Origin of the sequence: Pseudomonas brassicacearum, from assembly GCF_003732225.1 — a bacterium.
In the GTDB taxonomy this organism is placed as follows: domain Bacteria; phylum Pseudomonadota; class Gammaproteobacteria; order Pseudomonadales; family Pseudomonadaceae; genus Aquipseudomonas; species Aquipseudomonas brassicacearum_E.
This window is the reverse complement of sequence record NZ_MOBJ01000005.1, coordinates 1-230,686: the sequence shown is the minus strand read 5'-3', so window position 1 is coordinate 230,686 and position 230,686 is coordinate 1. Positions and strand designations below refer to the sequence as shown.

Annotated in this window: 191 protein-coding genes, 3 tRNA genes, 1 other RNA gene and 4 pseudogenes (1 of these 199 cut by a window edge); 88 read left to right on the top strand and 111 right to left on the bottom strand. The window is 58.3% G+C overall.

The annotated features are described in order from the left end of the window. From cysN to BK659_RS06620, 3 genes are all read right to left on the bottom strand, one after another. On the bottom strand, positions 1-149 hold the beginning of the coding sequence (cysN, locus tag BK659_RS06630) for a sulfate adenylyltransferase subunit CysN (RefSeq protein ID WP_123424292.1). It extends 1,750 nt beyond the left edge of the window; the window shows 149 of its 1,899 coding nt (coding positions 1-149); the start codon lies at positions 147-149; its stop codon lies off the left edge, out of view. 9 nt (positions 150-158) lie between these two features. Next, a complete protein-coding gene (gene cysD / locus BK659_RS06625; protein WP_123424291.1) occupies positions 159-1,076 on the bottom strand; it encodes a sulfate adenylyltransferase subunit CysD in 918 nt (305 codons plus the stop codon). Between the two features lie 249 nt (positions 1,077-1,325). Further along, positions 1,326-2,084: a Nif3-like dinuclear metal center hexameric protein gene (locus BK659_RS06620; protein ID WP_123424290.1), complete on the bottom strand. Its 759-nt coding sequence runs from the start codon at positions 2,082-2,084 to the stop codon at positions 1,326-1,328. 102 nt (positions 2,085-2,186) lie between these two features. Here BK659_RS06620 and algW point away from each other — a divergent pair, with 102 nt between their 5' ends. Continuing rightward, entirely contained in the window at positions 2,187-3,341 is a 1,155-nt protein-coding gene (algW, locus tag BK659_RS06615; protein ID WP_123424289.1) for a Do family serine endopeptidase AlgW, read from the top strand. A 122-nt stretch (positions 3,342-3,463) separates the two neighbouring features. Here the strand turns inward: algW and hisC are convergent, their stop codons facing one another. The 10 genes from hisC to BK659_RS06565 form a co-directional block, all read right to left on the bottom strand. Next, positions 3,464-4,516, bottom strand: coding sequence for a histidinol-phosphate transaminase (gene hisC / locus BK659_RS06610; RefSeq protein ID WP_123424349.1), 1,053 nt, complete (start codon positions 4,514-4,516; stop codon positions 3,464-3,466). Between the two features lie 2 nt (positions 4,517-4,518). Further along, entirely contained in the window at positions 4,519-5,856 is a 1,338-nt protein-coding gene (hisD, locus tag BK659_RS06605) for a histidinol dehydrogenase (protein WP_123424288.1), read from the bottom strand. A 124-nt stretch (positions 5,857-5,980) separates the two neighbouring features. Continuing rightward, a complete protein-coding gene (gene hisG, locus BK659_RS06600) occupies positions 5,981-6,616 on the bottom strand; it encodes an ATP phosphoribosyltransferase (protein ID WP_071551796.1) in 636 nt (211 codons plus the stop codon). Between the two features lie 128 nt (positions 6,617-6,744). Then, positions 6,745-8,010, bottom strand: coding sequence for a UDP-N-acetylglucosamine 1-carboxyvinyltransferase (murA, locus tag BK659_RS06595; protein WP_123424287.1), 1,266 nt, complete (start codon positions 8,008-8,010; stop codon positions 6,745-6,747). A 22-nt stretch (positions 8,011-8,032) separates the two neighbouring features. Beyond that, positions 8,033-8,284, bottom strand: coding sequence for a BolA family protein (locus tag BK659_RS06590; RefSeq protein ID WP_019691904.1), 252 nt, complete (start codon positions 8,282-8,284; stop codon positions 8,033-8,035). A 114-nt stretch (positions 8,285-8,398) separates the two neighbouring features. Further along, positions 8,399-8,704, bottom strand: coding sequence for an STAS domain-containing protein (locus BK659_RS06585; protein ID WP_123424286.1), 306 nt, complete (start codon positions 8,702-8,704; stop codon positions 8,399-8,401). Next, entirely contained in the window at positions 8,701-9,360 is a 660-nt protein-coding gene (locus tag BK659_RS06580; RefSeq protein ID WP_123424285.1) for an MlaC/ttg2D family ABC transporter substrate-binding protein, read from the bottom strand. The genes BK659_RS06585 and BK659_RS06580 overlap by 4 nt, the downstream gene beginning before the upstream one ends. A gap of 11 nt (positions 9,361-9,371) precedes the next feature. Then, on the bottom strand, positions 9,372-9,839 hold the full coding sequence (gene mlaD / locus BK659_RS06575; RefSeq protein WP_123424284.1) for an outer membrane lipid asymmetry maintenance protein MlaD: 468 nt from the start codon (positions 9,837-9,839) through the stop codon (positions 9,372-9,374). Continuing rightward, positions 9,839-10,636 carry a lipid asymmetry maintenance ABC transporter permease subunit MlaE gene (gene mlaE / locus BK659_RS06570; protein ID WP_123424283.1) on the bottom strand — a complete coding sequence of 266 codons (798 nt, stop codon included), beginning with the start codon at positions 10,634-10,636 and terminating at the stop codon, positions 9,839-9,841. Before mlaE ends, mlaD begins: the two co-directional genes overlap by 1 nt. Continuing rightward, a complete protein-coding gene (locus BK659_RS06565; RefSeq protein ID WP_071551801.1) occupies positions 10,636-11,445 on the bottom strand; it encodes an ATP-binding cassette domain-containing protein in 810 nt (269 codons plus the stop codon). Before BK659_RS06565 ends, mlaE begins: the two co-directional genes overlap by 1 nt. A gap of 276 nt (positions 11,446-11,721) precedes the next feature. On the opposite strand from BK659_RS06565, the gene BK659_RS06560 reads away from it, so the two are divergent. The 10 genes from BK659_RS06560 (at position 11,722) to BK659_RS06515 (ending at position 18,783) form a co-directional block, all read left to right on the top strand. After that, the gene (locus BK659_RS06560) at positions 11,722-12,696 is read left to right on the top strand and encodes a KpsF/GutQ family sugar-phosphate isomerase (RefSeq protein WP_123424282.1); all 975 of its coding nucleotides are present in this window, start codon (positions 11,722-11,724) and stop codon (positions 12,694-12,696) included. Next, the gene (locus tag BK659_RS06555) at positions 12,696-13,220 is read left to right on the top strand and encodes a KdsC family phosphatase (RefSeq protein ID WP_123424281.1); all 525 of its coding nucleotides are present in this window, start codon (positions 12,696-12,698) and stop codon (positions 13,218-13,220) included. The genes BK659_RS06560 and BK659_RS06555 overlap by 1 nt, the downstream gene beginning before the upstream one ends. A gap of 7 nt (positions 13,221-13,227) precedes the next feature. Beyond that, positions 13,228-13,800: an LPS export ABC transporter periplasmic protein LptC gene (gene lptC / locus BK659_RS06550; protein ID WP_123424280.1), complete on the top strand. Its 573-nt coding sequence runs from the start codon at positions 13,228-13,230 to the stop codon at positions 13,798-13,800. After that, the gene (gene lptA / locus BK659_RS06545) at positions 13,787-14,332 is read left to right on the top strand and encodes a lipopolysaccharide transport periplasmic protein LptA (protein ID WP_123424279.1); all 546 of its coding nucleotides are present in this window, start codon (positions 13,787-13,789) and stop codon (positions 14,330-14,332) included. The genes lptC and lptA overlap by 14 nt, the downstream gene beginning before the upstream one ends. Continuing rightward, a complete protein-coding gene (lptB, locus tag BK659_RS06540) occupies positions 14,332-15,057 on the top strand; it encodes an LPS export ABC transporter ATP-binding protein (protein ID WP_123424278.1) in 726 nt (241 codons plus the stop codon). The genes lptA and lptB overlap by 1 nt, the downstream gene beginning before the upstream one ends. A 183-nt stretch (positions 15,058-15,240) precedes the next feature. Then, on the top strand, positions 15,241-16,734 hold the full coding sequence (locus tag BK659_RS06535) for an RNA polymerase factor sigma-54 (RefSeq protein WP_123424277.1): 1,494 nt from the start codon (positions 15,241-15,243) through the stop codon (positions 16,732-16,734). Between the two features lie 109 nt (positions 16,735-16,843). After that, a complete protein-coding gene (hpf, locus tag BK659_RS06530) occupies positions 16,844-17,152 on the top strand; it encodes a ribosome hibernation-promoting factor, HPF/YfiA family (RefSeq protein ID WP_123424276.1) in 309 nt (102 codons plus the stop codon). 12 nt (positions 17,153-17,164) lie between these two features. Beyond that, a complete protein-coding gene (gene ptsN, locus BK659_RS06525; RefSeq protein ID WP_123424275.1) occupies positions 17,165-17,629 on the top strand; it encodes a PTS IIA-like nitrogen regulatory protein PtsN in 465 nt (154 codons plus the stop codon). Positions 17,630-17,631: 2 nt separating this feature from the next. After that, on the top strand, positions 17,632-18,489 hold the full coding sequence (gene rapZ, locus BK659_RS06520; protein ID WP_123424274.1) for an RNase adapter RapZ: 858 nt from the start codon (positions 17,632-17,634) through the stop codon (positions 18,487-18,489). A gap of 15 nt (positions 18,490-18,504) precedes the next feature. Then, entirely contained in the window at positions 18,505-18,783 is a 279-nt protein-coding gene (locus tag BK659_RS06515; protein ID WP_123424273.1) for an HPr family phosphocarrier protein, read from the top strand. A 307-nt stretch (positions 18,784-19,090) separates the two neighbouring features. Here BK659_RS06515 and pmbA read toward each other — a convergent pair whose 3' ends face one another. Beyond that, on the bottom strand, positions 19,091-20,437 hold the full coding sequence (pmbA, locus tag BK659_RS06510; protein WP_123424272.1) for a metalloprotease PmbA: 1,347 nt from the start codon (positions 20,435-20,437) through the stop codon (positions 19,091-19,093). Positions 20,438-20,545: 108 nt separating this feature from the next. Between pmbA and yjgA the strand changes: the two genes are divergently transcribed. After that, on the top strand, positions 20,546-21,070 hold the full coding sequence (gene yjgA, locus BK659_RS06505) for a ribosome biogenesis factor YjgA (RefSeq protein WP_123424271.1): 525 nt from the start codon (positions 20,546-20,548) through the stop codon (positions 21,068-21,070). Positions 21,071-21,163: 93 nt separating this feature from the next. On the opposite strand, the gene tldD is transcribed toward yjgA, so the two are convergent. The 8 genes from tldD to mreB form a co-directional block, all read right to left on the bottom strand. Beyond that, positions 21,164-22,606, bottom strand: a complete 1,443-nt coding sequence (gene tldD, locus BK659_RS06500) for a metalloprotease TldD (protein WP_123424270.1) — start codon at positions 22,604-22,606, stop codon at positions 21,164-21,166. A 4-nt stretch (positions 22,607-22,610) separates the two neighbouring features. Further along, a complete protein-coding gene (locus BK659_RS06495; RefSeq protein ID WP_123424269.1) occupies positions 22,611-23,471 on the bottom strand; it encodes a carbon-nitrogen hydrolase family protein in 861 nt (286 codons plus the stop codon). 263 nt (positions 23,472-23,734) lie between these two features. Continuing rightward, the gene (locus tag BK659_RS06490; RefSeq protein WP_123424268.1) at positions 23,735-27,538 is read right to left on the bottom strand and encodes a YhdP family protein; all 3,804 of its coding nucleotides are present in this window, start codon (positions 27,536-27,538) and stop codon (positions 23,735-23,737) included. Between the two features lie 69 nt (positions 27,539-27,607). After that, positions 27,608-29,065, bottom strand: a complete 1,458-nt coding sequence (gene rng / locus BK659_RS06485; protein ID WP_123424267.1) for a ribonuclease G — start codon at positions 29,063-29,065, stop codon at positions 27,608-27,610. 45 nt (positions 29,066-29,110) lie between these two features. Then, positions 29,111-29,728 carry a Maf family protein gene (locus BK659_RS06480; protein WP_123424266.1) on the bottom strand — a complete coding sequence of 206 codons (618 nt, stop codon included), beginning with the start codon at positions 29,726-29,728 and terminating at the stop codon, positions 29,111-29,113. A 47-nt stretch (positions 29,729-29,775) separates the two neighbouring features. After that, positions 29,776-30,258: a rod shape-determining protein MreD gene (mreD, locus tag BK659_RS06475; RefSeq protein ID WP_123424265.1), complete on the bottom strand. Its 483-nt coding sequence runs from the start codon at positions 30,256-30,258 to the stop codon at positions 29,776-29,778. Continuing rightward, the gene (mreC, locus tag BK659_RS06470) at positions 30,258-31,364 is read right to left on the bottom strand and encodes a rod shape-determining protein MreC (protein WP_259740216.1); all 1,107 of its coding nucleotides are present in this window, start codon (positions 31,362-31,364) and stop codon (positions 30,258-30,260) included. The genes mreD and mreC overlap by 1 nt, the downstream gene beginning before the upstream one ends. Positions 31,365-31,507: 143 nt before the next feature. Then, positions 31,508-32,545, bottom strand: coding sequence for a rod shape-determining protein MreB (gene mreB / locus BK659_RS06465; RefSeq protein ID WP_002555108.1), 1,038 nt, complete (start codon positions 32,543-32,545; stop codon positions 31,508-31,510). Positions 32,546-32,755: 210 nt separating this feature from the next. Here mreB and gatC point away from each other — a divergent pair, with 210 nt between their 5' ends. The 6 genes from gatC (at position 32,756) to BK659_RS06435 (ending at position 37,996) form a co-directional block, all read left to right on the top strand. Beyond that, positions 32,756-33,043, top strand: coding sequence for an Asp-tRNA(Asn)/Glu-tRNA(Gln) amidotransferase subunit GatC (gene gatC / locus BK659_RS06460; protein WP_019691880.1), 288 nt, complete (start codon positions 32,756-32,758; stop codon positions 33,041-33,043). A 16-nt stretch (positions 33,044-33,059) separates the two neighbouring features. Then, entirely contained in the window at positions 33,060-34,511 is a 1,452-nt protein-coding gene (gene gatA, locus BK659_RS06455) for an Asp-tRNA(Asn)/Glu-tRNA(Gln) amidotransferase subunit GatA (RefSeq protein WP_123424263.1), read from the top strand. 10 nt (positions 34,512-34,521) lie between these two features. Continuing rightward, positions 34,522-35,967 (top strand): Asp-tRNA(Asn)/Glu-tRNA(Gln) amidotransferase subunit GatB, encoded by a 1,446-nt coding sequence (gene gatB, locus BK659_RS06450; RefSeq protein ID WP_123424262.1) that lies wholly within the window; start codon positions 34,522-34,524, stop codon positions 35,965-35,967. Positions 35,968-36,115: 148 nt separating this feature from the next. After that, positions 36,116-36,490 carry a septal ring lytic transglycosylase RlpA family protein gene (locus BK659_RS06445; protein WP_123424261.1) on the top strand — a complete coding sequence of 125 codons (375 nt, stop codon included), beginning with the start codon at positions 36,116-36,118 and terminating at the stop codon, positions 36,488-36,490. Between the two features lie 40 nt (positions 36,491-36,530). Continuing rightward, entirely contained in the window at positions 36,531-37,607 is a 1,077-nt protein-coding gene (locus BK659_RS06440; protein ID WP_123424348.1) for a calcium/sodium antiporter, read from the top strand. Further along, complete coding sequence (locus BK659_RS06435; RefSeq protein WP_123424260.1) at positions 37,604-37,996, top strand: carboxymuconolactone decarboxylase family protein; 393 nt, start codon at positions 37,604-37,606, stop codon at positions 37,994-37,996. The genes BK659_RS06440 and BK659_RS06435 overlap by 4 nt, the downstream gene beginning before the upstream one ends. A 142-nt stretch (positions 37,997-38,138) precedes the next feature. Here BK659_RS06435 and BK659_RS06430 read toward each other — a convergent pair whose 3' ends face one another. From BK659_RS06430 to kdgD, 5 genes are all read right to left on the bottom strand, one after another. Continuing rightward, complete coding sequence (locus BK659_RS06430; RefSeq protein ID WP_123424259.1) at positions 38,139-39,080, bottom strand: AEC family transporter; 942 nt, start codon at positions 39,078-39,080, stop codon at positions 38,139-38,141. A 198-nt stretch (positions 39,081-39,278) separates the two neighbouring features. Next, positions 39,279-40,832, bottom strand: coding sequence for a galactarate dehydratase (gene garD, locus BK659_RS06425; RefSeq protein ID WP_123424258.1), 1,554 nt, complete (start codon positions 40,830-40,832; stop codon positions 39,279-39,281). Between the two features lie 11 nt (positions 40,833-40,843). Beyond that, a complete protein-coding gene (locus BK659_RS06420; protein ID WP_123424257.1) occupies positions 40,844-42,202 on the bottom strand; it encodes an MFS transporter in 1,359 nt (452 codons plus the stop codon). 94 nt (positions 42,203-42,296) lie between these two features. Next, positions 42,297-43,742 (bottom strand): aldehyde dehydrogenase family protein, encoded by a 1,446-nt coding sequence (locus tag BK659_RS06415; protein WP_123424256.1) that lies wholly within the window; start codon positions 43,740-43,742, stop codon positions 42,297-42,299. A gap of 60 nt (positions 43,743-43,802) precedes the next feature. Beyond that, positions 43,803-44,714, bottom strand: coding sequence for a 5-dehydro-4-deoxyglucarate dehydratase (gene kdgD, locus BK659_RS06410; RefSeq protein ID WP_123424255.1), 912 nt, complete (start codon positions 44,712-44,714; stop codon positions 43,803-43,805). 236 nt (positions 44,715-44,950) lie between these two features. Here kdgD and BK659_RS06405 point away from each other — a divergent pair, with 236 nt between their 5' ends. Next, complete coding sequence (locus BK659_RS06405; protein WP_123424254.1) at positions 44,951-46,570, top strand: phospholipase; 1,620 nt, start codon at positions 44,951-44,953, stop codon at positions 46,568-46,570. 14 nt (positions 46,571-46,584) lie between these two features. Next, positions 46,585-46,776 carry a hypothetical protein gene (locus BK659_RS06400; protein WP_123424253.1) on the top strand — a complete coding sequence of 64 codons (192 nt, stop codon included), beginning with the start codon at positions 46,585-46,587 and terminating at the stop codon, positions 46,774-46,776. 166 nt (positions 46,777-46,942) lie between these two features. Here BK659_RS06400 and BK659_RS06395 read toward each other — a convergent pair whose 3' ends face one another. The 4 genes from BK659_RS06395 to BK659_RS06380 all read right to left on the bottom strand — a co-directional run bounded on the left by BK659_RS06395 (position 46,943) and on the right by BK659_RS06380 (position 51,520). Next, a complete protein-coding gene (locus tag BK659_RS06395; RefSeq protein WP_123424252.1) occupies positions 46,943-47,692 on the bottom strand; it encodes a FadR/GntR family transcriptional regulator in 750 nt (249 codons plus the stop codon). A gap of 188 nt (positions 47,693-47,880) precedes the next feature. Further along, positions 47,881-49,608, bottom strand: coding sequence for an ABC transporter ATP-binding protein/permease (locus tag BK659_RS06390; RefSeq protein WP_123424251.1), 1,728 nt, complete (start codon positions 49,606-49,608; stop codon positions 47,881-47,883). A 96-nt stretch (positions 49,609-49,704) separates the two neighbouring features. Continuing rightward, on the bottom strand, positions 49,705-50,265 hold the full coding sequence (locus BK659_RS06385; protein WP_103315781.1) for a response regulator transcription factor: 561 nt from the start codon (positions 50,263-50,265) through the stop codon (positions 49,705-49,707). Beyond that, positions 50,258-51,520 carry an ATP-binding protein gene (locus tag BK659_RS06380; protein ID WP_123424250.1) on the bottom strand — a complete coding sequence of 421 codons (1,263 nt, stop codon included), beginning with the start codon at positions 51,518-51,520 and terminating at the stop codon, positions 50,258-50,260. Before BK659_RS06380 ends, BK659_RS06385 begins: the two co-directional genes overlap by 8 nt. A 377-nt stretch (positions 51,521-51,897) precedes the next feature. On the opposite strand from BK659_RS06380, the gene BK659_RS06375 reads away from it, so the two are divergent. From BK659_RS06375 to BK659_RS06330, 10 genes are all read left to right on the top strand, one after another. Then, positions 51,898-52,614, top strand: coding sequence for an SIMPL domain-containing protein (locus BK659_RS06375; RefSeq protein WP_123424249.1), 717 nt, complete (start codon positions 51,898-51,900; stop codon positions 52,612-52,614). A 294-nt stretch (positions 52,615-52,908) separates the two neighbouring features. Continuing rightward, complete coding sequence (locus tag BK659_RS06370; protein WP_123424248.1) at positions 52,909-54,510, top strand: ABC transporter substrate-binding protein; 1,602 nt, start codon at positions 52,909-52,911, stop codon at positions 54,508-54,510. A gap of 258 nt (positions 54,511-54,768) precedes the next feature. After that, the gene (locus BK659_RS06365; protein ID WP_123424247.1) at positions 54,769-56,394 is read left to right on the top strand and encodes an ABC transporter substrate-binding protein; all 1,626 of its coding nucleotides are present in this window, start codon (positions 54,769-54,771) and stop codon (positions 56,392-56,394) included. A 302-nt stretch (positions 56,395-56,696) separates the two neighbouring features. Next, positions 56,697-58,298: an ABC transporter substrate-binding protein gene (locus tag BK659_RS06360; protein WP_123424246.1), complete on the top strand. Its 1,602-nt coding sequence runs from the start codon at positions 56,697-56,699 to the stop codon at positions 58,296-58,298. Positions 58,299-58,468: 170 nt separating this feature from the next. Continuing rightward, positions 58,469-59,881, top strand: a complete 1,413-nt coding sequence (locus tag BK659_RS06355) for an OprD family porin (RefSeq protein ID WP_123424245.1) — start codon at positions 58,469-58,471, stop codon at positions 59,879-59,881. 78 nt (positions 59,882-59,959) lie between these two features. Next, complete coding sequence (locus tag BK659_RS06350; RefSeq protein WP_123424244.1) at positions 59,960-61,555, top strand: ABC transporter substrate-binding protein; 1,596 nt, start codon at positions 59,960-59,962, stop codon at positions 61,553-61,555. A gap of 74 nt (positions 61,556-61,629) precedes the next feature. Next, positions 61,630-62,640: an ABC transporter permease subunit gene (locus BK659_RS06345; protein WP_054594031.1), complete on the top strand. Its 1,011-nt coding sequence runs from the start codon at positions 61,630-61,632 to the stop codon at positions 62,638-62,640. A gap of 10 nt (positions 62,641-62,650) precedes the next feature. Next, positions 62,651-63,562 carry an ABC transporter permease subunit gene (locus BK659_RS06340; protein ID WP_123424243.1) on the top strand — a complete coding sequence of 304 codons (912 nt, stop codon included), beginning with the start codon at positions 62,651-62,653 and terminating at the stop codon, positions 63,560-63,562. A 10-nt stretch (positions 63,563-63,572) separates the two neighbouring features. Next, positions 63,573-64,541, top strand: a complete 969-nt coding sequence (locus tag BK659_RS06335) for an ABC transporter ATP-binding protein (protein WP_071551842.1) — start codon at positions 63,573-63,575, stop codon at positions 64,539-64,541. After that, a complete protein-coding gene (locus BK659_RS06330; RefSeq protein WP_123424242.1) occupies positions 64,541-65,512 on the top strand; it encodes a peptide ABC transporter ATP-binding protein in 972 nt (323 codons plus the stop codon). The genes BK659_RS06335 and BK659_RS06330 overlap by 1 nt, the downstream gene beginning before the upstream one ends. A 110-nt stretch (positions 65,513-65,622) precedes the next feature. Here the strand turns inward: BK659_RS06330 and BK659_RS06325 are convergent, their stop codons facing one another. Continuing rightward, on the bottom strand, positions 65,623-65,847 hold the full coding sequence (locus tag BK659_RS06325) for a hypothetical protein (protein WP_123424241.1): 225 nt from the start codon (positions 65,845-65,847) through the stop codon (positions 65,623-65,625). A 451-nt stretch (positions 65,848-66,298) separates the two neighbouring features. On the opposite strand from BK659_RS06325, the gene BK659_RS27715 reads away from it, so the two are divergent. Continuing rightward, positions 66,299-66,454 (top strand): hypothetical protein, encoded by a 156-nt coding sequence (locus tag BK659_RS27715; RefSeq protein ID WP_185015287.1) that lies wholly within the window; start codon positions 66,299-66,301, stop codon positions 66,452-66,454. Between the two features lie 50 nt (positions 66,455-66,504). Next, positions 66,505-66,870, top strand: a complete 366-nt coding sequence (locus BK659_RS06315; RefSeq protein WP_123424239.1) for a nuclear transport factor 2 family protein — start codon at positions 66,505-66,507, stop codon at positions 66,868-66,870. A 102-nt stretch (positions 66,871-66,972) separates the two neighbouring features. On the opposite strand, the gene BK659_RS06310 is transcribed toward BK659_RS06315, so the two are convergent. Continuing rightward, entirely contained in the window at positions 66,973-68,556 is a 1,584-nt protein-coding gene (locus BK659_RS06310) for a peptide chain release factor 3 (RefSeq protein ID WP_123424238.1), read from the bottom strand. Between the two features lie 490 nt (positions 68,557-69,046). On the opposite strand from BK659_RS06310, the gene BK659_RS06305 reads away from it, so the two are divergent. From BK659_RS06305 to BK659_RS06285, 5 genes are all read left to right on the top strand, one after another. Beyond that, a complete protein-coding gene (locus tag BK659_RS06305; protein ID WP_123424237.1) occupies positions 69,047-69,763 on the top strand; it encodes an ABC transporter permease in 717 nt (238 codons plus the stop codon). A 23-nt stretch (positions 69,764-69,786) separates the two neighbouring features. Beyond that, positions 69,787-70,680, top strand: a complete 894-nt coding sequence (locus BK659_RS06300; RefSeq protein WP_123424236.1) for a glycine betaine ABC transporter substrate-binding protein — start codon at positions 69,787-69,789, stop codon at positions 70,678-70,680. Positions 70,681-70,689: 9 nt separating this feature from the next. After that, positions 70,690-71,343, top strand: a complete 654-nt coding sequence (locus tag BK659_RS06295) for an ABC transporter permease (protein ID WP_123424235.1) — start codon at positions 70,690-70,692, stop codon at positions 71,341-71,343. Then, a complete protein-coding gene (locus tag BK659_RS06290) occupies positions 71,340-72,497 on the top strand; it encodes an osmoprotectant ABC transporter ATP-binding protein OsmV (RefSeq protein WP_123424234.1) in 1,158 nt (385 codons plus the stop codon). The genes BK659_RS06295 and BK659_RS06290 overlap by 4 nt, the downstream gene beginning before the upstream one ends. A 470-nt stretch (positions 72,498-72,967) precedes the next feature. Next, on the top strand, positions 72,968-74,131 hold the full coding sequence (locus BK659_RS06285) for a type III PLP-dependent enzyme (RefSeq protein WP_123424233.1): 1,164 nt from the start codon (positions 72,968-72,970) through the stop codon (positions 74,129-74,131). A 42-nt stretch (positions 74,132-74,173) separates the two neighbouring features. Here BK659_RS06285 and BK659_RS06280 read toward each other — a convergent pair whose 3' ends face one another. The 4 genes from BK659_RS06280 to BK659_RS06265 all read right to left on the bottom strand — a co-directional run bounded on the left by BK659_RS06280 (position 74,174) and on the right by BK659_RS06265 (position 79,143). Then, positions 74,174-75,052: a hypothetical protein gene (locus tag BK659_RS06280; RefSeq protein WP_123424232.1), complete on the bottom strand. Its 879-nt coding sequence runs from the start codon at positions 75,050-75,052 to the stop codon at positions 74,174-74,176. 47 nt (positions 75,053-75,099) lie between these two features. Beyond that, positions 75,100-77,316: an alpha-xenorhabdolysin family binary toxin subunit A gene (locus BK659_RS06275; RefSeq protein ID WP_123424231.1), complete on the bottom strand. Its 2,217-nt coding sequence runs from the start codon at positions 77,314-77,316 to the stop codon at positions 75,100-75,102. Positions 77,317-77,703: 387 nt separating this feature from the next. Next, positions 77,704-78,462: a tetratricopeptide repeat protein gene (locus tag BK659_RS06270; RefSeq protein WP_259740215.1), complete on the bottom strand. Its 759-nt coding sequence runs from the start codon at positions 78,460-78,462 to the stop codon at positions 77,704-77,706. After that, positions 78,463-79,143, bottom strand: a complete 681-nt coding sequence (locus BK659_RS06265; RefSeq protein ID WP_123424230.1) for a Fe2+-dependent dioxygenase — start codon at positions 79,141-79,143, stop codon at positions 78,463-78,465. A 207-nt stretch (positions 79,144-79,350) separates the two neighbouring features. Here BK659_RS06265 and BK659_RS06260 point away from each other — a divergent pair, with 207 nt between their 5' ends. Continuing rightward, the gene (locus BK659_RS06260) at positions 79,351-81,675 is read left to right on the top strand and encodes a TonB-dependent receptor (RefSeq protein ID WP_123424229.1); all 2,325 of its coding nucleotides are present in this window, start codon (positions 79,351-79,353) and stop codon (positions 81,673-81,675) included. Positions 81,676-81,819: 144 nt separating this feature from the next. After that, entirely contained in the window at positions 81,820-84,351 is a 2,532-nt protein-coding gene (locus BK659_RS06255) for a PepSY domain-containing protein (protein WP_123424346.1), read from the top strand. Positions 84,352-84,466: 115 nt separating this feature from the next. Here the strand turns inward: BK659_RS06255 and BK659_RS06250 are convergent, their stop codons facing one another. The 4 genes from BK659_RS06250 to ptsP all read right to left on the bottom strand — a co-directional run bounded on the left by BK659_RS06250 (position 84,467) and on the right by ptsP (position 91,746). After that, on the bottom strand, positions 84,467-86,008 hold the full coding sequence (locus tag BK659_RS06250) for an alkaline phosphatase D family protein (RefSeq protein WP_123424228.1): 1,542 nt from the start codon (positions 86,006-86,008) through the stop codon (positions 84,467-84,469). Positions 86,009-86,192: 184 nt separating this feature from the next. Then, positions 86,193-87,932 carry a PTS fructose-like transporter subunit IIB gene (locus BK659_RS06240; protein ID WP_123424227.1) on the bottom strand — a complete coding sequence of 580 codons (1,740 nt, stop codon included), beginning with the start codon at positions 87,930-87,932 and terminating at the stop codon, positions 86,193-86,195. 11 nt (positions 87,933-87,943) lie between these two features. Beyond that, entirely contained in the window at positions 87,944-88,885 is a 942-nt protein-coding gene (gene pfkB, locus BK659_RS06235) for a 1-phosphofructokinase (protein ID WP_123424226.1), read from the bottom strand. Next, the gene (gene ptsP, locus BK659_RS06230; protein WP_123424225.1) at positions 88,885-91,746 is read right to left on the bottom strand and encodes a phosphoenolpyruvate--protein phosphotransferase; all 2,862 of its coding nucleotides are present in this window, start codon (positions 91,744-91,746) and stop codon (positions 88,885-88,887) included. The genes pfkB and ptsP overlap by 1 nt, the downstream gene beginning before the upstream one ends. Before the next feature lie 307 nt (positions 91,747-92,053). Here ptsP and cra point away from each other — a divergent pair, with 307 nt between their 5' ends. Both cra and BK659_RS06220 read left to right on the top strand, forming a co-directional pair. Then, entirely contained in the window at positions 92,054-93,049 is a 996-nt protein-coding gene (cra, locus tag BK659_RS06225) for a catabolite repressor/activator (RefSeq protein WP_123424224.1), read from the top strand. Between the two features lie 3 nt (positions 93,050-93,052). Continuing rightward, positions 93,053-93,829, top strand: a complete 777-nt coding sequence (locus tag BK659_RS06220) for a TatD family hydrolase (protein WP_123424223.1) — start codon at positions 93,053-93,055, stop codon at positions 93,827-93,829. A 15-nt stretch (positions 93,830-93,844) separates the two neighbouring features. Here BK659_RS06220 and BK659_RS06215 read toward each other — a convergent pair. From BK659_RS06215 to BK659_RS06200, 4 genes and pseudogenes are all read right to left on the bottom strand, one after another. Then, positions 93,845-95,875 (bottom strand): annotated as a pseudogene (locus tag BK659_RS06215) (methyl-accepting chemotaxis protein). A gap of 305 nt (positions 95,876-96,180) precedes the next feature. Beyond that, entirely contained in the window at positions 96,181-97,017 is an 837-nt protein-coding gene (gene ampE / locus BK659_RS06210) for a regulatory signaling modulator protein AmpE (RefSeq protein WP_123424222.1), read from the bottom strand. After that, positions 97,014-97,574 carry a 1,6-anhydro-N-acetylmuramyl-L-alanine amidase AmpD gene (gene ampD, locus BK659_RS06205; protein WP_123424221.1) on the bottom strand — a complete coding sequence of 187 codons (561 nt, stop codon included), beginning with the start codon at positions 97,572-97,574 and terminating at the stop codon, positions 97,014-97,016. Before ampD ends, ampE begins: the two co-directional genes overlap by 4 nt. Positions 97,575-97,638: 64 nt before the next feature. Then, positions 97,639-99,396 carry a DUF1631 domain-containing protein gene (locus tag BK659_RS06200; RefSeq protein ID WP_123424220.1) on the bottom strand — a complete coding sequence of 586 codons (1,758 nt, stop codon included), beginning with the start codon at positions 99,394-99,396 and terminating at the stop codon, positions 97,639-97,641. 356 nt (positions 99,397-99,752) lie between these two features. On the opposite strand from BK659_RS06200, the gene nadC reads away from it, so the two are divergent. Then, positions 99,753-100,601, top strand: coding sequence for a carboxylating nicotinate-nucleotide diphosphorylase (nadC, locus tag BK659_RS06195; protein WP_123424219.1), 849 nt, complete (start codon positions 99,753-99,755; stop codon positions 100,599-100,601). Positions 100,602-100,639: 38 nt separating this feature from the next. On the opposite strand, the gene BK659_RS06190 is transcribed toward nadC, so the two are convergent. Then, positions 100,640-100,945, bottom strand: a complete 306-nt coding sequence (locus BK659_RS06190; RefSeq protein WP_123424218.1) for a DUF6388 family protein — start codon at positions 100,943-100,945, stop codon at positions 100,640-100,642. 293 nt (positions 100,946-101,238) lie between these two features. Here BK659_RS06190 and BK659_RS06185 point away from each other — a divergent pair, with 293 nt between their 5' ends. Beyond that, positions 101,239-101,745, top strand: coding sequence for a hypothetical protein (locus BK659_RS06185; protein WP_123424217.1), 507 nt, complete (start codon positions 101,239-101,241; stop codon positions 101,743-101,745). A 7-nt stretch (positions 101,746-101,752) separates the two neighbouring features. On the opposite strand, the gene BK659_RS06180 is transcribed toward BK659_RS06185, so the two are convergent. The 16 genes from BK659_RS06180 to rlmE form a co-directional block, all read right to left on the bottom strand. Further along, a tRNA-Thr gene (locus BK659_RS06180) sits at positions 101,753-101,828 on the bottom strand. A gap of 227 nt (positions 101,829-102,055) precedes the next feature. Continuing rightward, positions 102,056-104,161: a polyribonucleotide nucleotidyltransferase gene (gene pnp / locus BK659_RS06175; RefSeq protein WP_123424216.1), complete on the bottom strand. Its 2,106-nt coding sequence runs from the start codon at positions 104,159-104,161 to the stop codon at positions 102,056-102,058. Positions 104,162-104,356: 195 nt separating this feature from the next. Further along, positions 104,357-104,626 carry a 30S ribosomal protein S15 gene (gene rpsO, locus BK659_RS06170; protein ID WP_003176135.1) on the bottom strand — a complete coding sequence of 90 codons (270 nt, stop codon included), beginning with the start codon at positions 104,624-104,626 and terminating at the stop codon, positions 104,357-104,359. A gap of 142 nt (positions 104,627-104,768) precedes the next feature. Continuing rightward, positions 104,769-105,686 carry a tRNA pseudouridine(55) synthase TruB gene (gene truB / locus BK659_RS06165; RefSeq protein ID WP_123424215.1) on the bottom strand — a complete coding sequence of 306 codons (918 nt, stop codon included), beginning with the start codon at positions 105,684-105,686 and terminating at the stop codon, positions 104,769-104,771. 3 nt (positions 105,687-105,689) lie between these two features. After that, complete coding sequence (gene rbfA, locus BK659_RS06160) at positions 105,690-106,091, bottom strand: 30S ribosome-binding factor RbfA (RefSeq protein WP_123424214.1); 402 nt, start codon at positions 106,089-106,091, stop codon at positions 105,690-105,692. 159 nt (positions 106,092-106,250) lie between these two features. Further along, positions 106,251-108,767: a translation initiation factor IF-2 gene (infB, locus tag BK659_RS06155; RefSeq protein WP_123424213.1), complete on the bottom strand. Its 2,517-nt coding sequence runs from the start codon at positions 108,765-108,767 to the stop codon at positions 106,251-106,253. 26 nt (positions 108,768-108,793) lie between these two features. Then, on the bottom strand, positions 108,794-110,275 hold the full coding sequence (nusA, locus tag BK659_RS06150; RefSeq protein ID WP_019691793.1) for a transcription termination factor NusA: 1,482 nt from the start codon (positions 110,273-110,275) through the stop codon (positions 108,794-108,796). A 47-nt stretch (positions 110,276-110,322) separates the two neighbouring features. Beyond that, the gene (gene rimP / locus BK659_RS06145; protein WP_038843818.1) at positions 110,323-110,781 is read right to left on the bottom strand and encodes a ribosome maturation factor RimP; all 459 of its coding nucleotides are present in this window, start codon (positions 110,779-110,781) and stop codon (positions 110,323-110,325) included. A 138-nt stretch (positions 110,782-110,919) separates the two neighbouring features. After that, positions 110,920-110,996, bottom strand: a tRNA-Met gene (locus BK659_RS06140). A 96-nt stretch (positions 110,997-111,092) separates the two neighbouring features. After that, positions 111,093-111,178 (bottom strand) — tRNA-Leu (locus tag BK659_RS06135). A gap of 22 nt (positions 111,179-111,200) precedes the next feature. Further along, the gene (gene secG, locus BK659_RS06130; RefSeq protein WP_054594060.1) at positions 111,201-111,584 is read right to left on the bottom strand and encodes a preprotein translocase subunit SecG; all 384 of its coding nucleotides are present in this window, start codon (positions 111,582-111,584) and stop codon (positions 111,201-111,203) included. Positions 111,585-111,588: 4 nt separating this feature from the next. Beyond that, positions 111,589-112,344, bottom strand: coding sequence for a triose-phosphate isomerase (gene tpiA / locus BK659_RS06125; RefSeq protein WP_123424212.1), 756 nt, complete (start codon positions 112,342-112,344; stop codon positions 111,589-111,591). A gap of 66 nt (positions 112,345-112,410) precedes the next feature. Beyond that, a complete protein-coding gene (glmM, locus tag BK659_RS06120; RefSeq protein WP_123424211.1) occupies positions 112,411-113,748 on the bottom strand; it encodes a phosphoglucosamine mutase in 1,338 nt (445 codons plus the stop codon). Between the two features lie 16 nt (positions 113,749-113,764). Continuing rightward, positions 113,765-114,616, bottom strand: a complete 852-nt coding sequence (gene folP, locus BK659_RS06115) for a dihydropteroate synthase (protein WP_123424210.1) — start codon at positions 114,614-114,616, stop codon at positions 113,765-113,767. Positions 114,617-114,624: 8 nt separating this feature from the next. Continuing rightward, positions 114,625-116,526, bottom strand: coding sequence for an ATP-dependent zinc metalloprotease FtsH (gene ftsH / locus BK659_RS06110; protein ID WP_123424209.1), 1,902 nt, complete (start codon positions 116,524-116,526; stop codon positions 114,625-114,627). Between the two features lie 190 nt (positions 116,527-116,716). Then, positions 116,717-117,367, bottom strand: coding sequence for a 23S rRNA (uridine(2552)-2'-O)-methyltransferase RlmE (rlmE, locus tag BK659_RS06105; protein ID WP_123424208.1), 651 nt, complete (start codon positions 117,365-117,367; stop codon positions 116,717-116,719). A gap of 106 nt (positions 117,368-117,473) precedes the next feature. On the opposite strand from rlmE, the gene BK659_RS06100 reads away from it, so the two are divergent. Next, positions 117,474-117,782, top strand: coding sequence for a YhbY family RNA-binding protein (locus BK659_RS06100; RefSeq protein WP_019691785.1), 309 nt, complete (start codon positions 117,474-117,476; stop codon positions 117,780-117,782). A 9-nt stretch (positions 117,783-117,791) separates the two neighbouring features. Here the strand turns inward: BK659_RS06100 and BK659_RS06095 are convergent, their stop codons facing one another. The 8 genes from BK659_RS06095 to grpE all read right to left on the bottom strand — a co-directional run bounded on the left by BK659_RS06095 (position 117,792) and on the right by grpE (position 128,284). Next, the gene (locus tag BK659_RS06095) at positions 117,792-118,196 is read right to left on the bottom strand and encodes an MFS transporter (protein ID WP_123424207.1); all 405 of its coding nucleotides are present in this window, start codon (positions 118,194-118,196) and stop codon (positions 117,792-117,794) included. A gap of 28 nt (positions 118,197-118,224) precedes the next feature. Then, entirely contained in the window at positions 118,225-118,701 is a 477-nt protein-coding gene (greA, locus tag BK659_RS06090; RefSeq protein WP_071555727.1) for a transcription elongation factor GreA, read from the bottom strand. A 2-nt stretch (positions 118,702-118,703) separates the two neighbouring features. Beyond that, on the bottom strand, positions 118,704-121,925 hold the full coding sequence (carB, locus tag BK659_RS06085) for a carbamoyl-phosphate synthase large subunit (protein ID WP_123424206.1): 3,222 nt from the start codon (positions 121,923-121,925) through the stop codon (positions 118,704-118,706). Between the two features lie 139 nt (positions 121,926-122,064). Next, positions 122,065-123,201, bottom strand: coding sequence for a glutamine-hydrolyzing carbamoyl-phosphate synthase small subunit (gene carA / locus BK659_RS06080; RefSeq protein ID WP_123424205.1), 1,137 nt, complete (start codon positions 123,199-123,201; stop codon positions 122,065-122,067). A 258-nt stretch (positions 123,202-123,459) separates the two neighbouring features. Next, a complete protein-coding gene (gene dapB / locus BK659_RS06075; protein ID WP_123424204.1) occupies positions 123,460-124,266 on the bottom strand; it encodes a 4-hydroxy-tetrahydrodipicolinate reductase in 807 nt (268 codons plus the stop codon). Between the two features lie 10 nt (positions 124,267-124,276). Next, positions 124,277-125,401, bottom strand: a complete 1,125-nt coding sequence (gene dnaJ / locus BK659_RS06070) for a molecular chaperone DnaJ (RefSeq protein WP_123424203.1) — start codon at positions 125,399-125,401, stop codon at positions 124,277-124,279. 297 nt (positions 125,402-125,698) lie between these two features. Further along, positions 125,699-127,615: a molecular chaperone DnaK gene (dnaK, locus tag BK659_RS06065; protein ID WP_123424202.1), complete on the bottom strand. Its 1,917-nt coding sequence runs from the start codon at positions 127,613-127,615 to the stop codon at positions 125,699-125,701. A gap of 102 nt (positions 127,616-127,717) precedes the next feature. Next, positions 127,718-128,284: a nucleotide exchange factor GrpE gene (gene grpE, locus BK659_RS06060; protein WP_071551878.1), complete on the bottom strand. Its 567-nt coding sequence runs from the start codon at positions 128,282-128,284 to the stop codon at positions 127,718-127,720. 250 nt (positions 128,285-128,534) lie between these two features. Between grpE and recN the strand changes: the two genes are divergently transcribed. Continuing rightward, positions 128,535-130,208 (top strand): DNA repair protein RecN, encoded by a 1,674-nt coding sequence (gene recN, locus BK659_RS06055; protein WP_123424201.1) that lies wholly within the window; start codon positions 128,535-128,537, stop codon positions 130,206-130,208. A 75-nt stretch (positions 130,209-130,283) separates the two neighbouring features. On the opposite strand, the gene fur is transcribed toward recN, so the two are convergent. Then, positions 130,284-130,688, bottom strand: coding sequence for a ferric iron uptake transcriptional regulator (gene fur, locus BK659_RS06050; protein WP_003197684.1), 405 nt, complete (start codon positions 130,686-130,688; stop codon positions 130,284-130,286). A gap of 97 nt (positions 130,689-130,785) precedes the next feature. Here fur and BK659_RS06045 point away from each other — a divergent pair, with 97 nt between their 5' ends. Next, complete coding sequence (locus BK659_RS06045) at positions 130,786-131,313, top strand: outer membrane protein assembly factor BamE (protein WP_123424200.1); 528 nt, start codon at positions 130,786-130,788, stop codon at positions 131,311-131,313. 60 nt (positions 131,314-131,373) lie between these two features. On the opposite strand, the gene BK659_RS06040 is transcribed toward BK659_RS06045, so the two are convergent. From BK659_RS06040 to BK659_RS06030, 3 genes are read right to left on the bottom strand one after another with little or no spacing between them, the layout of a single operon-like run. Beyond that, positions 131,374-131,691 carry an RnfH family protein gene (locus tag BK659_RS06040; RefSeq protein ID WP_123424199.1) on the bottom strand — a complete coding sequence of 106 codons (318 nt, stop codon included), beginning with the start codon at positions 131,689-131,691 and terminating at the stop codon, positions 131,374-131,376. After that, positions 131,684-132,118, bottom strand: a complete 435-nt coding sequence (locus BK659_RS06035) for a type II toxin-antitoxin system RatA family toxin (protein ID WP_123424198.1) — start codon at positions 132,116-132,118, stop codon at positions 131,684-131,686. Before BK659_RS06035 ends, BK659_RS06040 begins: the two co-directional genes overlap by 8 nt. A gap of 7 nt (positions 132,119-132,125) precedes the next feature. After that, the gene (locus BK659_RS06030; RefSeq protein ID WP_123424197.1) at positions 132,126-133,529 is read right to left on the bottom strand and encodes a sodium-dependent transporter; all 1,404 of its coding nucleotides are present in this window, start codon (positions 133,527-133,529) and stop codon (positions 132,126-132,128) included. Positions 133,530-133,647: 118 nt separating this feature from the next. Here BK659_RS06030 and smpB point away from each other — a divergent pair, with 118 nt between their 5' ends. Continuing rightward, positions 133,648-134,130, top strand: coding sequence for an SsrA-binding protein SmpB (smpB, locus tag BK659_RS06025; protein ID WP_019691770.1), 483 nt, complete (start codon positions 133,648-133,650; stop codon positions 134,128-134,130). 157 nt (positions 134,131-134,287) lie between these two features. Here the strand turns inward: smpB and BK659_RS06020 are convergent, their stop codons facing one another. Next, on the bottom strand, positions 134,288-135,055 hold the full coding sequence (locus BK659_RS06020) for an FCD domain-containing protein (RefSeq protein WP_123424196.1): 768 nt from the start codon (positions 135,053-135,055) through the stop codon (positions 134,288-134,290). A 261-nt stretch (positions 135,056-135,316) separates the two neighbouring features. Here BK659_RS06020 and BK659_RS06015 point away from each other — a divergent pair, with 261 nt between their 5' ends. The 7 genes from BK659_RS06015 to ssrA all read left to right on the top strand — a co-directional run bounded on the left by BK659_RS06015 (position 135,317) and on the right by ssrA (position 143,853). Continuing rightward, entirely contained in the window at positions 135,317-137,005 is a 1,689-nt protein-coding gene (locus BK659_RS06015) for a lactate permease LctP family transporter (RefSeq protein WP_123424195.1), read from the top strand. 156 nt (positions 137,006-137,161) lie between these two features. Beyond that, complete coding sequence (locus BK659_RS06010; RefSeq protein ID WP_123424194.1) at positions 137,162-137,986, top strand: (Fe-S)-binding protein; 825 nt, start codon at positions 137,162-137,164, stop codon at positions 137,984-137,986. Next, positions 137,983-139,437 (top strand): LutB/LldF family L-lactate oxidation iron-sulfur protein, encoded by a 1,455-nt coding sequence (locus BK659_RS06005; RefSeq protein ID WP_123424193.1) that lies wholly within the window; start codon positions 137,983-137,985, stop codon positions 139,435-139,437. Before BK659_RS06010 ends, BK659_RS06005 begins: the two co-directional genes overlap by 4 nt. Continuing rightward, positions 139,437-140,108, top strand: coding sequence for a LutC/YkgG family protein (locus BK659_RS06000; protein ID WP_123424192.1), 672 nt, complete (start codon positions 139,437-139,439; stop codon positions 140,106-140,108). Before BK659_RS06005 ends, BK659_RS06000 begins: the two co-directional genes overlap by 1 nt. After that, positions 140,105-142,915: an FAD-binding and (Fe-S)-binding domain-containing protein gene (locus tag BK659_RS05995; protein WP_123424191.1), complete on the top strand. Its 2,811-nt coding sequence runs from the start codon at positions 140,105-140,107 to the stop codon at positions 142,913-142,915. The genes BK659_RS06000 and BK659_RS05995 overlap by 4 nt, the downstream gene beginning before the upstream one ends. A gap of 165 nt (positions 142,916-143,080) precedes the next feature. Further along, complete coding sequence (locus BK659_RS05990; protein ID WP_123424190.1) at positions 143,081-143,356, top strand: hypothetical protein; 276 nt, start codon at positions 143,081-143,083, stop codon at positions 143,354-143,356. Positions 143,357-143,459: 103 nt separating this feature from the next. Continuing rightward, positions 143,460-143,853, top strand: a transfer-messenger RNA (tmRNA) gene (gene ssrA, locus BK659_RS05985). A 124-nt stretch (positions 143,854-143,977) separates the two neighbouring features. On the opposite strand, the gene BK659_RS05980 is transcribed toward ssrA, so the two are convergent. Next, positions 143,978-144,850, bottom strand: a complete 873-nt coding sequence (locus tag BK659_RS05980) for an EamA family transporter (protein ID WP_123424189.1) — start codon at positions 144,848-144,850, stop codon at positions 143,978-143,980. A 119-nt stretch (positions 144,851-144,969) separates the two neighbouring features. Here BK659_RS05980 and BK659_RS05975 point away from each other — a divergent pair, with 119 nt between their 5' ends. Continuing rightward, positions 144,970-145,752: an AraC family transcriptional regulator gene (locus tag BK659_RS05975; RefSeq protein ID WP_123424188.1), complete on the top strand. Its 783-nt coding sequence runs from the start codon at positions 144,970-144,972 to the stop codon at positions 145,750-145,752. An 87-nt stretch (positions 145,753-145,839) separates the two neighbouring features. Beyond that, positions 145,840-146,694, top strand: coding sequence for a DUF1460 domain-containing protein (locus BK659_RS05970; protein ID WP_123424187.1), 855 nt, complete (start codon positions 145,840-145,842; stop codon positions 146,692-146,694). A 106-nt stretch (positions 146,695-146,800) separates the two neighbouring features. Here the strand turns inward: BK659_RS05970 and BK659_RS05965 are convergent, their stop codons facing one another. The 3 genes from BK659_RS05965 to BK659_RS05955 are packed head-to-tail and all read right to left on the bottom strand — an operon-like array spanning position 146,801 to position 150,906. Further along, positions 146,801-148,171 carry an MFS transporter gene (locus tag BK659_RS05965; protein WP_185015286.1) on the bottom strand — a complete coding sequence of 457 codons (1,371 nt, stop codon included), beginning with the start codon at positions 148,169-148,171 and terminating at the stop codon, positions 146,801-146,803. Positions 148,172-148,183: 12 nt separating this feature from the next. Continuing rightward, positions 148,184-149,725, bottom strand: a complete 1,542-nt coding sequence (locus tag BK659_RS05960) for a class I adenylate-forming enzyme family protein (protein WP_123424185.1) — start codon at positions 149,723-149,725, stop codon at positions 148,184-148,186. 2 nt (positions 149,726-149,727) lie between these two features. After that, entirely contained in the window at positions 149,728-150,906 is a 1,179-nt protein-coding gene (locus BK659_RS05955; protein ID WP_123424184.1) for an acetyl-CoA acetyltransferase, read from the bottom strand. A gap of 151 nt (positions 150,907-151,057) precedes the next feature. On the opposite strand from BK659_RS05955, the gene BK659_RS05950 reads away from it, so the two are divergent. Both BK659_RS05950 and BK659_RS05945 read left to right on the top strand, forming a co-directional pair. Continuing rightward, complete coding sequence (locus tag BK659_RS05950) at positions 151,058-151,630, top strand: LuxR C-terminal-related transcriptional regulator (RefSeq protein WP_123424183.1); 573 nt, start codon at positions 151,058-151,060, stop codon at positions 151,628-151,630. Beyond that, on the top strand, positions 151,627-153,084 hold the full coding sequence (locus BK659_RS05945; protein ID WP_259740214.1) for an NRAMP family divalent metal transporter: 1,458 nt from the start codon (positions 151,627-151,629) through the stop codon (positions 153,082-153,084). Before BK659_RS05950 ends, BK659_RS05945 begins: the two co-directional genes overlap by 4 nt. An 81-nt stretch (positions 153,085-153,165) precedes the next feature. Here the strand turns inward: BK659_RS05945 and BK659_RS05940 are convergent, their stop codons facing one another. Further along, positions 153,166-153,603, bottom strand: a complete 438-nt coding sequence (locus BK659_RS05940) for a YciI family protein (RefSeq protein WP_123424181.1) — start codon at positions 153,601-153,603, stop codon at positions 153,166-153,168. A gap of 247 nt (positions 153,604-153,850) precedes the next feature. On the opposite strand from BK659_RS05940, the gene BK659_RS05935 reads away from it, so the two are divergent. The 4 genes from BK659_RS05935 (at position 153,851) to BK659_RS05920 (ending at position 156,032) form a co-directional block, all read left to right on the top strand. Continuing rightward, positions 153,851-154,144, top strand: coding sequence for a DUF6124 family protein (locus BK659_RS05935; RefSeq protein WP_123424180.1), 294 nt, complete (start codon positions 153,851-153,853; stop codon positions 154,142-154,144). Between the two features lie 35 nt (positions 154,145-154,179). Continuing rightward, positions 154,180-154,437, top strand: coding sequence for a hypothetical protein (locus tag BK659_RS05930; RefSeq protein WP_123424179.1), 258 nt, complete (start codon positions 154,180-154,182; stop codon positions 154,435-154,437). A 498-nt stretch (positions 154,438-154,935) separates the two neighbouring features. Beyond that, positions 154,936-155,628: a DUF433 domain-containing protein gene (locus tag BK659_RS05925; RefSeq protein WP_123424178.1), complete on the top strand. Its 693-nt coding sequence runs from the start codon at positions 154,936-154,938 to the stop codon at positions 155,626-155,628. Then, positions 155,625-156,032 (top strand): PIN-like domain-containing protein, encoded by a 408-nt coding sequence (locus BK659_RS05920; protein ID WP_123424177.1) that lies wholly within the window; start codon positions 155,625-155,627, stop codon positions 156,030-156,032. Before BK659_RS05925 ends, BK659_RS05920 begins: the two co-directional genes overlap by 4 nt. A 116-nt stretch (positions 156,033-156,148) precedes the next feature. Here the strand turns inward: BK659_RS05920 and BK659_RS05915 are convergent, their stop codons facing one another. The 3 genes from BK659_RS05915 to BK659_RS05905 form a co-directional block, all read right to left on the bottom strand. Continuing rightward, positions 156,149-157,045 carry a nucleotidyl transferase AbiEii/AbiGii toxin family protein gene (locus BK659_RS05915; RefSeq protein ID WP_123424176.1) on the bottom strand — a complete coding sequence of 299 codons (897 nt, stop codon included), beginning with the start codon at positions 157,043-157,045 and terminating at the stop codon, positions 156,149-156,151. Beyond that, a complete protein-coding gene (gene abiEi / locus BK659_RS05910; protein ID WP_259740213.1) occupies positions 157,032-157,628 on the bottom strand; it encodes a type IV toxin-antitoxin system AbiEi family antitoxin in 597 nt (198 codons plus the stop codon). Before abiEi ends, BK659_RS05915 begins: the two co-directional genes overlap by 14 nt. A gap of 116 nt (positions 157,629-157,744) precedes the next feature. Continuing rightward, on the bottom strand, positions 157,745-158,656 hold the full coding sequence (locus tag BK659_RS05905; protein WP_123424174.1) for a YeeE/YedE thiosulfate transporter family protein: 912 nt from the start codon (positions 158,654-158,656) through the stop codon (positions 157,745-157,747). Between the two features lie 244 nt (positions 158,657-158,900). Between BK659_RS05905 and BK659_RS05900 the strand changes: the two genes are divergently transcribed. Together BK659_RS05900 and BK659_RS05895 are read left to right on the top strand one after the other, a co-directional pair. Next, positions 158,901-160,310, top strand: a complete 1,410-nt coding sequence (locus BK659_RS05900; protein ID WP_123424173.1) for a DUF2252 domain-containing protein — start codon at positions 158,901-158,903, stop codon at positions 160,308-160,310. A 167-nt stretch (positions 160,311-160,477) separates the two neighbouring features. Further along, positions 160,478-161,932, top strand: coding sequence for an ArnT family glycosyltransferase (locus tag BK659_RS05895; protein WP_123424172.1), 1,455 nt, complete (start codon positions 160,478-160,480; stop codon positions 161,930-161,932). Between the two features lie 114 nt (positions 161,933-162,046). On the opposite strand, the gene pmrG is transcribed toward BK659_RS05895, so the two are convergent. Continuing rightward, on the bottom strand, positions 162,047-162,724 hold the full coding sequence (gene pmrG / locus BK659_RS05890) for a lipopolysaccharide core heptose(II)-phosphate phosphatase PmrG (protein WP_404942514.1): 678 nt from the start codon (positions 162,722-162,724) through the stop codon (positions 162,047-162,049). A gap of 256 nt (positions 162,725-162,980) precedes the next feature. On the opposite strand from pmrG, the pseudogene BK659_RS28435 reads away from it, so the two are divergent. From BK659_RS28435 to BK659_RS05865, 6 genes and pseudogenes are all read left to right on the top strand, one after another. Continuing rightward, positions 162,981-164,042, top strand: a pseudogene (locus BK659_RS28435) (methyl-accepting chemotaxis protein); the annotation flags it as partial. Continuing rightward, on the top strand, positions 164,037-164,900 hold the full coding sequence (locus BK659_RS28430) for a methyl-accepting chemotaxis protein (RefSeq protein ID WP_475847341.1): 864 nt from the start codon (positions 164,037-164,039) through the stop codon (positions 164,898-164,900). The pseudogene BK659_RS28435 and the gene BK659_RS28430, both read left to right, overlap by 6 nt. Positions 164,901-165,092: 192 nt before the next feature. After that, the gene (locus tag BK659_RS05880) at positions 165,093-168,365 is read left to right on the top strand and encodes a Tc toxin subunit A (protein ID WP_185015285.1); all 3,273 of its coding nucleotides are present in this window, start codon (positions 165,093-165,095) and stop codon (positions 168,363-168,365) included. A gap of 26 nt (positions 168,366-168,391) precedes the next feature. After that, positions 168,392-172,246 carry a Tc toxin subunit A-related protein gene (locus tag BK659_RS05875; RefSeq protein ID WP_123424168.1) on the top strand — a complete coding sequence of 1,285 codons (3,855 nt, stop codon included), beginning with the start codon at positions 168,392-168,394 and terminating at the stop codon, positions 172,244-172,246. Next, a complete protein-coding gene (locus BK659_RS05870) occupies positions 172,243-176,730 on the top strand; it encodes a SpvB/TcaC N-terminal domain-containing protein (protein WP_123424167.1) in 4,488 nt (1,495 codons plus the stop codon). Before BK659_RS05875 ends, BK659_RS05870 begins: the two co-directional genes overlap by 4 nt. Beyond that, entirely contained in the window at positions 176,727-179,549 is a 2,823-nt protein-coding gene (locus BK659_RS05865; protein ID WP_123424166.1) for an RHS repeat-associated core domain-containing protein, read from the top strand. The genes BK659_RS05870 and BK659_RS05865 overlap by 4 nt, the downstream gene beginning before the upstream one ends. Before the next feature lie 54 nt (positions 179,550-179,603). Here the strand turns inward: BK659_RS05865 and BK659_RS05860 are convergent, their stop codons facing one another. From BK659_RS05860 to mdaB, 8 genes are all read right to left on the bottom strand, one after another. Continuing rightward, positions 179,604-180,023, bottom strand: a complete 420-nt coding sequence (locus BK659_RS05860) for a type II toxin-antitoxin system VapC family toxin (RefSeq protein WP_123424165.1) — start codon at positions 180,021-180,023, stop codon at positions 179,604-179,606. Further along, the gene (locus BK659_RS05855) at positions 180,020-180,265 is read right to left on the bottom strand and encodes a FitA-like ribbon-helix-helix domain-containing protein (RefSeq protein ID WP_123424164.1); all 246 of its coding nucleotides are present in this window, start codon (positions 180,263-180,265) and stop codon (positions 180,020-180,022) included. The genes BK659_RS05860 and BK659_RS05855 overlap by 4 nt, the downstream gene beginning before the upstream one ends. A gap of 81 nt (positions 180,266-180,346) precedes the next feature. Beyond that, on the bottom strand, positions 180,347-180,715 hold the full coding sequence (locus tag BK659_RS05850) for a glyoxalase superfamily protein (RefSeq protein WP_123424163.1): 369 nt from the start codon (positions 180,713-180,715) through the stop codon (positions 180,347-180,349). A gap of 195 nt (positions 180,716-180,910) precedes the next feature. After that, entirely contained in the window at positions 180,911-182,368 is a 1,458-nt protein-coding gene (locus BK659_RS05845; protein WP_123424162.1) for an N-acyl-D-amino-acid deacylase family protein, read from the bottom strand. A 1-nt stretch (position 182,369) separates the two neighbouring features. Beyond that, positions 182,370-183,230: a MurR/RpiR family transcriptional regulator gene (locus tag BK659_RS05840; protein WP_123424161.1), complete on the bottom strand. Its 861-nt coding sequence runs from the start codon at positions 183,228-183,230 to the stop codon at positions 182,370-182,372. Positions 183,231-183,246: 16 nt separating this feature from the next. Beyond that, positions 183,247-184,596, bottom strand: a complete 1,350-nt coding sequence (locus BK659_RS05835; RefSeq protein WP_123424160.1) for a GntT/GntP/DsdX family permease — start codon at positions 184,594-184,596, stop codon at positions 183,247-183,249. A 210-nt stretch (positions 184,597-184,806) separates the two neighbouring features. Continuing rightward, positions 184,807-185,718, bottom strand: coding sequence for a LysR family transcriptional regulator (locus BK659_RS05830; RefSeq protein WP_123424159.1), 912 nt, complete (start codon positions 185,716-185,718; stop codon positions 184,807-184,809). Between the two features lie 303 nt (positions 185,719-186,021). Then, positions 186,022-186,612 (bottom strand): NADPH:quinone oxidoreductase MdaB, encoded by a 591-nt coding sequence (mdaB, locus tag BK659_RS05825; RefSeq protein ID WP_123424158.1) that lies wholly within the window; start codon positions 186,610-186,612, stop codon positions 186,022-186,024. 202 nt (positions 186,613-186,814) lie between these two features. Between mdaB and BK659_RS05820 the strand changes: the two genes are divergently transcribed. Then, positions 186,815-187,129 carry a putative quinol monooxygenase gene (locus BK659_RS05820; RefSeq protein WP_123424157.1) on the top strand — a complete coding sequence of 105 codons (315 nt, stop codon included), beginning with the start codon at positions 186,815-186,817 and terminating at the stop codon, positions 187,127-187,129. Here BK659_RS05820 and BK659_RS05815 read toward each other — a convergent pair. Further along, entirely contained in the window at positions 187,119-187,883 is a 765-nt protein-coding gene (locus BK659_RS05815) for a sulfite exporter TauE/SafE family protein (RefSeq protein ID WP_123424156.1), read from the bottom strand. The genes BK659_RS05820 and BK659_RS05815 overlap by 11 nt on opposite strands. An 87-nt stretch (positions 187,884-187,970) precedes the next feature. On the opposite strand from BK659_RS05815, the gene BK659_RS05810 reads away from it, so the two are divergent. After that, positions 187,971-188,870: a LysR substrate-binding domain-containing protein gene (locus BK659_RS05810; protein ID WP_123424155.1), complete on the top strand. Its 900-nt coding sequence runs from the start codon at positions 187,971-187,973 to the stop codon at positions 188,868-188,870. Between the two features lie 84 nt (positions 188,871-188,954). Here the strand turns inward: BK659_RS05810 and BK659_RS05805 are convergent, their stop codons facing one another. Together BK659_RS05805 and kynU are read right to left on the bottom strand one after the other, a co-directional pair. Then, positions 188,955-190,367: an amino acid permease gene (locus BK659_RS05805; RefSeq protein WP_123424154.1), complete on the bottom strand. Its 1,413-nt coding sequence runs from the start codon at positions 190,365-190,367 to the stop codon at positions 188,955-188,957. A gap of 252 nt (positions 190,368-190,619) precedes the next feature. Continuing rightward, complete coding sequence (gene kynU / locus BK659_RS05800) at positions 190,620-191,870, bottom strand: kynureninase (RefSeq protein ID WP_123424153.1); 1,251 nt, start codon at positions 191,868-191,870, stop codon at positions 190,620-190,622. A 176-nt stretch (positions 191,871-192,046) separates the two neighbouring features. Between kynU and BK659_RS05795 the strand changes: the two genes are divergently transcribed. Further along, positions 192,047-192,520 (top strand): Lrp/AsnC family transcriptional regulator, encoded by a 474-nt coding sequence (locus BK659_RS05795; RefSeq protein ID WP_123424152.1) that lies wholly within the window; start codon positions 192,047-192,049, stop codon positions 192,518-192,520. Positions 192,521-192,542: 22 nt separating this feature from the next. Here BK659_RS05795 and BK659_RS05790 read toward each other — a convergent pair whose 3' ends face one another. After that, positions 192,543-193,556 (bottom strand): AraC family transcriptional regulator, encoded by a 1,014-nt coding sequence (locus BK659_RS05790; protein ID WP_123424151.1) that lies wholly within the window; start codon positions 193,554-193,556, stop codon positions 192,543-192,545. 588 nt (positions 193,557-194,144) lie between these two features. Between BK659_RS05790 and antA the strand changes: the two genes are divergently transcribed. From antA to BK659_RS05770, 4 genes are all read left to right on the top strand, one after another. Continuing rightward, entirely contained in the window at positions 194,145-195,533 is a 1,389-nt protein-coding gene (antA, locus tag BK659_RS05785; RefSeq protein WP_123424150.1) for an anthranilate 1,2-dioxygenase large subunit, read from the top strand. Positions 195,534-195,535: 2 nt separating this feature from the next. Beyond that, a complete protein-coding gene (antB, locus tag BK659_RS05780) occupies positions 195,536-196,027 on the top strand; it encodes an anthranilate 1,2-dioxygenase small subunit (protein WP_123424149.1) in 492 nt (163 codons plus the stop codon). An 18-nt stretch (positions 196,028-196,045) separates the two neighbouring features. Then, complete coding sequence (antC, locus tag BK659_RS05775) at positions 196,046-197,068, top strand: anthranilate 1,2-dioxygenase electron transfer component AntC (protein ID WP_123424148.1); 1,023 nt, start codon at positions 196,046-196,048, stop codon at positions 197,066-197,068. Between the two features lie 77 nt (positions 197,069-197,145). Beyond that, on the top strand, positions 197,146-198,549 hold the full coding sequence (locus BK659_RS05770) for an amino acid permease (protein ID WP_123424147.1): 1,404 nt from the start codon (positions 197,146-197,148) through the stop codon (positions 198,547-198,549). A 198-nt stretch (positions 198,550-198,747) separates the two neighbouring features. Here BK659_RS05770 and BK659_RS05765 read toward each other — a convergent pair whose 3' ends face one another. Beyond that, positions 198,748-201,546 (bottom strand): RHS repeat-associated core domain-containing protein, encoded by a 2,799-nt coding sequence (locus tag BK659_RS05765; protein ID WP_123424146.1) that lies wholly within the window; start codon positions 201,544-201,546, stop codon positions 198,748-198,750. Between the two features lie 107 nt (positions 201,547-201,653). Between BK659_RS05765 and BK659_RS27890 the strand changes: the two are divergent. After that, positions 201,654-201,848: pseudogene (locus BK659_RS27890) on the top strand (hypothetical protein); the annotation flags it as partial. Continuing rightward, a pseudogene (locus tag BK659_RS27605) lies at positions 201,784-201,969 on the top strand (Tn3 family transposase); the annotation flags it as partial. The pseudogenes BK659_RS27890 and BK659_RS27605, both read left to right, overlap by 65 nt. A gap of 65 nt (positions 201,970-202,034) precedes the next feature. On the opposite strand, the gene BK659_RS05755 reads toward BK659_RS27605, so the two are convergent. Then, complete coding sequence (locus BK659_RS05755) at positions 202,035-203,030, bottom strand: MBL fold metallo-hydrolase (RefSeq protein WP_123424145.1); 996 nt, start codon at positions 203,028-203,030, stop codon at positions 202,035-202,037. After that, positions 203,027-204,145, bottom strand: a complete 1,119-nt coding sequence (locus BK659_RS05750; protein WP_123424144.1) for an oxidoreductase — start codon at positions 204,143-204,145, stop codon at positions 203,027-203,029. Before BK659_RS05750 ends, BK659_RS05755 begins: the two co-directional genes overlap by 4 nt. Before the next feature lie 128 nt (positions 204,146-204,273). Between BK659_RS05750 and BK659_RS05745 the strand changes: the two genes are divergently transcribed. Continuing rightward, positions 204,274-205,158, top strand: a complete 885-nt coding sequence (locus BK659_RS05745) for a LysR family transcriptional regulator (protein WP_123424345.1) — start codon at positions 204,274-204,276, stop codon at positions 205,156-205,158. A gap of 342 nt (positions 205,159-205,500) precedes the next feature. Here the strand turns inward: BK659_RS05745 and kynA are convergent, their stop codons facing one another. Further along, positions 205,501-206,385, bottom strand: a complete 885-nt coding sequence (kynA, locus tag BK659_RS05740) for a tryptophan 2,3-dioxygenase (RefSeq protein WP_123424143.1) — start codon at positions 206,383-206,385, stop codon at positions 205,501-205,503. Next, a complete protein-coding gene (kynB, locus tag BK659_RS05735; protein WP_123424142.1) occupies positions 206,382-207,047 on the bottom strand; it encodes an arylformamidase in 666 nt (221 codons plus the stop codon). The genes kynA and kynB overlap by 4 nt, the downstream gene beginning before the upstream one ends. Before the next feature lie 223 nt (positions 207,048-207,270). Here kynB and BK659_RS05730 point away from each other — a divergent pair, with 223 nt between their 5' ends. From BK659_RS05730 to BK659_RS05720, 3 genes are all read left to right on the top strand, one after another. Further along, positions 207,271-207,846, top strand: a complete 576-nt coding sequence (locus BK659_RS05730) for an NAD(P)H-dependent oxidoreductase (protein WP_123424141.1) — start codon at positions 207,271-207,273, stop codon at positions 207,844-207,846. Positions 207,847-207,899: 53 nt separating this feature from the next. Beyond that, the gene (locus BK659_RS05725) at positions 207,900-208,271 is read left to right on the top strand and encodes a MerR family transcriptional regulator (RefSeq protein WP_123424140.1); all 372 of its coding nucleotides are present in this window, start codon (positions 207,900-207,902) and stop codon (positions 208,269-208,271) included. Positions 208,272-208,375: 104 nt separating this feature from the next. After that, positions 208,376-208,720: a cupin domain-containing protein gene (locus BK659_RS05720; RefSeq protein WP_123424139.1), complete on the top strand. Its 345-nt coding sequence runs from the start codon at positions 208,376-208,378 to the stop codon at positions 208,718-208,720. Positions 208,721-208,810: 90 nt separating this feature from the next. Here BK659_RS05720 and BK659_RS05715 read toward each other — a convergent pair whose 3' ends face one another. From BK659_RS05715 to BK659_RS05700, 4 genes are all read right to left on the bottom strand, one after another. Further along, on the bottom strand, positions 208,811-209,533 hold the full coding sequence (locus tag BK659_RS05715; RefSeq protein WP_123424138.1) for a L,D-transpeptidase family protein: 723 nt from the start codon (positions 209,531-209,533) through the stop codon (positions 208,811-208,813). Further along, positions 209,526-210,446: a M15 family metallopeptidase gene (locus BK659_RS05710; protein WP_259740212.1), complete on the bottom strand. Its 921-nt coding sequence runs from the start codon at positions 210,444-210,446 to the stop codon at positions 209,526-209,528. The genes BK659_RS05715 and BK659_RS05710 overlap by 8 nt, the downstream gene beginning before the upstream one ends. 133 nt (positions 210,447-210,579) lie before the next feature. After that, complete coding sequence (mmsB, locus tag BK659_RS05705; protein WP_123424137.1) at positions 210,580-211,467, bottom strand: 3-hydroxyisobutyrate dehydrogenase; 888 nt, start codon at positions 211,465-211,467, stop codon at positions 210,580-210,582. Between the two features lie 10 nt (positions 211,468-211,477). Next, positions 211,478-213,001, bottom strand: coding sequence for a CoA-acylating methylmalonate-semialdehyde dehydrogenase (locus BK659_RS05700; RefSeq protein ID WP_123424136.1), 1,524 nt, complete (start codon positions 212,999-213,001; stop codon positions 211,478-211,480). Between the two features lie 165 nt (positions 213,002-213,166). Here BK659_RS05700 and BK659_RS05695 point away from each other — a divergent pair, with 165 nt between their 5' ends. Further along, positions 213,167-214,114 carry a LysR family transcriptional regulator gene (locus BK659_RS05695; protein ID WP_054594129.1) on the top strand — a complete coding sequence of 316 codons (948 nt, stop codon included), beginning with the start codon at positions 213,167-213,169 and terminating at the stop codon, positions 214,112-214,114. Here the strand turns inward: BK659_RS05695 and yfiB are convergent. Genes yfiB through yfiR form a run of 3 tightly spaced genes read right to left on the bottom strand, consistent with a single transcriptional unit; the run spans position 214,111 to position 216,460 of the window. Then, positions 214,111-214,614 (bottom strand): outer membrane lipoprotein YfiB, encoded by a 504-nt coding sequence (gene yfiB, locus BK659_RS05690; RefSeq protein ID WP_259740211.1) that lies wholly within the window; start codon positions 214,612-214,614, stop codon positions 214,111-214,113. The genes BK659_RS05695 and yfiB overlap by 4 nt on opposite strands. A 5-nt stretch (positions 214,615-214,619) precedes the next feature. Next, on the bottom strand, positions 214,620-215,888 hold the full coding sequence (gene dgcN / locus BK659_RS05685; RefSeq protein WP_123424135.1) for a diguanylate cyclase DgcN/YfiN: 1,269 nt from the start codon (positions 215,886-215,888) through the stop codon (positions 214,620-214,622). Then, complete coding sequence (yfiR, locus tag BK659_RS05680) at positions 215,885-216,460, bottom strand: regulatory sequestration protein YfiR (protein ID WP_123424134.1); 576 nt, start codon at positions 216,458-216,460, stop codon at positions 215,885-215,887. Before yfiR ends, dgcN begins: the two co-directional genes overlap by 4 nt. A 350-nt stretch (positions 216,461-216,810) precedes the next feature. Here yfiR and BK659_RS05675 point away from each other — a divergent pair, with 350 nt between their 5' ends. From BK659_RS05675 to BK659_RS05660, 4 genes are all read left to right on the top strand, one after another. After that, on the top strand, positions 216,811-217,662 hold the full coding sequence (locus tag BK659_RS05675; protein WP_123424133.1) for a sugar phosphate isomerase/epimerase family protein: 852 nt from the start codon (positions 216,811-216,813) through the stop codon (positions 217,660-217,662). Positions 217,663-217,674: 12 nt separating this feature from the next. Further along, positions 217,675-218,733 carry an isopenicillin N synthase family dioxygenase gene (locus BK659_RS05670; protein ID WP_123424132.1) on the top strand — a complete coding sequence of 353 codons (1,059 nt, stop codon included), beginning with the start codon at positions 217,675-217,677 and terminating at the stop codon, positions 218,731-218,733. 42 nt (positions 218,734-218,775) lie between these two features. Next, positions 218,776-219,576, top strand: a complete 801-nt coding sequence (locus tag BK659_RS05665) for an ABC transporter substrate-binding protein (RefSeq protein ID WP_123424131.1) — start codon at positions 218,776-218,778, stop codon at positions 219,574-219,576. A gap of 99 nt (positions 219,577-219,675) precedes the next feature. After that, positions 219,676-221,211 carry an amino acid ABC transporter permease/ATP-binding protein gene (locus BK659_RS05660; RefSeq protein ID WP_123424130.1) on the top strand — a complete coding sequence of 512 codons (1,536 nt, stop codon included), beginning with the start codon at positions 219,676-219,678 and terminating at the stop codon, positions 221,209-221,211. Between the two features lie 69 nt (positions 221,212-221,280). On the opposite strand, the gene recD is transcribed toward BK659_RS05660, so the two are convergent. From recD to recC, 3 genes are read right to left on the bottom strand one after another with little or no spacing between them, the layout of a single operon-like run. Further along, the gene (recD, locus tag BK659_RS05655; RefSeq protein ID WP_123424129.1) at positions 221,281-223,368 is read right to left on the bottom strand and encodes an exodeoxyribonuclease V subunit alpha; all 2,088 of its coding nucleotides are present in this window, start codon (positions 223,366-223,368) and stop codon (positions 221,281-221,283) included. Further along, positions 223,365-227,054 (bottom strand): exodeoxyribonuclease V subunit beta, encoded by a 3,690-nt coding sequence (recB, locus tag BK659_RS05650; protein WP_123424128.1) that lies wholly within the window; start codon positions 227,052-227,054, stop codon positions 223,365-223,367. The genes recD and recB overlap by 4 nt, the downstream gene beginning before the upstream one ends. Beyond that, on the bottom strand, positions 227,051-230,503 hold the full coding sequence (gene recC / locus BK659_RS05645; protein ID WP_123424127.1) for an exodeoxyribonuclease V subunit gamma: 3,453 nt from the start codon (positions 230,501-230,503) through the stop codon (positions 227,051-227,053). The genes recB and recC overlap by 4 nt, the downstream gene beginning before the upstream one ends. Positions 230,504-230,686: the final 183 nt, after the last annotated feature.

The window sequence follows — 230,686 nt, the reverse complement described above, 5'->3', positions numbered from 1 at the left end:
ATCTTGGAGTCGTGCAGCAGGCGCCCGATCAGGGTGCTCTTGCCGTCGTCGACGTTACCGCAGGTCAGAAAGCGCAGCAGCTCTTTACGTTCGTGCTGGCCCAGGTAGGCGAGGATGTCCTCGCTGATCAAATCAGATTGGTGCGACATGACAGCCCCTTAGAAATAACCTTGACGTTTTTTGTCTTCCATCGAGCCGGCGCCATCGTGATCGATGACTCGGCCCTGGCGCTCGGAAGTTCGCGTCAGGAGCATTTCCTGAATGATGTCCGTGAGGCTTTCGGCCTCGGACTCCACCGCGCCCGTCAACGGGTAGCAGCCAAGGGTACGGAAACGCACTTTCTTTTTGACGATGCGGGCTTTGTCTTCGTCGCTCAGGTGCTCGAGGATGCGCTCGTCGTCGATCATGATCAGCGTGCCGTTCTTCTCGATGACATCGCGCTCGGCGGCGAAGTACAACGGAACGATCGGGATGCCTTCAAGGTAGATGTACTGCCAGATGTCCAGCTCGGTCCAGTTCGACAGCGGGAATACGCGGATCGATTCGCCTTTGTTGACCTTGCCGTTGTAGACGTTCCACAGCTCGGGACGCTGGTTCTTCGGATCCCAGCGGTGCTTGCTGTCGCGGAACGAGTACACGCGCTCTTTGGCGCGGGATTTCTCTTCATCGCGGCGCGCACCACCGAAGGCAGCGTCGAAGCCGTACTTGTCCAAAGCCTGTTTCAGGCCTTCGGTCTTCATGATGTCGGTGTGCTTGGCACTGCCGTGGGTGAAGGGGTTGATCCCTTGCGCCACGCCTTCCGGGTTGACGTGGGTAATCAGGTCAAGGCCCAGCTCTGCGACCATCTTGTCGCGGAAGCTGTACATCTCCTTGAATTTCCACTGGGTGTCGACGTGCATCACCGGAAACGGCAGCTTGCCCGGGAAGAACGCCTTGCGTGCCAGATGCAGCATCACGGCGGAGTCTTTACCGATGGAGTACAGCATCACCGGGTTGTCGAACTCGGCGGCCACCTCGCGGATGATGTGGATGCTTTCCGCCTCCAGCTGTTTCAGATGCGTCAGTTTGTCGACCATGGCTACTCACGAAAGCTTTCTTATGAACGGCCAGCGGGCCGTGTTCGAGCGGCGAATGCTAGCACAGCGACCTCTTCTAATCAGGACGCCGACTAGATCGAAAGAGCATATGAATATGCCCCCGCGTTAGGGTGATGTACGCGGTCCTGTGGGAGCGAGCTTGCTCGCGAAAGCGGTGGTTCAGTCGACATTAATGTTGAATTCAAGTCAGTCATCGCGAGCAAGCTCGCTCCCACATTGATATCTGCGTCAAATCGGATTCGGGCAGTCGATGAAGATGTGTTCAAGGGCAAACCGCCGCGCCAGATAGTCCCCCAGCGCCTGCACGCCGTAGCGTTCGGTGGCGTGGTGACCGGCGGCGATGAAGCTGATGTCGTTTTCCCGAGCGCTGTGGAAGGTTTGCTCGGACGCTTCGCCGCTCAGGTACAAGTCAACGCCGGCCAGTACCGCCTGATCGATATAACCCTGGCCGCCGCCCGTGCACCAGCCGACGCGCCGGACCATCTCGCTGCCTTCGATCAGCAGCGGTTCACGGCCCATGACCTCTTGCACATGACGGGCAAAGTCGCGCGCGGTCATGGGTTCGGCGAGGGAGCCGACCAGCCCGACCACTTTTAGGTTTTCCGGGTCCAGCGGACCTTCGACGGTAATGTCCAGTTGACGGGCCAGTTGCACGTTATTGCCCACTTCCGGATGCAAATCCAGCGGCAAGTGGTAGGCCAGGAGGCTGATGTCGTGCTTGAGCAGGGTTTTGAGCCTACGCTGCTTCATACCGGTAATGCAGGGGTTCTCGCCCTTCCAGAAGTAGCCGTGGTGTACCAGTACCAGATCGGCCTTGGCTTCGACCGCTGCATCGAGCAATGCCTGGCTGGCCGTAACGCCGCTGACGATGCGCATGACCTGCGGCCGGCCTTCGACTTGCAGGCCGTTGGGGCAATAGTCGGCGATCCGCGAACTGGCAAGGTAACGGTCCGCTTCTTCTACCAGGGTGCTCAGGGCAACGGCCATAAAAGACTCCTAAATATCCCGTTCAGAGGCGCGCGCGGCCTCGTATAATGCGCGACATTATGGGCCGTAGACGGCTCTCCGTAACCTCCCAGGATTTGCTTAATGCTCAAGGGTCTGCGTTTCTTTGGCTGGCCGCTGCTGGCCGGCGTGCTTATCGCGTTGCTGATCATCCAGCGTTACCCTCAATGGGTCGGGCTGCCAAGCCTGGATGTAAACCTGCAACAAGCCCCACAAACCACTCAGACCCAACAGGGGCCGGTGTCTTACGCCGACGCCGTGCTCATCGCCGCACCGGCGGTGGTCAACCTCTACACCACCAAAGTGGTCAACAAAACCAGCCATCCGCTATTTGAAGACCCGCAATTCCGGCGATTCTTCGGCGACAACTCGCCCAAGCAGAAGCGCATGGAATCGAGCCTCGGTTCCGGGGTGATCATGAGTCCGGAAGGTTATTTGCTGACCAACAACCACGTGACCACTGGCGCCGACCAGATTGTTGTCGCGCTCAAGGATGGTCGTGAAACCCTGGCCCGCGTGATCGGCAGCGACCCGGAAACCGACCTCGCAGTGCTGAAAATCGATTTGAAGAACCTGCCGTCGATCACCGTCGGCCGCTCGGAAAGCATTCGCGTCGGCGATGTCGCGCTGGCCATCGGCAACCCGTTTGGTGTCGGTCAGACCGTGACCATGGGCATCATCAGCGCCACCGGGCGTAATCAACTGGGTCTGAACAACTACGAAGACTTCATCCAGACCGACGCCGCAATCAACCCGGGCAACTCCGGCGGTGCGCTGGTGGATGCCAACGGCAACCTCACCGGGATCAACACCGCGATTTTCTCCAAGTCCGGCGGTTCCCAAGGCATTGGTTTCGCGATCCCGATCAAGCTGGCGATGGAGGTGATGAAGTCGATCATCGAGCATGGTCAGGTGATTCGCGGCTGGCTCGGGATTGAAGTGCAGCCGTTAAGCCAGGAACTGGCGGAATCGTACGGCCTGTCAGGGCGTCCGGGGATTGTCGTGGCGGGGGTTTTCCGCGACGGCCCGGCACAAAAAGCCGGCCTGCAATTGGGCGATGTGATCCTCAGCATTGACGGCGAGCCGGCCGGCGATGGTCGCCGCTCGATGAACCAGGTGGCGCGGATCAAGCCGACCGACAAAGTCACTGTTCAGGTCATGCGCAATGGCAAGGAACTCAAGCTGACCGCAGAAATCGGTCTGCGCCCGCCACCAGCACCGGTCAAAGAAGAAGAGTAAGCGGGCAATACAAATCAATGTGGGAGCGAGCCTGCTCGCGATAGCGGTTTAACAGTCAACGAGGATGTTGAATGTTATGGCCTCATCGCGAGCAAGCTCGCGCCCACAGAATCAACAGCGGTTTAGAGATCACCGAGCCCGTCGATCAACGCCTGATTCTGCTCTGGCGTACCGATGGTGATGCGCAGGAACTGGGCAATCCGTTCCTGCTTGAAGTGCCGGACGATCACGCCTTGCTCGCGCAACTTCGCTGCCAGGCCTGCCGCTTCATGCTGCGGGTGACGAGCGAAGATAAAGTTCGCCGCCGATGGCAGCACTTCAAAACCCTTCTCCTGCAATTGCTCGACCACGCGCTCACGGCTGTCGATTACCAACTGACAGGTCTTGTCGAAGTACTCGCGATCTTCAAACGCTGCCGCTGCACCGACGATTGCCAGGCGATCCAGTGGATAGGAGTTGAAGCTGTTCTTGATCCGCTCCAGCGCCTCGATCAGGTCCGGATGTCCCACCGCCAGGCCCACGCGCAAACCGGCCAGCGAGCGCGACTTGGAGAGGGTCTGAGTTACCAGCAGGTTCGGGTAACGGTCGACCAGGCTGATCGCCGTTTCACCGCCGAAGTCGATATAGGCTTCGTCGACCACCACCACCGAATCAGGGCTGGCCTTGAGGATTTGTTCCACGGCATCGAGCGCCAACAGGCAACCGGTGGGTGCGTTCGGGTTGGGGAAAATGATCCCGCCATTCGGCTTGGCGTAGTCCGAGACGCGAATCTGGAACTGCTCGTCCAGCGGCACCGCGTCGAATGGAATGCCGTACAAGCCGCAATACACTGGATAAAAGCTGTAGCTGATGTCCGGGAACAGCAGCGGTTGACCGTGCTGGAACAGACCGTGAAAAACATGCGCCAGCACTTCATCGGAACCGTTGCCGAGGAACACCTGATTGCCCTGCACCCCGTAATACCTGGCCACCGCCTGCTTGAGCAAGTCGCTGTTAGGGTCCGGGTACAGACGCAGGTTGTCGTTCAGTTCGGTTTGCATCGCCGCCAGTGCTTTGGGCGATGGACCGTAAGGGTTTTCGTTGGTGTTGAGCTTGACCAGCTTCGCCAGTTTCGGCTGCTCACCCGGCACGTACGGCACCAGATCCTTGACGAATGGACTCCAGAATTTACTCATGTTCATTTCCCCTGCCCTTCAATAGAGAGCTCGTCAACGATGCGGTATTCGGCACTGCGGGCGTGAGCGGTCAACGACTCGCCACGGGCCAGCACGGAAGCGGTCTTGCCCAGTTCGGAGGCACCCTGCTCGGAGCAGAAGATGATCGACGAACGTTTCTGGAAGTCATATACCCCCAGCGGCGAGGAGAAGCGTGCGGTGCCGGAAGTCGGCAGCACGTGGTTGGGACCGGCGCAGTAATCGCCCAAAGCTTCAGAGGTGTGGCGGCCCATGAAGATCGCACCGGCGTGGCGGATCTGCGGCAGCCAGGCTTGCGGATCGGCCACCGACAGTTCCAGGTGTTCCGGCGCAATGCGGTTGGCCACGTCGATGGCCTGCTGCATGTCGCGCACCTGGATCAACGCACCGCGGCCATTGATCGAGGTTTCGATGATTTCGGCGCGTTCCATGGTCGGCAGCAGTTTGGCAATGCTCGCCGCCACTTTGTCGAGGAACTCGGCGTCGGGGCTGACCAGAATCGCCTGGGCGTCTTCGTCGTGCTCGGCTTGAGAGAACAGGTCCATGGCGATCCAGTCCGGATCGGTCTGGCCGTCGCACACCACGAGGATTTCCGATGGGCCGGCGATCATGTCGATACCGACCTGGCCGAACACGTGACGCTTGGCAGTCGCCACATAGATGTTGCCCGGGCCGACGACTTTGTCGACCTTCGGCACGCTTTCGGTGCCATAGGCCAGTGCGGCAACCGCTTGCGCGCCACCAATGGTGAACACCCGGTCGACGCCAGCGATGCACGCTGCCGCGAGCACAAGCTCGTTGACTTCACCGCGTGGCGTCGGCACCACCATGACCACTTCGGTCACACCGGCAACCTTGGCCGGAATCGCGTTCATCAACACCGAAGAAGGATAAGAAGCCTTGCCGCCCGGTACGTACAGACCGGCGCGATCCAGCGGCGTGACCTTCTGGCCGAGCACCGTGCCGTCGGCTTCGGTGTAGCTCCAGGAGTCCTGCTTTTGTTTTTCGTGGTAGCTGCGCACCCGGGTCGCGGCTTTTTCCAGGGCTTCGCGCTGAGGCACGGTGATCCGGGTGAGTGCCAGTTCCAGACGCTCGCGCGGCAGAATCAGCTCGGCCATCGACGCCACTTGCAGGCCGTCAAACTTCTGGGTGAATTCAACCAGCGCAGCGTCGCCGCGTTCGCGCACAGCCTTGATGATGTCCAGCACTCGCTGATTGACCGAGTCGTCAGACACACTTTCCCAGCTCAGCAGATGATCCAGATGATGCGCGAAATCCGGGTCAGCAGCGTTGAGTCGGCGAATTGCAGTCGGTGCGGTCATAGCGAGAGCCTCATAGAATTGGCGAAAACTCAGGTACCCGAAGCTACCATCGATCCGCTTGGGCACCTGAGAATTCTGGCTATGAGGCGGATAGACGGGCGCGACTTAACGTCGCGCAGGTGAATCAGCCGCGGTGTCGAGACTCCACTGCCTTGCGCAGGGTGTCGATCAACGCCTGGATACGGGCGTGCTGCATTTTCATCGAAGCTTTGTTGACGATCAGCCGGGAGCTGATGGCCGCAATGAAATCCTGTGGCTCCAGGCCGTTGGCCCGCAGCGTGTTACCGGTATCGACCACGTCGATGATCTTGTCCGCCAGACCGATCAGCGGTGCCAGCTCCATCGAGCCATAAAGCTTGATGATGTCGACCTGACGGCCCTGCTCGGCGTAGTAACGCTTGGCAACGTTGACGAACTTGGTGGCGATGCGCAGACGGCCCTTGGGCTCGACCGCACCGATTTTACCGGCGGTCATCAGCTTGCACTGGGCAATCTGCAAATCCAGTGGCTCGTACAGGCCCTGGCCGCCGTATTCCATCAGCACATCTTTACCGGCGACGCCCAGGTCCGCGGCACCGTGCTCGACGTAGGTCGGCACATCGGTGGCGCGCACGATCAGCAAGCGCACATCGGCCTGGGTCGTGGGGATGATCAGCTTGCGGCTCTTGTCCGGATTCTCGGTCGGCACGATGCCCGCTTCAGCCAGAAGCGGCAGGGTGTCGTCAAGGATGCGGCCCTTGGACAGTGCGATGGTCAACATGGGAAACGTCAGTCCTTATCAAGGTACTCATGCCCGGTCGCAAACGGCGCCGGACACACATCGAGCCTGAAACAGGCTCGACTTGGAACAAAACCAACGGGCGCGTCCCTGCGCCCATGCAGCAGAAACTAGCCCGGTACGCGGCGGATTTTCGCGCCGAGCATCTGCAGTTTCTCTTCGATGCACTCGTAACCACGGTCGATATGGTAGATGCGATCGATCAGCGTGTCGCCTTCGGCGATCAGCGCCGAAATCACCAGGCTGGCCGAAGCCCGCAGGTCGGTGGCCATGACTGGCGCGCCCTTGAGCTTTTCGATGCCGGTGACGATCGCGGTGTTGCCTTCGACCTGGATATGAGCGCCCATGCGGTGCAGCTCGTAGACATGCATGAAGCGGTTTTCGAAGATCGTCTCGATCACCGCGCCAGTGCCTTCGGCAATCGCGTTGAGGGAGATGAACTGCGCTTGCATGTCGGTCGGAAACGCCGGGTACGGAGCGGTACGCACGTTGACGGCTTTCGGCCGCTTGCCGTGCATGTTCAGCTCGATCCAGTCTTCGCCGGTAGTGATTTCGGCGCCAGCTTCCTTGAGTTTTTCCAGAACGGCTTCAAGGATGGTCGGATCGGTGTCCTTGACCTTCACGCGGCCGCCAGTCACGGCAGCAGCCACCAGGTAAGTACCGGTTTCGATACGGTCCGGCATGACTTTGTAAGTGGTCGTGTGCAGACGCTCGACGCCATCGATGGTGATGGTGTCGGTGCCGGCACCGGAAACCTTCGCGCCCATGGCGTTCAGGAAGTTCGCCAGGTCGACGACTTCAGGCTCGCGAGCGGCGTTTGCCAGAACGCTGCGGCCCTTGGCCAGAGCGGCCGCCATCATGATGTTCTCGGTACCGGTCACGCTGACGGTATCGAAGAAGAAGTGTGCACCGCGCAAGCCGCCTTCTGGCGCCTTGGCCTTGATGTAACCGCCTTCCACGTCAATGGTCGCACCCATGGCTTCAAGGCCACGGATGTGCAGGTCGACCGGACGCGAACCGATGGCGCAACCGCCAGGCAGTGCGACTTCAGCTTCACCGAAACGCGCGACCATCGGGCCCAGCACCAGAATCGACGCACGCATGGTTTTAACCAGTTCGTACGGCGCGATCAGGGTCTTGATGGTGCGCGGGTCGATTTCGACGCTGAGCTTCTCGTCGATCACCGGCTCGATGCCCATGCGACCGAACAGCTCGATCATGGTGGTGATGTCGTGCAGGTGCGGCAAGTTGGCGACCGTTACTGGGCCATCGCACAGCAGCGTTGCAGCCAAAATCGGCAGGGCAGAGTTCTTTGCCCCGGAAATGCGGATTTCGCCATCAAGACGAACGCCACCGGTAATAATCAATTTATCCATAAGAATCTCGACGCCCTTGGGCTCAGGTGCGCTCGGCCCAGGCCGCGCTGCTGAAAAATTTCATAGTGACCGCATGGATGCTGCCATCGGTGATCCATGGGTTCAAATGGGCATAGATCTGCTGCTGACGCTTGACCGGGCTCAATGCCGCCAGTTCATCGCTAATCACGTTCAGCTGAAAGTTGCAGCCTTCGCCCTCAACTTCTACCTGTACTGATAAAAGAGTCTCGGACAGCTTTCCCTCAAGAAAGCTCTTCACTTCGTTGGCCTGCATGCTCAACCTCAATCGGCGCCCTGTGCGCGCGGGTCGGACATCATACAAAAAAGCCCCGCGCCTGCGAACCCCGCATAGCAGGACTCTGACGGGGGGCTTCTTTATAGATGGTAGTTATGGGTGCGCCAACAGCTCGGTCAACTCGCTGACCTGAGCGATTTCACGCATGTCCTCAGGCAATGCACGGATGCTCAGCGCCTTGCCCGCCGCTTGCGCGTCACGCATGAAACACAGCAACAACGACAAACCGACGCTGCTGGACTTTTGCACACCCGAGCAATCAAGCACCAATGCTGGCGCGGTGCTCGACTTGATCAACGCCTGGCCCTGCTTGCGCAGATCCGGCCCGGTGCGGTAATCGAGTACGCCACTGAGCATCAGCTCACCGGCCTCGCCCATGCTGACAGCCGACTCACTCATTGGGCGGGCTTCTTCTGAGTCGTTTCAGCTTCGGTCTTTTCCTTGGCTTTGGCGACTTCACCGGCCCAACCATTGATGGTCGCGTCCAGGTTATTGCCATTGCGCTGCATTGCATCGCTGAACTGATCACGGAACAGCTTGCCGATGTTGATGCCGTTGATGATCACGTTACGCAGCTTCCACTCGCCATTGATCTTTTCCAGCGTATAAGACACAGGATAGATCGCGCCATTGCTGCCTTTGACCGTCATGCCAACGCTTGTACGGTCTCCCGACTCATCCTTGGCTGGATCGACGGTGATGCCTTGATTGTTGTACTCGAGCAAGGCATTGCCATAGAACTGGAACAGGCCCCTTTTGAAGTTATTTTCAAAGGTTTTCATTTGCTCAGGCGTGGCTTTGCGCGAGTACTTGACCGTCATGATGCTCTTGGAAATACCCTCGGCATCCACCACAGGCCCAACGATGTTGTTCAAGGAGTCGTAAAAGCCATTCGGATCCTGCTTGTACTTCGCTTTATTGGCCGAAAGATCGGCGAGCAACCGATTGGTGGTGTCCTGCACGATATCGTGCGCGGACTGCGCAGCCACGGCGTTACCCATGAATGGCAAGACCGCAAGTAGTACCAAAAGGCCACGTCGCAAGGTAGAGATCATGAACAAACTCCTTATTTAGCGTCTTTGCTAACGGTATTGAGCAGGAATTTACCGATCAGGTCTTCGAGCACCAGCGATGACTGCGTGTCATGGATAGTTCCACCATCCTTGAGCAGGGTCTCTTCCCCGCCCACGCTGATACCGATGTACTTCTCGCCCAACAAGCCTGCCGTGAGGATAGATGCAGTGGAGTCAGTCGGCAGATTATCTACCCGTTTTTCCAGCTGCAGCGTCACCCGACCGGTGAAACTGTCGCGATCCAGATCGATAGCCGTGACCTTGCCGATAGTCACACCGGCCATGGTCACTTTTGATCTGACCGTCAAACCGGCGATGTTGTCGAAATACGCATAAAGTTTATAGCTGTCGGTGCTCGAAACAGGGGACAGACCACTGACCCGCAGGGCAAGCAACACTAAAGCCAGGATGCCAGCCAGCAAGAAAAGGCCGACACCGATTTCCAGGGTGCGGTTTTGCATCAGAAATCTCCAAACATCAAGGCAGTCAAAATAAAGTCCAGGCCGAGAATGGCCAATGAGGCATACACCACGGTCTTGGTGGTGGCACGACTGATCCCTTCTGAAGTGGGCTCGCAGTCATAGCCTTGGAATACGGCGATCCAGGTCACGACAAAGGCAAAGACGATGCTTTTAATGATGCCATTGAACACGTCTCCATCGAACGTCACGCTGTTTTGCATGTTCGACCAGTAGGAACCTTCATACACACCCAGCCAGTCGACGGCCACCCAGGAACCGCCCCAGATCCCGACCACGCTGAAAATCATCGCCAGCAGCGGCAGGGAAATGAAGCCGGCCCACAGACGGGGGGCAATGATGTACTTGAGCGGGTCGACGCCAATCATTTCCAGACTGGACAACTGCTCGGTGGATTTCATGTTGCCAATTTCAGCGGTCAACGCAGAACCGGCACGCCCGGCAAACAGCAACGCGGTCACCACCGGCCCCAGTTCACGCAACAGCGTCAGCGCAACCATCTGCCCGACCGCCTGCTCCGAACCATAACTGGACAAAATGTTGAAGCCTTGCAGCGCCAGCACCATCCCGATGAATATCCCGGAGACCACGATGATCACCAGGGACATTACGCCGACCGAATGCAGTTGCTTGACCAGCAAGCCAAATGCGCCAGTGATGCCACCACGTCCCAGCAAGGCGTGAAACAGGAACAGCGATGAACGACCGAGCACCGCGACGCTGTCGATGGCGGCCTGGCCGAATCGACGAACTCTCTCTATTAGTGAAATCTTGCGCATCAGCGCTTCCCCAGAAGATCTGCGCGGTAATCCGTCGCTGGAAAGTGGAACGGTACCGGCCCGTCTGGATCACCCTTCATGAATTGGTGAATCCGCGGATTATCGGAGTTCATCAGCTCATCGGGAGTCCCCTGCCCCAACACCTGCCCATCGCCTACGACATACAGGTAATCGGCAATGCTCGCGGTTTCGGCCAGATCATGGGACACCACGATGCTGGTGATGCCCAAGGCGTCGTTGAGCAGACGGATCAAGCGCACCAGAACGCCCATGGCGATCGGGTCCTGACCGACAAAAGGCTCGTCGTACATCAGAATCTGCGGATCGAGGGCAATCGCCCTTGCCAGCGCGACACGACGCTTCATGCCGCCGGACAACTCATCGGGCATCAGGTCGATGGCACCGCGCAACCCTACCGCCTGCAACTTGAGCAAGACGATGTCACGGATCATTTCATCCGGAAGCTGAGTGTGAACACGCAGCGGAAAAGCGATGTTTTCGAAAACATCGAGGTCCGTGAACAGTGCACCGCTCTGAAACAGCACGCCCATATGCTTGCGCGCATCAAACAGATCGCTGCGCGACAGCGTGGGCAAATTTTGCCCGTTGACCCACACTTCGCCACTTGAAGGGCGCAACTGCGCGCCCATCAGGCGCAACAGTGTGGTTTTTCCGCAACCGGAAGGTCCCATGATACCGGTGACCTTACCGCGCGGAATGCGAATATCGACGTTATTGAAAATGCTGCGCGCGCCGCGCTTGAAGGACACTCCCTTCAGCTCGACCGCGTAGGCGTTATCGGCACTCATCTAAACTCCTTGCGATGCAAGCCTCTCACTCGGACGCCGCGCTCCCTGCCGAGAGCACATACATCCTGGGCAGGCCGAACTGGCGACGAACTATATCACTGCTAGTACAAAGCGCCCAAGGCCGAAGCCTGCGGTGTTCAGCATCAAGACAGGCAAAAAGCCGCAAGTTTCATCGTTTAGGGGAGCAGCCTGAACAAAGCACGACGAACTAACGTGAGGGATTTGCTCATTACCGCTATAATCGCCGCCTTTTCATCAGGCTATACGATTTCTGACATGAGCCAATCCAGCGACCTGATTCAATCTGCACAACGCACCATCCGCCTCGAGCTTGAAGCCGTAGAAGGCTTGCTGGCCCATATCGACGCGGATTTCGTACGCGCTTGCGAGATGATTCTGGCCAGCAAAGGCCGCGTGGTTGTGGTCGGCATGGGCAAGTCCGGGCACATCGGCAACAAGATTGCAGCGACCCTTGCCAGCACCGGCACCACGGCTTTCTTCGTGCACCCGGCCGAAGCCAGTCACGGCGATATGGGCATGATCACCCGCGACGACATCATCCTCGCGCTGTCGAACTCCGGCTCCACCAACGAAATCGTCACGCTGCTGCCACTGATCAAGCGTCTGGGCATCAAACTGATCAGCCTGACCGGCAACCCTGATTCGCCATTGGCCAAGGCTGCCGAGGTGAACCTCAATGTTCATGTCGAACACGAGGCGTGCCCGTTGAATCTGGCGCCGACCTCCTCCACCACGGCGGCGCTGGTGATGGGTGACGCACTGGCCGTTGCCTTGCTGGAAGCCCGCGGCTTTACCGCCGAAGATTTCGCGTTTTCACACCCTGGCGGTGCCCTGGGTCGCCGCTTGTTGCTGAAGGTCGAAAACGTCATGCACGCGGGCCAGGAGCTGCCGCAAGTCGTGCGCGGCACGCTGCTCAAAGACGCGTTGATGGAAATGACCCGCAAAGGTCTGGGCATGACCGTAGTACTGGAAGCAGACGGTAAACTCGCCGGCATTTTCACGGACGGCGACCTGCGCCGCACGCTGGACCGGACCATCGACATCCATCAAGCCACCATCGATGACGTCATGACCCCTCATGGCAAGACCGCGCGTGCCGAGATGCTCGCCGCCGAGGCCCTGAAAATCATGGAAGACCACAAGATCAACGCACTGGTCGTGGTCGATAGCGAGGACCGTCCGGTGGGCGCCTTGAACATGCACGATTTGCTGCGTGCGGGAGTAATGTAATGAGCACGGACCTGCTGCAACGCGGCAAAAACATCAAACTCGCGGTTTTCGACGTCGACGGCGTGCTGACTGACGGTCGCCTGTACTTCCTCGAGGACGGCAGCGAATTCAAGACGTTCAACACCCTCGACGGCCAGGGCATCAAGATGCTGATGGCCTCCGGCGTGACAACTGCCATTATCAGCGGACGCAAGACCCCAGTGGTCGAGCGACGGGCCAAAAACCTCGGTATTCCTCACCTGTATCAGGGTCGCGAGGACAAACTGGTGGTACTCGACGAGCTTCTGGCGCAACTGGGCCTAAGCTATGAGCAGGTTGCCTACCTGGGCGATGACCTGCCGGACTTGCCGGTCATTCGCCGCGTGGGCCTGGGCATGGCAGTGGCCAACGCCGCCAGCTTCGTCCGCGAACACGCTCACGGCGTCACTCAGGCCCGTGGCGGCGAAGGAGCTGCTCGCGAGTTCTGTGAACTGATCCTGCGTGCCCAGGGCAACCTTGAAGCGGCTAACGCCGCGTACCTGTGAGCCACCTATGCTGAGCAAAAAGATTCGCAACATACTGTTTTTCGGGGTCATAGCCGCACTACTTGCGGCCGTTGGCTACTGGAACATCAGCCCGGAACGCTTCCTCGAGAAGCCGGTAGCGCACGTCGACGAGAGCCAGATCGACTATTACGCGATCAACGCCCACAGCGTGCAGTACCTGCCCGATGGCAAATTGCAGTACGACATGACGTCCGACAAGGTCGAACACATCAAAGCCACCGATATAACCCTGCTGACCAACCCCGACCTGAACATGTATCGGGGCACCGCCTTCCCCTGGCACGTCCAGAGCGAGCGTGGCGAAGTCAATTCGGGCGGCACTGAAGTCGAGTTGATCGATTCGGTTCGTATCGCACGCACCGATGAGCAGAATCGTCCGATGCTTATTACCAGTAGTCGTATGACTGTATTCCCGCAACAGCAATATGCGCAGACCGAGCAAGCCGTTAGAATCGACGGCGCTGGTGGTGTATCGACTGGTAACGGAATGAAAGCGTATTTGAAAGACAGCAGGATACACCTGCTATCGAACGTAAGAGGACAGTATGAGGCTCGTTAAAACTCTCCCTATTTTGCTCAGTCTGGGCGCAGCACTGGGAAGCGTGAGCGCCTGGGCTCTGCCGAACGATAGCCAGCAACCCATTCGCATTCAGGCTGACGACGCTCAGCTGGACGACAAGAATGGCGTGGCCACCTACAAGGGTGACGTGATCATTACCCAGGGCTCGATGATCATCAAAGGCAACACCGTGACCATCACCCGCACCAAAGCCGGCGATATCGATGTCGTGACCTCGGTGGGCAACCTGGCGTATTTCGAGCAGTTGCAGAAGGTTGGCGATCCACAGCCGGTCAAGGGCTATGGGGTGACCATCCAGTACCATGCCGCGCAAAACCGCATCGTACTGATTGACCGCGCCAAAGTGATCAACGAAGGCAATACCACCGAAGGCGAGAAAATCGTCTATGACACCGTCAAGCAGGTTGCTAACGCAGGCCGTGCCACCGGTGCCTCGGTTACCGCGCCGCGCCCACGGGTCGATATGGTTATCCAGCCGAAAAAGAAAACCGACGAGCAGAAGGCCCAGTAATGGCAACTCTGAAAGCTCAGCATCTGGCCAAGAGCTACAAGAGCCGCCAGGTCGTGCGTGACGTCAGCCTGTCGATCGACAGCGGCCAGATCGTCGGCCTGCTTGGCCCGAACGGCGCCGGCAAGACCACCTGCTTCTACATGATCGTAGGCCTGGTCCAGGCCGATCAGGGGCGCGTACTGATCGACGACCTGGACGTCAGCCACCAGCCAATGCACGGTCGTGCACAAGCGGGTATCGGCTATCTGCCGCAAGAAGCGTCGATCTTCCGCAAACTCTCGGTCGCCGACAACATCATGGCCATCCTCGAGACCCGCAAGGAACTCGACAAGGCCGGTCGTCGCAAGGAGCTGGAAAGCCTGCTGCAGGAATTCCACATCAACCATATCCGCGACAACCTCGGCATGAGCCTTTCCGGTGGCGAACGTCGCCGCGTGGAAATCGCTCGCGCCCTGGCCACGGCACCGAAATTCATCCTGCTCGACGAACCCTTCGCCGGCGTGGACCCGATTTCGGTGGGTGACATCAAGCAGATCATTCATCACCTCAAGGCCAAGGGCATTGGCGTGCTGATCACGGACCACAACGTCCGCGAAACCCTGGACATCTGCGAAACCGCTTACATCGTCAACGACGGCCAACTGATCGCCGAAGGCGACGCCGAAACCATCCTGGCCAACGACCTGGTCAAGGAAGTGTACCTGGGCCATGAGTTCCGCCTGTAAGCACTGAGGTGTCTGGTCAGTCGCCGGAGCGCTTGTCCCAATAAAAATCTATACGTATTTATTGTTACAGCGCTCTAGGCAAACACTTCAGTTTCAGGCATATAATTTGCTTATGTTTGGCGCTCCGGCGCCCTGTAGTGGATGGCGCATGTGCGCCGGCGAATAAGGTGTTAAGCCCCTGCCATGAAACCATCGCTAGTCTTGAGAATGGGCCAGCAGCTGACGATGACACCGCAGCTGCAACAGGCCATCCGCCTGCTCCAATTGTCGACCCTGGACCTGCAACAGGAAATCCAGGAGGCATTGGAGTCCAATCCAATGCTCGAACGCCAGGAAGAAGGCGACGACTTCGATAACGCCGACCCGATGGCGGACAACATCGAGCAGAAACCCAACACCGACATTCAGGAACCCTCCTACCAGGAAACCGCCCCCACGGTGGATAACCTCGAGGAAGGCGACTGGAACGAGCGTATCCCTAACGAACTGCCAGTCGACACCGCCTGGGAAGACGTTTACCAGACCAGCGCCAGCAGCCTGCCGAGCAACGATGACGACGAATGGGACTTCACCACTCGCACCTCCGCCGGCGAGAGCCTGCAGAGCCATCTGCTCTGGCAATTGAACCTGGCGCCGATGTCCGACACCGATCGACTGATCGCGGTGACCCTGATCGACTGCATCAACAATCAGGGCTACCTGGACGAAACTCTCGAGGAAATCCTCGAAGCCTTCGATCCGGAACTGGACATCGAGCTGGACGAGATCGAAGCCGTCCTGCATCGCATCCAGCAATTCGAGCCGGCCGGCATCGGCGCACGCAACCTCGGCGAATGCCTGTTGCTGCAACTGCGCCAACTGCCCGCCAAGACCCCTTGGCTGGCCGAGGCCAAGCGCCTCGTCATCGACTACATCGACCTGCTGGGCAGCCGCGACTACAGCCAGCTGATGCGCCGCATGAAGCTCAAGGAAGATGAACTGCGCCAGGTCATCGAGCTGGTACAAAGCCTCAACCCGCGTCCGGGCTCGCAAATCGAGTCCAGCGAAGCCGAATACGTGGTTCCCGACGTCATCGTGCGCAAAGATAACGAGCGCTGGCTGGTGGAACTGAACCAGGAGTCGGTTCCGCGTCTGCGCGTCAACCCGCAATACGCCGGTTTCGTCCGTCGCGCCGACACCAGCGCCGACAACACCTTCATGCGCAATCAGTTGCAGGAAGCACGCTGGTTCATCAAGAGCCTGCAAAGCCGCAACGAAACCCTGATGAAAGTCGCTACTCAGATCGTCGAGCACCAGCGCGGCTTCCTTGAGTACGGCGATGAGGCAATGAAGCCGTTGGTCCTGCATGACATCGCCGAAGCAGTCGGCATGCACGAGTCGACGATTTCACGGGTGACCACGCAAAAATTCATGCATACCCCACGCGGTATTTATGAACTTAAATACTTTTTCTCCAGCCACGTCAGCACCTCTGAAGGCGGTGAATGCTCGTCCACAGCGATCCGCGCGATCATCAAAAAACTGGTTGCCGCGGAAAATCAGAAAAAGCCGTTGAGTGACAGCAAGATCGCTGGTTTACTGGAGGCACAAGGCATTCAGGTGGCCCGCCGCACCGTCGCCAAGTACCGCGAATCCCTGGGGATCGCGCCTTCGAGCGAACGCAAGCGGTTGATGTGACGGGCTACGCCATAGCGTTCCAGGGTGTGTTCGAAAGCTTTTCGGACACGCTCTAGTGGCAGGCAAACCAGCCTGCCGCCTTATGCACTGGCAACGAAGGAGAAGCTGTATGCAAGTCAACATCAGTGGACACCAACTGGAAGTGACCGAACCCCTGCGCATCTACATCGGCGAAAAACTCGAACGATTAGAACGGCATTTCGACAAGATCACCAATGTGCAGGTCACGTTGACCGTCGAGAAGCTGCTGCAGAAAATCGAAGCCACACTGCATATCCCCGGTGGAGAAGTGGTCGCCAACGCTGAGCATAACGACATGTATGCCGCGATCGACGCCCTGACCGACAAACTGGATCGCCAACTCAAAAAGCATAAGGAAAAGACCCAGGGCCAGCTCCAAGGCGCAACCGGTCGTTAATACTCCCAACCCATGATCCGACTTGAAAACATCCTGACCCCCGGCCGTTCTTTGGTGAACGTGCCGGGCGGCAGTAAAAAACGCGCCCTTGAACAAATTGCCAACCTGATCGCCCGCGAAGTGCCGGATCTGGAGATGCAAGATGTCTTCGAGAGTCTGATTGCCCGTGAAAAACTCGGTTCGACCGGTTTTGGCAACGGCATCGCCATCCCCCACTGCCGCCTCAAAGGTTGCGAGTCGCCCATCAGTGCCTTGATGCACTTGGACGCCCCTATAGATTTCGACGCCATCGACGGTGCTCCGGTCGACCTGCTGTTCGTTTTGCTGGTCCCGCAAGCCGCTACCGATGCGCACCTGGAACTGCTCCGCCAGATCGCCAGCATGCTTGATCGTAAAGAAGTCCGCGATCGTCTACGCAGCGCCACCAGCAATGAAGCCTTGTATCAGGTTGTCCTCGACGAGCAGAACGGTCACTAACCATGCGCTTGATCATCGTCAGCGGCCGCTCTGGCTCAGGTAAAAGCACCGCCCTCGATGTACTGGAGGACAACGGCTACTACTGCATCGACAATCTGCCGGCCGGCCTGTTGCCGGAGTTGGCCGAGCGCGCATTGATTCACACCGAACTGGCGCAGCCCCTGGTCGCTGTTTCCATCGATGCGCGCAATCTGCCGAGCCATCTGTCACGCTTCCCGGAGCTGTTGGAAGAAGTCCGCAGCCGGCACATCCAATGCGACGTGCTGTATCTGGATGCCGACGAAGAAACCCTGCTCAAGCGATTCTCGGAAACCCGTCGCCGCCACCCGCTGAGTAACGCCAACCGCTCGCTGGCCGAAGCCATCGAAGACGAGACCAATCTGCTCGGGCCGATTGCCGACCTGGCCGACCTCAAGGTCAACACCACCAATCTGAACCTGTATCAGTTGCGCGATACCATCAAGTTGCGCCTCCTGAACCAGCCAGAGCCGGGCACTGCGTTTCTGGTGGAGTCCTTCGGCTTCAAGCGGGGGATGCCGGTCGATGCCGACCTGGTGTTCGACGTACGTTGCCTGCCGAACCCGTACTGGAAACCAGAGCTACGTACGCAGTCCGGGCTGGACCAGCCAGTGGCGGAGTATCTGGCCGCTCAGCCGGATGTCGAAGAGATGTTCCAGGACATCTCCACTTATCTGCTCAAATGGCTGCCGCGCTTTGCCGCCAGCAACCGCGCTTACGTCACAATCGCCATTGGCTGCACCGGCGGGCATCACCGCTCCGTCTACCTGACCGAACGTCTGGGTCAGGTCCTGCAACAATCCCTGAAGAACGTCCAGGTTCGCCACCGCGACCTTAGCTAAAGGATTCACACCGCGATGCCCGCTCTGGAAATTGAAATCATCAACAAACTGGGCCTGCATGCCCGCGCTTCCGCCAAATTCGTGGGCAAAGCTGCGGAGTTTCCCTGTGAGATCAGAGTGGGCCGCTCCCCCGACCAGAACAAGATGGTCGATGGCAAGAGCATCATGTCCATGATGATGCTGGCCGCCGGCAAGGGAACGACGATCCACCTCCACGCAGAAGGTGATCAAGCTCAGGATGCGCTGGATGCGTTGAAGGCGCTGATCAACGACTATTTCGGCGAAGGCGAGTAAACACAGAACCTTCTGGCGAAGTGGCTTTTGTGGCGAGGGGCTTACACGACCTGTAGCAGCTGCCGAGCCCGCGAGGCTGCGTTCGAGGACGAAGTCCTCGTAAATCCGGCATACACGGTATGCCTGAAAGAACGCGCCGCCTGATTTTACGACTGCTTCGCAGCCGAACGCAGGCTTCGCCAGCTGCTACAGGGAATGTGCCAAGCCTGAAATCCCTTAACTTACCGGCATTAGGGTTTGCGTCAGGCAATAAAAAAAAGCGCGCCACCCATTGGGTGGCGCGCTTTTTTTGCTTAACCGCAAGGGTTTAGCTGCCGGCCACCGTCATCCGCTCGATCAACACTGAACCTGTACGAATGTTGCTGCGCAATTCCAGGTCATTACCCACCGCAATGATCTGCTTGAACATGTCACGCATGTTGCCGGCGATAGTCACTTCCTGGACCGCGAACTGGATTTCACCATTCTCGACCCAGAAACCCGCCGCACCGCGAGAGTAGTCACCAGTGACCATGTTCAAGCCCTGGCCCATCAATTCGGTCACCAGCAAGCCGCGTCCCATGCGCCGCAACAGCGCCGCCTGGTCTTCATCGCCATGGGTGACGAACAGGTTGTGCACACCACCGGAGTTGGCGGTGCTCGGCATGCCGAGTTTGCGGCCGGAATAAGTACCCAGCACGTAAGACACTAACTCACCCTTCTCGACGAACGGTTTGGCATAGGTCGCCAGACCATCACCATCGAACGCCGAACTGCCCATCGCGCGCATCAGGTGCGGACGCTCATCGATAGTCAACCATTCAGGGAACAGCTTCTGGCCCAGCGCGCCTTCGAGGAACGACGACTTGCGGTACAGATTGCCGCCCGAAATCGCGCCGAGGAAACTGCCGAACAGACCGCCGGCCAATTCGGCGGAAAACAGCACCGGCACTTCGCAGGTCGGTACCGGACGCGCGCCCAAGCGGCTGGCCGCCCGTTGCGCGGCACGCTGGCCGATACTCACCGGATCGGCCAGCAGATTGCCCTGGCGATTGACGTCGTACCAATAGTCGCGCTGCATCTGGCCATCAGCTTCGGCGATCATCACGCAGCTCAGGCTGTGACGCGTCGACGCATAACCGCCGATAAAGCCATGGCTATTGCCATATACGCGGCAGCCCTGATGAGTACTCAAGGTGGTGCCATCGGCGTTCTTGATCCGGCTGTCGGTAGCAAACGCCGCCGCTTCACAGGCCAGCGCCCGCTCGATCGCTTGCTCCGGAGTAATGTCCCATTCGTGGAACAGGTCGAAGTCCGGCAAGTCCTTGGCCATCAGCGCGGCGTCGGCCAGGCCCGAGTGTTCGTCTTCGGAGGTGTGCTTGGCGATGGCCAATGCAGCGGCGACAGTTTCGCGAATCGCCTCGGGGCCACTGGCCGAGGTGCTGGCCGAGCCTTTGCGCTGGCCAACATACAAGGTAATGCCGAAGCCCTGATCACGGTTGAACTCAACGGTTTCAACTTCCCGCTGACGCACCGAGGTCGACAGGCCCTGTTCCAGAGACACGGCGACTTCGCAGGCGCTGGCACCCTGGCGCCTGGCTTCGGCGATGATCTGCTCGACTTGCTCTTGCAGTGCCGGCAACGCTTGTGGGCCGACGCTTTCAACTGCACTCATGCTGTTCTCCACTCAAATTCTGCTTTCGGTTAAGGTCATCGAGCGACCGGGCCGGACAAGCGGCCCCCGACTGGTTATCATGGCGGCGTTTCTTTGCGGACTGCCACCATGGTTGATTCTTACGACGACTCCCTCGACGGGGGAGAAAAAAGCAAAACCCAGGTCAAACGCGAGCTGCATGCTCTGGTTGATCTTGGCGAGCGCCTTACAACACTCAAGCCTGACTTGCTGGCAAAACTGCCGTTGACCGACGCTTTGCGCCGGGCTCTGGCCGATGCCCCCAAGCACACCGCGAACATCGCGCGTAAACGGCACCTGCAGTTCATCGGCAAGCTGATGCGCGATCAGGACATCAGCGCCGTTCTGTCGCTGCTGGACCAACTCGATGCCTCCACTCGCCAGTACAACGAACGTTTCCACGGTCTGGAACGCTGGCGCGATCGCTTGATCGCCGGTGACGATGCCGTACTGGAAAAGTTCGTCGTCGACTACCCGGAAGCGGATCGCCAGCAACTGCGCTCCATGATCCGTCAGGCCCAGCACGAGCTCGCCCAAAGCAAGCCTCCTGCCTCCAGCCGAAAAATCTTCAAGTACATCCGTGAGCTGGACGAGACTCAACGCGGTTTGCGCTGAATAACCTCGCCCCCGTAGGAGCTGCCGAAGGCTGCGATCTTTTGATCTTTTAAAAGCAAAGATCGCAGCCTTCGGCAGCTCCTACGCATCTTTTTATGCGCCCGTGCCACCCACGGTAATCGCGTCGATTTTCAAGGTTGGCTGGCCGACACCCACCGGCACCGACTGACCATCCTTGCCGCACGTCCCTACCCCGCTGTCCAGCGCCAGATCGTTACCGACCATCGACACCCGGCTCATGGCTTCCGGACCGTTACCGATCAACGTTGCCCCTTTGACCGGCGCGGTAATCTTGCCGTCCTCGATCAGGTACGCTTCGCTGGTGGAGAACACGAACTTGCCGCTGGTGATGTCGACCTGTCCGCCGCCCAGATTGGCGCAGTAGATACCCTTCTTCACCGAAGCAATGATTTCTGCCGGATCGCTTTCGCCACCGAGCATGTAAGTATTGGTCATGCGCGGCATCGGCAGGTGCGCGTAAGACTCACGGCGACCATTGCCAGTGCGCGCCAGGCCCATCAGGCGAGCATTGAGCTTGTCCTGCATGTAGCCCTTGAGCACGCCGTTTTCGATCAGCGTGGTGCACTCGGTCGGAGTGCCTTCATCGTCGATGCTCAGCGAACCACGACGACCGGCCAGTGTGCCGTCATCGACGATGGTGCAGAGTTTGGACGCAACCATTTCACCCATGCGACCGCTGTAGGCCGAACTGCCTTTACGGTTGAAGTCGCCTTCCAGGCCGTGGCCAACCGCTTCGTGCAGCAACACGCCGGACCAACCCGACCCCAGAACCACCGGCAAGGTGCCGGCCGGTGCCGGAATGGCTTCCAGATTGACCAGCGCCTGACGCAACGCTTCACGGGCGTAGCCCATGGCACGGTCGTCAGCGAGGAAATAGCGGTAATCGGTACGCCCGCCGCCGCCATGACCACCACGTTCGCGGCGACCGTTCTGCTCGACGATCACGCTGACGTTGAAGCGCACCAGCGGTCGCACGTCGGCAGCCAGACCACCGTCAGTGGAGGCCACCAAAATGCGCTCCCAGACCCCGGCCATGCTCACGGTGACTTGCTGGATACGCGGATCGAGCGCACGAGTCGCCACATCAATACGCTTGAGCAACTCGACTTTCTCGGCGCGTGTCATCACTTCCAGCGGATTATCCGGCCCGTACAGGCGGGCGACATCCTGAGTGCTGAATGCTTGTACGGTACCGTTTTGCCCGGCGCGGGAAATCGAACGGGCGGCGCGGGCCGCCAGGCCCAGGGCTTCAAGGGTGATTGCATTGCTGTAGGCAAAACCGGTTTTTTCACCCGATTGCGCACGCACGCCAACCCCTTGATCGAGGTTGAAGCTGCCTTCCTTGACGATGCCGTCTTCCAGAGCCCAGGACTCGGAAATCTGGCCCTGAAAATACAGGTCGGCTGCATCAATGCCCGGACCGGCCAGATCACCCAACACGTTTTGCAGGTTCTCGATGGTCACGCCGCCCGGCGCTAGCAGATGTTCACTGACTGAGGACAACAACTCGCTCATGGTTTTACGCCTTAATTCCACGTTCTGAGGCAGGTCGCTGCGCGCCCTGCGAGAAAAAGCGCCGGTGACTGGACACCGGCATCCGCGCCCGGATGGACGCCTGTTCGCTGCTATCGCGTTCAGCCAGCAGCACGGCCTCGCCTTGATCCTGCTCCGCCAGCACGCGGCCCCACGGGTCGACAATTGCCGCATGGCCGAAAGTCTCACGCGGCCCCGGATGTGTTCCGCCCTGGGCGGCCGCCAGCACGTAACACTGGGTCTCGATGGCCCGCGCGCGGATCAACACTTCCCAATGGGCCGCACCCGTTACAGCGGTAAACGCCGATGGTGCGGTAATCAGCTCTGCCCCGGCTGCGCGCAGTTCGCTGTACAGCTCCGGAAAACGCAAGTCGTAGCAAACCGTCAGACCAACCCGGCCGACCGGTGTATCGGCAACCACCACCTTACTGCCGTGAGCATAGTCATCGGATTCGCGGTAGCGGCCGCGATTGTCTGCCACATCGACATCGAACAAATGCAACTTGTCGTAGCGGGCCACTGTCTCGCCGTGCTCATCGATCAACAACGAACAGGCATTGGATTTCGCCTGGGGCTGGTCAACCGGCGGTAACGGCAACGTGCCGGCCACTATCCATAACTTGAGGTCGCGAGCGGTCTGTTTCAACCAGGGCAGGATCGGACCTTCGCCCAACGCCTCGGCGCGACCGATGTCAGCGATGTCGCGACGGCCCATGGCGGCGAAGTTCTCCGGCAACACCGCCAGTCGCGCACCACCCGCCGCCGCTTGCTCGAGCAAGTGCCGAGCCTGGATCAGGTTGGCCGGCACGTCGCTCTGGCTGACCATTTGAATCACCGCAAAAGACATGGCCCTTTCCTTATTTGATATCTGCACGCTTTGCGTCTGCCTTGCAAATACCCGTAGCAGCTGGCGAAGCCTGCGTTCGGCTGCACAGCAGTCGTAAAATCAAACACCGCGATTTTTCAGATAAACCGTGTATTCCGGATTTACGACTGCTTCGCAGCCGAACGCAGGCTTCGCCAGCTGCTACGGGGAGCGTACGCGGCGACACAAAAAGCCTACAGCCATGCTACTCCATAGGCCTGGAGAGTGTGTTCTGAAAAAGAGTGTCAAAAAGGTTTGTCGTAGGTGATTTTCGGCTCCTTCCACGGGCCTTTGATGGTGTATTTGACGCTGGCAAAGCGCGCCACGCGATCACCGATCAGTTTGTCGATCAGAAACAATGCACCGCCTACCGCTGGCGCGCCGACGATCAGTGCCGCAATCGGCAAATTGTTGGTCAACGGCAAGGTCACCAGCAGATTCGCATCGACCCGGTCACCCACCAGGTCCAGCGTACCGTTGAGCTCCAGGTTGCTCGATGGGCCGGTCATGAGGATCGGCTCACGAGTGACGTAAACACCATTGCTGGCCACCAGCAGCCCCTTGACCCGGTCGTAACTCAGGCCTTTGCCGAACAGGTCGGAGAAATCCAGGCGCAAGCGACGGCCGATCGAGTTGAAGTTGAGCAGGCCAAACACCCGCAACGCCTGTGCGCCCCCTTCGACTTCAACGAACTGCCCTTTGCGCAGCGTGGCATCCAGGCTGCCGGAGTAACGCTTCGGACCGACCCAGGCGGGTGAGCCTGGCCAGCGGCCGTCGATGTCCATATGGAACTCTTCGCTGGTCACCGTCGGCGCAAATCCCCAGCCCTTGAGCACATCCCCAAGGTTCTTGCCCTCAAGACGCCCCTTGTACCAACTGCTGCTGGCACCCGCCACACCTTCCCAGCCACCCGCGCCCTGCAACTGCATGCCTTTGAGGCCCAGATTCATGCTATTGAAGGCAATACCCTTGACGATTGGGCGGACCTTCAACGACCAGGCGCCCACCAGATCAGTGCCCTGATACAGCTCGTCAATCTTGATGTCCAATGCAGGAATTTTCGTTGGGTCGACCGACGCCAGCGGGTCCGGTGCATTCTCGTCGGCCTGCACTTTCGGATCAGGCGCCGGTAACCGCACGTATTGCAGGTTGATCGCAACCGGCGCGGACTTGGCGTCGGGAATCCCTACAGTGCCTTTGGCCTGCTGGCTATCGAGTTGCAACGCCCAGGCTGTCGGCTTGCGATCAAGTTGCAGCCGGGCCTGATCCAGCGTGGTGCCAAACCCCGTGAGCTTGTCGACCTTGAAGTCTGCGCCACTGAGCAATTGCTTGGCGCTGCCGCCCGGATCCTGCCCGGCGTACCGATCAATCAGCGCTTTCCATGGTTCGACATCCAGCTCCGACAGCACGCCCCGTATGCGCAGACCTTTATCGCCCGGCAACAGTGCGTTGCCGGTACCCAGGAACAACTCGCCACGGCCATCGGCAAAATTGCCGCTGGGCGCGGCGAAGGTGAAGTCCGCCAGATCACCGTAGTCGAGCCAGTAACGCCGCTCCGGCCCTTGCAGGGTCATGCGAAATACGGTGTTGCGACCTTGCGCGGCGGACATGCCGAACGGTGCCGGCAAGTCGACTGCCACGCCCTTGAGGCTGGAGCTGACCATCAACTGACTGTCGGGGCCGTCGAGGTTGAGCTGCAACTGATAGGGGATAGTCCCGGAGACTGGTAACGGCTGAGTGACGTTCAACCAATCGGTGAGTTTTTTCACCGCTACCTGGCCGTTTGCGGTTACCCGGGTGTTGAACTTCCCTGGGCTGCCATTGGCATAAATCTGTGCACTGATCGGCCGGTCAAAGGCCTGCGCGGTAATGTTCTGGCCACTGAGCCCCTTGGCACTGTCAAAGCGGAAATCACCTTTGAGCTGCGTCAGCTCAAGCACGGGATCGCTCAGCTTCAGACGCGACTTGGCGGTTTTGAAGTCGACCACAATCTTCGGCTCTTCGCCCTTGGCCAAGGGGATATCCAGTTTCAGGCTACCCTGCAATTCACCCTCGCCCTGCCAACCGGCAAAGGTCGGACCGGTACCGATCGGTGCGTCCTGAAGAATCTTCAGGCCATCGCCCAGACCGCCGGCGAAAGTGCCATCGAGGAACAGGTGAGGGTTTTGCCCGGCAGGCGCATGGGGGATGTTGACGTAGATATCGCGAACCTGGGTGTCGAGCAACTGGCCCTTGCTGGCCAGAATGCGCACACCACTGTCCTCGATGAACACATCGCCGCTGACCTTGCCGACATGCGGCCAACCCGGCTGGAAGGCCAGTTCGGCGTCATGCACTTTGAAGAACAGGCTGATGCTGCGCGCCGCGTCGACAGCATCGTGGTTCAGCGACCCCTGATACTGGAAGAAACCTTCATCCACCGCGCCTTTGAGAATCGCCGTACGCAGCCATTCATCCAGCGCCGGGCTCAAGACCTTCGGCAGGTACTTGGCGGTATAGCGTCCGTCCCCTTCCAGCAGACCGACCCGCAGGTCCATGTAGTCTTCCTGGGTGTGATCGAAATGCAGGCGAATCAGGAAGTCGCCGGCAATCTTGCCCTCTTCGCCCAGTACCTTCAGGTAGGGCGCAATCAGGGTGAAACCTTGTTGATCGAGTTTCCAGGTCAGCCGGGCATTCGCCTGAATGTACTGCCATGGCTTGGCAAAGATCGGGTCCAGGTGCAGGGAAAAATCCTTGCTGTCCATGCGCAGCTCACCCTGGCCGAGGTCGCCGCTGATACTCCCGGAAACGTTACGCGCTGCCGGTGCACCGTGATAAGCATCAAACCCGACACGCTCGAGATTGGCGGCGAAGCTGAATTTGCTGTCGTCGGTAGCCTCGGGCCGGACGTCGATCAGCACGTTGCGCAAGGCGCCGGTAACCTTGAGCCGCTCGACCACCGTAGCGAAGTCTTTGGGCAGTGGCCCCAGCGCATTCAGCAACGGTGTGATCGGGGTGAGGTCGAAGCGGTCGGCCTGGAGGTGCCAGAGTTCAGGGGTCTTTTCAGTGGTCGCCGTCTGCTGAAGTTGCAGATGGGTTTCCCAACGGGTTTCCCCCAAGGTCATGGCCAGAGAATCGAAGGACACCTGGAAACCTTCGGTGTTGCGCTGGAAATACCCATTGAGCGCCAGATTATCGATCTTGATCGGCGCACGTTCGGCGTAGGCACCGTTGAGTTGCGGCGCGTTAAGACGAATGGCTGCGCGTTGCAGGGCACCCTTGCTCCAGTTCACCCAAAGCTCGCCACCGGCCTTGATCTCGGAAAAATTCCATTGCCCGGTCAGACTCTCGGGTAACCATTTCGACCAGTCACTTTGCGGCAGGCTCAGATAGGCATCGATTTCAGCGTCTTTCCACTGGCTGGCACGAATCCGGCTACGCAGGCTCATGGCCAACGGCTGGCCGTCGGGCAAGGTCAGACGAGCGTCGAGGCGCTGCTGGCCGACACCGGCTTTAAGATTCAGGCCGACATAGGTCAGGGTCAGCGGCGCGTGGTCGATCGGCTGCAAGGTGATCTGGCTGTCGAGCACCGACAACTGCGCCACCCTCTGCATGCGGTTGAGCAGTTGTTCGGGATCCAGCGGCTGATTCTGCTGCACTGGCAAGCCTTCGAGCGCCCATTGCCCCTTCGGGCCTTCCTTGAGGCTGATCTTCAGGCCGCTGAGTTCCAGGTGTTCGATCTGCACCGAACGCGCCAGCAAGCTGGCCCAGACATCCGGCACCGCCCGTACCTGATCCAGGTGCAAGGCATTGGCGCCTTCACCGACCACCACATCATGGGCCAGCAAAATCGGCGCCATGCCACTCCAGCGCCCTTCCAGGCGACCGATCTGCAACGGCATGCCCAATGCTTCACGGGCCTTGGCTTCGACGTCCGCGCGATATTCGGCCACCAACGGAATAAACTCGCGACCGAGGCTGACGTACAGCGCCGCCAGCACCAGCAATAACGCACAAAGCCCCAGCCCCCAGCGGGTCAATGTGGTCAAAATGCGGATCAGACGGTCCATGTCAGATGGCTCCCATGGCGAAATCGTGCAGCAAGCTGAGGCCAGCCGTTAGTAATGAAACACAGCGGATCAGAGCAGCACCACGTCGTATTGTTCCTGGGAGTACATGGTTTCTACCTGAAAACGAATAGTTCGTCCGATAAAACCTTCAAGTTCCGCGACATTGCCTGACTCTTCGTCGAGCAACCGGTCGACCACTTTCTGATTGGCCAGTACACGATAGCCTTCAGCCTGATAGGCGCGGGCCTCACGCAAGATCTCCCGGAAGATTTCATAGCACACGGTTTCCGGAGTCTTGAGCTTGCCACGGCCCTGACAGCTGCTGCACGGCTCGCAGAGCACCTGTTCGAGACTTTCGCGCGTGCGCTTGCGCGTCATCTGCACCAGGCCCAACTCGGTGATGCCGATGATGTTGGTCTTGGCGTGATCGCGTTCCAGCTGTTTCTCCAGCGTGCGCAGCACCTGGCGCTGATGCTCTTCGTCTTCCATGTCGATGAAGTCGATGATGATGATCCCGCCCAGGTTGCGCAGGCGCAGTTGCCGGGCAATCGCGGTGGCCGCTTCCAGATTGGTTTTGAAGATGGTTTCTTCAAGATTGCGGTGCCCGACGAAAGCGCCCGTATTCACGTCAATGGTGCTCATGGCTTCTGCCGGATCGACCACCAGATAGCCGCCGGACTTGAGCGGTACTTTGCGCTCCAGTGCCTTTTGAATTTCATCCTCGACGCCATACAGATCGAAAATCGGCCGCTCGCCCGGATAGTGTTCCAGACGGTCAGCGATTTCCGGCATCAGCTCGGCAACGAACTGTGTGGTTTTCTGGAAGGTTTCCCGCGAATCGATGCGGATCTTCTCGATCTTCGGGCTGACCAGGTCGCGCAGGGTGCGCAGCGCCAGGCCGAGGTCTTCGTAAATCACGTTCGGTGCGCTGACGGTCTTGATCTGCGCACCAATCTGATCCCAGAGGCGGCGCAGATAACGGATGTCCATCAGGATCTCATCGGCGCCGGCACCTTCAGCCGCAGTGCGCAGAATAAAGCCGCCAGCCTCCTTGATGCCTTCCTTCGCGACGCAATCAGTGACCACTTGCTTGAGGCGTTCGCGCTCGGTTTCGTCCTCTATTTTCAGCGAAATACCGACGTGAGCCGTGCGCGGCATGTACACCAGATAGCGCGAGGGAATCGACAGCTGGGTCGTCAGACGCGCGCCCTTGGAGCCAATCGGATCCTTGGTAACTTGCACCACCAGGCTCTGGCCTTCATGCACCAGTGCGCTGATGCTTTCCACCGCAGGGCCTTCACGCAGGGAGATTTCCGAGGCGTGGATAAAGGCTGCCCGGTCCAGACCGATATCGACGAATGCCGCCTGCATACCAGGCAGAACGCGAACGACCTTGCCTTTATAGATGTTGCCGACAATCCCGCGACGCTGGGTGCGCTCGACATGAACCTCTTGCAGAACACCGTTTTCGACCACCGCCACGCGCGATTCCATCGGCGTGATGTTGATCAGAATCTCTTCACTCATGGCAAGGTCTCGTTCAGGCATATTCACGATTATGGCCGCATCAAGTCAGTACGGCGCTTGGCGCGCGATATGGTTTTGCCAACAGGGTATGCCGAAATGGCCGAGCAGTTCCGCGGTTTCGCACAGCGGCAGGCCGACCACGGCGGAGTAACTGCCATTGAGTGCCGCGACAAACACCGCGCCAAGGCCCTGAATTCCGTAGCCGCCAGCCTTGTCCCGTGGCTCGCCGCTGGCCCAGTAGGCCACTGCCTCTTTATGACTGATGAAGCGAAAACGCACCAGGCTGCGCACCACGCGTGATTCGCAGTATTGGCCATCAAGCACGGCGATAGCGGTCAGCACTTCATGTTCACGCCCCGACAGGCTCATCAACATGCTCAGCGCTTCGGCTTCGTCGAGCGGTTTACCAAGAATCTTCCCATCAAGCACCACGGCGGTGTCGGCACCCAACACACAGATGGGTGCACCCGGCTCGTTGAGCGCCAGCAATGCACGACCGGCCTCGGCCTTGTCGCGCGCCAGACGCTCGACATAGGCCGCAGGGGACTCGTTAGTCAGAGGGGTTTCATCGATGTCCGCGCTGATGGCGGTGAACGGCACACCGATCTGCGTGAGCAGTTCACGTCGACGCGGCGAGCCTGAGGCGAGGTAAAGCGGATTCATCAAGACATCTCCCTGTCGAGGTGCGGGCTAATGCCTGACCGAATAAATTAATTGATTTTGTAGCGGCGGCTCAACCCACGCAATCCGAAGCTGACCCAGGGCCAGAGCAAGGCGCTGATCAGCGCCGGTAAAAGCACCGCCAACGTCTGACGGTTACCGGTCAAGGCGCTGAGCCACAGTTGCAGCAATTGTGCGAGCCCCAGGATCACCAGAATCACCAGGCTTTGCTGCCACATCGGAAACATCCGCAAGCGCGGTCGCAGCGTCATGATCAAAAAGGTGATCAGGGTCAGAATCAGCGCGTTGTGTCCCAGCAAGGTGCCGAACAGCACGTCTTGCGCCATCCCCAGACACCAGGCCGTGAGCATCCCGACTTTCTGCGGCACCTCCAATGCCCAATACGCCAGCGGTAGCGCGAGGAACATTGGACGCAAAATCTCGACATGCGGAAACGGTACGATACTGAGCAACAAGGCGATGACAAACGTCAGCCAGATCATCCAGCCATTACGAGGTCGGGTACTGGCCATTATTCTCTACCCTGAGTGGTGGCTTCAGGCGCCGTGGCACGCGGTTTGGCCGCAGCCGGCTTGACGACGGCAGCAGGCTTGGCCGGGGTCGAAGGTTTGCTCGCAGGCTTGGCCGCCGCAGGTGTAGCCGGACTCGCCGTTGCTGGCGCAGGAGTCGCGGTGGCTGGCACCGGGGCAACAGCGGCGGCAGGTTTAGGCACGGTGGCTGGCACGATGGCCGCGCCGCCAGGATGCTGATCGGCATCCTGGGCCTGAGCGGCTTCGTTTGCGCGCTCTTCCGGGGTGCGGCTATCGCTGAACACCAGCAACATGTAACGACTGCGATTGAGTGCAGCGGTCGGTACCGCGCGCACGATGGCGAACGGCTGGCCAGAGTCGTGGATCACTTCCTTGACGGTCGCCACCGGGTAACCGGCCGGGAAGCGCTGACCGAGGCCGGAGCTGACCAGCAGATCGCCTTCTTTAATATCAGCCGTGTCCGCAACGTGACGCAACTCCAGACGTTCCGGGTTGCCGGTGCCACTGGCAATCGCCCGCAAGCCGTTACGGTTCACTTGCACGGGAATGCTGTGAGTGGTGTCGGTCAGCAACAACACCCGCGAGGTGTAAGGCATCAGCTCGACCACCTGGCCCATCAGACCCCGGGCATCGAGCACCGGTTGGCCGAGCACCACGCCGTCGCGCTCACCCTTGTTGATGATGATGCGATGGGTGAAGGGGTTGGGATCGACGCCGATCAACTCGGCCACTTCGACCTTCTCGTTGACCAGGGCCGACGAGTTCAGCAGCTCGCGCAGCCGAACGTTCTGCTCGGTCAAGGCCGCAAGCTTTTGCATGCGCCCCTGCAGCAGCAGGTTTTCAGTCTTGAGTTTTTCGTTTTCGGCGACCAGTTCGGTACGGCTGCCAAATTGACTGCTCACCCCCTGCCACAACCGCTCCGGCAGGTCGGTGATCCAATAGGCGTCCATCAAGACCAGCGACATCTGACTGCGCGCAGGCTTGAGCACTTCAAAGCGGGCATCGACCACCATCAGCGCGACCGATAGCACGGCCAGCACCAAAAAGCGCACGCCCATTGAGGGGCCTTTGGCGAAAAGCGGTTTAATAAGCCGCTCCTCCCAGGCAAATGTTCTCTTTATTCATACGGCATCAAACCGGCCTGGATGCAGACTGACAGAAGATAAACGCCAACAGGCAGCACTGCAAAGTGCTACCTGTGAGCGGAACAGCATAGAAGCATCCGGCGAAATCACTCGCTGGAGAGCAGGTCCATGGTGTGTTTATCCATCATTTCCAAAGCACGGCCACCACCGCGAGCAACGCAGGTCAGCGGATCTTCGGCGACGATCACCGGCAGACCGGTTTCCTGGGCCAGCAACTTGTCGAGGTCACGCAGCAAGGCGCCACCACCGGTCAGTACCAGACCGCGCTCGGCGATATCCGACGCCAGTTCCGGCGGCGATTGCTCCAGCGCGCTTTTCACGGCCTGAACGATGGTTGCCAGGGACTCTTGCAGAGCTTCCAGCACTTCATTGGAGTTCAGGGTGAATGCACGTGGAACGCCTTCAGCCAGGTTACGGCCGCGAACATCGACTTCGCGAACTTCACCGCCCGGGTAGGCCGTACCGATTTCCTGCTTGATGCGCTCGGCGGTGGATTCGCCGATCAGGCTGCCGTAGTTGCGACGCACGTAAGTGATGATCGCTTCGTCGAAGCGGTCGCCGCCAACCCGTACGGATTCGGCGTAAACCACACCGTTCAGGGAGATCAGTGCGATTTCAGTGGTACCACCACCGATATCGACAACCATCGAACCGCGAGCTTCTTCTACCGGCAGGCCGGCACCGATCGCAGCAGCCATTGGCTCTTCGATCAGGAACACTTCACGGGCACCGGCACCCAGGGCCGATTCACGGATGGCACGACGCTCAACCTGAGTGGATTTGCATGGAACGCAGATCAGCACACGAGGGCTAGGCTGCAAAAAGCTGTTTTCGTGAACCTTGTTGATAAAGTACTGCAGCATCTTTTCGCAGACGCTGAAGTCGGCGATCACGCCGTCCTTCATCGGACGAATGGCAGCAATGTTGCCCGGTGTACGGCCGAGCATGCGCTTGGCCTCGGTGCCGACAGCAACGACACTTTTCTGATTACCGTGGGTCCGAATGGCCACAACCGATGGTTCATTCAGGACGATACCGCGCTCGCGCACGTAAATAAGGGTGTTGGCAGTGCCCAGGTCAATGGAAAGATCGCTGGAAAACATGCCACGCAGTTTCTTGAACATGGGAAAGGGACCCTAGGCAACGCGTGGGTAAAAAAGTGCGGCAAACTCTAACAACGACAGGGATTTTGGGCAAGGCGCCAATATGTTAAATTGGACGCTTTTCTGTGCACCAACCCCCACAATCGCGGCCTTATGACCGTAGAAATGCGGTAGTGTTCCGACAATCTAACACACGGACAGCGTCCGTTCTGTTTTCCACTGGAGAATCCCATGGCGCTTGAACGCTCCGACGTGGAAAAAATCGCTCATCTGGCCAGCCTTGGCCTCAATGATGCCGATCTTCCACACATCACTTCGGCCCTGAACAGCATTCTCGGGCTGGTCGACGAAATGCAGGCTGTCAATACCGACGGTATCGAGCCGCTGGCCCACCCACTGGAAGCCAGTCAGCGCCTGCGTGCAGACGTCGTGACCGAGTCCAATCACCGCGAGGCCTATCAGTCCATCGCACCAGCGGTCGAAAACGGCCTGTATCTGGTTCCGAAAGTCATCGACTAAAGGGAAAGAGCCTGCAATGCATCAATTGACTCTGGCCGAGATCGCCCGCGGACTCGCCGATAAAAAGTTTTCTTCCGAAGAGCTGACCAAAGTCCTGCTGGCGCGTATCGCCCAGCTCGACCCTCAGCTCAACAGTTTCATCAGCCTCACCGAAGACCTGGCGCTCCAGCAGGCGAAAGCCGCTGACGTACGCCGGGCCAACGGTGAGAGCGGCGCCCTGCTCGGTGCGCCGATCGCTCATAAAGACCTGTTCTGCACCCAGGGCATTCGCACCAGCTGCGGCTCGAAGATGCTCGACAACTTCAAGGCGCCGTATGACGCCACCGTGGTCGCCAAGCTGGCCGCGGCCGGGGCCGTGACCCTGGGCAAGACCAACATGGACGAATTCGCCATGGGTTCGGCCAACGAGTCGAGCTACTACGGCGCGGTGAAAAACCCGTGGAACCTGGAACACGTACCCGGCGGTTCGTCCGGCGGTTCGGCGGCGGCGGTTGCCGCTCGTCTGTTACCTGCGGCGACCGGCACCGACACCGGTGGCTCGATCCGACAGCCGGCAGCACTGACCAACCTCACCGGCCTGAAACCGACGTACGGTCGTGTTTCACGTTGGGGCATGATCGCTTACGCCTCCAGCCTCGATCAGGGCGGCCCGTTGGCGCGTACCGCTGAAGACTGCGCGATCCTGCTGCAAGGCATGGCCGGTTTCGACCCGCAAGACTCCACCAGCATCGACGAACCCGTGCCGGATTACAGCGCCAGCCTCAACGGTTCGCTGCAAGGCCTGCGCATCGGCGTGCCGAAAGAATACTTCAGCGCCGGGCTCGACCCACGCATTGCTGAACTGATCCACAACAGCGTCAAGGAGCTGGAAAAGCTCGGCGCGGTGGTCAAGGAAATCAGCCTGCCAAACATGCAGCACGCGATTCCTGCGTACTACGTGATCGCCCCGGCTGAAGCTTCTTCCAACCTGTCGCGTTTCGACGGCGTGCGTTTCGGCTATCGCTGCGAAGACCCGAAAGACCTGACCGACCTGTACAAGCGTTCGCGCGGCGAAGGTTTCGGCCCGGAAGTGCAGCGCCGGATCATGGTCGGCGCCTACGCGCTGTCGGCCGGTTACTACGACGCCTACTACCTGAAGGCGCAAAAAATCCGTCGCCTGATCAAGAACGACTTCATGGCAGCCTTTAATGAGGTCGACATCATCCTCGGCCCAACCACGCCGAACCCGGCCTGGAAACTCGGCGCCAAGAACAGCGACCCGGTCGCTGCGTACCTGGAAGACGTCTACACCATCACCGCCAACCTCGCGGGCCTGCCGGGCTTGTCGATGCCAGCCGGTTTCGTCGATGGTCTACCGGTCGGCGTGCAGTTGCTCGCCCCGTATTTCCAGGAAGGCCGTCTGTTGAACGTCGCCCACCAGTATCAGCTCAACACTGACTGGCACACCCGCACCCCGACAGGCTTCTGAGGAGAAACACATGCAATGGGAAGTCGTGATCGGGCTGGAGATTCATACCCAGCTCGCCACCCAATCGAAGATTTTCTCCGGTAGCGCCACCACGTTTGGCGCAGAACCGAACACCCAGGCCAGCCTGGTAGACCTGGGCATGCCCGGCGTACTGCCAGTGCTGAACCAGGAAGCGGTGCGCATGGCGGTGATGTTCGGCCTGGCGATTGACGCTGAAATCGGCCAGCACAACGTGTTCGCCCGCAAAAACTACTTCTACCCGGACCTGCCGAAGGGCTACCAGATCAGCCAGATGGAATTGCCGATCGTCGGCAAGGGCCACCTGGACATCCCGCTGGAAGACGGCACGGTCAAACGCGTCGGCATCACCCGCGCGCACCTGGAAGAAGACGCCGGTAAAAGCCTGCACGAAGAATTCAACGGCGCCACTGGCATCGACCTGAACCGTGCCGGCACGCCGCTGCTGGAAATCGTTTCCGAGCCGGACATGCGCAGCGCCAAGGAAGCCGTGGCCTACGTCAAGGCGATCCACGCGTTGGTGCGCTACCTCGGCATCTGCGACGGCAACATGGCCGAAGGCTCGCTGCGTTGCGACTGCAACGTATCGATTCGTCCAAAAGGCCAGGTTGAGTTCGGCACGCGTTGCGAGATCAAGAACGTCAACTCGTTCCGCTTCATCGAGAAGGCGATCAACACCGAAGTGCGTCGTCAGATCGAACTGATCGAAGACGGCGGCAAGGTGATCCAGCAGACGCGCCTGTACGACCCGAACAAAGACGAAACCCGCGCCATGCGCAGCAAAGAGGAAGCCAACGACTACCGTTACTTCCCCGATCCGGACCTGTTGCCAGTGGTCATCGAAGACTCGTTCCTCGATGACATCCGCGCCACCCTGCCGGAACTGCCACCGCAAAAACGCGAACGCTTCCAGGAGCAGTTCGGCCTGTCGGTCTACGATGCCAGCGTATTGGCGTCGAGCCGCGAGCAAGCGGATTACTTCGAAAAAGTCGTGAGCATCGCCGGTGATGCCAAACTGGCGGCCAACTGGGTCATGGTCGAACTGGGCAGCCTGCTGAACAAGCAAGGCCTGGAAATCGACGAAGCTCCAGTCTCGGCCGAGCAGTTGGGCGGCATGCTGCTGCGCATCAAGGACAACACCATCTCCGGCAAAATCGCCAAGACCGTGTTCGAAGCCATGGCCAGCGGCGAAGGCAGCGCGGACGAGATCATCGACAAGCGCGGCTTGAAGCAAGTCACCGACAGCGGCGCGATCTCTGCCGTACTCGATGAAATGCTCGCAGCCAACGCCGAACAGGTTGAACAATACCGCGCGGCAGACGAAGCCAAACGCGGCAAGATGTTCGGCTTCTTCGTCGGTCAGGCGATGAAAGCCTCCAAAGGCAAAGCGAACCCGCAACAAGTCAACGAACTGCTGAAAAGCAAGCTCGAAGGCTGATTGCAATGGAGCCAGCAGTCAAAACTGGCTCAAATCCCTGTGGGAGCGAGCTTGCTCGCGAAGGCGGTTCGGCACTCAATACAAAGTTGACTGTCAGAATGCATTCGCGAGCAAGCTCGCTCCCACATTTGTTTTGGGAACACCGCTTATGAAACGTCTACTTGGCGCGTGCGCCCTGCTTTCTCTGCTGGCCGGTTGCGCCAGCACGGATATCATCGATCCACACGGCTACGACAAGACCGGCGTGGCCTCGTACTACGGTGCCAAACACCAAGGTAAACGCACCGCCAGTGGCGAGCGTTTCAACGCCAATTCGCTGACCGCCGCCCACCGCCAGTTGCCGTTCGGCACGCGGGTGAAGGTCACCAATCTGAACAACGATAAATCCTGCGTGGTCCGTATCAACGATCGCGGACCGCACACCCGCGGGCGTTTGATCGATCTGTCTCGCGAAGCGGCCCAGCGGTTGGGCATGCTGGGCAGTGGCACCGCACGGGTTCGCGTGCAATCTCTCGACAACTGACAGACGGAACCCAGCCATTTTCGGACTTGCCGATTTACCCCTGCTCAGCGGGCTTCAACTGTTCGGTGGCCTGGTACTGCTGATCGCCGGCGCCGAGTTGCTGGTCCGCGCCGCCGTGCGCCTGGCCGCACACTTGAAAGTGCGCCCGCTGATCATCGGCCTGACCGTCGTGGCGCTGGGCAGCAGCGCGCCGCAGATGGCGGTGAGCCTGCAAGCGACCCTCATGCAAAACACCGACATCGCTGTCGGTAGCGTGATTGGCAGCAACATCTTCAACATCCTGGTCACCCTCGGCCTCTCGGCGCTGATCATCCCGTTGCGGGTCTCCCGGCAACTGGTGCGGCTGGACATCCCGGTGATGATCGGCGCCAGCCTGTTGGTGTTCGCCCTGGCCTGGAATGAACGACTGACACCGCTCGACGGTACGATTCTGTTAGCCGCGCTGGTGCTTTACCTCGGGTTGCTGCTGCGCCAGTCGCGGCACTCGGTGCGCCCACACAGCACTCAGACAGATGAAGGCAAATCCCGCGTACCGTGGCTGAGCAGCGTGCTGCTGATGCTCGCCGGTCTGGTACTGCTGGTGTTTGCCGGACACTTGCTGCTCAGCGCGGCGGTCGAGGTGGCGACTGAACTCGGCTTGTCGGAGCGAATCATCGGCCTGACCATCATTGCCGTCAGCACGTCACTGCCGGAACTGGCGACTTCGCTGATCGCCGCCCTGCGTGGCCAGCGCGACATCGCCGTAGGTAATGTGGTCGGCAGCAGCCTGTTCAACTTGCTCGGTGTGCTGGGCATCACCGCGCTGATTGCGCCGACGCCGCTGTCGGTATCGCCCAACGCACTGGATTTCGACTTGCCGGTGCTGCTGGCGGTCAGCGTGCTGTGCTTGCCGATGTTCTATTCAGGCTACCGAATTACCCGCGCCGAAGGCCTGCTGTTTCTGGCTTTGTACCTGGCTTACGGGCTGCACGTCGTGTCGTTTACCACGGGCATGCCACTGGCCGGCAAGCTTGAACACCTGATGCTGTTTTTCGTCCTGCCGGCGCTGATGGCGTTTTTGCTGTTCACGTCACTGCGCGCCTGGCGCCGCCAACACCACAAGAGGGAATCGCCATGACCGACACACCCGTCTCCAGCAAACCGACCGGCATTGAAGTGCGTCGACAGGTCATGGGCGACACCTTCGTCGACCGCTCCATGGGCAATGCCACCGAGCTGACCCGACCGTTTCAGGAGTTCGTCAACGAACACGCGTGGGGCGCGGTGTGGAACCGTGATGGCCTGGAACTGAAAACCCGCAGCCTGATCACCCTCGCGGCCCTGACCTCGCTCAAGTGCCCGCAAGAACTCAAGGGCCACGTACGTGGCGCGCTGAACAATGGCTGCACGGTCGACGAGATCCGCGAAACGCTGATGCACTGCGCGGTCTACGCCGGCGTGCCAGCGGCGATGGAAGCGTTTCGGGCGGCGCAGGAAGTGATCGATAGTTACCAGAAGCCGGAATGAGTGGTGACAGTTAGATAGCTATCGCGAGCAAGCTCGCTCCCACAGTGGATTTTGGTGTACGCAGATTTTGTGTTCCACACAGATCAAATGTGGGAGCGAGCTTGCTCGCGATTGGCCCTGAAGAACACCGCAAATCCCAAGCCTAGATCCACCCGCCCCACTGCAACACAAAGATCCCGAGGTTGGTGGTCACCGCCGCCATCAACGTGGTAATGACGATAATCGCCGCCGCCAGTTCATGATTGCCATTGGCCGCACGGGCCATGACAAAACTGGCCGCCGCGGTCGGGCTGCCGAAGTACAGGAACAAAATCCCCAACTCCGCCCCGCGAAAACCCCAGAGCCAGGCGCCCAGCGTGGCCAGAATCGGCAAGCCGATCATCTTCACCAGGCTTGAACTCAACGCCAGATCACCGCTCTTGCGCAACGCCGCCAGCGACAGCGTGCCGCCAATGCAGATCAACGCCAGCGGCAAGGTCATCTGCGCCAGATAGTTGCCGGAAGTCTCCAGCCAGCCAGGCAAGCCGATCTGAAAATAGGCGAAGGGGGCTGCGCTGAGCACACTGATGATCAACGGATTGCTGACCACGCTTTTGCAGATGCTCCATGGATCGGACTTGATGACCGGGCTGTACACCGCCAGCACGATGGTCGACAGCGTGTTGTAAAACAGGATCACCAGCGCCGCGAGAATCGCCCCGAGGGAAATCCCGTAAGCGCCGTACATGCTCGCCGCCAGCGCCAGGCCGATCACCCCGTTATTGCCGCGAAACGCGCCCTGGGTGTAGATCCCTCGATCCTCTCGCGGACAACGCCAGATCGCCCAGCCCCAGGCAATAGCGAACGACGCCAGGGTCGCCAGTGCGAAGTAGATCAGCAGCGCGGGTTTCAAGGCCGCGTGCAGGTCGGCGTGCAAGATGCCGAGAAACAGCAGCGCCGGCATCGTGACGTTGAACACCAGCGACGAGGCGGTGTGAATGAAGTCGTCGTTGATCCAGTGGATGCGCTTGAGCAGCACGCCCAAAAACAGCATGGCAAAGACCGGCGCAGTGATGTTCAGCGTTTCGAAAAAGATTGCCAGCATGCCGGGTGAACCTTGAGGGGCGTCGTTAGGGGGCTAATGATAAGCCACTGAAGACGCTGGCGTCTGTTAGACCGCCATCGCGAGCAAGCTCGCTCCCACATTGGTTATTTGTCGATCACAAACAGTGTGACCAACACCAACCTACTGTGGGAGCGAGCTTGCTCCGGGCGGCGATCCGACGATGCAGGCGACGCGGTCTCAGGTGATGGGCGCCGGGTTGAACAAGGTAATGTCGTTATGCAGCTTGTGCTGCTCCGCCCACGTCTGCTTCCTGCCGCTGGCCACGTCCAGATAGAAGTGGAACAACTCCCAGCCCAATTCCTCGATGGATGCGCGTCCCGTGGCAATCCGCCCCGCATCGATGTCGATCAGATCCGGCCAGCGTTGCGCCAGCTCGGTTCGGGTCGAGACCTTGACCACTGGCGCCATCGCCAGACCGTAAGGTGTACCACGCCCGGTGGTGAATACGTGCAGGTTCATCCCGGCCGCCAGTTGCAAGGTGCCGCAGACAAAATCACTGGCCGGCGTTGCGCAGAAAATCAGCCCTTTGCGCTTGAACCGTTCGCCGGGGCCAAGCACGCCGTTGATCGCGCTGTTGCCGGATTTGACGATCGAACCCAGGGATTTCTCGACAATGTTCGACAACCCGCCCTTCTTGTTACCCGGCGTGGTGTTGGCACTGCGGTCTGCTTCGCCCTTGGCCAGGTAACGGTCGTACCAGTCCATTTCGCGCACCAGTTCCTGGGCGACTTCTTTGGTTTCCGCCCGCGAGGTCAGCAGATAGATCGCGTCGCGCACCTCCGTCACTTCGGAAAACATCACCGTCGCCCCAGCCCTTAGCAACAAATCCGAGGCATAACCCAGTGCCGGGTTGGCGGTGATTCCGGAAAACGCATCACTGCCACCGCACTGCATGCCGAGGATCAACTCGGACGCCGGCACGGTTTCGCGGCGGCGCTGATCGAGTTTCTTCAAACGGATTTCAGCCAACGCCATGATCTGCTCGATCATCTCGCTGAAACCGTGACTGGCATCCTGCAAGCGATACAACCACGGCTCGCTGAGGTCCACCGAGCTGTCGTTCTCGTGCATCACCTGCCCGGCCTGCAATTTCTCGCAGCCCAGACTGATCACCAATGCTTCGCCGCCCAGGTTCGGGTTGCGCGCCAGATTGCGCACGGTGCGGATCGGGATGTAGGCGTCGGTGGCAGTGATCGCCACACCGCAGCCGTAGCTGTGGGTCAGCGCGATTACGTCATCGACATGCGGATACTTGGGCAACAACTCGTCCTTGATGCGCTTGACCGCATGATCGAGCACGCCCGTCACGCATTGCACCGTGGTGGTGATCCCGAGAATATTGCGCGTGCCGACAGTGCCATCGGCGTTGCGATAACCCTCGAACGTAAAGCCTGCCAAAGGTGCTTGTGCGGCCGGTACTTCGGTGGACAGCGGCAGGCTGTCCAGCGGTGGCGCGGTGGGCATACGCAGTTGATCTTCCTTGACCCAGCTGCCACGGGGGATCGGCTGCAAGGCGTAACCGATGGTCTGGCCGTAACGAATCACCTGGCCGCCTTCGGGGATATCTTCCAGCGTCACCTTGTGGCTTTGCGGCACGAACTCAACGGTCACCAAGCCGTCCGGGAACTCGGTGCCGGCCGGTACGCCCTGGTCATTGACCACGATCACCACGTTATCGCGCTCGTGCAGCCGGATGTAGCGCGGTGAGTCGGAATGTTCAATCAACTGCATGACGCCGCTCCTCAGGAATGCGCTTGAGACATTTTGTTCAGTTCAGGGCTTTTGCTCGGTGGCTCTTTGAGCACCACGCGTTTGATCGGCCCGACGATCACCAGGTAGCTGAACACAGCGACCAGCGCGTTGCAGCCGACAAAAACCAACGCCCATTTGAACGAACCGGTGGAACTGATGATGTAGCCAATCACGATCGGTGTGGTAATCGAGGCGATGTTGCCGAACATGTTGAACAGCCCGCCACTCAAGCCGGCGATCTGTTTTGGCGAGGTGTCGGAAACCACCGCCCAACCCAGCGCGCCCACGCCTTTGCCGAAGAATGCGAGGGCCATGAAGCCCACGACGATCCATTCGATGTCCACGTAGTTGCAGGCCACGATGCTGGTCGACAGCAACAGCCCGCCGATGATCGGCGCCTTGCGGGCGAAGGTCAGCGAGTGGCCCTTGCGCAGCAGGTAGTCGGAAATGATCCCGCCCAGCACACCACCGATGAAGCCGCAGATCGCCGGCAACGAGGCGATGAAACCGGCCTTGAGAATGGTCATGCCGCGTTCCTGCACCAGGTACACCGGGAACCAGGTCAGGAAGAAATAGGTGATGCCGTTGATGCAGTACTGGCCCAGGTACACGCCGAGCATCATGCGGTTGCTCAGCAGTTGGCGCACGTAATCCCACTTCGGCCCATCGGTGCGTTTGCCCTGGTCCTGATCCATATCGACCAGGCCGCCGTTGTCGGCGATATGCTTGAACTCGGCGTCATTGATCATCGGGTGCTGGCGCGGGCTGTGGATAATTTTCAGCCAGACCAGCGAGAACACCATGCCGATCCCGCCCATCACCACAAACACGTGCTGCCAGCCGAAGGTGTAGACAATCCAGCCCATCAGGGGGGCAAAAATCACGGTGGCGAAGTACTGCGCCGAGTTGAAAATCGCCGAGGCGGTGCCGCGCTCAGCCGTCGGAAACCAGGCCGCGACAATGCGTGCGTTACCAGGAAAGGACGGCGCTTCGGCCAGCCCCACCAGAAAGCGCAGCATGAACAGCGCGACGATGGCGGTGGAGACGCCGAACTCACCGACATAGCCTTGCAGCACGGTGAACAGCGACCAGGTGAAGATGCTCAGGGCATAGACTTTTTTCGAACCAAAGCGGTCGAGCAGCCAGCCACCAGGGATCTGACCGGCGACGTAGGCCCAACCGAATGCGGAGAAAATGTAGCCGAGGGTGACGGCGTCGATGCCCAGGTCTTTTTGCAGGCTGGAGCCCGCAATGGCGATGGTGGCACGGTCGGCGTAGTTGATCGTGGTCACCAGAAACAGCATGAGCAGGATTAAATAGCGGACGTGGGTCGGCTTGGTCGCTTGCATGTAGATGTACTCCCACTGATTATTTTTATGCGCGGGTGAATCATTTATATCGGTTGGCGGCATCCGGTAAATCCGGATGCCGCGGTGTTGCGTGTTACGAACCTACATAGGAAGTCTTCACCACGGTGTAGAACTCCTGCGCGTAGCGACCTTGCTCCCGCGATCCATAGGATGAACCTTTTCGCCCGCCAAAGGGCACGTGATAATCCACACCGGCAGTCGGCAGATTGACCATTACCATCCCGGCCTGAGAGTGGCGCTTGAAATGGTTGGCGTACTTCAGCGAGGTGGTGGCAATACCCGCCGACAAACCGAATTCGGTGTCATTGGCCATCGCCAGCGCCGCGTCGTAATCGGCCACCCGCACAATATTCGCCACCGGGCCGAAGATCTCTTCGCGGCTGATACGCATCGCCGCCTCACTGTCTGCAAACAGCGTTGGCGCGAGGTAATAGCCTTCGGTGTCACAGGTCACCAGGCCGCCACCGCTGACCAGTCGTGCACCTTCGGACTGGCCGATGTCGATGTACTTCAAGTCCTGTTCCAGTTGCGCTTGCGAGACCACCGGGCCGATGTCAGTGCCGCTCCTCAAGGCATGCCCGACCTTGATCGACTTCATCCGCTCAGCCATGGCCTCGACGAATTTGTCGTGAATCCCGGCGGTGACAATCAAGCGGCTCGAGGCCGTGCAACGCTGACCGGTGGAATAAAACGCGCTCTGCACCGACAGCTCGACGGCTTGTTTGAGATCGGCATCGTCGAGAATGATCTGCGGGTTCTTGCCGCCCATTTCCAACTGCACCTTGGCCTGACGCGACACGCAGTTGACCGCAATCTGCCGACCCACGCCGACCGAGCCGGTGAAGCTGATGCCGTCGACTTTCGGACTGTTGACCATGGCATCGCCGATCACTCGACCGCTGCCCATCACCAGGTTGAACACCCCGGCCGGGAAACCGGCGCGGGAGATGATCTCGGCCAATGCCCAAGCGCAACCGGGCACCAGTTCCGCCGGTTTGAGCACCACGCAGTTGCCATAGGCCAGCGCCGGGGCGATCTTCCATGCGGGAATCGCAATCGGGAAGTTCCACGGAGTAATCAGACCCACCACGCCAAGGGCTTCGCGGGTGACTTCAACGTTGACGCCCGGACGCACCGACGGCAGGTAATCGCCGGACAGACGCAGGCATTCGCCAGCGAAAAACTTGAAGATGTTGCCGGCGCGGGACACTTCGCCGATGGCTTCGGGCAGAGTCTTGCCCTCCTCCCGTGCCAGCAAGGTGCCGAGTTCTTCGCGACGCGCGAGGATTTCGCTGCCGACTTTATCCAGAGCATCGCTGCGCGCCTGAATGCCCGACGTCGACCAGGCCGGGAACGCGGCACGAGCAGCGTCGATGGCGGCGTTCACCTGAGCCAGGTCAGCCTTGGCGTATTCGCCAATGACATCGGACAACTCGGACGGGTTGATATTGGTCGAGTACTCGGCACCCGCGACCCATTGGCCGCCGATGAAGTTGTCGAATCGTTTTACGTCTGCCACAAAGCCTCTCCTTACGCAGGAGGCCGCTGACTGCTCAGCGGCCCTGGTTGATTCAGCGGGTTATTGCGCGCCTTGCTTGTCGATCAGCGCCGCGAGCATTTCGAACTCTTCTGGCGTCAGGTCAGTCAGCGGGGTACGTACGGGACCGGCATCGTAGCCGGCGATTTTCGCGCCCGCCTTGACGATGCTCACCGCGTAACCCGACTTGCGGTTACGGATGTCCAGGTACGGCAGGAAGAAGTCATCGATCAGTTTGCCAACGGTAGCGTGATCGTCGCGAGCGATGGCGTGGTAGAAATCCATCGCCATTTTCGGCAGGAAGTTGAACACCGCCGAGGAGTAGACCGGTACGCCCAGCGCCTTATAAGCAGCGGCGTAGACTTCGGCAGTCGGCAGGCCGCCGAGGTAGCTGAAGCGATCACCGAGGCGGCGACGGATCGACACCATCAACTCGATATCGCCCAGGCCATCCTTGTAGCCGATCAGGTTCGGGCAGCGCTCGGCCAGGCGTTCCAGCAACGGCGCGGTCAGGCGGCAGACGTTGCGGTTGTAAACCACCACGCCGATTTTCACCGATTTGCACACCGCTTCAACGTGGGCGGCAACGCCGTCCTGACTGGCTTCGGTCAGGTAATGCGGCAACAGCAACAGGCCTTTGGCGCCCAGACGCTCGGCTTCCTGAGCGTATTCGATGGCCTGGCGTGTAGAGCCGCCGACACCGGCAAGGATCGGCACGCTGCTGGCGCAGGTGTCGACCGCGGTCTTGATGATTTCCGAATATTCACTGGCCGCCAGGGAGAAGAACTCACCGGTGCCGCCCGCGGCGAACAAGGCCGAGGCGCCGTACGGGGCCAGCCATTCGAGACGTTTGATATAGCCCGCGCGATGGAAATCGCCCTGAGCATTGAAGTCGGTGACCGGGAAGGACAGCAAGCCGGAAGAGAGGATGGACTTCAGTTCTTGTGGATTCATTATTCGAACACCCTGGACGCACGTTGTGATGAGAAAGCTCGTTCAGCCTTGGCCGAAGTTGTAAGTCATCGTACAACTTAAAATACAACCGTCAACTGCATTTCATCGCCAGATGGAAAATCAAAATAAGAAAAATCACTTCCTTGACGTAGGAAAGCTTACAGCTACACTCGGCAATAACTGTATATACATACAGTTATTCGAGATTCAACCTACGACATATCAAGGAGCTAGAAATGTCAGGTCTACACACCCAATCGCAGGAAAACCTCAAGCACGACGGCCGGATCATTGCCGATCTGGATGACCTTTTTACCGAACACGGGATTGCCGTTTCCGGTGACGGCGATCACCTGACGCTGATGACTCACAGTCATCACAGCCTCAAACATCACGTACTTGGAGCGCCTGGAAAATCGCTGAAAACCGAGCCTGCACCTCGTTTCGAAGGCGGCGAACATACCGCCATCGGCGATGTCACCCTGCTGCGCTTCGTCAAGGACGCACCGGCAATTGCGGCCTGGCAAGTGCCATTGCACCTACCCAACGGCCTGGCGCTGACCTACGGCCAGATCGTTTCGTTAGGCGGTGATTTCTACGGCATTCCCGACCAGCCAATTTGCGATGGCGCGACTCCGGTTGATCGCATTCAGCGTTTTACTGCTGCATTCAACTCGCTGGCCGTGCTGCCGGCGTCGCGAGCAGAAGCCGGGTTGATTCTCGGCGTGATGCAGAAGGAAATCAGCGCAGCCAATCAGGCAATCAGAGACGGCAAACAACCTCATGAGGTCTACGACGCCCTCGGTGATACGTTGTCCGAAGAGTGGAACAAGATCACCGGCGGTGGCAGTTTCGTCTCGGCGCTGTTTCCGTTGGGGCGCTATCTGAAGCTGGCGGCAAACAATGCCGACCACTTTGGCGAATGGGCCTTGCTGGCGTACATCGCCGGGCACACCGCCGCCCTGCAACAGGCCGTTCTGGCACGCAACAGTGGCGATGAAAAACAGTTGGAACTGGCCTATGCGATGAACGCTTTTGCCGACCACTACCTGACCGACCTGTTCTCTGCCGGACATCTACGAATCCCGCGCAAACAACTGGCGGCGGTGGTGACGCCGAGTGACCTGGGTTCGCTGATTACCCGTTTCATGCACGATGAGGACAGCAAATATGGCCTCAACGTGAACAACGCCAACGGTGATCAGTGGCATGCCTACGGCGACAAACGCTATTTCGATTCGGTCGACAGCGCCAACCGCAAACAGGTCAAACTTGCGGTACAACGCTCGGCCGACGAAGTCTTCGAAACCTTCCTCAGCGGCGTGATGCCTGCCCCTTCCAACTACATTGCGCTGAAATACCTGCCAGACCTCAACGCCGTGAAAAAACCGGCGGGTAACTTCTCCGGGTTATTTGTTCTGGACGGCAACAAGGTGTTGCGCCGCAGCGACGTCAACAACCTCAACGACAGCAACCAGATCGACAACTGGTGGGGCTGGAGTACCTACTTGCTGCTCAAGGACTACACACCGAACAAGCCGGCCGGCTATCTGGAACCCCCCGCCGCAGCACCGACGATCCAGACCGACGGCTGGCAAAGCCGCACGCCCGGCGAACCCAACTGGTTGCCAGGCAACGCTGTGCGTTACGCCTTCAGCTACATCAACGGTTTGAACGAGTCCTACATCGGCCCCTGGTCGGTTTACCTTGAGCTGAGCGAACGCTTCCAGCCGACGCTGAACGTGCCAGGTAACGGCGCCTCACGAAACATCTTCCGCCAGTTCCGTGGCGGCTCGCCGGAGCTGATCGGCTCGATCGACGCCCAAGCCACCACCTTCATTGACCGTAACGCCTGATAAGGAAATCACTGATGACCATCAACCTGACACTCGAACTGGCCTCGGGCCAATCCCTTAGCGGTGCGCCACTGGAATTGCTGGCCAACGGCGTACCGGTTGCTCGGGCGACTGTGGATGACAAGGGGAACGTGGCGTTTAACGCCAAACCTGGAGCCGGGACACTGGCGGTGAGGGTGGATCGTTCGATCCTCAAGACTGGCTGAAGTTATAGCGAACGGGCTGCCGACCCCATCGCGAGCAAGCTCGCTCCCACATTTGATCTCCGGTGTTCACAAATAATGTGTTCACAGAAAATTTCATGTGGGAGCGAGCTTGCTCGCGATAGCAGTCTGTCGGGCGACAAATTCCTTCCGCCTGGACCTCCCAAACCTACCCCCGCTGTGCCTCTGCCTCTTCATGGGCATGGCGCAGCCGTTCGCGGCTGTTGGTCAGGTGCAAACGCATGGCCGCACGGGCCGCATCCGAATCCTGGCGGGCGATGGCGTCGTAGATTTCTTCGTGCTCGCGGGCCAGACGATTCATGTAGTGCTGCTGGTCGTCATGGGCCAGACGCGCGGAATTGAGCCGGGTGCGCGGAATGATGCTGGTGCCCAGGTGGGTCATGATGTCGGTGAAGTAGCGGTTGCCGGTAGCCAGGGCAATCTGCAAATGGAACTGGAAGTCCGACGCTACCGCATCGCCTGCGTGGGCTGCGCTTTCGTTCAAGGCATCCAGCGCTGCGCGCATCAAGGCCAACTGCTCGGGGCTGCGACGTTGTGCGGCAAGGCCCGCGGACTCGACTTCGAGGCTGATGCGCAATTCCAGAATCGCCAGCACATCACGCAGGGTCACCACGGTGGCCGGATCGATGCGGAAGCCGCTTGGACTCGGTGTGTCGAGCACAAACGTGCCGATGCCGTGACGGGTTTCGACCTGCCCTGCCGCCTGCAAACGCGATATCGCTTCGCGCACCACGGTGCGGCTGACGCCATGAGCTTCCATGATCGCCGACTCGGTGGGCAACTTGTCGCCACGCTTGAGCATGCCGTCGCGAATCTGCTCGGAAAGCACCGTCACCAGTTCCTGCGCGAGGCTGCGGCGCTTGCGGGGTAAGCGAGGGGCGTCGATCGGGTTTTCCATGGTGAACGTCTATCTCAAGCAAACGGTTGAGCACGCATCATAGCGCAGCGCGGTTGTACGATCACTGCCTGAGAACATCATCTCCTGTGGGAGCGAGCTTGCTCGCGATAGCGGAGTGTCAGACACCTTGATGCTGGATGTCAGACCGTCATCGCGAGCAAGCTCGCTCCCACAGGGGTTTATGGTGTTTAGGCGGTGACGGTCTGCTCCAGCAGGTGACCGTTGTCGATGCGCACATGCCGTGGATGGAAGCGTTTCAGGCTGCTGCGATGGCCGACGCTGACGATGCTCAGGCCTGGCAAGTGATCGATCAACGCCTGATACAGCGACGCTTCATCTTCTTCATCCATCGCCGAGGTCGCTTCGTCCATGTACAGCCATTGCGGCGCATAAAGCAGCGCACGGGCGAAGGCCAGACGTTGCTGCTCGCCCGGCGACAGCAGGCGTTGCCAGTGATTGGCTTCGTCGAGACGTGACACCAGGTGCGGCAAACGGCAGGCTTCCAGCACCTGCACATAGCGCTCGTGCGGGTAGGTGTCGCCAGACAGTGGATAACTCAGGGCTTCACGCAGGCTGCCAATCGGCAGATACGGCTTTTGCGGCAGGAACAGATAGCGCGCGGCCGGCAGGCGAATATTACCGTGACCCATAGGCCAGAGCCCGCCCATCGCCCGCAGCAAGGTACTTTTGCCACTGCCGGAACGACCACTGAGCATCAGCCGGTCGCCTTGTTCCACGGTCATGTCGGCGCTGGTCAACAAATGACGACCGTCGGCCAGGTCGAGGCCCACATGCTGCACCTTCAGCTCATCGCCCTGATGCTGCACATCAATGGCCGGCTGGCGCTCTTCGTTTTCACTCATGGCCTGACGGAAACTCAGCAAACGGTCGCAGGTGGCGCGCCACGAGGCGAGCTCCGAGTACGCGCTGATAAACCAGCTGAAGCTCTCCTGGACGTTGCCGAAGGCCGAACTGATTTGCATCAGTTCACCGAGTTCGATCTTGCCGGCGAAGTAGCGCGGCGCCGCGACCATGAACGGGAAGATAATCGCGATCTGGCTGTAGCCGGAAGTAAAGAAGGTCAGGCGCTTGGACACTTTCATGATGTCCCAGAAGTTATGCCAGACCTTGCCGAACCGTGTGCTCAAGCGCTGCTGTTCGTTCTGTTCGCCGTTGTACAAGGCGATACTCTCGGCGTTTTCACGAACCCGCACCATGGAGAAACGCAGGTCGGCTTCGAAGCGTTGTTGCTGGTTGTTCAGACCGATCAAACGGCGACCGATCAAATGCGTCAGCCAGCTACCGACTGCCGCATAGACCACCACGCACCAGAACATGTAGCCGGGAATGGTCAAACCGAACACTTCAATGCTGCCCGACACGCCCCACAGGATGATCGAGAACGACACCAGGCTGACGACATTGCGGATCAGGCCCAGCCCCAGCCCCAGGGTGTTGGAGGTGAAGTTGTTGAGGTCTTCGGAAATCCGCTGGTCCGGGTTATCGGTGTAACCGCCCTGCTCCAGCTGGTAGTAATTCTTGTCGCCGAGCCAGCGGGCGAAGTGCTTCTCGGTGAGCCAGGCCCGCCAGCGAATCGTCAGCATCTGAGTCAGGTAGAGCCGGTACACCGCGCCGACAATCGCCACCGCCGCAATCGCGCAGAAATACAGGATCAGTTGCCAGAAGGCCGCTTCGTCCTTCTTTTGCAGGGCGTTGTAGAAATCCTTGTACCAGGTGTTGAACCACACCGAGATCCCCACGCTGATCAGCGATAGCGCAATCACCGCGATCAGCAGCGTCCAGGCCTTGCCCTTCTCCTCACTGTGCCAGTACGGCGTGATCATCTGCCAGACACGGCGAAAAAACTGCCCGCGCACAGCGTCGTTGACCGCGGAATATTCAGCGTTCTGATTCATGGTTCAGACTCGATAAAGAAAAGAACAGGCACGAACCGATCATAGATGATCGGCTCGGGTTATCGCGAGGTCTGCTGATAACCGTTCAGCGCCGGTTCAGCGGCGAACGGGGCGTTTCTGCAGTTTGCGCTGCAGAGTGCGCCGGTGCATGCCCAGGGCGCGGGCAGTGGCGGAGATGTTGCCTTCGTGTTCGGTCAGCACGCGCTGGATGTGTTCCCATTGCAGGCGGTCCACCGACATCGGGTTTTCCGGCACCAGGGTGTCGAGGTCGGCGTGCTCGGACAGCAACGCCGCCAACACGTCGTCGGCGTCGGCCGGTTTGCACAGGTAATTGCAGGCGCCGCGCTTGATCGCCTCGACGGCGGTGGCGATGCTCGAGTAACCGGTGAGGATCACCACGCGCATTTCCGGGTCGAGTTCGAGCAGCTTGGGCAGCAGCACCAGGCCCGAATCGCCGTCCATTTTCAGGTCCAGCGCGGCAAAGTCTGGCAGATCGGCCTGAGCGATGGTCAGGCCTTCTTCGGCAGAGCCTGCGGTGCTGACCCGAAAGCCACGGCGGCTCATGGCGCGAGCCATGACGCGGGTGAATGTTGCGTCGTCGTCTACCAGCAACAAATGCGGCAGGTCTTCGCCTTCGACTTGAATCTCGTCACTCATGTTCGTCTCCTCGGGCGACACGGGGCAGGCGCAGCTCGGTGAGCGTACCGCCTTCCTCATGACTGTAGAGTTTCACTGAGCCGCCAGCGCGTGTCACGCTGGCCTTGCTCAAAAACAGGCCCAGGCCGAAACCTTTGCCCTTGGTGGTAAAAAACGGCTTGCCGATCTGTTCGGCAATCGCCAGCGGCACACCGGCGCCATGGTCGCGAATGCTGATGGTCAACTCGAAGGCATCCCAGTTCAGCGTCACTTCCAGCCCTTCGGGGCAGGCATCGGCGGCGTTGTTCAGTAAATTCAGCAAGGCCTGGGTCAGGTCCGGCGGCGGCGCCAGACGCGGTTCATCGCCAAGCCCCAGGCGCCGCAAGCGATAGGTCGCTTCGGGACGCATCAGGTGCCAGCGGTTGAGGGCTTCATCGAGCCAGACGCTGACGCCCTGCATCTCCACCGCGAGCCGACGATTGGCTTCGGCAGCGCGAACCAGCTGCTGCAAAGTCTCTTTGCACAGCTTCACCTGATCCTGCAGCACCCTCAAGTCATCTTGCAGCAGCGGGTCGTGATGGTCTTGCTGCATTTCCTTGAGCAGCACGCTCATGGTCGCCAGCGGCGTGCCCAATTCGTGGGCGGCACCGGCAGCCTGAGTCGCAACGGCCAGCAGTTGCTGGTCGCGCAGGCCTTCTTCACGGCGAATCGCTCGCAGCTCCTCTTGACGACGCAGCTCTTCGGCCATCCGCGCGGCGAAAAAGGTGATCACCGCCGCAGCCAGGGCAAAACTCAGCCACATGCCGTAGATCTGCATCTTTTCCCGGTACATCGGGAACGTTTCCAGCGGGTAAAACTGCGCCAGCAACAAGGTGTACATCGCCAGCGCGATGCCGGAGAGAACCACCGAATAGCGCCACGGCAGCGTGACGGCGGCGATGGTCAGCGGCACCAGATAATAGGAAACGAACGGGTTGGTCGAACCGCCGGAGAAATACAGCAGCGCACTGTGGATAAACAGGTCACAGGCCAGTTGCACGGCGTATTCGAGCTCGGTCACCGGCCACGAGGTGCGTAAGCGGATCGCGGTAAAGGCACACAGCAGCATCGAACAACCGAGGGTCGCCGCCAATTGAAACCACGGTAGCGGCAGCAGGTTGAACCAGTAGGCGAGCCCCACCGAACCGGCCTGAGCGGCCAGCACCAGGGTGCGGATGAATGTCAGTCGCCAGAGGTTCTGGCGAGTCGCGGAAAGCAGTTGTACGGGGGCGAGCATGAGCTCTCCTGATGAGCGCTCCAGGCGGATCGCGTCGAGTATAACCAAGCGAGGGGCCCGACAGGCAAAAGTGCGGCAAAGCGCCACACGGCAAAGACAGTTCACATCACACCGCAACCCCTGTAGCAGCTGGCGAAGCCTGCGTTCGGCCGCGAAGCGGTCGTAAAATCAGCTACCGCGTTTTGTCAGGTTGAATGCGTTCTCTGGATTGCGACCGCTTCGCGCTCGAACGCAGGCTTCGCCAGCTGCTACAGATAGTGGTGCGAGCTCGATCTGTATAGAAGTTGTAACCGGGTGAACCCGACAATAAAAGCTACAGTCTGATGGTTTCACGCAGGCTTGGACCCTTACCCCTGCGCACCACCCAAGGAGACTTCATGAACACATTGCGCCGCAGCGCCGCCCTTCTCGCCCTCAGTGCCGGTACCCTCGCCAGCGTGCCGGCATTGGCCGCCGACGAACTTCACTACAACCAGATTTCCCTGCGCGCCGAAGTCAGCCAGGAAGTGGCCCGCGACCTGATGATCGTGACCCTCTACACCGAAGAACAAAACACCGACCCGGCGAAACTCGCCGCCGACGTCAGCACCACCATGAACAAAGCGCTCGGCCAGGCCAAACAGGTCAAGGACATCACCCTGCGTCAGGGCAGCCGTCACAGCTACCCGATCTACGACACCAAGGGCCAGAAAATCACTGGCTGGCGTGAACGCGCCGAACTGCGCCTGGAAAGCTCGAACTTCGCTGCGCTGTCCAAGCTCACCGGCGAACTGCTGACCGACCTGAAAATGGGCGGCATGGACTTCGCCATCGCCACCCCGACCCGCAAGGCCAGCGAAGATGCGTTGCTCAAAGAAGCCGTCACTGCCTTCAAGGCCCGCGCCCAACTGGCCACCGATGCACTGGGCGGCAAGGGTTACAAAATCGTCAACCTGAACCTCAACAGCAACGGATATCCACAGCCTTACTTGCGCGCGCCAATGATGATGAAAGCCGCGGGCATGGACTCGGCACCGGTGACCCCGGAAGTCGAAGCCGGCACCAGCCAGGTCAGCATGACCGCCGATGGCTCGATTGAAGTGTTGATGCCGTAATCCGCTCAGATCACCTGTAGGAGCTGCCGCAGGCTGCGATCTTTTGATCTTTTGATCTTTTGGCGTTTGCAAGGATGCCGAAGATCAAGAGATCGCAGCCTGCGGCAGCTCCTTGGGAGATTTGGCGCTCATCAGAGGTGCGTAGATACCGATAGCGCCACAGTCGACTACAAGACCAGTGCCTCGCTGTGTATGCCACAACAGAGGGGTCCCCCTAACAAACGGATATTTCCGCGTCCCCCATCAACAACGCTACTCTCCAGAAAAAGCCGCCGCCAAACCCTCGGGGACTCCATGGATAGAATCACCGTCAAACCGCTTCTGCTTGCCTTCACCCTCGCCACCATCGCCCCATTCGCCCAGGCTACAACCACCCTGGTCTACTGCTCCGAAGCCAGCCCTGCCGGCTTCGACCCCAGCCAGTACACCAGCGGCACGGATTTCGATGCGTCGGCGGAAACGGTGTTCAACCGTCTCACCCAGTTCAAACGTGGTGGCACCGAAGTCGAGCCAGGGCTGGCGACGAGTTGGGAGGTTTCCAGCGATGGCCTGAGCTACACCTTCCACCTGCGCGAAGGGGTGAAGTTTCATACCACCGACTACTTCACGCCGAGCCGCGATTTCGACGCGGACGATGTGCTGTTCACCTTCCAGCGCTTGCTCGACCCCGAGAATGCCTTTCGCAAGGCCTACCCCGCCGAGTCGCCATACTTCACCGACATGGGCCTGAACACCACGATCAAAAGTGTCGACAAGGTCGACGAGCACACGGTGCGCTTTCGCCTGAACAACATTGATGCCGCGTTTGTGCAGAACCTGGCGATGAGCTTCGCGTCGATCCAGTCCGCCGAGTACGCCGCGCAGTTGCTCAAAGAGGGCAAGGCCGCTGACCTCAACCAGAAGCCGGTCGGCACCGGGCCGTTTGTGTTCAAGCGTTATCAGAAAGACTCGCAGATTCGTTACAGCGCCAACCGCGCCTACTGGAAACCCGAGGACGTGAAACTCGACAACCTGATTTTCTCGATCACCCCGGACGCCGCCGTGCGCCTGCAAAAACTCAAGACCGGCGAATGTCAGGTCAGCGGTTACCCGCGCCCGGCCGACATCGAAGTGATGGAGCAGGACCCGAATCTGCGAGTGCTCAAACAAGCCGGCTTCAACCTCGGTTTCCTCGCCTACAACGTGACCCACCCGCCGCTGGATCAGCTCAAGGTTCGCCAGGCGCTGGACATGGCGATTGATAAGCCTGCGATCATCAAGGCCGTCTATCAAAGCGCCGGGCAACTGGCGCAGAACGCCCTGCCGCCGGCGCAATGGTCGTATGACCCGAACATCAAGGACGCCCCCTACGACCCGACCAAAGCCCGTGCGCTACTAAAAGAAGCAGGGGTTGCACCCGGTACCACCATCAATTTGTGGGCGATGACCGTGCAACGCGCCTCCAACCCGAATGCGCGGATGTCGGCGCAGATGATCCAGCAGGACTGGGCCAAGGTCGGCATCACGGCGAACATCGTCAGCTATGAATGGGGCGAGTACATCAAGCGCGCCAAGAACGGCGAGCACGACGCGATGATCTACGGCTGGACCGGCGACAACGGTGACCCGGATAACTGGCTTGGCGTGCTCTACAGCTGCGCCGCGGTGAAAGGTAGCAACTACGCCAAGTGGTGCGACCCGGCTTACGACAAATTGATCCAGAACGCCAAGGTGTCCACTGACAAACAGCAACGGGTCAATCTGTACCAACAGGCACAGCAAATCCTTAAGCAACAGGTGCCCATCACCCCGATTGCGAACTCGACGGTGTTCCAGCCACTGCGCAAGGAAGTCGTGGACTTCAAGATCAGCCCGTTTGGCCTCACACCCTTTTATGGCGTAGGTATAAATAAGTAACACCACGCTCCGGCCGGGTGCGCCAAGCGCCCCGGACGCACCTCTATGGTGCGTCGTTTGCACCGAGAAAAACGACTGCAAACGGTGAAATGCGTCAACATTTATACATATGCGACATTAAGGTACGTTCGTGCCACTGTTTAAGGCTTGTAGCCATTCGGCATCTTGCATTGGGTATGGGCCCTGCATAAGTATCCGCAGGTCGACTCACGAGGTCGTCCTCTAATTCCAAAAATGACAACAAATCATGAGGCCACCATGCTTAAACACGCGGTCATTCCGTTTTTAGTCGGCGCAAGCTTGTTAGCTAGCGCACCTTTCGCCTCCGCTGCGACTAACCTGGTGTTTTGCTCCGAAGGGAGCCCGGCCGGTTTCGACCCTGGTCAGTACACCACCGGAACCGACTTCGACGCCTCTGCAGAAACCATGTTCAACCGTTTGAGCCAGTTCGAACGTGGCGGCACCGCCGTTGTTCCTGGCCTGGCCACCAGCTGGGACATTTCCCCGGATGGCCTGACCTACACCTTCCATCTGCGTGAAGGCGTCAAGTTCCACACCACACCGTATTTCAAGCCGACGCGTAACTTCAACGCCGACGACGTGCTGTTCACCTTCAATCGCATGATTAACAAGGATGACCCGTTCCGTAAGGCCTACCCGACCGAATTCCCGTACTTCACCGACATGGGGATGGACACCAACATCACCAAGATCGATAAAGTCGACGATCACACCGTCAAGTTCACGCTCAAAGAAGTTGATGCCGCGTTCATCCAGAACATGGCCATGAGCTTCGCTTCGGTCCAGTCCGCCGAGTACGCTGCCCAGCTGCTCAAGGAAGGCAAAGCCGCCGATATCAACCAGAAGCCGGTCGGCACTGGTCCGTTCGTGTTCAAGAGCTACCAGAAAGACTCCAACATCCGCTACACCGGGAACAAGGACTACTGGAAGCCTGACGACGTCAAGATCGACAACCTGATCTTCGCCATCACCACCGACCCGTCGGTGCGTATTCAGAAGCTGAAAAAGAACGAGTGCCAGATCACTCTGTTCCCACGCCCGGCCGACCTGAAGGCGCTGAAAGAAGACAAGACTCTGAAGGTGCCTGACCAGGCTGGTTTCAACCTGGGTTACATCGCTTACAACGTGATGGACAAGATCAAGGGCAGCGATCAGCCGAACCCGATGGCTCAACTGAAAGTGCGTCAGGCACTGGACATGGCCGTCAACAAACAGCAGATCATCGACTCGGTTTACCAGGGTGCGGGTCAACTGGCGGTCAACGCCATGCCGCCAACCCAGTGGTCTTACGACACCACCATCAAGGATGCGCCGTACAACCCTGAGAAAGCCCGCGAGCTGCTCAAGGAAGCCGGCATCAAGGAAGGCACCGAGATCAACCTGTGGGCGATGCCGGTGCAGCGTCCTTACAACCCGAACGCCAAACTGATGGCTGAAATGCTGCAGTCCGACTGGGCCAAGATCGGTATCAAGGCCAAGATCGTGACCTATGAGTGGGGCGAGTACATCAAGCGCTCCAAAGGCGGCGAAAACGGCGCGATGCTGATTGGCTGGAGCGGCGACAACGGTGACCCGGACAACTGGCTGAACGTGCTGTTCGGCTGCGATTCGCTGCAGGGCAACAACTTCTCCAAGTGGTGTGACAAGAAGTTTGACGGCATCGTGAAAGAAGCCAAGCGCACTACCGATCAGGCCAAGCGCACCGAACTGTACAAACAGGCGCAACACGTCCTCAAAGACGCCGTTCCAATGACACCTATCGCTCACTCGACGGTGTTCCAACCCATGCGCGACAACGTGCAGGACTTCAAGATCAGCCCATTTGGCTTGAACTCCTTCTACGGCGTCAGCGTCAGCAAATAGGGTTTTGCAACGGCGACGTCCTTGACGTCGCCGTTGCCTTATCTGCCAAGACAGCTGGAATTCGCCTACTTCCCAAACCACTGCGGACTACTGCAGCGGGTTTAGGACGTGTCGCCTTTTCCTACCTGTTTTTCAGGCCTTACGCATTTACCGCCTGACCTTCGACTCATACCGTCGGGGTACGGCCGTTTTTTCGCTGCGGCTGGCAACTGCTGAACCCATGGCTTTGGATCAGTGATGTCTGCACGTCCCAGGACGGGACGATGACGCACTGTTTAACACCTAAAAAGAGAGGGAGCGTCATGCGCCATACCTTGGTTTTATCCGCATTACTGGGCACCGGCCTGTTGGCCGCCACGTCAATCAGCCAGGCCGCCAACAACAGCCTGGTGTTTTGCTCCGAAGGCAGCCCGGCAGGTTTCGACACCGCGCAGTACACCACTGCAACCGACAACGATGCCGCCGAACCGTTGTACAACCGGCTGGCCGAGTTCGAAAAAGGCGCTACCAGTGTCGTACCGGGCCTGGCCACCCGTTGGGATATTTCCGAGGATGGTCTCAAGTACACGTTCCACCTGCGCGAAGGGGTGAAATTTCACAGCACCCAGTACTTCACGCCGAGCCGCGATTTCAACGCCGACGACGTGTTGTTCACCTTCAATCGCATGCTCGATGCCGAGCATCCATTCCGTAAGGCTTACCCGACCGAGTTTCCATACTTCAACGGGATGAGCCTGAACAAGAACATCGCCAAGGTCGAGAAGACCGGGCCGCTGACCGTGGTCATGACCCTGAACTCGGTAGACGCCGCGTTCATTCAGAACATCGCCATGAGTTTCGCCTCGATTCTCTCTGCCGAATACGCCGACCAGTTGCTCGCGTCCGGCAAGCCGAGCGAGATCAACCAGAAGCCGATCGGCACCGGGCCGTTCGTGTTCAAGAGCTACCAGAAAGATTCCAACATCCGCTACACCGGCAACAAACACTACTGGGACCCGAGCCGGGTCAAGCTCGACCAACTGATTTTCGCCATCAACACCGATGCGTCGGTGCGCGTGCAGAAGCTCAAGAAAAACGAATGCCAGATCACCCTGCACCCACGCCCGGCCGATGTCGACGCGCTGAAAAACGACCCCAAGCTGCAGCTCATCGAGAAGCCCGGTTTCAACCTTGGCTACATCGCCTACAACGTGCGACATAAACCCTTCGACCAGCTCGAAGTCCGCCAGGCGCTGGACATGGCGGTGAACAAGCAAGGGATTCTCAAGGCGGTGTACCAGGGCGCCGGCCAACTGGCGGTCAACGCCATGCCACCGACCCAGTGGTCCTACGACGAAACCATCAAAGACGCCGCCTACAACCCGGAAAAAGCCAAGGAATTGCTCAAGGCTGCCGGGGTCAAGGAAGGCACCGAGATCACCCTGTGGGCGATGCCCGTGCAGCGTCCATACAACCCGAACGCCAAGTTGATGGCTGAGATGCTTCAGTCGGACTGGGCGAAAATCGGCCTGAAAGTGAAGATCGTCAGCTACGAATGGGGCGAGTACATCAAGCGCACCAAGAATGGCGAGCACGACATCAGCCTGATCGGCTGGACCGGCGACAACGGGGACCCGGACAACTGGCTGGGCACCCTGTACAGCTGCGACGCGATTGGCGGCAACAACTACTCCATGTGGTGTGACCCGCAATACGACAAGCTGATCAAGCAGGCCAAGATTGTCACCGACCGCGAGCAACGCACGGTGCTCTACAAACAGGCTCAGCAATTGCTCAAGCAGCAAGTGCCGATCACCCCTGTCGCCCACTCGACGGTCAACCAGCCGTTGAGCGCCAAAGTCGAAGGATTCAAGGTCAGCCCCTTCGGCCGTAACGTTTTCTCGGGTGTCAGCATCGACCAATAACTGATTAGCCAGAACCCTGAGGGCGATTTTCGCCCTCAAGCAAAGGTGTTGCCTGAATTCGGCGAACAAGCCAAATGCAAACGTTTGCGATGCGTGAATGAGTTCGAAACCAAATAGCCGGATCACCAAAAAAGACCGGCATTAATAAAAGAAAGAAAGGAGCTTCACCCATGAAACTGAGCAGCACCGCGTTATTGGCCTTGGCCATCAGCAGCGTAACCGCTACGGCTTACGCAGAAACCCAGAGCCAGGAATTCACCCCGGTTACGGTCAACACCAGCAGCGCGCAAGCCGACGCAACAGGCTTTGTCGAAGGTCAGAAGATCGACGGCAGCACGCGTAACTGGTACGCCAACGAACAACTGAAACGTGGCGGCAAGTTCACCTACCTCAAAGACGGTGTGGCGACTCCAACCGATCGCCGTATCAACTGGGTTCAGGGCACCATCGTCAAGTACAACTCCGGCTTCACTCAGGGCACCGTCGGTGTCAGCACTGAAGTAGCCGCCTACAACGCCGTGGCACTGGACCGTGATCAAAAGGATCTGGCGTCCAACAACGGTGGCGCACCGGGCTCTCGTCCAGGCGCAGGCAACAACCGTACCCTGACCAAGGAAGGTGGCGATGCCGTTGGCCAGTGGAGCAAACTGGGCCTGGCCAACGTCAAGTTCCGCGTATCGAACACGACGCTGACCGCCGGTCGCCAGAATTTCAGCACCCCGATTGTCGACACCATCGGTAACCGTGCATTGCCTTCGAGCTTTGAGGGTGTGAGCCTGCACAGCGAAGAGCTGAACAACCTGTCGTTCGACGCAGGATCCTTTGACCGCGTATCCCCGCGGACCGAAGAGAGCCTGTCGAAATTCCGTACCGAGTACACCAACAACAAGGCCGAAACCGATCGCGTGAACACCGCTGGTCTCAACTATCAGCCGTTCAAAAGCCTGAAGACCAGCCTGTACGTCGCGAACGTCGAGGACTTCTGGAATCAGTACTACTTCGGCGCCACCCACGAACTGGGCGATAGCTCGGTGCTGGGCCTGACCACCGGCCTGAACTACTACAAGACCCTCGACACCGGCAAAAAGGAAATGGGCAACATCAACAACGATGCCTACTCCGTGTCGTTCGGTCTGACCCACCAGGCTCACAGCCTGACGTTCTCCTGGCAGCAAATTGCCGGTGACGAGTACTTCGACTACCTGCACGAAACCAACGGCATCTACCTGGCCAACTCCCTGCTCTCGGACTTCAACGGCCCGAACGAGAAGTCCTTCCAGATCGCCTATGGTCTGAACATGGCTGAATACGGCGTGCCAGGCCTGAAGTTCAACATCTACCAGGCTCGCGGCTGGGGCATCGACGGTACGCACTACACCGGCACCGCCTATGACGTGAAAAACATGGATGGCGAGCACCACTATGAATACGGCATCGGTGCTTCGTACGCCGTACAGAGCGGTCCACTCAAGGCCACCACAGTTCGCGCGACCTACACCGCGCACCGTGCGAGCGAAAACCAGGCTGACGGCAGTCTCAACGAGTTCCGTCTCGTGACCACCATCCCGTTCAACATTTTGTAAAAACGCTGCCAAACGGCTGACTCATGACGAGTTGGCCGTCTGGTTTTTTCCTGTTCAACCGATTGCAGAGGGCTCTTGATGAAAATGCTTCCCCTACGTGCGGCCATCGCCGCCGCGCTGCTGAGTGTCGCTATCGGCGCCTCGGCCAAACCCTTGGTGGTCTGTACCGAAGCCAGCCCGGAAGGCTTCGATATGGTCCAGTACACGACTGCAGTCACAGGCGATGCGGTGTCCGAAACCATCTTCAATCGTCTGGCGGACTTCAAGCCCGGTACCACTGAGGTGGTTCCGGCACTGGCCGATTCCTGGGACATCAGCGAGGACGGTCTGACCTACACGTTCCACCTGCGCAAAGGCGTCAAGTTTCACACCACCGATTACTTCAAGCCGACCCGCGACCTGAATGCCGACGACGTGGTCTGGAGTTTCCAGCGTCAGCTGGACCCGAAACACCCGTGGCACACCAAGTCGAGCGTGGGCTTCCCGTACTTTGAAAGCATGGGCTTCAAGGAACTGCTCAAAAGCGTTGATAAAGTCGACGACAACACCGTCACGTTCACCTTGACCCGCCGCGAAGCGCCGTTCCTGGCCGACATCGCCATGGCGTTCGCCTCGATCTACTCCGCCGAGTACGCTGACCAACTGCTCAAGGCCGACAAGACCGGCGACCTGAACAGCAAACCGGTCGGCACCGGCCCGTTCATCTTCCAGCGTTACGCCAAGGACGCTCAGGTCCGCTTCAAGGCCAACCCGGAGTACTTCCGCGGCAAACCACCGGCTGACGCGCTGATCCTGGCCATCGCCACCGACAACAACGTGCGCCTGCAAAAGCTCAAGGCCAACGAGTGTCAGGTCGCGCTGTATCCGAAACCGGATGACATCCCGAGCATCAAGAAAGACACCAACCTGAACGTCGATGAAATGGACGCGATGACCGTCTCCTACATCGCCATGAACACCCAGCATAAATACATGAGCGACGTGCGGGTCCGTAAGGCGATCAACATCGCTTTCGACAAGGCAGCCTACGTCAACGCGCTGTTCGGTAAAAATAACGCCACGGTGGCGGTCAACCCGTACCCGCCGACGCTGCTGGGCTACAACCACGACCTGAAAAACCCACCCCGTGACCTCGACAAGGCCCGTGCCCTGCTCAAGGAAGCGGGCGTGCCGGACGGTACTGTGCTGACCCTGTTCACCCGTAACGGTGGCGGCCCGACCAACCCGAACCCGATGCTCGGCGCACAGATGATGCAAGCGGACCTGGCCAAGGTCGGGATCAAGCTCGACATTCGCGTCATGGAATGGGGCGAAATGCTCAAGCGCGCCAAAAACGGCGAGCACGACATGGTTTCTGCCGGATGGGCGGGCGACAACGGCGACCCGGATAACTTCCTGACGCCTAACCTCAGTTGCGAAGCAGCGAAGAACGGCGAAAACTACGCCCGCTGGTGCAATGAGAAGTTTCAGACGCTAATCGATGAAGCCCGAGCTAAAGTAAACCCTGCCGAACGCACAGCGCTCTATGAACAGGCCCAACTGATTTTCAATCAGGACCAGCCATGGATCAGCATGGCCCACACCCGCATGTTCACCGCAATGCGCAACAACGTAGAGGGCTACCACATTAGCCCCCTTACCACTAATAACTTCGCCACCACCCAGGTGAAGTAGATAAGAAAACGCCCGGCAACGTTGACCCCAACGCTGCCGGGAACGCCTAACCGGCTGATGAGGTACACCAGAAGATGTTTAGTTTTATTGCCCGCCGATTGGGATTATTGATCCCCACGTTCTTCGGCATCACCCTGCTGACTTTCGCATTGATTCGCATGATTCCCGGCGACCCCGTGGAAGTAATGATGGGCGAACGTCGGGTGGATCCCGAAATGCATGCTCAGGCAATGGAACGCCTTGGTCTGAACAAACCGCTGTACGCCCAGTATCTGGACTACATCGGCAAACTGGCCCACGGTGACCTGGGTGAATCCCTGCGTACCCGTGAAAGCGTATGGACCGAGTTCACCTCGCTGTTCCCGGCAACTCTGGAACTGTCCATGGCGGCCTTGCTGTTCGCTGGCGTTCTCGGGCTATTGGCCGGGGTGATCGCGGCGCTGAAGCGAGGGTCCCTATTCGACCATGGGGTAATGGGCATCTCCCTTGCCGGGTATTCGATGCCGATCTTCTGGTGGGGTCTGATCCTCATCATGTTCTTCTCGGTCTCCCTGGGCTTGACCCCGGTGTCCGGGCGGATCGACCTGCTTTACGACATCGAGCCAAGAACCGGCTTCATGCTCATCGACACCCTGCTGGCCAATGACACTGGCGCGTTCTTCGACGCCCTGCATCACCTGATTCTTCCGGCCATCGTGCTCGGTACCATCCCGTTGGCGGTGATCGCCCGGATGACCCGCTCCTCGATGCTCGAAGTCCTGCGTGAAGACTACATCCGCACCGCCCGGGCCAAAGGCCTGTCGCCGTCGCGCGTGGTGTTCGTTCACGGCCTGCGCAACGCCTTGATCCCGGTACTGACCGTGGTCGGTTTGCAAGTCGGCACATTGCTGGCCGGTGCGGTTCTGACCGAAACCATCTTCTCCTGGCCCGGTATCGGCAAATGGCTGATCGAAGCCATTGGCGCCCGGGACTACCCAGTGGTGCAAAACGGAATCCTGTTAATCGCCTGCCTGGTGATTCTGGTCAACTTTGTAGTGGATATTCTTTATGGCTTCGCAAACCCACGCATCCGTCACCAGCGCTGAGACCCTACGAATGAGTACTCCAACGTCTACCGTAGCAGTCGATCAAAGCCTGCTTTACCCGTCCCCGTACAAAGAGTTCTGGCAAGCCTTCTCCAAGAACAAGGGTGCCGTTGCCGGCCTGTTCTTCATGCTGCTGGTTATTTTTTGCGCGATTTTCGCCCCATGGGTAGCTCCGCATAACCCGAGCGAGCAGTTCCGCGACTTCCTGCTGACCCCGCCAGCCTGGCTGGCAAATGGGCAGATGCAGTTCCTGCTCGGCACCGATGAACTGGGTCGCGACCTGCTGTCGCGTCTGATCCACGGTTCGCGCCTGTCCTTGTTGATCGGCCTGTCGTCGGTGGTCATGTCGCTGATTCCGGGGATCCTGCTGGGTCTGTTCGCCGGGTTCTTCCCGCGCCTGCTGGGCCCGACCATCATGCGTCTGATGGACATCATGCTGGCCCTGCCATCCCTGCTGCTGGCTGTGGCGATCGTCGCCATCCTCGGCCCTGGCCTGATCAACACCATTATCGCCATCGCCGTGGTTTCGTTGCCGTCCTATGTTCGTCTGACCCGCGCCGCGGTGATGGGCGAACTGAACCGCGACTACGTGACCGCCGCACGCCTGGCCGGTGCCGGTCTGCCACGTCTGATGTTCGTCACTGTGCTGCCCAACTGCATGGCGCCACTGATCGTTCAGGCGACCCTGAGCTTCTCCTCGGCGATTCTCGATGCCGCGGCACTGGGCTTCCTCGGCCTTGGCGTACAACCGCCAACCCCGGAGTGGGGCACCATGCTGGCTTCGGCTCGCGACTACATCGAACGCGCCTGGTGGGTCGTCAGCCTGCCTGGCTTGACCATTTTGCTCAGCGTGCTGGCAATCAACTTGATGGGCGACGGCCTGCGCGATGCGCTGGACCCGAAACTCAAGAACGCCGCCTGAGGAGATTCAAATGTCACTGTTAGAAATCAAGAATCTCAACGTTCGCTTCGGCGACAAGAACGCCGTTCCGGTGGTCGATGGCCTCGACATTTCCGTGGACAAAGGCGAAGTCCTGGCCATCGTTGGCGAGTCAGGGTCCGGCAAGTCCGTGACCATGATGGCGCTGATGGGCCTGATCGAACATCCAGGGATCGTCACCGCTGACGCCCTGAATTTCGACGGCAAGAACATGCTCAAGCTCAGCAACCGTCAGCGTCGGCAAATCGTCGGCAAAGACCTGGCCATGGTCTTCCAGGACCCTATGACCGCACTGAACCCGAGCTATACCGTCGGTTTCCAGATCGAAGAAGTGCTACGTCTGCACCTGAAAATGTCCAGCAAGGCCGCCCGTAAGCGCGCTATCGAGCTGCTGGAAAAAGTCGAAATCCCGGGCGCCGCAAGCCGTATGGATGCCTACCCGCATCAACTGTCCGGCGGTATGAGCCAACGCGTGGCGATTGCCATGGCGATTGCCGGCGAACCGAAACTGCTGATCGCCGACGAACCGACCACCGCGTTGGACGTGACGATTCAGGCGCAGATCATGGACCTGCTGCTGGCGCTGCAAAAAGAGCAGAACATGGGTCTGGTGCTGATCACTCACGACCTCGCCGTGGTGGCCGAAACCGCTCAGCGCGTGTGCGTGATGTACGCCGGCCAAGCAGTAGAAGTCGGTCAGGTGCCGCAGTTATTCGACATCCCGGCGCACCCGTACAGCGAAGCGCTGCTCAAGGCAATTCCCGAGCACAGCCTGGGTTCCTCGCGCCTGGCCACGCTGCCGGGCATCGTTCCCGGCCGTTATGACCGTCCGCAAGGCTGCCTGCTGTCGCCGCGCTGCCCGTACGTGCAGGACAGCTGCCGTCAACAACGTCCAGGCCTGGACCCGAAAAGCAACAGCCTCGCCCGCTGCTTCTATCCTTTGAATCAGGAGGTGGCGTAATGGCCGTCGTTCTCACCGCCCGTGACCTCACCCGTCACTATGAAGTCTCCCGCGGCCTGTTCAAAGGCACCGCGCTGGTACGCGCACTCAATGGCGTGTCGTTCGAACTCGAAGCCGGCAAGACCCTCGCTGTTGTAGGCGAGTCCGGTTGCGGCAAGTCGACCCTGGCCCGTGCCCTGACGTTGATCGAAGAGCCGTCTTCGGGCTCGTTGAAAATCGCCGGGCAAGAAGTGACCGGTGCCAACAAGGCCGAACGCAAACAACTGCGCAAAGATGTGCAGATGGTCTTTCAGAGCCCTTACGCCTCGCTGAACCCACGGCAGAAAATCGGCGATCAGCTTGCAGAGCCATTATTGATCAACACCAAGCTTTCCGCGGCCGAACGCCGTGAAAAAGTCCAGGCGATGATGAAGCAGGTCGGCTTGCGTCCTGAGCACTATCAGCGTTATCCGCACATGTTCTCGGGCGGTCAGCGCCAGCGGATCGCCCTGGCACGCGCCATGATGCTACAACCCAAAGTGCTGGTCGCGGACGAACCGACCTCGGCGCTGGACGTGTCGATCCAGGCTCAGGTTCTGAACCTGTTCATGGATCTTCAACAAGAGTTCAACACCGCCTACGTGTTCATCTCCCACAACCTGGCGGTGGTGCGTCACGTCGCCGACCAAGTGTTGGTGATGTACCTCGGCCGTCCGGTGGAAATGGGCCCGAAAGAAGACATCTACACCCGTCCTCTGCACCCGTACACCCAGGCCCTGCTGTCGGCCACACCGACGATCCACCCGGATCCGACCAAGCCGAAAATCAAGATCGTCGGCGAACTGCCAAACCCGCTGAACCCGCCGTCCGGTTGCGCTTTCCACAAGCGCTGCCCGTACGCCACTGAACGGTGCAGCAAAGAAGAGCCGGCCCTGCGCCAACTCGACAGCCGCCAGGTGGCCTGCCATTACGCCGAGCAATTCGTCGTCTAAGCCGGGCATGAAAAAGCGCCCTCTCGGGGCGCTTTCAATGTGTTAACCAAACCCCTCCTTCTCCGATTGCGCATCAGTCCGGAAAGAGGGGTTTTCTTTTGTCTGAATCCTTAACCCTGGGTATCGTCTTCGGAATCGTCGGAGGACGGGTCCTCATCGCCTTTACTGTCACCCTGATCACCAGTGGCAACCATCAAACTACTGCCCTGCACACTTTTTGCGGCCCAAAAACCCTGGTCCTGCACCGCGCCGCTGCTCGCCCACGCTGCCGAAGTGCCCACCGACAGCAACACCAGCACTTTGATCAGTAAAACCATGCGTTGAAAAATGCTCATAGCTGATTCCATCCTTTCGTAGGTGAATCACGGATAGCTGCGGATCGTAGTTCCAACGACCGCAGCGCTGTCTGAAATCTAGTCTGGATAGACGGGATTGACCAGATAGGACACTAACGATGGTCGCCAATTGCCTTTTGCCAAAAGACAGGTTTGGAATAATGGTTAGGCCAAAAAGCTATTTCTGCTGGAATGAAAATCAAAAGATCGCAGCGTGCCGCAGCTCCTACGGGTGTACGCGCGCTTCGTAGGAGCTGCGGAACGCTGCGATCTTTTGATCTTGTTTTTTGGCGAAAAGGCTCGCTCTGGCACGATGGCGAAGCGGTTCCAGGATCAACGCGCGAAGTGTCAGAAATTTTGGTTCTTGCGAGCCTTTTTAATCCCCCCGCAGGAGCGGGGGGATCGAACTATGCCTTCCACAGTAAGCCCCATTTTTTTAAACGAACTTACGATGACCACTATTACTTCCGCGCCGCTACAACAACTCGCTGCTTCGCTCCCTCGCGTCGCAGATGTTGACGGATATGGCCTGGCCCAGCACAAAAATCGCCATGAGCGTTTGAAAGGTTTTTGGGAACAGTTCAAAGAAGAAATCGGCATTGGCTGATCCACCGTACGCTAAGGTGAGACCGTACGACTCAGACGAAGGCCATTGCCATGGAACTATCGCAGACACTGCTGAAACTCGAACAACGCCTCCAGTCGCAGGCAACCCGACGCGATGCAGAAGAAATCTCACGCCTGCTCGCCGACGACTTCATCGAGTTCGGCGCCAGTGGCAGCATCTGGAACAAGGCCGAAGTGGTCGAGCAGTTGCCTCATGAGGCGTTCACCCGGCGCACTATCAGCGAATTCGCAGCCAAACAATTATCTGAATACACCGTATTGGTGACCTATCACTGTCACACTCCCTCCATTGGCCAGCACTGCCCCACCAACAGCTTGCGCAGTTCGATCTGGCGCAGGCAGGGCGAGCATTGGCAGATGGTTTTCCATCAGGGAACACCTCTCCCTCAGCGATGACTGCCAACTGGTTTTCTGTAACAAGCCCGCGCTGTTAATTACGTCAGGCACAAAAAACCCCGCAACTTTCGCAACAGGGTTTTCAGTATTTCAACTCAGCGCTTAGTGATGCTCACGCGTCGCACGGAATTTCACGTCCGGCCAGCGTTCTTCCATCAGCGCCAGATTGACTCGGGTCGGGGCCAGGTAGGTCAGGTGACCACCGCCGTCAATCGCAAGGTTTTCCACAGCCTTGACGCTGAACTCTTCGAGCTTCTTCTTATCGCTGCAATCGATCCAGCGCGCGGAATAGACCGTGATCGGCTCGTAGGCGCATTCAACCTTGTATTCCTCTTTCAGGCGGCTGGCGACCACATCGAACTGCAGCACACCGACGGCGCCGAGGATGATGTCGTTGCTGCGTTCCGGGAAGAACACCTGGGTCGCGCCCTCTTCGGCCAGCTGCTGCAAGCCCTGGCGAAGTTGCTTGGATTTCAGCGGATCCTTCAGGCGTACGCGGCGGAACAGTTCCGGGGCGAAGTGCGGGATACCGGTGAAGCCCAGGGTTTCGCCTTCGGTGAAGGTGTCGCCGATCTGGATGGTGCCGTGGTTGTGCAGACCGATGATGTCGCCGGCAAACGCTTCTTCCAGTTGCTCACGCTCAGAGGAGAAGAAGGTCAGCGCATCGCCGATCCGTACGTCCTTGCCGGTGCGCACGTGGCGCATCTTCATGCCTTTCTCATACTTGCCGGAGCAGATACGCATGAAGGCAATGCGGTCGCGGTGTTTAGGGTCCATGTTCGCCTGGATCTTGAACACGAAACCGGCGAACTTCTCTTCCACCGGCTCCACGGTACGCTCGTTGGCGACACGGGCCAGCGGCTTCGGCGCCCAGTTGACCACAGCGTCGAGCACGTGATCGACCCCGAAGTTGCCCAATGCGGTACCGAAGAACACCGGGGTCAGTTGGCCGTCCATGAACTCTTGCTGATTGAATTCGTGGCAGGCGCCCTGCACCAGTTCCAGCTGTTCGACGAAGCGGTGGTACTCGTCACCCAAGTGGGCGCGGGCTTCATCGGAATCGAGCTTCTCGATGATTTTCACCTCGGTACGCTCGTGGCCGTGGCCTGCGGTGTACACAATGATGTAGTCGTCGGCGAGGTGATAGACGCCTTTGAAATCGCGGTAGCAACCGATCGGCCAGGTGATCGGCGCAGCCTTGATCTTCAGGACGGCTTCGATTTCGTCGAGCAGTTCGATCGGGTCGCGAATGTCGCGGTCGAGTTTGTTGATGAAGCTGACGATCGGCGTGTCACGCAGACGGCAAACGTCCATCAGGGCGATGGTCCGTGGCTCTACGCCCTTACCGCCGTCGAGAACCATCAATGCCGAGTCGACCGCCGTCAGGGTGCGGTAGGTGTCTTCGGAGAAGTCTTCGTGGCCCGGGGTGTCGAGCAGGTTGATCATGTGATCGCGATACGGGAACTGCATGACCGACGTGGTAATGGAAATACCACGCTGCTTTTCCATTTCCATCCAGTCGGAGGTGGCATGGCGGTCGGATTTGCGAGACTTCACCGTACCGGCAATCGCAATCGCCTTGCCCATCAGCAAGAGCTTCTCGGTGATGGTGGTCTTACCCGCATCGGGGTGGGAAATAATGGCGAAAGTGCGGCGTTTCGCGACTTCGGCGGCCTGTTTGGTCATGGGAAATCGCCTGGCAGGTGATTCAAAAAAGGGCGGCGAGTATAGCTCAAAACGACATCTACAGACCACCGTTCGCCCTGTAGCAGCTGCCGAGCCTGCGAGGCTGCGTTCGGCGGCGAAGCCGTCGTAGAATCGCCAACCGCAGTCAACCTGACACACCGCAGAGCCCGGTTTTACGACGGCTACGCCGCCGAACGCAGCCTCGCAGGCTCGACAGCTGCTACGACGAGAGGTGAGGCGGCCGGGGTGGCTAAATAGTGTCTAACGTGGGAACCTTTTAAACCGTGGAGGCGTCCACTCCCCTGTTACGACCTGTCGTCAGGGGCTGAAATATCAGCAAGTCAGCCTGACGAGGCTGCGCTTATGGCTCGATCTCATGCCGCTTTGCCGGCATTGAACGAGCTGCTATTCGCGAACAGTTTCTTCGGCAGCCAAGTATGGCGTTGCCACACGAAGTTCTGTTCGCCGACTGAAATAAAGGAGTCCGCCTGTGGCTATTCGCTATGGCAAAGGGCTGACAGGAGGAGCGGTTGTCGTCGCCCTTCTGGCCCTGCTGATCCACTGGATCGGCATCAACACGATCGAACTGTACCGCGACGATTTGTTGTTTTACCTGCAAGCTCATCTGATTCTAGTCCTCGCTTCCATGCTGGCCGCCCTCGTTGTGGGCATCCCCGCCGGTATCTTCCTCAGCCGCCCGACCATGGTCGGACGCGCCGAACGCTTCATGCAGCTCTTCAACATCGGCAACACTGTCCCGCCACTCGCCGTACTGGCCATTGCCCTGGGAATTCTCGGGATCGGCAGCGGCCCTGCGATCTTCGCGCTATTCCTCGCGTCCCTGTTGCCCATCGTGCGCAACACCTACGAAGGCCTGAAAAACGTTCAGGGTTCACTCAAGGAAGCGGCCGTCGGCATCGGCATGACCCCGAGTCAGGTGCTCTGGCGGGTCGAACTGCCGAACGCCGTGCCGATCATCATCGGCGGCGTACGCGTGGCGTTGGCGATCAATGTCGGCACCGCACCGCTGGCATTCCTGATCGGCGCCAATAGCCTGGGCAGCCTGATTTTCCCCGGCATTGCCTTGAACAATCAGCCGCAACTGATACTCGGCGCAGCCTGCACCGCCCTGCTGGCATTGCTGCTCGACGGTCTGGTGACACTGGCCAGCCGCCTCTGGCTGGAACGCGGTTTACCTCAGTCCTGATCCGGCTGAGCGAAGGAATAATCATGAAGACATTTAGCTTGTTACTAGGTTGCGTCCTGCTGTGCGCAGGATTTGCCCACGCCGCCGAAAAACCGCTGATTCGCATCGGTGCCCGGGTGTTCACCGAACAAACCCTGCTCGCGGAAATCACCTCCCAATACCTGCGCACCCAGGGTTACGACGTCCAGGTGACAGGAGGTCTGGGCAGCAGTCTGGCCCGCAGTGCCCATGAAAACGGCCAACTGGACCTGATGTGGGAATACACCGGCGTGTCGCTGGTGGCCTACAACCATGTCACGGAGAAGCTCGACAGCGAACAGTCCTACGCGCGGGTCAAGGAACTCGACGCAAAAAAGGGCCTGGTCTGGCTCGCTCCGTCGAAATTCAGCAACACGTATGCACTCGCGCTGCCGAAGAACGTTGCCGATGAGTATCCGCAAATCAACAGCATCAGCGACTTGAACAGCGTGCTCAGCGCTGAGGCGCAGACCAACCACCTGGTGGCGCTGGACACCGAGTTCGCCAACCGTTCCGACGGCCTCAAAGGCATGGTCAAGCTCTACGGCATGAACCTGACCCGCAACAACATCCGCCAGATGGACGCCGGACTGGTCTACACCGCGCTGCGCAATGGCCAGGTATTTGCCGGTCTGGTCTACACCACCGACGGGCGCTTGAACGCCTTCAAGCTGAAACTGCTGGAAGACGACAAGCATTACTTCCCGGACTACACCGCCGCGCCAGTCGTGCGTCAAACCTACCTCGACGCCCACCCGCAACTGGCCGAACAACTCAAACCGCTGGCCCAACTGTTCGATGACCAAACCATGCGTCAGCTCAATGCGCGGGTCGACGTCGACCACGAAAGCCCTTCCGCCGTGGCCGCAGATTTCTTGCGCCAGCACCCCATCAACTGAGGAAAAGCCATGGAATTTCTCAACGCCTTTTCCCACCTGGACTGGCCGCTCGTCCTGCACCTGACCTGGCAACACATCACCCTGGTCGGCATTGCCGTGACCCTGGCAATTGTGGTCGGTGTGCCGCTGGGCATTCTGATGACACGCTTCCCAGCGCTGGCCGGTCCTCTGCAAGCCAGCGCCACGGTACTGCTGACCATTCCGTCGATTGCGCTGTTCGGTCTGCTGCTGCCGTTCTACTCGAAATTCGGCCAGGGCCTGGGACCGATGCCGGCCATCACCGCGGTGTTTCTGTATTCCCTGCTGCCGATCATGCGTAACACCTACCTGGCGCTGACTGGCGTCGAACCCGGTATTCGCGAAGCCGCGCGCGGTATCGGCATGACCTTCGGCCAGCGCCTGCGCATGGTCGAGTTGCCGATTGCGGTGCCGGTGATCCTCGCTGGCGTGCGCACCGCCGTGGTGATGAACATCGGGGTGATGACCATCGCCGCCACCATCGGCGCCGGTGGACTGGGCGTACTTATCCTCGCTGCCATCAGCCGCAGCGACATGTCGATGCTGATCGTCGGTGCAGTGCTGGTCAGTCTTCTGGCGATCTTCGCCGACCTGCTTCTGCAATGGCTGCAACGCACGCTGACTCCAAAAGGACTCCTGAAATGATCGAACTTCAAAACCTCAGCAAAACCTTTCACAGCAACGGCAAAGACATCAAAGCCGTGGACTCGGTGAACCTGACCGTCAATGAAGGCGAAATTTGCGTATTCCTCGGGCCATCGGGGTGCGGCAAAAGCACCACGCTGAAAATGATCAACCGGTTGATCAAGCCGACCTCGGGCAAGATCCTGATCAACGGCGAAGACACCACCGACCTCGACGCCGTAACGCTGCGTCGCAACATCGGTTATGTGATCCAGCAGATCGGTCTGTTCCCGAACATGACCATCGAGGAAAACATCACCATCGTTCCGCGCCTGCTCGGCTGGGACAAACAGCAATGCCACGACCGCGCCCGCGAGTTGATGAGCATGATCAAGCTGGAACCCAAGCAGTATCTGAGTCGCTACCCGCGTGAGTTGTCCGGTGGCCAGCAACAGCGGATCGGTGTGATCCGCGCTCTGGCCGCAGACGCCCCGCTGCTGTTGATGGATGAGCCGTTCGGCGCGGTCGACCCGATCAACCGTGAGATGATCCAGAACGAGTTCTTCGAGATGCAACGGGCATTGGGCAAGACTGTGATCATGGTCAGTCATGACATCGACGAAGCGATCAAGCTCGGCGACAAGATCGCGATCTTCCGTGGCGGCAAGCTAATCCAGATCGACCACCCGGACACCCTTCTCGCGCACCCGGCGGATGACTTTGTCAGCAACTTCGTCGGCCAGGACAGCACGCTCAAGCGCCTGCTGCTAGTCAAGGCCGAAGACGCGGCGGACAACGCGCCGTCGGTCAGCCCGGAAACACCGGTGGCCGAAGCGCTGGAATTGATGGACGAACTCGACCGCCGCTACGTGGTGGTCACCTGCGCCGACAACAAGGCCCTGGGCTACGTGCGCCGCCGCGATCTGCATCGTCAGACCGGCACCTGCGCGCAATACCTGCGCGAGTTCAACGCCACGGCGGCCTATGACGAGCACCTGCGGATCCTGCTGTCGCGCATGTACGAGTTCAACCGCTCGTGGCTGCCGGTGATGGACGCCGAGCGGGTATTCCTCGGTGAAGTGACGCAGGAGTCGATTGCCGAGTACTTGAGCTCCGGGCGTTCGCGTGGCGGCAAGACCCGTATTGTTTCGCCTGCCGAAGTAGCGCTGGCCTGACGGACGCCATCGCGAGCAGGCTCGCTCTCACAGGGGATGTGTGTTGATGCACAGATTGCATGCACACCACAGATCCAGTGTGGGAGCGAGCTTGCTCGCGATTAGGGGCACCACAACTCTCACCGAAACACCCAAAATATCCCTCCAACGGGAACATCACACTGTCATCCAGGTCGGTTACATAAAGGACTGAGCGGGACCGCACGACGGATGCGTGCAAAAACGCGACATTTTTTGTTGATCTCAAGCCGCTCAAGTCCTAAAGTTCGCGCCGAACGTCCATGCTGGAAACGATCCATCCGGCTCAAGTACTGACGACGAGACAGCAAGGTCACCCGCGGCGCAGCGCCAGGTTGACCTTTTTGCTTTCGGCGACATGCCTTGGGAAGTAGGCGAACCAAAGTGGGGATACGGAGGACGTTCATTTGCACCCATTGTTTTTACCCGTTTGCCATTAGGAGCTCCCAAGTATGTCGATCAATGTCGAAGACTATTTCGCGCGTGAAACCTTTCAGAAAATGAAGGCCTTCGCCGACAAGCAAGAAACCCCGTTCGTGGTTATCGACACCGCGATGATCGCCCAGGCCTATGACGACCTGCGCGCCGGTTTCGAATTTGCCAAGGTTTACTACGCGGTCAAGGCCAACCCGGCCGTCGAGATCATCGACCTGCTGAAAGAGAAAGGTTCGAGCTTCGACATCGCCTCGATTTACGAGCTGGACAAGGTGCTGGGTCGCGGCGTCAGCCCGGACCGCATCAGCTACGGCAACACCATCAAGAAATCCAAGGACATTCGCTACTTCTATGAGAAGGGTGTGCGTCTGTATGCCACCGACTCCGAAGCCGACCTGCGCAACATCGCCAAGGCTGCACCGGGTTCGAAAGTCTATGTGCGTATCCTCACCGAGGGTTCGACCACCGCTGACTGGCCTTTGTCGCGTAAATTCGGCTGCCAGACTGACATGGCCATGGACCTGCTGATCCTCGCTCGCGACCTGGGCCTGGTGCCTTACGGCATCTCCTTCCACGTTGGCTCGCAGCAGCGCGACATCAGCGTCTGGGACGCGGCAATCGCCAAGGTCAAAGTGATCTTCGAGCGTCTGAAAGAAGAAGACGGCATCCACCTCAAGCTGATCAACATGGGCGGCGGCTTCCCGGCCAACTACATCACCCGCACCAACAGCCTGGAAACCTACGCCGAAGAAATCATCCGTTTCCTCAAGGAAGACTTCGGTGACGACCTGCCGGAAATCATCCTTGAGCCAGGCCGTTCGCTGATCGCCAACGCCGGCATCCTGGTCAGCGAAGTGGTGTTGGTCGCGCGTAAATCCCGCACCGCTGTCGAGCGTTGGGTGTACACGGATGTGGGCAAGTTCTCCGGCCTGATCGAAACCATGGACGAAGCCATCAAGTTCCCGATCTGGACCGAAAAGAAAGGCGAGATGGAAGAAGTGGTGATCGCCGGCCCAACCTGCGACAGCGCCGACATCATGTACGAGAACTACAAGTACGGCCTGCCGCTGAACCTGGCCATCGGTGACCGACTGTACTGGCTGTCCACCGGTGCGTACACCACCAGCTACAGCGCTGTTGAGTTCAATGGCTTCCCGCCGTTGAAGTCGTTCTACGTATAAGCGATACCGTAAAAAAAGGCCTATGAAAACATGGGCCTTTTTTTATTTACGTAGCCATGCCTCCAAGTGACTCATCATCGCCATACCTTCATTAGCGCCCTCCATAGTGGCGCCCAGCTTGAAATTTAATTCGCCGAGTCTGGATACATTCTTTGCTCGCAAGAGCTCATAGAATGCACCATCGATACGTAGATAGAGCTCTTCAATGAACAGCCCCATCTGCGAGTTCACAGAAACGAATCCATTGAATAACGCCGCGATATCGGCCTTATATTCTGCCGCCCTGACCGAAGCATCCCTGGAAGAGTAATTGATGTCCCAGACAGGTGTAGTGTCAGACTCACGAAACAACTCCTGCACAACAGTCGGCGTTGAATGGCAATGACAGGATCGATGGTCCATTGCACTCGTGAATACCGACTTGAGTCCAAATGATTCGTTATACGTTTCGACCATTGTATACTTCAGTTGTCGTACTACAGTTCTCAGCTCATAAAATCGAAGCGCCAACTCGTGAATCAAGTCCGGTACATTTTTTGGCGGAAACAACTTCCAGATCGTGGATCTGGACAAACTGTACAACCGGAAATCCACTTGGCCAACCGGTTCATTCCTGGAGGTCTTCCCGGTTATTTCCAAAGACTCTCGAGTGAACGTTTCGAGGTCTTCAACATAATCTTTGTATAGACGCCAGGCTTCTTCAGTACGTTCCCAAAACTCTTGCAGATATCGCTCATTAAACTGAGCATTGCTCAAACGCGAATCCTTGGCCAGAACCGCAAGTTGATGACCGCTTCTTCTACGGCGCTCAAACACAACCGGTATACCGTTGAATGTCGGGTGCAGGGAGCCAAGAAAATGGGTGTAACGGTCTAACACACGCCGCTGCGCCGCAGTAAATTCATATGCACTTGTATTCATACTCCCTCTTGGAGGGGTGGGCGTACACCCACCCCCCCGACTCCTTATTATTGGTAAATGGACTTCAGGTATTTAATAGTGTCTACGATCCGGGTGATCGCCGTCTCCGTCCGCTCTTCGACGGGCAGCGACGTGTCTTGCTTGAATTCGCGGGTGAGCTTTTCAAAGTCGCCAATCAGATTCGAGAATTCATTCACGTATCCCCAGCGCCCATCGTCCAACTCGTCAAGCGTCTTTACCAATTCAATCTTCCCATCCATCCGGGCGATATCTTTGGCATGTTTTTGCGTTTGCACCCTCAGTTCACCCGCTCTCTCCGCGAGACGGCTGTACGCTGCAAGCATGTTGAGATAAGAAATGGCCTCCCCAATACCAGAGATCAATTTTTTAAGCGTATCAATGGCCAACAAGGCGATTTGAATCTGCGGCGGCGCCAAACCCAGGGCGTTCAAATTTTCCAGCGATAACTTCGCCTCCTCACCGATTTTTTCGACTCCGGCCTTTCCGATCAAATCAATCGCCTCGGACACGGACTTCATCTGCTCGCTCAGTTCAACTAGCTTTTCATCGGTTTTAATCTTGAGTTCTTCAGTGAATGCCCGATCCTGCTGCAGTGTAACGACCCATCCTTGCGAGGCGTCCCTGTCATAGGGGACGCTAACACTCTTATGAAGACTTTTTAAATCTTCCGCTTGCGCGGATATTTTATTGAATACATTTTTGAGCTCCGCCTCCATGTCCTCATGAACCTCCTCCACATCGTCCGGATAATCCAGCTCTGCCTGATAGGCTTTGAGTTTTTTCTCGGCACGCTCCAAATGGATGTGGGTTGTCTGAGCCTGATTACGCAGTTCGAATGTTGTCCTGTTGATAGCGAGCGTCAGATCATTCATTACTCCGACTGTGCCGGGCAGGTAATCGAATTGTTCGAAGAGCATTTGCGCAGACGTGTTCGTTCGTTGCACTCCGGCATTATGACCACGCAAGCTCTCCATATTAAAAGAGGCGTGATACGAATCATTAAATAGCAAACTCATGGCCATCTTGCTCCAAAAAACTAAAGGATTACCCGCATGCTCCTTATCAGCCTCTGCGAACACAGCAAGCAATTGATCCGAGCTCACCTTTATTTGTTCCCACGGGGCAACGATACTGATTATCTGATTTTTAAACCGTCTCAAAGACGTCGCTTCATCCAGCACATCGACCTCTTTTACGGAGGCAGTGATGTAGGTACTCAACGCATTCCACACCAACATAAGATTTTGAGTCGCGACCTCAGCTTCGATTGCAACGTAGCTCAGGTTTTGAAGATCATCACGCACTTTATTCAAAGAACTCAACGTCTGGTTTTTGCTGGCCATAATTTGATTAGCGGCTTTTTGCAATTCCTTCAGTTTATTACGTTGACTGCGTATCTGCTCAGCCTTGATACCCTGATAGATGCCGAGAATCAACCCGCCAACATTGAGGGTCGCTGCCGCCTCAATCGCTTCCTGAACCAGTCGATCGTATTGTTTGTTGAGTTCGTCTATTTCCGCCGAGCGCTGATCGATCTCTTTTTGCAGAACTTGAATATCGGACTGATACGTATTCTTTGAAACAAATTCCAATCTCAGCTTTATTTCCGGCAGTACTTTCTCGCGCATGTCGGTGCCAAAACTGTCCAATTGTTCTCTGACATCCTCGGCCTTTTTATGGCATTCCCTGACCTTCGTCAGCAAGTCATTGAGGTAGTCCTTGATTTCCGGAACATCTCCCGGAGGCAAAGCAAGATCGGGAAGATTCGGAATCCGGAGTTTCAGCTTCTGATACTCCTCTGGCGTATTGATATTATGCTCTTCCAGGTATTTCGACGCTTTGAGGTCATCATAAACCTCTACAATTCCGTTACCCGTCCGGATAATGCTGCCGGCAAAAATCTTGAGGTGGGTGCCTGTCAGCATTATTTGCTCGCGCAATGGCGACCAGCGCTTGGCATGGTCATATGTCATGGTGAAGGTGCGTAGAAAATCCCTGGCAGTAAGCCCCACGCCGCCCCCATCACCCACACCATAATTTAAATAGGCAACGACATCTTGTAGCCGAACGGGAAGAGACAGACCCAAGGCTTCATACTTCCTTAAACTGATGATCTGCTCTTTGGTCAACTGCATTCCGGGTGCCCGGTTGTATTCTTCACCCTCACCCAGCGATGCGTTTATAAATACCTGAGGCGCTTTTACAGCGGCCTCGACCACCTTGTTATCGGTCTTTAGTTCCATCAGAGACTCCTTGTCTTCTTCAGAATTTAATTTAAATTCACTTTATTCACGACACTAATTAGCCGGTTCCTCCGAGCCAATACGCACATCGCGAACACCCACCTTAGTTCACCGCAACGAACACCAACAAGCCGATAAATATTAAAATTCAAGACAATCAACACAACAACCGGATTTCAACTCAGGGCAATTGAATTCGTTCGACTGGAAGCTTTTATATTTTAACGACGCCGACTCAGTTAAGTTAGCGACAACCGCAAGCTTATCGCCAAACATTACGCATAGCCGACGACCGCGTTAACCTGTTCGGGTAACGCTCTCTATCGTGCAATATTCTTGATAAAGCGAAATTTCGCGACCCAGACAGTGAGTAGCAACCCTCTACCGTTAAAACGCGACCACCTGAGATAGCCGCTGCCGATAAGCATCAGCCATCCCGCGGATGTGTGGATGATTTGCGCTGAGCAATGATTCAATGCTCACCCGCAAGAAGTTCACGTTTCCCCCGGCCAGTGCCTCGCGCAACCAACCCAGCGCATCTTCGATCCGCCCTTCATCGGCCAGTATTGCTGCATAACTGAACTGACCACGAAAATCCCCACCCTCGGCCGAGCGTCGATACCATTCCCGAGCCGCAAACTGATCCTGCGGGCAGTGACGTCCCTCTTCCAGATAGCGGCCCAACAAGTTCATGGATTTGGCGTGGCCCTGCTCTGCGGCGTGACGATACAACGCCAGGGCTTGCGCTTGGTTCTCTGTTATCCCGCGTCCGGTGGCGAGCAGGTTGGCAAGGTTGTACATCGCCCAATCCAGCCCCGCTAGCGCCGCCATCCGGTAATGCCGCGCAGCCACTGAAGCATCCGCTGCACAGCCCCAGCCATGTTCAAGACAACGACCCAGCATGTTGCGCGCCATCAGATGCCCCTGACCGGCAGCGATTTCAAACCAGCGTACGGCCAGCGGTTGATCCCGGGCGATGCCCCGGCCATCGAGCAGGATCTGCCCAAGTAACGCTTGCGCCTCAACCACGCCCTCGCCAGCCGCCAGCAGAATCGCCTGCGCCGCACGGGCCGGGCTTTCTTCGAGCATGGCGCTGAGCCGCTCGCCGTCGAGGATTTCCTCGCGGCGCAAACGAAAGTCCGTCACTTACACCTCGACCCAGCGACGCAGCAGGTTGTGATAGGTGCCGGTCAGGCGGATCAACGACGGATGATCCGGCATGTCCTGAGTCAATTGCTGGATCGCCTCGTCCATCTCGAACAGCAAAGCGCGCTGGCTATCTTCGCGAACCAGGCTTTGGGTCCAGAAGAACGAGGCATAACGTGTACCGCGAGTGACTGCGTTGACCTTGTGCAGGCTGGTGCCCGGATAGAGCACCAGGTCGCCGGCCGGCAATTTCACTCGTTGGGTACCGAAGGTGTCCTGAATTTCCAGCTCGCCACCGTCGTACTCGTCCGGGTCGCTGAAGAACAACGTGGACGACAGGTCGGTGCGAACGCGCTCGATGCTGCCTTTGGGCTGACGCACGGCGTTGTCGATATGAAAATCGAAACTGCCACCTGCGGTGTAGCAGTTGAGCAGCGGCGGGAAGACTTTGTGCGGTAACGCCGCTGACATGAATCGCGGATGTTTCCACAACCGCTCGAGCATCGCCGCGCCGATTTCCTGGGCCAGCGGATGGCCTTCCGGCAGCTGCAGGTTGTGCTTGGCCTTGGCCGATTGAAAGCCTGCGGTGATCTTGCCATCCGCCCAGTCAGCCTGCTCCAGAGCCTCGCGAATGCGCTGCACCTCTTCACGGGAGAACAAGCCGGGAATATGCAGCAGCATGGGGCAATACCTGAAAGCGAAAGGGTCTTAATGGTATTGATTCTTATTGGCTATGTAAAATCGGCATGACGAACGAGTCCGCAAAAACCGTAAGGAAAAATTGTAAAGAATGTAAATTTGATGCAAATAGCAATATATCTCAATTGATACAAATACGTGTTTACCCTATATTCCGCGGCCTCAAATCCTTGGGGAGGGGAATTCACAATGTCACGCCAGCTACCACAATCACCGGTCAGTTCACCGCGTTTACTCGCTTCTGCAATGGGTGTGGCAATCACTGCCAGCTCTGCAGCGCACATGGTATTCGCCGCAGAAAAGACTGACGAAAAAGCGCCGCGCAATGCGATTTCCCTGGATGCCACCAGCGTTACCGGTGAAGCCCAGGACTCAACCTCCTACCAGGTCGAAAAAGCTTCTTCGCCCAAGTACACCGCGCCGCTGATTGATACCCCGCGTTCGGTGACCGTGATTCCACAACAGGTCCTCAAGGACACTGGCGCCCTCAACATGCAGGATGCGCTGCGCACAGTTCCAGGCATCACTTTCGGTGCCGGTGAAGGCGGCAACCCGCAAGGCGATCGTCCGTTCATTCGCGGCTTCGACGCTCAGGGTGATACGTATCTGGATGGCGTGCGTGACACCGGCTCGCAGAGCCGTGAAATTTTTGCCGTTGAGTCGATCGAAGTCAGCAAAGGCCCGAACTCCGCGATAGGCGGTCGTGGTGCAGCCGGTGGCAGCATCAACCTGGTCAGCAAAAAAGCGCACTTGGGCGATTCATTCGACGGTGGCTTCACCTGGGGCTCGGACCAGACCCAGCGCTACACCCTGGACAGCAACTACCAGTTCAGCGATACCGCCGCTGGCCGCCTGAACCTGTTGAGCCACGAAAGCAACGTCGCCGGCCGCGACAAAGTCGACTACGACCGTTGGGGCATCGCGCCGTCGCTGGCCTTCGGCCTGGGCACCGACACCCGCGTCAACCTCGACTACTACCATCTGCAAAGCAATGACCTGCCGGATTCGGGTATTCCGTACACCGTACCCGCTTCGGGCAAGACCGCTGATCGCACCAAGAGCAACCCGGACAAACCCTACGCTGGCGGCGACAGCAGCAACTTCTATGGCTTGACCGACCGCGACTTCCGCAAGACCCGTACTGACACCGCGACCTTCGCGATCGAACACGATTTGACCGACGCGCTGACCATCAAGAACACCCTGCGCCACGGCACCAGCATGCAGGATTACATCCTGACCCAGCCGGACGACAGCAAGGGTAACGTGAACAACGGCAGCGTCTGGCGTCGTGCCAACACCCGTGTCAGCAACGTGGCGACCACCACCAACCAGACCGATCTGTTTGGCAACTTCTACATCGCCGGCTTCAAGAACAGCTTCTCCACCGGTGTCGAGTTCACCCGTGAAGAAGGCGAGAAGTCCTCGTACAACGTGAACACCGATACCACGCCAGGATCGCCCGCTACATCGAGCAGCAACTGCACGCCGTCGATGATCGGCGCGTCCAGCGGCTACAACTGCACCTCGCTGGCCAACCCGAACCCGAATGATCCGTGGAACGGCGCGATTTCGCGCAACTACGCCGGCACTGACACCACCGCCAACACCCGTGCCCTGTACGTGTTCGACACCCTGGAACTGTCGCCGCAATGGCTGGTGAACATGGGCCTGCGTTACGACCACTTCGACACCCGATACAAGACCTTCACTGCGGCAGGTGCCACCACTGCCAAAGGCGCTGACACCAGCGAGTTCGTCACCGGTCAGCTGGGCGTCGTCTACAAACCGGCTGAAAACGGCAGCATCTACGCCTCTTACGCGACCTCCGCCACACCACCGGGCAACACCCTGGGCGAAGGCATGGACGGCAACCCGTTGTCGGGGACCACGGATCGCAACGGCAACCTGCTGAGCAGCGACATGGAGCCGGAAACCACCAAGAACTACGAAGTCGGCACCAAGTGGGACCTGCTCAACGATCGTCTGTCGTTGACCGCCGCCCTGTTCCGTACCGAGAAAGAGAACGCACGCGTACAGGTTGATACCACTTCCTACGCAAACGCCGGCAAAACCCGCGTTCAAGGTATCGAACTGTCGGCAAACGGCAAGATCACCGACAAATGGCAAGTCTTCGCCGGCTACGCCTACATGGACAGCGAGCAAGTCGATGGCGGCCCGCTGAACCACGCCACCGATGGCAACCAATTGCCTAACACCCCGAAAAACAGCGCCAGCCTGTGGACGACTTACAACGTCACGCCGAAGCTGACCCTGGGTGGTGGAGCGTTCTATGTCGATGACGTGTTCGGCAGTGTGGCCAACACCACCATGGTCAATTCCTACGTTCGTTACGACGCGATGGCCAGCTACAAGTTGAGCAAAAACGTCGACCTGCAACTGAACCTGCAGAACCTGACCGACGTGACCTACTACGACAAAGCCTTCGCGACCCACTTCGCCAACCAGGCGCCGGGCCGCACGGCATTGCTGAGCACCAACTTCCACTTCTGATAAAGAACGAAGCCGCCAAGCCCCGCCCATTCAGGTGAGCGGGGCTTTTGTGTGTAAAAAGGAATGTTTCTCGACAACTCACGGCATAATGCGCGCCTTGAGATTTTATTGAACAAACAGTTTCAGACGAACAAGGCGGTCGATGTGTTGAAGAAAACCCTGTTCCAGCTGCATTGGTTCTTCGGCATCAGCGCGGGTCTGGTGCTGGCCTTGATGGGCATTACCGGTGCGGCGGTGTCGTTTCAGGATGAGATCCTGCGGGCGCTGAACCCGCAGGTCCTGCTGGTTGAGAAGCAGGTCGCCGGCGTGCTGCCGCCGGCCGATCTGGTGGCCAGGGTCGAAGCCACTGAAGGCAAGAAAGTCGCGATGCTCTGGGTCGAAACCGAGAGCGGCTTTGCTGCACGCGTGTTCTTCACCCCGCCGCCGGGCGAGCGCCGTGGCCAGATGCGCTACGTCGATCCGTACACCGGCGATTACATGGGCGATGCCGTTGGCCAGGATTTCTTTGGTCTGATGCTGCAACTGCACCGTTTTCTGGCGATGGGCGACACTGGCCGGCAAATCACCGGTGCCTGCACACTGATTCTGATTTTCTTCTGCCTGTCCGGGCTCTACCTGCGCTGGCCGCGTCAGGTCGCGAGCTGGCGTGCCTGGCTGACCCTCGACTGGGCGAAGAAAGGTCGCAGCTTCAACTGGGATTTGCACTCGGTCGCCGGTACCTGGTGCTTGCTGGTGTATTTGCTGGCAGCGCTGACCGGGTTGTCCTGGTCCTATGAATGGTACAACAAGGGCCTGAGCAAACTGTTGTCCGACGCGCCGCAAAACGAGCGCGTCAGGCAGGGTCGTGGTGCCCCGCCACCGGCCGGCCCCGCGCCGACCGCCGATTACAACGCGATCTGGAGCAGTATCTACAGCACCGCCGGCCCAGGCCTGAGCGCCTACAACGTGCGCATGCCACCGGTGGCCGGACAGCCGGCGACCGTGTTCTATCTGTTGAAAAACTCGCCCCACGACCGGGCGCTGAACCAGATCACCCTCGACCCGGCCACCGGTGTTATCAGCCGCCACGATCGCTACAGCGACAAGAGCTTCAAGGCGCAACTGCTGACCAGTATCTACGCGCTGCACGTCGGCAGTTACTTCGGCCTCGTCGGGCGAATTGTGCTGATGCTCGCGGCGCTGAGCATGCCGCTGTTTTTCATCACCGGTTGGTTGCTGTACCTGGATCGTCGGCGCAAGAAACATCAGATCAAAAACGCCCGCAAAGACCTGGTGCACACCACCAGCGATACCCCGGCATGGCTGATCGGTTTCGCCAGCCAGAGCGGTTTTGCCGAACAATTGGCCTGGCAGACCGCCAGCCAGTTGCAGGCCGCCGGGTTGCCGGTAAAGGTTCAAGCGCTGGCGACTGTGAGCGAGCAGGATCTGCATGAGTCGAGCAACGCGCTGTTTGTGGTCAGCACCTTTGGCGACGGTGAAGCACCGGACAGCGCCCGTGGTTTCGAGCGCAAGGTGCTCGGTCGGGCTCTGAGCCTTTCGAGCCTGAACTACGCGGTGCTTGGCCTCGGTGATCGGCAGTATCAACACTTCTGCGGCTTCGCCAAACGCCTGCACAGCTGGCTTTCGGAACACGGTGGCACCACGCTGTTTGCCCCGGTGGAAGTCGACAGCGGCGACCCTTACGCCCTGCGTCATTGGCAACAGCAACTCGGTCAACTGACCGGACAGCCGCCAGTCGATACCTGGAAAGCCCCCAGCTACAGCAACTGGACCTTGAGCAAGCGTGAACTGCTCAACCCCGACAGCAGCGGCGCCGACGTTTACCTGCTGGGCCTGACGGCGCCCGACACCAGCAGTTGGCTGGCCGGCGACCTGGTTGAAGTGCTGCCGCGCAACTGCCGGGGAGCGATTGAACAGTTCCTTGAAGGGCTGGGCATCGCCGGCAACAGTCGGGTGCAACTCGATGGCTTGCAGGAACCCCTGGAACACGCCTTGGCCAGCCGTCAGTTGCCGGAGAATCGTGTGCATCTGGTCGGCTTGCACGCTCAGGCGTTGGTCGACGCGCTGGTGCCATTGGCCATGCGCGAATACTCGATCGCCTCGATTGCCGCCGACGGCGTGCTCGAACTGCTGGTGCGTCAGGAATGTCATTCGGATGGCAGCCTGGGCGTCGGCTCCGGCTGGCTGACCGAATACGCGCAACTCGGTGGTGCCATCAGTCTGCGGGTGCGGCGCAACAGCGGTTTCCATCTACCGACAACGCCCGTGCCGATGATTCTGCTGGGCAACGGCACCGGGCTGGCAGGCCTGCGCAGCTTGCTCAAGGCACGAATTGCCGAGGGCCAGACACGCAACTGGCTGCTGTTCGGTGAACGCAATCGCGAGCATGACTTCCTCTGCGGTGATGAACTGGTGGAATGGTTGATCGCCGGAGACCTGGAGCGCCTGGACCTGGCGTTTTCGCGGGATCAGACCGAGAAGATCTACGTCCAGGATCGCCTGCGCCAAAGAGCCATCGAGCTGAAAAAATGGCTGGCGGACGGTGCATCGATCTACATCTGCGGCAGCCTGAAAGGGATGGCGTCGGGGGTGGATCAGGTGCTCAACGAGCTGCTCGGTGTTGATGAAGTCGAGCGGTTGATCGAGCAGGGCCGCTACCGGCGCGACGTCTACTGACAACACAAACCCAATGTGGGAGCGAGCTTGCTCGCGATGACGGTTCAACATTCAACATTGATGTTGTCTGCCCGACCGCTATCGCGAGCAAGCTCGCTCCCACACCAACCCGCTCTCAAACCGGCTGCAACTTCTGCTCAAACACCGCCACCCCATCCAGATCACGCAGGATCACGCTCATTTCGCTGGTCTGTCCATCGATATTCACCTCGCCAAAAAACTGAAACCCGGCAAACGGCGAAGTGTTCTGCGCCGGCGGGGCTTTCTCGAATACCACTTCGGGGCCGAAGGTTTTATCCAGTGGATTGGGTCCGAAGCTGCCGGCATTCAACGGCCCTGCGACGAACTCCCAGAACGGCTCGAAATCCTGAAACGCTGCGCGATCCGGGTGGTAATGGTGAGCGGCGCAGTAGTGCACATCAGCCGTCAGCCAGACGAAGTTGCGCACTTGCTGTGCCCGCAAGAAACCCAGCAATTCAGCGATTTCCAGCTCGCGGCCCTGGGCCGGGCCAGGGTCACCGTTGGCCACTGCTTCCCAGCGCGGTACGCCGGGGCTGACTTCGCCATCCGGCACGCCGAGGCCAATCGGCATGTCGGCGGCGATGACTTTCCACTGCGCGCCGGAGTTCTTCAGTTCACGCTTGAGCCACTCCAGTTGCTCGCGCCCGAGAAAGGCCTTTTCGCCGCCCAGATTGTCGTCGTTAGCTCCGCGATAGCTGCGCATGTCCAGCACGAACACATCCAGCAGCGGCCCGTAACCGAGCTTGCGATAGATCCGCCCACCGTTGTCGGCAGCCTGCAAGCGCATCGGTGCATATTCGAGCCAGGCTTGCCGTGCGCGGCCGACCAGGCTGTGGATATCCTTGCTTTGGTAACGATCGTCGAGCTGCTTACCCGGCGACCAGTTGTTCACCACTTCGTGGTCGTCCCACTGCCAGATCTGCGGCACTTCGGCGTTGAAGCGGCGGATGTTTTCGTCCATCAGGTTGTAGCGATAATTGCCGCGATACTCGTCGAGGGTTTCCGCAACTTTGCTTTTGGCCTCAGTGGTGATGTTGCGCCACACCCGACCGTTTTCGGTGGTCAGTTGCGCCGGTACCGGGCCGTCGGCGTAGATGGTGTCGCCGCTGTGGATAAAGAAGTCCGGCAAGCGCAGGCGCATGGCTTCGTAGATGCGCATGCCACCGATGTCCGGGTTGATTCCGAAACCCTGACCGACAGTGTCGCCGCTCCAGACAAAACGGATGTCGCGACGGGTCTGCGGCACGCTGCGCAGGTGACCGAACCACGGTTCGCTGGCCGCACCGCATTGAGCGTCTTCGAAGTACACGCGATAGAAGATCGCCTGATTGGCGGGCAATCCGCTCAGCTCGACCCGGGCGGTGAAGTCGGTGCGGGCATCGGCCAACGGTGAGACAAAACGCCGAGGGTTGCTGAACAGGCTGCGAGTGTCCCACTCCACGACCATCCGTGCCGGGCGATCGCTGCGGCTCCAGATCATCGCCCGGTCGCCCAGCAGGTCGCCGGACTGCACGCCATCGGTAAGCTGTGGACGATCCTTGACCGAGGCGATCACCGCCGGAGCCAGGCCAGGTAACAGCAACCCGGCACCGACGGCCTGCATCACTCGACGGCGTCCCAAGTCGAATTCGCTCATGGTGTTCTCCCTGAAAAGGAAAACTTAACCATGGCTGTGTGAATCAGGTGTGACACAAAAGTCCACCAGTGCCACTGGTCCCCTTGTGGGAGCGAGCTTGCTCGCGATGAGGCCATCACATTCAGAAGGGATGCTGCCTGCTAGACCGCTATCGCGAGCAAGCTCGCTCCCACAGGGGTAGATGTCAGGCGTTCGCGGGTTCCAATGCCAACTCGACGACTTCCGGACGCTTGACCAGCGCATAGACCACCGCCGTCAGCAAACTCCCAGCAACAATCGCCAGCAAGTACAGCAACGCATGGTTGATCGCATTCGGGATCAACATGACGAACAGCCCACCGTGAGGCGCCATCAGTTTGCAGCCGAAATACATCGACAGCGCACCGGCCAACGCACCACCGGCGATGCTCGCCGGGATCACCCGCAACGGGTCCTTGGCGGCGAACGGAATCGCCCCTTCGGAGATAAAGCACAACCCCAACACCAAGGCTGCCTTGCCGGCTTCACGCTCGGTCTGGGCAAACTTGCGACGGGCGATGAACGTGGCAATGCCCAGGCCAATCGGCGGCACCATGCCAGCAGCCATGGTCGCGGCCATCGGTGCATAACTTTGCGACGCCAACAGCCCTACCGAGAACGCATAAGCGGCCTTGTTGATCGGCCCGCCAAGGTCGACGCACATCATGCCGCCGAGCAATACCCCCAGCAGAATCGCATTGGTGGTGCCCATGCTGTCGAGGAAATGAGTCAGGCCTTCGAGCAGTCCGGCGACCGGTTTACCGACCACATAAATCATCACCAGACCGGTGAACAAACTCGCCAGCAACGGGATGATCAAGATCGGCTTCAGCGCTTCCAGACTTTGCGGCAAGCGCGCATAACGATTGATCGCTTGTGCCGCGTAACCGGCGATGAAACCGGCAATGATCCCGCCGATAAAACCGGCGCCCAACGTACTCGCCAACAGACCACCGATCATCCCCGGCGCCAGGCCCGGACGGTCAGCAATCGAGTAGGCGATGTAACCTGCCAGTAGCGGCACCATCAACTTGAACGCGGTATCGCCACCGATCTGCATCAGTGCCGCCGCCAACGTGCCCGGCTCCTTGAACGCAGTGATGCCGAAGACAAACGACAGCGCAATCATCAAACCACCGGCCACCACCATTGGCAGCATGAACGAGACGCCCGTCAGCAGGTGTTTGTAGACCCCGGTTTTCTCTTGTTTGGCCGGGCCTTTGGCGCCGGTCGACGCGGTTTCTTGCGTGCCTTCGGCCAAGGCCTTGTTGAGTGTGGCTTCGGCCTGCTTCAGGGCAATGCCGGTGCCGCAGCGGTAAATCTTCTTGCCGGCGAAACGCTCGGTAGCGACTTCGATGTCCGCCGCCAACAACACCACGTCGGCATCCGCGATGGCTTGCGGGCTCAATGGATTACGCGCACCGACCGAGCCCTGGGTTTCCACTTGCAAGTCATAACCCAGACGCTTGGCCGCTTGCTGCAAGGCTTCGGCAGCCATGAAGGTGTGAGCGACACCGGTCGGGCAAGCGGTGACCGCCACCAGGCGCGGTGCGTTTTTGCTGACCACAGCGGGCTCGACGACGGCTTGCGGCGCGACGTACACCTGAGCTTCTTCAGCACCACGGCGCAGCACCGCATCGACGTCTTGCAGGGCTTGGGACGGCGTGCTCTGGAACACCCGTTTGCCGACAAACCGCGACATCTCCACAGTTCCGGTGCTGACCAGCAGCACCCACTCGGCATCCTCGAGCGTCGCAGCGGATAACTGGCGTTCCGGGTGCGCGGCGTCGTGCACTTCAACACACGTCATCCAGCCCTGACGCTGCGCTGCCGCATCCAGCAAACGGGCGCACAGCACACTGGTGACCATGCCATTCGGGCAGGCAGTAACAATGGCTAACTTCATGACCAACCCTCTTATTGTTCTGTCAGGAGGCGCACACGCACGCCCTGTTCGAGCTGCGCCAGTTGCGCGGCGTCGCCGATACCGAAACCGATCTGGGTGACCGCCATGGCGGCAATCGCCGTGGCGGTGCGCAAAGTCTGCTCAGGCGTATCGGCACTGAGCAAACCGTGGAGCATGCCCGCCAGCAACGAATCGCCTGCGCCTACCGTGCTGGCAACGCTGACCCTGGGTGGCGTCGCGTGCATCGCCGAACCGACACTGAACCAGTTCACGCCGTCGGCACCGTGGGAAATCACCACGTGTTCGATACCTTGAGCGTGCAAGCGGCTCGCCGCTTCGGCTTGAGCGGTCACCGAAACCACCTCGCAGTCCAGCGCGTCGGCCAGCTCTTCGGTGTTGGGTTTGATCAGCCACGGGCCAGCCGCCAGACCTGCGCGCAAGGCTTCGCCGCTGGTGTCCAGGGCGACTTTCAAACCCTTGGACTTGAGGCGCAGCAACAGTGCCTGCAACCAATGCGCACTGACGCCTCGCGGCAAACTGCCGGCGACCACCACCGCATCATGGCCCATAGCAATCTGATCCAGACGATCGAGCAACGCCTGCTGCGCGACCTCATTGACCAGCGGCCCCGGACCGTTGAGGTCGGTGATGCGCCCGTCCGCTTCTGCCAGTTTGATGTTGCTGCGGGTTTCCCCCGGCACGCGGATAAACGCATCGACAAAACCACGGCGGGCGAACAACGCTTCGAACGCCTGAAGATTGTCCTCGCCGAGAAAGCCGCTGACCGTCAGCTGATGCCCGAGGTCCGCAAGCACCTGCGCCACATTCACGCCCTTGCCGGCGGCATGGGTGTGCATGGCGTCGCTGCGGTTGACTTGACCCGGTTCCAGACGCGGTAACTGAACGGTAAGGTCCAGCGCCGGATTAAGGGTAAGAGTCAGGATTTTGGCCATTACAAAGCCTCCACTAATGCGCGCACTTCATTCGCGCTGCCCACGGCCAGAGCCTGTTGGGCCAGATGTTTTACCTGCGCAAGACTCAGCTCACGGACCCGTGCCTTGACCTCGCCGATGCTGCGCGCCGAGACGCTCAATTCGTCCACACCCAAGCCAACCAACACCGGCACGGCCAGCGGGTCCGCCGCCAGTTCGCCGCACACCCCCACCCATTTGCCATGGGCATGGGCGGCACGCACGGTGATGTCGATCAGTTGCAAGACCGCAGGATGCAAGCCGTCGGCCTGGGCCGACAGGGTCGGGTGACCACGGTCGATGGCCAGGGTGTATTGGGTCAGGTCGTTGGTGCCGACGCTGAAGAAGTCGACTTCTTTGGCCAGGACCGGCGCCAGTAAGGCTGCCGACGGCACTTCGATCATGATCCCCAGTTGCAGGTCGGCCACCGGGATTTCCAGACGCAGGCGCTCGGTCATGTCCCGCGCCTGACGCCATTCATCGACGCTGCCGACCATCGGGAACATGATCCGCAACGGACGGTTATCGGCGGCACGCAGCAAGGCACGCAACTGCGCTTCCATGATCTGCGGACGCTGCAATGTCAGGCGAATCCCGCGTACGCCGAGGAACGGGTTTTCTTCCTTGGCAATCGGCCAATACGGCAACGGCTTGTCACCGCCGACATCGAGGGTCCGCACCACCAGCGGCCGTCCGGCCAGGCCATCGAGCACCCGACGGTATTCGGTCTCTTGAGTGGCTTCGTCCGGCGCTTGCGGATGGGCCATGAAAATCAGTTCGGTGCGCAGCAGACCAATACCTTCAGCACCCTGCTCCACCGCGCTGACCACGCCTGCGCTTTCGCCAATGTTGGCGAACACTTCGACCGCATGGCCGTCAAGGGTCAGCGCCGGTTGGTGACGCTGGGCCGCTGCGGCTTGCAGACGTTGTTCGCGGTTGTCACGTTCTTCGGCGGCACGCTGCAACGTCGCAGCATCGGCGTCGACATGCAGCCGACCGCGTTGACCATCGAGCAGCAACGGCGTGCCCGGCGCCAGCAGCAACACCGCCGCGCCAGCACCGACCAGCGCCGGAATGCCCAGGGCCCGAGCGACGATCGCGCTGTGGGCGGTGGCACCGCCGCGCGCGGTGAGAATGCCGGCCACCCGCGTCGGATCAAGGCGCGCTACATCCGATGGACCGACTTCATCCATCACCAAAATGTACGGCTGATCCGGTTCGCTCGGGGTTTCGATGCCGCACAGTTGTGCCAGCACCCGCCGACCGATATCACGCAAGTCCGCTGCACGTTCGGCGAGCAAGGCGTCCTGCAAGGATTCCTGTTGTTTGGCTGCCGCGTCGATCACCGCCATCCACGCAGCTTCAGCGCTCTCGCCTTGCTTGAGGCGAGTGTCGACTTCGTCGGTCAGCTCCGGGTCGTCGAGCATTTCCTGGTGGGTGATGAAAATCTCGCGAATGGCCTTGGCCTTGCTGCGCTGGATCAAGCCTTCGATATCGCGACGAACATCGGCCAGGGCGGTTTTCAGACGCTCGCGTTCGATGGCCGTGGACTCGCCACGCAATGGGTAATCGATCGCTTGCAGCACGTGGATATGCGCAGGGCCAATGGCAATCCCCGGTGCAGCGGCGATGGCCTGGATCACACTGCCCGAGGCTGGAGCGAGCAAAACGGTGGTGACTTCGGCGATGACCTCACTCGGTGCGCTCGCAGTCGGCAAGGGCTCAATTTCTTCGCCCAGACCTTCTTCGATAGCCGCCAGCAACGCTGGCAAGGCATCGGCGGCAATGCTCGGCTCGGCGATCAACTCCAGCACCTGGCCCCGACGGGCGCCGAGGCTGAGCAGTTTGCTCAAGCTCTTCACCGACACTGCGCTGTCCTGACCGTCGACGATGCGTACGCGGATCTCGCCTTCAAAACTTTTCGCCAGTTGCGCGAGGATCTTTGCCGGTCGTGCGTGCAAACCGTGGGCGTTGGCCAGGGCAATGCGGGCACTCGGCCAATCGGCTGGCAACTCGCCGCCGAGCACTTCCAGCACCGCACGGCGGCTGGTGGCGCGCCCCAGCTCGTGGCCACGGCCTTCAATCAGCAAGGCGCAAAGGCGCTCGAGCAGGGCTTGATGCGCCTCGCCGAGGCTGGCCAGACAGAACAGCCCGCTCAGCGGCTGGCCAAGGTAACGAATAGGTTTGTCCGGGGTGACGAAGGCCAGGCCCGGGCGCTTGACCGTTTGTTCGCTGTGCAACCACCACAGACCATCGCCCAACGGTAGCGCTTCGACCTGCTGCAATACCGCAGAGAAGCCATTGCTCACGCAGTCGGCCTGACGCAACAACCGCGCACCGCGCCAGACCAGCTCTTCGAAATCGTCGGCGGATACACCCAGGCCGATCATTTGTGCATCCAACGCCAGCTCTTGCGGCGCACCTTGTAGCAGTTTCAGCAGGGCGTCGCTGCTGCTGGCACGGCGCAAGGCCTGGCCGAGATCGGTTTCACCGAGGGCGCGGGTCAGCAATTGCAGCAGGCGCAAATGTTCGTCGGATTTGGCCGCGATACCGATCGCCAGGTACACGATGTGGCCATCGCCCCAATCCACACCTTCGGGGAACTGCAACAAACGCACGCCGGTGGTGTGCACCAGATCGCGGGTATCGGGGGTTCCGTGGGGGATCGCAATACCTTGGCCGAGAAAGGTCGAACCCTGGGCTTCACGCGCCTGCAATCCGCTGAGATAACCCTCGGCCACCAGGCCATCGGCGACCAGCCTGTCGGCCAGCAAATGCAATGCGGCGGCTTTATCCACAGCCGACTGGCCCATGGATATCTGCTCTATGGTGAGCTCGAGCATGCTTTCTCCTTTTTGGCGCGGGATCGCACCAGGTATTGTTTTGATTGAATCAGTTTAGGCTTTATTCAGAGCACTCTTTTTCAGAGCATCCTTTGTCGGTTTCACGGCAGAACCGGCAAAAAGAGCCAATAGCGAAGAAAATACGCTTGCTGAAACGTTTAATCTAGATGAGTTGGCACGTTACTCGATAATCTCCCAACCTTGAAGTCCAACTTGTCGGATGCGTTGCGACATGGGTCGCCTGCCGTAATCGGGTAGGATTGGACAAAATGTCGGGGCAAGCTCGAAAAAACAAGGAAATCCCGGGTTGAAACTCAGTGATATCGCCCAGTTGGCCGGTGTGTCTGTCACCACCGCCAGCTATGTCATCAATGGCAAGGCCGAACAGCAACGCATCAGCAACGCCACCGTCGAGCGCGTGCGCGCGGTGGTCGAGCAACATGGCTTCACGCCTAACCCTCAAGCCGCCGGGCTGCGCAGTCGGCACACCCGCACCCTGGGCTTCATTCTGCCGGACCTGGAAAACCCCAGTTACGCGCGGATCGCCAAGCTCCTCGAACAGGGTGCCCGGGCGCGTGGCTATCAGCTGCTGATTGCCAGCTCCGACGATGCACCGGACAGCGAGCGCCAGTTGCTTGCGCTGTTTCGCGCACGGCGTTGTGATGCATTGATCGTCGCCAGCTGCCTGCCGGCCGGCGATGACAGTTATCTCCAGTTGCAGGCCAAGGGCTTGCCGATCATTGCCATCGACCGGGTCATGGAGCCTGAGCACTTCTGCTCGGTGATCAGCGATGATCGCGAAGCCAGCCTGAACCTCACCCGCAGCCTGTTGCAGCCAGAACCCAAGCAGATTGCGCTGATCGGTGCGCGGCCTGAGCTGAGCATCAGCCAGGAACGTGCCGCCGGCTTCAAGCAGGCCCTGGTCGATTTCAAAGGTGACGTCTTGATCGAACACGGCGAGTCGTTCAGTCGTGACTGCGGTCGGCAGTTGATGGAGGAATTGCTGCAACGCCTCGGTCACCTGCCGGATGCGTTGGTGACCACTTCCTATGTGCTGCTTCAAGGCGTGTTCGATGCCTTGCATGACTTCCCGTTGAAAACTCGCCCGCTGCGCCTCGGCACTTTTGGTGACACACAGTTGCTGGACTTCCTGCCGCTGCCGGTCAACGCCATGGCCCAGCAGCATCAACTGATCGCCGATAAAGTCCTGCAACTGGCTCTCGCGGCGATTGAAGAAGACCATTACCAACCCGGCGTGCAAGCCATCGCGCGGACCTTCAAGCAGCGTATTCGCCAGGACTGAAACGTGGAGCTGATCGACAGCCACACTCATCTGGACTTTCCGGACTTCGACGAAGACCGTCAGGCGCTGCTGGCTCAAAGCCGCGCCTTGGGTGTGAAGCGGATGGTGGTGCTGGGGGTTTATCAGCGCAATTGGCAGCGGGTTTGGGATCTGGTGCAAAGCGATCCGGACCTGCATGCCGCATTTGGCCTGCACCCGGTCTACGTCGATGAGCATCGCCCTGTCGACCTGATTGAGCTGGCGGACTGGCTGACGCGTCTGGCCGGCCATCGGCAACTGTGTGCGGTAGGTGAAATTGGTCTGGATTACTTTCTTGAGGCTCTGGACCGCGAACGCCAGCAAGCGCTGTTTGAAGCACAACTGCAGCTGGCGGCGGACTTCCAATTGCCCGCGCTGCTGCATGTGCGGCGTAGCCATGCGGCCGTGATTGCGACCTTGAAACGCTTCAGGCTCAAACGCGCCGGCATCATCCACGCCTTTGCCGGCAGCCAGGAAGAGGCCCGCGAATACATCAAACTCGGCTTCAAACTGGGATTGGGCGGCGCGGCAACCTGGCCACAAGCCTTGCGCATGCACAAAGTGATCGCCGGTTTGCCACTGACCTCGGTGGTACTGGAAACCGATTCACCGGACATGGCGCCCGCCATGTACCCCGGACAACGCAACAGCCCTGCTCATCTGCCGGCGATTTGCGCGGCATTGGCGCAAATCATGGCCATCAGCCCCGAACAACTGGCCGCCGCCAGCACCGCCAATGCCTGCGAGCTGTTCAACTGGTAAGCCGTCTACCAATCTTCAAACCCTGAACGCGCTGATCAAGTGCTTCAACTGCACGACTTGGGCCGACAGTGCACGACTGGCGCTTTCGGTCTGGTGCGCACCTTCGGCGGTGCGCTCGCCGGCCCGGTTGATCTCGACAATGTTCTGGTCGATGTCGTGGGCCACCGCAGTTTGCTGCTCGACTGCCGCGGCAATTTGCTGGTTCTGGTCGACGATCATGCCCACCGCGCCCAGAATGTTTTCCAGCGCTTGCTGAACCTTTTCCGACTGACCCACCGTGCCACTGGCCATCTGATGACTGACGCCCATGGCCTTCACGGCCGCGCCAACGCCGCCGTGCAGCTTGGCAATCATCTGCTCGATTTCTTCAGTCGATTGCTGGGTGCGTTTGGCCAGGGTGCGGACCTCATCGGCCACCACCGCAAAACCACGTCCCTGCTCGCCTGCACGAGCGGCCTCGATGGCGGCGTTGAGCGCCAGCAGGTTGGTCTGTTCAGCGATGCTCTTGATCACTTCCAGCACGCGACTGATGGACTGGCTGTCACTGGCCAGTTGATTGATCACCAACACCGACGAATCGATCTCGCTGGCCAGTTGCGCAATGCTGCCTTATTGCGACTCGACCAACCCGCGTCCGCTAATGGTTTCGTCGTTCACGCTATGGGCACTGCTGACGGCAGCCGCGGCACTGCGTGCGACCTCTTGAGCGGTGGCCGACATCTGGTTCATCGCCGTGGCGACCTGCTCGATCTGCGTACGCTGGCCGGCCACCGCCTGATTGCTCTGGGCCGATACCGTCTCCACCTGACTCGCCTGACGCTCGACCTCGTTGACGGTCTTGCCGACCAACTCGATCAGGTCATGGATCTTGGCCACGGTGCCATTGAAGACGTTGCCCAGCTCACCCAACTCATCACGGCTATGGGCGGTAAACGTAACGGTCATGTCACCGGCCGCCACCTTGTCCATGACCCCGCCCAGACGCTTGAGAGTGGTGCGGGTGGAAGCGTAGAAACCACCGTAGAGATAGAAAATCAGCACAAAAACCGCCGACAGCGCCACCACTTGCAGCAGCATGTGCGTGCGATTTTGCTCCAGGCGTTGCTGCAATTGCACGTCGAGAAACTTCAGCGTCGCATCGTTCAGTTGATAGGTCTTCTCCATCAGCCCGGTGACCTGATCGTAAAAACCCTGCCACGGTTTATCGAGGGTATCGGCCATCACCACTTGCTCTTCAAACAGCTCGCTGGCTTGCTTGAGCGTTGCCTTACTGGCATTCGCCGAGGGTTCCAGCACCTCACGCGCAGCTTTACCGACACCCAACACATCCTGCAATTTCAAGGTGTATTCGGCCTGAAGCTTTTCAATCTGCGCCAGCAGTTCATCGAAACGGGTGCTCGAAGCGGAATTGAGAAACCCCTGCCCCAGCGAGTAGGCCCCCATCGCCCGGCCTTCGCCGAGGGTTTGCGTGACGCGTGGAGTGACATTGGTGATCAGCTCGCTCAATTGGCGCATGTCACTCTGGTTGTCGCGGCTCAGACCGGCCTGACTGGCGATGATCTGACCGAAAACCTGTGCATTACCGAGCAGTTTGCCGATCAACGCGCTTTTGCTTTGCAGGGACGTTTCTGCCTGCTGGGCCTTGAACGCCGCGATCATTTCATCGCGTTTTCCATCGAAAACACTGACCTGCTCAGGATCGATGGTCATCGCGCTCAGGCCTTGCAGGTGTGCAAGCACGTTCTGCTCAAGGACGCTGATCTTCGATTCGATATCTCCCGCCTTGCCGGACTGGCCGAGGGTCGCGTTGATCTGCACCAGGTTGTTCAAGGTTTCCAGATCCCGCCGTAGCGCCATACCACTGCCCAACAGGTCGAGACTTTGCAACTCGACCTGAGTGCCCTGGAATTCGCGATACGAGTCGCGGACCAGATAGAAATTGGTCACCAGCATGGGAAAGAAAAACAGCACGCTGATCAGGCTGAACTTCATGCCGAAGCTCAGGCGATTCATCAATGCAACGGCGGGATAGAGCAAACTCTTCACAGACGTCCCCCTTTCATTTCTTATTTTTATTCGCAGGCACGCAGATGCAGCAGATAGCCACTATGGCGCGCTGCTTCTGTATAGCTCAAATCGAGGAGGGGGTTTGTAACTTAAGGTTAACAGCTGGAGCGCACGCGCCCCTGTAGCAGCTGCCGAAGGCTGCGTTCGGCTGCGCAGCAGTCGCCAACTCAGGCACTGCGGTTTGTCAGGCTCACCGCGCAAGCAGGATTTACGACTGCTTCGCAGCCGAACGCAGCCTTCGGCAGCTGCTACAAGGCTGCGATCTTTTCGGCGTTATGCAGAAATCAGCGCAACACGGTCCAAACGGCAAACCCGGCATACCAGACCACCGCTGCCCGCAGCAGCAGTTCCCAGAGCTGATCCAGGCTGTTGATCCCTTCTGGCCCCGCCACTGGCGCAGGAATTTCACCCGCAACCATGCCGACTTTCTCGATCAACTGCGCAGCGCTGATGTTCCAGTTCAATAACTCATGGAGCATCACCCGACTGACCGCGACGAAGTTGCCTACCAGGGCAAAACTCGCGGCCAGCAAGCGTACCGGCAACCAGTCAAAGGCATGTCGCAATTGTCCGGCGCGCTCAACCAGAGCCGGGTTCTTGCTGTGTTCAGACGCCAGGGCCAGCAAGCGATAACTCAACGCTGCCACCGGGCCGAGCAGGAAGTACCAGAAAATCACCGCAAAAAAACTCTGGTAAGCCTCCCACAGCAAATGGGCTTGCACCCTTTGCAGCAGTTGCTCGCCACTGTCGGCGCAAATGTCCAGGTCACGTTTGGCGACATGCGCCGCCGCTTGCAGGTCTTCCCGGCGCCAGGCATCACGAAACGGTCCCAAGCCGCCGAGCAAATCACCACGGCCCAGGCTGTAAATCACCACCAGCAAATGCACCGGCAAGGCCAGCAAGCCGTAAGCAACCGGCTCCAGCACCAGCAACAACAAACCGAGCAACGCCACAGGGAACAGCACCAGCAATGCCAGTACCAGCCAAGGCCGATTCGTAAGTTTTGGGCTGGCTTCAAGTTTGGCCAGCTCGCGCAACCAACCACTGTCGCGCTGAACTTGATGACGCAAGGCCGAGAACTTCTCGATCCAGACCGCCAGCAGTAACACCAGAAAACTCATTGTGCTTCCCCTTTTTCCAGAGCAGCGCGGTAGCGCGCCCAGTCGAACGCCGGTCCCGGATCCGTCTTGCGCCCAGGTGCGATATCGCTATGACCCTGGATACGTGAATGGGTGATGGCTGTAAACGTAGACTGCAATTGGCGGGTCAGGGCAATCAGCGCTAGATATTGAGCATCGGTGAACGGCAGATCATCGGTGCCTTCAAGCTCAATCCCCACGGAAAAATCGTTACAGCCTTCGCGCCCTTCAAACCAGGAAACCCCGGCGTGCCAGGCCCGATCCAGACAAGAGACAAACTGCGTGATCGCCCCGTCACGTTCGATCAGAAAATGCGCAGACACGCGCAAGTCGGCAATCCCTTCAAAGTAGGGGTGCTCGGTGACATCCAGACGGTTCTGAAAAAATTCCTGCACCTTGCCCGTTGCGAACTGCGCCGGTGGCAGGCTGATGTTGTGGATCACCAGCAAGGAGATTTCGCCCGTGGGGCGCGCATTGAAGTTGGGTGACGGGCAATGGCGCACGCCTTCAAACCAACCGCTCGCGGGGTCCAACTGCATAGAGGCTCCTTCAACGACGGCTTTGATGGGCTCCAGTATGCCGTGATCGACCCTCAGGTTGCGATCACTTGCCGCGATTGAGTTGGCGTAAATTGCCAATCACCGACTCCAGCGCCCGATCGAACAACAAGGTGTCGTCGAGCGTGCGTACCGTGCCACGGCGAAACTCCAGAGCCAGCCCCGTGCGACTGCGCTCCAGAACTTTAAGGCCGGTACGGTTAACGAAGATGTACTTGCCCGTTGCCTGGATAATCGCGGCCAGCTTGCAGCGCAGCGTGTTTTCGTCGTCCTCCTGAAACTCGACCCAATTGCCCAGGCGCAGTTGATCGACCTGCAACAAAACGGCATCGTCTTCGGCCAGGAATACAGAAGTCGGCTCGATGGGGCCTTCTTCGGCGTCGCGGGTACGTTGCTCAAGCAGTTCGCTGCGACGGCGCTCATCGCTGGTGAAGGCGAGAAAGTCGCCCAGCAGTTCGGAGAAAATCGCCGGATCATCGACAAAGTCATTCAGCAGCCGCTGCACCACCTGCTCGATGCGCAAGTACAAGCTGTCACGCTGATGATCATCGCATTGCCCCCACCCCATCGCCGCTGCGGCAATTTCGTTGAGCAGACGCCGGGCCGGGTGACTGCTGCGGCTGAAGAAGCTTTTGTCGAGCACCGCGACCTTGAGCATCGGGATCTGCAAGCGACCGATCAGCGCCTTGAGGGAGTCCGGCAAATTGTGGTCGTCGAGGATGAACTCGAAAAGCATGGCGATCAGATTGATCACATCCTCGTCCGCCACCCCGACCACCCGCGACTTGCCACTTTTCACACTGACCCGGGTCAGCAACTGTTCGAGCTGATTGCGCAGGTCGAAATCATCCTGGGCGGCAGGGGCCGGCACGTATTGCTGCAAATGCGAGAGCAGGCGCAGCAGATCGCGGGTCGAGATGGGCTGGGCCTGGGCGCTGGCTTCGAGCGTCGGCGCAACACTGCCGCGCACGTGGTACAGCAACTCCTGCAATGCAGCGAAGACTTCCTGCACGCTTTCGTCGATGTGCGCGTTGCTGGATCTGGCGCCCGACTCACTGGACTCTGCATGAGCGCTGGCCGCCGCATGATCCGTGGCACGGCGCGCAGGAGCGGCCTTGAGTTCAGGCAGAACGCCGGTGGCAATCAGCAACTGGTTGGCTTGCGCGTACAGCTGATCGGCGTTGCTCAGTACATAGCGCTCGAATAATTTGAGAATGATCAGCTTGACCTTGATCTCCACCCCCAGATTGCGCCAGGCCTGCAAGAAGTACTCGCAGAGCATGGCCGGCCCCATGGGGTTGTGCGAATCATCCAGGGGCTTGCCCAGCAGCACGCTCAGGCGCGTGGTCAGTTGGCCCAGGGCAAAGCCGTCCCGGTTGAGCGCCTTGGCAACCATGGCCTCCAGCGCCACTTGCCGCTCAAGTTCGTCACTGGGAAGTTCGATCGAGGGGTCGAAACTCATCGCCAGCGGCAATGTGGTCTGTGTCAGTTCGTACTGGACAAGACCGACGAAGGCCTCGAAGAAACTCTCGAGAAAGCCGCGCTCGATGCTTTTGCGCTTGAGGCGCAAGTCGCGCATGGCTTCAAAGAAGGTGTTCTGGTCAACATTGTTCTGTGCCCGGTCGGCCATTTCGAACAAGGTGTCGTCGGCGTTATCGAACAGCTCCTGCAAGCCATGCCTGAGTTGTTGCGCAGCCTTGTCGCGAACCTGAAGCAGAATCACCGGCAGGCGGGCGAGCGGCGACGGATTCGCCTGATCGGTAGTCGCCTTGTGCAAAGGCACTACATTCCCGTCGTTGTGCATCCAAGCCTCCTGCAAAAGGGTGATTCCTCGGTTCGATGTGAAGCGGCAAACGCTCACAGCCGGCTCACAACGCAATCGTGATGCACTGCGCTGCATTTCAAGTTTCGGGAAGCCAAAGGGGCGTCAAAGCTATGACGTCAAACGCAAGGCGGATTATCTTGCAAAAGACCTCCCGAGTGCCAGCAGACTCTGCATCGACCCTTGAAATAGACCTGAATCACAGACCTTCAGGCCAGCGGATTAATGCTGGCAAGTCGACCAAATGCAGGCTTCAGAGCCCGGTGAATGTATTGGGTGCCTTGGGTTCGCTTGCGCCATGGCCCTATAATCGGGCCACTTTGTTTGTGGAGCTCGTTATGCCGAATCTACGCCTCGCCGATTTGACCGCCGAAATCGAAGCCAACGTGCGCCGTGCGTTGCTTGAAGACATCGGCAGCGGCGACATCACTGCACAACTGATCCCGGCCGAACGCCTGGCCAAAGCCACGATCATTACCCGCGATGCAGCCGTTATCAGCGGCACTGCCTGGGTCGATGCCGTGTTTCGGCAACTGGACCCGCGGGTCGCGGTGCACTGGCAAGTGCGCGACGGGGAACGCGTGAGCCCCAATCAGCCGCTGTTTCACCTCGAAGGCCCGGCCCGTTCGCTGCTGACCGGCGAGCGCAGTGCGTTGAACTTCCTGCAACTGCTTTCCGGGGTCGCCACTCGCGCGCAGTACCTGGCCGACTTCGTCGCCGATACTCAGGTGAAACTGCTGGATACCCGCAAAACCCTGCCTGGGCTGCGGTTGGCGCAAAAATACGCCGTGACCTGCGGCAACTGCCACAACCACCGTATCGGCTTATACGACGCCTTTCTGATCAAGGAAAACCATATCGCCGCCTGCGGTGGCATCCCTCAAGCCATCGCCGCCGCGCACAAGATCGCACCGGGCAAACCGGTGGAGATTGAAGTGGAGAGTCTGGCGGAGCTCAGGGAGGCCCTGGCGGCTGGTGCCGACATCATCATGCTTGATGAGCTGAGCCTGGACGACATGCGCGAAGCCGTGCGGCTGAATGCCGGCAAGGCGAAGCTCGAGGCCAGCGGCGGTGTCAACGAAAGCACGCTGCGGCCGATCGCCGAGACGGGTGTGGATTACATCTCGATTGGTGCGATGACCAAGGATGTGAGGGCCGTGGATTTGTCGATGCGACTGAGTCTCTGACAAAAAGAAACGCCAGCCGCATGAGGCTGGCGTTGCTTTCAAACCACCAGATTGTTCATCTCGCAGTATTCTTCCCACTCGACGCCCAGCACTTCGGCGGCTTCCTTGTGCAACGCAAGGCGCGTCGCTTCGTATTCTTCCGGCGTTGAGGTGTACTTGAGCGTCAGCTCCCAGGGCTGCAAGCCCTGCGCTTCTGCCTCGTCCTCGAACGCCCACTGAATCTGATCTTTCTGATCGTCAGCGCTCAGGTTCTTGATCTCTTCCATCAATTCGGGCGCATCAAGCATGTACTTCTTGAGGGCCTCTTCGTGCCGTGCTTCTTGTGTCAGTTCTTTAACGGTCATTTCGTTCTCTCTGATCTGGGAATGGAAGATGGATCTGGATCATCAAGGATCTCTCTGACGCGGAGTAACCGTTACAAGCCCGGTGAGTCCGGCCTTCAGAACCATTCGGGATCATCTGAAAACTGCTGGGCGATACTCATGCAAGCACCGAATATAGGACGTTTGGCCCGCGAATTACACGGCTCTTTACATCTCTGCCACAAAAAGTTTCATGCAGGGCGCGTCGGGAACAAAAATTCAAATCCCAAGTCATAGCGATGTGCCATATCGGTACTTCACAAGGAACCTCAGTGATGCGCAGTTTTTCGAAGCTTTCCTCTGTTCTGTCCGCCACCGCAATGACCACCCTGCTGGGCGTCCTGGCTCTGCCGTGCACCGCAATGGCCGGCATTGAGCTGGGCAACAGCAATGCGTCCTTCGGTGACAAACTCTCTGTCATCCACAATGAATACGGCAAGGACGTCCTGGTCAAAAGCGATCTCAGCGTCGACGAACTGAAAAAGATGCAGGAAACCATCAGCGACCAGACGCGCCAGATCGAAGAACTCAAGCGCAGCAGCGGTTCCAGCTCAAGCTCCAGCAGCAAGGAGATCGACGATCTCAAGAGCAAGGTCAAAGAACAGGAGCGTGACCTGGATAATCTCGGCCGGCAGGTAGAAGACCTCAAGCGCAACAGCGGCTCCAGCTCCAGCTCGAACAGCAGCGAGATCTCGAACCTGAAACGGGATATCAGCGATCAGGATCGTGCGATGGATCAGCTCAAACGTACCGTTGAGGAATTGAGCCGCAAGGTGAAATAAGGGGAAGTGGTGCCCGAGACAGGAATCGAACCTGCGACCTTCGCGTTACGAGTGCGCTGCTCTACCGGCTGAGCTACACGGGCGGTGGGCTAAACCTAGCACTGACTTTGGGGGCAGGCAACTTGGCCGGCCCCTCGATTTGCTTCAGACGACAAGATCGCAGCCTTCGGCAGCTCTTACGGGGGGATACACATCACACGATTATTGTAGGAGCTGCCGCAGGCTGCGATCTTTTGATTTTACGGCACACAGCAAAACGCCCCGAACCAGTCGGGGCGTTTGCTTGTTCAGCGCTTAAGCTGCGGGGTAATTAAACGCCCGAAGCCTTGGCAGCTGCTACGTCTTTGATGGACAGTTTGATACGGCCGCGGTTGTCCACGTCCAGTACCAGTACTTCCACTTCCTGGCCTTCTTTCAGGATGTCGGTCACTTTCTCAACGCGAGCGTCGCTCAGCATGGAGATGTGAACCAGACCGTCCTTGCCCGGCAGGATGTTGACGAATGCGCCGAAGTCGACGATGCGCTCAACCTTACCGACGTAGATCTTGCCGATTTCAGCTTCAGCGGTGATGCCCAGAACGCGCTGACGCGCAGCTTCTGCAGCTTCCTTGGTTTCGCCGAAGATCTTGATCGAGCCGTCGTCTTCGATGTCGATCGAAGCCTTGGTCTCTTCACAGATCGCACGAATGGTCGCGCCGCCTTTACCGATAACATCACGGATTTTGTCGGTGTCGATTTTCATCGCGATCATGGTCGGAGCGTTTTCCGACAGTTCGGTACGCGACTGGGCGATGATCTGGTTCATCTGACCGAGGATGTTCAGGCGCGCTTCCAGGGCTTGGCCCAGAGCGATTTCCATGATTTCTTCGGTGATGCCTTTGATCTTGATGTCCATCTGCAGCGCGGTAACACCTTTGGAGGTACCGGCTACTTTGAAGTCCATGTCGCCCAGGTGGTCTTCGTCGCCCAGGATGTCGGTCAGGACAGCGAACTTCTCGCCTTCTTTAACCAGACCCATGGCGATACCGGCAACCGGTGCCTTCATCGGCACACCAGCGTCCATCAGAGCCAGGGAAGCACCGCAGACCGAAGCCATGGAGCTGGAACCGTTGGACTCGGTGATTTCCGATACAACACGGATGGTGTACGGGAACACGTCAGCAGCAGGCAGCATGGCCTGAACCGAACGACGGGCCAGACGGCCGTGACCGATTTCGCGACGACCAGCGCCACCCATGCGACCACACTCGCCCACCGAGAACGGAGGGAAGTTGTAGTGCAGCATGAACGGGTCTTTTTTCTCGCCTTCCAGGGTGTCCAGCAGTTGTGCGTCACGGGCGGTGCCCAGCGTCGCGACTACCAGAGCCTGGGTTTCGCCACGGGTGAACAGTGCCGAACCGTGGGTCTTCGGCAGAACGCCGACTTCGATGTTCAGCGGACGTACGGTGCGGGTGTCGCGGCCGTCGATACGTGGCTTGCCGTTTACGATGTTTTCGCGAACGGTGCGGTATTCGATTTCACCGAAAGCAGCTTTGACTTCGCTGGACGAAGGCTGGCCTTCTTCACCGGACAGCTTGGCAACAACCTGGTCTTTCAGTTCACCCAGGCGAGCATAACGGTCGGCCTTGATGGTGATGGTGTAAGCCTGGGAGATCGCTTCGCCGAACTCGGCACGGATAGCGCCCAGCAGTGCGGTGGCTTCAGGCGCAGGAGCCCAGGTCCAGGTTGGTTTGGCAGCTTCGGCAGCCAGTTCTTTAACAGCGTTGATCACAACCTGGAACTCGTCGTGAGCAAACAGTACCGCGCCCAGCATCTGGTCTTCGGTCAGCTCTTTGGCTTCCGATTCAACCATCAATACCGCTTCCGAAGTACCGGCAACGACCATGTCCAGGCTCGATGCTTTCAGCTGTTCGTAAGTCGGGTTCAGCAGGTAACCGGTGCTTTCGTGGAACGCAACGCGGGCTGCGCCGATCGGACCATCGAAAGGAATGCCGGAGATAGCCAGTGCAGCCGAGGTACCGATCATCGCAGCGATGTCCGGATCGGTCTTCTTGCTGGTGGAAACGACGGTGCAGACAACCTGCACTTCGTTCATGAAGCCTTCCGGGAACAGCGGACGGATCGGACGGTCGATCAGTCGGGAAGTCAGGGTTTCTTTCTCGGAAGGACGGCCTTCACGCTTGAAGAAACCGCCAGGGATCTTACCGGCAGCGTAAGTTTTTTCCTGGTAGTGAACAGACAGAGGGAAGAAACCCTTGCCTGGATCGGCTTGTTTGGCACCGACTACGGTCACCAATACGCTGACGTCGTCGTCAACGGTGACCAATACTGCGCCGGAGGCCTGACGGGCGATACGGCCAGTCTCGAGGGTAACGGTCGACTGACCGAACTGGAATTTTTTGATTACCGGGTTCACGGTGTCCTACCTTCTTTGTGGCTCTTGGGGAACTGGTTTTCTTGCGAAATTCTTGGGCAACGTCGGGAATCGGCCCAACCCTTGTCCAGGGGTAAAACGTGTATCCAGATAAAACTTGAGGCTGGGAGCCTGCCATGGGCCAGCGGGAATCCCACTGACACACGGCAGACAACCAACCTCTAGCGCAATCGCTGATTAGCGACGCAGACCCAGGCGACCGATCAGAGCCTGGTAACGGCCCAGATCTTTGCCTTTCAGGTAGTCCAGCAGCTTACGGCGCTGGTTTACCATGCGGATCAGACCACGACGGGAGTGGTGATCTTTACCGTTGGCCTTGAAGTGACCTTGCAGCTTGTTGATGTTGTGGGTCAGCAGTGCAACTTGCACTTCTGGCGAACCAGTGTCACCAACAGCTTGCTGGTAGTCAGCTACGATTTGAGCTTTTTCTTGAACGTCGAGAGCCATGAGGCAATCCTTTTATCAGGAAACTGTTTCAGAGAAACAGCTTCAACAGGCCAGGGACAAATCCCTGTATCTAAAAATGAGTAGTGACCGTGCCTGTTAACAGCCACCCTCGCCAGCTCGCTGTTACGCGGGCTGGTTTCGGTCATTCTGACCGAATCAGTCGACGCGGCGCGATGCGCCCGTCTTCGCTCACTTCACCGATACCGATGAAGCGACCATTGTGATCCTGTACTCGTACCATGCCGAACTTCGGTGCATCCGGGGCGCGTACCGGCTGGCCGTTGAGCCAGTAGAACGAGCTGTGCTCCGAGAACTGCAACAGTGGCCAATCCAGCAAGCCGCTGTCCGATGGCATCAGGAAGCGATCAACCGCTTCGTTGCCGCCTTCGGCATGTACTGCTTCCAACTCTTCCAGCGTGACCGTCTGGGCCAGACTGAACGGACCGGCCTGGGTACGTCGCAACTGCGCAACGTAAGCGCCACAACCAAGCTGTTCACCAATATCCTCCACGAGGGTCCGGATATAGGTGCCTTTGCTGCAATCTACGGCGAAGCGCGCAGTATCACCTTCAAAGGCCAGCAATTCCAAGCGCGCAATAGTAACAGAACGCGGTTCGCGCTCCACCACTTCACCTGCACGGGCCAGCTTGTACAACGGCTGACCGTCACGCTTGAGGGCTGAGTACATCGGCGGTATCTGACTGATTTGCCCACGAAATTTAGGCAAAACCGCTTCGATATCGGCGCGACCAACGGTCACCGGGCGCTCCTGCAAAACTTCACCTTCAGCGTCTGCCGTGGTGGTGGTCTTGCCCAATTGCGCCAGGGTTTCATAACCCTTGTCGGAGTCGAGCAGGTATTGCGAGAACTTGGTCGCCTCACCGAAGCACAGCGGCAACACGCCGGTGGCCAACGGATCAAGACTGCCGGTATGCCCGGCCTTCTCGGCATTAAGCAGCCAGCGAACCTTCTGCAAGGCCGCGTTGGAGGTGAACCCCAGCGGCTTGTCGAGCAGGATGATGCCGCTGACGTTACGACGGATACGTTTGACCTGAGCCACCGATTACTCCTTGGTGTCTACGGGTTCTGCCACGACCGGGTGCTGATTGTCTTCAGCCACGGCGCGTTCGATCAATGCCGACAGATGAGCCCCACGCACGACGCTTTCGTCGTAGTGGAAGTGCAGCTGAGGAACGCTGCGCAGTTTCATCTCGCGAGCCAGCTGCATGCGCAGGAAACCGGCGGCCGAATTCAGCACCTTGATGCTTTGAGCGATATCGTCTGCGCTGTCCTGGCCCATCACAGTGATGAAGATCTTGGCGTGACCGACGTCACGGCTGACTTCAACAGCGGTAATGGTGACCAGGCCGACGCGCGGGTCTTTGACTTCACGACGGATCAGTTGTGCCAGCTCACGCTGCATCTGATCGCCGATACGTTGGGTACGGCTGTATTCTTTTGCCATGTCTTGTTACCTGTTACTGCCTCACGGTGAAACCCGTGTGGTCTGAAAGCGGCAAACGCCCGGCCTGACAGAAGCCAGACCGGGCGTTGCGTTTAGAGTCCGGGTGATGCGCCGTGCATTTGCATGCGGCTGCCCATCACGGCTCTTGAAGTGCGCGAGTTAGAGGCTGCGAGCAACCTGAACCTTCTCGAAGACTTCGATCTTGTCACCGACTTTGACATCGTTGTAGCTCTTCACGCCGATACCGCATTCCATACCGGCACGTACTTCGGAAGCGTCATCCTTGAAGCGGCGCAGGGATTCCAGCTCGCCTTCGAAGATAACGATGTCTTCACGCAGTACACGGATTGGACGGTTACGGTGCACAACACCTTCGATAACCATGCAACCGGCGATCGCGCCAAACTTCGGCGAACGGAACACGTCGCGGACTTCAGCGATACCCAGGATGTTCTCCCGAACGTCGCTGCCAAGCATACCGGTCAGGGCTTTCTTGACGTCTTCGATGATGTCGTAGATCACGTTGTAGTAACGCATATCCAGACCTTCCTGCTCGACGATCTTGCGAGCGCCAGCATCGGCACGCACGTTGAAGCCAAACAGTACAGCGTTGGAAGCCAGTGCCAGGTTGGCGTCGCTCTCGGTGATACCACCGACACCGCCACCGACTACACGCACTTGCACTTCGTCGTTACCCAGGCCGTTCAAGGCGCCGTTCAACGCTTCCAACGAACCACGGACGTCGGATTTGAGGACGATGTTAAGCGTCTTCTTCTCTTCCTGGCCCATGTTCTCGAAGATGTTTTCCAGCTTGCCTGCGTGAGCACGAGCCAGTTTGACTTCGCGGAACTTGCCTTGACGGAACAGAGCCACTTCACGGGCTTTCTTCTCGTCGGCAACTACGCTCATCTCGTCGCCAGCGTCCGGGGTACCGTCCAGGCCGAGAATCTCGACAGGGATGGAAGGACCGGCTTCCTTGATTGGCTTGCCGTTCTCGTCGAGCATGGCGCGAACGCGGCCATAGTTCGAACCGACCAGCACCATGTCGCCTTGGCGCAGAGTACCGTCCTGGACCAGAACGGTTGCAACCGGGCCACGACCTTTGTCGAGACGCGATTCAACCACGACACCACGGCCAGGAGCCGAAGGAGTCGCTTTCAGTTCGAGAACTTCAGCTTGCAGCAGAACAGCTTCGAGCAGCTCGTCTACACCAGTACCGACTTTCGCCGAAACCGATACGAACGGAGTGTCGCCGCCCCACTCTTCCGAGGTCACGCCGTGAACCGACAGTTCGCTACGGATGCGATCGAGATCAGCGCCCGGCTTGTCGATCTTGTTCACTGCAACAACCAGCGGAACACCAGCAGCCTTGGCATGCTGGACAGCTTCAATAGTCTGCGGCATTACGCCGTCGTCCGCTGCAACCACCAGAATCACGATGTCGGTCGCCTTGGCACCACGAGCACGCATGGCGGTAAACGCGGCGTGACCCGGGGTATCGAGGAAAGTGACCATGCCGCGATCAGTTTCAACGTGGTATGCGCCGATGTGCTGGGTGATACCGCCGGCTTCGCCAGCAGCTACCTTGGCACGACGGATATAGTCGAGCAGCGAGGTCTTACCATGGTCAACGTGGCCCATTACGGTCACGACTGGTGCACGGGAGAAAGCCTCGCCTTCAAACTTCAGGGACTCGGCCAGGGAATCTTCCAGGGCGGTGTCGCTGACCAGGGTCACTTTGTGGCCCAGCTCTTCAGCTACCAGTTGAGCAGTTTCCTGATCAAGTACCTGGTTGATGGTCGCTGGAGTACCCAGTTTGAACATGAACTTGATGATTTCAGCAGCCTTGACCGACATCTGCTGAGCGAGATCGCCAACAGTGATGGTCTCGCCGATCTTCACTTCACGCACGACAGGGCCGGTTGGGCTCTGGAAACCGTGGGCGTTGCGCTTCTTCAGCTTGGCCTTGCCGCGACCACCACGACGGAAGCCATCGCTTTCTTCGTCGGTAGTACGTGGTGCAACGCGTGGAGCAGGCGCTTTTTCTTTGACCGAAGCACGATGCGGAGCGTTTTTGCGCTCACCATCACCCGCGCCACGACGATTGTTATCGTCGGCACGTGGTTTGTCCGGACGACGCTGTTCGTCGCGTTTGCGAGTGTCAGCCGCTGGTGCAGCCGCTACAACCGGCGCTTCACGCACTGGCTCGGCAACCGCAACAGGTGCTGCAACAGCTTCATTAGCAGCAGGTTGCGCAGCAGCAGGCTGACGACGCGCTTCTTCTTCGGCGCGACGCTTGGCTTCTTCTTCAGCCTTCTGACGTGCAGCATTTTCTACTGCGCGACGTTCTTCCAGTTCGCGTTTGCGCTCGGCTTCGATTTCTTCCGGGCTGCGCTGTACGAAGACTTTCTTCTTGCGCACTTCAACGCTGATGCTTTTGCTGCCAGCAACACGCAGGGTGCTGGTGGTTTTACGCTGCAACGTGATTTTGCGCGGTTCTTCCACTTTCGCCTTGTGGCTGCTTTTCAAGTGAGTCAGCAAAGATTGCTTCTCACTGTCGGTCACATGTTCCTCGGCGGCGGTGTGCGGCAGACCTGCCTCACGCATCTGCTGCAGCAGGCGCTCTACCGGTGTTTTGACCTCATCGGCCAGTTGTTTCACCGTGACTTGCGTCATGCACTTCTCTCCTCAGGCCGCGCCTATTACTCGAACCAATGGGCTCGGGCGGCCATGATCAACTTGCCGGCACGATCATCGTCAATGCCGTCGATGTCGAGCAGGTCGTCAATAGACTGCTCGGCCAGGTCTTCGCGGGTAATTACGCCGCGCACCGCCAGTTCCATCGCCAAATCCTTGTCCATACCCTCAAGCGAGAGCAGGTCTTCGGCCGGATGGGCGTCTGCCAGCTTTTCCTCAGTAGCGATGGCTTTAGTCAACAAACGATCCTTGGCCCGAGCGCGAAGCTCGTTGACGGTGTCTTCGTCAAAGCCATCGATGTTGAGCATTTCTTCCAACGGTACGTAGGCAATCTCTTCCAGGCTGGTAAAGCCTTCATCAACCAGCACCTGAGCCAGATCTTCGTCGACTTCCAGCTCGTCGATGAAGTTGCGCAGGATGTCGCCGGTTTCTGCTTGCTGCTTAGCCTGGATGTCCGATTCGGTCATCACGTTCAGGGTCCAGCCAGTCAACTGGCTAGCCAGACGCACGTTCTGACCACCACGACCGATGGCCTGAGCCAGATTGTCTGCGCCAACGGCGATGTCCATTGCATGGGCATCTTCGTCAACGATAATTGCCGCAACCTCAGCCGGGGACATGGCGTTGATCACGAACTGCGCCGGGTTGTCGTCCCACAGGACGATATCCACACGCTCACCGCCCAATTCGCCGGATACTGCCTGGACGCGCGAACCGCGCATACCAATGCAAGCGCCTTGCGGGTCGATGCGTTTGTCTTTGGAACGGACCGCGATCTTGGCACGCGAACCCGGGTCACGGGAGGCAGCCATTACTTCGATCAGGCCTTCAGCGATTTCCGGCACTTCGATGCGGAACAACTCGATCAGCATTTCCGGCGCAGTACGCGACAGAATCAGCTGCGGGCCGCGGTTTTCGGTGCGGATTTCCTTGAGCAGTGCACGCAGGCGCACACCCACCCGGAAAGTTTCACGAGAAATGATGTCTTCACGAGCCAGCAGCGCTTCAGCGTTGTTACCCAGGTCAACGATCACGTTGTCGCGGGTTACTTTCTTCACGGTGCCGGAGATGATTTCTCCCAGACGCTCGCGGTAAGCATCAACAACTTGAGCACGCTCGGCTTCGCGGACTTTCTGCACGATAACTTGCTTGGCAGTCTGCGCAGCGATGCGGCCGAATTCGATGGACTCGATTTTTTCTTCGACAACATCACCGACCTTCGCGCCAGGATGCGTTTCCTGGACCTTGCTCGGCCAGGTTTCGACAGCCGGATCATCCAGGTCCGCTTCTTCGACTACCGTCCAGCGACGGAAAGTTTCATAAGCACCGGTGTGGCGATTGATTTCCACACGCAGATCAACTTCGTCTTCAAAACGCTTTTTGGTAGCAGTGGCCAGAGCCAGCTCCAGCGCTTCAAAAATTACGTTTGCCGGTACGCCCTTTTCATTGGATACCGACTCAACAACCAGCAGTACTTCTTTGCTCATCGTACGCCTCGCCTTTCGCAAGCCATTGGATCCGCGGGATCCGCGTCTCAGTCAAAACTGGGAATAATGTTGGCCTTGTCGATCATATCGATCGGCAACAGGAATTCATGGTCTTCAACCTGCACCACGACGTCCTGTTCTTCTACACCGCGCAGAAGGCCCTGAAAGTTGCGTCGACCTTCGAAAGGCGAACGCAGCTTGATCTTCACTTGTTCACCGGCAAATTTTGCAAACTGCTCAATAGTGAACAGCGGGCGTTCCATGCCAGGCGAGGAAACTTCAAGGGTGTATTCAACGGAGATCGGATCTTCAACATCCAGCACACCGCTGATCTGACGGCTGACGATGGCACAATCGTCCACCAGCACGCCGCCCTCTTTATCAATATAAACGCGCAACATTGAGTGGCGACCTTGAGCCGAAAACTCAATACCCCAGCATTCATAGCCTAGGGCCACGACCACCGGGGCCAGCAAGGCCTGCAACTCTTCTAGCTTGCTCGACACCTGAACCCCCTCGTGCATGTATGTGCATGCTATGCAAAATAAAAAAATGGGCGAAACGCCCATCCTTGAAACGCCGTCGAATAGCGGCGTTGAAAGTGTCCAGCTAACAAAAAGCCCCTTAAAAGGGGCTCCTTAAACTGGTTGCGGGGGCCGGATTTGAACCGACGACCTTCGGGTTATGAGCCCGACGAGCTACCAGACTGCTCCACCCCGCGACAAAGCTGGGGCGGAAGTATACGACCGATCCCTAACAGGGTCAATGTAACCTTCCACCTACAAGAAAGCCCGCAACAGCGGGCTCTCCTGATAATTGGTACCGAGAAGGGGACTCGAACCCCTACACCCTATGGGCACAACCACCTCAAGGTTGCGTGTCTACCAATTCCACCACCTCGGCAATACTACGTTTGAAACCCTTCTTACTTTTGCTCTTGAGCTGGAGGTACGTCAGTCGCATTGGTTGCCGACTTTTGCTCTTGAAGCACCGGGACATCATCAGAAGCCGGTTTTTGCTTTGGAACTTCCAACACTGCTGGATTTGGCAAACCTACTTGAGTCAGCTGGTGAGCTTTCTCTTTAGCAAAGTAACCTAACCCTAAGCTGGTTATGAAGAAACCTGCGGCAAGTATAGCAGTAAACTTACTAAGAAAGGTAGAGGAACCTTGGCTTCCGAACACAGTATTTGAAGCACCTGCTCCGAAAGACGCGCCAGCATCCGCACCTTTACCCTGCTGCAGCAATACGAGAGCAACTACGCCCAGTGCACCCAGCAGATGAAAAACGACTACGACTGTTTCCAGCATTTTTTCAGTTTCCCGCGGCGCGACAAATCGCACCGAACTCATCTGCATTCAGGGAAGCCCCACCAATGAGCCCCCCATCGATATCCGGCATGCCGAACAGTTCGACCGCATTGGCCGCCTTCACGCTGCCGCCGTATAGAAGCCGCACACCTTGTGCGATTTCAGAATTCTCTGCCGCCAACTGCGCGCGAATGGCTGCATGCACATCCTGCGCCTGTTGCGGTGAAGCAGTCAGCCCGGTGCCAATGGCCCAGACCGGCTCGTAAGCGATTACCGCTCTTGCAAATGCACCAACACCCAGCTCCTCGATGATGCTGCCCAGCTGACGCCCGACAACCTCAAGAGTTTTTCCGGCTTCACGCTGCTCAAGGGTTTCCCCTATACACAACACCGGAATCAAGCCACATGCCTGTGCCGCTGCAAACTTGCGATTCAGTGTCCCATCACACTCGCCGATGATCTGGCGACGTTCGGAGTGCCCAACAAGCACCAGGGAACAACCTGCATCCACTAACTGACTCGGTGCAATTTCACCGGTCAATGCACCTTGCATGGCTTCCACCGCAGAGTTCTGCGCGCCGACCGAAATCGACTTGCCTTCCAAGCCATCAATCACTTGATTGATATACAAGCAAGGCGGGAATACCGCGATATCAACATCGCTCGGCAAGGCCAGATGACGAAGGCCGTTAATCAGCTCAGCGACGCTGGCGCGGGTACCGTGCATCTTCCAGTTACCAGCTACCATAGGGCGACGCATGCTGTACCTCGTCGGTCAAAGTGGGCGCAGATGTTACCCAACCACATCATTGCTGGCAAGCCGAAATCAGGCAGAAACTTCAGCAACCAGTTTTGCCAGCTCTTCGGCGTAACCACGAACCAGAGTTTCGTCCTCGCCTTCGACCATGACCCGTACCAGCGGCTCCGTGCCGGACTTGCGCAACAGCACGCGACCACGCCCTGCCATTGCCTTGGTAACGCGCTCGCTGGCTTCTTTGACAGCCGCATGTTCAACCGGGTTTGCACCACCGTCAAAACGCACATTGATCAAGATCTGAGGACACTTACGTAGCGCCTGACGCGATTGCGCGAGACCTTCGGAACGGCGTTTCAGCGACATCAACACCTGCAATGCAGCGATAATCGCATCACCCGTAGTGGTATGACTGAAGCACACGACATGGCCGGAGTTTTCACCACCCACCAACCAGTTACGCTCAAGCAACTCGGCGATCACATAACGGTCACCTACGTTGGCCCGCACAAAAGGAATCCCAAGATCCGCCAGGGCCAACTCCAGCCCCAGGTTACTCATCAAGGTTCCAACAACGCCACCCTGCAACTTGCCACGATCATGCAGATCGCGCGCGATGATGAACAGCAGCTCGTCGCCATCAACGATCGCGCCTGTGTGATCAACCATCAACACCCGATCACCATCACCATCGAAGGCAATGCCCAGGTCGGCCTGCTCGGCCACTACAGCTGCCTGCAGTTGCCCCATATGGGTCGAACCGCAATTGTGATTGATGTTCAGGCCATCAGGCTGTGCAGACAGCACCGTCACCTGCGCGCCCAACTCACGGAAAACACTTGGAGCCACTTTATAGGTAGCACCGTGCGCGCAGTCGATCACAATTTTCAGACCAGCGAAATTGGTACCGGTTGGCACGCTACTTTTGCAGAACTCGATGTAACGGCCAGAGGCATCGTTGATTCGCGAGACTTTGCCGATCTTGCTCGACTCAACCACGGTCATCGGCGTATCGAGCAACTCTTCGATCATCAGCTCAATATCGTCCGGCAGTTTCGTGCCCTGACCGGAGAAAAACTTGATGCCGTTATCGTCATGAGGATTGTGCGAAGCACTGATCACGATGCCGGCTTCAGCATGGAAGGTGCGCGTCAAATAGGCGATAGCCGGAGTAGGCATCGGCCCCAGCAGCATGACATCAGCCCCGGCGGAGGTAAGCCCGGCCTCAAGCGCCGACTCGAACATATAACCAGAGATTCGAGTGTCCTTGCCAACCAGAACCTTGCAAGCACCCTTACTGCGGAAAGCCATGCCCGCGGCCCAGCCGAGCTTAAGCATGAATTCGGGGGTAATCGGGTACTCGCCGACCCGACCACGAATGCCGTCGGTGCCAAAATATTTCTTAGTCATAAGTGCTCCAGCATTCTTATTCGGCGGATTCAACCGCTGTGATCATCCGTACCACATCTACTGTTTCGGCCACGTCATGCACACGCAAGATGCGCGCGCCCTTGACGACAGCCAACGCCGCGAGAGCCAGACCGCCATGCAGCCGCTCTCCCACCGGGCGATTCAATGCCTGCCCGATCATGCTCTTTCGCGAAACCCCGACCAACAGGGGCCGCCCCAAGGCATGCAGGGCCTCCATATGCTTGAACAGACTCAAATTGTGCTGCAGATTTTTCGCAAACCCGAAACCCGGATCAAGAATAATCCGCTCGGCCGGAATACCGACCGCAGCACATGACGCCATACGCCCGGCAAGAAACTCACCGACTTCGCTCGTCACGTCATCATAATGCGGATTGTCCTGCATATCTCCCGGCTCACCGAGCATATGCATCAGACACACCGGCAATCCGGTGGCTGCCGCTGCATCCAGCGCACCGTCTCGACGCAGTGAACGCACATCGTTGATCAGACCCGCCCCCAGACGCGCGGTTTCACGCATGACCGCAGGTGTCGAGGTATCGACCGAGATAATCACATCAAGTTCGCGATGAATCCGCTCGACGATCGGCGCCACGCGCTCGAGCTCCTCAAGCGGCGAGACTGCTCGTGCGCCAGGCCGGGTCGATTCTCCACCTACATCAATGAGGGTCGCACCGGCAGCCACCATCGCCTCAGCGTGTCGCAGAGCAGCATCAAGCTGGCTGAAGCGACCACCATCGGAGAAAGAATCAGGAGTGACATTGAGAATGCCCATGACATGCGCATGGGCCAAATCAAGAACCCGGTTGCCGCAAGGCAACCGGGTTGAGGACTGTGCAAGAGTCATTTCAAACCTTAGACGTCGGCGGCCGGACCACCGATAGGGGTTTGCGGACGCTCTTCCTGTACGACAGGAGGAGTACCAGTGCCACCCGACCAGTCACGAGGCTCACGTGGTGTGCGACCGGCCATGATGTCATCGATCTGTTCAGCATCAATGGTTTCGTACTTCATCAGCGCATCGGCCATGGCATCGAGCTTGTCGCGGTTGTCCGTCAGGATCTGCTTGGCCGTGCCGTAGCACTGATCAATGATGCTGCGAACTTCAGAATCGATCAGCTTGGCGGTCTCGCCCGAGAAGCTGGCGTGTTGACCACCGCCACCACGACCGAGGAACACTTCACCTTCTTCTTCGGCATACATCAAAGGACCGAGTTTTTCAGACAGTCCCCACTTGGTGACCATGTTCCGTGCAATCTGGCTGGCACGCATGATGTCGTTGGAGGCGCCAGTGGTGACACCATCGAAGCCCAGGGTCATCTCTTCAGCAATACGACCGCCATACAGCGAGCAGATCTGGCTGATCAGCGCACGCTTGGACAGGCTGTAGCGATCTTCTTCCGGCAGGAACATGGTCACACCCAGTGCACGACCGCGCGGAATGATCGAGACCTTGTAGACCGGGTCATGCTCAGGCACGACGCGACCAACGATAGCGTGACCGGCTTCATGATAAGCGGTGTTCTGCTTCTCTTTCTCGGACATGACCATCGATTTGCGCTCGGCGCCCATCATGATTTTGTCTTTGGCCAGCTCAAACTCTTTCATCTCGACAACACGCTTGCCGGTACGAGCAGCGAACAGCGAAGCTTCGTTCACCAGGTTGGCCAGATCGGCACCAGAGAAACCTGGCGTACCACGCGCGATAACCGCTGGAGCGACGTCGTCACCCATTGGCACCTTGCGCATGTGGACTTTCAGAATTTGCTCACGGCCACGAATATCCGGCAGGCCTACGACAACCTGACGGTCGAACCGGCCCGGACGCAGCAGCGCCGGGTCAAGCACGTCTGGACGGTTGGTCGCGGCGATGACGATGATGCCGTCATTCATTTCGAAACCATCCATCTCTACCAGCAACTGGTTGAGAGTCTGTTCACGTTCGTCGTGACCACCGCCCATGCCAGCACCACGATGACGACCGACAGCGTCAATTTCATCGATGAAGATGATGCACGGAGCGTGTTTTTTCGCCTGTTCGAACATGTCGCGAACACGGCTGGCACCCACACCGACGAACATTTCGACGAAGTCGGAACCGGAGATGGTGAAAAACGGTACTTTGGCTTCGCCCGCAATGGCTTTGGCCAGCAGGGTTTTACCGGTACCCGGTGGACCCACCATCAGCACACCGCGAGGAATGCGGCCACCCAGGCGCTGGAACTTGCCCGGATCACGCAGGAACTCGACCAGTTCGCCCACTTCTTCCTTGGCTTCGTCGCAACCGGCAACGTCAGCCAGGGTGGTTTTCACCTGATCTTCGGAGAGCAGGCGCGCCTTGCTCTTGCCGAAACTCATCGGCCCGCCCTTGCCTCCGGCACCGCCCTGCATCTGCCGCATGAAGAACATGAAGACGGCGATGATCACCAGGATAGGGAAGCTTGCGACCAGGAGCTGAGTCCAGATGCTTTGCTGTTCAGGCTGCTTGCCTTCAACGACTACGTGGTTATCCACCAGGTCGCCGATCAGACCGTTATCCTGAATGGCCGGACGAATGGTCTTGAAGCTGTCGCCATCATTGCGCTTGCCAGTAATGACATAGCCGTCCACGGCTACGCGCTCGACCTTGCCATCCTTGACCTGCTGGATGAAGTCGGAATAGTTGAGGGTCTGCGGCTCGTTAGGGCTGGAGAAGTTGTTCATCACCGTCACGAGGACAGCCGCGATGATCAACCACAGGATCAGATTCTTTGCCATATCGTTCAATTAACTACCCTCTGAAGCAAGCTCCGCTACTGGCGCGCGCTTCGCATGATATTCACCGGCCTAACTTACTACATTACCTACGGCTCTGGCAGGCGCCGTCTGTAACCCTTTGTGAAACACTAACTACACAATATTCGTTACGCAGGATCTGTAAAGCGATACAAAAAAACCTATCGCCCTCTTAGAAACGCTCGACACTCTCGGAACCGTCGACTCCACGGAAACCACGCCCCAGCAAGTACTGCTCGCGGGACCTGTCACGCGAAGACAAAGGCTTGCGCATCTGTACCTTGTCAAACAGCTTGCGGATGTCCTTGTGGTATTCGTCGAAGCCTTCACCCTGGAAGACCTTGATCAAAAAATCACCACCGGGCCGCAAAACCCGACCGGCGAGATCCAGTGCCAACTCGCAGAGGAACATCGCCCGTGGCATATCTACTGCCGCCAATCCACTCATATTGGGGGCCATATCGGAAATCACAAGGTCTACCTGCGTATTTCCGACCGCCTCGAGGATCTGTGCCAGCACGGCATCCTCGGTAAAGTCGCCCTGAATGAAGGTCACATCCGGGATGCTGTCCATTTCCAGGATGTCGGATGCGATCAAACGACCCTGACCACCAATCAGACGACTGGTCACTTGCGACCAACCACCTGGCGCTGCGCCGAGGTCGATGACAGTCATGCCTGGACGGATCAGGCGATCCTTTTCCTGGATCTCCAGCAATTTGTAGCTGGCACGGGAACGATACCCGTCTTTTTGCGCCATTTTGACGTAAGGGTCGTTGAAATGTTCTTTCAGCCAGTTAAGGCTAGTCTTGGAACGGGCCACGGGCCACCTCAAAAAAATAAACGAGTCGCGATTAACTGGGCGGTCCCGGACTCGCTCGGGTAAACTGGCCGCCGCTTTTTACAAGATCAGACGCAGGGGTCAGATTATGCCGCTCACTCAAGAGCAGAAGAAACAGTACAAATCCATTGGCCACCATCTGAAACCAGTTTTGACTGTGGCTGACAACGGTTTGACTGAAGGTGTCTTAGCTGAACTGGAACGCGCATTGGGCGATCACGAGCTGATCAAGATCAAGCTCAGCATCCTCGATCGTGAATCGCGCCTGGCAGCCATTGCAGAACTGTGCAAGGCCGGCAAAGCGGATCTGGTACAAGTCATCGGCAAGATGGCACTGATTTACCGGAAGAACTTCAGCGTAAACAAGCAGCTGTCGAACGTCCATCGCTTCAAGTAATGAAACGGGTCAAGGGTGTGCTTCGCGCACCCTGCCACCCCATCCCGGCACCGGCTGCAAAACCAGCAGCAACCCGGAAAAGCCCAGAACAAGATAGCTGAACAACAACCATTGCTGTGCCTGCGGCCAGTCGATTCGCACGACGAAGTACATCGCACTCGCGTACAGCGCCATCAACAGCAGTTGCCCGCGAATATCGCGCCATAGACTGACAAGGCCCTTGGCCTGAACCAGCACCAAAACCTGAAAAACCACGCACGCCGCTGAAAACCCGACCAGCAGCGCACTCAGCATGCCTGAAATTTCGTCGATCAGCAGCGGCGCCAGGCCAATACGGCCCAGCACCGGCAGCAAACCGATGTGCAACAACCACAGGCCGCCAACCCATAACATCTGAGTCAGCTGCCAAAGCATGGCGCCCGCACGAAGCAAGCGCCTGCCTTCAGATATGGCGGACTTCGACAATCTCGTACTCGATAACGCCGCTAGGCGTTTTGACCGCCACCACATCACCCTCTTCCTTGGCAATCAAGGCGCGAGCAAGTGGCGAACTGACGGAGATCTTGCCGAGTTTGAAGTCAGCCTCATCCTCACCCACGATGTGGTAAGTGACGCTTTCATCCGTTTCGACGTTGGCGATCTCGACTGTAGTGCCGAAAATCACTTTGCCGGTGTGAGGAATGCTCGTGACATCGATGATCACCGCATTCTGCATGCGGCCTTCGATGTCGCGGATCCGCGCCTCGACCATACCCTGCTGCTCGCGAGCAGCGTGGTATTCGGCGTTTTCCTTCAAGTCACCCAACTCGCGGGCCGTACCGATGTCCTGGCTGAGCTTCGGACGGACGACCTTGGTCAGGTGAGCGTGTTCTTCTTCCAGGGCTTTCGCGCCCTGAACGGTCATTGGGTACTTGGTTATGCTCATGCCTTCAATCCTGCGTGTAGATCCTGCAAGCGGCGCACGGTCTTTTCCGGACCGAACTTGAGCGCTTCGCAGATAGCTTCGCCAGCAGCAATGGTGGTGGTGCAATAGATCTTGTGCTGCAAGGCATTACGACGAATGGAGTACGAATCAGCGATCGACTGACGACCTTCGGTGGTGTTGATGATCAGCGTGACTTCGTCATTCTTGATCATGTCGACCACGTGCGGACGACCTTCGGTCACCTTGTTCACACGACGCACTTTCAGGCCTGCGGCTTCGATCATCTTGGCAGTACCGGCAGTGGCGACCACTTCGAAGCCCAAGTTGATCAGATCACGGGCTACGCCTGCAACCAGTGGCTTGTCATCGTCACGTACGCTGATGAACGCGGTACCGCCGGTCGGCAGCACTTCGCTGGCGCCCATCTGGGCCTTGGCAAAGGCTTCGCCGAAGGTGTCGCCCACACCCATCACTTCACCGGTGGACTTCATCTCCGGGCCGAGGATCGGGTCAACGCCAGGGAATTTGGCGAATGGGAACACCGCCTCTTTCACGCTGTAGAAGTTAGGAATGATTTCTTTGGTGAAGCCGATTTCCTTCAGGGTTTTACCGGCCATGACGCGAGCCGCGATCATTGCCAGGGAAACACCGATGCACTTGGACACGAACGGTACGGTACGCGAAGCACGCGGGTTGACTTCGATGACGTAGATGTCTTCGCCTTGCAGCGCCAACTGAACGTTCATCAGGCCGACCACGCCCAGCTCCAGGGCCATTTTCTTGACCTGCTCACGCATCTCGTCCTGGATATGCGCAGGCAGCGAGTACGGCGGCAGCGAGCACGCGGAGTCACCGGAGTGAACGCCTGCCTGTTCGATGTGCTGCATGATCGCGCCGATGACGACGTCGGTGCCGTCGCAAACCGCATCCACGTCCATTTCGATGGCGCAGTTGAGGAAGTGGTCCAGCAGCACCGGGCTGTCGTTGGACACTTTGACGGCATCACGCAGATAGCGCTTGAGCTCTTCTTCTTCGTAGACGATTTCCATCGCCCGACCACCCAGTACATAGGACGGACGAACCACCAGCGGGTAACCGATCTTGCTCGCTGCGCGAATCGCTTCGTCTTCGCTGCGCACGGTGGCGTTTGGCGGCTGACGCAGGTTCAAACGCTCAACCATTTGCTGGAAGCGCTCACGGTCTTCAGCGCGGTCGATGGCATCCGGACTGGTGCCGATGATCGGCACACCGGCCTCTTCCAGCGCACGCGCCAGTTTCAGCGGGGTCTGGCCGCCGTACTGGACAATCACGCCTTTTGGCTTCTCGACGCGGACGATTTCCAGTACGTCTTCCAGGGTTACTGGTTCGAAGTACAGACGATCGGAGGTGTCGTAGTCGGTGGAAACGGTTTCCGGGTTGCAGTTGACCATGATGGTCTCGTACCCGTCTTCGCGCAGCGCCAGTGCCGCGTGTACACAGCAGTAGTCGAACTCGATGCCTTGGCCGATACGGTTAGGACCGCCGCCCAGGATCATGATCTTGTCGCGGCCCGACGGCGCGGCTTCGCACTCTTCCTCGTAAGTCGAGTAGAGGTAGGCAGTGTCGGTGGCGAACTCGGCCGCGCAGGTGTCAACGCGCTTGTAGACCGGGAACACTTCGAGCTTGTGGCGATGACGACGCAGGCTCTTCTCGGTCACACCCAGCAGCTTGGCCAGACGCTGATCGGAGAAGCCCTTGCGCTTGAGGCGGAACATCATGTCGCGGTCGATGCTGGTCAGACCCAGGGTCTTGACCTTCTCTTCGTCCTTGATCAGATCTTCGATCTGCACCAGGAACCATGGGTCGATCATGTTCATGCCGAAGATGTCTTCGACGCTCATGCCGGCACGGAAGGCGTCAGCCACGTACCAGATACGCTCGGCTCCCGGCACGGTCAGCTCGCGCTTGAGCACGCTCAGGCTTTCCGGATTGCTCAGGTCGAGCTTCTCGTCCAGACCACAAACACCTACTTCCAGACCGCGCAGGGCTTTCTGCAAGGACTCCTGGAAGGTCCGGCCAATGGCCATGACTTCACCGACCGACTTCATTTGAGTGGTCAGGCGGGCATCGGCGTTCGGGAATTTTTCGAAAGCGAAGCGTGGCAGCTTGGTCACGACGTAGTCGATGGACGGCTCGAAAGACGCAGGAGTAGCGCCGCCGGTGATTTCGTTCTGCAACTCGTCCAGGGTGTAGCCGATCGCCAGCTTGGCAGCGATACGCGCAATCGGGAAACCAGTGGCTTTCGAGGCCAGTGCCGAAGAGCGGGATACACGCGGATTCATCTCGATCACGACCATACGGCCAGTGTCCGGGCAAATGCCAAACTGAACGTTGGAGCCGCCAGTTTCAACGCCGATCTCACGCAGTACCGCCAACGAGGCGTTACGCATGATCTGGTATTCCTTGTCCGTCAGGGTTTGTGCCGGAGCAACGGTGATCGAGTCACCGGTGTGCACGCCCATCGGGTCGAAGTTTTCGATCGAGCAGACGATGATGCAGTTGTCCTTCTTATCGCGGACAACCTCCATTTCGTACTCTTTCCAGCCGATCAGCGATTCGTCGATCAACAGCTCTTTGGTTGGCGACAGGTCCAGACCGCGGGCGCAGATTTCTTCGAACTCTTCACGGTTGTAAGCGATACCGCCACCGGTGCCGCCCATAGTGAACGACGGACGGATGATGCACGGGAAGCCGAGCTTCTCGAGGACCGCGTTGGCCTCTTCCATGCTGTGGGCGATGCCGGAACGCGGGCAAGCCAGGCCGATGGATTTCATCGCCTTGTCGAAACGCGAACGGTCTTCAGCCTTGTCGATGGTGTCAGCGTTGGCACCGATCATCTCTACACCGAACTTCTCCAGAACGCCTTCGCGCTCCAGATCCAGGGCGCAGTTCAGAGCGGTCTGGCCACCCATGGTCGGCAGCAGCGCGTCCGGGCGCTCTTTTTCGATGATCTTGGCAACGGTCTGCCACTTGATCGGCTCGATGTAGGTCGCGTCGGCCATGTCCGGGTCGGTCATGATGGTGGCCGGGTTGGAGTTCACCAGGATGACGCGGTAACCCTCTTCGCGCAGGGCTTTGCAGGCCTGGGCGCCGGAGTAGTCGAATTCGCAAGCCTGGCCGATCACGATCGGGCCAGCGCCGAGAATCAGGATGCTTTTAATGTCTGTACGTTTTGGCATGGGTAGTCACTCAAATCCGCAGGTCCGACGACAATCTCCGAGGAGAAGCCGTCTTGATCAATCTCTGAAGTCCTTCAGGGGCCGCCGGGTGACCGGGGCCACCCTCAGGAACTTCTCGCTACATGCTCAAGGTCAGCGATTAACGTCGCTTGGCCATATCATTGATGAAGCGATCGAACAGCGGCGCCACATCGTTCGGACCAGGGCTGGCTTCAGGGTGACCCTGGAAGCTGAACGCGCTCTTGTCGGTACGCTCGATGCCTTGCAGGGTGCCGTCGAACAGCGATTTGTGGATCGCGCGAACGTTGCCTGGCAGGGTCGCTTCGTCTACCGCAAAACCGTGGTTCTGGCTGGTGATCATGACGACACCGGAATCCAGATCCTGAACCGGGTGGTTGGCACCGTGGTGACCGTGACCCATTTTCAGGGTCTTGGCGCCAGAGGCCAGGGCCAGCAGTTGGTGACCGAGGCAGATGCCGAACACCGGGATCTCGGTTTCAAGGATGTCCTTGATCGCCTGGATCGCGTAGTCGCAAGGCTCCGGGTCACCAGGGCCGTTGGACAGGAACACACCGTCCGGCTTGAGTGCCAGGACTTCGCTGGCCGGAGTTTGCGCCGGCACCACGGTCACGCGGCAGCCGCGCTCGACCAGCATGCGCAGGATGTTCAGCTTGACGCCGTAATCGTAAGCCACCACGTGATGCGGCAGCTCGGAAGCTTCGAGGGTCGCATGGCTGTCGGTTTTCAGATCCCAGACCGTCGAGCGCCATTCGTACTGCTCTTTGGTGCTGACGACTTTCGCCAGATCCATGCCTTTCAGGCCCGGGAAGCCGCGCGCCGCTGCAATTGCAGCTTCGTCGGAGATGTTGTCGCCAGCCATGATGCAGCCGTTCTGCGCGCCTTTTTCACGCAGGATGCGTGTCAGGCGGCGGGTGTCGATACCGGCGATTGCCACAACGTTGTTGGCTTTCAGGTAGTCGGACAGGGACATCGTGTTACGCCAGTTGCTCGCAACCAGTGGCAGGTCACGAATGACCAGACCTGCAGACCAGACGCGGTCGGACTCGGCATCTTGCGGCGTGGTGCCGGTGTTGCCGATGTGCGGGTAAGTCAGAGTAACGATCTGTTGGGCGTAGGAAGGATCGGTAAGGATTTCCTGATAGCCGGTCATGGCGGTGTTAAACACCACCTCACCAACGGTTTGACCGTCGGCTCCAATGGCTTCGCCGCGAAAAATGCTGCCATCAGCAAGGGCGAGTATGGCTGGCTTAGTCAAGAAGACCTCCCGTAAATAAAGCCTGAAAGGGCGATCGCAGGTTGTAAAAAAGCGGAGTGACGTATGGACACGTCACCCCGCTTCTTCACTGAATTATTCTGCGCGCTTTTAGTGGACACACTAAAGCTGTAGCTTACAGAAAAAGGCATTTTTGGTCTACCGCCAATGAGCCTTAAAGGCCGGGGAATGCGACAGGACGTCGCTTGGCGGGGTAAATCGGGTTCAAACGCTGCGTTTGAACCCGATTTCAGGTGCATCTTAACGCAGGTCGAGTACGTCTTGCATGTCGTAAAGACCCGGCTCACGACTATCCAGCCACAACGCTGCACGCACCGCGCCCTTGGCGAAGGTCATGCGACTGGACGCCTTATGAGTGATCTCCAGTCGCTCGCCCTCACAGGCGAACAGCACCGTATGATCACCGACCACATCACCACCACGAACGGTGGCGAAGCCGATGGTTTCGCGCTCGCGTACACCGGTGTGACCTTCGCGCCCATAGACCGCTACCTTCTGCAGATCACGATCCAGTGCGTTGGCGATCACCTCCCCCATACGCAAAGCCGTACCTGAAGGCGCATCGATCTTGTGTCGATGATGGGCTTCGATGATTTCGATATCCGCATCATCGCCGAGCACCCGAGCCGCCATATCAAGCAGTTTCAGCGACAGGTTCACGCCAACACTGAAATTGGCCGCGAATACGATCGGAATGTCCTTGCTCGCGTCAACCAGCAGCTGTTTTTCCGTGGCGCCTAATCCCGTGGTGCCGATCACCATAGCCTTGCCCGCCTTGCGGCAGAACGCCAGGTTTTTCAGCATGACCTCCGGGAGCGTGAAGTCGATCAACACATCGAACTCATCAGCCACCGCGTCCAGGTTACCGGACAATGGCACCCCGATACGCCCCAGCGATGCCAGCTCACCGGCATCCACGCCAATCAGCGTACTGCCGGGGCGCACGATTGCCGCCGTCAGACCAGTGAGTGGCGCGCGCTGCTGCACCGCTTCGACCAGGATCTTGCCCATGCGCCCGGCAGCGCCCATCACAGCTATACGTCGCATGCCTGACTCCTTAGAGATCGCCGAAGAAGCGCTTCACGCCTTCGAACCAACCAGTGGTTTTCGGTGAATGGCTGTTGTCGTCCGCCAAGGAGCTGCGGAACTCTTCCAGCAATTCGCGCTGACGACGCCCCAGATTGACCGGAGTCTCGACCACCACACTGCACATCAGGTCGCCCGCACCACCGCCACGAACCGGTGCCACGCCCTTGCCACGCACCCGGAATTGCTTGCCGGTCTGCGTGCCTTCAGGAATCTTCAGCCTGACCCGACCATCAAGGGTCGGAATCTCCAGCTCGCCACCCAGCGCCGCATCGACAAAGCTGATTGGCACTTCGCAGAACAAATGCTTACCGTCACGCTGGAAGATCGCGTGTTCGCGCACGTTGATCACCACGTACAGGTCGCCAGTCGGCCCACCTTGAGTACCCGCCTCGCCCTCGCCCGACAGACGAATGCGGTCGCCGGTATCAACGCCAGCCGGCACTTTCACCGAGAGGGTCTTGTACTCTTCGACACGGCCTTCGCCGTTGCAGGAGTTGCACGGGTCGGAAATGATCTTGCCCTGGCCATGGCACCGCGGGCAGGTTTGCTGCACCGAGAAGAAGCCTTGCTGCATGCGCACCTGGCCGATACCGCCGCAGGTCGGGCACGTGACCGGCGAAGAACCTTTCTTGGCACCCGAACCGTCGCATGGCTTGCAGTTGACCAGTGTCGGAACACGGATATTCACGGTCGTACCGCGCACCGCTTCTTCCAGGTTCAACTCCAGGGTGTAACGCAGGTCGCTGCCGCGCTGAGCGCCGCCACGGGAACCGCCGCGACCACCACCGAAGAAATCACTGAACACATCACCGAAAATATCGGAGAAGTTCTGACCACCAAAACCGGCACCGCCGCCGCCCATGCTTGGGTCGACACCGGCATGACCGTATTGGTCGTACGCCGCGCGCTTGCTGGAATCGGACAGCACTTCGTAGGCCTCGTTGGCCTCTTTGAATTTTTCTTCCGACGCTTTGTCGTCAGGATTACGGTCCGGGTGGTGCTTCATCGCCAAGCGACGGTAAGCCTTTTTCAGGTCCGCTTCGCTCGTGCCACGCTCAACACCCAACACTTCGTAATAGTCACGCTTTGCCATAAGTCTTTGCACTCTTAAGGACGTTCGGCAAACCCCTCCTGAGCTTCGCCAAACTCGTTGAGCCCCAATACAGGCCCGGACCCAACTCACGTCAATTCAACGATCCTGGTCTTTGATTCGATGCGGTACCTGTGGATCGGAAAGCAGGAGCATCCCCGTCCGCACCGCCAGCACACGAACGCTGTCGCATGCTGTAAAAATTCGTCTACTCCAGACACGCCAACGCGGGAGCAAGCTCCCGCGCGGCGACATCCTACCAGTCACCGCACAAAGGCAGTCAACCGGCCGACCAACAACTTACTTGTGGTCTTTAACTTCTTCGAACTCAGCGTCGACAACGTCGTCAGCCTTTTCAGCCTTCTCAGCGTGCGGTGCCGCACCTTCAGCTGGCTGGGCTTGCTCGGCGTACATCTTCTGCGCCACTGGAGCGGAGACTTTCGACAGCTCTTCAACCTTGGCTTCGATGGCAGCCTTGTCGTCGCCTTTAACGGCGGCTTCCAGAGCAACCACAGCCGCTTCGATTGCAGTCTTCTCTTCAGCAGTCACTTTATCGCCAGCGTCAGCGACCATTTTGCGCGTCGAGTGAACCAGCGCGTCGCCCTGGTTGCGGGCAGTCGCCAGCTCTTCGAACTTGCGATCTTCGTCGGCGTTGGTTTCAGCATCGCGAATCATCTGCTGAATTTCTTCCTCGGACAGACCGGAGTTGGCCTTGATCACGATCGACTGAGTCTTGCCGGTAGCCTTGTCTTTGGCGCCTACGTGCAGAATGCCGTTGGCGTCGATGTCGAAGGTCACTTCAATTTGTGGCACGCCACGTGGTGCTGGCGGAATCTCGGCCAGATCAAACTTGCCCAGGGACTTGTTCTGGGCAGCTTGCTTACGCTCGCCTTGCAGCACGTGAATGGTCACAGCGCCCTGGTTGTCATCAGCAGTCGAGAACACTTGCGATTTCTTGGTAGGAATCGTGGTGTTTTTCTCGATCAGCGCGGTCATCACGCCGCCCATGGTTTCGATACCCAGCGTCAGCGGGCTGACGTCGAGTAGCAGAACGTCTTTCACGTCACCGGCCAATACTGCGCCCTGGATAGCAGCGCCCATGGCAACCGCTTCGTCCGGGTTAACGTCTTTACGTGCTTCTTTACCGAAGAACTCGGTCACCAGCTTCTGAACCAGTGGCATACGGGTCTGACCGCCGACCAGGATCACGTCGTTGATCGCGCCAACTTCGATACCCGAGTCTTTCAATGCAATGCGGCAAGGCTCGATGGTGCGTTGAACCAGGTCTTCAACCAGCGCTTCCAGCTTGGCGCGGGAGATTTTCACGTTCAAGTGCTTGGGACCGGTCGCGTCTGCAGTGATGTACGGCAGGTTAACGTCGGTCTGCAGGCTCGAAGACAACTCGATCTTGGCTTTCTCAGCGGCTTCTTTCAGGCGCTGCATGGCCAGCGGGTCACCTTTGAGGTTCATGCCGCTTTCTTTCTTGAATTCGTCAACGAGGTAGTCGATCAGACGAATGTCGAAGTCTTCACCGCCGAGGAAGGTGTCGCCGTTGGTGGCCAACACTTCGAACTGGTGCTCGCCATCGACTTCGGCGATTTCGATTACGGAGACGTCGAAAGTACCGCCACCCAGGTCGTAAACGATCACGGTGTGATCGCCCTTGGCCTTGTCCATACCGTAAGCCAGAGCAGCTGCGGTTGGTTCGTTGATGATGCGTTTTACGTCCAGGCCAGCAATACGGCCGGCGTCTTTGGTCGCCTGACGCTGGCTGTCGTTGAAGTAGGCCGGAACGGTGATGACCGCTTCAGTCACGGTCTCGCCGAGGTAGTCTTCGGCGGTTTTCTTCATTTTCTTCAGGATTTCAGCCGAGATCTGTGGCGGCGACATTTTCTGGCCGTTCACTTCAACCCAGGCGTCATTGTTGTCAGCCTTGACGATCTTGTAAGGGACCATCTGGATGTCTTTCTGCACAACTTCTTCATCGAAGCGACGACCGATCAAACGCTTTACCGCGTACAGGGTGTTGTGCGGATTGGTCACTGCCTGACGCTTGGCCGACTGGCCAACCAGAATTTCGCCATCGTTGGCGTACGCGATGATCGACGGCGTGGTGCGCGCGCCTTCAGCGTTTTCGATAACTTTTACGTTGCCGTTTTCAAGAATAGAGACGCAGGAGTTGGTAGTCCCCAGGTCGATACCGATAATTTTACCCATGTTAACTCTCCCGAAACTTTGGATTTGGTTGCCGCAGTAGTGGTGGCTGACTGCGGTAGCACTTAAACGCTTGACATCTAAATGGGGGCCTTACGGCGGATTTCAAGCCTGTTCGTCAATCGAAGGCGAAACCGGCGCCGGAGCCTTGCTGACCACGACCATGGCCGGGCGCAGCAGGCGACCGTTAAGCATGTAGCCCTTCTGGAACACCTTCAGCACGCTGTTGGGTTCCATGTCGGCGCTTTCCTGCATGGCCATCGCTTGATGGTGTGCAGCATTGAACGGTTCGCCTTCAGGATCGATCGCTTCCAGCTGATAGCGCTTCAGGGTGTCCTGGAACATTTTCAGGGTCAGCTCGATGCCTTCGCGCATCGGGCGAATGCTTTCGTCGTCCGGGTTGGACAGCTCAAGGCCACGCTCCAGGCTGTCGATGATCGGCAGCAGGTCGTTGGCAAACTTCTCCAACGCGAATTTGTGAGCTTTTTCTACATCCTGCTCGGCGCGACGGCGGACGTTCTGCAGATCGGCAGCAACACGCAAAGACTGATCCTGCGCGCCAGCCAGTTGCTCTTCGAGCACTTGTACACGAGCCACCAGGTCTTCACCCGATGCTTCGGGAGCCTGATTGGCGTCTAGATTTTGCGTATCCAGCGTCTGTTCGTCAGCCATAGATTTCTCCTTTCAAAATCGTGCGCGAACTCGACTCGCGCTTCTGCCCCGGTATATGGGGTCGCAAATTCCAGGTTCAAGGGCTATCAGACCGCTGAACACCATTACCCTTACAAAAACAGCTGATTTAACATTCCAGCGGGTTTTAAAAAAATGTATTTGCCAAGCAAATCGAGCTAAACACGGGCATTGTCAGCCAGAAACAAAACACTGTATAAATAACCAGACTTAAAGCCTGGGAGCGGCCTCTATGCTGGTGCACCTGTCCGTACATAACTACGCCATCGTTGAACATCTCGATCTGGAACTCGATCGCGGGATGAGCGTGATCACTGGGGAAACCGGCGCCGGCAAGTCGATCATGCTCGACGCCCTGGGCCTGACCCTTGGCGATCGCGCCGACAGCGGCGTGGTTCGCCCAGGCGCGGAGAAGGCCGACATCCTGGCCACCTTCGACCTGGCCGATATTCCGGAAGCCAGTGCCTGGCTGGCCGAGCGCGACCTCGATACCGACGGCCCGTGCATCCTGCGCAGGGTGATCACCGCCGAAGGTCGCTCGCGTGGCTACATCAACGGCAGTCCCTGCCCGCTTGGCGACCTCAAAGCCCTCGGCGAACTGCTGATCGATATCCACAGCCAGCATGAACACCAATCGTTACTGAAAACCGACACGCACCGCCGGCTGCTCGACGAATACGCCGGCGCCACGGACCTCGCCCGCCAGGTGCAACTTGCCGCCCAGCGCTGGCGCCAGACCCGCCAGGAGCTGGAACGCCTCTCCAACTCCGGCGACGAGCAGCGCGCTCGCCACCAGTTGCTCAGCTACCAACTCGAAGAGCTGGAAAACCTGGGCCTGGGTGAGAGTGAGCTGGAGCAACTGGAGCAGGAACACAAAAACCTGACCAACGCCGAAACCTTACTGGGCATTTGCCGACAGGTCGTCGAGCAGTGCAGCGAAAGCGATTCCGGCAATGTGCTGAACGCCCTGACGGCCAGTCTCAATCGCCTGTCGAGCGTGAACAATTCGGTCGGCGCCCTGGGCGAAGCAACCAACCTGCTGACCAGCGCACAGATTCAGGTAGAAGAAGCCGTTGGTGAACTGAACCGTTTTCTCGACCACTTCGATGCCGATCCGGCACGCCTCCAGCAACTTGAAGAACGCCTGGACTCGATCTACACCCTGGCGCGCAAACACCGGATCCAGCCCACCGAAGTCGCAGAACTTCAGCAAAAACTGCTGGACGAAATCGAAACACTGAATGCCAACGACGAGTCCATCGAACGATTGAACGAAGAGCTGGGCGCATTCGCCCGGCACTACCAGGAAAAAGCCCGAGAGCTGAGCGATCTGCGCCATCAAGCCTCGACCAGCCTGGCCAATGCCGTCGAACAGGAAATTCAACGTCTGGGCATGCCCGGCGGCCGCTTCACCATTGAGCTACGCCCCAACACCAGCACCGAGCTGCTGCCCAACGGCCTCGAACAAGTGGAACTGCTGGTCAGCGCCAACCCAGGGCAACCGCTCAAGGCACTGGCCAAAGTCGCGTCGGGGGGCGAGCTGTCGCGAATCAGTCTGGCCATCCAGGTGATCACCGCACAAACCTCGCGAGTACCGACACTGGTGTTCGACGAAGTGGACGTCGGTATTGGTGGCCCGACTGCGGAAATTGTCGGGCAACTCTTGCGCCGCCTCGGAGAGCGCGGACAGGTGCTGACCGTCACGCACTTGCCGCAAGTGGCCTCCCAGGGTCATCAGCATCTATTTGTCCATAAGGTGCGCGGTGACGATGCCACGCACACCGCCGTGTCCAAACTGAGTAAAAATGAGCGGATTGAAGAAGTAGCACGAATGCTTGGAGGGATCGACCTGACCAAGGAATCCCTGGCCCACGCGAAAAAAATGGTCGTGACGGCAAAAATTTAAGCTCACCAGAAAGCACGAAGGCGACCCTCGGGTCGCCTTCGCTCGTTTCGCAGATCAAAAATCCGCGCGACATGCTTACTTTTTCTTGCGTACGTACAGCACCAGATTGTGATCAACCATCTCGAAGCCATACTTGTCGACGATTGCCTTCTGCAGTCGCTCGATTTCTTCGTCGAAGAATTCGATCACTTCACTGGTCTCGACGTTGACCATATGGTCGTGATGCTTGCCGTCGTCCAGTTCGAAGACCGCATGGCCTCCGTCGAAGTTGTGCCGCACCACAAGACCAGCTGCCTCGAACTGAGTCAGAACACGGTAAACCGTGGCCAGACCGACATCCTCACCAGCTTCCATCAGCGCCTTGTAAACATCTTCAGCACTCATGTGACGTTGCTCAGCGGAATCGAGCATTTGCAGAATTTTGACCCGTGGCAGGGTCACTTTGAGGCCGGCTTTGCGTAGTTCGCTATTTTCAACCATGGTCAGCTTTCTCGCGATGCTGCTTCGCAGCTTCTCTTAATGCGGGTATGATCGGCGTTTACGTTGTCCCAGCCAAGATAGTGGAAGTCGCCCACCGATGCAAAACACCAAGCTCTTGCTAACCAGTTTCACCTTTGTGGGACTGCTCGCACTCGCCGGTTGTTCATTCCCCGGGGTTTACAAAATCGACATCCAGCAGGGCAATGTCGTCACGCAGGACATGATAGACCAGTTACGCCCGGGAATGACCCGTCGGCAAGTACGGTTTATCATGGGCAACCCTCTGCTGACCGACACGTTCCACGCCGATCGCTGGGATTACTTGTATAGCCTGCAGCCGGGCGGCGGTGAACGCCAACAGGAACGCATCAGCGTTATTTTCAACCCTAACGACCAGCTTGTCAGCCTGTCGGGCGATTTTATGCCTGGCGTGAGTCGTGACGAAGCCATTCTCGGCAAGGACAGCGGCACGACCGTGACCGCCCCTGTTGAAAACGCCGAGAAGCCGAAGCCAGAGAAACCGGCAAAACCGGGCTCGCTGCTGGATCAGATCCAGAAGGACGTCGACAAAGTCGAAACCGTTCCGGTCCCGACGCCAGCACCGCTGGACACTGCGCCGCAATAAAATGCGACACAACAAAAAGCCCGGCATGCCGGGCTTTTTGTTGTCTGTCATTTGGGAAGTCTACAGATCACGGGCCTTGGCCTGCGCCGCAGCCTTGGCCGCACGAAGTCGGCGAACCTCTTTTGGATCCGCCAGCAACGCTCGATAGATCTCGATGCGGTCACCCGCCTGAACCTGGCGGTTCTCGGGATCGGCAATCACCTTGCCGAAAATCCCTACAGGGCAAGTCGTCAGGTCCAGTTCGGGAAACTGCTCGGCGATGCCTGATTCAGCCAGCGCCGCTCGCAAAGTAGTGCCTACAGGCACCGCCACCTTGAGCAACACCTGGCGATCGACAGCGGCATACACCACCTCGACTTCAATCACCGACTCAACCATGCAGCTGTTTGGCGCGTTGACAGAACGCGTCCACCAGCGTGTTCGCCGCCTGATTGAACAACGGCCCCAGGGTCGCCCGAACAATCGGCCCGGCATAATCGAACGACAGGTCCAGGCTGATCTTGCAGGCCTTCTCGCCCAACGGCTTGAATACCCAAACACCATGCAGCTGATTGAATGGACCCTCTTCGAGATTCATCTCGATCGACTGCCCAGGCACCAACGTATTGCGCGTCACGAAATGCTGGCTTAACCCGCCCTTGGCCACACCCACGCTAGCGCGCATGTGCTCGGCAGAGCTTTCCAGCACATGCGCCTCGGAACACCAGGGCAAGAATTCCGGATAGCGCGCCACGTCATTGACCAGGTCATAGAGCGCTTGCGCCGGATACGGCAACAGAGCCGAACGTTGAATATGTGTCGTCATGTCAGCGTCACTTCCACAGCTGGGCGGCAAACACTACAAGAATGCCGATTGGCGCCACATAGCGCATCAAGAACAAAGTCAGGGCAAACAATACAGGGCTGCGCATCGACAATTCGTCGCGTACCGCCTCACGGCCCATCACCCAACCTGCAAATACCACAAAGCACAATCCACCGAGCGGCAACATGATCCGCGAGGTGAAGAAATCGATCACGCCAAAAAAATCCAGACCGCCTTGCGCGCCCCATTGGTAGAGGTGAAACGCACCGCCATCATTCACGAAAAACCTGGCTTGCTTCCAGATATTGAAGGAAAACACCGTCCCCAAGCCAACAAACCAGCAACTGAACGCCAGCCAGAACGTCACCCAGCCACGACGGATTTTGGTCCGCTCAACCAGGTAGGCCACCATCGGCTCCAACAAGGAAATCGCCGAACTCCAGGCCGCAATCGCCACCAGTACGAAGAACACCACGCCCATCAACTGACCAAACGCTACGTTACCAAAGGCAAATGGCAGACTGACGAACATCAACCCCGGCCCTTCGCTCGGGTTCAAACCTGCCGCAAACACAATCGGAAACAACGCCAGACCGGCCAACAGCGAAACGAAAGTATCCAGCAGCGCGACACCAACAATAGTCCCGGAGATCGACGAGTGCTTGGGCATATAAGCACCGTAGATCATGATCGAACCGACGCCCACACTTAGAGAAAAGAATGCATGCCCCATGGCCGGCAGCAAGCCATCGAGCAACTTGTCCGGATTGAAGTCGAACATGAAATGCACACCATCCATGAAATGCCCGGTGGTCAGGCTATAGCCCAACAGAATCACCAGCATCACGAACAGCAGCGGCATCATGATCCGCAAGCTGCGCTCAAGCCCTGCGACCACGCCTTTGGCGATAACAGCTGCCGACAACAGCATGAAGAGGGTGTGCCACAACGTCAGACGCCAAGGGTCGGCAATCACTCCACCAAAATAGGCGCCGACCTGATCGGTCGTCACGCCCTGGAAGTCGCCGCGGCCCATGTCGATGATGTAATCCAGCGACCAGCCGCCCACCACGCTATAGAAAGACAGAATCAGCAATGCCGTGATCATCCCGGCAAACGCACCCCAGGACCATTTCGCAGAATGCCCTGCCTCAAGTGCCAGCACCTTCAAGGCATTCGCCGGACTTTGCCGGGCACGCCGACCGATCAGGGTTTCGGCCAACATCACCGGTACGCCGATCAGCGCGATACACGCCAGAAACACCAACACAAATGCGCCGCCGCCATAGACGCCGACCATATAGGGAAACTTCCAGATACTACCCAGCCCCACGGCTGAACCGGTCGCAGCGAGTATGAAAACCCAACGGCTAGCCCAACTACCGTGGACTGAAACCTTGTCTGACGACATCCTTAACACGCCCAACCGATCAAAAAAGAGGGCGCATTGTCCGGGATTCACTCAATGCGCTCAAGCACGCAGGTTCACCGTAGCCGACTCGCGCGCAACTCCCTATAATGCCGCCCCTATGGCTAAACAGAAGAAACACCCCGAAGGGACCATCGCGCAAAATAAAAAGGCGCGACACGATTACTTCATCGAACACCGGTTCGAGGCTGGCATGGTCCTGGCCGGCTGGGAAGTAAAGAGTCTGCGTGCAGGCAAGGCACAACTGGTCGACAGTTATGTGCTGCTCAAGGATGGCGAGGCCTGGCTGCTCGGCAGTCATATCACCCCGCTGACCACCGCCAGCACCCACGTCATTGCCGACCCGACGCGTACGCGCAAACTGCTGCTCAACCAGCGCGAGCTGGAGAAGCTGTTTGCCGCCGTGCAACAGAAAGGTTACGCCTGCGTCTGCCTGTCGTTGTACTGGAGCAAGCACTTGATCAAGTGCGAGATCGCTCTGGGCAAGGGCAAGAAGGAATACGACAAGCGTGATACCGAGCGCGAACGCGATGCCGGTCGCGAGCTGCAGCGCGCGGTGCGGAACAAGGGCAAGGAAGATTAATCTTCTTTTTGCTTGAGACCGCTTTCGCGAGCAAGCTCGCTCCCACACGATCTATGGATGCCGACATTTATGTGGCAGACCTGGAACCTGTGTGGGAGCGAGCTTGCTCGCGAAGACAATCGCACAAGCGATAAAGATTTAACTGACAAAACCCAACCTACATCCCCTTGCGCCGCTCCGCCCGAGCCATGCGCTGCATTTCCTGACGCACTTCTTCGAGCACTTCCTGCACATACAGAATGTGTCGGCTGGAGATTTCTCGCGCCTGCTCTGCGCGCCCTTCGATAATCGCCTGATACAAATCCCGGTGCTGACTGATCAGCATGTCGCGGGTTTCGGTGCGCTGTTTGTACATGCCGCCGATGTTGGTCACCACGTTGCGCTTGAGCAGATCGAACAGCCCGCGAATGGTGTGCAACAACACCGCGTTGTGGCTGGCTTCGGCGATGGCCAGGTGAAACTTCGCATCCGCCGCGCCCTCTTCCGCACGACTCGCTTGATCATGGCGCGAATAGCAGTCTTGCAACTCTTCGAATGCCGCAGTCAGTCGTTCGCGGTCAACATCCGTCGCGCGCAATGCAGCGTAATAGGCGCATGAAGCTTCCAGCGTATGGCGAAACTCCAGCAGATCACGCTGGGCTTCCGGGTTGCTTTCCAGCAGATGCAGCAGCGGATCGCTGAAGGTTGAACCAAGCGATTCAACCACATAGTTGCCGCCGCCCTGGCGACTGACCAGCAGCCCCTTGGCCGCCAGTTTCTGGATCGCCTCACGCAATGAAGGGCGCGATACACCGAACTGCTCAGCCAGAGCGCGCTCGGCCGGCAATCGCTCACCGGACTTCAGCGTGCCCTCAAGGATCATCCCCTCGAGCCGCTCGACAATATCGTCAGACAAACGGCGCTGACGAATCTGATCAAACCCCATAACTCATTCTCCACGATCCCGACGGCTCGCCGGGCTCTCTATTCTGGCCTATTGGCGTCGCGCCAGCACCTACCAGACGGCGTTTGATCGAGCAGATCAGACGAGCTCTGCACCGCTCATTCGACGAAAGTTTCAGGGCGGCAAATTGACACACCGTACCCAAGGCTTTTACCCTAGCCAACAGCGATTGTAAATTGGTATTACCAATTAACCAAGAACGCTGACCAGTGCCTTACCAACAACAATTAGGGGCCACCCCATATGCAAACCTGGCAACAGCTTTACAGCCCGCTCGGCAGTCTCGGCTTGTCCGCGCTCGCGGCCGTTATCCCTATCGTATTTTTCTTCCTGGCTCTGGCCGTGTTCCGCCTCAAAGGACACGTCGCCGGGAGCATCACCCTGGCCTTGTCGATACTGGTGGCGATATTCGCCTTCAAGATGCCTGTCGACATGGCCTTTGCCGCTGCTGGTTATGGATTTGCCTACGGACTGTGGCCGATTGCCTGGATCATCGTGGCTGCGGTTTTCCTCTACAAACTGACGGTCAAGAGCGGCCAGTTCGAGGTGATCCGCAGCTCGGTGCTGTCGATTACCGACGACCAACGCCTGCAAGTCCTGCTGATCGGTTTTTGCTTCGGTGCGTTCCTGGAAGGTGCCGCCGGATTCGGCGCACCGGTAGCGATTACCGCCGCGTTGCTGGTTGGGCTGGGTTTCAACCCGCTATACGCCGCCGGCCTGTGCCTGATTGCCAACACTGCGCCGGTAGCCTTCGGCGCACTGGGGATTCCGATCATCGTGGCCGGGCAAGTCACCGGCATCGATGCCTTCAAGATCGGCGCCATGGCGGGTCGCCAGTTGCCGCTGCTGTCGGTGTTCGTGCCGTTTTGGCTGGTGTTCATGATGGACGGCCTGCGCGGCGTTCGTGAAACCTGGCCCGCAGCACTGGTGGCCGGCCTGAGCTTCGCCGTGACCCAGTTCTTCACCTCGAACTTCATCGGCCCCGAGCTGCCGGACATCACCTCGGCACTGGTCAGCCTGGTCTCCCTGACCCTGTTCCTCAAGGTCTGGCAGCCCAAGCGTTCGTTCGCCGAAGCAACCGCCAGCGTCGGCGCCGCAACCGTGAGAAGCGCCGGTGGTTTCGGTCAACCGCGTACGACCCAGCCTTCGCCGTACAGCATCGGCGAGATCTTCAAGGCCTGGTCGCCATTCCTGATCCTCACCGCGCTGGTCACCCTCTGGACCCTCAAGTCCTTCAAGGCGATGTTCGCCGCCGGCGGCTCGATGTACAGCTGGGTGTTCAACTTCGCCATCCCGCACCTTGACCAACTGGTGATCAAGACCACCCCGATCGTAGCCGCCCCGACCGCCATTCCGGCGGTGTTCAAACTCGACCCGATTTCCGCGACCGGCACGGCGATTTTCTTCTCCGCACTGATCTCGATGCTGATCCTGAAGATCAATTTCAGAATTGGTCTGACCACCTTGAAAGAAACTTTCTACGAGCTGCGCTGGCCTATTCTGTCGATCGGCATGGTGTTGGCCTTCGCCTTCGTCACCAACTATTCGGGCATGTCGTCGACCATGGCGCTGGTACTGGCAGCCACCGGCGCTGCCTTCCCGTTCTTCTCGCCATTCCTCGGTTGGCTGGGTGTATTTCTGACCGGCTCGGACACCTCGTCCAATGCGTTGTTCAGTTCGCTGCAAGCGACCACCGCGCACCAGATCGGCGTCAACGACGTGCTGTTGGTGGCGGCGAACACCAGCGGTGGCGTGACCGGCAAGATGATCTCGCCACAATCGATCGCCGTGGCCTGCGCCGCGACCGGCCTAGTGGGCAAGGAATCCGACCTGTTCCGCTTCACTCTCAAGCACAGCCTATTCTTTGCCACTATCGTCGGCCTGATTACGCTGGCCCAGGCCTACTGGTTTACCGGCATGCTGGTGCACTAAGGGCGACACGCAGCTACACGAAGCATGGAAAAAACCGACGCCGGGATACGATCCCGGCGTCAGCGACTCACCACCCGGTCTGCAAGACTGCTGAAAGCTTCCCGCTTTATAGTCAGCAGCCTCAGCGGACGGATAACCGGCCGAGAGACACGCCCGATGAGCGAGCTTTTTTACAACGCTGTGCCGAACGCGACCCGTGTCGCCCCGCCACTGCCAGAACCGCGCCAGTACCCCAGCGAGAAACCGCAGCGGGTCTACCTGTTCGGCACGTGTGTGGTCGATCTGTTTTATCCCGAGGCCGGGATGGACGCGATTCACTTGCTCGAACGCGAGGGCATTCGCGTCGAGTACCCGCAAGGGCAAAGCTGCTGCGGACAACCGGCCTACACCTCGGGTTACACCGAACAGGCCCGGACCGTAGCGCGCTCGCAACTGGCGCTGTTCGCCGAGGACTATCCGGTGGTGGTGCCTTCGGGTTCCTGCGCGGGCATGCTGCGTGAACATTACGCCGACTTGTTCAAGGACGAGCCGGATACGCTGAAACAGGTTCAGGCCCTGGCGGCACGGACCTACGAGTTGGCTGAGTTTCTGCTGTTCGTCTGCAAGGTGCAGCTCAAGGACAGCGGCGAGCCGGTCAAAGTGGCGCTGCACACCTCGTGCTCGGCGCGGCGTGAGATGAACACCCACTTGCATGGCCGCGAGTTGTTGTCGCAACTGAGCAACGTAAAACGGGTCGATCATGACCACGAAAGTGAATGCTGTGGCTTTGGTGGGACATTCAGCGTCCGAATGCCAGACATTTCCGGTGCGATGGTCGAGGACAAGACCCGAGCCCTGAAGGAATCCGGCGCACACACGGTGTTGAGTGCCGACTGCGGCTGTTTGATGAACATCAACGGCTCGCTGGAAAAACAGAACGAAGCGTTACGCGGTCAACACCTGGCCAGCTTCCTCTGGCAGCGTACCGGAGGTGCCCGATGAGCACTTCCACGCTGATTCCGACGGTAGCGATTGAAGAAGATTTTCGCACCCGGGCTCACGAGGCGTTGGGTGACAAGCAACTGCGGAACAACTTTCGCAGTGCGATGGATTCACTGATGGCAAAGCGGGCAGCGTCCTTCAGCGATGCCTTTGAGCGAGAACACTTACGCGCATTGGGCAATGCTATTCGTGCCCGCGCGTTATCCAAGTTGCCCGACCTGCTCGAGCAACTGGAACAGAACCTGACCCGCAACGGTGTGACAGTGCACTGGGCGGAAACGGTGGACGAGGCCAATGGCATCGTCTTATCGATCATCCGTGCTCACGAGGCGCGGCAAGTGATCAAGGGCAAATCGATGGTCAGCGAAGAGATGGAGATGAACCATGTCCTCGCGGCTCAAGGTGTTGAATGCCTGGAGTCGGACATGGGCGAATTCATCGTCCAGCTCGACCACGAGAAGCCTTCACACATCATTATGCCGGCGATCCACAAGAATGCCGGTCAGGTCGCGTCCTTGTTCCACGACAAACTTGGCGTGGAATACACCAAGGACGTTGACCAACTTATTCAGATCGGTCGCAAAGTCTTGCGGCAGAAGTTCTTCGAAGCGGACATCGGCGTCTCCGGCGTCAACTTCGCCGTGGCCGAAACCGGCACCCTGCTGCTGGTTGAAAACGAAGGCAACGGGCGCATGTCGACCACCGTGCCGCCGGTACACATTGCCGTCACCGGCATCGAGAAAGTCGTCGAAAACCTGCGCGACGTTGTACCGCTGCTCTCCTTGCTGACGCGCTCGGCCCTCGGCCAGCCAATCACCACCTACGTCAACATGATCTCCGGCCCGCGTAAGGCACATGAACTCGACGGCCCGCAAGAAATGCATCTGGTATTGCTAGACAACGGTCGCAGCCAGGCCTTTGCCGACAGCGAACTGCGTCAGACCCTGAACTGCATCCGCTGCGGCGCCTGCATGAACCATTGCCCGGTTTACACGCGCATCGGCGGTCATGCGTATGGCGAGGTTTATCCGGGCCCGATCGGCAAGATCATCACCCCCCACATGGTTGGCCTGGCGAAAGTCCCGGACCACCCGAGCGCCTCGTCGCTGTGCGGCGCCTGCGGTGAAGTCTGCCCGGTAAAAATTCCGATCCCGGCACTGCTGCGCCGCCTACGCGAAGAAAACGTCAAAGCCCCTGACAGCCCTCATCAAGTGATGCGCGGTCAAGGCAGCAAGTTCTCGCGCAAAGAGCGTTTCATCTGGAACGCCTGGGCGAAACTCAACAGCTCGCCAACGCTGTATCGGCTGTTCGGTTTCTTCGCCACTCGCCTGCGCGCCCTCACGCCAAGCAACGTTGGCCCATGGACGCAAAACCATAGCGCGCCAAAACCCGCCGCCCGCTCACTGCATGACATGGCCCGCGAACATCTGGCCAAACAGGGAGATCGCTGATGAGCGCCAAGCAAAACATCCTCGCCAAACTGCGCAACAGTCTGACCGGCACCACGCCAGTACCTGACAACTTCGACGAGGCGTTGGTGACCGAGCCCTACACCTACACGCCGGAACAACGCATCCCGCAACTGCGCAAATTAATGGAAGCGGTGCACACCGAAATCCACCTGACCAGTGAGCAAGGCTGGCCAGAGTTGCTCGCGCAATTGCTGCGCGACCGTCAGTTGCCGAGCCTGCTGATCGCGCCGACTACGCCCCATGGTCAACGCATCACGCAGCACTGGTCGAACAATCCCGAGCTGCCAACACTCAAGGCCTACGACCGCCCAGTAGAAGAATGGAAGGCAGAGCTGTTCAACGACACTCCGGCCAGCCTGACCACCACCCTCGGAGCAATCGCCGCCACCGGCAGCCTGATCATCTGGCCCACCCGCGAAGAACCACGGCTGATGAGCCTGGTGCCTCCGGTGCATTTCGCCCTGCTCAAGGCCAGTGAAATTCGCGACAACTTCTATCAGGTGCAGCAAGAGTTCGAGTGGGCCCAAGGCATGCCGACCAACGCCTTGCTGGTGTCTGGCCCGTCGAAAACCGCCGACATCGAGCAAGTCCTGGCTTACGGCGCCCACGGCCCGAAAGACCTGGTGGTGCTGATTCTGGAGGACCAATGAGTCTACCGGCAGCGTTCCTGCGCGATGCGCAGCAGCTGATTCCCCATGACCGGAGTTTCGACGATCCGCTGTCGACCCTGGCCTTCGGTACCGACGCCAGTTTCTATCGGCTGATCCCGAAACTGGTGATTCGCGTCGAGTCTGAAGATGAAGTGGTTGCCCTGCTCAAACTGGCCCAGCGTGATCAGGTTCCGGTGACCTTTCGCGCCGCCGGCACCAGCCTCTCTGGTCAGGCCATCAGCGACTCGGTGCTGATCGTCCTCGGCGATAACTGGAACGGTCGCGAGATCCGCGCTCAGGGCACACAAATCCGTCTGCAACCGGGAGTGATCGGCGCACAGGCGAACGCCTGGCTGGCACCGTTTGGCCGCAAGATCGGCCCCGATCCGGCGTCGATCAATGCCTGCAAAATCGGCGGCATCGTCGCCAACAACGCCAGCGGCATGTGCTGCGGCACCGCGCAAAATACCTACCACACGCTGGCCGGCATTCGCCTGGTACTGGCCGATGGCAGTCGCCTCGACACCGAGGACGCCACCAGTGTCACGGCATTTCGCAGCAGTCACGCGGAACTGCTGGAACGTCTGGCGACCCTGGGCCGCGAGACCCGCGCCAATAGCGAATTGGTCGCAAAAATTCGCCACAAATATCGTCTGAAAAATACCACCGGCCTGTCGCTCAATGCCTTGGTGGATTTTGACGAGCCTGTGGATATCTTGAGCCACTTGCTGGTGGGCTCCGAAGGCACGCTGGGGTTTATCAGCGCGGTGACCTACGACACGGTGCTCGACCATCCGAACAAAGCCTCGACGCTGATCGTGTTTCCGGATGTCGAAACCTGCTGCAACGCCGTGACCGTGCTGAAAAGCCAACCGGTCTCGGCCGTGGAACTGCTCGACCGCCGCAGCCTGCGCTCGGTGCAGGACAAACCCGGGATGCCGGCTTTCGTCCAGCAACTGTCGGCCAACGCCTGCGCCTTGTTGATCGAATCCCGCGCCGCATCAACTGCGCTGTTGCATGAACAACTGGCGCAGATCATGAGCTCGCTGGTCGCGTTTCCAGTAGAGAAACAAGTCGACTTCACTCAAGACCCGGCGGAAAACGCCAAGCTGTGGGCGATCCGCAAAGACACCTTCCCCGCCGTCGGCGCGGTGCGCAAAACCGGCACCACGGTGATCATCGAAGACGTGACCTTTCCGGTCGAGCAACTGGCGGCTGGTGTGAACCGTTTGATCGAGCTGTTCGACAAACATCACTACGATGAAGCAATCCTTTTCGGTCACGCACTGGAAGGCAATCTGCACTTCGTCTTCACCCAAGGCTTCAACAGCTCGGAAGAAGTCGCACGCTACCAGGCGTTCATGGACGACGTGGCGCACTTGGTCGCCGTCGAGTTTGGCGGCTCGCTGAAAGCCGAACACGGCACCGGGCGCAACATGGCGCCCTTCGTCGAACTGGAATGGGGCAGCGATGCCTATCAGTTGATGTGGCAGCTCAAGCGCCTGCTCGACCCGAACGGTATTCTTAACCCGGACGTGGTGCTGAGTGAGGATCCGCAGATCCACCTCAAACATCTGAAACCGCTGCCGGCCGCCGACGAGATTGTGGATAAGTGCATTGAATGCGGTTTCTGCGAGCCGGTCTGCCCATCGAAAGGCCTGACCTTGAGCCCGCGCCAGCGCATCGTGATCTGGCGTGACATTCAGGCGAAAAAGCGCGCTGGCATCGACACCTCGGAACTGGAAGAGGCTTATCAATATCAAGGCCTCGACACCTGCGCCGCCACCGGACTGTGCGCGCAACGCTGCCCGGTCGGAATCAACACCGGCGAGCTGGTGAAAAAACTCCGTGGCCGCACGGCAACCCGGACGAAAACCGCCAACTGGCTGGAAGGAAATTTCGCCACCGCGCTGCAAGGCGCGCGCTTCACGCTGCACGTGGCCAACGGCGCACGAATGCTGCTGGGCGCACCACGGCTGACGAAGTTTTCCGCCGCGCTGAGCAAGCTGTCCAAAGGGAAAATCCCGCAGTGGACCAATGCCATGCCGCAACCGGAACGAGCGATTCGCTTCAGCCCGACAGTGACCGACGCGCGCCCCCGCGTGGTCTATCTGGCGGCGTGTGTGTCGCGGGTCATGGGCCCGGCGGCCGGCGACAAGGAACAGATGTCGCTCTACGACAAGACTCGCGGCCTGCTGGAAAAAGCCGGCTACCAAGTGGTCTCGCCGAGCAATCAGGACAACCTCTGCTGCGGTCAGCCGTTCGCCTCCAAAGGCTACACGGAACAGGCCGAACACAAACGCCAGGAGCTGATTGGCGCGCTGCTGCATGCCAGCCGCGGCGGGCTCGACCCGATCTATTGCGACACCAGCCCTTGCACCTTGCGTCTGGTGCAAGACCTCGGCGATGCGCGCCTGGATCTGTACGACCCGGTGCGCTTCATTCGCACGCATTTGATCGACCGACTGGACTTCACGCCTCAGGAAGCGCCGATTGCAGTGCATGTCACCTGCAGCACCCAGCACCTCGGCGAGAGCCAGGCGTTGATCGATCTGGCGCGACGTTGCAGTAAGAACGTGGTTATTCCAGAAGGCATTCACTGCTGCGGGTTTGCCGGCGACAAGGGCTTCACCACACCTGAACTGAACGCTCACTCACTGCGCACATTGAAAGATGCCGTGCAGCATTGCAGCGAAGGCATCTCCACCAGCCGCACCTGTGAAATCGGCCTGAGCCAGCATGGCGGGATCGATTATCACGGATTGGTTTACCTGGTGGACCGAGTGACCCAGGCCAGGACGGTCTGATACATACGCCATCCAGCAAGGGGCACCTCGCCCCTTTGCTGTATTCTCCCGCCGACGAAAAACGTCTCTGTTTTTCACCCCATCCAAGAACCCTTGTGCGCCGCGACAGTCTATCTATTAAGCCCAAGCCCCTTGGTTCCCGACGTTGTTCTAGGAGAGACCCCCATGAAGCGATCCGCCCTGGCCGGACTGCTTATCTGCGCAACACTGACAACCTCCCACGCCTTTGCCTCGAACGAGGGCGATCTGTGCGCGAGGAACCTTCAAACACTCACTAGCGAACTGGCCAATGCGACCAAGCTGGATGCCGCCACACAAGGCGATGCCACGAGCAAACTCCAGCAAGCAAAATCCGCTCGTGACGCAAAAAATGACAGGGAATGCGTAGCCCTGACGCAGCAGGCGCTGCAGTCCGTTCAAAGCCACAAGAACAGCCAGTAACCCGGCCCTGACGCGCACGCTGGACAGAAGGTCGACTCGCCACACGCATTGGCGTACACTACACACGCTTGCTGCTCAAATTGATTCACAGAGCAGTGAGTTCGGGGCCGTTTAGGATTCGACGCCGGTTGCGAAACTTTAGGTGCATGCCGAGTTGGTAACAGAACTCGTAAATCCACTGTTGCAACTTCCTATAGTTGCCAATGACGAAACCTACGGGGAATACGCTCTCGCTGCGTAAGCAGCCTTAGCCCTTCCCTCCTGGTACCTTCGGGTCCAGCAATCATCAGGGGATGTCTGTAAACCCAAAGTGATTGTCATATAGAACAGAATCGCCGTGCAGTACGTTGTGGACGAAGCGGCTAAAACTTACACAACTCGCCCAAAGCACCCTGCCCGTCGGGTCGCTGAGGGTTAACTTAATAGACACGGCTACGCATGTAGTACCGACAGCGGAGTACTGGCGGACGGGGGTTCAAATCCCCCCGGCTCCACCAAACGAAGCATCAACGAAGCCCGCCTAGTGCGGGCTTTGTTGCGTCTGGGGTTCGAGCAAAAGACTCTTCATCTTCCGTAATCAGACCTCAACATCGCCATCTCCCCCCTGCTCTATTCACCAGCCTATGCAATCCGCACCGGCTCGCGCCCCTTCATCAACCCCACCGCAAGTGCCGATAGAATCAGCGCAATCGAAATCCCTTCATTGAAATCAACCCGATGCCCAAGCATCAGCATCGAACCTGCGACGCCAAACACCGGTATCAGCAAAGACAGCGGTGCCACCCTGGAAACCGGATACTCTCGCAGCAATAGATTCCAGCCCCAATAACAGAAGTGCGTCGCCGCGTAGACCTGAAACAACAGCGAGAACACCGACACCCACTCAAGGTGTGTTACCAAGGTGGTGAAGGGGGCGGAGCCGTGCGCCAGCCAGGTGAGCACCAGCAAGGGAATCGGCGGGAACAGGCTGGCCCACACCACAAAAGCAAACATTTCCCGGACCTTTGACTGCTTGATGATGACGTTGCCGACACTCCAGCTAAATGCACTCATCAGCAACAAGCCATAACCCACTGTCGTTGCATGACCCGGGCTACTAAAAATAATGCTGATCAAGCCCAGTGCTGCGAGCCCCACTCCAAGAGTCTGTCCAAGGCTCAGATGCTCGCGAAACAGCAATACTCCCCAACCCAAGGTAAAAAAAGCACTGAACTGGATTAACAGGGCAGCAGTCCCTGGCGGCACACCCAGCTCGATACCCAGGTTGATCAACGCCCACATAGCGACCCCGAAAATCAATCCATAGGCGGCCAGCCACCCCATGGCGATCGGCGGACGCCTGACAAAAAACACCCACGGCAACGCCGCCAGCGTAAAGCGAAGAGCTGTCAGCAACAGCGGATCAATAGCGGCCAGAGCCAGTTTGGTTATGGGAAAGTTCAGGCCCCAGACAGCCGTCACTAACACGGCCAGGGTCAGGTGTTTTTTCTGCATGAAGTTCTATTTCCAGAAGGCAGGGCCGGCGGCTGTATGCCCCAAGCACGGCCCTACTATGCGTAATTGGGACAATGGCTCGCTTGCACTATCAGGTCATAGATCATTAAATTCGGGCCATGCGCGAAACTGAAATAGATCCCTACGAAAACACGCCCCGCGATGCTGTAGTCACGGCCAATAACTATCTGGATGGCCAGCGCTTTACGCTGCATACCCATCGACGTGGGCAGTTCGCCTATGCCGTCAGTGGTGTCATCACGGTATTCACTAGCCAGGGTAACTGGGTCGTGCCCCCACAAAGGGCTATCTGGGTACCGGCGGGAGTGCCCCATGAAATGAGCATGAGCGGACCGGTGACCATGCTCAATACCTACATCCGTAGCCGCGCCGCCGCTCGGCTCAGCCTGCCAGCGTACTGCCAGGTTTTCGGCGTGTCGGCACTGCTTCGGCAGTTGCTGATCCGGGCCATGGACGTTCCGGCGCTGTATGCCAAGGAGCATCTGGACGGCCATCTGATGTCCTTGTTGCTCCACGAAATAGCTGACATGTCGCCCCTATCGCTCAATGCACCTCTTCCGAGCGAACCAAGGTTGGCGCACGTCTGCCGAAAGCTACTGGAGCGACCGTCGCTGGAAACCGGAATTGATGATATGACCCGGCAGGTCGGGATGAGCCGCCGCACATTTACCCGGCTGTTTCGCCAACAAACCGGTATCAGCTTTGTCGAATGGCGTCAGCAGGCATGCCTGTTGGCGGCCGTGGTGCGCTTGGGCAACGGGGAGGCGATAACGCGGGTGGCGACTGATCTGGGTTATAGCAGCCCGAGTGCCTTCACCAGTGTTTTCCGTCGAGTACTGGGCGAAGTACCCAGTCGGTATTTTCCAAAAAAAATGCTTTGAGCTTCCCCGGCAGTCTCAAAATCCCCACAGACCTATCAATAAACATTACCATTTGCGACGTAATAGTCGAAAACGATGGGAAGTCGAATGCGCAGGTTTGCTGTATTTCTTTTGGCATCCATGCTGACAGCGTGTGGGACGGGACTGCCCGTCGAGAATACGAAAGCAGTGGAGAACGTAGCGTCCGGGAATGGGCACACCCCACTGGAAATGGATGGTTATACCGCTAACAAACTGGATACCCTGCTCAAAGAACGCTCGGTGACCAACCCTGAAGACATCGGGCAGATGAACAATCTGATTTCACGGGAGTTTTTGGGGCTGCCCTATGTCGCGAACAGGTTGCAGGGCTCTTCTACCACCCCGGAAGAATTGGTAGTCGACTTCAGGGGCCTGGACTGTTTCACCTATCTGGATTACGTCGAAGCGCTGAGAAAGTCCAACAATGAAGCGGACTTCTTCAAAAACCTCATTCAGACGCGTTATGTGAACGGCAATCTCGATTTCCTGCATCGCCGGCACTTTTTCACAGACTGGTCGCAGGCCGAGCAAAAACTGGCCGACGACGTCACCTCTCAAATCAGCCCTCATGCGGTAACCGTGGTCAAACGTCTCAACCGAAAAGCAGATGGCAGCGCCTACTTGCCGGGCGTGCCCATGATCGAACGCAGTATTACCTACATCCCTAGCGCGTTTGTTAACGACCGCGTGATCAGCCGCTTGCAGACTGGCGATTACGTTGGCATTTACACCCAAGTCGCAGGCCTGGACGTCACCCATACAGGATTCTTTATCAACAAAGACGAAGGGCCCGTGCTGCGTAATGCCTCTTCGAAGAAAAAAAACAGAGAAGTCGTAGACTCTCCATTCAAGGACTACATAGCGAAGACGCCAGGGATCGTGGTGTTACGGGCGCGGCAAACTGTGCCTGAGGTTCAATGAATTCTGGGTCGTCCCTCTGACACGAGCCCTCTGCATCCTCAAGCCTCAACGAAGCCCGTCTTGTGCGGGCTTTGTTGCATCTGGGGTTTGTATGTCACTCACCTGTTCAAGGAGCGGACACCAACGCCAAATCAGCTCGCCCAACACCCTGCACCTCGGCGGGACTCGCGCAGGCGACAAAATCCTCTTTGCGCAATAGCACCAGCGCGATCAGCGACACCACCCCCGTGCCGATGTAAAAGTACCAGGGCGAGGTAATGTCTCCGGTGACCTTGATCAGCCAGGTAGAAATCAACGGTGCACTACCGCCAAATACCGCCACCGGAATGTTGTACGCCACCGCGATGCCGGTGGAGCGGATTCGGGTAGGCAACAACTCGCTCATCAATGCGTAAGTCGACGAGGCGTACAGGCCGAACAGGATTGCCACTGTCATCAACGGGTAGATAAACGAAGCCGGCGTCGCCGTGGGTGCCGATTTGAACAGCCAGTACATCGCCAAAGTTGCCAGGGTGCCGACCACCAACAGAAACGGCTTGCGCCCATATTTATCGGTGAATGCGCCGCCGAACGGCATGACGATTGCGGCCGAGAGGCTGGCAATGAAGACGTAGAGCAAGGTCGTGCCACTGTCGAACTTGAGAATGCTCGACATGTAGGTCGAGGCAAAGGTCAGCACCAGATAAAAGATCGAGCTGTGCAGGGTGATGATGAAGAACACCAGAGCAATCGCCCGTTTCCACTGCCAGACTTCTCTCAGAGGCGCTTTCGAGGTCTCCCCCGCGCGCTGCAACGCCAGGAACTCGGGACTGTCTTCCAGCTTCAGGCGGATGTACATCGAGATCAGGCCCAGCGGCGCCGCGATCAGAAACGGAATACGCCAGCCCCAGGCTTGCATCAGGTCCGCGCCCATTACCCAGGTCATGCCGTTGGCCACAGCACCGCCCAGCAACAGGCCGAGTACCGCCGTCACCATCAACCAGCAGGTCGCAAACCCGCGTCGCCCGGGCCCGGCGTACTCGGAGATGAAACTGGTGATGGTGCCAATCTCGCCACCGGCCGAGAAGCCCTGCACACAGCGGATCAACACCAGAAGGATCGGCGCGGCGATACCGATCGATGCATAGGTTGGCAACAGCCCCAGCAAAAAGGTGGAGCCGGCCATCATCACCAGCACCGTGATCAGGGTTTTGCGTCGGCCGATCTTGTCCGCCAGCGGACCGAAGAACAGCCCGCCCAGCGGTCGGATGAAAAAGCTCAAGGCAAACGCAGCAAAACTGGCGAGCAGGCTGGTGGTCGGGTCGTCCGAGACGAAGAACGCCCTGCCGATATAGACGGCGAGAAAACCGTAAACGCCGTAGTCGTACCACTCAATCAGGTGGCCGGAGGTTGCACCGATAAACGCCCGGCGCCGTTGCCGGGCCGGGTTTTTCTGTTGAATGCCCACGTGAGGGACTCCTGTCTGACTTCTATCCATGGAAAACACAACTCAAGGAACAACAGCTCCGTTCGCGACCTCCTTCAACCACTGGCGCAGATCAGTCTTGAGAATCTTGCCGTAACTGTTCCTGGCCAGCTCGGTGCGAAACACGTACTTCTTCGGCTTTTTGAACGATGCCATGCGTTCGATGAACCAGGCATTGAGCAAAGATTCATCGAGAGCCCCTGCACTGCGGGGAACGACGAACGCTACCACCGATTCGCCCCACTGCACATCCGGCTCACCGACCACGCAGACTTCAAATACTTCCGGGTGTTGCGCCAGCACCTCTTCTACTTCCCGAGGGTACACGTTGCAGCCGCCGGAAATGATCACATCCTTGGAGCGATCGGTGAGCGTCAGATAACCCGCGTGATCAAGCAAGCCAATGTCGCCGGTCAACAGCCAGCCATCCACCAAGGTCTGGCGGGTCGCCGCGTCGTTGCGCCAGTAGCCCTGCATGACGGTGGGACTACGCACTGCGATCTCCCCCGACTGACCGGGAGGCAGCGGCCGGTGCTCAGGGTCCAGAATCCTGATGTCCACGCACGATTGCGCCCGCCCCACGGATGCTGCCAGGGAAGCCCAGTCAGGGCGGTTGCGATCCGCGATCAGCTCACGCGACAACGCGCTGATCGTCATCGGGCTCTCCCCCTGGCCATAGATCTGCACCAGCCGCGCGCCAAACGTCTCGAGCGCATCTTGCAGATCCGCCAGGTACATGGGCGCGCCACCGTAGACGATGGTCTTGATCCCATCGCCGCCATAACCTTGGCGACGGGCCTGTTCAACCATGCGCTTGACCATGGTCGGCGCGGCGAACAACGTGACATTGCGCAGCCCGCTCGCCAACTCGAACAGCTCGTCAGCCTTGAAGCCACGGGATTCGGGGATGACATGCCGAGCACCGCAACGCACATGGATAAAGTTGTACAGCCCGGCGCCGTGAGACATCGGGGCCGCGTACACCACCGCGTCATCCGGGCTGACCGGATCAACATCCAGCGGATAACACAGCGACATGGCCGTCAGGTTGCCGTGGGACAGCATCACGCCCTTGGATCGTCCAGTGGTGCCAGAGGTGTAGAACAGCCAGGCAAGGTCATCGGATTGGCGGGGACTGGGAGTTTCCAGCGCCGTTGAATCGACCGAAGCACACGGCACCCCGTCCCCTTCATCCAGTTCTCGACAGTCCTGCGGCAACGCCTCGGGCAAGAACACCTTGCCGCCATCAGTGAAAATCAAACGGGCCTGCGCATCGTCGACGATCCAGCCGGCTTCAATCGGATGCAGCTTGCAATTGATCGGTACCGCCACCGCGCCAACCCACCAGACGGCATAAAGCAGTTCGAGGTATTCGCAACTGTTCTTCATGAACAGCGCCACACGGTCGCCGGGCGCAATGCCGTGCTCGTCAATGAGCCGCGCGGCACGACTACGGACACGGGCGGCAAACGAGCCGTAGTCGGCGACTTGTCGCTGCCCCTCAAACAACGCTGGGCGTTCAGGCCAGCGACGACCGGCGTCGTTCAACCAGTTGGCGATATTCATGCTCAGGCCCTGCGCGCTTGAAGCACCGAGGCGTAGTTGGCGACCGCCATGCCGCCCATGTTGAACAGCAGACCGAACTCGGGATTGGCCACGGCGAGGCCGATCGGGTCGCCGGTCATTTGCCGAAAGGCCAGGGCGTGCATCGACACACCGGTGGCGCCTACGGGGTGCCCCTTGGCCTTGAGCCCACCAGACAGGTTCACCGGCAGCCGACCGCCGGCCCGCACGATACCGTCATCCAGGGCCCGATGCCCCTCGCCTTTGGGGGCCAGCCCCATGGCTTCGTAAATCAACAGTTCGGCGATGGTGAAACAGTCATGGACCTCGGCAAAGCTCAGATCGGCCAGGGTGATATTGGCCCCGCGCAAGGCCGAATGGATTGCACGCTGCGGGCCTTCAAACGCGAGGATGTCGCGCTGGGCAATCGGCAGGAAATCGTTGACCTGAGTCACTGAGCGAATCAGCACATCACGACGAAACTGCCTGGCACGCCTGGATGAGGCCAACACAATAGCGGCAGCCCCATCGCTGATCAGCGAGCAATCGGTCAGGCGCAGCGATTCAGCCACATAAGGATTGCTGATGGACACGTTGTTGCAATGTTCGAAATCCATGACCCGGTGCATCTGCGCCAGCGGGTTGGCCATAGCGTTGGAGTGGTTCTTGGTGGCGATGGCGGCCATCGACGCCATCGGGCATTGGTAGCGCTCTCGGTACTGTTGCGCAGCCAGGCCGAACAACTGCGGAAAGCTGAGCCCTGCCTCTTCGACGTCGTTCTGATAACCGGCACCCGCCAGGGCCTTGGTGACGTCGGCCGTGGAGTTGGAGGTCATCTTCTCGGCACCCACGATCAACACCAGTTCAGCCGAGCCCGAGAGAATCGCGTTGATACCCGCGTGAATCGCCGCCGAACCCGAGGCGCAAGCGTTTTCGCAACGGGCTGCAGGCTTGAAGCGCAAGCCTGGGTCGGCTTGCAGCATCAACGAGGCGGGAAAACCATCCGCCACCATCCCCGAATTGAAATGTCCGAGGAACATGGCATCGATTTCCGAGGCGTCGATGGCCGCATCCGCCAGGGCTTCGCGGGTGACCTGAACGATAAGGTCTTCCAGCGTGGAACCGTCCAGACGGCCAAAACGGGAGTGAGCGGCAGCGACGATGGAGACGGAATCATGGGGCATGGTGATTTTCTTCTGTGCTTGGATCAGGCATTCCTTACAATGACCTACCGCCCGGATCACTCGCTAGTTAGTGCAACTACGTACATGGATAAGTAACTGTGCTGACCCATGGTGTCGTCAGTACCGGATTTAAATCGAGGCAGGATGCCCAATGACCGTCTTCGCACAACAACTGAAAGACCTTGAGCGTCTGGCGTTCAAGGTGTCACCCGCCCCGCAGCTCATCACCGGCAACCGTGTGATGCTCGACTGCAACGAAGCATTCCTGGAGTTGTTCGGCTACCAGCGCGAAGAGCTTCTGGGTCATCTGACCCTGCTGATCTACCCTTCCCAGGCGGACTACAAAACCATCGGCAATCGCAGCCAGACCTGGTTGCGCAACAGCCAGAGCGGCTCTTACTCCGATGAACGCTTCATGCAACACAAAAGCGGCGAGGTGTTCTGGGCCAGGTCCCACGGCTATACCCTGACCCTGGACGACCCGTTCAAACTGATGGTCTGGCACTTCGAACGCATGGACCGGGCGCACCACGCCACCGTGAACCTCACGCCCCGCGAACGCGAAATCTCGATGCACATCGTCAACGGCCTGACCTGCAAGGAAGTGGCCAAAAAACTGGCGATCTCCCACCGAACCGTGGAAGTCCACCGCGCGCGCCTGATGAAAAAGCTGCAGGCCAAGAACAGCGCGGAGCTGGTTTCGAAGATTATTTTTGTGAGTTGACGGACAAGGCCCTCCAGACGAGCCATAAAGAGAAGCCCTTTCAGTATCCGTTGAGAGTCGAGAGTCGAGAGTCGAGGAAGCACGTTCAGGGAACTCCCCGCAAAGGCCTCCAGTCACAGCTATATGTGACATCCCGCCGCCTTGCGAAGCCAACAAAAATGAACAACGAAGAGCTTGTTTCCAAGCCAGCGGTTACTACTCATGGTTCGTGGCTGAAAAAGCTGGGACCGGGGCTGATTACAGGCGCCGCCGACGACGACCCCAGTGGTATCGCAACCTACTCGCAAGCCGGCGCGCAGTTCGGTCTGAACACGCTCTGGACGTTGTTACTGACGTTCCCCCTGATGGTTGGCATTCAGATCATCAGCGCCAAAATCGGTCGGGTCAGTGGTCACGGGCTGGCAACCAACATTCGTCGTCATTACCCCAAGCCCTTTCTGTTCTCCATTATCGGGCTGCTGCTGATTGCCAACACCGTGAACATTGCGGCCGACGTCGCCGCAATGGGCAATGCGACGAAGTTGCTGATCGGTGGGCCGTCTCATTTCTACGCCGTTGGATTCGGGGTGGTTTCGTTACTGCTGCAGGTGTTCATTCCCTACAGCCGCTATGTGCGCGTACTCAAGTGGCTGACCCTGGTATTGCTGGCTTACGTGGGCATAATTTTTGCGGTGCAGATCCCCTGGGGCAAGGTCGCTCTGCAGACGGTATGGCCGCATCTGTCCTGGAAACCGGAATACATCACCATGGTCGTGGCCATTTTCGGCACAACCATCAGCCCCTATCTGTTCTTCTGGCAGGCCTCGCAGGAAGTGGAAGAAATGGAGGCTCGTCCAGACGCACGCTCGCTGATTGAGGCTCCAGAGCAGGCAAAGGTCAATTTCCGACGGATTCGAACCGACACGATCATTGGAATGGGATTCTCCAACATCATCGCGTTTTTCATCATGCTGACCACAGCCGTCACACTTCACATGCACGGCATGACCGATATCCAGACCTCCGAACAAGCGGCGAGTGCCCTGCGCCCTATCGCCGGGGAGTTTGCCTTCTGGCTGTTCAGTGCCGGCATCATCGGCACCGGTTTGCTGGCCATTCCCGTGCTGGCAGGTTCCGCCGCCTACGCAATGGCGGGAGCATTTCAATGGAAAAACAGCTTGGCCGACGAACCAAAAACCGCCAAAGGATTCTACGGCGTCATCGCGATGGCTACATTGTTGGGCGTTCTGCTGTGCTTTGCGCCCATTGATCCGATCAAGGCTTTGCTGTGGAGCGCCGTGATCAACTGCGTCATGGCCGTGCCGATCATGTTCACCATGATGTTCATGGCATCGCGCAAGGACATCATGGGCGACTTCGTTATTCGCCCACGCTTGCGGATTCTGGGCTGGAGTTGTTCGATGGCGATGTCATTGGCGGTCGTCGCGATGTTTTGGGGAATGCTCGCCGGTTAACCCCACTCAGCACCAACGAAAAGGGACCGATTTATTGTCGAGAGATCGGCTCAAATCAATATAAATCGGCCCCTTTCCGCTTTAGCACTTCTTCGTCTGCTCTTTCGCCTGCGCCCACACACGCTCTTCTTGCTCACGCAGTTCCGGTGTGAACTCGGCGCCGAAATCCTCCGCCTCGAACACCTGGCGAATCTCGATCTCAGCCTCTGTGCCCGGCATCGGGTTAGGGCAACGTTTGACCCAGTCGATGGCTTCCTGCTTCGACTTCACCTGCCACAGCCAGTAGCCGGCGATCAGTTCCTTGGTTTCGGCGAACGGGCCGTCGATCACCGTGCGTTTCTCGCCCGAGAAGCGCACGCGAGTGCCTTTGCTGCTGGGGTGCAGGCCTTCGCCGCCGATGAGGATGCCGGCCTTGACCAGTTCTTCGTTGTAGTTGCCCATCGCGGTCAACAATTCCTGGGTGGGCATCACGCCAGCCTCGGAATCCTTGCTGGCTTTTATAATGATCATGAATCGCATCGTCGTCTCTCCGTTGGATGTGAACTACTCACTACCTTGTCGAACGGTAGCGTCCCAAATCGACAGCCCTTCATTTTTTATTGCCGCGTCCCCAACGATCCTAGGACATTTCCCGCAAACTGCGGCGTCATTGATGAACTGGAAAGCCTCTCGTCGTGAAGATACATTTGAATCGTCGCTGCAGATGAGTGACCGGTTGTGACAGGCCGAAAAAGTGTAGGCCTCTCGAGACTACCGGAGCTCCACCATGAAAAAAATCCCCCCCAATCCCCCCGCAAAAACTGCCACTCCCGCAAGCCGCCTCTTCACCCTCCGTCCTGACATCGACACCGAAACCCTGCTGATCCACACCAGCGAAACCCTCGCTTCGCTCAACGTCATGACCACCGACCTGGCCTTCCAACTCGAAGACTCGCGTCGCAACGTGGCATTGGCGATTCAGCAGTTGATCGTGCTGGGCGAGTTGCTGGTGAACCGGGCGCTGGAGCATTTCGACACGCCGGATGCAGCGCACGGACCTCACCCCGCCGCTCACCACTGAGTGGTCACGTTCTGCTATTGAATGGAGGTTCTGCCATGACTCGATACATGCCCATCACCGGCATCGACTGCACCGTCGCATCCCTGTTGATCGACACCGAAGCGCCGCTGGACGTGCTGCATGAAACAGCGGCCTACCGCATCCGCACCGCGACCCAGTTGCTGGAGAATGTCGCCACCGGCGAGGGGATTCACAGTGAACTGGCGCGTGCGTTAGTGGTTTCGCTGCGCGATGGTTGCGATTTGCTGGATGTCGTTGGGCGACGATTGCAGGCGCAGGTTTTGTTGTCTTGAAGAAGAAAGATGGCCCTCGCGGGTAATGTAATGTCAGTCAGTTAAACGCAATCCATGTGGGAGCGAGCCTGCTCGCGATAGCGGTGGGTCAGTCAACATTGATGTTGAATGTTATGCCGTCATCGCGAGCAGGCTCGCTCCCACAGGTTTGTGCCTTAACTGACAGGCATTAGCCCTCACGGGCCACTTTTAGGCGTTTCAGTTACCCCGTGCACTGCTCTCGACAAGCTTCTGGCTCAACAGAAGGTTTCACTTAATGTAACTTTCTGTCGACTCATTCCGTGGTTATTGCTTCGTAAAACTGCCTCGGCACCGCTCCTTCCGTGGTCAGGGTCAGACATTTCCCGCAAGCCAAAGCGTCGTGTGTGAACTTGTGCGGGATCAGCCGCAAACCTAATCTGGACAGACGATACAGACGGTTCGTCTTAAACCGATTGATCGAGATCGCCACTGCCACCAGACTCCACTTTCTGCACTGCCCGCTGACAAGGAGGCCACATGCAACGCACTGCGCTACCCAGCCACCTTGTTGGCATTGGCTTGTACACCCCGGCAGAAGCCGCGCTCTACACCGGCATCCCGGCCGCCGATATCCGCCGCTGGTTGTTCGGGTATACCGCCCACGGCGCTCTACATCCCGGTCTATGGACCTCCGAGCTGGCTGATCTGGGCGAGCCTATCCTGGGTTTTCAGGATCTTCTCGAAATTCGCTTCGTCCACGCTTTCCGTAAACACGGCGTTAGCCTGCAAGCTATTCGCAGCGCTTCGGTGCAAGCAAAAGCGATGTTTGATCAGGCCTATCCCTTTACCTGCAAACGATTCCAAACAGACGGACGGAGCATCTTCGCCACAGTTCTGGATGAAGTCGGCGACGACGCCTTGCTCGATTTGGTTAAAAGGCAATACGCCTTCAAACAGGTCATCACGCCGTCGCTCTATGAAGGCATTGATTACACAGGCTCAGGTGCCGCCCAACGCTGGTATCCAATCAAACGCAGCAAGGCCATCGTTCTCGACCCCTCCAGAAACTTTGGAAAACCTGTGCTTTCAGTTACAGGGATCGACACAGCAACTGTTTTCAGTGCTTATCAAGCCGAAGGGAACGATGCTAAACGCATTGCTCAACTTTACGAGATACCTGCCAACGCAGTAGACGCGGCAATTAATTTCGAGCGTAGGAATGCGGCTTGAACTTCCTGCTGGACAACAACCTCCCTCCCGCTCTGGCCCGCGCCCTTAACGAACTCTCCAAATCCGAAGGTCACACCGTAACGCCACTGCGGGACAGATTCCCGCAGAGTGCGACGGATGTGGCGTGGATTTCAACGTTGAGCGAAGAAGGTGGATGGGCCGTTATCTCACAAGACAAATTTACCAAAGGTGATATTGAGAAAAGAGCCTTTCGCGAATGTGGCCTTCCCATATTCTGCTTAGCCCGGCATTGGGGGAGTGAACCGTATTGGAGCAAAGCTCACAATCTGGTTCGATGGTGGCCGGCAATCATGATTCAAGCAGACCTGATTAGAGGAGGTGCTGCGTTCCGCGTGCCTTGGAAGTTCGCTGCTCATGGAAAACTTGATCAAATAAAAATCTAACGCTCAGCCCTGTGCTGGTTTTTTTCATTCGTAAAAGATAATGAGCGACCTCTTCAAGGTCGCCCATTTCAATTGGAGCGGAAAACCACTGTCGGTTATCCCGCCACAGACCCGCCTCACATCCTGAAATCCTGAGTCCCCTCATCCCCGCTCAACACGCGTTCAGTCGTCACATACAAATCACGTATATGCCCCACCAGAAACGTCCAGAACGCCGGCTCATTAACGGTTTGCATCACCAGCTCACCCGGCAGGAACCGACTCATTTCCTTGCGAAACTCGGCGACGAGTTTCGGATCGGCATCAAGCACCACTGAACGCTCTTTGAACAATCTCAAGAACTCACCCTGCTCGCAGTGATGATCAGCGAGCTTTTTCGCCACTAGATCCAGCTGCGGCGTTACGCCTTGCTGGCGCAACCAGACCATGTCCCACAGGTCACGGTTCTTGATTCGATTGGGGCGCAGGGCAAACGCAACGATCTTGTCGGCATAGATTTCTTCGCGAGTTTCAGCCTGCAAGATCAGACCGCTGGTGCCCATGTCGACCCCGTACGGATTGAGCAGCAGCATAGGCTGTGGTTGGTAACTCGGGATGGAACAGACGTCGATGTTGATACGCTGGGCAGGTAAATCCTTGCGTCCTGGCCTGGTCTGAACTTTCAACTTCCAGGTGTCGACGTTACCTTCCTCACGAACCGGTTCACCGACTTCGACTTCAAGACCATATTTGGTCTTCAGAGTATCGACCAGCACCTGAGCCAGTTCGGTGAGGCTTTCACGATTGAAGTCCGCCCCGCCGGTAAAATCGAGATCTTCGCTCAATCGATTCGAGCCGTAACAAGCGCGCAGGCAAGTACCGCCGATAAAGGTCAGTTTTGCGAGCATACCGGAGGAACTCAGCGCCAACATGATGTCGTGGTGCAGCAGTTCCTTCTCCACGACGACCCGCAACGGTGCCAGGTCTTGTTGGTTTTTAAGCGCTTCATCTACCAGCTCATCAAACAAACTCATCAGCGACACTCCAATCAATCAGGTCCATGTTCCGTTTCGCAACTTTCATGTCACGTAATGCCTGCTGCGGTGTGGCCCGCCATAGCCGGCATCGCGCGTCGTAATGAACCTGATCCACCAGGTCCTGCGGTTGTTGTCGGGTGTGTACGAACTCGATGGTGCCCCATCGTCCGCATGAAATGATGCTGCTGCGCCCGGATGACATCAGCGAGACCCAGTTGATGGGGATCTGCGAGATAACCCCGCAATCGCTCAACGCCGTTTCCAGGCTGATGTAGTTGAACTGCATGGCCCGCAATCTGGCAGCCGCATGAAACAGCACCAGACCACTGGAGGGTTTGGCCCCTTCAAACAGGTAAAGCCCTCTGCACACCCGCGCCAGATGGCCTTCCGAAGCAGCACGGCTCAACAAGGTTTTATAGGCACCTTCGGAGATATCCGGCACAAGAACCCTGAGGTCGTCCGGAGTAAAAAGATAGCGCTCTTCGCTGGCCAGATTGGTCAGTTTTCGTAAGAGACGCCCCATGGGCTGCGTCGATTTTGTACAGGGCTGCATGCCGCACGACTCTACAGAAGGTTTCACTTAATGTAACTTACCGTAGAGTTACCCCACAAGTGACGGGGGCATTCTTAAAGTGATAGATAACGAGACACCTGCTTGACCGATCTTACCTCAGTAGCCAAAAAAGCCCCTCCGCGTCAGCCCACCCACCGCCGCTTCACCCACAACGCCCCCACTATCCCCACGACAATCGAGGCCAATGGCAACGTCGAGGTCAAACTCAGCGTCGGAAACACCAGCAAAATCTGTGAGTCGTTGCCACCGAGCATCATCGACGCGCCAGTGCCCATCAGCACCCCGGACAACAAGTGCACGCAGGCCTTCGACAGGTTGAATGCCTGGTAGCTGAAGGTCTTGCGGCGCAGAGTGAAGCTGAGCATGCCCACCAGCAACATCACGAACACCGCGACGCGCTGGCCGGTGATGGCCGTTTGTTCGGGCATCCAGAACAGCTGTGACAGGTGGTAGAAGAACACGCTGGGTGTCCATTGCGGTTCGAAGGTGTACAGCGCGCTGGTCAGCGCCCCCAGCAGCATGCTGGAGAACACCAGGTGTTTGTCGCCGTGAACATAGGCCAGAAACAGCAACGCCATCAGCACCACACCCAGGGTGAGCAGATAGTGGCTGCTGGAGATCTCGGGCATCAGCAGGGTTCTGTGCTCGGGCAACATGTTGAGCCGATACCACAGCACAATCCCCAGCACCCAGCCGACAATCGTAAAGGCCTTGTTGAGGTTGCCGCAGGTGAGTTTGGTCAGGGTGCCGACACTGCAACCGTCGTTGAGCACCGAGGCCACCCCGAATAGCAGTCCGCCACCGATCAGCAATGGATACCCGACTTCGGGCGTGAACAACGGTTGGCTGATGCCGAAATGGCGATAAATCGGTGCCAGCAGCAGGCCGAACAACCCGCAGGAAACCAGTGCCACGAATAAGGTCGGCCGGCGTTTGAGCAATAGAGCGCTGGCATTGACCAGGCACATGCCCATCCGCTGCGAAACCCAGCCAATCAGAAATGCGAGCAATAACGCGATCAGCAACGAAAGCACACGCCTCCTCACACCTCGGCAGGCCCATCAATAGGTTAAAGACTAGTCGGCTTTTCAATGGGCTCGCCAAGGTGCCAAGCACGCCATTGTGTCGACCCGTTCAGTCTTGCCAGCCAACGCAATGACTGGCTAACAGCAGGATTCCTGCTAGCTTTCAAGCGGACGCGGTACGTGTCCCACGGACAAAACCGCACGTGCCAGTGCTGTTAGTTGCACGCCATTCAGCCACCTCGAAAGGGATCTCATGACCACCCTCAAAGATCGCCTGAAAGAGGGCAAGGATGCGCGCAAGCAGTGCTCCCGCAACGCCCAGGCGCTGCAAGGGAAGACTGATCGCGACCCGCTGCCCTTGATCAAGGCCTCCAGTGAAGGGCGAATCCGCTCGCTGGTCGAGTTGCGCTACGGGCGCATGCTGGTTTCGCCTTTCGCCTTCTATCGCGGCAACGCCCTGCTGCATGCCCACGACCTGTCCGGTACGCCGGACATGGGGCTGCATTCAACCATTTGCGGCGATTGTCACCTGATGAACTTCGGTGGTTTTGGCACACCGGAACGCAACCTGCTGTTCAGCGTCAACGACTTCGATGAAGTTCACCCCGGCCCCTGGGAATGGGACCTGAAACGGCTGGTGACGAGCTTTCTGGTCGCCATTCGCGACCTGCGCCATGGTGCTTCAGTAGAGGAAGCCATCTGTCGCCGTGTGGTCGCAGCCTATCAACAGAGCATGGCCGAATGTGCCGAACAAAGTGCCCTGGAAATCTGGTACGACGCCCTCGGTTACAACGACTTGCTCAAGCAGGAACCCTCCACCAGCACGCTTGAGCATGTGAAAAACGCCATCAACAAAGCCCAGCATCGTACCCATGCCGAACTGCTGCCCAAGATATGCGAGCGCGATAAACACGGCCGCTTGCTGATTCGTGATGAACTGCCACAAATCTTCCACCTGCACAAAGACACAACGCTGCTGGACGCCGATGATGACTGGATGCGCGTGGACGATTGGCGGCCACCGTACGACACCCTCATGCACGATTACCGAGCCACGCTGATGGGCGATCGTCGCAATTTACTGGCGCGTTTCCAGGCCCAGGACCTGGCGTTCAAGGTCGTTGGGGTGGGCAGCGTCGGGACGCGCTGCCTGGTCGCTTTGCTGACCGACGATCAGGAACGACCGCTGTTCTTGCAACTCAAGGAAGCACGTCGCTCGGTGATTGCCGATTACGTCAAAGCCAAATCGCGGATACGCCATGACGGCCAGCGAGTGGTTGAAGGCCAGCGCCTGATGCAGTCGGCCAGCGATCTGTTTCTCGGCTGGACCACCAGCCCCAATGGCCAGCACTTCTACGTGCGCCAGCTACGGGATATGAAAATCTCGGCGGAGCTGGAAACCTTCGATGCTGAAACCTTTTCCGCCTATGGCCACATCTGCGGCAAAGCCCTGGCTCGAGCCCACGCCAAAGCCTCCGGGAAAGCTGCGCAGATCAGCGGTTACATTGGCAAGAGCGACGTCATGGCTAATGCGTTGTTCAAGTACGCCAAGGCCTACTCCGACCAGAACGAACGCGACTTCGAACGTTTTCAAACGGCCTGCCGCAAAGGCAAGCTACAGGCCCGTTCGGAAGCTGCCTTTGCCGCTGATCATTGGCCTTAGGCACGCTCCCCAAAAGATACAAAGGGTGACCGACCTGGTTCTGCTGAGCTATAAACCTGTCGTCTTTGCCAATAATGTTTCCAATTCACAATTTGTTAAGAAGTGGCCTCGTATACTTTCGAGTCCTGTTTTACTCTCGGCCCTCATCCTTTGGTAGCCTGATGCCTATGTCACGCCCTGCCCCACTTCTGTTTCTACTCACCTGCCTGCTGTTCTTCTTTGCCCTCGGCAATCACCAGTTACAAGGTTCCACCGAAGCCCGGGTTGCCGGCATCGCCATGGAAATGCACCTGGATAACGATTGGGTGACGCCGCGCCTGTTTGGGCAGCCCTTTCTGGAGAAGCCGCCTCTGAGTCTGTGGCTCGATGCCGGGGCGATTCGTGCCTTCGGTGGCACGCCATGGGCAGTGCGGCTGGCGTCGGCCTTCGCCGGGTTGTTCAGCGTGATGCTGCTATACACCATGCTGCGTCGGTTCGGTCGGCCAACGACCATCGCCTTGGTCGCCGGGATCATGCTGGCAACCATGGCCAGTTACTGGGGCAACGTTCGCGGTGTCGGTGAAGACGCACTGCTGAGCCTCGGCGTAACCCTGGCGCTGCTTTCGTTCTATCAGGCCCATCGCCAACACGCCGAACAGCGTGGAGCCCTGGGCAGCTGGCTACTTTTCGCCGTCGGCATTGCCATCGCCACGTTGAGCAAAGGCGTGCTCGGTCTGGCGATGCCGGGCGTGGTGATCTTCGCCTATTTGCTGACCGAGAGCCTGATCGACAAACGCTTCAGCCTGCCGCGCTGGATAGGCCCGGCACTGGCGACCCTGCTCGGGCTGATCCCCTTGGTGATCTGGCTCTTCATGCTCTATCAGCGCGGCGGCTCGCAGGCACTGGCCGAAGTGCTGCTGACCAACAGCGTCGGTCGCTTCAGCGGTTCGTTCGTTCAAGCCGGTCACTACGAGCCGTTCTATTACTACCTGGCCAAACTGCCGGAAGCCTTCCTGCCGTGGAATATCCTGGTGTATCTGGGGCTGTGGCATTTCCGTAAGAGCCTGGCGAACAATCGCTATCTGTTGTTCTTTACGCTGTGGCTGCTCGCACAATTCCTGATGCTGACCCTCGCGTCGAGCAAGCGCACGGTGTACCTGATGTCACTGACACCGGCCGCCGCCGTAATCGCAGCGGAATATGCCGCCGTGCTGTTCGAGCGTCTGCGCCAGCACACCGAAGCGTCGACCCTGGTCGGTAAAATCGCCCGCAATCGTCGTGGTATCGCGATCGGCATCATCAGTCTGTTCATCGTTGCTTATCTGTCCGCGGCCCAATGGGCGTTTCCACGTGCCGACCGCAAAGAGTCGTTCCTGCCATTGACCGATCAAATCCAGGCCATGCAGGCCAACGGCCAGGAAGTAGCGCTGTTCCAGGCAAACGAACGGACCGCCGGGGCGACCGTGTTCTACACCCATAGTCTGCTCAAGGACCTGGAGACCGATGCCGAGTTGACGGCGTTTCTCGCCGCCTCCCCAACCAATGTGGCGCTGCTTGCCGGCAATTCAGAACCCACAGCACCGTTGAAAATAGTGAAGCAAATACTGGTGGGGCGTCAGGTGTACTACTTCGTCACCCTCTAAAACAGCCAGCAAAAGAAAACGGCACCTGATGCAGGTGCCGTTTTTTATTGTCCGGTGAAAGCAGAAACTTTGAGTATCAGCCCAACACCTGAGTCTGTTCGTCTTTGGGGTGGCTTACTTGATCTCGACTGATTGCCAGTCAGAGGCTTCGATAAGCCCAAGCAGTTTCGGCTTGGTTTGCGCAGTATCAAGCGTAAAAAACAGCGACGCGCCGTACCCCGGGGTCGACGACGTCGGCAACTTCAGTTCTTTTTCCAGTTGCGCCATGCACTCGCTGTGGGTGACCAGCACCAGGTTACGACCGGCGACCTTGTGCGCCAGCACGTCACGCAGCATCGTGCCTTTGCAGTTGAAGAGCCAGTCCTGGGCGCTGCCAAGCGTGTCGAACATGTAGTGCGACGTTTGTACGGCCCGCGTCAACGGGCTGTTGTAGATGTCAGCGTTAGTCAGGCCCAGGTGCGCAAACTGCGAACCAATCCCGGTAGCCACGCTGCGCGCGCGCTCGGTAATGCCATCGGCACTGTCCAGGCAAGGAGCACTGGAGTGGTCGCATCGCTCAACGTGACGGATCAGCACAATCGTATCGCCCTTGGCCCAACTGGCGGCCAAGGCCTTGTCGCCGCTGATGTTGCCGTGAGCCAGGTCCGCAGGGCCAGCAGGTCGGAGCAGCCAGAATGTCAGCGCAATAACAAAGAGTGCCGCCAGCAGTACAAAGGCACCGTATTTGACGCGAGTGAGCCCACCCATACTCAGTGAACGCTTGATACTCGGACGACCCCGTCTTGATTCCACTTTCAAACTGCCTCTGACTCTCGAATGCCCAATTGTACGGCCGACATTAGAAGTTAGTGCATAAGTACCCAGTGAAATGAATGTGAAAAATGCTCAACCGACGAGCATGCTCAGTATTTTCTCGTTACGAAAAACGTTTCAGCTATCGCGCCTGCCGCCGATACATCCCTACGAACACATTCTGCTGGCCGCCAAAAACAATAATCTTCCAGCCAACTGACGATCAAGAAGCGCAACGTTCCTGGAGGAATTTTTGATGAATAGCTGGTTCGCCAACATCAGCGTCAACCTGAAGCTGAGCCTGGGTTTCGGCCTGGTGCTGGCCCTTACGTGCATCCTCGCCCTGACTGGCTGGACCAGCCTGGGTGGGCTGATCGACCGCAGTAACTGGATGAGCGATATCACTCAGCTCAACGCGGGGCTGACCAAACTGCGGGTCACCCGTTTGCAGTACATGCTGGCCGACGGCGACGAAACCGTGGCGCAGACCGTACAAACCGCCCTCGACGGCTTCAAGGCCCAGCAGCAAAAACTGCTGTCGAGCCTCAAGAGCCCGGAAAACCTCAAACTGCTCAATGAGCAGGGCGCGGTCATCGATGCCTACCAGCAATCATTGAACAAAATGCGCAACGCCTATCGGACCGCAGGCGCCGCACGTCAGGCCATGGGCGAGAATGCCGAAAGCGCCAACACGCTGATCAATGAGATCGACACCCGCGTGCGCCAGATGCCCTTGAGCGATCAACGCTTCGAGCAGTTCCAGGCCATTACCGGGGCCAAGGAACAGTTTCAGCTCGCCCGCTACGAAGTTCGCGGCTACACCAACGACAGCACTCCGGCCACCGAGCAAAAAGCCGTCGCCCAACTGGACGCGGCCATCGCCAGCCTGAAAACACTCAACACGCATTTCGCCGACAGCCAGCAAGACGCGTTGCGCCAGCTGCAAAGCGCGCTGCTCAATTACCGCAGCGCCTTGCAGGCCTACAAGGCGGCCAACAGCGACGCGGTCGTGGCTCGCCAGGAAATGACCGTCCAGGGCAATGACATCGTTGCGCGCAGTGACGCGCTGTATCAGATCCAGCTGGATCGCCGTGACGCCGAAAGCGCCCGGGCACGCACCCTGCAACTGATCAGCACATTGTTGGCGTTGCTGGTCGGCGTTCTCGCGGCCGTGACCATCACCCGGCAAATCACCCGGCCACTGCGCGAAACCCTGGCGGTGGTCGAGCGTATCGCCGGCGGCGACCTGACCCATGACGTCCACGTCTCCCGTCGTGACGAACTCGGGGTGTTGCAGCAAGGCATCGCACGGATGGGCGTCACCCTGCGCGACTTGATCAGCGGCATCCGCGATGGCGTCACGCAGATCGCCAGCGCTGCCGAAGAGCTGTCGGCCGTCACCGAAGAAACCAGCGCCGGGGTCAACAGCCAGAAGATCGAAACCGATCAGGTTGCCACCGCCATGCACGAGATGACGGCCACCGTGCAGGAAGTCGCACGCAACGCCGAACAAGCTTCGCAAGCGGCAGCAGCGGCTGATGGTGAAGCCCGCGAAGGCGATAAAGTGGTCAACGAAGCGATCGCTCAGATCGAACGTCTGGCCAGCGAAGTGGTGCGCTCCACCGAAGCCATGACCGTGTTGCAACAGGAAAGCGACAAGATCGGCAGCGTCATGGACGTGATCAAGGCCGTCGCCGAACAGACCAACCTGCTGGCGCTCAACGCCGCCATCGAAGCCGCTCGCGCGGGTGAAGCCGGTCGTGGTTTCGCCGTGGTCGCTGACGAAGTGCGCGGCCTGGCCCAACGCACGCAGAAATCCACCGAGGAAATCGAAGGTCTGGTCGCCGGCCTGCAGAACGGCACCAAGCAAGTAGCCGCCGTGATGAACAACAGCCGCAGCCTGACCGACAGCAGTGTCGAGCTGACCCGCAAGGCCGGTGTGTCACTGGAAAACATCACCCGCACGGTGTCGAACATTCAGTCGATGAACCAGCAGATCGCCGCCGCTGCCGAGCAGCAAAGCGCGGTGGCCGAAGAGATCAGCCGCAGCATCATCAACGTGCGCGACGTCTCCGAGCAAACTGCCGCCGCCAGCGATGAAACCGCCGCGTCCAGTGTTGAGCTGGCGCGGTTGGGCAATCAGTTGCAGATGATGGTGAGCCACTTCCGGGTTTGAGCCTCAGTTGCTCCCCCCTTTAGCACTCGTGCCGACCGGGGGAGCAAGTAGTGTCGAACTCCTACAGGTTAATAGGAGTCTCTCCCGTCCAAACGGCGATTTTTCCAGTTCTCCATACAATGGAAAGCTGACGGTGCTCAATCCCCCCATGCAGTAATGTCGATAGCTCCACTACATAGGAGACTCATCGGCATGGACGGCTATCCATTACTCCAGGCACTTATCAAGAGCAGCGCCTCCACCAATAATTTGGAACTACAAAAATTCTTCGAGGAAACACTGAAGTTCACATCGGTTTTCGATATCACCCGACTCACCGAAGCCAGCCTCAAGGAGAAGCTCAAAAGCCGCACCGAGAAGATCGACATCGGGCAGCTCTACGACAACGCAAAATGTTTCGCCGCCCAGATAAGCCATCTGTATCGAGAGCAGCAACTCTCATCCGGAACAGCACAACACCATTGGCACCCCTCAGGCATTCGTGCAGTCGAAAAACAAGGCCCCACCTACACCAACCTGTTCAAGGAAAACTGGGACGATTCCTGCAAAATCGATTCGATCGCAGCCGTCGACTCGCCTGCTGCCTACCTCCGAGCCCTGTACCTGTTTGCCAAGCAACTGGAAACCAGTGCCTCTCAATCAAACGCTGAATTCTCCAACCGAATCCTTCTGGAAAAGCGAAGACCGGATCTCGCGACGCTATCAATTGATCAGCAAAGCACCTTTACCCCACAACCCATGCTCCAGATTGTCAATGACATCCTGAACAAGAGTATTCAGGAGGCGCTGAAGAGCACCACTGACAAGGACAAGTCGACGTACACGGTACTGGCGCAACGACGCTATCCCTTTGCCCTTCCCTATGAGATTTTCCACCATCAGTGCCTGTTGGGCCTCAACGAAAAAAAAACATCGCTGGGAGAATTGAACTACCTCATCTCGACGAATCTTCCCATCACACAGACAGTCAACATGCTGTATGGCCAGGTACTGACGTCCCCCCCTGGCGACGCACAACAGCTGATGTCCGGGCTAGGTCCACAGCAGCAGGCATTGCTGACAGAAGACTCAACAAAACAAACCCTGACCACAAACTATTGGAAAAATACCTATGGCACTGATCAGCTGTCCAGCCTGAAACAAGTCGACACTTTTCTGAAGTGCACCGAGCTGAAAGCAGAGCAACTTGAAGCACTGCTCTCGCAAGGCAAAAACACCCCACGCCAATCCAGCAATTATCCAGTGACCGTTTCAGTGCCCAGTCCGCATGGCGCTCGTTATATAAACGGCCCTTTCTCAGTCGGCACCACCACTGCCAACAGCATGACAATCATCAAAAATGAGGGGGTTAAGGAAATAGACAACGCGACAGACCAGCGACTCGTACGCCTGCAACGGATGATCCGCTTGCAACGCTGGCTCGATATCCCTTTCGCCGAGTTGGACACCCTGATCATCGGCGCGTTTCAATCACACGTGCCGCGCAACACACTCATGCAATTCGACACTCATACAGTGCGCACTGTTGGTGTTTATCGCTACTTTAACCGTCGCTACTCGATCAACGCCGAAGAGTTCGCTGCTTTACTTTATCGAGTATCCCCCTATGCCACCGGCAATGCCCCCGCCTTATTCGACCAGGTATTCAATCCTGCCCGATTGTTCGATACGCCACTGGTACTCGATGGTCGATCATTTTCTGCTGACGACTCAGACCCGGCCTCGCATACCATCCTCCAGCACTTGAGTGCCAGCCTTGGCCTGCCCATGACCGAGGACTCGCTATTACTGATCGTCAAGAACACGAAGCAATACCGTGGCCCGCTGAAGTGTGATCTACATACGCTGTCATCCATCTACCGACAAGCGCGGATTGCCCGAATGTTCGGTATTTCGATCGCCGACAGCGCGGTGCTGGCAAACTTGCTGGGGGGTGAACGCATCTCTAAATGCTTGGCAACAGCAAACAACTCAGACATCCGCACACTCCGAATAGAAGCCCGTGAGGATGACCTTTGGTTAACGTTGGTCGCGCGCTTTCATTTACCCGAGAAAAACGATCCCGATAATCCTCTCCAGCTGCTGTCAGGTTCAACGCTGGAGCTCAATACTTCATGGTTCGCCAATAAAAATACTGCTAATGAGATTACCGTCCGTTCCCCCGAGACCAGGACCGGCGACGTCCTGAAAATCAAAATCGACCTGATCCCGATCGTTCTCGCTAACCTAAAGACCTCTCTAATGGGCTCTCAAATAACACTGTCCGGTGATCTCGAGGCACTAATACGCCATGAAGCTCCGTTTGTAATTCTAGAAGCTAAGCCACCCGAAAACCCTGCCCGAACTCGCACCTACACCAATGTCACGCTGAGCCAGGACACCTCCCCCACTCCCGGCGTAGAAACGCTTGATCTGCTCGATGTACTAATGCAAATGGACTGGATCACAAACTGGCTCAGTGAATCCGTCTTCGACATTCCCACGCTGCAACGCCTCCTGGAACCCATGGGCAGTGATGATCATTCGTTTCAAGGTTTGCAGCAGCACCTTACCAAGCTGAACAGCGATACCCGCCAGTGCGCAGTCACCCCACAAGAACTAGCAAAGCTGTCGCTTCCGAAAAACGTCAAATGGAACGAGCTACTGGCTGTAAAGCTACTTGATAACAGAGGCCTGGTGAAAAACTTCGCACCCGGAATCGAAGACGATGTGCCACAAACCCTGGCCTCTGCGCTGAATAGCATCATCGACCCGCTGACACTGAACAGCGTGCTCAAAGACGACTGCAAGAAGAAACTCAAAGACCTGCTGCTGCTTGCCCACGATCGACAACTGCACCTGATCGAAAAATTCTTGCAGGAAACCTCTCAGCTCCCCATGAACTGCGCAAAAGGGGTACTGTCATGGGCAAACATCTCGACCTACAAGATCCTGACTGATGCGCTGGGCAATAATCATCTAACCCAACTCCCCACAGCACTGCACCCTGTCCTGCGTCACGCCGAAGCGGCCGTTCAGTTGCATCTGAGCAACAGCGCCCTGCGCTTGTTCCTGAGCCATCCCGACTGGCTGGAAACACCGGGCACACAGTTGAAACTGACACTGAGCAGCTTGTACCTGCTCGATCGTTTCAACCATTGCATGACCCGCCATCAGCACCCGGAAGAAAGCCTTCTGAGCTATCTACGCCTCGCCAATTCGGGCGCTACCACAACGGCAACCAACAGTTTCCTGGCCAAACTACTGAGCTGGACAGCGGTTGAAGTCAGTGTTCTGACTGCGAAGTTAGCGGATCAACAAGCCCGAACAATGAAGGACGTGGATTGGGTCATGCGCTGCCACGCGACCTGCAAGGCCACCGGGCTGTCTGCCGCGTCACTCCTCAGCGCCACGACCCTGAACAACACAAGCCCGCCCGGCACCTGGAAGAAAGTCGGTGAAGCCGTCATGGCCGCCAGTCATTGATCCCGTTACATGCTCAAGGAATGAACATGTCTGCCACTATTGAAAAGCAACTCAACGAAAGTCTGCGTGATGCTCAGCTCGCACTTTATCTGTCAGCGATCATGCCTGATGACAAGACGTTGAAGCCCCTGGGGATCGTCGAGCATCTCAAAACAGCCAATGACCTCTACCACTACTGGCTACTCGATGTGCTGGTTAGCCAGGACGTACCCACCAGCCCGGTAGCTTGCGCCATTGCCAGCCTGCAGCAATACATCAACAGCATTCTGGCCAACATGGAGCCCGGGTATCACACCGCGAGTCTCCCGGCCGACCAGATCGAGACCTGGCGTACCGTGATGCATCACTATCCAACCTGGGCGGCCAACCAGCAACTGCATTATTTTCCTGCGGTCTATCTGGACCCGACCCTTCGCCAAACCAGGACCGACAGTTTTCAGCAACTGGAAAACGACATCAACCAGAACCAACTCACCTCCGAGTCCGTTCAGACGGCGGTACTGGCCTATCTGACCAGGCTCGAAGAAGTTGCTAACCTGACCATACTCAATGGTTACATCGACGGAAACGATTTCGCCAACAGCACCTATTACTTCATCGCCAGATCCCGCGCCACGAATACTTACTATTGGCGCTCGCTGGACATGCCTCAGCGCCCCCATACGGGGGACGCCCCTTCAGAGGCCAACACTGCCCCCCCCAAATACGATGCACCAGAGCCACAGGCGTGGTCGGACTGGAAACGCGCCAACCTGCCGATTTCCGAAAGCGCCATCGAACACACCATCCGTCCCGTCATGTTCAACAATCGCCTGTATGTGGTCTGGGCCGAATGCATCTTTCAGGACAAGGCAGCTGTCACCAAAAAAGACAACGACACCGCCAAAACCAACCCTCTCTTTCGTTTGAACCTGTGCTACAAAAAATACGACGACAGCTGGAGCACGCCGCAGACTTGCCTGCAGGATTACGGTTCGCACGATTCGTTTCACAGTTGGGGGCTGAACGATCTCAAGCTGAACACACACACCATTGCAGTCCATGATCAGAACGCCAAGTCACTGTTCATCGCCCTCTACGTTGACGATCTGAAGTCCCCCACGGCATCGACACCATTGGCGCCGCTATTTTCGAGATCGGCATCCATCGACAAAGATTCTATTATCACACCAACACCCGAACCGTCTGGCATCGAAAAGCTTGCCACTGCGGTACTCCATGAGTTGCTTCATGGGACCATTTCGATTACGACGGCCAAGGCGTGGAATGAGAGTAATAAAAGAACGCTCCAGTTCAGCCGACCATTAGCCGAAAGTACCAAACTGAAAGCGCCCAGATTTAACTACCGCAAGGATAATTTTTTAGGCACTACAGAATTTATTGATTTCTCAGGCTCATCAATCGAAAAAAGCGACGGAAAAACGGACCAGGAACGCCGCTCCATTCGAATGAACATCACCTTCGCCAAGCATCTGATCGAACATGCCGAAACGAGTATCGACAAGCTACTGAGCTGGGATTCTCAGCACCTGCAAGAGCCTTCTTTTGAAGAAAGCGGTACGCCTGAGAGCATGGACTTCTACGGCGCCTATGGCCGCTACTTTGTAGAGTTGTTCCTGTACCTTCCATGGCTGGTAGCACACCGCTTTAATCTGGAACGCCAATACAGCGAAGCCGAGCGCTGGTTGCATTACCTGTTCAACCCCGGCCGTAAACGCGTCGCTACTAGCAACCCTGACTATTGGAATGCCGTGCCGTTGATCAGCACCACGACTCCAACACCAGGTCAAACCAGCTACGCCATCCAGGGCCCACAAGACCCGCATCAGATTGCCCTTAGCCATCCGGTGCACTTTCGTAAAGCCTTGTACATGCTTTACATCGATATTCTGCTCAATCGTGGCGATGCGGCGTACCGCACGTTGTCCCCCGACGGACTGGCGGAAGCCAAACTTCGGTACATCCGGGCTCTAGACCTGCTGGGTCCGCGCCCGGATCTCAGACAAACCGATCTATGGAGCACCGTCACACTGCAAACATTCAGTGACGAGACCAACTCGACACTGCGCGACTTTGAAAACAATCTGGGTAAAGAGGGTAAACACAAACCGGTAACAAGCGCCTCCACACTGGCACCTCAACTGTGTGTGCGTCCTTATGCGTCCCCTCCTTCGGTGCATGCGATTGACACACCCCATTTGCGCTTGCCATTCAATCCAACGCTGATCTCTCGCTGGGAAAAGCTGGAAAGTCGCCTGCACAACCTCAGACACAATCTCGACATTGTCGGCAAACCATTGAGACGCCCTCTTTTTGCTGCACCCGCAACACCAGGTGACCTGCTCAGATCAAATCCTCAACGTGCTGCTGAACCCGGAGTCTACCAACGCCTGGGGTCGGAGATTCCGCCTTACCGTTTCAATGCCATGCATGCCCAGGCCATGAACGCCGTGGACACGGTGATTCAATTCGGCGCCACTCTGTTGTCATTCATCGAGCGCACCGAGCAGACCAGCTATCAGGAAATTCAACAGCAACACATCTGGGATCTGGCGAATATTGCCGTAGACCTGCAAACCCAGGCGTTGAAGATCGACCAAAAAAACAAGGAAGCCTTGCTCGCCAGTAAAGCCATTGTCGAAGGACGCATGGATTACTACGGTCAGTTGGTCAATGAGGTGGTCAACCCGGAAGAGGTTGCGGCCGCCGCATCGCACCTCACAGGTCGTATCGCAGAAGCCTCCGCCTACGCAGCCCAAGTGGCCGGCCACAGCCTGAAAGTCATTCCCAACATTTTTGGCCTGGCAGACGGCGGTCATCGCGTCGAGGGGGTGCCCTTTGCAGTCATGGCCGGGGCTCAGGGCTTAGCGGCAGCGGCCCATGGTGCTGGCGAAGCCCTCGAACGCGCCGCGCAATACCGTCGTCGTCATCAGGAGTGGACGCTAGCTCGCGATCTGGCAAGGCTCGAAATCGCACAACTCGATGCACAACTGGCGCTTGAAGCCGAACGGGAAACCGCCTCCCAGCTGCTGTTACGACAAACTCAAACGTCACTGATACAAGCCAGAGCAACCTACGACTTCCTCAGCAAGCGTTTTACCAACTCGCAGCTGTACCAGTGGTTCACTGGCCAGCTGTCCGGTTTCTATTTTCAGGTGTATGACGCGGCCTTGTCACTGTGCCAGTTTACCGAGCTGTGCTGGCGCTACGAGGTGGCCGACGACTCCATACAGCCGTTCCTCCAACCTCAGACCTGGAACAGTACTTATCGCGGGCTTGGTCCTGGGGAGTCGATGAAGCTGGGCTTGCTGAAGATGAAGAATGCCTACCTTTTGGGTAACGAGCGCGAACTGGAAATTCGCAAAACCGTATCACTGCGACAGCTCAAGGCCAAAACCAAAACCAGCACGATCAACAAAGAGTGGACGGACATTCAAACCGACCTGCTGAAAGGAAGCTACGAGTTCGAGCTGAACCACGAGTTGTTCGAAGACGACTATAAAGATCAGAAGCATTACCTGCGGCGCATCAAAACCATCAGCGTCTCCTTGCCGGCCATTCTCGGCCCCTATGAAAATATCCGTGCAATGCTCACCCAGACCTATAGCAAGGTGGTCATGTCCGCCAGTGAGGGGACGCTGTTCAAGGAGAGCCTGCGCGCCAATCAGCAAATCGCCCTTTCTACCGGAATCGACGACAACGGTCTGTTCACCCTGAACTTCAACGATGAACGCTACCTGCCCTTCGAATACACCGGCGCCATCTCCAAATGGCGTCTGACCTTCCCGAACCATGAAGCCCAGAAACCTATGCTGGAATCACTGACCGACATCATCGTGCACGTGAGCTACACGGCCAGGGCAGGCGGAGGTTCACAATGAGTGAACAAAGCGCATTGCCGGTTAGCGCGCCGTCGCTGCCTAAAGGTGGCGGGGCTATTCAAAGCATTGGCAAAGGAATGGGCGTTATCGGCTCACACGGAGCCGCTTCGTATGAGCTTGCGTTACCCCTTTCACAGGGCCGTGGCTTCGCTCCGTCGTTGTCGCTGAACTATGGCAGTTCGGTCGGCAATGGCGTCTTCGGTATCGGCTGGGGAATCGCATTAGCCACCGTCAGTCGACGCACCAGCAAAGGTGTTCCGGCCTATACCGAAGATGACGAGATCGTCGGCCCCAGCGGGGTTGTGTGGGTGCCCGAACGCGATTCGAAAGGCGCCATCGTTCGAACTCCCACCCGCGATTACAACGATCTGAAACTGAGTACGGTCTACACCGTAGTACGCCACTTCCCCAGAGTCGAAAGCACCTTCGAACGAATTGAACATTGGTCCTCAGAAAGCGACAAACCGGGTTTCTGGCTGGTGCACGGCACCGAGGGCAGCCTTCACCTGTACGGAAAGAGCCTGGCATCGCGTCGCGTCGATCCACAGAATTCAACGCATGTCGGCGAATGGCTACTGGAGGAGAGTCTTAACGCCCACGGCGAGCACATCCTCTATCAGTACACAGCAGATGGTGCCACAGCCCAGCGCTATTTGAGCCGTGTGAGCTATGGCAATTTCAAAGCCGATCCTCACCTCTACCTGTGGCAATCAGACCGACTGGAACCTGCGCAATGGCACTTTGAGTTGGTGTTCGACTACGGCGAACGAAATACGGGGTACGAACAGAAACCGGCGTACACCGGGCAACAGTGGCAACGCCGTAGCGACGGGTTTTCCAGTTTCGCCTATGGCTTTGAACTACGCACGGAACGCCTGTGCCGCCAGGTTCTGATGTTTCACCGTTTTCCCGATGAGCTAGGCGCCGACCCCGTTCTGGTGCGACGCCTGCTGCTCGATTACCGTCAGGCGCCTCTGGGTTATTACCATCTGAGCGCGGCCCATGATCAGGCGTATAGCAACCGGACAACTGCCGATAATCATCCGCCCGTTGAATTCAGCTACAGCGAGTTCAATCTCCCCCCTGATACCCACACCTGGCAGCCGTTTCAGAATATGCCCGGTCTCAACGACGGTCAGGGTTATCAACTGATAGACCTGTACGGTGAAGGGCTGCCGGGGGTGCTCTATTCCAGTGAAAACGCCTGGTATTACCGCGAGCCCATACGCGCCAAAGCCAAAAGCACTGAAGTGGCTTACGATCAGTGGCGCGCATTGCCGAGTATCCCTACCGCCGACACGACAAAGCCAGTGCACCATTCACTGGGCGACCTCACGGGTGACGGGCGACTGGACTGGGTCATCGCACAGCCAGGGCTAAGTGGTTTCTTCTCTCTCGGCCCCGACCGCAACTGGTCGGATTTCGCCACGTTCAATGCGTTCCCTACAGAGTTTTTCCATCCACAAGGGCAGTTGGCCGACCTGATGGGCGAAGGGCTAAGCGACCTGACGCTGATCGGCCCGCGCAGCGTTCGTCTATACGCCAATCAACGAGAACAGGGCTTTGGTGCCGCGCGCGAAGTGCCTCGTAAAGAGGACGAAGACGCCCTTCCCGCGCTCACGTCTTCGCCCACCGAACTGGTGGCTTTCAGCGATATCCTGGGCAGTGGCCAACAGCACCTGGTGCGCATTCGCCACAATGAAGTGAAGTGCTGGCCAAACCTGGGACGCGGACGTTTCGGTAAAGGTATCGTACTGGGCTCGCTGAACCTTGCGTACGAGACATTCGACGCCTCGCGTATCCGCCTCGCGGATCTGGACGGCTCCGGCGCCGCCGACCTGATCTATCTGGAAGCGGAGCAGGCACAGATCTTCATGAACCGCAGCGGCAACGGTTTCAGCACTTCAGTTGCCCTGCCCTGGCCGCAAGGGGTGCGCTATGAGCGCTTCTGCCAGGTGAGTATCGCCGACCTGCAAGGGCTTGGCTGCTCCAGCCTGATACTCAGCGTGCCGCATATGGCCCCCAAGCATTGGCGCTATGACTTCGTCAGTGAAAAACCGTACTTACTCACGGGGACCAATAACAACATGGGCGCGGCAGGCAGAATCCACTACCGCAGTTCGGCACAAGAGTGGCTGGATGAAAAAGCAGAGAAAGTCAAAGCCGGCAAGCCCCTCACCTGTCATGTGCCCTTTGCCCTGCATCTGGTCGAGAAACAGGCCCAACTCGACGAGATTACCGGTAACCGACTGACCCAGAGCTTTTCCTATCGCCAAGGCTATTACGACGGTATCGAACGGGAGTTTCGTGGCTTTGGTCTGTTACTGCAAACCGACAGTGAAACCAACCCCGGCGATGTCGACTCGCAAGGTTTCACAGCGCCGTGTCTGAAAAAGAGCTGGTTCCATACCGGGCAAACAGTCGATGCGTCACGTAGCGGTTATCACCCTGCTGACAGGCAAGCCGTACCGCTGGGCAACGCGTTGTTGTTCCGCTACTCACCCGACACCAAAAGCGACTCACTCATCACTCCGCCAAACGTGGCGACCGCCCTTGAAATGACCCGTGCCCTCAGCGGTCATTTACTACGTACCGAACTCTTCGGTCTCGATAAGCGTCTGAAAACCCGAACGCTGTATTCGGTTCAGGAAAACCGCTACCGGGTACGCCTGCTGCAAGCGCCAAGGGACAACCAGCGCTACGCCCGAATGTTGCCACTGCTACTGGAGTCCATCAGTTACCAATACGAAGGCATTATTGATGACCCGCAATGCCAGCACACCTTCAATCTGCAGTACGACACCTACGGTGCACTGACGCATGGCGTGAGCGTCCATTACGCCCGACGCAAAACCGGCAGCGATACCCCGCCGTTCAGCGATGCCGACCAACAACAATGGTGGCGCGACGCTCACGATCCGGCGCAGCAGTTCTACTACCTGAACGAAACCCTTGCCGAGTTCATTCATCTCGATAACGCCCAAGGATGGCGGCTGGGTCTGCCTTACCGTCAGCGCACCAACGCGTTGAGGCTTCCCAAAGCACCCGAAGCCTTGGGGCTGCTCACAAAGGTCATGACTTACGAAAAACTCATCACGCTCATCAAGGGAACGGCCTGGACGACCCAGCGCGTCCTGACTGGCCTGTCCGTGCAACGCTACAAGAACACCACCGCAGAAACCCTGCCGGATGGTGTCGCCCACTTCGAAGCCCTGACTGACCACCTGGAAACAGCCGAGCTGGACGAAACAGCCCTGAAAGCCTTCAGCGTATTGCCACAAGACTCTCGCCCCAAGGGAAGGCTGCTCGAACGAAGTGACTATCACCGCATGACCGATTTTCTCCCGGTGTCCACGTCCCCCAAAAAACTCTGGTCCGTCAAAAGCGGCTTCGTGACCTATGCCCTGCTGGAAGGCTTTTACCGGCCACAGACCTTACAGACGAGCAAAAGCCTTGATCCGACCGAGGTCAGCTACGACAACTACCACTGCTTCATCACCGAGTTCAAATTGCCCGATGGCTGCGTCACCAAGGCCATCTATGACTACCGCTCACTCCTACCCCTGAGCGTTACCGATCCCAATGGCAACGTACAAGAAGGCCTCGTTGATGCTTTCGGCCAGGTGCTGGCCACCAGCTTTTACGGCTACAAGAGCGACAAGCTCGTCGGTTTCAAACCTATAGGTGAGTACAAACGGCCGCTATTCAAAAGCCCGGCAGACGCGATCAAACAGGACAAAGAAGCTCTGCAAGACGCCGCCACTGCCATCTATTACGCACCATTCAGCTGGATGGGCCGCATCTCGGATACAGCCTTGAAGGACACCGGCTGGCTGACACGCTGCGTGGCCAACAGTGACTTGCTGCCGAGCGGACACATCTGCGCTTCGGCCCGCAGTCGCCTGGCAGACCTTGAGACCCTCTCGGCCGATGAAACGAAACTGAAAACCGAACTCGATACCTCGGTCCGTGAACCGGTGCATATTGCCGCACTGGTCGCCGATCGTTATCCCGATGACGACCAGAGGCAAATCCGCATCGCTGTCACCTGCTGCGACGGCTTCGGCCGGACGCTACAACATAAACACAAGGTCGAGTCAGGCACAGCCTATGTCGTCAACAACAAGGGAGAGCTGACGCTCAACGGCACAACACCGCAGGAACAGATCGCCGCGCAGCGCTGGCGCGTCAGTGAACGGGTCGAATACAACAACAAGGGATTGGCGATCCGGACATACCGCCCCTACTTCGCCGATCAGCACCGCTACATCAACGATGTGTCTTTACGGCAGTTCGGTCACTGCGATCTGCAGTTTTACGATCCATTGGGTCGCCCTACCCACACACGCCTCGCCATGCAAGGCGGTGTTTCCTATATGCGACGGCATACCCGTCATCCCTGGTACACCCTGGACGAAGACGAGAACGATACACTCGAGGAAATCACCCTCAATAAGGCCTCCACTGGCGGGGGTGACGCATGAGCGCACAACTGCATCGCAAGACGCCGACGATCAATGTGATCGACAGCCGAGGCCTGCCCGTTCGACAAATCGCTTATTGGCGGCGCAGCGCAGAGGCCGCCCCCCAAGCACGTATTTCCCATCAGTACTACAACACTGCCGGGCACCTGATTGCGCAGTGGGACCCACGACTGTTTGCCGAAACATCAAAAGCCAATCTGACGACCGTCTACAGCTTGTCCGGCAAGCCGCTGCTGGTGGACAGCGTCGACGCCGGGTGGCGTCTGAATCTGCCTGGGGATGCCGGCCAGACGCTGCGCAACTGGGATCAGCGTGGCAGTCACTGGCAAACGACCTTCGATAATCAACTGCGGCCGATAGCCATCCAGGAAGAGTCACCAGGACATCCCTCACGCATTGTCGAACGTTTCAGCTACGGTGACAGCTCGTCAGATTCCGCTGCACTCAATCGGTGTGGCGCATTGATTCGCCACGATGACAGCGCCGGTACTCTACTCATCAGTGAGTACGCACTCTGCGCCAAGCCCTTGAGCCAGACACGGCACTTCCTCTTGAGCGCTGAACAGCCAGACTGGCCGGAGGATGAAACGAACCGGGATGTATTACGGGAAGCGGGTGACGGTCACACAACGAGCTGGCACTACGACGCCACGGGAGAAGTCATCCGGCAAGTCGATGCCGGTCAACACCAACAGCGCTTTTCGTTTGATGTCGCCGGCCTGCTCAAGGCCGTGGGCCTGAAAATAAAAGACGTCGCGATCGAAAAAACCATCGTGAAGGACCTCGCCTACAACGCCTTCGGCCAGGTGGAATCCCAGACGGCCGGCAACAACGTTATCAGCCGCGCCGTGTTCGATCCGGCCAGCGGTCGATTGACCTCGCTCACCGCGTCCGTTTCCACCAGTACGTTACAGGCTCTGCATTACACCTATGACGCGGTGGGCAATGTGACGCAAATTGAGGACAAGGCCCAGCCTGTGCAATTTGGCAGCAACCAAAAGGTCGAAGCCGTCAGCACGTTTACCTACGACAGCCTCTACCAACTGATCAGCGCAACCGGACGGGAAGCAGGCGGAGCTGACCCCCAGCCACACCTTCCCGCTCTCGGCAGGACACCCATTGATGCCCGGCAACTGTTCAACTTTACCCAGCACTACGACTACGACGCCGGCGGCAACCTGACCGAACTGCGCCATGTTCGTGATCGCAACAACTACACCCGGACTCTGAACGTTACCGCCGCAAGCAATCTCCTCCTGTCCTGGAACAAGGGCGACTCAACGCCTGACATTGCAGCAAACTTCGATGCCAACGGTAACCAGCAGGCGCTGCAACCGGGCCAGGCTCTGGGATGGAACGCCCGCAATCAACTCGGCAGTGTGATGCTGGTCCAGCGTGAAGAGGGTCGCGATGACATTGAGCGCTATTGCTACGACAGCAGCGGTCAACGCGTACGCAAGATACAAACAACCTATGCAGCGTCGGTGACCCACACCCGGGAAGTCCGCTACCTGCCGGGTCTCGAAATCCGTACCCGCACTAACGAACGCCTGGAAGTCATCACCGTGCAAGCCGGCCGCTGCAGCGTTCGCTACCTGCACTGGACTGAAGGACAGCCGTCGGGCATCCCGGCAGCAGGTCAACTGCGCTATAGCCTTGACGACCATCTGGGTTCCAGCTCGCTGGAACTCGACGACCAGGCCTGGTTGATCAGCCAGGAAAGTTATTTCCCTTATGGCGGAACGGCGTGGACGGCTTCTCGTTCGGCGGTGGAAGCCGATTACCGAACCATTCGATATTCCGGCAAGGAGCGCGATGCCAGTGGCCTTTATTACTACGGGCACCGGTATTACGCGCCGTGGTTGCAGCGCTGGATCAGTCCCGACCCGGCAGGCGCGGTTGACGGGTTGAATCTGTATTGCATGGTCGGGAATAATCCGCTGCGCTACACCGATCAACACGGCAACAACAAAGAAGAATTCAACATCAAGGAAGAAATAGCGACCTACCCGGGTATTTTGGCCGAAGTGCACAACCGAGTAGATACATTAAACTACCAAATCTACAACAGCCTTGATAAAAAAGGCATAGTCAAAAGACTCTTTCAACACTACGCCTACAATGCAGTCAAGAACGCGACCTCTCTGGTCGTCGGTTTAGCAGCAGCACCTAGCATGCTCGGAGCAGCGGCTGCAGCAACAGCTACCTCATTGACTATTGATTACATCGCAGGCAAATTTGATGCAACTCGACATCTAGCCGCCTCGATATACCCACAAGTTACTGAGTTGACCCCCAAGGGTATAGAAAAAAGCGCAAGAACCACTCCTGACAAACCAATAGCGCAATTAAAAAAATTAAAAAAAAACGTTAGTCCATTCAACAAAACAGGACAAAAAAACCTATCAACAGCCACCACCAATATGTTTATGGCATTCGTAGGAGGGGTTCGCGGCGCATGGACTTCAAACTTCGAAGCCTCCACCCAGGCAACCAAAGCCTTGAACGGCATACCGGCACAGAAAATCGAACGTTTGAACAACAAACTGCTTGAGCTCGATGAATATCTGGAGAACGACTCCAACGCCATCAATGCTGCTTTTGATACGTTGGGCGTAGAGGAGTTTTATGCCAACGGTGTGAAAGGACATCTAAATCTAGCCCGAGACCTGATGACTAATAATGTAGGCAATGCAAATTCCAACACATTACGCCGCACAGAAATACAACACGAGATCACCAAAACCCGTGCCACGATACAACACGGAAGGGAACTACTGTTCAGGCTTAACGAACACAACAAATCACTTGGCCGATAACCTTTCCCCCTAAAACTCGACAGCGGGTCAAACCAGCGAAGGCGATCAATCCGTTCAGGCCTCCCACGGATTGATCGCCTCAACCCCGGGAAACTCAAAGTCCCGAACATTGCGAGTAGCAATCAGGGCACCGTGGGTTCGGCAAATGGCGGCAATCTGTGCATCGGCCATCGACGCCGCTCGACCGTTTGCTTCGCAGCCCGCCACCAGCGTCGCGTACTCGACGGCGGCATGGGCATCAAACGGCAATATTCTTCCGGCGAAGTCTTCTTCGAACATCGCCATCGCATGCGCTTCAAGTTTCTGTTTGCGCTTGCCGAACGGGAGCCGGGCAATACCATGGAGAATTTCTGCCACGGTAACCGCAGTGATTGCCAGATCCATCGCCGGTTGTGCGTCGACCCAGACCAACACGTGTATATCAGGCTCGACCCGCATGAACTCCGAAAGAACATTGGTATCGAGCACTATCATTCGGAGAAATCCACCGCTGTCGCTTTCTCTTGGCGTGAAGGCAAATCGAGCTCAACCCCACCGCTTGCGCTGAACCTGCTGCGGATCCGGCTACCAAGCCCTCCTGCCCGATCAACAGTGGCCAATGCTCTTCCCAGAATCAGGCGAGCCTCTTCCTCCATCGAATGCCCATTGTGGGCGGCGGCTATTCGCAGTTGTTCTTTAATCTGATCGTCAAGGTTTCGAATCGTGATGCTGGCCATGATGCCTCCTGCAATCAATGAAATCATTGATTGAGGCTAACACACCTTGCTCCACCAAATACCGCAGAGCTGCCGAACGGATCAAGCGCTGATCGCATTGGTAAACACCAACTGATTACCGAACGGATCACTGATGGTCATGTCCTGGCTGCCCCAGGGCATGGCCTGAATCTGTGGATGAGCGAAGCGATATTCCTTGGCCAGCAATTGCTGCTGGAATGCTTCCAGCTCATCGGTCTCGATACGCAGTGCCGACCCCGGCGTAGCGTCGCCGTGGTGCTCGGACAGGTGCAGCACACATTCACCCCGTGACACTTGCATATAAATCGGGAAGTTCGCCTCGAAACAGTGCTGCCAGTCGAGCGTGAAACCGAGAAAGTCGATGTAGAACTCCAGCGCCTTGGCTTCATCGAAGATCCGCAGGATCGGGGTGGTTTTACCGAAGCTCATTGCACTACTCCCAAACGGAAAGGCCCCACTATAGGTGGGTTGCATGACAGCGCTTCGGCTTGGTAATGGCTTTCTTTAATCTCACAGTGCCACTATGAGACGTGGATCAAAAGATCGCAGCCTGCGGCAGCTCCTACAGGAGAATGCGTTCGGCGTAGGAGCTGCCGCAGGCTGCGATCTTTTGATCGTCAACCATCAATGAAAACCTGTACGCAAATCCCCTTCCCGCGCCAGAAAACGCCCGGCCCTGCTGTCGTTCGCCCTGCCTTCGCAGTAGCTCAAGACCCCATTGACCCACACCCCATCAATCCCCTCTGCCGCCCGTTGCGGATCATTGAAGTCGGCCACGTCGCGCACGCGCAATGGATCGAACAGCACCAGATCCGCCCAATGCCCTTCGCGTATTTCACCGCGCTCTTTCAGACCGAAACGCGCTGCGGAAAGCCCGGTCATTTTGTGCACCGCCGTGTGCAACGGGAACAATCCGAGATCCCGACTGAAGTGCCCCAGTACCCGTGGAAACGCGCCCCACAAACGCGGATGCGGGAACGGGTCTTCCGGCAAGCCGTCGGAACCGATCATCGATAACGGGTGGGCCAGAATCCGCCGCACATCCGCCTCGTCCATGCCGTAATACACCGCCCCGGCCGGTTGTAGACGACGAGCCACGTCCAATAGCGGCACGCCCCACTCGGCGGCGATGTCCAACAGGTCGCGGCCGCCCACTTCAGGGTGTGGCGTTGACCAGGTGATGGTGATGCGAAACGCGTCGGTCACCTGCTTGAGGTCCAGGGTCGAGGAACTCGCCGCATAGGGATAACAATCGCAGCCTACCGGGTGGGTTTTCGCCGCGTGTTCGAGGGACGCCAATAGCTGCGGACTGCGCCCCCAGTTACCGGCGCCAGCGCATTTGAGATGGGAAATGATCACCGGACTTTTCGCGTGGCGAGCGATCTGGAATGCCTCGGCCATGGCCTCCAGCACCGGTTCGAACTCGCTGCGCAAATGGGTGGTGTAGACCGCGCCGAAGGCCGTCAGCTCTTCAGTCAGTTGCATGACTTCGTCGGTGGACGCCGAGAACGCGCTGGCGTAGGCCAACCCTGTGGACAAGCCCAACGCACCGGCCTCCAGGCTCTCACGCAGTTGCTCGCGCATCGCCGCAATTTCGCTCGGTGTGGCGGTGCGAAACAGGTCGTCCAGATGGTTACTGCGCAGCGCCGTGTGGCCGACCAGTGCCGCCACGTTCAACGTCGGGTTGGACGCTTCGACCGCCGCGCGGTAATCGCTGAAACGCGGATAGACAAAGGCTGCGGACGTGCCGAGCAGGTTCATCGGGTCCGGCGGATCGCCGCGCAAACTCACCGGCGAGGCGCTGATCCCGCAGTTGCCGACGATCACCGTGGTCACACCCTGGCTGAGTTTTGGCAGCATCTGCGGCTGGCGGATCACCACCGTATCGTCGTGGGTGTGCACATCGATAAAACCTGGCGCGAGCACTCTCCCGGTCGCGTCGATTTCCTCATCGGCGCTGGCATCCTGCAAGTCACCGATACGCTCGATACGCCCGTTCATAATCGCCACGTCGGCGGGATAACCAGGGGTGTTGCTGCCGTCGATGATCAAGGCGTTGCGGATCAGCGTGTGGTAATGCATGTCAGTCTCCCAGCGGCAGATGATCATCGCCGCCACGGTAGTCGTCGAGGGCGAGTTTGATCCGCCGCAGACGTTCTTGATTGTCTTCAGGTTGAGCCAGCGCCAGCTCGGTGGCGAGCACGTCGATCGCCAGCAGCATGCCGTAACGCGCCGCCGTCGGTTTGTAGATGAACGAGGTTTCGGCGCTTTGCAGCGGCAGCAGCACATCGGCCAATTGCGCCAGCGGCGAGTCGGCCAAGGTGATCGCCAGAATGCGTGTGCCGTAGCTGCGCGCCAACTCGACAGCCTCCAGCAATTCCGGGGTGATGCCAGTCAGCGAACAGGCAATCAACGCGTGCTCTGCGCCCAGCGACGCGGCGGTCACGCGCATCATCACCGGGTCATGGCAGGTGGCAATCGGGTAGCCGAGGCGCACCAGTCGCACTTGCAGTTCATCGCTACAAAGTGTCGAGCAACCGCCCATGCCGAACGCATGAATCATCCGCGCCTTGCCCAGCAACTTCACCGCGTCGGCGAAACGCGACTCATCGAAACCTGACAAGTGCTGACGCAGCGTCGACTCGATATCGCCAACGATCTGCCGATAAAACGCCGACTGCTCAGGCGTCCGGGCCGGGTCGAGAAAACGGCTGCCAACACCACTGGCCTGGGCCAGTTGCAGGCGTAAATCGCGCAGGTCACGGCAGCCAACGCTGCGGGCGAACCGCGAGAGCGTCGCGCTGCTGACTTCGGCTCGCAGCGCCAGTTCGTCGAGGCTCGCCGACGCGGCAAACCCCACATCGTCGAGTAGCAACCGGGCAATCCGCCCTTCGCCGGCGCTGAAGGAATCCTGACGCGCGCGAATCTGGTAGAGGATGTCCATTTACCGCACCTGCTGTTCAAAGCACATAGGAAAGACCCAGCGTCAGGCCGAACGCGACCAGCGAGATCAAGGTCTCAAGCACCGTCCAGGTCTTGAAGGTCTGGGCAACGGTCATATTGAAGTACTCCTTGATCAACCAGAAGCCGCCGTCGTTGACGTGAGAAAAGATAACCGAGCCAGCCCCCGTCGCCAGCACCAACAACTCCGGATGGGGATATCCCAGACCAATGGCCACAGGCGCCACCACGCCTGAAGCAGTGGTCATGGCCACGGTCGCGGAACCTGTAGCGATCCGCATCAGTGCCGCGAACAGCCAGCCCATCAACAACGGCGACAGCTGAAATTCATGAGCCAGGCCGACGACCTGGTCAGTCACACCAGCGTCTACCAAAATCCGGTTCAAGCCACCGCCGGCGCCCACCAGCAAGGTGATGCTGGCGGTCGGTGCCAGGCATTCGTTGGTGAACTTGAGGATCGATTCGCGGTTGAAACCCTGGGCCAGACCGAGGGTCCAGAAGCTCAGCAAGGTCGCCAGCAACAGGGCGATCACCGAGTTGCCGATGAATAGCAGGAACTGGTTGAACCCGCTACCCGGCGTGGAGATCAGGTTGGCCCAGCCGCCAATCAGCATCAGCACCACCGGCAGCAGAATCGTCGCCATGGTGATGCCGAAACCCGGTAAGCGGTCCCGTGGTTCACGGTCGATGAATTGCCGTTCCAACGGGTTTTCCGCCGGTAACTGAATGCGCGGCACGATGAACTTGGCGTAGAGGGGCCCGGCAATGATCGCGGTCGGAATGCCGATCAGAATTGCGTAGAGCAACGTCTGCCCCACCGAGGCCTGATAAGCCTGCACCGCAAGCATCGCCGCCGGATGCGGCGGCACCAGCGCATGCACCACCGAGAGCCCGGCAACCATCGGCAAACCGACCATCAGAATCGACACGCCAACCCGCCGCGCCACGGTAAAGGCAATCGGCACCAGCAACACAAAACCGACTTCGAAGAACAGCGGCAGGCCTACCAGAAAGGCAATGCAGACCATCGCCCAGTGCGCGTTTTTCTCACCGAAGCGCTCGATCAGCGTGCGCGCCATCTGCTCGGCGCCACCGGACTCGGCCATCATCTTGCCGAGCATCGTGCCCAGCGCCACCACCAGCGCAATGTGCCCCAGGGTCTTGCCGACTCCCGCTTCATACGCGCCCACCACACCTGACGGCGGCATTCCGGCGAGTAACGCCAGACCAATGGAAACCATCGTAATGACAATGAATGGATTGAGTCGGTAACGGGCGATCAGAACGATCAGCGCAATGATCGCGATAGCGGCATAAACCAGCAGCCAATAGCCGAAGGACGGTGCCATGCGGTACTCCTCGAAAAAGGGTCACGTCGTTGTGTTGTGAAACTCATAAATCATTTCGAGGAGTAGCTTTCAAACCGGATGAAAGTAATTTTCGTACAGAGACACGAAATGTCGCTTACGGATATGCCGTGTCGCGATTAATGAAAATGGGGAGTGAGTATTTTCATGAACCAGAGGGGCAGCACTAACCTGTGTTCGCGATGGCAAGCATCAGCCTTCGAACACCTCGTTCGCGTAGCCGGCCAACTTGCCCTGGATGAAATCCAGGAAGCACTGAATGCGCAAGGCCAGTTGTGAGTTGCGGTAGTACACCGCATTGATCGGCTGGCGATAACCGCTGTTGGCCTGCGCCAGCAGCAACTTCAGCCGTCCGGCCTTGACGTCATCGATGGTCATGAAGTGCGACAGGCAAGCAATGCCCTGTCCCTCCAGCGCCAGATGACGCAGGGTTTCACCGCTGGAGGCGCTGATGCTCGGCTGAATCTGCCAGCGGTCGCCATGTACATGGCGCAGCGGCCAGTGGTTGAGGCTTTCGGTCTGGGTGAAGCCCAGCAACGAGTGGTCGGCCAGCTCAGCAACAGTCGTTGGCGTGCCGTGTTTTTCCAGATACGCGGGGCTGGCGAGGATGTGCAGCGGGCTGCATCCCAGCGAGCGCGCGTGCAGGGTCGAATCCGCCAACGGCCCGATGCGGATCGCGATGTCGGTGCTTTGCTCCAGCAGGTCGATGATCAGGTCGTTGCTGTTGAGCTCCAGCTGGATGTCCGGGTACAGACGGCGGAACTCATCGATATACGGCACGATGGCGTGCAGCATGAACGGCGACGCCGCGTTGATCCGCAACCGTCCGGACGGTGTTTTGTGGCGCGAGGACAGGCGCTCTTCGAGCTCGTCCATCTGGTCGAGAATCCGCTTGGCCTGTTCGAAGAAGTACTTGCCCTCTTCGGTCAGGTCCATACGCCGCGTGGTGCGATTGATCAACGTGGTGTCGAGCTTGGCCTCCAGACGCGACAGCGTGCGGCTGACCGCCGAGGGCGTTTGCCCAACCTGTTCGGCCGCCGCAGAAATCGAACCGCACTCGATCACGCAGACGAAAATCTGCAACTCATCGGATCTGGCTTTCACGTATGTCCTTCCTATCGAATGCACCTGATGGCAGGAGTCAGGCATTGCTTGTGGCGAGAGGGCTTCAGTTAAGACGCACAACCTGTGGGAGCGAGCTTGCTCGCGATGACGGTTCTACATTCGGCACCAATGTTTACTGTTACACCGCCATCGCGAGCAAGCTCGCTCCCACATTCGATTTTTGCTGTTTCGAACCTTGTGTTCACTTAACTGACTGGTATCAGGGCAAGCCCCCTCGCCACAGGTAAAAATGCGCTGCTGCTCAGGTGTTCGATAGTAGCCGGATGCGGGGCATCACGCAGGTTACGCCGGCAAGTTGAACACCTGCTTGAGGTGCTGCTCGTAGCGCACGATGTCGGCTTCAACGTTCGGCCGCTTCATCACGTCGACACACAGGAAGGTCGGCAGGCCGCTCATGCCGAGGAAGGTATTGGCCTTGTGGAACGGGAAGTACACCGCGTCCACGCCCTTGGCTTCGAAGAAGTCGGTCGGATCATCGAAGGCTTGCTGCGGTGCGTTCCAGGTCAGCGACAACATGTACTGTTTGCCCTGCAACAGACCGCCGCTGCCGTATTTTTGCGAAGCATCGGAACGGGTCCGGCCGTCGCTGGCGTAGAGGCTACCGTGGCCTTCGGTGAAGACTTCGTCGATGTACTTTTTCACGGTCCAGGGCGCGCCCATCCACCAGCCTGGCATCTGGTAAACGATCACGTCGGCCCAGAGGTACTTGGCGACTTCTTCGGCGATGTCATAGCCCTCGTCGATGTGGGTCACTTTCACGTCGACACCGCCACGATCCAGCACGCTCAGTGCGGCTTCATGCAGGGTGGCGTTGTAGCGACCGTCGGAGTGGGCGAATTTCTTGCCACCGTTGAGCAATAGAACTTTTTTCATGGGAAGCCTCATCAAGGTCCGATGCGCCGCGCTATGGAGTAAGTCGCGGGATCGAGAAGTTTTAAAGTTGATGGCGGCAGGTTATCGATGAGTCCCCCACTGAATAAGCCCGAAGTCGGCAAAATACATTTGACCAAAACGCACGAATCACCAGCAGATTGTTGCCATATAGTTTCCTCAACCCTGACTTGAGGAGTTCTACATGAACGAACAACACGGTTTCATCCTGCACGCCAAAACCCGCCCGGAACAAGCCGAGGCCTTCGAGGTGCTGTTCCGCGCTTACGTCGAACCCAGCCGCGCCGAACCTGGGTGCATCGAATACCACATGCTGCGCGACCAGCAGGACCCGACGCTGTTTATCTTCTACGAGATCTGGCAATCCCGGGCTCACCTGGACGTGCACTCGAACCTGCCGCACATGCAGCAGTTTTTCGAGAACCGCATGGATTACCTGGAGCGCGACTTCGATATCCGTCGCATCGACATGCTCAGCCGGTCTTCAGCTAGCCGCTGATCAGCAGATGACCGCCGAGCAATCCAACGCCAACGAAGAACACTCGCTTGAACAGCACGGCGCTGATCCGCTCTCGCAACCATTGCCCCAGCAGCATGCCAAGCAGCGCCGGGATCAGCGCCAGCAGCGACGCACTCAACTCGCCGCCGCCCAGCGCTCCGCGCCACATCAGGCCGGCGGCCAGCGCCAGGGTCGACGCGGTGAATGACAGGCCGAGCGCCTGCACCAGTTGATCCTTGTTCAACCCCAACGCTTGCAGATAGGGCACCGCCGGAATCATAAAGACCCCGGTGGCCGAGGTGATGATGCCGGTCAGCACGCCACAGAGCGGGGCGAGCCAGCGTTCGGTGGTGCTGCCAACGCGCAAGGTCGGTAGCAACAATCCGCTCAAGGCATAGAGCAACAGCACCGCGCCCAGTCCTCGCACCACCCACTGCCCGCCGTCGACTCCCAGCCACAACGTGCCTGCGCCGGTGCCGATGACTATCGCCAACAGCATCGGCCACAGCCGTTTGACCAACGGACGCAAGTGCCCACCGAATGCCAGTTGCCAGACGTTGGTCAGCGTCGCCGGAATGATCAGCAACGCCGCAGCCTGCGTCGGTGCCATAGCCAGCCCCAACAAACCCATGGCTACGGTCGGTAATCCGAGGCCAATCACGCCTTTGATCATCCCGGCCATCAGAAAGGTGACAATTACCAATAAAGACAAGGCCAGACCGAGGTTTTGATAAAACGCGAGCAATGTATTCATGGCGTTATCCTGGGCCTTTCGAACGCCCCTGAAAATCTGCCATATACTGAACCTGCCTCTTGTTTTGACAGAGCCTTGGAAACCCCCATGCACTTCGACCTGATCGATCTCAAGCTCTACCTGAACATTCTCGACGCCGGCAACATCACCGCCGGCGCGGCCAGCAGCCACCTTTCACTGGCGGCGGCGAGTGCGCGAATCCGTGCGATGGAGGCCTCGTTGGGCACCGCGTTTTTCGAGCGTGGGCGCCGGGGCATCAGCCCTACCCCGGCCGGTAAGGCGTTGGCTCAGCACGCCCGGGTATTGCTGCAACAGGCCGAGCGCCTGCAACAGGATCTGGCGGAATACGCCAAAGGTGTCAAAGGTCAGGTGCGGTTGCTGTGCAACACCACGGCAATCAGCGAATACCTGCCCGAGTTGCTGGCGGACTTTCTGTGCGAACACCCCAACCTCGACATCGACCTGCAAGAACTGCCAAGCCTGCGCATCACCCATGCCTTGCGTCAGGGGGCGGCCGACCTCGGTATCGTTTCCGATGCGGTGGACACCCATGACCTCGATACCCAAGCATTCCGCGATGATCCGCTGGTGCTGATCATGCCGAGCGATCATCCGTTGGCCGAAGGGGAAGCACCGAATTTCAGCCAGACTTTGGCTCACGATTACGTCGGGCTGAATGCCAACAGCGCGTTGGCGATCTATCTCGAGGAACAAGCGTTGCACGCCGGGTTGCGCATGCAGATCCGCATTCGCGCCGATGGCTTCGACGGGGCAATTCGGATGGTCACCCATGGCGCCGGGCTGGCGATTGTGCCGCTGGCGGCGGTCGAGCGCTGGGCCAGCGGACAAGCGTTCAAACGTCTCGCGCTGAACGAGCCATGGGCACAACGAAAACTGCTGCTGTGCGCACGCTCGTTCGACGCCCTGCCCCGTTACGCCAAAGCCCTGCTGGAAGCATTATCAAAGGCCCCCGACACAACCCCGTAGGAGCTGCCGCAGGCTGCGATCTTTTGATCTGGCTCCTGCCAGCGATGGCAATTTTGCAAGTGTCATCGCCGGCAAGCTGTGCTCCTACGGGGCCGAGACGTTGTCGAGAGTACCGGCCAATGCCTTGGCTTTCCTGAAGAACACCCCATAGACCACCGAAAGGATCAGCAGAAAAGGCACACCAAACACCAGGGTCATCTTGAAGGCTTCGGTGAAGTAAGTCGTGATCATCACCGCGCCCATCAGCACCAGCCCCAACAGCGTGGTGTAAGGAAACAGACGCATGCGAAACGACAGTTTCCGCTCGCCGTGACGCTGGTGATAACGACGGAAACAGTAGTGCGTGAGGAAGATCATGAACCAGGTGAAGATCGCGCCGAACATCGAAATCGCCATCATCAAGGTGAAGGAGCTTTCCGGGTACATCACGTTCAGCAGCGTCGCCAGCGCAATGCCCGAACTCGACAGCAGCAAGGCATTGAGCGGGATTCCGCTTTTGCTCAACGCGCCCATCGCCTTGGGGGCGTAACCGCCACGGGACAGGCTGAACATCATCCGCGTAGTGATGTAGAGCTGACTGTTCATCGCCGACAATGCAGCAATCAGAATCACGAAGTTCATCACCCCGGTGGCGCCGGGAATGCCGATGGTTTGCATCACCGTGACAAACGGACTCTGCGCTACACCCGCCTGAACCCACGGCACGATCGCCAACATCAGGGCCAGGGTCAGCAGGTAAAACACCACCAGCCGCACGATGGTCGCGCGAAAGGCTTTCTTCACTGCGCGCTCTGGATCCTGCGCCTCACCGGCCGCCACCGCGATCATTTCCACGCTCAGGTAGCTGAAGATCGACACGATCACCGCCACCCACATCCCTTGCAAACCATTGGGGAAAAACCCGCCATGGCTGGTGTAGTTATGCACGCCGTAATCCGGGTTACCGGAACCGAACACCACATATACCGCAAGGATGATGAAGCCGACAATCGCGCCGATCTTGATGGTCGAGAACCAGTATTCGAACGTGCCGAAGGTCTTCACGCTGATGGCGTTGAGCACGATCAGAATGCTCGAAAACGAGACGATCCAGATCCACTCGGGCACATTGGCGAACCAGTACTTCATGTACATCGCCACCGCCGTCACCTCCGTGCCGACCGCCAACACTATCGCCGCCCAATAGGCGTAGCGCACCAGGAACCCGGCCAGCGGGCTGATATAGAACTCGGCATACGCACCGAACGAACCCGAGGTCGAGTGGGCCACGGTCATTTCCGCCAGACAGCCCATCAACAGCAGCGTGATGATCGCGCCAATCGCATAACTGAGCAGCACACTCGGCCCGGCATAGCCGATGGCGTAGGCACTGCCCATGAACAGGCCGGTGCCTATCGCACCGCCAATCGCGATCATGCTCATCTGCCCCGAGGTGAGCTGGCGCCTGAGGCCATGTTCACGCTTGGAGATGGTTTCAAAGCCGGTGGCTTCGGTCATTTGTCTGTCCTCTGAATATTGTGTTTTTTGAAGAGAGCACATGGTTCGTAAAAACAGGCCGTGCGCCGCTATTGCGCACTCCCGTAGCAGCTGTCGAGCCTGCGAGGCTGCGTTCGGCCGCGGAGCGGTCGTAAAATCAGGCGGCGCGTTCTTCCAGGCAAACCGCGTATGCAGGATTTACGAGTACTTCGTACTCGAACGCAGGCTTCGCCAGCTGCTACAGATAGCAGCGAGGCCTGGTTGTCAGAGGGATCAGGTAACGCTATGGCGAATCTGGAACTGCGCTTGCGACCAGGTTTTCTGATCGAGAATCTCGCCAAGGATCTGCACCGCATCGAAGACTTCGGTGAAGCTGGTGTACAGCGGGGTGAAACCGAAGCGCATGATCCGCGGCTCGCGGTAATCACCGATCACGCCTTGGGCGATCAAGGCCTGAATCACCGCGTAACCTTCCGGGTGTTCGAAGCTGACATGGCTGCCACGCTTGGCATGTTCGCGCGGGGTGATCAGTTTCAGATCGTGAGCCGCGCAGCGCTGCTCGACCAACTGGATAAACAGATCGGTCAGTGCCAGGGATTTGCGGCGCAGGCTGGCCATGTCGGTCTGGGCAAAAATCTCCAGGCCGCACTCGACCATCGCCAACGAGGTGATCGGTTGAGTACCGCACAAGTAACGAGCGATGCCGCGGCTCGGCTCGTAGCCCGAGGCCATGTCGAACTGTCGGGAATGGCCGAACCAGCCGGACAACGGCTGCGTGACCAGATCGCACAGCTGTGGCGAAACCCAGACAAACGCTTGCGAACCCGGGCCGCCATTGAGGTACTTATAGGTGCAACCGATGGCGTAGTCTGCGCCGGCCTGACGCAGGTCGACCGGAACCGCACCGGCGGAATGCGCCAGGTCCCAGATCGCCAGCGCGCCACATTCGTGGGTCAGCGCGGTCATGGCCTGCATGTCGTGCATGTAGCCGGTCTTGTAGTTGACGTGAGTGAGCATCACCACCGCGGTGTCCTGGTCAATCGCCTGCGCCAGTTCTTCCGGGCTGTCGACCAGACGCAAGCTGTAACCCTGTTGCAGCAAATCCATCAGCCCTTCGGCGATGTACAGATCAGTCGGGAAGTTGCTGGACTCACTGACGATCACTCGCCGCGTCGGCGCCCGCATCGCCTGCACACGCAAGGCCGCACCGAGGACCTTGAACAGGTTGATCGAGGTGGTGTCGGTGACCACCACTTCGCCCTCACCGGCGCCAATCAGCCCGGCCAGGCGATTACCCAAACGCTCGGGCAGATCGCGCCAGCCGGCACTGTTCCAGCTGCGGATCAAACCATTGCCCCACTCCTCGGCAATCACTGTTTGAGCACGCTCAAGCGCGGCAATCGGACGTGCGCCAAGGGAGTTACCGTCGAGGTAGATCACGCCTTCGGGGAGCGCGAACTGGTGACGCAGATGAGCCAGTGAGTCTTGCGCATCGAGCGCCAGGCAAGCGTTTCTTGTGATCATTGTCGGTCCTGTTCTCTAGATGACATGCCGCCGTGTTTTGGGCATTTTTTCGCCGGCACAATGAACAGATAATGAACGAAGCTTTGGAGAATTTTCGTGCAAAGTGGACAGTCATATAGTAGTTATCTCGTAGATAATTCGAATCCAACTCCAAAAATCGCGGATTTATTCAAGCCATGACTCTCGACTCGACAGACCTGCGGATCCTGCATTACTTGCAGCAGGATGGGCGTATCAGCAATCAGGAACTGGCGGAGAAAGTCGCGCTGTCGCCGTCGGCCTGCCTGCGTCGTTTGCGGCTGCTGGAAAGCGAGGGAATCATCACCGGCTATCGCGCGGTGTTGAACGCCGAACGGCTGGGCATCGAGCTGGAAGCTATCGTCCATGTGTCGTTGCGACAGGACGTCGAGGACTGGCACGAGACGTTTATCAAGAAAGTACAAGGGTGGCCGGAAGTCGCCACCGCGTACGTGATTACCGGGGCCAGCAACTACGTGCTGCGGGTTCAGGCACGCAACCTCAAACACTTCTCGGATTTCATCGTCAACAAGCTGAATCGCACGGCGGGGGTGACCGATATTCGCTCGGAAATCGTCCTGCAGAAAATCAAGGAACGGGACGATCTGCTCGATCTGGTCGCTCGTAAATAAGCCGTTACTGACTGCCTCTGCGTCAAAGCCCGCGCATGCGCCGGGCCTCGTTGCGCTGCAAGGTTGCGCTGGGGGATTCGTCGAACAACTTGCGGTACTCGGCGGAAAAACGCCCCATGTGGGTGAACCCCCAGCCCATGGCAATTTCCGAGATATTGCGCGCCAGACCCTGCTCAAGAATGTCCTGGCGCACCGCATTCAAGCGGTACTTTTTCAGATAGGCCATCGGCGACAAGGCGAAGTACTTCCTGAACGCCTCGAACAACTTGAACCGCGAAACCCCGGCCGCCGCTTCGATGTCTTCCAGGTGCAGCACTTCGCGGGCGTTGTCGTGAATGTACTGTTTGGCCCTGATCAGGTAGTGCGGCAACTTCACGCCCAACACATCCCGCAGCTCATCGGAGTAATTGTTCGGCTGGGCGAGGATCAGGCCTTTGATCAACGAGCTTTCAATGTCCCGCGTGAAGGCGACCTGCTCAAACAGCGCGCTACTGCGCTCAAGTTCAGCGATGAAATACCGCGCCATGCGCCACCACGAGGCCGACGCACCGTCTACCGCATCCATCACCGACTCGAAACGCAACGGCGCATCCAGCGGGCGCTGCAACATCCCCTCAAGGGATTCACTCATGGCCGCGCGGGTGATCACCACCTGAACCTTGCGACAGTCACCGGAGATCGCCAGCATCTGGCTTTCATTCGGCGAGATGATCACCCCTTGATCGCGATTGGATTTGAGTAGCGTGCCGTTCTTGCTCAGCTCCTGCTCACCGACCAAAGGCAGGCTGAGGCTGTAGCTGCTGAAGTGCTCGGCGTCTTCGATATCGACGGTCACGTCGGTGCCGTACTCGATAGTGCCCAGGGTCGTGGCCATCGACTTGAAGACGTTGGCCGTGTGATGAAAACGGATCCGCTCGGGCGTCGCGGTTTCGAGACGATGCGGCCCGCAGATACCCGACATCCAGGTCCTCGCGCCCTCAAGGTCATAGCGATCGATACGAATATCGCGAAACTGCGGATCAGCTTTGCTACTCATCACGGCGCACCCACGGCAATATTTTTTCAGCACGCTCTGACGGCGCGCCTCTGACTTGAGTCGAGCAAGTTCCAGACCACTCAACGCCTGCGCCAACCCGATGGATAGCAATCATCGACTAAGTGGATAACGCGGCGGTTCTGGAACCGGGGCTCACCTTCAAACAACGCTCAAGGCTGCCCAAGACAGTACCTCAATGCTGCAAACAGGGGCGGCCGTTCATCGAATGGTGCGAAGCCTTGAGTATTACCTGCCCAGAACAGCGCACGGGTGTTACCCCTTTCAGCGTCGGTACAAATCCCCGTAGCAGCTGCCGAAGGCTGCGTTCGGCCGCGAAGCGGTCGTGTCGTAAAATCTGCAACCGTAGTCATTCAGGGAGACCCTACATACCGACTTTACGACCGCTGCGCGCTCGAACGCAGCCTTCGGCAGCTGCTACAGAATCAGCGCACCACCGAATATCCATTTGCTCACCCATTACCACCGAACTTTATGGACTGCCTTCGTCGACTAACCGGATAGACCCCTGCCCGCCCCACTCCCTCTAATGAGTGCACCGATTGACCTGAATAAAAAAGGTGCACACCCATGAGTGGCGAAAAAAACCTCGAGCAGTGGAAAGCGTTCATTGAAGGCTGTCTGGACTTCCGTCCGGCAGAAGGCGTGTTCCGCATTGCTCGGGATATTTTTACCGAGCCGCAACTGTTCGATCTGGAGATGGAGCTGATCTTCGAGAAGAACTGGATCTACGCCTGCCACGAAAGCGAACTGGCCAACAATCACGACTTCGTCACGATGCGCGCCGGCCGCCAGCCGATGATCATCACCCGTGATGGCGACGGCCAACTCAACGCACTGATCAACGCCTGTCAGCATCGCGGCACCACATTGACCCGCGTCGGCAAAGGCAACCAATCGACCTTTACCTGCCCGTTCCACGCCTGGTGCTACAAAAGCGACGGACGCCTGGTGAAGGTCAAGGCCCCCGGCGAATACCCGGAAGGTTTCGACAAAGCCACACGCGGCCTGAAAAAAGCCCGCATCGAGAGCTACAAGGGTTTCGTGTTCATCAGCCTGGACGTGCATGGCGATAACAGCCTCGAAGATTTCCTCGGCGATGCCAAAGTGTTCTTCGACATGATGGTCGCCCAGTCGCCCACCGGAGAGCTGGAAGTGCTGCCCGGCAAATCGGCCTACACCTACGACGGTAACTGGAAACTGCAGAATGAAAACGGCCTGGACGGCTATCACGTCAGCACGGTCCACTATAACTACGTGGCCACCGTGCAGCACCGCCAGCAGGTCAACAGCGAGAATGGCACCAGCGCCAGCGGCACGCTCGACTACAGCAAACTGGGGGCTGGCGACGCCAATACCGATGACGGCTGGTTCGCCTTCAACAACGGCCACAGCCTGCTGTTCAGCGACATGCCCAACCCGACGGTGCGTTCCGGCTACGCGACAATCATGCCGCGCCTGATCGAGGAACACGGCCAGGAAAAAGCCGAATGGATGATGCATCGGCTGCGCAACCTGAACATCTATCCGAGCCTGTTTTTCCTCGACCAAATCAGTTCGCAGCTACGGATCATCCGCCCGGTGGCCTGGAACAAAACCGAAATCATCAGCCAGTGCCTGGGCGTGAAAAACGAGTCGGACGCCGATCGGGAGAACCGGATTCGCCAGTTCGAGGACTTCTTCAACGTGTCCGGACTCGGTACGCCGGATGACCTGGTGGAGTTCCGCGAAGCTCAGCGCGGTTTCCAGGCACGGCTGGAACGCTGGAGCGATATCTCACGCGGCAGCCACCAGTGGGCGACCGGCGCCACGCCTAACAGCGAGTCGATCGGCATCGCGCCGGCCATGACCGGCACCGAATTCACTCACGAAGGGCTTTACGTCAACCAGCACAGCAACTGGCAGAAATTTTTGCTCGACGGCCTGGACGCGAAATCCCTGAAGCTACGTGAGGTGTGAACATGAATCCGCAACTGCAGTACCAGATCGAGCAGTTTTTCTACCGCAAATCAGAACTGTGTGACGCCAAGGACTGGGACGCCTACATCACGCTCTTTCACGAGCAGAGTGAGTTCCACCTGCCGCAATGGGACTCCGAGCACGTCTATACCCGTGACCCCAAGCGCGAAATGTCGCTGATCTACTACGCCAACCGCTCGGGCCTGGAGGACCGCGTGTTCCGCCTGCGCACCGGTAAAGCCGCGTCGGCCACGCCGATGCCGCGCACCCTGCACCTGATCAACAACGTGCGCATCAGCGAACTCGAAAACACTGAGCTGGAGGTGCGGCTGAACTGGCACACCTTGTTCTATCGCCTGGCCACGTCCGAGCAGTTTTACGGGACCGCAACCTATCGCCTCAAGCCTCACGCAGACAGCTGGGTGATTACCCGCAAACACGTGTTGCTGCTCAATGACACCATCAACTCGGTGCTCGATTTCTACCACCTCTGAATCCATGGAGACCGAGGCATGAACCACAAGGTTGCGTTCAGTTTTGCCGACGGCAAAACACTGTTTTTTCCAGTGCAGGCCAACGAAATACTGCTCGACGCCGCGCTGCGCAACGGCATCAATATTCCGCTGGATTGCCGCGAGGGTGTCTGCGGAACCTGTCAGGGCCGCTGCGAATCCGGCGACTACAGCCAGGATTATGTGGATGAAGAAGCCCTCACCAGCCTCGACCTGCAGCAACGCAAGATGCTCACCTGTCAGACGCGGGTGAAGTCCGATGCCGCGTTCTATTTCGACTTCGCTTCCAGCCTGTGCAATGCCGCAGGGCCTGAACAGCTCAGCGGTACGGTCACGCATGTGCGTCAGGTCTCGGCCAGTACCGCGATCCTGCATCTGGATTTGGGCGCGGCCACCCAGCCACTGGATTTCCTGCCGGGGCAGTACGCTCGCCTGCTGATTCCAGGGACCACGAGCAAACGTTCCTACTCGTTCGCCAACCGCCCAAGCAGCAGCAACCAGCTGCAATTTCTCATTCGCCTGTTACCCGACGGGGTGATGAGCAACTACATTCGTGAACGCTGCCAGGTCGGCGATGAAATCGTTCTGGAAGCACCATTGGGCGCATTTTATCTTCGCCACATCGCCCGGCCGCTGATTCTGGTGGCCGGTGGCACCGGGCTGTCCGCTCTGCTGGGCATGCTCGACGAAATCGTTGCGCGCGGTTGCGAACAGCCTGTGCACCTGTACTACGGCGTACGGGATGCTGCCGACTTGTGCGAAAGCGAACGTATTAATGCCTATGCTCAACGCATTCCGGGCTTTCGTTATACGCCAGTGGTGAGCGACCCATCGGCGGACTGGGATGGAAAACGCGGCTACATCGCCGAACACTTCGATACCAGCGAACTGCGCGATGCCGCCGTCGATATGTATGTCTGCGGACCGCCGCCGATGGTCGAGTCGATCAAGAGCTGGTTACAGGATCAAACCCTGGACAATGTGCATCTGTATTACGAAAAGTTCACCGAAAGTAACGTCTGAGGCTCACAAACGCGCGGTAATTGAATAAGCTATCGAAGTAAAACCAGGCCTGACCATAACAACTAGAAGGTAACCAGATGGCGGATGAAATACTGCAACAGGGCGTACTCAAGCGGGGGCTGAAAAACAGGCATATTCAGCTGATCGCGCTGGGCGGCGCGATTGGTACGGGGCTGTTTCTCGGCTCCGCCGGCGTGCTCAAGTCGGCAGGCCCGTCGATGATCCTCGGCTATGCCATTGCCGGTTTCATCGCCTTTCTGATCATGCGCCAACTGGGAGAGATGATTGTCGAAGAGCCAGTTGCCGGTTCCTTCAGCCATTTTGCGCACAACTACTGGGGTAGTTTTGCCGGCTTCCTGTCCGGCTGGAACTACTGGGTGCTGTATGTGCTGGTAGGCATGGCGGAGCTGACCGCCGTGGGCAAATACGTGCAGTTCTGGTGGCCCGAGGTCCCGACCTGGGTCAGCGCAGCGGTGTTCTTCGTACTGGTCAACCTGATCAACACGATGAACGTCAAAGTCTTCGGTGAAATGGAGTTCTGGTTCGCCATCATCAAGGTCGTGGCGATCATCGGCATGATTGTCCTTGGCTGTTACATGCTGGTCAGCGGTACCGGCGGCCCGCAAGCCTCGGTGAGCAACCTGTGGAGCCACGGCGGTTTCTTCCCCAACGGCACCAACGGTTTGCTGATGGCGATGGCGTTCATCATGTTCTCTTTCGGCGGCCTGGAGCTGGTGGGCATCACTGCCGCCGAAGCCAGCGAGCCGAGGAAAGTCATTCCCAAGGCGATCAATCAGGTGGTTTACCGCGTGTTGATCTTCTACGTCGGCGCACTCACCGTGCTGCTGTCGCTGTACCCATGGGACCAACTGCTACAAACAATGGGCGCTTCCGGCGATGCCTACAGCGGCAGTCCGTTTGTGCAGATTTTCGCCTTGATCGGCAGCGACACCGCGGCGCAGATCCTCAACGTTGTGGTGCTCACCGCGGCACTCTCGGTCTACAACAGCTGTGTCTATTGCAACAGCCGCATGCTCTTCGGCCTGGCGGAACAGGGCGATGCCCCCAAGCCACTGATGAAGCTGAACAAACGGGGCGTGCCGTTACGGGCGCTGGGCGTATCGGCGCTGATGACGATGTTGTCCGTGCTGGTTAACTACGTCGCCCCGCATGAAGCGCTTGAGTTGCTGTTCGCGCTGGTGGTCGCCTCATTGATGATCAACTGGGCGATGATCAGCCTGACTCACCTGAAGTTTCGCAAGGCCATGGTCCAACGCGGCATCGTCCCGGGCTTCAAGGCATTCTGGTCGCCGTACACCAATTACCTGTGCCTGGCGTTCATGGCCATGATCATCTACGTGATGCTGATGATTCCCGGGGTGCGCGCGTCGGTCTATGCCATCCCGGTCTGGGTGCTGATTCTGTTTGTGTTCTACCGGATTCGGTTAGCCAGAACTCGCTCGTTATCGGTCGCTCACTAACCTTCAGCCAGTCGACAAAAAGCCCCGGCATTCGATGAATGCCGGGGCTTTTACGTTTGAATTACAGTCCCGTGTCGTGGACAAAGGTACCGGTGACTCAGCAGATACAAGTGGAGATGGTTAACTCTTCGCTCAACCGAAATACCCACTATCACCGGGATCAACCTGAAATGCCCGAACAAACCGGTGATCACCCAATCAGCAACCTTTAGTGTGAGCATACCTGGAAGTAATTTGATGCCCCCCCAGAGCAAACGCAAGTACCGGCCACGTATCCGCATTTTTTAGAATGATTTTTTCCATTGGTGCACTCCCCTCCCGCTCCTCCAACCCAATTTTTGCCACTTTGAAAGGGAAGCCGTCATCCTCCAAGTAAGAACTTTTCTCTCCAAGCCTTGCTATATTTATACTGGCGACCATTGAAGGCTTAAGCGAAACCATCATTTCTTTATCACTAGCCGGAAAGCCAAATATCGAGCTAAACGTATAATATATATCCATCGTCTTTAGTCGAAGATGAGACTCCTCATGAATAAGCAAGTGCGCAAGCCCAGAAACATCGGAGGATTCAACAGCATCTTTTCTAATGAAAATTCGCCTGTGCTCATCCGTTGGAACAACAAAAGCACTCTCCCCGCGCGAAGCATTTGAGTTACATTCGTATATAACCAACTGATCATTACCATCTTCTAGACGTGACCGTTGGGATGCCAGAATTTTATTGAGTCCCTGCTCAATAGATTTCGCGATACTATCCGATACGTCCACACCACCTAAAAGGCCTTTAATAAAAGCATTACTCACCTGACTTCTGGGTTGTACGGAAATAGCTGTGATGGCCGATTCCAAAATTTCCACGCTTAAATGTTGAGCGTGACGGACTTTTTCCATCATCTTTTTTTGCTGTACCCCTTGCGCGCCTAACTCACTTAGCCCTCTGGCCAATATTTTTGAATTCATCTCACTCTTAGCAAGCTCTCTTTCAATCCTATCATTGGCCTCTCCTCTAAACTTTTTTGGCTCTCTCCCATCATCATCAACCCACGTTAAAGGTGAGTTTCGGACGAAGCGATATACATTCATACCATCAATTTTTCCTGCCGGATCGGGATTGAGCCAGCGTTGTAACCACGCCACGTAATACCTGAACCCATAGTAATAAAGCCCCGTCGCATCCCGCTCCTTGCCCGAATAGCGCACGGTTTTATAACTGACCTGCACCGCTTCCCCATCCGCCCACGCCGTGCCGCCGAACGGGTAGTAGCGTTCCTGGCTGATGGTCTTGGCGTCCTGATCCAGCTCCACCGCGGATGAACCCAAATGATCGGTGACGCTGTAACGCTGCTGGTCATTGGCAATTTCCGCAGGGCGACCCGCTTCCCAGTGCAACACCCGCACGCTGCTGCGCCCGACCTGAGCGCTGATCACCTGGAACACTTCGCCGGTGCCGCTGTGGCTGCGCAGCTCCAGATTCGGTAGATAACGGACTTCGGAAGTCAGCGTCCGCGCAGAGGTTTGCATCGAGCGGACTTTGCGCACGCGCATGCCGTCGGCGCCGTAGAAGTAGCGCTCGCTATCATCGAGGCCGGAATCGCGCTCGACCGGTCGCACTTCTTGCAACTGATTACGCAGGTCCCAGCTCAAGGCTTGCCCCGCTTGCAGATTGAGCAGATTGCCGTTGGCGTCGAAGCCGTTGCGAAAGTCGTCCTCGCCCAGCTCCACGCCGTTGCGCACCGGCAAACAGCGGTTGCTGTGCGCCGCCGCGACCATACGATGGCCGGGGTTCTGCGGGCCGACATGGGTCAGTTCCAGCAGGTTATTGCCGGCGTCGTAGCGATAGGTCTGGCGGTAGTTGCCCACGACGCCGGGGTCGGCGGTGGCGGATGAAGACGGGCCTTGATTGGCGCTGCCCGCCTCCCAGCCGGTGGCTTCGATCAACTGGTAGAGACTGTCGTAACGGTAGCGGTTGATCGGCTCCATCCGCTGGTTGGCGAAGTAACGAATCGGCAGCGCGGCGTCTTCAATACTCAGCACATTGCCCACCGGGTCGTAGGCGTAGCGCAAGTTTTGCAGCGTGTCGGTGCCACGTTTGGCCTGAAGTCGGCTGAGGCGGCCATCTTCAGCGGCGTATTCCAACGTGGTGAGCACGCCGTTGCCGGCGGTTTCCCGCTCGGTCTGGCCGTGGGCGTTGTACTGGATGGCGCTGACCAGGGTGTTCGGCGCGAGGTCGTTTTTCAGTTGCAGGCGAACCTCGCGCAACTGACCGGCGACGGTCTGGCGGAAAAACTGTCGGTGGCCTTGGGCGTCGATTTGCTCAAGCGCCTCGCCCTGAGGGTTGAAACGCGAGCGGGTGGTGGCGCCAGCGCCGGGTTCAAGCAACTTGTCACGGTCCGCCGCCAGCTCCGGCCAGTTGGGGGAATCAAGCTCCCGTAAAAAATGCCGGGTCTGCTCCAGCACCCCGCCCACCAACCCAAACGCCGCAAACAGCTGCGTGCCCGCCGAATCATCATGACGAATCAACTGCCCGCACTGGTTATGCGCGGCGAAGGCCGGGTCAGCCCCGCCATAACCCAAACGCTCCATACACCGAGGCTCGCCATCAACAGCCTGCTCGAACACCGCCAACGGTCGCAATTGATTGTCATAGTCAGTCCAGCGCCGACCTCCCCGACTAGCCCAGCCCTGTACCGGCTGATCCGCTTCACCCAACAGGCTGACACGCCACCCGGCATCGACGCTGATCGTACTCAGGGCCTTGCCGGACAGGGAATAAGTCGTGGTGAGGTTGGCGGGGGCCGAAGCGTCAGTCAGCAACCGCGGATCCCACTGCGCAATCGCCCGCCCGGCGGAGTCATAGACCGTGCGGTTGATTCGCTCATCGGCCGCTTCAGCGATTGCACTGCGACAATAACCCACCGAGCGCACCGCCAGACCGCGCGGCTCAATCACCGTCAGCGTTGGGGTATGGCTGTGTACGGTATGCGCTTGAACGTGCATGGTGTGCTATCACCCTTGGGCTTTACGGCAGCTAATGCTGAAAAACTGCGTTTGGCTACTGTCAGAAATTACAGTGCCGACCAGTGGACATCTGTGAACGTCGACGCCCCACCGGCAAGATCCCGCTGGAAATCATCGAAGTGCAATTGGGTAGCTATTTGGGTGAGGACGATATCGAACGGTTTGAGGATATTTATGGTCGATCTACGCCGATTGAGCCGGGGGGGGGGCCCCGCGCTGTGGAATACCGTCTATCTGGCGCGAGCCGCGAACGCCTTGCGCAATCACGGCCAAGGCGTTGACGACGCGCTGTTGTAATATCTATCACCGTAGGGCGGGGCACACATCAACTTGACCGACGACTACCTGTGGCGCAGCCGCACCAAGGTCGGTGCGGGGAAATTCGGGCCACTACCAGCGCTGCCACTGGCAGTGCGTGCTTTAAATTCCGTTTCTGAGATGACCCCATGTCGACACCTGGCGCGCGATCAGTGTTTCCCGTGGTCAGCCGCCGTTGCATTCACCGGCTCACACTTGGGATAAGCGCCACAAAGCGTGAAGTCTCGATAGGCTTTCTGCGTGATCTGTTTGCCAGTGCGCAAGCGGGTCGCCTCAAGCATCTCCAGCAAGTGCGCGCGACCCAACTGCAGCGCCACCTCCTGTGGGGCATAGTGTTCGCCTCTTGGGTAATCGACATAAGGCCCCCGCTGTTCGATGTGTGAACCCAAGACATGAGCGACGGGGCGGGTGCTGGTGAAGTCGACCAGGCGCTGCAGGCTATCCTGCATCACTTGCGGGTCGGGCTCATTGACGTAGATGCGCCCGGGATACACCACATCGCCGGTCAGCAGCACGGCGGTCTGCCGGTCATACACGGCAATGCTCGTCGCGTCGTGCCCTGGCACAGGAATAATGTCGAGAATACGTCCGCCGAGGTCATACGTCGCTGTTTCTTGCGGCCACCGGGCAATCCCAAAAAAACGCTTCAGTGCATCGACATCATTGGGCTTGACCAGGGTGGTGGCAGGACGATTGGCGAACTGGAAATCGCCCCACACATGGTCGTCATGGGAGTGCAGATGCGCCACCACCAGCGGGATAGACTGGCGGTGGTTTTTCACCAGCCATTGATTGATCACCTGATCAACAGCGGCCGCCACATTCGGGACACGACCGGTGCTCGAATCCGTATCGTTACCTGCCCCCGTGTCGAAGAGGATTGCACGCTCCTTACCGAACAGCAGGTACAGGAACGGCTTCTCGGAATTCACACACCCCGTCTCGCGCAAGACGTAAAAATTGTCGTTGTAGGCATGAACCTGGAAGTCATCACGGAACGTCGCACACTTCGGCCCACCGCTGACCCACTGGGCAGGCAACGACCCCGTTTCAAACGGCAGGTTCGCCTTTACAGCCGCGCTGACTTTGGATACGCCCGCCATCGCGATCAGCAGGCTGGCGACTGTCAGCCACACGGCCTTCATGCGTGTTCTCCCAACAAGGCCAGCTCGCTGGCCTTGATATTGGCTATCGGGCCAAGGATCGCGCTATCGAATACCCTTGGCTCGCCTCCGTGCGCGTAAACCTGTGGCAGGTCGGGGTTGCTCAGGGCGCCTCTGCCTTGGGCCACAATGTCGGCACCGTCCTGCAAAACACCGTTGGCTCGTTCAACGCTGTGCAAGCTACCGTTGGCAATGATTGAAACACCCGGCGCAAAACGACGCGCCAAGGCCACCAAGGACTCATTGCCCCCCACAAAGGCAGGCTGCCAGGCTTCATGCTCAGTCACGTGGATGAAGTCGGCACCGGCCTTGGCGAGCGAGGTGAAGATGACCTGTGCATCAGCTTCACCTCCTGGCCATTTATAGGCGAAGTCGTTCACTTTGCCTTGTGAGATGCGAATACCCACCGGCACTTCAGCGCCGACCTCCGCTTTCACCGCCTTGATGATATCGACCAGCAAGCCCACGCGTGCCTTGATGTCTCCCCCCCAGCGATCCTGGCGCCGATTGGTCCGCGCAGTCAGGAACTGGTCGAGCAGATAACCGTTGGAGCCGTGGATCTCGATACCGTCGAAACCGCTGAGGCGTACCGCCCGCACCGCCGACTCAACAAAGCCCTGAATCACTTCAACGACTTCAGCTTCGCTGATTTCCCGGGGTTCAGGGTAGCGGCCTTCTCCGTAGTAGAAGCTCATTTGCTCGCCAACGGGTTGGACCGCCGAAGGGGCAACCGTCTGGGCGCGAAACCTGTTGCCCTGACTGAGCGCGCCGGCATGCATAAGTTGCGCGAACACTTTTGCGCCGTTTGCCTGAAGCACTTGCGTGGTCTCGATCCACGCCAGCGCCTGCTCCCCGTCTGTGAGGCCAGGCTGGAATCGGTAACCCTGGGAAAAGGCCTGGTCGGTGTACAGGCCTTCCGTGATGATCAGTCCGAAACCGCCCTTGGCAAACCGGACGTAGTAGTCGTGCATGGTCTGAGTGAGAAGCCCTTCCTCCGTCGCACTCACACGTGTCATCGGGGCAACAGCGAGGCGGTTAGCCAACCGCACATTTTTAATAACATACTTTGATAAAATATTGCTCTTCATATCGGTCATATCTTGCTAACCCCACCCTGTACACCTGGTATTTCAAGGAAAATCGTGTGCGGCAGAGGCTAACGTTGGCAGAGAGGCCGAACAAGCGCACGATACGTGAAAACGCCTTAACGGATACCGATACAATCATGTTGATCTCCGACCTGCGAATATTTCTCGCCGTGACCTCGACGGGCAGTCTTTCGGCTGCCGCACGACAGCTAGACGTGGGCCCCATGCAGGTCTCTCGCCGTATCGCTGCACTGGAGGAAGAACTGGGTGTTCGCCTGTTCCACCGCACGACAAGGTCGGTGTCACTGACCGTCGAGGGCGAAGCGCTGCTGCCCTATGCCAGCACCATGAGCGAGGCTGAAGAAAATGCCAGGGGTGAACTCAGTCAAACATCGAGCAGGGTATCCGGCGTACTGCGCATGAGTGCACCCAGCGTCCTGGGCCAGTCCATCGTGCTTGCGTTGCTGCCACGGCTGCTGGCGCAGCATCCTGAACTCAGGATCGACCTGAGTGTAAGCGACCGCATAGTCGACATTGTCGCGCAAGGGCTCGACCTGGCCCTGCGCATTGCGCCCTTGGCGGATTCGGAACTGGTCGCGTGGAAGATCGCGGTCAACCCCCGCGTCATTTTCGCTGCGCCAGGCTACTTGAGCAGGCATGGACGCCCTAGCGTAGTCGCAGACCTCGATACCCATGACTGTATTGTTCTGGAGGCCATCCCGCGCTGGCCCCTGGTGATTGATAAAAAGCTGCAACGCAAGAGCGTGCGAGGTCGATTGCAGACCACCAGTGTTGAGGCTGTAAGAACAGCAGCGATCCAGGGGCTCGGCCTTGCCATGCTGACCTATGTGGATGTCATTCAACAATTGCAGGACGGCTCGCTGGTCGAGGTTCAGTTGCAGGATGCATCCATGGAAGAACTGGCCGTCTGGGCAGTCATGCCTAGTCGGCGGTATATACCTGCGCGGGTAAGAGTGTTCCTTGAGGCGCTTGAAGCAGAGTTGGCGCAACAGCGGATTTGACCGTTACCCGGGGTCGTCTCAGAAAACGGAATTTAAAGCACGCTCTGCCAGGCTCTGTACGAAAACCCTTGAAACACCGAAATGGGCAAAATCGCCGCCATCAAAGGCTCCAGCCCCCCCTGATGGCCAAGCGATACGAACTCAACGATGCGTCCTGGGAAATGATTGAAGATCTGATCACCCAGGATCAGAAAGCGGGACGTCCAAAACTTTGGATTTCACAACAGCCAATCCTGAAAAACTGCGTTTGGCTACTGTCAGAAATAACAGTACCGACCGGCGATCGAAGAGAAATGCACAGATCATGAAACGATGATCCGTGAAGACCCTTTGCATTTCGGGTCAGAGGGTCGAACGCACGCGCCACAGTTCCGGGAACAGCACAGTATCGAGCATCTTGCGCAGATAGCCGACACCTTCAGTGCCGCCGGTGCCCGGTTGGAAGCCGATGATCCGCTCAACCGTGGTGACATGGCGGAAGCGCCATTGACGGAACGAGTCCTCCAGGTCGATCAGTTTCTCCGCCAACTGGTAGAGATCCCAATACCGCGAAGGGTCGGTGTACACCACGCGCCAGGCCGCTTCGACCGAGGCGTCATAAGCGGTCGGGCTGGCCGGATCGCGCTCGAAGCGCTGTGGATCAATTGCCAACCCTGCGCCGGCCATCAACCGAATCGCTTCGTCATACAGCGACGGCGTGGCAATCGCCTTTTCCAGCTCCGCCAACAGTTCGGGCCGGTGTGCATGCGGACGTAACAGCGTTGCACTCTTGTTGCCGAGGATGAATTCGATCTCGCGGTACTGAAACGACTGGAAGCCCGATGACTGGCCCAGAAACGGCCGGATCGCGTGGTATTCGGTAGGGGTCATGGTCGCCAACACCGTCCAGGCGTGCACCAGTTGATCGAAAATCCGCGACACCCGCGCCAGCATCTTGAACGCCGGTGGCAACTCTCCCAGCCTGACGTGTTCGCGAGCGGCCTTGAGTTCGTGCAGCATCAGTTTCATCCACAACTCGGACGTCTGATGCTGGATGATGAACAGCATCTCGTTATGGTCCGGCGACAAGGGGTGCTGAGCACTGAGAATCTTCCCCAGATCCAGGTAATCGCCGTAACTCATGGAGTCGGAAAAATTCAGCTCGGCGTTATGCCACTCTTCCGGCTGGTTTGAAGATGGCTGATTTGATGAAGACTGATTTGATGATGAATAGGGACATTGGCTCATTGAGCAGTCTCCTCAAGTGGCGGTTTGTTCAAGGGACGCAAAATCGCCCTGACCGGGCTCGCGTCCAGGTTGGCAAACCGCAGCGGCAGCGCAATCAGCTCATAGTCGCCTTCCGGCACGTCATCGAGCACGATGCCTTCAAGGATCGCCATGCCATGGCGGGCCACTGCGTTGTGCGAATCCATGGTCTTGGACTGTTGAGGGTCCAGCGACGGTGTATCGATACCGATCAGCCGTACACCAAGGCTCGACAGCAAGTCGACGGTTTCTTTGGCCACAGCGGTGAAATCCGGATCCCAGGCCGTCAGCGGCACCTGTTGATAAGTGCGCAGCAAGACGCGCTCGGGCAGATCGGCAAGACGCCCTTCCAGTTGCTCGGGCTGAACCAGCCGACCGCTGTCCAGACAATGCAAGACGCGACACGGGCCGATGTAGACATCCAGCGATACATCGCCGATGGCCGCACCGTCGGCGCTGTAATGCAGCGGCGCATCGACATGCGCGCCGGTGTGAGGAGACAGGGTGATGCGGCCGACATTCACCGGGCATTCAGGCCCGAAGGTCCAGACGCGCTCCTCCTGAAACGGCGTATCACCCGGCCATGTCGGTGTTGCGGTGCTCAAGGGCGGGCTGATATCCCACCACGACATTGTTTTTTTCATTGCATAGCTCTCGGCCTACTCACGCGTGGAATGATACGAGTGATGCCTGTGAAGATTCTTGCGAAATCCGTCGGGAACGCCCAAATGTTTCGCACTTAATGCCAAGAATCCAAAGTTTAGCGGGTGGAAATTTCAATGCGCGAATCAGGCACCTGAACGACGCTTGACTCTCCCCCAAGGGGCCGACTTTATCCTTGTCGTTTTGCTGCCTGGGGACGAAGTGATGAGCAAACGGATACTGGTGATTCTCGGCCATCCATCCAGCAACAGTTTCTGCGGCGCCCTCACCGACCGCTATGTGCAGGCGGCGAAAACCGCCGGGCATGAGGTCCGTGAACTGCGTCTGGGAACCTTGAGTTTCGACCCGATATTGCGCGAAGGCTATCGACAGATTCAGCCACTGGAAGCCGATCTGCTGAAGGCTCAGGCGGATATCACCTGGGCCGAACACCTGACGTTTGTCTATCCGATCTGGTGGGGGGCCATTCCCGCACTACTCAAGGGATTTCTCGACCGAACACTTCTTCCCGGTTTCGCCTTCAAGTACCGCCCGGGCAAAGCTTTCCCGGACAAACTCCTGCACGGGCGCACGGCCGACTTGCTGGTGACCATGGACACCCCGCCCTGGTACTACCGCTGGTTTTATCGCATGCCCGGGCTGCACCAGATGCGCAAAACCACACTGGCGTTCTGTGGCATCACGCCACTCAACACTCTGACCTTCGGCCCGGTCCTGGGCTCGAGTGAGCATCAAAGGGAACTCTGGCTCATGCAAGCGCAGGCTATCGGTAGTGGCTGAGTCTCGCGGATAATCGCACGCGTCATCAGGAGCACTTACGAAAGGGATTTTTCATGTTCATCGGCAAAACCGCGCAACTGTCGGGCACAACCATCAAGAGCATTCGCCACTACGAGGACATCGGCCTCCTGCCGCCCGCGCAACGCCAGGGAAAATACCGCCTCTATGACCAACAGAGCGTCGAGCTGTTGACCTTCATCAAATGTGCTCAGCAACTGGGGTTCAAGCTCAAGGAATTGCAGGCAATGCTTGAGGGCTACCGTGGACAGGCACTGCCCTGGCATCTGGCGCACCAGGCGATTGCCGATAAAAAACAGGAACTGACGGACAAAATCGCAGTGTTGACCCGCCAATACGTGCAATTGACTGAATTCGAAGCCAGCCTCAAGCAGGCTCAATCCGACTGTCCGCTTGAGCGGGTTTGATCGAAAGCGCGTTTCTGGATAGCTGAGTGTCGAGCACAGACAACTGACACCGTGCCGGGCGCTATAGGGTGCGACTTCAGTCCTGCCTAACGCTCGGAGTCAGCATGTCCAAACCCATTACCGTTCTTCGCGATACCCACCCGCTGCCGGTGCTTGATGCCTGCAAATGGGAAAAGCTCGAAGGTGATCCGCACACCGTCAACCTCAACGCCTACACCAGCGAAGATGGCAGCAAGATCATGGGCACCTGGATCTGCACGCCGGGGAAATGGTACGTGGAGTATGTGAAGTGGGAATACTGCGATTTCCGCGAGGGATACTGCATTATTACTCCTGAGGGTAAGGAACCTATTCATTTGAAGGCAGGCGACATATTTATCGTAGAGCCTGGCATGAAAGGAACTTGGGAGGTTGTAGAAACGGTGCGCAAGTATTTCGTGTTTGCCTGAATCTGCGCGCACCTTGAGCAACCACCTTCCCGAATGTCCGTCGCAGGCTCCTAGCGTCCCGAACAGAGGCACTTGGGCCGGGCAACGGGATCAAAGTTCGGGAAGGCCCCAGCTTGCGCGAAAGTGCTCGTATTGCGCTTCAGGCATCTGAACCAGCAGAGGTGTCTGGCGAGGATCCAGCCAGCTGAACAAGCGAGAAATATCCGCTTGATCCATGGCTGTGCAACCCAGCGTCGGGGACGTGGGGGCACGCCAGATGTGGAAGAAAATGCACGAGCCTGAGGCGGGGGACGCCGGCGTGTTGTGCTCGATAAAGATGCCTTTTCGATACATGTCATCATCGCGACGCATGCGTTCGGAACTGTTCCAGTCCTTGGCTATCGTCGCCCCGTCGACAAGCTCGTTATAGCGTTTGGAGTGGCTGTCATCCACGCACTCGATAGTCGGTGTCAGGGCCAGGTAAGGCAGTTTGGTGTTGGCCGTACTGTCGTAACCAAAAGCCGTTCCAAGTTTGAATATCCCGGCCGGCGCTTTTCCATCGCCTTCACGTTTGACCGGGCCTTCAAGCGGGTCAACAGCGTTTACCCCCCGCCCCCAGGCCATTCCGCTTTTGCCTACAACCACCGGAAACGGCTTTGCGTATTTTTGAAACGTTTTCCCATGCCGCTCATAGCGCTGGGCGGTCCCCTGGACATCAGTCCAGTTTTTTGTAGTGACCACAATGAGCTGGTTGCTGGTATCCAGCACCTGCGCCAGCGCTGTGAATGGAAAAACAAGCGCCACCAACGACCAGGCTTTAAGCAATCTATTCATCGGTGATGCTGGAGCCCAGCGGCGTAATGGGGAAATCCATGACGCTCTTCAACGCATCATCCCGGGTGTAGGTGAAGTGCCACCATTCTTTCGAATATCCGGTAAATCCCTCTTTTTCCATGGCACTGCTGAGCCGCTGGCGATTTTCTCTGGCGGTCGCGTTGATGGTCGGGTTATCGGTGTGCGCTCGCTCATCGAAGCAATCGAAGCCGGTTCCCATATCGAGTGCGCCATCGCGCCAACGCTGCTCATAGGGGGCGGCACAATCGACTTGCGGGGCTGAGGGGCTCCATATTCCAGCGGGTAGAGCCTGGGGACCTGTCAGTGTCAGATCCACAGTGCCGCCTTTGGAATGATTCGAAACCCGTGCCACATAACCCAGACGCCAGAAGTCTTGCTTGTCCACGCGCGGATAGAACTCGGCCTTGCGTGGGTCACCCGGTTCCGTCGCGAAACGCCCCATATCGGCGACAGCACGGCTGGGCCGATAGCAGTCAAAGACCTTCAAACCGTAGCCTTGCGTGCGCAGCGCCGTTTGTACCCGAGCGAGGGCCTTGGCGGCGTCCAGCGACAAAATGCACTCCGCAGCGCCGTAGCCGTCGAGTGGGTGTCCAGTGAAGTTGTGAGCACTGGCATAGCGGATATCTTGCACGATGCTCGGATCAATCGTACGCAAATAGACCATATGCTCGGGCCTCGGCTCGGCACCGGCCAGGCAGGGCGCGACAATGCTCAGGCACAGGGCTGATCGTAGCCAGATCCGCGCGAGCAGGCTGTGCGAGCACGCCGCAAATAACATCGCGAAGGACGGAGGTTTGATGACGCTCAGATCGCGCATGCGCTGCATCCAGAGAAGCTGGTTTTTAGACCAGATCAGGCAATGGGTCGGGTCTGGGACAGTATCAATGCGCAACCCGATACACCAGCCATGTCGCTTTGAACTCTGGAAGATCCGGGACTCAAAAAACCGAGAGCCCACCCGACGTGGGCTCTCGGAAAAATGTCTGCTGAACGACTGCCAAAAAGATCGCAGCCTGCGGCAGCTCCTACGAGGGTTTACGATAGCTGTTGATGATCGCCGAGAAATCCTTGCCGCCTTCACCTCGTTGACTCATCGCCTGATACAACTGCTGAGCCACCGCGCCGAGCATCACCGGTTGATGTGCCTGACGCGCGGCTTCAGTGGCCAGCCCCAAGTCCTTGAGCATCAGTTCGGCACCAAAACCGCCGGTATAACCACGCGATGCCGGCGCCGTTTCGACGATGCCTGGCCACGGGTTGTACATCTCCGAGCTCCAGCAACGACCGGTCGAACTGTTGATGATTCCCGCCAGCACCTGAGTGTCGATGCCCAGCGCATCACCCAGAGCCATGGCTTCGCTGACGCCGACCATGGAAATCGCCAACAACAGGTTGTTGCAGATCTTGGCGATTTGCCCGGTGCCGACTTCACCGCAATGGACGATATTGCGGCCCATCTGCGCCAGTACCGGTTGCAGGGTGGCGAACAATTCTGGCGTCGCGCCGACCATGAACGTCAGCGTCCCGGCCGCAGCGCCGCCGGTGCCACCGGAAACCGGTGCATCAGCCATGGCCACGCCTTGCTTGGCCGCAGCGGCGGCGACATCGCGGGCGGTTTGCGGGTCGATGGTGCTGCAATCCACCGCCGGAACACCCTTGGCGATCCCGGCCAGCACGCCGTCTTCACCCAACCAGACGCTGCGCACATGCACAGCCGCCGGCAACATGGTGATCACCAGTTCTGCGCCTTGCGCGGCCTCACGCGCAGAGGCGCTGATGCTACCGCCCAGTTGCGCCAATTCGGCGAGTACGGCTTTGTTCAGGTCGACCAGGTTCAGCGAATGGCCAGCCTTGATCAGGTTGCGCGCCATCGGCGCGCCCATGTTGCCGAGACCGATAAAAGCGATTTTCATGTCCGGCTCCTTAACGCAAATTGATGGTTGTGTTCACACCGTCATTGACACTGTCATCGTCGAACCAGCGACTGGTGACGGTCTTGGTTTGAGTGTAGAACTGCACCACTTGCTTGCCATACGGGCCGAGGTCGCCGAGCTTGGAACCACGCGAACCGGTAAAGCTGAAAAATGGAACCGGCACCGGAATCGGGATGTTGATGCCGACCTGACCGACGTCGATTTCGTTCTGGAACTTACGTGCCGCCGCGCCGCTCTGGGTGAACAGGCCGGTGCCGTTACCGAAGGGGTTGGAGTTAACCAGGGCAATGGCCTGATCGAGGGTGTCGACTTCCAGCACCACCAGCACCGGGCCGAAGATTTCCTGGGTGTAGATCTGCATGTCGGTGGTTACGCCGGAGAACAGGGTCGGACCGACAAAGTTACCTTTTTCGAACCCCGGGACGCTGATGTCACGACCATCCAGTTCCAGTTTTGCGCCTTCCTTGATACCGCTTTCGATCAGATCAAGAATCCGCGCCTTGGCGCGTTTGGAAATCACCGGACCCACATCGGTGCCTGGCTCGCTGCCGGCATTCACTTTGAGTTTTTGCGCCAGTGCCTTGAGGTCTGGCAGCCACTGCTTGGCCGCGCCCACCAGTACCACCACCGAAGTGGCCATGCAGCGTTGACCGGCCGCGCCGAAACCGGCACCGACCAGCGCATTGAGGGCTTGCTCGCGATTGGCATCAGGCAGCACCACCGCGTGGTTCTTGGCGCCCATCATCGATTGCACGCGTTTGCCGTGTTTACCGGCCAGGTCGTAGACGTGAGTGCCAACCGCGGTCGAACCGACGAACGAAACAGCCTTGATGTCTTTGTGGGTGCAGAGCGCGTCCACCACGTCCTTGCCACCGTGAACCACGTTGAGCACGCCGGCAGGAATGCCGGCCTCGATGGCCAGTTCCACCAGCAGCATGGTCGACATCGGGTCCTGCTCGGATGGCTTGAGCACAAAGGTGTTGCCGCAGGCGATAGCCATCGGGAACATCCACAGCGGAATCATCGCCGGGAAGTTGAACGGCGTGATGCCGGCGCAGACGCCGATCGGTTGGCGCAGGGTGTAGGTATCAACGCCGCCAGCGACGTTTTCAGCGAATTCGCCCATCTGCAGGCTGCCGATGGAGCACGCGTGCTCGACCACTTCCAGGCCACGGAAAATATCGCCTTCAGCGTCGGCGATGGTTTTGCCCTGTTCAGCGCTGAGGACCACGGCGATGCGCTTGGAGTGCTCGCGAATCAATGCCTGAAGCTTGAGCATGATGCGCATCCGCGCGCCGATCGGCGTCAGCTTCCAGGTCTGGAAGGCGCGATGAGCGGCGCTGATCGCAGCATCAACTTCCTCAGCGGTCGCGAACGGCACTTTAGCCAGAACTTGCTGGGTCGCCGGGTTGACGATGTCGTGCCATTCGGTGGTCTGCGACTCGACCCATTGGCCGTCGATCAACAGCTTGACCTTTTGCACGGTGGTTTCTGGCGTGAGCGATGCGTTCATGTTCGTCTCCTGGCTTCTGGTGGCTGAAGCGGTGTTGTTATCTTGGGAGCGAAGGCGAGAAAGTCGCCTTGCGATGAGGCGTGTGTCGCAAATTGGTTGTCGGACTGTTTTTGGAGTATAGATGTGCAAACTTCTAATAAGAACGCACATAAAAGCCGGTCCAACATGCAAAAAAACATCACATCGTTAGGCTCATTGAACTGGGATGACCTGAAGTTTTTCCTCGAGGTCGCCCGCACCCGCAAGGCCAGCAGCGCCGCCAAACGCCTGGCCGTGGATTACACCACCGTGTCACGGCGGATCAGTTCGCTGGAAGGTGCGTTGGGAACGTTGTTGTTCGAAAAATCGCGGACCAACGGCTTCGTATTGACCGCCGAAGGCCAGCGTTTGCTGGGTTATGCCGAGTCCATAGAAAGCACGCTGCACATGGCGTGCGAGCAGGTGTCCGGCTCAGGCGTGGCGTTATCCGGCCACGTACGGATGGGTTGCACCGAGGGTTTCGGGAGCTTTTTCATCACCCCGCAGCTCAGCCACTTCGTCGATGCCTATCCGGCGATTTCGGTGGATATCCTGCCGTTGCCGCACTTCATCAGCCTGTCCAAGCGCGAGGCGGACATTGTCATCGCCCTGGAGCGCCCGGAACACGGCCCTTACGTCTGCTGCAAACTCTGCGACTACCGTTTGCAGTTGTACGCGACCCAGGACTACCTCGACCAACACCCGCCCATCCGCCGCCCGGCAGATTTGGGCAAGCATCAATTCATCAGTTATGTCGACGATCTGGCGTTCAGCTCGGAGCTGCTGTACCTGGCGAATGTGCTGCCCGGTGCCAGCGCCAACCTGCGCAGCACCAGCGTGATTGCGCAGTTCGTGGCAGCGCAGCAAGGCCGCTCGCTGGCGATTCTGCCGTGTTTTCTGGCGGCCCAGGATCCACGGCTGCTGCCGGTGCTGCCGGAGGAAATCAACATCACCCGACAGTTCTGGATGTACTGCCGCGAGGACCTGCGCAAGCTCAAGCGGATTACCCTGCTCTGGGACTACATCCGCGCCGTGACCGAGCAGAATCAGGCGCTATTGATGGGTGAAACCCGAACGATGCACTTTGCCGACTAGTCGGCGATCACCACGATCGACACCCGGCGATTCTCGGTGCGTCCGGCAGCCGTGTTATTGGGGGCAACCGGCTCGGCGCTGCCCAGGCCTCGCAGTCGAATATTCTCTTCGCGCAGGCCGACGCTGGTCAGCACCGCGCTGACGCTCTTGGCGCGGCGAAGGGAAAGTTGCTCGTTATAGGCCTCTTTACCCGATCCGTCGGTGTGACCATCGACCCGCACACGCTCAATGCCGGCACCGTGCAACGCCTTGCCGATTCGCCCGACGATTTCGGTACTTTGCACGTTCAGGTGATCCACGTCGCTGCCAAACAGCACCTTGCCCGACAAACCAAAGGCCCAGCCCTCCTCGGTCAACTCGAAACCCTGCTGTTTAAGCACCACGATCTGCGCCGGAGTAAGGCCTTTTTGCGGTGCGGTTTGGCAGCCGCCCAATGCCAGCACGGCCATGAACAAGGTCACGGTGAAAAATCGCAGGGAACGTTGAGTAAGTGAAAACAAGGCTGTTAACTCCTGGTTTGAACATTGGCGACAAGGTGCTCCGACCCTGCCGTATATTGCCCGCCTCGAGAGAGACGTTTGGCTTGATACATTGCCGCATCGGCGGCATCGAGCAGGTCTCCTGGTGTGGCGCCATGATCAGGGTAAATAGCGATGCCTACACTGAGTGAGGTCAAAACCTGGGTATCGCCCGGCAACTGAACCGGCAGTTCCATGCTGGCGATGATCTTTTCGGCAATTCGTTGGGCGTCTTCGGCTTTGTGCAGCGGTGTCAGCAGCACAGCAAACTCATCGCCCCCCAGGCGCGCGACCAGGTCCTCTTCACGCAGTTGCGCCCGGACCCGGGTTGCCACCGCAACCAGCACCGCGTCGCCAGCGGCGTGACCGAAGTTGTCATTGATGCCTTTGAACCGGTCGCTGTCGAGAAACAGCACGGCAACCCGTTCATCGTGCTTGCTCGCATTACGCAATGCACGGATCAGCCGACCTTCGAAAAACGCCCGGTTCGGCAGACCGGTGAGACTGTCATGGCTGGCCTGGTGAGCCAGCGTTTCGTTTTCGTTTTGCAGGTGGCTTTGCCAGGACTCCAGCTCGTCAAGCAAGGCATTGAAGTCGTTGCCCAGGCTGTCCAGCTCAGCGATTTGCGCCGGCGGTACGCGACGATCGAAGGCCCGCTCGCGGCGTGCAGCGTGAGCAACCTCGGCCAGGCTGCGCAGTGGGCCGGTAATCCCGCGTAGCTGACGGCGTGCCAGATACAGCGCGACCCAGGCACTGACCGCCGTACACAAGACAATCCCCGCCAGACCGCTAAGCAAAAAGCGCATCAGGCTGCCGCCATGCCCGGTCAGCAGGATGCTGCCGACTTCCTGGCCTTGATGAAGGATCGGTATGTTGATGGGTTTTTCCAGAAGCGATCGGGCGATCTGCATTTCCAGCTCGGAAACCAGACCGGTTTCCGGTCGTTGCCAACGAGCAAGCAACAGGCCCTTTTCATCGAATACCTGAGCATCGGCCACTTCTTCAGTGGACGCGATCAGCGCCAGCGCTTCGGTCGCCGCTACGTTGTCGTTGAACACCACCGCGGCTTCCACGGTGTAACTGATCGAACGGGCAATCAGGTGCAGGTTGTGATCGGCATACACCCGCAAGGCCAACACCCCAAGCAAGGTCAGCGACAAACTGGCCATGGCCACTGCAACCAGCGCGACGATCAAGTGCCCACGACCAATGACCGAACGCAAGGTTGGGCGGTTACCGGACCTGAAAAAACTCATGGGGCCGCCGCTTTACGGCGAGAGAGCTGCAAGACGCTGGGGTGAATGCGCACGCCACTGCGGGCGACCGAGTCGAGGTTGACCTCGAATGACACCTGATTGTCACTGACCCGCAGGCAGAACAGGCTACCTACCGTGCATTGATCGCCACCTTCGCTGATGCTCAGTACGGGATGGCCTGCCAACGAAGCGAAGAGCGTACTGCGCTCTTCATTGGTCAGTTTGCCGATGTAGATCGCATCGCACTCACTGGCGATCGCCGGATGATTGGCCAACAGACGCTGAACGACCACGGGACGACCCGTGGCCTGAGTGGTGCCTTTGAGCAAATCGTCGGTGTACTCGGTGGGACCGACCACGCATAAACGCAATTGCGCTGGCTCTACGGGCCAGCGAGCGTAACTGAGGATTCCCAGCACTACTTGTGTGACCGACTTGGCGCGCTGATCAGCCATGCTCACTGACGCCTCCGGCTGGGCGAAAACAGGGACGCTCAACAAACAGAAAAGGCCGGCCAGCAGAAGCTGCTTCCAGCCAATAATGCGTTCTGCCGTCCAGACAGCCAGCTTCATGCAGGGATACTCGGTGATCGTTGCGGAGGATGCCGCAACGATAGCATACCCGGTGAAATGCTCACGAAAACCGCGACTATAGATAGGCCCCTAATTGTTTATAAAATCCTGAAGTAACAATTTGGGGTTTCCTATTTTTCTCTGTTTCACACCGTGTCTACCATCGGCTCCAACGTGACCTGTAACCGCACTGCGGTCCTAATAACAATAAAAGCTGACAGCGACGTAAGTGAGAACGGATCCACCGAGATCCGACTCATGAAAACCTTTTGCTACTGCCATAACAACTCGATTCGGTCATGCACCGGTATCGAGCCTTGAGTAGTTGAAGGCGTCGTGGAGGTTCACCGATGAAACTGGAAATATTTCGTACCCTCTGGGGCTATAGCGCGAGCAAGGCCCAGGCACTCGATGAGTTGCTGGAAGCCGGCTTCGACGGCATGGAGGCCCGCCTGCCTCTTGAGGCCAGTGAGCGAGCCGAGTTCAGCGCCTTTCTAAAGGCCAATGGGGTGGGTTACATCAGTACGGTTTTTACCGCTTACGATGTGTTGCCGGAACAGTCCGCGTCGCCCACCGAACACCTCCTTGATCTGGACAAGAAACTCGCTTGGGCTGCCGAGCTCAATCCACGCTTCGTCAATGTGCTGGCCGGCAATGACCGCTGGCCGCTGGCGCAGCAGGTGGAGTTCTTCGGCCAGGCCATGACGCTTGCACGCAAGCACGGGCAAGTCTGCAGCTTCGAAACCCACCGCTCGCGCTCACTGTTCAACCCCTGGCTGACCCTTGAGCTGATCCGCCAACTACCCGATTTGCGGTTCACCAGCGATATCAGTCATTGGGTCGTCACTTGCGAGCGATTGTTGAATGATCCGGCGGATGACCTGAGTGCCTTCGTCGAGCGCGTGCACCATATTCAGGCCCGGGTAGGTTATGACCAGGGTCCACAGGTTCCCCACCCCGCTGCTCCGGAATACGCCCGGGAACTGGCCTTCCATCAACAGCATTGGGAAGCCATCTGGCGCTCCCAACAAGCTCGCGGCTATCAGGTCAGCACCCTGACGCCAGAGTTCGGTGCCGACGGCTATCTGCATCACCTGCCATTCACCAATGTACCCGTCGCCGACTTGTGGTCGCTGAATGTCTGGATGGCCAGAACAGAGCGCGAACACTTCGATCGCTTCAACCACTCCGTCCTCCAGTGAGGTGTTCGCAACATGCCTGAGAAGATCAGTAACCCTACGCCCCAAGCGAACTTCAAGAGCATTCCGGTGGTGGATATCGCAGGCCTGTTCAGCATCGAACGGGAACATCGACTGGCCGTCGCGGAACAGCTCGGGGCGGCCGCCAGTGACGTCGGCTTTCTCTATATCACCAGCCACGGCATTGATCCGCAGCTGATCGCCAACTTGCGCCAGGCAGCCAAGGACTATTTCGATCAGCCCTTCGAAACCAAGATGCAGCACTACATCGGCACCTCGAAGACTCATAAAGGCTTTGTCCCGGAAGGCGAAGAGGTTTACGCCAAGGGCAAACCGGATCACAAGGAAGCCTTCGACATTGGCTTCGAGGTCCCGGTAAACGACCCGCTGGTGTTGGCTGACACCCCTCTGCTCGGGCCGAATGAATGGCCGTCGCTACCCGGCTTCAAGGAAGCGGTGCAGGCCTACTACGCCGCGATCTTCGCCCTCGGCCGACGGCTGTTCGGTGGCTTCGCCCTGGCTTTGGGCCTGGAGGAAGACTATTTCGACAGCATGGTCACGCGACCGCCATCGAAGCTGCGTCTGATCCACTACCCGTTCGACGGTGCGGCTCAGGACGCGCCAGGGATTGGTGCGCACACCGACTACGAGTGTTTCACCATCTTGCTGGCTGACAAACCCGGACTGGAGGTAATGAACGATCTAGGCCAGTGGATCGATGCACCGCCTGTTCCAGGGGCATTCGTGGTGAACATCGGCGACATGCTCGAAGTCATGACCGCGGGTGCGTTCGTTGCGACCGCTCACCGTGTACGCAGCGTCAGCGAAGAGCGCTACTCCTTCCCGCTGTTCTATGCCTGCGACTTCCATACCCAGATAAAACCCCTGCCAGGCTTCGCCAAGGCAGAACATGAGTATGAGCAGATCACCATTGGTGAACACATGTACGGCCAGGCTCTGCAGACTTACCAATATCTGCGCAAGCGAGTGGAAAACGGAGAAATTGCTTTGCCGGAAAAGGCGCGCAAGCCTTCGAGCTTCGGGCACCTGAAAAACCAGACACAACCGTCCTGATCATTGCTGTCGGCCACTACTTAACTCATTGGAGTCACCGAAATGCTCAACAAGAATAACCGTGCTGCCCGTTTGTCCCTGCTCGCCGCCAGCCTGTTCTGTGCAACCGCCAGCATGGCTTCCACCGCCACTGCGGGCCAGTTGAAGATCGGTATGGAAATCACTTACCCACCGTTCGAATCCTATGACAGCCAGAAGAATATTGTCGGCTCCGATCCAGAACTGGCTCAGGCCCTGGCCAAGCAGATGCAAGCCAAGGCAGAGTTCGTCGATACCAAGTTCCCCAATCTGATTTCCGGCCTGAATGCCGGGCACTATGACGCGATCATCTCGGGCATGTACATCACGCCCGAGCGTCAGACTCAAGCCATGACCATTGGCTATGCCGTGACGGGTGCAGCGATCATGGCACCGAAAGACAGCGGTCTGAATGCACAAACCCCTGAGGAACTCTGCGGCCTGAAAGTCGGGCTGGAACAAGGCACCACCTGGGTTGCTCAATTGAAGAAACTCTCGACCGAATATTGCGTGCCGAACAACAAGGGTGCCATCACTGTCAGCGAGTTCCCGTCGGCCCCGGAAGTGACCCAGGCCCTGCTGTCGAAAAACATCCAGGCCCAGATGGAAATCGCTGGCGCGGCGAAGATGATCGCCGAGCACACCAACGGCCGTGTAGTGGTCACCTCCCAGCATCTGGTCTATCCGCAAACCCTCGGAATCTTCGTCAAGAAAGGCAACGACGAGACCTATAAAGCGCTGCTCAAAGCGTTTGACGACGCCAAAAAAAGCGGTGACTACGCAGCTATCCTGAAGAAGTACAACCTGGAAGAAGCGTCCAACTAAGGCTACGCCCCTTCGCGGGTCAGCACGTGCCTACAGATGCACCGTTTTCTATATGGAAGCGGTTAATCCGCGAAGATTTCAATGCGGTTTGAGGTACTTATGCAATTCGACTGGACGTATTTTTTCTCCCTGTTCGCAGACTCCGCCTTCTGGCAAGCCTGTGTCACCGTAATCGAACTCAGTGCCCTGGCCTGGTTCATCGGCATGCTGCTGGGCTTTCTCCTGGCCTCGGCCAAGTTGTCTGCTTCGGCGTGGCTCAGAATTCCGGCGACCGCTTATATCTGGTTCTTTCGCAGCATTCCGCTGCTGGTGCTGGTGGTTTTCGTCTACAACCTGCCGCAGTTATTTCCGCTGACTGGCTCGATACTGTCCGACCCTTTCTACTCCGGGTTGTTCGCACTCGTCATAACCGAAGCGGCGTACATGGCAGAGATCCACCGTGGCGGCCTGATTTCGGTAGCCAAGGGTCAGAAAGAAGCAGGGCGGGCGCTGGGCATCGGCTTTCTGGGCTTGCAGCGTTTGATCGTAATTCCTCAGGCCTTTCGCATTTCGCTGCCGACCCTGATCAACGAATACATCACCGTGGTGAAACTGACCTCGCTGATTTCGGTGATCTCCCTGACCGAACTGCTCACCGTTGGCCAGCGCCTGTACGCGCAAAACTTCCTGGTGATGGAAACCCTCGCCGCAGTAGCGGTGTATTACGTGCTTATCGTGAGCCTGTTCGGCTGGTTTTTGCAGCGACTGGAACATCATCTGGATCTGAACCAACGCAAACCACAGACTCTCGACGAAACTTCCGTGGCCCGACTCAAGGCCGAAATCCAGCCGCTGCCCGGCACTACCGGCCTCCCCTCCAAGCACGGCGCAGCACCGGTTCTGCAATTGGAAAAAATCCACAAGCGCTATGGCAATCATGAGGTGCTCAAGGGCATTGACCTGACAGTCGGCAGCGGCCAGGTGATCTCGATCATCGGACCGTCAGGCTCAGGCAAAACCTCATTGATCCGGACCGTCAACGGCCTGGAAAGTATTGATCAAGGCGAGATCAAGCTGTTCGGTGAGAGCTTCATCGGCCCCGACTCCCCTCCCAACAGCGCCCAGGCTCGTAGTGGTGTGCGGCATATCGGGATGGTTTTCCAGAACTTCAACCTGTTCCCCCATCGCTGCATTCTCGACAACATAACCTTGGCGCCGCGCTACCACGGCTGTGCCAAGCCCTTGAGTGAACAACGCGCCTATGCGCTGCTGGACAAGGTCGGACTGCTGGCCCATGCACACAAATACCCGCATCAGCTTTCCGGTGGCCAGCAACAACGGGTAGCGATTGCCCGAGCATTGGCCATGGAGCCTAAGATCATGCTGTTCGACGAACCGACGTCGGCCCTCGATCCGGAACTGGTGGGCGATGTATTGAACGTGATCCGCGATTTGGCAAAAGAAGGCATGACCATGCTGATCGTGACCCACGAGATGGACTTCGCGATGTCGATTTCTGATCGGGTCATTTTCATGGAAGGCGGGAATATTCAGCTGGATGCAAGACCACACGCCATACGCAATGAGCAGGCCGGGGAACGAGTCCGACGCTTCATGGGCCTGCCCTCCCGGGAACTACTGCTGGCGGCCGAATAGACGGCGTGGGAGCTGAGCAAGTGTTGGTGACGGGAGGCCAAATCCTCTCGCCACCGTCACGCCACCGGCTCATCCCAGCTCCAGCATTAACCCGCTCAAGCGCTTGACCTTACGTCGTACGGCTTCCTCAAAAATCCCGGTACGCGGCTCGATCAGGCTAAACCAGTTCTTGGCGCGGGTGATTCCGGTGTAGATCAGCTCTTTGGTCAACACCGGGTTCAGCGCATCCGGAAGGATCAACGCGGTGTGGGCGAATTCGGAGCCTTGGGATTTGTGCACGGTCATGGCGTAGACCGTTTCCACGTCGTTGAGCCGGCTGGGCAGAACAAACCTCACACCACCCTGACCATCGTTACGCGCAAAAGCGACGCGCAGCACCTGGCGTCCAACCTCCTGGCCATCGCGTTCAGGCAATTTGAGGGCGATACCGATGTCACCATTCATCAGGCCAAGACCATAATCGTTGCGTGTCATCAGCACCGGACGTCCTTCGTACCATTGCTGATCACTCTCGATCAGTCGCGCCTTGAGTAGCGCGCCGGTAATCCGCTGATTCAGCCCTTCGACACCCCACGGCCCCTTGCGCACGGCACACAACAGCTGAAAAGCGTCGAAGGCCTGCAAGACATTGCGCGCCCACTCGACCCAGCAGGGATTGTCAGGCAGTGAGGCGATGGATGGACGCTGGTTGCGCAAGAGACTCAGGTAATGCCGATAACCCTGCGGACCTTCGCCCTGGCCTTCGAGCAATAGCCGCTCCAGTGCCCGGTCCTGCTCACCCTTGAGGGCCAGCGAAAACAGATCGGCATGACTGCGGGCAGCCAGCAACTTGCGCGCCTCATCGGCCTGCTGCTGATTGACCCAACGCGCCAGTTGACCAATGCCGCTGCCTTCGCCAAATCGCCGCGAGTGACGCAGCATCACCACCTGTTGAGCCAATGGGTGACTGGCGTTGGTGTCTTCCTGCAGACCGCTGGAGCTGAGGTCTTCACCACTGACGGCCTCCAACCAATCGCGGGTCTGCGGACTGTACCAACCGGCCTCGGCATCACGACATAGATCACCCAGTACGGCGCCGGCTTCCACCGAGGCCAGTTGATCCTTGTCACCGAGCAAGACCAACCGGGCATGTATCGGCAACGCATCGAGCAGATTGGCCATCATTTCCAGGTCGATCATCGAAGCTTCGTCGACCACCAGCACGTCCAGCGGCAGGCGATTACCGGCGTGATGGCGGAAATGCCGGGTACCCGGCCGGCTGCCGAGCAGGCGGTGTACCGTCGTCACGTCAGAGGGGATTTTGTCTCTGACATTATCGGCAACTTGCAGCGTGCGAACTTGCTGACTGATGGACTCTGTCAGCCGCGCAGCGGCCTTGCCTGTAGGCGCGGCGAGTCGAATGCGCAGCGGCTTGCCCGCCTCCACCGCAGGCGCCTGGAGCAAGGCCAGCAAGCGCACGACCGTGGTGGTTTTACCGGTTCCGGGCCCGCCGGTGACGATGCTGAATGCACCACGGGTGGCCAGGGCACAGGCAAGTTTCTGCCAATCAATCTGCGCGCGAGAACTGGCCTGACCAAACAAACCGCTCAGGCGTTCGGACAGGTCGCCAGGCATTGGCTCATGGGCGACAAGACGTTGGCGCAGCGCACTGTCGATGCGCCGTTCGTACGTCCAGTAACGACGTAAATAAAGTCGCTTGCCGGACAACACCAACGGACGCTGCATTGCTTCGTCACACCCATCGGCAGCCAGGGCCACAAGACTGCTGGATGCCAGTACCTTGCACCAGTGAGCGCCCTCCAATGCTTCAAGCAATTGCGACGGCAACAACAGCGTGCCTGTCTGCAGATCGCCCTCCGGCGGCAAGGAAAGCGCGAAGTCCGGCTCCTTGAGCGTCTCGAACAGATCAAGGCATACATGCCCGTGACCCAGTTGATGGCTGGTCAAGGCTGCAGCCAGCAACACCAGCGGATCGCCGTCGGGCGCCAGTTCGTGGAGGAAAGCGACAAAGGCTTTGTCCAACGCCCGAAGCCAGCCACGCTCGACCCAGCGTTCGAGCAGCAGCAACAGGTCGTCGGCGCGGGTCAGCGGCGTCAGTTCCGCCAGGCTTTCGGCCGTCAACGGTGTGGGTAACAAATCGGCAAAGGAACGGCTCATAGCAATACACCCTGCTCCCAGGCCGGTTCAGCCTTGGGTTCTGGTTTCCCCTGGAACAGCCGGTCCAGACGTTCGATCAATGCCCGTGGCGGACGGGTGAAATACACACCCTGGCTGGGTGCCCGGGTGCCTCGAAGGAACAGATACAAGGCGCCGCCCATGTGCCGGTCGTAGTCGTAATCAGCGAGGCGTACCTTGAGCTGGCGGTGCAGTGCCAACAGGTACAACGCGTATTGCAGGTCGTAACGGTGGTCGAGAATCGACTGTTCCATTGCCTGCTCGGTATAAGCCGAATCATCGACACCGAGCCAGTTGGATTTGTAATCCGCAACGTAGTAACGCCCGGCGTGCTCGAATGTCAGGTCGATAAAACCTTTGAACATGCCATTGAGCAACACTGACTCAGCGAGCACACGAGGAGCGCCGTCATGGGTGTATTCACGCACCAGTTCGTCAAGCTTCAACACATCGACTTTATGGCTGGCAAACCAGAACTCCATCTCGACCCGGTATTCGGTCAGTTGCTCGAACACCACGGGTGGTTGTTCGGCACCGATGCGTAACGGCGCTTGCAACAAGTGCAGCAGCCAGTCGCTCAAGGTGTTGATCCAGCCCTCCCAACCGCGGCGATTGCAGCGACGCGCTATGGCGTTTTCGATGGATTTCGGGTCTGCGGTGAAACCTTCATCGCCCGCCCACTCCAATAATCCATGAAGAAAAGTCCCAGGATTTGGCCCGCGTGGGAAGCGGTGGATATCGCCGCCGCTGGCAAGCACTTCCCATGGCGCATCCGGATCGAGTCGTTCATCGTCGAAAAGCTTTTGCGCCTGCGGGCTTTCCGGGGGCTCGTCGTTGCTGGCACTCAGGCTGTCACCAATGCGCAATGCACTGTAGGAGGCGATCCACCAGTTCTCGGTCGCCTTGCGTTTCGGTACCAGCGGCGCGAGCAACGTAGCCTCATTACGTGGTGGGTGAAAACGTTCGTCCGTAGCTTCAGGCATCTCGCTATAGCTCAACGCCGTACAGTTTTGCTGCAAGTCTTCCAGCCAACGCTTCAGGCCCGACGACTCTGCCAGCCGCTCGCCGCCACCCAACAGGTAACCCAATGCAGACAGGTGCAGTACTGAACTGTTGTTATTGCCACGCTTGAGGTCGGTAACGCCCAGCCAGCAAGCATGCTGGGCACGGGTCAAGGCCACATAGAGCAGACGCAAGTCTTCGGCCAGACGCTCATCGTCCGCCTGAGCAATCAGCTCGGGGGTTGGGCTCAGGGTTACCTGAGCCTTGCCGGTCACGTCGTGGTAGTGCAACGGCAGACGGCTGCCATCCACCGGTTTGGCTGAGCAGATGAACGGCAGAAAAACCAACGGGTACTCAAGACCCTTGGACTTGTGGATGGTCACTACCTTGACCAATTGTTCATCGCTTTCCAGACGTAGAATCTGCTCCTCGCCGGCCTGCCCCGACAACGCCAGATGCTCGGACAAATGACGGATCAGGGCTTGCTCGCCATCGAGCTCGGCGGCGGCTTGCTGCAACAGCTCCGAGAGATGCAGCAGGTTGGTCAGTATGCGTTCGCCATCGCTTCGAGTAATCAGGGCCTGAGGCAGTTCGAAATCGTGTAGCAAGCGTCGCAGCATTGGCAGGACGCCCTGACTTCGCCAGATCACCCGGTACTCGCGAAACTGCATGACTCGCTTCTCCCAGGCCAGCTCATCCTGGTTCAAACGTTCCAGCTCTGTCAGTGACAGATTCAGCGTGATGCTGGCCAGCGCTGCACGCAGCGGCCGCTCGACATCCGGCTCGGCGCAGGCCTTTAGCCAACTCAACAGGTCGTGAGCCTCTTGGGCCGCGAATACCGAATCCTTGTCCGACAGATAAACACTGCGCACACCCCGCGCGGACAACTCGTTGCGTACGGCCTGGGCTTCTTTACCATCGCGCACCAGAATCGCGATATCCGCCGGGAGCAACCCCTGTAGATCCTCTGCCCCCCGAACAAAACCCGCACGCCCCTGCTGTCCGCCATTGAGCAATTCGGTGATTTCACTGGCGCACGCTGCAGCCAGTTGCTGTCGGTACACGACACCGGACAACGGCTGCTCGCTGGACAGCTGCCAGATATTCAGCGCCGACACAGCCTGACCGTTGATCTGCAACGACTCTTTGCGACCCTGAGACTCGACCGGTAGAAATGGAACCGGGTTTTCGCCGCTCTTCTCGCGGAACAAAAACGCACCACGGCCCTGCTCACGGGATTCGGCACGCTGGAACACATGGTTCACCGCATCGACCATTCCATGACTGGAGCGGAAGTTGGTGCCCAAGGTATGCAAGCGACCACTCGTCGCCTGACGCGCGCGCAGGTAAGTGTAGATATCGGCACCACGGAAGGCATAGATCGCTTGCTTCGGGTCGCCGATCAGAAACAGCCCGCATTCGGGGTTGTTGTCTTCGATGCGGTAGATACTTTCGAAGATCCGGTACTGCACTGGGTCGGTGTCCTGGAATTCGTCGATCAACGCGACTGGAAACTGCTCGCGGATCAACGTCGCCAAGCGCTCACCACCGTCGGCCCGCAGTGCGGCGTCGAGCCTCAACAACATGTCGTCGAAACCCATTTCAGCACGACGACGCTTCTCTTCTTCAAAGCGTGCACCCACCCACTGCGCGGCATGTTTCAGGACTGCCGCGTCCGGGGTCGGCAATGCATCGAGACTGGCTTTCAGGCCGGGCATGGCATCCAGGCCGGGGTGGCTCGGCGCCTGGCCTTTCCAGGCCTCAGCCATGCCATCGGGTGTCAGACGATTGAAGCCGGTGCCGATATCCAGTTGTTCAAGGCTTTCATCCTCGGCCCAATCACTGATTTTCTCGAACCAGGGCTCGAAATAACGCGCTTGCATCTTGCGTCCGTCGACAGACTTGCTGGCGACGCCTTGCAGACAGATCTCACGCAACTCCTGCGCCCATTGTCGCCAAGGTGCCTTGAGCTCCAGCAACGCGTCACGCCGTTCTTGCAAGCACTCGGCGATCAACTCGGCCGGCGCCTTACCCTCGTCAGTGTCACGCTCACTGGCGAACAATCCGCGCACCCTCGGCAGCAATGCGGCCGGACCGCCCCAGTGCGTGCGAACCCAGTTCAGCGCATCACCTTGCATCGGGTAGCAAAACAGCCGCCAGTAATCGCGCAATACTTCGCCGAGCAAATCAGTGTGATCGGTTTCCAGGGTTTGAGTAAACAGGCTGCCACTGTCGAATGCATGCTCACGCAGCATCCGTTGGCACCAACTGTGAATCGTCGAAACCGCCGCCTCATCCATCCACTGTGCGGCGATATCCAAACGGTTCGCACAGCCGGACCACTGTTCGGGAGTGAACTGCGCACGCAACTCGTCAATCAGTCTGTCTGGCGCTGGCGTTTCATCCCGGAAAAACCGTGCTGCCTCTGCAAGGCGAGTGCGGATTCGTTCGCGCAGTTCCTTGGTAGCAGCGTCGGTGAAGGTCACTACGAGGATTTGCGGAGGCAGGAGCTCACGGCCAAATCCGCCAGACTCGTCACCGTGACCCAGCACCAGGCGCAGATAGAGCGCGGAAATGGTGAATGTCTTACCGGTGCCGGCGCTGGCTTCGATCAGTTGACTACCGCGAAGCGGGAAAGCTAATGCCAGAGGGACTTTGGCCGTCATGAGTGCGACTCCTCACTGGTCAATGAGCGCCAGGGAGCTTCGAGCAGAGGACGGTAGAGCGCGTCACACCAATCGACAAAGGTCTCATCGGCAACCAAGGCGTTGTAATCGGCAAACTGACGAGCCAGTGCGGGACTTTCCCGGCGCTCGCCATCGGTAGTCTGACCGTCACCTTCATAGGCCTTGCGAGCGGCAGCCTCAGCTTTGACCGGATCAGTCTGTCCCAACCAGGCGAAGGCAGTTTTTACCGCTACGGGCAGTGGCTGGCGCATACCTGATTGCCAGGCCTGCAACAGATTGCCAAGAATTTTCAGCGCGGCGTCTCGTTCGATAGGCGCAAGCAGTAACGTATCGTCACTGGCCACCAACCCCGTGGTCATCGACAAACCGCTCGCGCAGGCCACCAGATGGTTAACCCAAGGTCGGGTCAGACGATGCCATTTGCGGGTCTTGATCGAACCAATGCTGTTGGGGATCGTAGTGACAGCCAGCAACCCGCCATCGCTGCGCTGATGAAGGCCGCTGAGCCAGCCTTCCAGGCTCACCCCCTGCAATTGGAGCGCAACTGGCAAAGCACTGTTTTGTGGTGTCGGCCACAGCACCAGCAACTGTTGATAACGCTGCAGCAGATCCGGTAGCGGCTCGATCAACTCACGTTGCAAGCACTCGCCGAAACCGGCCATCGGCAACAAGCCGCTGTCCTGTAGCTTCTGGGCCTGTGCATGCAGCGCTTGATCAGATTGGTCCGGGCTAGCCAGTGCAGCTTCAAGCAAGCTATCGCTCAGGCTGTATCGTTGCAACGCGTCGAGCACGAAGGGTTCTTCGTCTGCCAAGGGCGCTTCAGCCGCTTCGAAAAACACCTTGAGACGCTGACTGAAAAAATGACGCACGGGGTTGCGCAGGAAATCCTGTAGCTGGCCAAGACTCAGCGGTTCTTCCTGTACATAGGCATCAAGTACTTCCAAGGTGGGAGCGCGGTCATGCTGCTCATGTAACAACTGCCATTCTCGGGCATAGCTGAACAGTTGATCGCCTTCATGGAAATAACGGGCACTGAAGGGTTGTAACGGATGCTCCTGAGTCATCGCCTCAAGGAGTTCCTCGCAGTCATCGGCGAGCTTCCAGCCGTTAGCCAGATGGTCACGCAACTGACCGATCAATACCGATGCGGGGCGCTCGCTATTGTCGCGAATACTGCGCCCGACCCAGCTGATGTAAAGCTGATCCCGCGCCGAGAGCAAGGCCTCGAGCAACAGATAGCGGTCATCCTCTCGCCGCGACCGATCACCGGGCCGGTAATCGCTGCCCATCAGATCGAAGTCCAGTGGCGGTTGCGCACGCGGATAATCACCGTCGTTCATGCCCAGTAGGCAAACGAGTTTGAAAGGGATTGCCCGCATCGGCATCAACGTGCAGAAGTTCACTGCGCCTGCCAGGAAACGCTGGGACAAACGCCCCTGATCGAGACCGGCCAACCAGGCTTCACGGACCACCGTCAGCGGCAGTTCGTCCTGCAAACCAACCGATTCGCAGGTCTCCAGCCAGGTTTCGCGGAGCAACTCGAGCTGGGCCAGCAGATAGTCGTCATGCTCATTGCTTGCCAGGAAAAATAGCTGCATCAACGCTTGCAGGCGCACGCCCCATTGCTCGGGCGATGCCGGTTGTGTGAGCTCTTTGTGAGCGATCTGCAAAGCATCGAGTAAAGCTACCAACGGGCCGATCAGTGCCGCATCCAGCCCGCCGATTTCATCATAAGGTTCGATGCCATCGCAGGAATGACCACTGCCAACGGCATACCCCAGAAGCATGCGACGCAGGCCAAAACGCCAACTGTTTTGCTCAAGCTCATCAGGTAAACCCAGACCGGCGCGCTGTTCTGCATTCATCCCCCAGCGAATGCCAGCCCCTTCGATCCAGCGGTGCAAGGTCGGCAGGTCGCGCTCCTCTACTGCGAATCGAGCGCGCAATGCCGGAACGTCCAACAAGTCGAGGATCTCGCTGACCGGGAAACGGCTGTCTGGCAGTTTGAGCAAATGCTCGACCGCGATCAGCAGCGGGTCACGGCCACGCTGACCCTGGTCGGTCAGCGTAAATGGGATAAAGCGCCGATCCTCCCGCTCAAGTTGACCAAACACGGCTCGGATGTGTGGAGCGTAACTGTCGATGTCCGGCACCATCACGATCACATCGCGTGGCCGCAGCTGCGGGTCAGCGCTGAAGCGTGCAAGCAGCTGATCATGGAGTATCTCCACTTCGCGCTGAGCACTATGGGCAATGTGAAAACGGATCGACTCGTCCTGCTTCAGATCGACCGCAGGCCAGAGCAGTCGGGTTTCATTCAGCGGACGCAATTCGAGGATGTCGTCCTGCAATTGATTGAGCATGTTCAACGGCTGGCTTTCGCTGAAAAGATCGATGCGCCCATCGCGAAATGCTGATCGATAGCTGTTGGGATCGTCATAACTATCGAGCAGATTGATGTAGTCGCGCCCTTGCTTGCCCCATGCTGCCAGAAGCGGGTGAGCATGTTGATGCAGGGTTTGTGGGTCAAGTACGACCGGCATGCCGGCCTTGCGCGCCTGACGCTTGTATTGGTGCCTTAAAAGGTCTTTATCGGCGACGATGTCGGCCCAATGGTGACGACATGGGTTGTGTACACAAAGCAGAACCTGGCTGAAGCGAGCCAATCCCGCGAGTGCTTCCAGGGCTTGAGCGGGTAGCGAAGAAATGCCGAAAACGATCACCCGTGAAGGTAACCCCTTAGGTGCGGTGTCCAGGCCAGTGATTGTCTCGATGAAGCGTTGGTGAACGCCTGCACGGCTTTGCGCCATGCCTTGCTCACCAACGTCCAGCAATAACGCACGCCACAACTCAGCCTGCCAACAGTTGGCCGGCGTGAGCGGTTTGCTCTCACCTCTGCCGCTGTGCAGTTGGTGACGGCCTGCTGCCCAATCTTCCAACCAGTCCGCCCGGTACACCTGATATTGGTCAAACAGATCCGCGAGCCGCTCAGCGAGCTGATAGCGTTTACGCAGGTCGGTATCGTGAGTCAGGAAGCGTTGCAGCGGTTCGAAGTGCGGTTGATCGATCAGCTCCGGTAACAAGCGCATCAAGCGCCAGGTTAGAGGCGCTTTGTCCAGCAAGGACTTCGCTGGAATCTCATCGCGCCCGAGCACCGATCGATAAAGTTGCCACATAAAGCTGCCGGGCAACTGCACATCAATGGCCGCGGCTATGCCACAGCCGCCCATGTCGTCATCTTCAGGGTCTTCGGCCAATGCCAGCTTCAGCCATTGGGCAATACCGTTGCTCTGTACCAGAGCGATTTCATTTTCCAGGGGGGCAAGCGGATAACGCCGCATCCAACTGACCACCAGGCTACGCAGCTCGTCCAGGCGGTTGCCGTGAACCACCATAAAACCAGCATTGAGGAACGTAGCGTCCGCCATAAGGGCTTCCTTGGAGAAATGCAAAAGCTAGGGCCGAACCTTAGCATTGTCAGGTGACTGTGACAGCCGGGAGCTGTCCGATGTTGCCGTACGAACTTTCTCGCAGGCAAAACAAAACCCCTATCTGCAATCGCAGATAGGGGTTTCGGAATTTAATCTTGACGATGACCTACTCTCACATGG

Excerpts from the sequence above, each read along its gene's own strand:
- mreB (WP_002555108.1), bottom strand. The coding sequence starts at position 32,545 with ATGTTCAAGAAACTGCGTGGCATGTTTTCCAGCGATCTTTCCATTGAC.
- BK659_RS06035 (WP_123424198.1), bottom strand. The coding sequence starts at position 132,118 with ATGACGACACATATTCAACGTTCGGCTCTGTTGCCGTATCCGGCGCAA.
- gatB (WP_123424262.1), top strand. The coding sequence starts at position 34,522 with ATGCAATGGGAAGTCGTGATCGGGCTGGAGATTCATACCCAGCTCGCC.
- glmM (WP_123424211.1), bottom strand. The coding sequence starts at position 113,748 with ATGACTAAGAAATATTTTGGCACCGACGGCATTCGTGGTCGGGTCGGC.
- BK659_RS05665 (WP_123424131.1), top strand. The coding sequence starts at position 218,776 with ATGCTCAACAAGAATAACCGTGCTGCCCGTTTGTCCCTGCTCGCCGCC.
- BK659_RS27715 (WP_185015287.1), top strand. The coding sequence starts at position 66,299 with ATGACCACTATTACTTCCGCGCCGCTACAACAACTCGCTGCTTCGCTC.
- BK659_RS06275 (WP_123424231.1), bottom strand. The coding sequence starts at position 77,316 with ATGGAACTAAAGACCGATAACAAGGTGGTCGAGGCCGCTGTAAAAGCG.
- dnaK (WP_123424202.1), bottom strand. The coding sequence starts at position 127,615 with ATGGGTAAAATTATCGGTATCGACCTGGGGACTACCAACTCCTGCGTC.
- BK659_RS06380 (WP_123424250.1), bottom strand. The coding sequence starts at position 51,520 with ATGCTCGCCCCCGTACAACTGCTTTCCGCGACTCGCCAGAACCTCTGG.
- recN (WP_123424201.1), top strand. The coding sequence starts at position 128,535 with ATGCTGGTGCACCTGTCCGTACATAACTACGCCATCGTTGAACATCTC.
- ampE (WP_123424222.1), bottom strand. The coding sequence starts at position 97,017 with ATGAGTTTTCTGGTGTTACTGCTGGCGGTCTGGATCGAGAAGTTCTCG.
- BK659_RS06590 (WP_019691904.1), bottom strand. The coding sequence starts at position 8,284 with ATGCAGGCCAACGAAGTGAAGAGCTTTCTTGAGGGAAAGCTGTCCGAG.
- BK659_RS05980 (WP_123424189.1), bottom strand. The coding sequence starts at position 144,850 with ATGCAGAAAAAACACCTGACCCTGGCCGTGTTAGTGACGGCTGTCTGG.
- BK659_RS05805 (WP_123424154.1), bottom strand. The coding sequence starts at position 190,367 with ATGACCGAAGCCACCGGCTTTGAAACCATCTCCAAGCGTGAACATGGC.
- dapB (WP_123424204.1), bottom strand. The coding sequence starts at position 124,266 with ATGCGACGTATAGCTGTGATGGGCGCTGCCGGGCGCATGGGCAAGATC.
- kynA (WP_123424143.1), bottom strand. The coding sequence starts at position 206,385 with ATGAGCCAATGTCCCTATTCATCATCAAATCAGTCTTCATCAAATCAG.
- BK659_RS06330 (WP_123424242.1), top strand. The coding sequence starts at position 64,541 with ATGGCCGTCGTTCTCACCGCCCGTGACCTCACCCGTCACTATGAAGTC.
- BK659_RS06280 (WP_123424232.1), bottom strand. The coding sequence starts at position 75,052 with ATGAATACAAGTGCATATGAATTTACTGCGGCGCAGCGGCGTGTGTTA.
- rng (WP_123424267.1), bottom strand. The coding sequence starts at position 29,065 with ATGAGTGAAGAGATTCTGATCAACATCACGCCGATGGAATCGCGCGTG.
- BK659_RS06015 (WP_123424195.1), top strand. The coding sequence starts at position 135,317 with ATGCAAACCTGGCAACAGCTTTACAGCCCGCTCGGCAGTCTCGGCTTG.
- BK659_RS06430 (WP_123424259.1), bottom strand. The coding sequence starts at position 39,080 with ATGCTGGCAATCTTTTTCGAAACGCTGAACATCACTGCGCCGGTCTTT.
- algW (WP_123424289.1), top strand. The coding sequence starts at position 2,187 with ATGCTCAAGGGTCTGCGTTTCTTTGGCTGGCCGCTGCTGGCCGGCGTG.
- mreD (WP_123424265.1), bottom strand. The coding sequence starts at position 30,258 with ATGGCCAGTACCCGACCTCGTAATGGCTGGATGATCTGGCTGACGTTT.
- BK659_RS06310 (WP_123424238.1), bottom strand. The coding sequence starts at position 68,556 with ATGACCAAACAGGCCGCCGAAGTCGCGAAACGCCGCACTTTCGCCATT.
- nusA (WP_019691793.1), bottom strand. The coding sequence starts at position 110,275 with ATGAGCAAAGAAGTACTGCTGGTTGTTGAGTCGGTATCCAATGAAAAG.
- ptsN (WP_123424275.1), top strand. The coding sequence starts at position 17,165 with ATGATCCGACTTGAAAACATCCTGACCCCCGGCCGTTCTTTGGTGAAC.
- BK659_RS06325 (WP_123424241.1), bottom strand. The coding sequence starts at position 65,847 with ATGAGCATTTTTCAACGCATGGTTTTACTGATCAAAGTGCTGGTGTTG.
- garD (WP_123424258.1), bottom strand. The coding sequence starts at position 40,832 with ATGCAGTTGATTGAACATTCCGACTCACCGCGCTACATCCGGCTGCAC.
- kynB (WP_123424142.1), bottom strand. The coding sequence starts at position 207,047 with ATGAAAAAAACAATGTCGTGGTGGGATATCAGCCCGCCCTTGAGCACC.
- BK659_RS05860 (WP_123424165.1), bottom strand. The coding sequence starts at position 180,023 with ATGATAGTGCTCGATACCAATGTTCTTTCGGAGTTCATGCGGGTCGAG.
- BK659_RS06335 (WP_071551842.1), top strand. The coding sequence starts at position 63,573 with ATGTCACTGTTAGAAATCAAGAATCTCAACGTTCGCTTCGGCGACAAG.
- BK659_RS06185 (WP_123424217.1), top strand. The coding sequence starts at position 101,239 with ATGCGCAGTTTTTCGAAGCTTTCCTCTGTTCTGTCCGCCACCGCAATG.
- BK659_RS06390 (WP_123424251.1), bottom strand. The coding sequence starts at position 49,608 with ATGAATCAGAACGCTGAATATTCCGCGGTCAACGACGCTGTGCGCGGG.
- BK659_RS05715 (WP_123424138.1), bottom strand. The coding sequence starts at position 209,533 with ATGAATAGATTGCTTAAAGCCTGGTCGTTGGTGGCGCTTGTTTTTCCA.
- ampD (WP_123424221.1), bottom strand. The coding sequence starts at position 97,574 with ATGCAGTTGGACCCCGCGAGCGGTTGGTTTGAAGGCGTGCGCCATTGC.
- recB (WP_123424128.1), bottom strand. The coding sequence starts at position 227,054 with ATGACGGCCAAAGTCCCTCTGGCATTAGCTTTCCCGCTTCGCGGTAGT.
- BK659_RS05745 (WP_123424345.1), top strand. The coding sequence starts at position 204,274 with ATGTTGATCTCCGACCTGCGAATATTTCTCGCCGTGACCTCGACGGGC.
- BK659_RS05935 (WP_123424180.1), top strand. The coding sequence starts at position 153,851 with ATGAAAAAAATCCCCCCCAATCCCCCCGCAAAAACTGCCACTCCCGCA.
- BK659_RS06535 (WP_123424277.1), top strand. The coding sequence starts at position 15,241 with ATGAAACCATCGCTAGTCTTGAGAATGGGCCAGCAGCTGACGATGACA.
- BK659_RS06435 (WP_123424260.1), top strand. The coding sequence starts at position 37,604 with ATGACCGACACACCCGTCTCCAGCAAACCGACCGGCATTGAAGTGCGT.
- BK659_RS06005 (WP_123424193.1), top strand. The coding sequence starts at position 137,983 with ATGAGCACTTCCACGCTGATTCCGACGGTAGCGATTGAAGAAGATTTT.
- BK659_RS05850 (WP_123424163.1), bottom strand. The coding sequence starts at position 180,715 with ATGAGCTTCGGTAAAACCACCCCGATCCTGCGGATCTTCGATGAAGCC.
- BK659_RS05730 (WP_123424141.1), top strand. The coding sequence starts at position 207,271 with ATGAGCAAACGGATACTGGTGATTCTCGGCCATCCATCCAGCAACAGT.
- antB (WP_123424149.1), top strand. The coding sequence starts at position 195,536 with ATGAATCCGCAACTGCAGTACCAGATCGAGCAGTTTTTCTACCGCAAA.
- BK659_RS06355 (WP_123424245.1), top strand. The coding sequence starts at position 58,469 with ATGAAACTGAGCAGCACCGCGTTATTGGCCTTGGCCATCAGCAGCGTA.
- BK659_RS05900 (WP_123424173.1), top strand. The coding sequence starts at position 158,901 with ATGACCACCCTCAAAGATCGCCTGAAAGAGGGCAAGGATGCGCGCAAG.
- BK659_RS06560 (WP_123424282.1), top strand. The coding sequence starts at position 11,722 with ATGAGCCAATCCAGCGACCTGATTCAATCTGCACAACGCACCATCCGC.
- gatA (WP_123424263.1), top strand. The coding sequence starts at position 33,060 with ATGCATCAATTGACTCTGGCCGAGATCGCCCGCGGACTCGCCGATAAA.
- BK659_RS05925 (WP_123424178.1), top strand. The coding sequence starts at position 154,936 with ATGCAACGCACTGCGCTACCCAGCCACCTTGTTGGCATTGGCTTGTAC.
- BK659_RS06480 (WP_123424266.1), bottom strand. The coding sequence starts at position 29,728 with ATGAATCCGCTTTACCTCGCCTCAGGCTCGCCGCGTCGACGTGAACTG.
- BK659_RS06405 (WP_123424254.1), top strand. The coding sequence starts at position 44,951 with ATGTCAGGTCTACACACCCAATCGCAGGAAAACCTCAAGCACGACGGC.
- BK659_RS06375 (WP_123424249.1), top strand. The coding sequence starts at position 51,898 with ATGAACACATTGCGCCGCAGCGCCGCCCTTCTCGCCCTCAGTGCCGGT.
- BK659_RS05750 (WP_123424144.1), bottom strand. The coding sequence starts at position 204,145 with ATGACCGATATGAAGAGCAATATTTTATCAAAGTATGTTATTAAAAAT.
- BK659_RS05940 (WP_123424181.1), bottom strand. The coding sequence starts at position 153,603 with ATGCGATTCATGATCATTATAAAAGCCAGCAAGGATTCCGAGGCTGGC.
- mmsB (WP_123424137.1), bottom strand. The coding sequence starts at position 211,467 with ATGAAAATCGCTTTTATCGGTCTCGGCAACATGGGCGCGCCGATGGCG.
- smpB (WP_019691770.1), top strand. The coding sequence starts at position 133,648 with ATGGCTAAACAGAAGAAACACCCCGAAGGGACCATCGCGCAAAATAAA.
- BK659_RS06200 (WP_123424220.1), bottom strand. The coding sequence starts at position 99,396 with ATGCACAACGACGGGAATGTAGTGCCTTTGCACAAGGCGACTACCGAT.
- BK659_RS06000 (WP_123424192.1), top strand. The coding sequence starts at position 139,437 with ATGAGCGCCAAGCAAAACATCCTCGCCAAACTGCGCAACAGTCTGACC.
- BK659_RS05955 (WP_123424184.1), bottom strand. The coding sequence starts at position 150,906 with ATGCCCCATGATTCCGTCTCCATCGTCGCTGCCGCTCACTCCCGTTTT.
- hisD (WP_123424288.1), bottom strand. The coding sequence starts at position 5,856 with ATGACCGCACCGACTGCAATTCGCCGACTCAACGCTGCTGACCCGGAT.
- gatC (WP_019691880.1), top strand. The coding sequence starts at position 32,756 with ATGGCGCTTGAACGCTCCGACGTGGAAAAAATCGCTCATCTGGCCAGC.
- BK659_RS06300 (WP_123424236.1), top strand. The coding sequence starts at position 69,787 with ATGAAGACATTTAGCTTGTTACTAGGTTGCGTCCTGCTGTGCGCAGGA.
- lptA (WP_123424279.1), top strand. The coding sequence starts at position 13,787 with ATGAGGCTCGTTAAAACTCTCCCTATTTTGCTCAGTCTGGGCGCAGCA.
- BK659_RS06515 (WP_123424273.1), top strand. The coding sequence starts at position 18,505 with ATGCCCGCTCTGGAAATTGAAATCATCAACAAACTGGGCCTGCATGCC.
- BK659_RS06045 (WP_123424200.1), top strand. The coding sequence starts at position 130,786 with ATGCAAAACACCAAGCTCTTGCTAACCAGTTTCACCTTTGTGGGACTG.
- BK659_RS06565 (WP_071551801.1), bottom strand. The coding sequence starts at position 11,445 with ATGAGTGCCGATAACGCCTACGCGGTCGAGCTGAAGGGAGTGTCCTTC.
- BK659_RS05930 (WP_123424179.1), top strand. The coding sequence starts at position 154,180 with ATGACTCGATACATGCCCATCACCGGCATCGACTGCACCGTCGCATCC.
- kynU (WP_123424153.1), bottom strand. The coding sequence starts at position 191,870 with ATGATCACAAGAAACGCTTGCCTGGCGCTCGATGCGCAAGACTCACTG.
- tpiA (WP_123424212.1), bottom strand. The coding sequence starts at position 112,344 with ATGCGTCGCCCTATGGTAGCTGGTAACTGGAAGATGCACGGTACCCGC.
- BK659_RS06260 (WP_123424229.1), top strand. The coding sequence starts at position 79,351 with ATGTCACGCCAGCTACCACAATCACCGGTCAGTTCACCGCGTTTACTC.
- BK659_RS06495 (WP_123424269.1), bottom strand. The coding sequence starts at position 23,471 with ATGTCTTTTGCGGTGATTCAAATGGTCAGCCAGAGCGACGTGCCGGCC.
- BK659_RS05820 (WP_123424157.1), top strand. The coding sequence starts at position 186,815 with ATGAACGAACAACACGGTTTCATCCTGCACGCCAAAACCCGCCCGGAA.
- BK659_RS05835 (WP_123424160.1), bottom strand. The coding sequence starts at position 184,596 with ATGGCACCGTCCTTCGGCTATTGGCTGCTGGTTTATGCCGCTATCGCG.
- mdaB (WP_123424158.1), bottom strand. The coding sequence starts at position 186,612 with ATGAAAAAAGTTCTATTGCTCAACGGTGGCAAGAAATTCGCCCACTCC.
- BK659_RS05765 (WP_123424146.1), bottom strand. The coding sequence starts at position 201,546 with ATGCACGTTCAAGCGCATACCGTACACAGCCATACCCCAACGCTGACG.
- BK659_RS06250 (WP_123424228.1), bottom strand. The coding sequence starts at position 86,008 with ATGAGCGAATTCGACTTGGGACGCCGTCGAGTGATGCAGGCCGTCGGT.
- secG (WP_054594060.1), bottom strand. The coding sequence starts at position 111,584 with ATGCTGGAAACAGTCGTAGTCGTTTTTCATCTGCTGGGTGCACTGGGC.
- BK659_RS05950 (WP_123424183.1), top strand. The coding sequence starts at position 151,058 with ATGACCGTCTTCGCACAACAACTGAAAGACCTTGAGCGTCTGGCGTTC.
- BK659_RS06010 (WP_123424194.1), top strand. The coding sequence starts at position 137,162 with ATGAGCGAGCTTTTTTACAACGCTGTGCCGAACGCGACCCGTGTCGCC.
- BK659_RS05880 (WP_185015285.1), top strand. The coding sequence starts at position 165,093 with ATGGACGGCTATCCATTACTCCAGGCACTTATCAAGAGCAGCGCCTCC.
- murA (WP_123424287.1), bottom strand. The coding sequence starts at position 8,010 with ATGGATAAATTGATTATTACCGGTGGCGTTCGTCTTGATGGCGAAATC.
- BK659_RS05770 (WP_123424147.1), top strand. The coding sequence starts at position 197,146 with ATGGCGGATGAAATACTGCAACAGGGCGTACTCAAGCGGGGGCTGAAA.
- BK659_RS05995 (WP_123424191.1), top strand. The coding sequence starts at position 140,105 with ATGAGTCTACCGGCAGCGTTCCTGCGCGATGCGCAGCAGCTGATTCCC.
- BK659_RS05855 (WP_123424164.1), bottom strand. The coding sequence starts at position 180,265 with ATGGCCAGCATCACGATTCGAAACCTTGACGATCAGATTAAAGAACAA.
- BK659_RS06360 (WP_123424246.1), top strand. The coding sequence starts at position 56,697 with ATGCGCCATACCTTGGTTTTATCCGCATTACTGGGCACCGGCCTGTTG.
- cysD (WP_123424291.1), bottom strand. The coding sequence starts at position 1,076 with ATGGTCGACAAACTGACGCATCTGAAACAGCTGGAGGCGGAAAGCATC.
- BK659_RS06285 (WP_123424233.1), top strand. The coding sequence starts at position 72,968 with ATGTCGATCAATGTCGAAGACTATTTCGCGCGTGAAACCTTTCAGAAA.
- dnaJ (WP_123424203.1), bottom strand. The coding sequence starts at position 125,401 with ATGGCAAAGCGTGACTATTACGAAGTGTTGGGTGTTGAGCGTGGCACG.
- BK659_RS05755 (WP_123424145.1), bottom strand. The coding sequence starts at position 203,030 with ATGAAGGCCGTGTGGCTGACAGTCGCCAGCCTGCTGATCGCGATGGCG.
- BK659_RS06240 (WP_123424227.1), bottom strand. The coding sequence starts at position 87,932 with ATGAAGTTAGCCATTGTTACTGCCTGCCCGAATGGCATGGTCACCAGT.
- BK659_RS05975 (WP_123424188.1), top strand. The coding sequence starts at position 144,970 with ATGCGCGAAACTGAAATAGATCCCTACGAAAACACGCCCCGCGATGCT.
- BK659_RS05790 (WP_123424151.1), bottom strand. The coding sequence starts at position 193,556 with ATGAGTAGCAAAGCTGATCCGCAGTTTCGCGATATTCGTATCGATCGC.
- hpf (WP_123424276.1), top strand. The coding sequence starts at position 16,844 with ATGCAAGTCAACATCAGTGGACACCAACTGGAAGTGACCGAACCCCTG.
- lptC (WP_123424280.1), top strand. The coding sequence starts at position 13,228 with ATGCTGAGCAAAAAGATTCGCAACATACTGTTTTTCGGGGTCATAGCC.
- BK659_RS05810 (WP_123424155.1), top strand. The coding sequence starts at position 187,971 with ATGCACTTCGACCTGATCGATCTCAAGCTCTACCTGAACATTCTCGAC.
- carB (WP_123424206.1), bottom strand. The coding sequence starts at position 121,925 with ATGCCAAAACGTACAGACATTAAAAGCATCCTGATTCTCGGCGCTGGC.
- mlaD (WP_123424284.1), bottom strand. The coding sequence starts at position 9,839 with ATGCAAAACCGCACCCTGGAAATCGGTGTCGGCCTTTTCTTGCTGGCT.
- yjgA (WP_123424271.1), top strand. The coding sequence starts at position 20,546 with ATGGTTGATTCTTACGACGACTCCCTCGACGGGGGAGAAAAAAGCAAA.
- pmbA (WP_123424272.1), bottom strand. The coding sequence starts at position 20,437 with ATGAGTGCAGTTGAAAGCGTCGGCCCACAAGCGTTGCCGGCACTGCAA.
- BK659_RS06580 (WP_123424285.1), bottom strand. The coding sequence starts at position 9,360 with ATGATCTCTACCTTGCGACGTGGCCTTTTGGTACTACTTGCGGTCTTG.
- BK659_RS05990 (WP_123424190.1), top strand. The coding sequence starts at position 143,081 with ATGAAGCGATCCGCCCTGGCCGGACTGCTTATCTGCGCAACACTGACA.
- BK659_RS05670 (WP_123424132.1), top strand. The coding sequence starts at position 217,675 with ATGCCTGAGAAGATCAGTAACCCTACGCCCCAAGCGAACTTCAAGAGC.
- BK659_RS05700 (WP_123424136.1), bottom strand. The coding sequence starts at position 213,001 with ATGAACGCATCGCTCACGCCAGAAACCACCGTGCAAAAGGTCAAGCTG.
- BK659_RS06190 (WP_123424218.1), bottom strand. The coding sequence starts at position 100,945 with ATGACCGTTAAAGAACTGACACAAGAAGCACGGCACGAAGAGGCCCTC.
- BK659_RS06395 (WP_123424252.1), bottom strand. The coding sequence starts at position 47,692 with ATGGAAAACCCGATCGACGCCCCTCGCTTACCCCGCAAGCGCCGCAGC.
- grpE (WP_071551878.1), bottom strand. The coding sequence starts at position 128,284 with ATGGCTGACGAACAGACGCTGGATACGCAAAATCTAGACGCCAATCAG.
- antC (WP_123424148.1), top strand. The coding sequence starts at position 196,046 with ATGAACCACAAGGTTGCGTTCAGTTTTGCCGACGGCAAAACACTGTTT.
- BK659_RS06290 (WP_123424234.1), top strand. The coding sequence starts at position 71,340 with ATGATCGAACTTCAAAACCTCAGCAAAACCTTTCACAGCAACGGCAAA.
- BK659_RS06555 (WP_123424281.1), top strand. The coding sequence starts at position 12,696 with ATGAGCACGGACCTGCTGCAACGCGGCAAAAACATCAAACTCGCGGTT.
- BK659_RS06620 (WP_123424290.1), bottom strand. The coding sequence starts at position 2,084 with ATGGCCGTTGCCCTGAGCACCCTGGTAGAAGAAGCGGACCGTTACCTT.
- folP (WP_123424210.1), bottom strand. The coding sequence starts at position 114,616 with ATGACTCTTGCACAGTCCTCAACCCGGTTGCCTTGCGGCAACCGGGTT.
- BK659_RS06385 (WP_103315781.1), bottom strand. The coding sequence starts at position 50,265 with ATGAGTGACGAGATTCAAGTCGAAGGCGAAGACCTGCCGCATTTGTTG.
- BK659_RS06040 (WP_123424199.1), bottom strand. The coding sequence starts at position 131,691 with ATGGTTGAGTCGGTGATTGAAGTCGAGGTGGTGTATGCCGCTGTCGAT.
- BK659_RS06345 (WP_054594031.1), top strand. The coding sequence starts at position 61,630 with ATGTTTAGTTTTATTGCCCGCCGATTGGGATTATTGATCCCCACGTTC.
- BK659_RS05840 (WP_123424161.1), bottom strand. The coding sequence starts at position 183,230 with ATGGACATCCTCTACCAGATTCGCGCGCGTCAGGATTCCTTCAGCGCC.
- BK659_RS06095 (WP_123424207.1), bottom strand. The coding sequence starts at position 118,196 with ATGCTTTGGCAGCTGACTCAGATGTTATGGGTTGGCGGCCTGTGGTTG.
- BK659_RS06340 (WP_123424243.1), top strand. The coding sequence starts at position 62,651 with ATGAGTACTCCAACGTCTACCGTAGCAGTCGATCAAAGCCTGCTTTAC.
- ftsH (WP_123424209.1), bottom strand. The coding sequence starts at position 116,526 with ATGGCAAAGAATCTGATCCTGTGGTTGATCATCGCGGCTGTCCTCGTG.
- BK659_RS06445 (WP_123424261.1), top strand. The coding sequence starts at position 36,116 with ATGAAACGTCTACTTGGCGCGTGCGCCCTGCTTTCTCTGCTGGCCGGT.
- BK659_RS06315 (WP_123424239.1), top strand. The coding sequence starts at position 66,505 with ATGGAACTATCGCAGACACTGCTGAAACTCGAACAACGCCTCCAGTCG.
- fur (WP_003197684.1), bottom strand. The coding sequence starts at position 130,688 with ATGGTTGAAAATAGCGAACTACGCAAAGCCGGCCTCAAAGTGACCCTG.
- BK659_RS06365 (WP_123424247.1), top strand. The coding sequence starts at position 54,769 with ATGCTTAAACACGCGGTCATTCCGTTTTTAGTCGGCGCAAGCTTGTTA.
- rbfA (WP_123424214.1), bottom strand. The coding sequence starts at position 106,091 with ATGGCAAAAGAATACAGCCGTACCCAACGTATCGGCGATCAGATGCAG.
- BK659_RS05660 (WP_123424130.1), top strand. The coding sequence starts at position 219,676 with ATGCAATTCGACTGGACGTATTTTTTCTCCCTGTTCGCAGACTCCGCC.
- BK659_RS05845 (WP_123424162.1), bottom strand. The coding sequence starts at position 182,368 with ATGCATTACCACACGCTGATCCGCAACGCCTTGATCATCGACGGCAGC.
- BK659_RS05865 (WP_123424166.1), top strand. The coding sequence starts at position 176,727 with ATGAGCGCACAACTGCATCGCAAGACGCCGACGATCAATGTGATCGAC.
- tldD (WP_123424270.1), bottom strand. The coding sequence starts at position 22,606 with ATGAGCGAGTTGTTGTCCTCAGTCAGTGAACATCTGCTAGCGCCGGGC.
- BK659_RS05815 (WP_123424156.1), bottom strand. The coding sequence starts at position 187,883 with ATGAATACATTGCTCGCGTTTTATCAAAACCTCGGTCTGGCCTTGTCT.
- BK659_RS05870 (WP_123424167.1), top strand. The coding sequence starts at position 172,243 with ATGAGTGAACAAAGCGCATTGCCGGTTAGCGCGCCGTCGCTGCCTAAA.
- BK659_RS05695 (WP_054594129.1), top strand. The coding sequence starts at position 213,167 with ATGCAAAAAAACATCACATCGTTAGGCTCATTGAACTGGGATGACCTG.
- recD (WP_123424129.1), bottom strand. The coding sequence starts at position 223,368 with ATGAGCCGTTCCTTTGCCGATTTGTTACCCACACCGTTGACGGCCGAA.
- BK659_RS05725 (WP_123424140.1), top strand. The coding sequence starts at position 207,900 with ATGTTCATCGGCAAAACCGCGCAACTGTCGGGCACAACCATCAAGAGC.
- BK659_RS05915 (WP_123424176.1), bottom strand. The coding sequence starts at position 157,045 with ATGAGTTTGTTTGATGAGCTGGTAGATGAAGCGCTTAAAAACCAACAA.
- BK659_RS06420 (WP_123424257.1), bottom strand. The coding sequence starts at position 42,202 with ATGCAAGCGACCAAGCCGACCCACGTCCGCTATTTAATCCTGCTCATG.
- BK659_RS06490 (WP_123424268.1), bottom strand. The coding sequence starts at position 27,538 with ATGGACCGTCTGATCCGCATTTTGACCACATTGACCCGCTGGGGGCTG.
- BK659_RS05795 (WP_123424152.1), top strand. The coding sequence starts at position 192,047 with ATGACTCTCGACTCGACAGACCTGCGGATCCTGCATTACTTGCAGCAG.
- BK659_RS05720 (WP_123424139.1), top strand. The coding sequence starts at position 208,376 with ATGTCCAAACCCATTACCGTTCTTCGCGATACCCACCCGCTGCCGGTG.
- rpsO (WP_003176135.1), bottom strand. The coding sequence starts at position 104,626 with ATGGCTCTCGACGTTCAAGAAAAAGCTCAAATCGTAGCTGACTACCAG.
- BK659_RS05960 (WP_123424185.1), bottom strand. The coding sequence starts at position 149,725 with ATGAATATCGCCAACTGGTTGAACGACGCCGGTCGTCGCTGGCCTGAA.
- BK659_RS06020 (WP_123424196.1), bottom strand. The coding sequence starts at position 135,055 with ATGGGGTTTGATCAGATTCGTCAGCGCCGTTTGTCTGACGATATTGTC.
- BK659_RS05875 (WP_123424168.1), top strand. The coding sequence starts at position 168,392 with ATGTCTGCCACTATTGAAAAGCAACTCAACGAAAGTCTGCGTGATGCT.
- kdgD (WP_123424255.1), bottom strand. The coding sequence starts at position 44,714 with ATGAATCCACAAGAACTGAAGTCCATCCTCTCTTCCGGCTTGCTGTCC.
- BK659_RS05970 (WP_123424187.1), top strand. The coding sequence starts at position 145,840 with ATGCGCAGGTTTGCTGTATTTCTTTTGGCATCCATGCTGACAGCGTGT.
- yfiR (WP_123424134.1), bottom strand. The coding sequence starts at position 216,460 with ATGAAGCTGGCTGTCTGGACGGCAGAACGCATTATTGGCTGGAAGCAG.
- BK659_RS05895 (WP_123424172.1), top strand. The coding sequence starts at position 160,478 with ATGTCACGCCCTGCCCCACTTCTGTTTCTACTCACCTGCCTGCTGTTC.
- BK659_RS06295 (WP_123424235.1), top strand. The coding sequence starts at position 70,690 with ATGGAATTTCTCAACGCCTTTTCCCACCTGGACTGGCCGCTCGTCCTG.
- pfkB (WP_123424226.1), bottom strand. The coding sequence starts at position 88,885 with ATGGCCAAAATCCTGACTCTTACCCTTAATCCGGCGCTGGACCTTACC.
- recC (WP_123424127.1), bottom strand. The coding sequence starts at position 230,503 with ATGGCGGACGCTACGTTCCTCAATGCTGGTTTTATGGTGGTTCACGGC.
- infB (WP_123424213.1), bottom strand. The coding sequence starts at position 108,767 with ATGACGCAAGTCACGGTGAAACAACTGGCCGATGAGGTCAAAACACCG.
- antA (WP_123424150.1), top strand. The coding sequence starts at position 194,145 with ATGAGTGGCGAAAAAAACCTCGAGCAGTGGAAAGCGTTCATTGAAGGC.
- lptB (WP_123424278.1), top strand. The coding sequence starts at position 14,332 with ATGGCAACTCTGAAAGCTCAGCATCTGGCCAAGAGCTACAAGAGCCGC.
- BK659_RS06585 (WP_123424286.1), bottom strand. The coding sequence starts at position 8,704 with ATGAGTGAGTCGGCTGTCAGCATGGGCGAGGCCGGTGAGCTGATGCTC.
- BK659_RS06100 (WP_019691785.1), top strand. The coding sequence starts at position 117,474 with ATGCCGCTCACTCAAGAGCAGAAGAAACAGTACAAATCCATTGGCCAC.
- ptsP (WP_123424225.1), bottom strand. The coding sequence starts at position 91,746 with ATGCTCGAGCTCACCATAGAGCAGATATCCATGGGCCAGTCGGCTGTG.
- BK659_RS06265 (WP_123424230.1), bottom strand. The coding sequence starts at position 79,143 with ATGCTGCTGCATATTCCCGGCTTGTTCTCCCGTGAAGAGGTGCAGCGC.
- BK659_RS05675 (WP_123424133.1), top strand. The coding sequence starts at position 216,811 with ATGAAACTGGAAATATTTCGTACCCTCTGGGGCTATAGCGCGAGCAAG.
- rapZ (WP_123424274.1), top strand. The coding sequence starts at position 17,632 with ATGCGCTTGATCATCGTCAGCGGCCGCTCTGGCTCAGGTAAAAGCACC.
- nadC (WP_123424219.1), top strand. The coding sequence starts at position 99,753 with ATGCCGAATCTACGCCTCGCCGATTTGACCGCCGAAATCGAAGCCAAC.
- BK659_RS06400 (WP_123424253.1), top strand. The coding sequence starts at position 46,585 with ATGACCATCAACCTGACACTCGAACTGGCCTCGGGCCAATCCCTTAGC.
- BK659_RS05965 (WP_185015286.1), bottom strand. The coding sequence starts at position 148,171 with ATGGATAGAAGTCAGACAGGAGTCCCTCACGTGGGCATTCAACAGAAA.
- BK659_RS06030 (WP_123424197.1), bottom strand. The coding sequence starts at position 133,529 with ATGTCGTCAGACAAGGTTTCAGTCCACGGTAGTTGGGCTAGCCGTTGG.
- BK659_RS28430 (WP_475847341.1), top strand. The coding sequence starts at position 164,037 with ATGGGCGTCACCCTGCGCGACTTGATCAGCGGCATCCGCGATGGCGTC.
- hisG (WP_071551796.1), bottom strand. The coding sequence starts at position 6,616 with ATGTTGACCATCGCACTGTCCAAGGGCCGCATCCTTGACGACACCCTG.
- mlaE (WP_123424283.1), bottom strand. The coding sequence starts at position 10,636 with ATGCGCAAGATTTCACTAATAGAGAGAGTTCGTCGATTCGGCCAGGCC.
- hisC (WP_123424349.1), bottom strand. The coding sequence starts at position 4,516 with ATGAGTAAATTCTGGAGTCCATTCGTCAAGGATCTGGTGCCGTACGTG.
- BK659_RS06370 (WP_123424248.1), top strand. The coding sequence starts at position 52,909 with ATGGATAGAATCACCGTCAAACCGCTTCTGCTTGCCTTCACCCTCGCC.
- BK659_RS06350 (WP_123424244.1), top strand. The coding sequence starts at position 59,960 with ATGAAAATGCTTCCCCTACGTGCGGCCATCGCCGCCGCGCTGCTGAGT.
- dgcN (WP_123424135.1), bottom strand. The coding sequence starts at position 215,888 with ATGAGTTTTTTCAGGTCCGGTAACCGCCCAACCTTGCGTTCGGTCATT.